General features: G+C 72.5%; 197 protein-coding genes, 4 tRNA genes and 8 pseudogenes (2 of these 209 cut by a window edge). 109 read left to right on the top strand and 100 right to left on the bottom strand.

The window, feature by feature from the left end:
* The 5 genes from EDD32_RS02985 to EDD32_RS02965 form a co-directional block, all read left to right on the top strand.
* Positions 1 to 119 carry the final stretch of a TrkH family potassium uptake protein gene (locus tag EDD32_RS02985; protein ID WP_246005949.1) on the top strand. 1345 nt of this gene lie to the left of the window's left edge, so the window shows 119 of its 1464 coding nt (coding positions 1346-1464); its start codon lies beyond the left edge, outside the window; its stop codon occupies positions 117 to 119.
* On the top strand, positions 112 to 804 hold the full coding sequence (locus EDD32_RS02980; RefSeq protein ID WP_123914473.1) for a potassium channel family protein: 693 nt from the start codon (positions 112 to 114) through the stop codon (positions 802 to 804). Before EDD32_RS02985 ends, EDD32_RS02980 begins: the two co-directional genes overlap by 8 nt.
* Before the next feature lie 95 nt (positions 805 to 899).
* On the top strand, positions 900 to 1427 hold the full coding sequence (locus EDD32_RS02975; RefSeq protein WP_123914471.1) for a flavodoxin family protein: 528 nt from the start codon (positions 900 to 902) through the stop codon (positions 1425 to 1427).
* Positions 1428 to 1646: 219 nt separating this feature from the next.
* Entirely contained in the window at positions 1647 to 2741 is a 1095-nt protein-coding gene (locus EDD32_RS02970) for a Gfo/Idh/MocA family protein (protein ID WP_123914469.1), read from the top strand.
* Between the two features lie 79 nt (positions 2742 to 2820).
* Positions 2821 to 2896, top strand: a tRNA-Arg gene (locus EDD32_RS02965).
* Between the two features lie 121 nt (positions 2897 to 3017).
* On the opposite strand, the gene EDD32_RS19345 is transcribed toward EDD32_RS02965, so the two are convergent.
* Positions 3018 to 3770, bottom strand: coding sequence for an MFS transporter (locus tag EDD32_RS19345; protein WP_246005948.1), 753 nt, complete (start codon positions 3768 to 3770; stop codon positions 3018 to 3020).
* A gap of 453 nt (positions 3771 to 4223) precedes the next feature.
* On the opposite strand from EDD32_RS19345, the gene EDD32_RS02955 reads away from it, so the two are divergent.
* From EDD32_RS02955 to EDD32_RS02945, 3 genes are all read left to right on the top strand, one after another.
* Positions 4224 to 5033 (top strand): UbiA family prenyltransferase, encoded by an 810-nt coding sequence (locus EDD32_RS02955; protein WP_123914467.1) that lies wholly within the window; start codon positions 4224 to 4226, stop codon positions 5031 to 5033.
* Between the two features lie 243 nt (positions 5034 to 5276).
* Entirely contained in the window at positions 5277 to 5591 is a 315-nt protein-coding gene (locus EDD32_RS02950; RefSeq protein ID WP_123914465.1) for a hypothetical protein, read from the top strand.
* A gap of 25 nt (positions 5592 to 5616) precedes the next feature.
* Positions 5617 to 6318, top strand: coding sequence for a YqjF family protein (locus EDD32_RS02945; RefSeq protein WP_123914463.1), 702 nt, complete (start codon positions 5617 to 5619; stop codon positions 6316 to 6318).
* A 100-nt stretch (positions 6319 to 6418) separates the two neighbouring features.
* On the opposite strand, the gene EDD32_RS02940 is transcribed toward EDD32_RS02945, so the two are convergent.
* Both EDD32_RS02940 and EDD32_RS02935 read right to left on the bottom strand, forming a co-directional pair.
* Positions 6419 to 6616, bottom strand: a complete 198-nt coding sequence (locus EDD32_RS02940) for a hypothetical protein (RefSeq protein ID WP_123914461.1) — start codon at positions 6614 to 6616, stop codon at positions 6419 to 6421.
* A 121-nt stretch (positions 6617 to 6737) separates the two neighbouring features.
* Complete coding sequence (locus EDD32_RS02935; protein ID WP_170175180.1) at positions 6738 to 7733, bottom strand: LysR family transcriptional regulator; 996 nt, start codon at positions 7731 to 7733, stop codon at positions 6738 to 6740.
* Positions 7734 to 7989: 256 nt separating this feature from the next.
* Between EDD32_RS02935 and EDD32_RS02930 the strand changes: the two genes are divergently transcribed.
* Positions 7990 to 9021, top strand: coding sequence for an LGFP repeat-containing protein (locus EDD32_RS02930; protein ID WP_170175179.1), 1032 nt, complete (start codon positions 7990 to 7992; stop codon positions 9019 to 9021).
* Between the two features lie 24 nt (positions 9022 to 9045).
* On the opposite strand, the gene EDD32_RS02925 is transcribed toward EDD32_RS02930, so the two are convergent.
* The 7 genes from EDD32_RS02925 to EDD32_RS02895 all read right to left on the bottom strand — a co-directional run bounded on the left by EDD32_RS02925 (position 9046) and on the right by EDD32_RS02895 (position 22495).
* Positions 9046 to 10749: a hypothetical protein gene (locus EDD32_RS02925; RefSeq protein WP_123914455.1), complete on the bottom strand. Its 1704-nt coding sequence runs from the start codon at positions 10747 to 10749 to the stop codon at positions 9046 to 9048.
* A gap of 27 nt (positions 10750 to 10776) precedes the next feature.
* Entirely contained in the window at positions 10777 to 11679 is a 903-nt protein-coding gene (locus EDD32_RS02920) for an ABC transporter ATP-binding protein (protein ID WP_123914453.1), read from the bottom strand.
* A gap of 228 nt (positions 11680 to 11907) precedes the next feature.
* Positions 11908 to 12306, bottom strand: coding sequence for a VOC family protein (locus EDD32_RS02915; protein WP_123914451.1), 399 nt, complete (start codon positions 12304 to 12306; stop codon positions 11908 to 11910).
* A 147-nt stretch (positions 12307 to 12453) separates the two neighbouring features.
* A complete protein-coding gene (locus EDD32_RS02910; protein WP_123914449.1) occupies positions 12454 to 15309 on the bottom strand; it encodes a sulfide/dihydroorotate dehydrogenase-like FAD/NAD-binding protein in 2856 nt (951 codons plus the stop codon).
* Positions 15306 to 20492: a 2-oxoacid:acceptor oxidoreductase family protein gene (locus EDD32_RS02905; RefSeq protein ID WP_123914447.1), complete on the bottom strand. Its 5187-nt coding sequence runs from the start codon at positions 20490 to 20492 to the stop codon at positions 15306 to 15308. Before EDD32_RS02905 ends, EDD32_RS02910 begins: the two co-directional genes overlap by 4 nt.
* Positions 20493 to 20717: 225 nt before the next feature.
* The gene (locus EDD32_RS02900; RefSeq protein WP_123914445.1) at positions 20718 to 21536 is read right to left on the bottom strand and encodes an ABC transporter permease; all 819 of its coding nucleotides are present in this window, start codon (positions 21534 to 21536) and stop codon (positions 20718 to 20720) included.
* Positions 21533 to 22495: an ATP-binding cassette domain-containing protein gene (locus EDD32_RS02895; protein ID WP_170175178.1), complete on the bottom strand. Its 963-nt coding sequence runs from the start codon at positions 22493 to 22495 to the stop codon at positions 21533 to 21535. The genes EDD32_RS02900 and EDD32_RS02895 overlap by 4 nt, the downstream gene beginning before the upstream one ends.
* A 130-nt stretch (positions 22496 to 22625) precedes the next feature.
* Here EDD32_RS02895 and EDD32_RS02890 point away from each other — a divergent pair, with 130 nt between their 5' ends.
* On the top strand, positions 22626 to 23006 hold the full coding sequence (locus EDD32_RS02890; protein WP_123914443.1) for a MerR family transcriptional regulator: 381 nt from the start codon (positions 22626 to 22628) through the stop codon (positions 23004 to 23006).
* A gap of 81 nt (positions 23007 to 23087) precedes the next feature.
* Here EDD32_RS02890 and EDD32_RS02885 read toward each other — a convergent pair whose 3' ends face one another.
* The 4 genes from EDD32_RS02885 to EDD32_RS18690 all read right to left on the bottom strand — a co-directional run bounded on the left by EDD32_RS02885 (position 23088) and on the right by EDD32_RS18690 (position 28706).
* Positions 23088 to 24611, bottom strand: coding sequence for a SulP family inorganic anion transporter (locus EDD32_RS02885; RefSeq protein WP_123920106.1), 1524 nt, complete (start codon positions 24609 to 24611; stop codon positions 23088 to 23090).
* Between the two features lie 347 nt (positions 24612 to 24958).
* The gene (locus EDD32_RS02880; protein ID WP_123920104.1) at positions 24959 to 26578 is read right to left on the bottom strand and encodes a ribonuclease J; all 1620 of its coding nucleotides are present in this window, start codon (positions 26576 to 26578) and stop codon (positions 24959 to 24961) included.
* Positions 26579 to 26843: 265 nt separating this feature from the next.
* The gene (locus tag EDD32_RS02875) at positions 26844 to 28433 is read right to left on the bottom strand and encodes a peptide chain release factor 3 (protein ID WP_123914441.1); all 1590 of its coding nucleotides are present in this window, start codon (positions 28431 to 28433) and stop codon (positions 26844 to 26846) included.
* Positions 28434 to 28538: 105 nt separating this feature from the next.
* Positions 28539 to 28706, bottom strand: coding sequence for a hypothetical protein (locus EDD32_RS18690; protein ID WP_170175176.1), 168 nt, complete (start codon positions 28704 to 28706; stop codon positions 28539 to 28541).
* A gap of 241 nt (positions 28707 to 28947) precedes the next feature.
* Here EDD32_RS18690 and EDD32_RS02870 point away from each other — a divergent pair, with 241 nt between their 5' ends.
* A complete protein-coding gene (locus EDD32_RS02870; RefSeq protein WP_123914439.1) occupies positions 28948 to 30093 on the top strand; it encodes a N(5)-(carboxyethyl)ornithine synthase in 1146 nt (381 codons plus the stop codon).
* A gap of 223 nt (positions 30094 to 30316) precedes the next feature.
* Positions 30317 to 33018, top strand: a pseudogene (locus tag EDD32_RS20085) (cation-translocating P-type ATPase); the annotation flags it as partial.
* 42 nt (positions 33019 to 33060) lie between these two features.
* Here EDD32_RS20085 and EDD32_RS20080 read toward each other — a convergent pair.
* The 3 genes from EDD32_RS20080 to EDD32_RS02850 form a co-directional block, all read right to left on the bottom strand.
* Positions 33061 to 34050: a hypothetical protein gene (locus EDD32_RS20080; RefSeq protein WP_123914437.1), complete on the bottom strand. Its 990-nt coding sequence runs from the start codon at positions 34048 to 34050 to the stop codon at positions 33061 to 33063.
* A complete protein-coding gene (locus EDD32_RS02855; RefSeq protein ID WP_123914435.1) occupies positions 34047 to 34991 on the bottom strand; it encodes an ABC transporter ATP-binding protein in 945 nt (314 codons plus the stop codon). The genes EDD32_RS20080 and EDD32_RS02855 overlap by 4 nt, the downstream gene beginning before the upstream one ends.
* Positions 34992 to 35099: 108 nt before the next feature.
* Entirely contained in the window at positions 35100 to 36011 is a 912-nt protein-coding gene (locus tag EDD32_RS02850; RefSeq protein WP_246005947.1) for a GNAT family N-acetyltransferase, read from the bottom strand.
* A gap of 156 nt (positions 36012 to 36167) precedes the next feature.
* On the opposite strand from EDD32_RS02850, the gene EDD32_RS02845 reads away from it, so the two are divergent.
* The 4 genes from EDD32_RS02845 to EDD32_RS02830 all read left to right on the top strand — a co-directional run bounded on the left by EDD32_RS02845 (position 36168) and on the right by EDD32_RS02830 (position 43549).
* Positions 36168 to 37364: a dipeptidase gene (locus EDD32_RS02845; protein WP_246005946.1), complete on the top strand. Its 1197-nt coding sequence runs from the start codon at positions 36168 to 36170 to the stop codon at positions 37362 to 37364.
* A 51-nt stretch (positions 37365 to 37415) separates the two neighbouring features.
* On the top strand, positions 37416 to 38246 hold the full coding sequence (locus EDD32_RS02840; RefSeq protein ID WP_170175175.1) for a CHAD domain-containing protein: 831 nt from the start codon (positions 37416 to 37418) through the stop codon (positions 38244 to 38246).
* Positions 38247 to 38522: 276 nt separating this feature from the next.
* Positions 38523 to 43337, top strand: coding sequence for a hypothetical protein (locus tag EDD32_RS02835; protein WP_211338705.1), 4815 nt, complete (start codon positions 38523 to 38525; stop codon positions 43335 to 43337).
* Complete coding sequence (locus EDD32_RS02830) at positions 43334 to 43549, top strand: hypothetical protein (RefSeq protein WP_123914427.1); 216 nt, start codon at positions 43334 to 43336, stop codon at positions 43547 to 43549. The genes EDD32_RS02835 and EDD32_RS02830 overlap by 4 nt, the downstream gene beginning before the upstream one ends.
* Before the next feature lie 100 nt (positions 43550 to 43649).
* Here the strand turns inward: EDD32_RS02830 and mscL are convergent, their stop codons facing one another.
* Complete coding sequence (mscL, locus tag EDD32_RS02825) at positions 43650 to 44060, bottom strand: large conductance mechanosensitive channel protein MscL (RefSeq protein WP_123914425.1); 411 nt, start codon at positions 44058 to 44060, stop codon at positions 43650 to 43652.
* 533 nt (positions 44061 to 44593) lie between these two features.
* Here mscL and EDD32_RS19720 point away from each other — a divergent pair.
* On the top strand, positions 44594 to 46147 hold the full coding sequence (locus tag EDD32_RS19720; protein ID WP_123914423.1) for a DUF222 domain-containing protein: 1554 nt from the start codon (positions 44594 to 44596) through the stop codon (positions 46145 to 46147).
* Positions 46148 to 46359: 212 nt separating this feature from the next.
* A complete protein-coding gene (locus EDD32_RS02815) occupies positions 46360 to 46731 on the top strand; it encodes an MscL family protein (RefSeq protein WP_123914421.1) in 372 nt (123 codons plus the stop codon).
* Positions 46732 to 46837: 106 nt separating this feature from the next.
* Here the strand turns inward: EDD32_RS02815 and EDD32_RS02810 are convergent, their stop codons facing one another.
* Positions 46838 to 47497 carry an SAF domain-containing protein gene (locus tag EDD32_RS02810; RefSeq protein ID WP_123914419.1) on the bottom strand — a complete coding sequence of 220 codons (660 nt, stop codon included), beginning with the start codon at positions 47495 to 47497 and terminating at the stop codon, positions 46838 to 46840.
* A gap of 212 nt (positions 47498 to 47709) precedes the next feature.
* Positions 47710 to 48015, bottom strand: coding sequence for an FmdB family zinc ribbon protein (locus EDD32_RS02805; protein ID WP_123914417.1), 306 nt, complete (start codon positions 48013 to 48015; stop codon positions 47710 to 47712).
* Positions 48016 to 48149: 134 nt separating this feature from the next.
* On the opposite strand from EDD32_RS02805, the gene EDD32_RS02800 reads away from it, so the two are divergent.
* Positions 48150 to 50765: a penicillin acylase family protein gene (locus tag EDD32_RS02800; protein WP_123920100.1), complete on the top strand. Its 2616-nt coding sequence runs from the start codon at positions 48150 to 48152 to the stop codon at positions 50763 to 50765.
* A 50-nt stretch (positions 50766 to 50815) separates the two neighbouring features.
* On the opposite strand, the gene EDD32_RS02795 is transcribed toward EDD32_RS02800, so the two are convergent.
* Positions 50816 to 51502, bottom strand: a complete 687-nt coding sequence (locus EDD32_RS02795) for a 5-formyltetrahydrofolate cyclo-ligase (RefSeq protein ID WP_123914415.1) — start codon at positions 51500 to 51502, stop codon at positions 50816 to 50818.
* Between the two features lie 116 nt (positions 51503 to 51618).
* On the opposite strand from EDD32_RS02795, the gene EDD32_RS02790 reads away from it, so the two are divergent.
* The 8 genes from EDD32_RS02790 (at position 51619) to EDD32_RS02755 (ending at position 59899) form a co-directional block, all read left to right on the top strand.
* A complete protein-coding gene (locus EDD32_RS02790; RefSeq protein WP_123914413.1) occupies positions 51619 to 52620 on the top strand; it encodes a UTP--glucose-1-phosphate uridylyltransferase in 1002 nt (333 codons plus the stop codon).
* Complete coding sequence (gene glp, locus EDD32_RS02785) at positions 52617 to 53831, top strand: molybdotransferase-like divisome protein Glp (protein WP_123914411.1); 1215 nt, start codon at positions 52617 to 52619, stop codon at positions 53829 to 53831. The genes EDD32_RS02790 and glp overlap by 4 nt, the downstream gene beginning before the upstream one ends.
* Before the next feature lies 1 nt (position 53832).
* On the top strand, positions 53833 to 54444 hold the full coding sequence (locus EDD32_RS02780; protein ID WP_246005945.1) for a GNAT family N-acetyltransferase: 612 nt from the start codon (positions 53833 to 53835) through the stop codon (positions 54442 to 54444).
* A 143-nt stretch (positions 54445 to 54587) separates the two neighbouring features.
* On the top strand, positions 54588 to 55772 hold the full coding sequence (locus EDD32_RS02775) for a hypothetical protein (protein WP_123914409.1): 1185 nt from the start codon (positions 54588 to 54590) through the stop codon (positions 55770 to 55772).
* A gap of 70 nt (positions 55773 to 55842) precedes the next feature.
* Positions 55843 to 55915 (top strand) — tRNA-Ala (locus tag EDD32_RS02770).
* Positions 55916 to 56187: 272 nt separating this feature from the next.
* Positions 56188 to 57252: an extracellular solute-binding protein gene (locus tag EDD32_RS02765; RefSeq protein ID WP_123914407.1), complete on the top strand. Its 1065-nt coding sequence runs from the start codon at positions 56188 to 56190 to the stop codon at positions 57250 to 57252.
* 2 nt (positions 57253 to 57254) lie between these two features.
* Positions 57255 to 58856 (top strand): ABC transporter permease, encoded by a 1602-nt coding sequence (locus tag EDD32_RS02760; RefSeq protein ID WP_123914405.1) that lies wholly within the window; start codon positions 57255 to 57257, stop codon positions 58854 to 58856.
* Positions 58853 to 59899 (top strand): ABC transporter ATP-binding protein, encoded by a 1047-nt coding sequence (locus tag EDD32_RS02755; protein WP_123914403.1) that lies wholly within the window; start codon positions 58853 to 58855, stop codon positions 59897 to 59899. Before EDD32_RS02760 ends, EDD32_RS02755 begins: the two co-directional genes overlap by 4 nt.
* Before the next feature lie 206 nt (positions 59900 to 60105).
* Here the strand turns inward: EDD32_RS02755 and EDD32_RS02750 are convergent, their stop codons facing one another.
* Positions 60106 to 61335 (bottom strand): alkaline phosphatase PhoX, encoded by a 1230-nt coding sequence (locus EDD32_RS02750; protein ID WP_123914401.1) that lies wholly within the window; start codon positions 61333 to 61335, stop codon positions 60106 to 60108.
* A 130-nt stretch (positions 61336 to 61465) separates the two neighbouring features.
* Positions 61466 to 62755, bottom strand: a complete 1290-nt coding sequence (locus EDD32_RS02745; RefSeq protein ID WP_123914399.1) for an MFS transporter — start codon at positions 62753 to 62755, stop codon at positions 61466 to 61468.
* Between the two features lie 277 nt (positions 62756 to 63032).
* Between EDD32_RS02745 and EDD32_RS02740 the strand changes: the two genes are divergently transcribed.
* Complete coding sequence (locus EDD32_RS02740) at positions 63033 to 64526, top strand: NAD-dependent succinate-semialdehyde dehydrogenase (RefSeq protein WP_123914397.1); 1494 nt, start codon at positions 63033 to 63035, stop codon at positions 64524 to 64526.
* 158 nt (positions 64527 to 64684) lie between these two features.
* Here EDD32_RS02740 and EDD32_RS02735 read toward each other — a convergent pair whose 3' ends face one another.
* Positions 64685 to 65293 carry a hypothetical protein gene (locus tag EDD32_RS02735; RefSeq protein WP_123914395.1) on the bottom strand — a complete coding sequence of 203 codons (609 nt, stop codon included), beginning with the start codon at positions 65291 to 65293 and terminating at the stop codon, positions 64685 to 64687.
* Positions 65294 to 65517: 224 nt separating this feature from the next.
* Between EDD32_RS02735 and EDD32_RS02730 the strand changes: the two genes are divergently transcribed.
* Positions 65518 to 67527, top strand: a complete 2010-nt coding sequence (locus EDD32_RS02730) for a heavy metal translocating P-type ATPase (protein WP_123914393.1) — start codon at positions 65518 to 65520, stop codon at positions 67525 to 67527.
* Here EDD32_RS02730 and EDD32_RS02725 read toward each other — a convergent pair.
* The gene (locus EDD32_RS02725) at positions 67514 to 68743 is read right to left on the bottom strand and encodes an Nramp family divalent metal transporter (RefSeq protein ID WP_123914391.1); all 1230 of its coding nucleotides are present in this window, start codon (positions 68741 to 68743) and stop codon (positions 67514 to 67516) included. The two genes, EDD32_RS02730 and EDD32_RS02725, sit on opposite strands and share 14 nt — an antisense overlap.
* A 232-nt stretch (positions 68744 to 68975) precedes the next feature.
* On the opposite strand from EDD32_RS02725, the gene EDD32_RS02720 reads away from it, so the two are divergent.
* Complete coding sequence (locus EDD32_RS02720; RefSeq protein ID WP_246005944.1) at positions 68976 to 69653, top strand: metal-dependent transcriptional regulator; 678 nt, start codon at positions 68976 to 68978, stop codon at positions 69651 to 69653.
* A 76-nt stretch (positions 69654 to 69729) separates the two neighbouring features.
* Here EDD32_RS02720 and EDD32_RS02715 read toward each other — a convergent pair whose 3' ends face one another.
* Positions 69730 to 70554 carry an SDR family NAD(P)-dependent oxidoreductase gene (locus tag EDD32_RS02715; RefSeq protein ID WP_123914389.1) on the bottom strand — a complete coding sequence of 275 codons (825 nt, stop codon included), beginning with the start codon at positions 70552 to 70554 and terminating at the stop codon, positions 69730 to 69732.
* Positions 70555 to 70601: 47 nt separating this feature from the next.
* The gene (locus EDD32_RS02710) at positions 70602 to 72521 is read right to left on the bottom strand and encodes a dolichyl-phosphate-mannose--protein mannosyltransferase (RefSeq protein ID WP_123914387.1); all 1920 of its coding nucleotides are present in this window, start codon (positions 72519 to 72521) and stop codon (positions 70602 to 70604) included.
* 254 nt (positions 72522 to 72775) lie between these two features.
* Between EDD32_RS02710 and rsmI the strand changes: the two genes are divergently transcribed.
* A complete protein-coding gene (gene rsmI / locus EDD32_RS02705; protein WP_123920096.1) occupies positions 72776 to 73612 on the top strand; it encodes a 16S rRNA (cytidine(1402)-2'-O)-methyltransferase in 837 nt (278 codons plus the stop codon).
* Between the two features lie 24 nt (positions 73613 to 73636).
* Here the strand turns inward: rsmI and EDD32_RS02700 are convergent, their stop codons facing one another.
* Positions 73637 to 74251 carry an isochorismatase family protein gene (locus tag EDD32_RS02700; RefSeq protein ID WP_246005943.1) on the bottom strand — a complete coding sequence of 205 codons (615 nt, stop codon included), beginning with the start codon at positions 74249 to 74251 and terminating at the stop codon, positions 73637 to 73639.
* A gap of 78 nt (positions 74252 to 74329) precedes the next feature.
* Between EDD32_RS02700 and EDD32_RS02695 the strand changes: the two genes are divergently transcribed.
* The 8 genes from EDD32_RS02695 (at position 74330) to EDD32_RS02660 (ending at position 84553) form a co-directional block, all read left to right on the top strand.
* Entirely contained in the window at positions 74330 to 75256 is a 927-nt protein-coding gene (locus EDD32_RS02695; RefSeq protein WP_123914383.1) for an SDR family oxidoreductase, read from the top strand.
* Between the two features lie 179 nt (positions 75257 to 75435).
* Positions 75436 to 77235, top strand: coding sequence for a methionine--tRNA ligase (gene metG, locus EDD32_RS02690; protein ID WP_123914381.1), 1800 nt, complete (start codon positions 75436 to 75438; stop codon positions 77233 to 77235).
* The gene (locus EDD32_RS02685) at positions 77235 to 78170 is read left to right on the top strand and encodes a TatD family hydrolase (protein WP_123914379.1); all 936 of its coding nucleotides are present in this window, start codon (positions 77235 to 77237) and stop codon (positions 78168 to 78170) included. Before metG ends, EDD32_RS02685 begins: the two co-directional genes overlap by 1 nt.
* A 263-nt stretch (positions 78171 to 78433) precedes the next feature.
* A complete protein-coding gene (locus tag EDD32_RS02680) occupies positions 78434 to 79600 on the top strand; it encodes a resuscitation-promoting factor (protein ID WP_123914377.1) in 1167 nt (388 codons plus the stop codon).
* A 244-nt stretch (positions 79601 to 79844) separates the two neighbouring features.
* Positions 79845 to 81074 carry a resuscitation-promoting factor gene (locus tag EDD32_RS02675; RefSeq protein ID WP_123914375.1) on the top strand — a complete coding sequence of 410 codons (1230 nt, stop codon included), beginning with the start codon at positions 79845 to 79847 and terminating at the stop codon, positions 81072 to 81074.
* A gap of 129 nt (positions 81075 to 81203) precedes the next feature.
* Positions 81204 to 82112, top strand: coding sequence for a 16S rRNA (adenine(1518)-N(6)/adenine(1519)-N(6))-dimethyltransferase RsmA (gene rsmA, locus EDD32_RS02670; protein WP_123914373.1), 909 nt, complete (start codon positions 81204 to 81206; stop codon positions 82110 to 82112).
* The gene (locus EDD32_RS02665; RefSeq protein ID WP_123914371.1) at positions 82109 to 83044 is read left to right on the top strand and encodes a 4-(cytidine 5'-diphospho)-2-C-methyl-D-erythritol kinase; all 936 of its coding nucleotides are present in this window, start codon (positions 82109 to 82111) and stop codon (positions 83042 to 83044) included. The genes rsmA and EDD32_RS02665 overlap by 4 nt, the downstream gene beginning before the upstream one ends.
* Positions 83045 to 83338: 294 nt before the next feature.
* Positions 83339 to 84553 (top strand): IS110 family RNA-guided transposase, encoded by a 1215-nt coding sequence (locus tag EDD32_RS02660; RefSeq protein ID WP_123914369.1) that lies wholly within the window; start codon positions 83339 to 83341, stop codon positions 84551 to 84553.
* Between the two features lie 152 nt (positions 84554 to 84705).
* Here EDD32_RS02660 and EDD32_RS02655 read toward each other — a convergent pair whose 3' ends face one another.
* Positions 84706 to 86082: an IS1380 family transposase gene (locus EDD32_RS02655; protein ID WP_425459471.1), complete on the bottom strand. Its 1377-nt coding sequence runs from the start codon at positions 86080 to 86082 to the stop codon at positions 84706 to 84708.
* Between the two features lie 347 nt (positions 86083 to 86429).
* Between EDD32_RS02655 and EDD32_RS02650 the strand changes: the two genes are divergently transcribed.
* On the top strand, positions 86430 to 87677 hold the full coding sequence (locus EDD32_RS02650; RefSeq protein ID WP_123914367.1) for an IS256 family transposase: 1248 nt from the start codon (positions 86430 to 86432) through the stop codon (positions 87675 to 87677).
* A gap of 15 nt (positions 87678 to 87692) precedes the next feature.
* On the opposite strand, the gene arfA is transcribed toward EDD32_RS02650, so the two are convergent.
* Positions 87693 to 89240 carry an arabinosylfuranosidase ArfA gene (arfA, locus tag EDD32_RS02645; protein WP_123914365.1) on the bottom strand — a complete coding sequence of 516 codons (1548 nt, stop codon included), beginning with the start codon at positions 89238 to 89240 and terminating at the stop codon, positions 87693 to 87695.
* A gap of 303 nt (positions 89241 to 89543) precedes the next feature.
* Here arfA and EDD32_RS02640 point away from each other — a divergent pair, with 303 nt between their 5' ends.
* On the top strand, positions 89544 to 89981 hold the full coding sequence (locus EDD32_RS02640) for an SRPBCC family protein (RefSeq protein WP_123914363.1): 438 nt from the start codon (positions 89544 to 89546) through the stop codon (positions 89979 to 89981).
* Positions 89982 to 90154: 173 nt separating this feature from the next.
* A complete protein-coding gene (locus EDD32_RS02635) occupies positions 90155 to 92047 on the top strand; it encodes an ABC-F family ATP-binding cassette domain-containing protein (RefSeq protein ID WP_123914361.1) in 1893 nt (630 codons plus the stop codon).
* 56 nt (positions 92048 to 92103) lie between these two features.
* Here the strand turns inward: EDD32_RS02635 and EDD32_RS02630 are convergent, their stop codons facing one another.
* Positions 92104 to 92766, bottom strand: a complete 663-nt coding sequence (locus EDD32_RS02630) for a MarR family winged helix-turn-helix transcriptional regulator (RefSeq protein ID WP_123914359.1) — start codon at positions 92764 to 92766, stop codon at positions 92104 to 92106.
* Between the two features lie 124 nt (positions 92767 to 92890).
* Between EDD32_RS02630 and EDD32_RS02625 the strand changes: the two genes are divergently transcribed.
* Entirely contained in the window at positions 92891 to 93238 is a 348-nt protein-coding gene (locus EDD32_RS02625) for a hypothetical protein (protein ID WP_123914357.1), read from the top strand.
* A 166-nt stretch (positions 93239 to 93404) separates the two neighbouring features.
* Here EDD32_RS02625 and EDD32_RS02620 read toward each other — a convergent pair.
* Positions 93405 to 94001 (bottom strand): annotated as a pseudogene (locus tag EDD32_RS02620) (TetR/AcrR family transcriptional regulator); the annotation flags it as partial.
* 135 nt (positions 94002 to 94136) lie between these two features.
* On the opposite strand from EDD32_RS02620, the gene EDD32_RS02615 reads away from it, so the two are divergent.
* The 4 genes from EDD32_RS02615 (at position 94137) to EDD32_RS02600 (ending at position 98146) form a co-directional block, all read left to right on the top strand.
* Positions 94137 to 94208: transfer RNA gene (locus EDD32_RS02615), tRNA-Gln, on the top strand.
* Between the two features lie 78 nt (positions 94209 to 94286).
* The gene (gene glmU, locus EDD32_RS02610; RefSeq protein WP_123914355.1) at positions 94287 to 95936 is read left to right on the top strand and encodes a bifunctional UDP-N-acetylglucosamine diphosphorylase/glucosamine-1-phosphate N-acetyltransferase GlmU; all 1650 of its coding nucleotides are present in this window, start codon (positions 94287 to 94289) and stop codon (positions 95934 to 95936) included.
* On the top strand, positions 95933 to 96913 hold the full coding sequence (locus EDD32_RS02605; protein ID WP_123914353.1) for a ribose-phosphate diphosphokinase: 981 nt from the start codon (positions 95933 to 95935) through the stop codon (positions 96911 to 96913). Before glmU ends, EDD32_RS02605 begins: the two co-directional genes overlap by 4 nt.
* A gap of 333 nt (positions 96914 to 97246) precedes the next feature.
* A complete protein-coding gene (locus EDD32_RS02600; RefSeq protein ID WP_123914351.1) occupies positions 97247 to 98146 on the top strand; it encodes a type IV toxin-antitoxin system AbiEi family antitoxin domain-containing protein in 900 nt (299 codons plus the stop codon).
* A gap of 128 nt (positions 98147 to 98274) precedes the next feature.
* Here the strand turns inward: EDD32_RS02600 and EDD32_RS02595 are convergent, their stop codons facing one another.
* Entirely contained in the window at positions 98275 to 98976 is a 702-nt protein-coding gene (locus EDD32_RS02595; RefSeq protein ID WP_123914349.1) for a dienelactone hydrolase family protein, read from the bottom strand.
* A 298-nt stretch (positions 98977 to 99274) separates the two neighbouring features.
* Between EDD32_RS02595 and EDD32_RS02590 the strand changes: the two genes are divergently transcribed.
* Entirely contained in the window at positions 99275 to 99901 is a 627-nt protein-coding gene (locus EDD32_RS02590; protein ID WP_246005942.1) for a 50S ribosomal protein L25/general stress protein Ctc, read from the top strand.
* Positions 99902 to 100070: 169 nt separating this feature from the next.
* Positions 100071 to 100667, top strand: coding sequence for an aminoacyl-tRNA hydrolase (pth, locus tag EDD32_RS02585; protein ID WP_123914345.1), 597 nt, complete (start codon positions 100071 to 100073; stop codon positions 100665 to 100667).
* A 53-nt stretch (positions 100668 to 100720) separates the two neighbouring features.
* On the opposite strand, the gene EDD32_RS02580 is transcribed toward pth, so the two are convergent.
* On the bottom strand, positions 100721 to 101773 hold the full coding sequence (locus EDD32_RS02580) for a glycosyltransferase (protein WP_170175174.1): 1053 nt from the start codon (positions 101771 to 101773) through the stop codon (positions 100721 to 100723).
* 350 nt (positions 101774 to 102123) lie between these two features.
* Between EDD32_RS02580 and EDD32_RS02575 the strand changes: the two genes are divergently transcribed.
* From EDD32_RS02575 to EDD32_RS02540, 8 genes are all read left to right on the top strand, one after another.
* On the top strand, positions 102124 to 107592 hold the full coding sequence (locus EDD32_RS02575) for a DUF4082 domain-containing protein (RefSeq protein WP_123914341.1): 5469 nt from the start codon (positions 102124 to 102126) through the stop codon (positions 107590 to 107592).
* 21 nt (positions 107593 to 107613) lie between these two features.
* Positions 107614 to 108681 carry a Gfo/Idh/MocA family protein gene (locus tag EDD32_RS02570; protein WP_123914339.1) on the top strand — a complete coding sequence of 356 codons (1068 nt, stop codon included), beginning with the start codon at positions 107614 to 107616 and terminating at the stop codon, positions 108679 to 108681.
* The gene (locus EDD32_RS02565) at positions 108678 to 109673 is read left to right on the top strand and encodes an NAD-dependent epimerase/dehydratase family protein (RefSeq protein ID WP_123914337.1); all 996 of its coding nucleotides are present in this window, start codon (positions 108678 to 108680) and stop codon (positions 109671 to 109673) included. Before EDD32_RS02570 ends, EDD32_RS02565 begins: the two co-directional genes overlap by 4 nt.
* Positions 109670 to 110812: a DegT/DnrJ/EryC1/StrS family aminotransferase gene (locus tag EDD32_RS02560; RefSeq protein ID WP_123914335.1), complete on the top strand. Its 1143-nt coding sequence runs from the start codon at positions 109670 to 109672 to the stop codon at positions 110810 to 110812. Before EDD32_RS02565 ends, EDD32_RS02560 begins: the two co-directional genes overlap by 4 nt.
* Positions 110809 to 111510 (top strand): acetyltransferase, encoded by a 702-nt coding sequence (locus EDD32_RS02555; RefSeq protein ID WP_123914333.1) that lies wholly within the window; start codon positions 110809 to 110811, stop codon positions 111508 to 111510. The genes EDD32_RS02560 and EDD32_RS02555 overlap by 4 nt, the downstream gene beginning before the upstream one ends.
* Entirely contained in the window at positions 111507 to 112643 is a 1137-nt protein-coding gene (locus tag EDD32_RS02550) for a DegT/DnrJ/EryC1/StrS family aminotransferase (RefSeq protein ID WP_123914331.1), read from the top strand. The genes EDD32_RS02555 and EDD32_RS02550 overlap by 4 nt, the downstream gene beginning before the upstream one ends.
* A 174-nt stretch (positions 112644 to 112817) precedes the next feature.
* Positions 112818 to 114206: an oligosaccharide flippase family protein gene (locus tag EDD32_RS02545; protein ID WP_246005941.1), complete on the top strand. Its 1389-nt coding sequence runs from the start codon at positions 112818 to 112820 to the stop codon at positions 114204 to 114206.
* On the top strand, positions 114203 to 115957 hold the full coding sequence (locus tag EDD32_RS02540) for a glycosyltransferase family protein (protein WP_123914327.1): 1755 nt from the start codon (positions 114203 to 114205) through the stop codon (positions 115955 to 115957). Before EDD32_RS02545 ends, EDD32_RS02540 begins: the two co-directional genes overlap by 4 nt.
* 1010 nt (positions 115958 to 116967) lie before the next feature.
* Here EDD32_RS02540 and EDD32_RS02535 read toward each other — a convergent pair.
* From EDD32_RS02535 to EDD32_RS02515, 5 genes are all read right to left on the bottom strand, one after another.
* Positions 116968 to 117678, bottom strand: a complete 711-nt coding sequence (locus EDD32_RS02535; RefSeq protein WP_170175173.1) for a Wzz/FepE/Etk N-terminal domain-containing protein — start codon at positions 117676 to 117678, stop codon at positions 116968 to 116970.
* 88 nt (positions 117679 to 117766) lie between these two features.
* A complete protein-coding gene (locus tag EDD32_RS02530; RefSeq protein ID WP_211338704.1) occupies positions 117767 to 118585 on the bottom strand; it encodes a glycosyltransferase family 2 protein in 819 nt (272 codons plus the stop codon).
* A 110-nt stretch (positions 118586 to 118695) separates the two neighbouring features.
* A complete protein-coding gene (locus EDD32_RS02525) occupies positions 118696 to 119595 on the bottom strand; it encodes a glycosyltransferase family 2 protein (RefSeq protein ID WP_170175172.1) in 900 nt (299 codons plus the stop codon).
* Between the two features lie 65 nt (positions 119596 to 119660).
* Positions 119661 to 120329 carry a polysaccharide deacetylase family protein gene (locus tag EDD32_RS02520; RefSeq protein WP_211338703.1) on the bottom strand — a complete coding sequence of 223 codons (669 nt, stop codon included), beginning with the start codon at positions 120327 to 120329 and terminating at the stop codon, positions 119661 to 119663.
* A gap of 42 nt (positions 120330 to 120371) precedes the next feature.
* Positions 120372 to 121721, bottom strand: coding sequence for an O-antigen ligase family protein (locus tag EDD32_RS02515; protein ID WP_246006235.1), 1350 nt, complete (start codon positions 121719 to 121721; stop codon positions 120372 to 120374).
* 204 nt (positions 121722 to 121925) lie between these two features.
* On the opposite strand from EDD32_RS02515, the gene EDD32_RS02510 reads away from it, so the two are divergent.
* Complete coding sequence (locus EDD32_RS02510; protein WP_123914317.1) at positions 121926 to 122603, top strand: hypothetical protein; 678 nt, start codon at positions 121926 to 121928, stop codon at positions 122601 to 122603.
* 22 nt (positions 122604 to 122625) lie between these two features.
* Here EDD32_RS02510 and EDD32_RS02505 read toward each other — a convergent pair whose 3' ends face one another.
* From EDD32_RS02505 to EDD32_RS02485, 5 genes are all read right to left on the bottom strand, one after another.
* Positions 122626 to 123591 carry a hypothetical protein gene (locus tag EDD32_RS02505; RefSeq protein WP_123914315.1) on the bottom strand — a complete coding sequence of 322 codons (966 nt, stop codon included), beginning with the start codon at positions 123589 to 123591 and terminating at the stop codon, positions 122626 to 122628.
* A 135-nt stretch (positions 123592 to 123726) separates the two neighbouring features.
* Positions 123727 to 125370: a DUF4082 domain-containing protein gene (locus EDD32_RS02500; protein ID WP_123914313.1), complete on the bottom strand. Its 1644-nt coding sequence runs from the start codon at positions 125368 to 125370 to the stop codon at positions 123727 to 123729.
* A 278-nt stretch (positions 125371 to 125648) separates the two neighbouring features.
* Positions 125649 to 126665, bottom strand: coding sequence for a hypothetical protein (locus tag EDD32_RS02495; RefSeq protein WP_123914311.1), 1017 nt, complete (start codon positions 126663 to 126665; stop codon positions 125649 to 125651).
* Positions 126662 to 127888, bottom strand: a complete 1227-nt coding sequence (locus EDD32_RS02490) for an MFS transporter (RefSeq protein WP_246005940.1) — start codon at positions 127886 to 127888, stop codon at positions 126662 to 126664. The genes EDD32_RS02495 and EDD32_RS02490 overlap by 4 nt, the downstream gene beginning before the upstream one ends.
* Positions 127889 to 127984: 96 nt before the next feature.
* The gene (locus tag EDD32_RS02485) at positions 127985 to 128797 is read right to left on the bottom strand and encodes a hypothetical protein (RefSeq protein ID WP_123914307.1); all 813 of its coding nucleotides are present in this window, start codon (positions 128795 to 128797) and stop codon (positions 127985 to 127987) included.
* A gap of 165 nt (positions 128798 to 128962) precedes the next feature.
* On the opposite strand from EDD32_RS02485, the gene EDD32_RS02480 reads away from it, so the two are divergent.
* The 11 genes from EDD32_RS02480 to EDD32_RS02430 all read left to right on the top strand — a co-directional run bounded on the left by EDD32_RS02480 (position 128963) and on the right by EDD32_RS02430 (position 143364).
* Positions 128963 to 130930 (top strand): ABC transporter ATP-binding protein, encoded by a 1968-nt coding sequence (locus EDD32_RS02480; RefSeq protein ID WP_425459495.1) that lies wholly within the window; start codon positions 128963 to 128965, stop codon positions 130928 to 130930.
* Between the two features lie 523 nt (positions 130931 to 131453).
* A complete protein-coding gene (locus EDD32_RS02475; protein ID WP_123914305.1) occupies positions 131454 to 132026 on the top strand; it encodes a DUF2231 domain-containing protein in 573 nt (190 codons plus the stop codon).
* Positions 132027 to 132158: 132 nt separating this feature from the next.
* Positions 132159 to 135788, top strand: a complete 3630-nt coding sequence (gene mfd, locus EDD32_RS02470) for a transcription-repair coupling factor (protein ID WP_123914303.1) — start codon at positions 132159 to 132161, stop codon at positions 135786 to 135788.
* A gap of 92 nt (positions 135789 to 135880) precedes the next feature.
* Entirely contained in the window at positions 135881 to 136744 is an 864-nt protein-coding gene (locus EDD32_RS02465; RefSeq protein WP_170175171.1) for a hypothetical protein, read from the top strand.
* Between the two features lie 28 nt (positions 136745 to 136772).
* Complete coding sequence (locus EDD32_RS02460) at positions 136773 to 138383, top strand: acyl-CoA ligase (AMP-forming), exosortase A system-associated (RefSeq protein ID WP_123914301.1); 1611 nt, start codon at positions 136773 to 136775, stop codon at positions 138381 to 138383.
* Positions 138380 to 139636 carry a pyridoxal-dependent decarboxylase, exosortase A system-associated gene (locus EDD32_RS02455; protein WP_123914299.1) on the top strand — a complete coding sequence of 419 codons (1257 nt, stop codon included), beginning with the start codon at positions 138380 to 138382 and terminating at the stop codon, positions 139634 to 139636. The genes EDD32_RS02460 and EDD32_RS02455 overlap by 4 nt, the downstream gene beginning before the upstream one ends.
* A gap of 19 nt (positions 139637 to 139655) precedes the next feature.
* Positions 139656 to 139910: an acyl carrier protein gene (locus tag EDD32_RS02450; protein ID WP_123914297.1), complete on the top strand. Its 255-nt coding sequence runs from the start codon at positions 139656 to 139658 to the stop codon at positions 139908 to 139910.
* A 101-nt stretch (positions 139911 to 140011) separates the two neighbouring features.
* Complete coding sequence (locus EDD32_RS02445; RefSeq protein WP_123914295.1) at positions 140012 to 140548, top strand: hypothetical protein; 537 nt, start codon at positions 140012 to 140014, stop codon at positions 140546 to 140548.
* A 116-nt stretch (positions 140549 to 140664) separates the two neighbouring features.
* Entirely contained in the window at positions 140665 to 141951 is a 1287-nt protein-coding gene (eno, locus tag EDD32_RS02440; protein ID WP_123914293.1) for a phosphopyruvate hydratase, read from the top strand.
* 122 nt (positions 141952 to 142073) lie between these two features.
* On the top strand, positions 142074 to 142721 hold the full coding sequence (locus EDD32_RS02435) for an FtsB family cell division protein (protein WP_170175170.1): 648 nt from the start codon (positions 142074 to 142076) through the stop codon (positions 142719 to 142721).
* A gap of 151 nt (positions 142722 to 142872) precedes the next feature.
* The gene (locus EDD32_RS02430) at positions 142873 to 143364 is read left to right on the top strand and encodes a DUF501 domain-containing protein (protein ID WP_123914289.1); all 492 of its coding nucleotides are present in this window, start codon (positions 142873 to 142875) and stop codon (positions 143362 to 143364) included.
* A 48-nt stretch (positions 143365 to 143412) separates the two neighbouring features.
* On the opposite strand, the gene EDD32_RS02425 is transcribed toward EDD32_RS02430, so the two are convergent.
* Positions 143413 to 143889, bottom strand: coding sequence for an aminoacyl-tRNA deacylase (locus EDD32_RS02425; protein ID WP_123914287.1), 477 nt, complete (start codon positions 143887 to 143889; stop codon positions 143413 to 143415).
* A gap of 68 nt (positions 143890 to 143957) precedes the next feature.
* Here EDD32_RS02425 and EDD32_RS02420 point away from each other — a divergent pair, with 68 nt between their 5' ends.
* Positions 143958 to 144956, top strand: coding sequence for a Ppx/GppA phosphatase family protein (locus tag EDD32_RS02420; protein WP_123914285.1), 999 nt, complete (start codon positions 143958 to 143960; stop codon positions 144954 to 144956).
* A gap of 59 nt (positions 144957 to 145015) precedes the next feature.
* Here the strand turns inward: EDD32_RS02420 and nhaA are convergent, their stop codons facing one another.
* Complete coding sequence (gene nhaA, locus EDD32_RS02415) at positions 145016 to 146278, bottom strand: Na+/H+ antiporter NhaA (protein WP_123914283.1); 1263 nt, start codon at positions 146276 to 146278, stop codon at positions 145016 to 145018.
* A 234-nt stretch (positions 146279 to 146512) separates the two neighbouring features.
* Between nhaA and EDD32_RS02410 the strand changes: the two genes are divergently transcribed.
* Together EDD32_RS02410 and EDD32_RS02405 are read left to right on the top strand one after the other, a co-directional pair.
* Positions 146513 to 146589: transfer RNA gene (locus EDD32_RS02410), tRNA-Leu, on the top strand.
* Between the two features lie 122 nt (positions 146590 to 146711).
* Positions 146712 to 148208, top strand: a complete 1497-nt coding sequence (locus EDD32_RS02405) for an NAD(P)/FAD-dependent oxidoreductase (protein WP_123914281.1) — start codon at positions 146712 to 146714, stop codon at positions 148206 to 148208.
* A gap of 53 nt (positions 148209 to 148261) precedes the next feature.
* On the opposite strand, the gene EDD32_RS02400 is transcribed toward EDD32_RS02405, so the two are convergent.
* Genes EDD32_RS02400 through EDD32_RS02385 form a run of 4 tightly spaced genes read right to left on the bottom strand, consistent with a single transcriptional unit; the run spans position 148262 to position 152173 of the window.
* Positions 148262 to 148993 carry a response regulator gene (locus EDD32_RS02400; RefSeq protein WP_447924722.1) on the bottom strand — a complete coding sequence of 244 codons (732 nt, stop codon included), beginning with the start codon at positions 148991 to 148993 and terminating at the stop codon, positions 148262 to 148264.
* A complete protein-coding gene (locus tag EDD32_RS02395) occupies positions 148990 to 150378 on the bottom strand; it encodes a sensor histidine kinase (RefSeq protein WP_123914279.1) in 1389 nt (462 codons plus the stop codon). Before EDD32_RS02395 ends, EDD32_RS02400 begins: the two co-directional genes overlap by 4 nt.
* A gap of 2 nt (positions 150379 to 150380) precedes the next feature.
* Complete coding sequence (locus EDD32_RS02390) at positions 150381 to 151238, bottom strand: ABC transporter permease subunit (protein WP_123914277.1); 858 nt, start codon at positions 151236 to 151238, stop codon at positions 150381 to 150383.
* The gene (locus tag EDD32_RS02385; protein WP_123914275.1) at positions 151235 to 152173 is read right to left on the bottom strand and encodes an ABC transporter ATP-binding protein; all 939 of its coding nucleotides are present in this window, start codon (positions 152171 to 152173) and stop codon (positions 151235 to 151237) included. The genes EDD32_RS02390 and EDD32_RS02385 overlap by 4 nt, the downstream gene beginning before the upstream one ends.
* A gap of 315 nt (positions 152174 to 152488) precedes the next feature.
* On the opposite strand from EDD32_RS02385, the gene EDD32_RS02380 reads away from it, so the two are divergent.
* Together EDD32_RS02380 and EDD32_RS02375 are read left to right on the top strand one after the other, a co-directional pair.
* Positions 152489 to 153460, top strand: a complete 972-nt coding sequence (locus EDD32_RS02380; RefSeq protein WP_123914273.1) for a Bax inhibitor-1/YccA family protein — start codon at positions 152489 to 152491, stop codon at positions 153458 to 153460.
* Between the two features lie 79 nt (positions 153461 to 153539).
* A complete protein-coding gene (locus EDD32_RS02375; RefSeq protein WP_246005938.1) occupies positions 153540 to 154592 on the top strand; it encodes a GNAT family N-acetyltransferase in 1053 nt (350 codons plus the stop codon).
* 133 nt (positions 154593 to 154725) lie between these two features.
* Here the strand turns inward: EDD32_RS02375 and EDD32_RS02370 are convergent, their stop codons facing one another.
* A complete protein-coding gene (locus tag EDD32_RS02370) occupies positions 154726 to 155130 on the bottom strand; it encodes an FKBP-type peptidyl-prolyl cis-trans isomerase (protein ID WP_123914271.1) in 405 nt (134 codons plus the stop codon).
* A 155-nt stretch (positions 155131 to 155285) separates the two neighbouring features.
* Positions 155286 to 156017 carry a peptide-methionine (S)-S-oxide reductase MsrA gene (msrA, locus tag EDD32_RS02365; protein ID WP_123914269.1) on the bottom strand — a complete coding sequence of 244 codons (732 nt, stop codon included), beginning with the start codon at positions 156015 to 156017 and terminating at the stop codon, positions 155286 to 155288.
* Positions 156018 to 156171: 154 nt separating this feature from the next.
* On the opposite strand from msrA, the gene EDD32_RS02360 reads away from it, so the two are divergent.
* Both EDD32_RS02360 and ilvA read left to right on the top strand, forming a co-directional pair.
* On the top strand, positions 156172 to 157653 hold the full coding sequence (locus tag EDD32_RS02360; protein ID WP_123914267.1) for an AI-2E family transporter: 1482 nt from the start codon (positions 156172 to 156174) through the stop codon (positions 157651 to 157653).
* Positions 157650 to 158852 carry a threonine ammonia-lyase gene (gene ilvA / locus EDD32_RS02355; RefSeq protein WP_123914265.1) on the top strand — a complete coding sequence of 401 codons (1203 nt, stop codon included), beginning with the start codon at positions 157650 to 157652 and terminating at the stop codon, positions 158850 to 158852. The genes EDD32_RS02360 and ilvA overlap by 4 nt, the downstream gene beginning before the upstream one ends.
* A gap of 77 nt (positions 158853 to 158929) precedes the next feature.
* Here the strand turns inward: ilvA and greA are convergent, their stop codons facing one another.
* Both greA and EDD32_RS02345 read right to left on the bottom strand, forming a co-directional pair.
* Positions 158930 to 159415, bottom strand: a complete 486-nt coding sequence (gene greA / locus EDD32_RS02350; RefSeq protein ID WP_123914263.1) for a transcription elongation factor GreA — start codon at positions 159413 to 159415, stop codon at positions 158930 to 158932.
* 145 nt (positions 159416 to 159560) lie between these two features.
* Positions 159561 to 160013 (bottom strand): DUF4307 domain-containing protein, encoded by a 453-nt coding sequence (locus EDD32_RS02345; protein ID WP_170175169.1) that lies wholly within the window; start codon positions 160011 to 160013, stop codon positions 159561 to 159563.
* A 124-nt stretch (positions 160014 to 160137) separates the two neighbouring features.
* Between EDD32_RS02345 and mca the strand changes: the two genes are divergently transcribed.
* Both mca and EDD32_RS02335 read left to right on the top strand, forming a co-directional pair.
* On the top strand, positions 160138 to 161049 hold the full coding sequence (mca, locus tag EDD32_RS02340; protein WP_123914259.1) for a mycothiol conjugate amidase Mca: 912 nt from the start codon (positions 160138 to 160140) through the stop codon (positions 161047 to 161049).
* On the top strand, positions 161046 to 161369 hold the full coding sequence (locus EDD32_RS02335) for a hypothetical protein (protein WP_123914257.1): 324 nt from the start codon (positions 161046 to 161048) through the stop codon (positions 161367 to 161369). The genes mca and EDD32_RS02335 overlap by 4 nt, the downstream gene beginning before the upstream one ends.
* A 40-nt stretch (positions 161370 to 161409) precedes the next feature.
* Here the strand turns inward: EDD32_RS02335 and EDD32_RS02330 are convergent, their stop codons facing one another.
* Both EDD32_RS02330 and trhA read right to left on the bottom strand, forming a co-directional pair.
* Positions 161410 to 162411, bottom strand: a complete 1002-nt coding sequence (locus tag EDD32_RS02330) for a PPK2 family polyphosphate kinase (RefSeq protein ID WP_123914255.1) — start codon at positions 162409 to 162411, stop codon at positions 161410 to 161412.
* 110 nt (positions 162412 to 162521) lie between these two features.
* On the bottom strand, positions 162522 to 163193 hold the full coding sequence (gene trhA, locus EDD32_RS02325; protein ID WP_123914253.1) for a PAQR family membrane homeostasis protein TrhA: 672 nt from the start codon (positions 163191 to 163193) through the stop codon (positions 162522 to 162524).
* A 166-nt stretch (positions 163194 to 163359) separates the two neighbouring features.
* Here trhA and EDD32_RS02320 point away from each other — a divergent pair, with 166 nt between their 5' ends.
* Positions 163360 to 164121 carry an isoprenyl transferase gene (locus tag EDD32_RS02320; RefSeq protein ID WP_123914251.1) on the top strand — a complete coding sequence of 254 codons (762 nt, stop codon included), beginning with the start codon at positions 163360 to 163362 and terminating at the stop codon, positions 164119 to 164121.
* Positions 164122 to 164578: 457 nt separating this feature from the next.
* On the top strand, positions 164579 to 165883 hold the full coding sequence (gene phoH2, locus EDD32_RS02315) for an RNA 5'-3' helicase PhoH2 (RefSeq protein ID WP_246006234.1): 1305 nt from the start codon (positions 164579 to 164581) through the stop codon (positions 165881 to 165883).
* A gap of 88 nt (positions 165884 to 165971) precedes the next feature.
* Here the strand turns inward: phoH2 and EDD32_RS02310 are convergent, their stop codons facing one another.
* Complete coding sequence (locus tag EDD32_RS02310) at positions 165972 to 166625, bottom strand: carbonic anhydrase (RefSeq protein WP_170175141.1); 654 nt, start codon at positions 166623 to 166625, stop codon at positions 165972 to 165974.
* 130 nt (positions 166626 to 166755) lie between these two features.
* On the opposite strand from EDD32_RS02310, the gene EDD32_RS02305 reads away from it, so the two are divergent.
* Genes EDD32_RS02305 through EDD32_RS02290 form a run of 4 tightly spaced genes read left to right on the top strand, consistent with a single transcriptional unit; the run spans position 166756 to position 171190 of the window.
* Positions 166756 to 168021 (top strand): extracellular solute-binding protein, encoded by a 1266-nt coding sequence (locus tag EDD32_RS02305; protein ID WP_246005937.1) that lies wholly within the window; start codon positions 166756 to 166758, stop codon positions 168019 to 168021.
* 11 nt (positions 168022 to 168032) lie between these two features.
* The gene (locus EDD32_RS02300) at positions 168033 to 169010 is read left to right on the top strand and encodes a carbohydrate ABC transporter permease (protein ID WP_123920080.1); all 978 of its coding nucleotides are present in this window, start codon (positions 168033 to 168035) and stop codon (positions 169008 to 169010) included.
* Position 169011: 1 nt separating this feature from the next.
* Positions 169012 to 169860, top strand: coding sequence for a carbohydrate ABC transporter permease (locus EDD32_RS02295; protein ID WP_123914245.1), 849 nt, complete (start codon positions 169012 to 169014; stop codon positions 169858 to 169860).
* Positions 169861 to 169897: 37 nt separating this feature from the next.
* Positions 169898 to 171190, top strand: a complete 1293-nt coding sequence (locus tag EDD32_RS02290; protein WP_123914243.1) for an ABC transporter ATP-binding protein — start codon at positions 169898 to 169900, stop codon at positions 171188 to 171190.
* Positions 171191 to 171300: 110 nt separating this feature from the next.
* On the opposite strand, the gene EDD32_RS02285 is transcribed toward EDD32_RS02290, so the two are convergent.
* The 3 genes from EDD32_RS02285 to xseA are packed head-to-tail and all read right to left on the bottom strand — an operon-like array spanning position 171301 to position 174125.
* Positions 171301 to 172437: a carbohydrate kinase family protein gene (locus EDD32_RS02285; RefSeq protein ID WP_211338702.1), complete on the bottom strand. Its 1137-nt coding sequence runs from the start codon at positions 172435 to 172437 to the stop codon at positions 171301 to 171303.
* Positions 172434 to 172775, bottom strand: a complete 342-nt coding sequence (locus tag EDD32_RS02280) for an exodeoxyribonuclease VII small subunit (RefSeq protein WP_123920076.1) — start codon at positions 172773 to 172775, stop codon at positions 172434 to 172436. The genes EDD32_RS02285 and EDD32_RS02280 overlap by 4 nt, the downstream gene beginning before the upstream one ends.
* Positions 172776 to 172829: 54 nt before the next feature.
* A complete protein-coding gene (gene xseA / locus EDD32_RS02275) occupies positions 172830 to 174125 on the bottom strand; it encodes an exodeoxyribonuclease VII large subunit (protein WP_123914241.1) in 1296 nt (431 codons plus the stop codon).
* 291 nt (positions 174126 to 174416) lie between these two features.
* On the opposite strand from xseA, the gene EDD32_RS02270 reads away from it, so the two are divergent.
* Positions 174417 to 175448, top strand: a complete 1032-nt coding sequence (locus tag EDD32_RS02270; protein ID WP_246006233.1) for a 4-hydroxy-3-methylbut-2-enyl diphosphate reductase — start codon at positions 174417 to 174419, stop codon at positions 175446 to 175448.
* Between the two features lie 79 nt (positions 175449 to 175527).
* Here EDD32_RS02270 and EDD32_RS02265 read toward each other — a convergent pair whose 3' ends face one another.
* The 6 genes from EDD32_RS02265 to EDD32_RS02240 form a co-directional block, all read right to left on the bottom strand.
* Entirely contained in the window at positions 175528 to 176730 is a 1203-nt protein-coding gene (locus tag EDD32_RS02265; protein ID WP_123914237.1) for a DNA recombination protein RmuC, read from the bottom strand.
* Between the two features lie 40 nt (positions 176731 to 176770).
* Positions 176771 to 177214 carry a hypothetical protein gene (locus tag EDD32_RS02260; protein WP_123914235.1) on the bottom strand — a complete coding sequence of 148 codons (444 nt, stop codon included), beginning with the start codon at positions 177212 to 177214 and terminating at the stop codon, positions 176771 to 176773.
* 135 nt (positions 177215 to 177349) lie between these two features.
* Positions 177350 to 178234 (bottom strand): IS3 family transposase, encoded by an 885-nt coding sequence (locus tag EDD32_RS02255; protein ID WP_211338698.1) that lies wholly within the window; start codon positions 178232 to 178234, stop codon positions 177350 to 177352.
* Positions 178231 to 178521 (bottom strand): transposase, encoded by a 291-nt coding sequence (locus tag EDD32_RS19025; RefSeq protein ID WP_123914217.1) that lies wholly within the window; start codon positions 178519 to 178521, stop codon positions 178231 to 178233. Before EDD32_RS19025 ends, EDD32_RS02255 begins: the two co-directional genes overlap by 4 nt.
* A gap of 16 nt (positions 178522 to 178537) precedes the next feature.
* Positions 178538 to 178831, bottom strand: a complete 294-nt coding sequence (locus tag EDD32_RS02250; RefSeq protein ID WP_123914233.1) for a hypothetical protein — start codon at positions 178829 to 178831, stop codon at positions 178538 to 178540.
* A gap of 602 nt (positions 178832 to 179433) precedes the next feature.
* A complete protein-coding gene (locus EDD32_RS02240) occupies positions 179434 to 179859 on the bottom strand; it encodes a DUF6788 family protein (RefSeq protein ID WP_123913933.1) in 426 nt (141 codons plus the stop codon).
* 187 nt (positions 179860 to 180046) lie between these two features.
* On the opposite strand from EDD32_RS02240, the gene ychF reads away from it, so the two are divergent.
* From ychF to EDD32_RS02225, 5 genes are all read left to right on the top strand, one after another.
* On the top strand, positions 180047 to 181132 hold the full coding sequence (gene ychF / locus EDD32_RS02235; protein WP_123914229.1) for a redox-regulated ATPase YchF: 1086 nt from the start codon (positions 180047 to 180049) through the stop codon (positions 181130 to 181132).
* A 220-nt stretch (positions 181133 to 181352) separates the two neighbouring features.
* Complete coding sequence (locus EDD32_RS19975) at positions 181353 to 182078, top strand: GIY-YIG nuclease family protein (RefSeq protein WP_425459469.1); 726 nt, start codon at positions 181353 to 181355, stop codon at positions 182076 to 182078.
* Between the two features lie 524 nt (positions 182079 to 182602).
* Positions 182603 to 183016, top strand: coding sequence for an IS110 family transposase (locus EDD32_RS19325; RefSeq protein WP_246005936.1), 414 nt, complete (start codon positions 182603 to 182605; stop codon positions 183014 to 183016).
* Positions 182968 to 183498, top strand: coding sequence for an IS110 family transposase (locus EDD32_RS19320; RefSeq protein WP_246005935.1), 531 nt, complete (start codon positions 182968 to 182970; stop codon positions 183496 to 183498). Before EDD32_RS19325 ends, EDD32_RS19320 begins: the two co-directional genes overlap by 49 nt.
* Before the next feature lie 214 nt (positions 183499 to 183712).
* Positions 183713 to 184255 carry a hypothetical protein gene (locus tag EDD32_RS02225; protein WP_123914227.1) on the top strand — a complete coding sequence of 181 codons (543 nt, stop codon included), beginning with the start codon at positions 183713 to 183715 and terminating at the stop codon, positions 184253 to 184255.
* 263 nt (positions 184256 to 184518) lie between these two features.
* Here EDD32_RS02225 and EDD32_RS02220 read toward each other — a convergent pair whose 3' ends face one another.
* The 5 genes and pseudogenes from EDD32_RS02220 to EDD32_RS02200 all read right to left on the bottom strand — a co-directional run bounded on the left by EDD32_RS02220 (position 184519) and on the right by EDD32_RS02200 (position 191964).
* Positions 184519 to 188019, bottom strand: coding sequence for a DUF4020 domain-containing protein (locus EDD32_RS02220; protein ID WP_211338701.1), 3501 nt, complete (start codon positions 188017 to 188019; stop codon positions 184519 to 184521).
* A gap of 833 nt (positions 188020 to 188852) precedes the next feature.
* A complete protein-coding gene (locus EDD32_RS02215; RefSeq protein ID WP_123914223.1) occupies positions 188853 to 189419 on the bottom strand; it encodes a hypothetical protein in 567 nt (188 codons plus the stop codon).
* A gap of 203 nt (positions 189420 to 189622) precedes the next feature.
* A pseudogene (locus tag EDD32_RS02210) lies at positions 189623 to 189901 on the bottom strand (ATP-binding protein); the annotation flags it as partial.
* Positions 189902 to 190033: 132 nt separating this feature from the next.
* Positions 190034 to 191023 (bottom strand): tyrosine-type recombinase/integrase, encoded by a 990-nt coding sequence (locus EDD32_RS02205; protein WP_123914221.1) that lies wholly within the window; start codon positions 191021 to 191023, stop codon positions 190034 to 190036.
* The gene (locus EDD32_RS02200; protein ID WP_123914219.1) at positions 191020 to 191964 is read right to left on the bottom strand and encodes a tyrosine-type recombinase/integrase; all 945 of its coding nucleotides are present in this window, start codon (positions 191962 to 191964) and stop codon (positions 191020 to 191022) included. The genes EDD32_RS02205 and EDD32_RS02200 overlap by 4 nt, the downstream gene beginning before the upstream one ends.
* Before the next feature lie 194 nt (positions 191965 to 192158).
* On the opposite strand from EDD32_RS02200, the gene EDD32_RS02190 reads away from it, so the two are divergent.
* The 4 genes from EDD32_RS02190 to EDD32_RS19970 all read left to right on the top strand — a co-directional run bounded on the left by EDD32_RS02190 (position 192159) and on the right by EDD32_RS19970 (position 194795).
* Positions 192159 to 192449: a transposase gene (locus EDD32_RS02190; RefSeq protein WP_123914217.1), complete on the top strand. Its 291-nt coding sequence runs from the start codon at positions 192159 to 192161 to the stop codon at positions 192447 to 192449.
* Positions 192446 to 193147: an IS3 family transposase gene (locus EDD32_RS02185; RefSeq protein WP_170175167.1), complete on the top strand. Its 702-nt coding sequence runs from the start codon at positions 192446 to 192448 to the stop codon at positions 193145 to 193147. Before EDD32_RS02190 ends, EDD32_RS02185 begins: the two co-directional genes overlap by 4 nt.
* 91 nt (positions 193148 to 193238) lie before the next feature.
* Complete coding sequence (locus EDD32_RS02180) at positions 193239 to 194570, top strand: ISL3 family transposase (RefSeq protein ID WP_425459468.1); 1332 nt, start codon at positions 193239 to 193241, stop codon at positions 194568 to 194570.
* A gap of 6 nt (positions 194571 to 194576) precedes the next feature.
* Positions 194577 to 194795: an integrase core domain-containing protein gene (locus tag EDD32_RS19970; RefSeq protein ID WP_123920074.1), complete on the top strand. Its 219-nt coding sequence runs from the start codon at positions 194577 to 194579 to the stop codon at positions 194793 to 194795.
* Here the strand turns inward: EDD32_RS19970 and EDD32_RS02170 are convergent.
* The 13 genes and pseudogenes from EDD32_RS02170 to EDD32_RS02115 all read right to left on the bottom strand — a co-directional run bounded on the left by EDD32_RS02170 (position 194776) and on the right by EDD32_RS02115 (position 204945).
* Entirely contained in the window at positions 194776 to 195798 is a 1023-nt protein-coding gene (locus EDD32_RS02170) for a tyrosine-type recombinase/integrase (RefSeq protein WP_246005934.1), read from the bottom strand. The two genes, EDD32_RS19970 and EDD32_RS02170, sit on opposite strands and share 20 nt — an antisense overlap.
* A 271-nt stretch (positions 195799 to 196069) precedes the next feature.
* A pseudogene (locus EDD32_RS02165) lies at positions 196070 to 196591 on the bottom strand (ATP-binding protein); the annotation flags it as partial.
* Positions 196591 to 197178: pseudogene (locus EDD32_RS02160) on the bottom strand (Mu transposase domain-containing protein); the annotation flags it as partial. The pseudogenes EDD32_RS02165 and EDD32_RS02160, both read right to left, overlap by 1 nt.
* Before the next feature lie 8 nt (positions 197179 to 197186).
* Positions 197187 to 197519: a DNA-binding protein gene (locus EDD32_RS02155; protein ID WP_123914209.1), complete on the bottom strand. Its 333-nt coding sequence runs from the start codon at positions 197517 to 197519 to the stop codon at positions 197187 to 197189.
* On the bottom strand, positions 197519 to 199432 hold the full coding sequence (locus EDD32_RS02150) for a tyrosine-type recombinase/integrase (protein WP_123914207.1): 1914 nt from the start codon (positions 199430 to 199432) through the stop codon (positions 197519 to 197521). The genes EDD32_RS02155 and EDD32_RS02150 overlap by 1 nt, the downstream gene beginning before the upstream one ends.
* Positions 199398 to 200477: a tyrosine-type recombinase/integrase gene (locus EDD32_RS02145; RefSeq protein WP_123914205.1), complete on the bottom strand. Its 1080-nt coding sequence runs from the start codon at positions 200475 to 200477 to the stop codon at positions 199398 to 199400. Before EDD32_RS02145 ends, EDD32_RS02150 begins: the two co-directional genes overlap by 35 nt.
* A gap of 80 nt (positions 200478 to 200557) precedes the next feature.
* Positions 200558 to 201232, bottom strand: coding sequence for a helix-turn-helix domain-containing protein (locus tag EDD32_RS02140; RefSeq protein WP_246005933.1), 675 nt, complete (start codon positions 201230 to 201232; stop codon positions 200558 to 200560).
* A 124-nt stretch (positions 201233 to 201356) separates the two neighbouring features.
* Positions 201357 to 201443 (bottom strand): annotated as a pseudogene (locus EDD32_RS19965) (helix-turn-helix domain-containing protein); the annotation flags it as partial.
* A 115-nt stretch (positions 201444 to 201558) separates the two neighbouring features.
* On the bottom strand, positions 201559 to 201846 hold the full coding sequence (locus EDD32_RS19960) for an HNH endonuclease (RefSeq protein WP_425459493.1): 288 nt from the start codon (positions 201844 to 201846) through the stop codon (positions 201559 to 201561).
* A gap of 79 nt (positions 201847 to 201925) precedes the next feature.
* A complete protein-coding gene (locus EDD32_RS02125; RefSeq protein WP_211338698.1) occupies positions 201926 to 202810 on the bottom strand; it encodes an IS3 family transposase in 885 nt (294 codons plus the stop codon).
* Positions 202807 to 203097, bottom strand: coding sequence for a transposase (locus EDD32_RS19020; protein ID WP_123914217.1), 291 nt, complete (start codon positions 203095 to 203097; stop codon positions 202807 to 202809). Before EDD32_RS19020 ends, EDD32_RS02125 begins: the two co-directional genes overlap by 4 nt.
* A gap of 408 nt (positions 203098 to 203505) precedes the next feature.
* Positions 203506 to 204051: a hypothetical protein gene (locus EDD32_RS02120; RefSeq protein WP_123914201.1), complete on the bottom strand. Its 546-nt coding sequence runs from the start codon at positions 204049 to 204051 to the stop codon at positions 203506 to 203508.
* Between the two features lie 213 nt (positions 204052 to 204264).
* On the bottom strand, positions 204265 to 204945 hold the full coding sequence (locus tag EDD32_RS02115) for a DUF4839 domain-containing protein (protein ID WP_170175165.1): 681 nt from the start codon (positions 204943 to 204945) through the stop codon (positions 204265 to 204267).
* A gap of 671 nt (positions 204946 to 205616) precedes the next feature.
* On the opposite strand from EDD32_RS02115, the gene EDD32_RS02110 reads away from it, so the two are divergent.
* Entirely contained in the window at positions 205617 to 206201 is a 585-nt protein-coding gene (locus tag EDD32_RS02110) for a DUF4145 domain-containing protein (protein WP_211338697.1), read from the top strand.
* Between the two features lie 169 nt (positions 206202 to 206370).
* On the opposite strand, the pseudogene EDD32_RS02105 reads toward EDD32_RS02110, so the two are convergent.
* The 5 genes and pseudogenes from EDD32_RS02105 to EDD32_RS02085 form a co-directional block, all read right to left on the bottom strand.
* A pseudogene (locus tag EDD32_RS02105) lies at positions 206371 to 207303 on the bottom strand (IS1380 family transposase); the annotation flags it as partial.
* A 63-nt stretch (positions 207304 to 207366) separates the two neighbouring features.
* Positions 207367 to 208791 (bottom strand): site-specific integrase, encoded by a 1425-nt coding sequence (locus tag EDD32_RS02100; protein ID WP_123914197.1) that lies wholly within the window; start codon positions 208789 to 208791, stop codon positions 207367 to 207369.
* A gap of 35 nt (positions 208792 to 208826) precedes the next feature.
* On the bottom strand, positions 208827 to 209132 hold the full coding sequence (locus tag EDD32_RS02095) for a helix-turn-helix domain-containing protein (protein WP_123914195.1): 306 nt from the start codon (positions 209130 to 209132) through the stop codon (positions 208827 to 208829).
* Positions 209122 to 210222 (bottom strand): tyrosine-type recombinase/integrase, encoded by a 1101-nt coding sequence (locus EDD32_RS02090; RefSeq protein ID WP_123914193.1) that lies wholly within the window; start codon positions 210220 to 210222, stop codon positions 209122 to 209124. Before EDD32_RS02090 ends, EDD32_RS02095 begins: the two co-directional genes overlap by 11 nt.
* A 139-nt stretch (positions 210223 to 210361) precedes the next feature.
* A pseudogene (locus tag EDD32_RS02085) lies at positions 210362 to 210808 on the bottom strand (transposase); the annotation flags it as partial.
* Positions 210809 to 210949: 141 nt separating this feature from the next.
* Between EDD32_RS02085 and EDD32_RS02080 the strand changes: the two are divergent.
* The 4 genes from EDD32_RS02080 to EDD32_RS02065 are packed head-to-tail and all read left to right on the top strand — an operon-like array spanning position 210950 to position 215805.
* The gene (locus EDD32_RS02080) at positions 210950 to 212122 is read left to right on the top strand and encodes an N-6 DNA methylase (protein WP_170175164.1); all 1173 of its coding nucleotides are present in this window, start codon (positions 210950 to 210952) and stop codon (positions 212120 to 212122) included.
* A complete protein-coding gene (locus EDD32_RS02075) occupies positions 212109 to 214157 on the top strand; it encodes a sensor histidine kinase (RefSeq protein WP_123914189.1) in 2049 nt (682 codons plus the stop codon). The genes EDD32_RS02080 and EDD32_RS02075 overlap by 14 nt, the downstream gene beginning before the upstream one ends.
* On the top strand, positions 214154 to 214807 hold the full coding sequence (locus tag EDD32_RS02070) for a hypothetical protein (RefSeq protein ID WP_123914187.1): 654 nt from the start codon (positions 214154 to 214156) through the stop codon (positions 214805 to 214807). Before EDD32_RS02075 ends, EDD32_RS02070 begins: the two co-directional genes overlap by 4 nt.
* A complete protein-coding gene (locus EDD32_RS02065; RefSeq protein ID WP_170175163.1) occupies positions 214804 to 215805 on the top strand; it encodes a ComEC/Rec2 family competence protein in 1002 nt (333 codons plus the stop codon). Before EDD32_RS02070 ends, EDD32_RS02065 begins: the two co-directional genes overlap by 4 nt.
* 137 nt (positions 215806 to 215942) lie before the next feature.
* Here the strand turns inward: EDD32_RS02065 and EDD32_RS02060 are convergent, their stop codons facing one another.
* Entirely contained in the window at positions 215943 to 216617 is a 675-nt protein-coding gene (locus tag EDD32_RS02060) for a dihydrofolate reductase family protein (protein WP_123914183.1), read from the bottom strand.
* A gap of 26 nt (positions 216618 to 216643) precedes the next feature.
* Positions 216644 to 217210, bottom strand: coding sequence for a dihydrofolate reductase family protein (locus tag EDD32_RS02055; protein ID WP_123914181.1), 567 nt, complete (start codon positions 217208 to 217210; stop codon positions 216644 to 216646).
* A gap of 184 nt (positions 217211 to 217394) precedes the next feature.
* Between EDD32_RS02055 and EDD32_RS02050 the strand changes: the two genes are divergently transcribed.
* Together EDD32_RS02050 and EDD32_RS02045 are read left to right on the top strand one after the other, a co-directional pair.
* The gene (locus EDD32_RS02050; RefSeq protein ID WP_123914179.1) at positions 217395 to 217727 is read left to right on the top strand and encodes a DUF3024 domain-containing protein; all 333 of its coding nucleotides are present in this window, start codon (positions 217395 to 217397) and stop codon (positions 217725 to 217727) included.
* Positions 217728 to 217756: 29 nt separating this feature from the next.
* Positions 217757 to 218362 (top strand): ArsR family transcriptional regulator, encoded by a 606-nt coding sequence (locus tag EDD32_RS02045; protein WP_246005932.1) that lies wholly within the window; start codon positions 217757 to 217759, stop codon positions 218360 to 218362.
* 187 nt (positions 218363 to 218549) lie between these two features.
* Here the strand turns inward: EDD32_RS02045 and EDD32_RS19315 are convergent, their stop codons facing one another.
* The 3 genes from EDD32_RS19315 to EDD32_RS02030 all read right to left on the bottom strand — a co-directional run bounded on the left by EDD32_RS19315 (position 218550) and on the right by EDD32_RS02030 (position 220179).
* A complete protein-coding gene (locus EDD32_RS19315; RefSeq protein WP_246005931.1) occupies positions 218550 to 218756 on the bottom strand; it encodes a type II toxin-antitoxin system PemK/MazF family toxin in 207 nt (68 codons plus the stop codon).
* A 119-nt stretch (positions 218757 to 218875) separates the two neighbouring features.
* A complete protein-coding gene (locus EDD32_RS02035) occupies positions 218876 to 219106 on the bottom strand; it encodes a ribbon-helix-helix domain-containing protein (protein ID WP_123914177.1) in 231 nt (76 codons plus the stop codon).
* Positions 219107 to 219504: 398 nt separating this feature from the next.
* Positions 219505 to 220179, bottom strand: coding sequence for a TetR/AcrR family transcriptional regulator (locus EDD32_RS02030; protein ID WP_123914175.1), 675 nt, complete (start codon positions 220177 to 220179; stop codon positions 219505 to 219507).
* 223 nt (positions 220180 to 220402) lie between these two features.
* On the opposite strand from EDD32_RS02030, the gene EDD32_RS02025 reads away from it, so the two are divergent.
* The 3 genes from EDD32_RS02025 (at position 220403) to EDD32_RS19015 (ending at position 222707) form a co-directional block, all read left to right on the top strand.
* On the top strand, positions 220403 to 221371 hold the full coding sequence (locus tag EDD32_RS02025) for an NAD(P)-dependent alcohol dehydrogenase (protein ID WP_123914173.1): 969 nt from the start codon (positions 220403 to 220405) through the stop codon (positions 221369 to 221371).
* A gap of 96 nt (positions 221372 to 221467) precedes the next feature.
* On the top strand, positions 221468 to 221968 hold the full coding sequence (locus EDD32_RS02020) for a DUF6326 family protein (RefSeq protein WP_123914171.1): 501 nt from the start codon (positions 221468 to 221470) through the stop codon (positions 221966 to 221968).
* Between the two features lie 472 nt (positions 221969 to 222440).
* Entirely contained in the window at positions 222441 to 222707 is a 267-nt protein-coding gene (locus EDD32_RS19015; protein WP_211338696.1) for a GNAT family N-acetyltransferase, read from the top strand.
* A gap of 94 nt (positions 222708 to 222801) precedes the next feature.
* On the opposite strand, the gene EDD32_RS02010 is transcribed toward EDD32_RS19015, so the two are convergent.
* A complete protein-coding gene (locus EDD32_RS02010) occupies positions 222802 to 223032 on the bottom strand; it encodes a DUF4260 family protein (protein WP_211338695.1) in 231 nt (76 codons plus the stop codon).
* A gap of 204 nt (positions 223033 to 223236) precedes the next feature.
* Here EDD32_RS02010 and EDD32_RS02005 point away from each other — a divergent pair, with 204 nt between their 5' ends.
* Complete coding sequence (locus tag EDD32_RS02005; protein WP_123914169.1) at positions 223237 to 224181, top strand: alpha/beta fold hydrolase; 945 nt, start codon at positions 223237 to 223239, stop codon at positions 224179 to 224181.
* 49 nt (positions 224182 to 224230) lie between these two features.
* On the opposite strand, the gene EDD32_RS02000 is transcribed toward EDD32_RS02005, so the two are convergent.
* The 3 genes from EDD32_RS02000 to EDD32_RS01990 all read right to left on the bottom strand — a co-directional run bounded on the left by EDD32_RS02000 (position 224231) and on the right by EDD32_RS01990 (position 226572).
* A complete protein-coding gene (locus EDD32_RS02000) occupies positions 224231 to 224797 on the bottom strand; it encodes a dihydrofolate reductase family protein (RefSeq protein ID WP_123914167.1) in 567 nt (188 codons plus the stop codon).
* A gap of 90 nt (positions 224798 to 224887) precedes the next feature.
* Positions 224888 to 226102, bottom strand: coding sequence for an NAD(P)/FAD-dependent oxidoreductase (locus tag EDD32_RS01995; RefSeq protein WP_211338694.1), 1215 nt, complete (start codon positions 226100 to 226102; stop codon positions 224888 to 224890).
* The gene (locus tag EDD32_RS01990; RefSeq protein WP_246005929.1) at positions 226102 to 226572 is read right to left on the bottom strand and encodes a hypothetical protein; all 471 of its coding nucleotides are present in this window, start codon (positions 226570 to 226572) and stop codon (positions 226102 to 226104) included. The genes EDD32_RS01995 and EDD32_RS01990 overlap by 1 nt, the downstream gene beginning before the upstream one ends.
* A gap of 89 nt (positions 226573 to 226661) precedes the next feature.
* Here EDD32_RS01990 and EDD32_RS01985 point away from each other — a divergent pair, with 89 nt between their 5' ends.
* Positions 226662 to 227366, top strand: a complete 705-nt coding sequence (locus EDD32_RS01985) for a helix-turn-helix transcriptional regulator (RefSeq protein WP_123914163.1) — start codon at positions 226662 to 226664, stop codon at positions 227364 to 227366.
* Between the two features lie 121 nt (positions 227367 to 227487).
* Here the strand turns inward: EDD32_RS01985 and yidD are convergent, their stop codons facing one another.
* The gene (gene yidD, locus EDD32_RS01980; protein ID WP_123914161.1) at positions 227488 to 227790 is read right to left on the bottom strand and encodes a membrane protein insertion efficiency factor YidD; all 303 of its coding nucleotides are present in this window, start codon (positions 227788 to 227790) and stop codon (positions 227488 to 227490) included.
* A 57-nt stretch (positions 227791 to 227847) separates the two neighbouring features.
* Here yidD and EDD32_RS01975 point away from each other — a divergent pair, with 57 nt between their 5' ends.
* Positions 227848 to 228378: a DinB family protein gene (locus EDD32_RS01975; protein WP_123914159.1), complete on the top strand. Its 531-nt coding sequence runs from the start codon at positions 227848 to 227850 to the stop codon at positions 228376 to 228378.
* Positions 228375 to 229184: a carbon-nitrogen hydrolase family protein gene (locus tag EDD32_RS01970; RefSeq protein WP_123914157.1), complete on the top strand. Its 810-nt coding sequence runs from the start codon at positions 228375 to 228377 to the stop codon at positions 229182 to 229184. Before EDD32_RS01975 ends, EDD32_RS01970 begins: the two co-directional genes overlap by 4 nt.
* A 157-nt stretch (positions 229185 to 229341) precedes the next feature.
* Here the strand turns inward: EDD32_RS01970 and EDD32_RS01965 are convergent, their stop codons facing one another.
* On the bottom strand, positions 229342 to 229620 hold the full coding sequence (locus tag EDD32_RS01965; RefSeq protein WP_123914155.1) for a Fe-S cluster assembly protein HesB: 279 nt from the start codon (positions 229618 to 229620) through the stop codon (positions 229342 to 229344).
* A 341-nt stretch (positions 229621 to 229961) separates the two neighbouring features.
* On the opposite strand from EDD32_RS01965, the gene EDD32_RS01960 reads away from it, so the two are divergent.
* Positions 229962 to 230686, top strand: the 5' portion of a protein-coding gene (locus tag EDD32_RS01960; RefSeq protein ID WP_123920064.1) for a peptide ABC transporter substrate-binding protein. It continues 913 nt past the right edge of the window; the window shows 725 of its 1638 coding nt (coding positions 1-725); it begins with the start codon at positions 229962 to 229964; its stop codon lies beyond the right edge, outside the window.

Raw genomic sequence — 230686 nt, 5'->3', positions numbered from 1 at the left:
TGCTGGCGGCGATCATGTTCATCGGCCGGCTCGGCCCCATCACCCTCGGGACCGCGCTCGCCACGCGCAGCCGCAAGCTCCTGTACGAACTGCCCAAGGAGAGACCCGTCATTGGCTAACGCCTTCCGCGCCCGGCGCGCACGCACCCTCTCCGAGGGCGACTCGGTCGTCGTCATCGGGCTCGGCCGCTTCGGCCGGGCCCTGGCCGTCGAGCTCGCCCAGTCCGGCGTCGAGGTCATGGGCGTCGACACCGACGAGGAGATCGTCCAGGAGCTCAACGGCGTCCTCACCCAGGTGGTGCGCGCCGACGCGTCCAGGGAGGAGGTGCTCCACCAGCTCGGGGTCGCCGAGTTCACCCACGCCGTGGTGGCGATCGGGTCGAACATCGAGGCATCCATCCTCACCTCGTCCTGGCTGCTGAGGTTCGAGATCCCCGCGATCTGGGCCAAGGCGATCAGTGAGCCGCACGGCCAGATCCTCAAGCAGCTCGGCGTCCACCACGTCGTCTACCCCGAGGCCGACATGGGCCGGCGGGTCGCCCACCTGCTGCGCGGCTCGATCGCCGACTACCAGGAGATCGGCGGCGGCTTCGCCATGGTCACCGCCGCCCCGACGCCGTCGATGGTGGGCCGCTCGCTCGAGGAGATCGGGTTCCGCAAGAAGTACAACCTCAACGTCGTCGCGGTGCGCCGGCCCGAGGGGGAGTGGGAGCACGCGACGGGGGAGACCGTGCCGCGCTGGGACGACCAGATCATCGTCATGGGTCCGAAGGAGATCGCGGAGAGCTTCATCGACATGGCGTGAGCGGGGACCTCTGTCCCATTCGTCCGAAACGAGCGCGTGCCACTGTGGAGACGTGGCCCGGCGTGGCGCCGGGTCCAGCCGGGAAGGGGCGGGCCGTGGGTGCTCTCGTCGTCTACGAGTCGATGTTCGGCAACACCGAGGCGGTGGCCGAGGCGGTCGCCGACGGGCTGCGCGCGGTGATGGACGTCGAGGTCCTCGAGGTCTCCCGGGCGCCCCTGCTCGAGCTGCTCGACGACGTCGACCTCCTCGTGGTCGGCGCACCCACCCACGCGTTCGGGCTCAGCCGCCCGGAGACCCGCAGGGACGCCGCGGAGCGGGTCGGGCACGCGGTCATCTCCGACACGACCGGGATGCGCGAGTGGCTCGCGGAGGCCTACTCCGCGCCGCGGGACCTGCCGGTCGCCTGCTTCGACACCCACGTGCGGGTCCCGAACCTGCCGGGGCGGGCGGGCCACGCCGCGGAGAAGCGGCTGCGCCGTCTCGGCGCGAACGTCGTCGGCAGCCCGACGTCGTTCTACGTCCACGGCTACGAGGGTCCGCTCTACGCCGGTGAGGCCGAGCGGGCGCGGGCGTGGGGCGAGGAGCTGGGCTCCCTCGTCGCGGGCGGGACGCCCGTGCGCTGAGTGTGCGGCATCCGAGGCCAACCCCTGTGGGTCTCGGGTGCCGCGGTTCGTGGCGGTGCCCCGGCGTCCCCCGAGCACCGTCAGGCCGGCCGTGGTGTCCGGCGTGGATGACGGCGGGTGCGTCGGCGTGGGGTCCGACCCCATCACCGGTCTGCCGGAGAATGGGAGCGACCGCGGTCGCGTGGTGGCGGCCGGACGACGGACCCCGAGGACGACCTGATGACCGACCAGCTCCCCGCCCACCTCGAGCTCACGCCGTCGCCCGGTGCCGTGGTGGGTCCCGGTGAGTTCGTCATCGCGGCGACGCACCTCAACCACGGCCACATCTACGGCATGACGGAGAGGCTCCTCGACGCCGGCGCCACGCTGAGGTGGGTCTACGACCCGGACCCGGCGAAGGTCGAGGCCTTCCGCGAGCGGTTCCCCGACGTGCGCGTCGCCCGGTCGGAGGCCGAAGTCCTCGACGACGACGAGGTGCGCCTGGTCGCGGGTGCGGCGATCACCTCCGAGCGGTGCGACATCGGCGTGCGGGTCATGGAGGCCGGCAAGGACTACTTCACCGACAAGGCCCCCCTCACCACGCTGGACCAGCTCGCCGTCGCCCGGGAGGCGGTCGCGCGGACGGGCCGGAAGTACGCGGTCTACTACTCGGAGCGGATCAACGTCGAGGCCGCGGTGCTCACCGGCCAGCTCATCGAGCAGGGTGCGATCGGCCGCGTCCTGCAGTTCGTCGGGCTCGGCCCGCACCGTCTGGGCGACCCGACCGCGCGTCCGGACTGGTTCTTCGTCAAGGAGCAGTACGGCGGCATCCTCTGCGACATCGGCAGCCACAACTTCGAGCAGATGCTCCACTACACCGGCGCGACCGACGCCGAGGTGGTCAGCTCCTCGATCGCCAACTACCACCACCCGGAGCACCCCGAGCTCGACGACTTCGGTGACGCGCACGCCGTCATGGACAACGGTGCGAGCGGCTACTGCCGGGTGGACTGGTTCACCCCGGACGGCCTGAGCACGTGGGGCGACGGGCGCACGTTCATCCTCGGGACGGACGGCTACATCGAGATGCGCAAGTACGTCGACGTGGCCGCCGAGGCCAAGCCGGGGCACGTCTTCCTCGTCGACGGCCGGGGTGAGCACCACATCCGGGCGGAGGGGACGGTCGGCCACCCGTACTTCGGCCGGCTCATCACCGACTGCCTCGAGCGGACCGAGACCGCCATGGCGCAGGAGCACGCGTTCAAGGCAGCCGAGCTCAGCGTGCGGGCGCAGAACCAGGCGCGGGTGCTGCAGAGCCAGGCGGGGCAGGCCTGAGCCCGTCCGGGTGCAGGCGTGAGCCCGCGCCCGGTTCGGGCGGGAGGGGCAGGGGCCGGTAACCTGTTCCCCGGTCCCCGCCCTCGTAGCTCAGGGGATAGAGCACCGCTCTCCTAAAGCGGGTGTCGGCAGTTCGAATCTGCCCGAGGGCACCAGTTCCGGGCGAGGTCGGACGGCTTCGTGCCGCGACGCCCCGCGCAGGACCAGCGCCACCCCGCTCAGCAGCGACAACCGCGGCAGTGAGGACGAGCAGCGTCTCCAGCCCCAGGGCAGGGATCACCGCGCCGGCGAGGGCCGGCGCCGCGATCGAGCGACGGCTCCCACGACGAGGCACCCCGTGAACGCCGCGCTCGCGCGGTCGGGCACCAGCTCGGCGGTCCAGACCGCGAGCACCGCCGACCCGGTCATGTACCCCGCACCGAAGACGCACGCCGAGGCTGCCGTCGCCACCGGGGAGTCCCCGGCCGGCCTCAGCAGCGCCGACGCCGCAGCCACCGTCACGAGACACAGCGCCGCGACCCGGAGGCTGCCCGGGCGCTGCACCAGGGCACCGGTCGTCACCGCCAGCACGCCGGTGACGCCGATGGTCGCGTAGAGCGCCGCGACCGCCGCCGCCGGGAGGTCGCCGTCGTCGAGGACCTCCGCGGCGTAGGTGAAGCAGATCACGACGACCGCGAAGTAGACGACGGAGTAGGCGGCGGGGAGTCGGAGGGCTCTCGCCAGCGAGGAGACGCCGTGCCGTCCCTCCGGGTGGGGGCCGGGCCTGGTTCGGGGGACCAGGCGGAGGTTCAGCGCGGCGGCGACCACGGCAGCCAGGGCGACACCGACCCAGACCAGGCGCCACGACCCCGCTGCGGCGAGGAGGGCGAGGCCACCCAGTGCGACCAGTCCGCTGCTGGTGCCGGTCGTGATGATCGCCAACGTTCGCGGCCGCTGCTGGCCAGGCACCAGACGCGTCACGATGTCGGAGTAGGGCGCCCAGACCCAACCACCCGCGCTACCGGCGAGGACGGCACCGACGGCGAGCACCTCCGGACTGCGCGAACGTCACGATCACCGCGCCCAGGGCGCCGCAGGCCCCGCCGACGGTCGTCGGAGCGCGCGTACCACGACGGGCGGCGAGCGGTCCCGCGATGAGCACTCGGTGTGCGGTGTGCGGTGTGCGGCGTGCGCCTGCCCCGAGCCGAACCGTCCGGTTCGTCTGCGAGGTCGTGAGGCGTGCCCATGGTGCCGTGCTGCCGCTGCGCCGGCATCCGAGAGAAGGTGGCGCGCGGCGAACGGGCGGTGCTGCTGCGGACCCCGCCTGCCGCGAGATGCGCTCGTCCGGAGGTGGTGCGACGGTGACCCGAGAACCGCTCCATCGCTCGATGCCAGGAGGGTGAGCGTGTCCCAGCAGGACGTCGTCCCGGGGGGCCACCGGGTCGAGCGCGCCTCCGTCGACGCCTCCCTCCTCGAAGACCTCGAGCATCGTCCGGTCGCACGGTGACGGGAGCCCGGTCGGTCACGGCGGTCGTCCGCGCGAGCCACCCGCTGCCGACAGCCGCTGTCACCAGCCTCACGGTCCTGCTCGGCGTCTCCTCGGGGCTCGGTGCCCGCACCGTGCTGCTCGGGGTGGCCGTGCTCGCCGGGCAGCTGTCCGTGGGCTGGTCCAACGACCTCGTGGACGCCGCTCGGGACACCGCGGCCGGTCGTGCCGACAAACCGGTCGCGACGGGCGAGGTCAGCGCCGCCACGGTCCGGGCGGCGACCGTCGTCGCCCTCGTGGTCTGTGTCCTGGCGTCGTTCGCCCTCGGTGCCGTCCCCGGCCTGACGCACCTGCTGGGCGTGGCCGCCGGGTGGGCGTACAACCTGGTCCTCAAGCGGACCGTGTGGTCCTGGCTGCCCTACGTCGTGGCGTTCGGGGCCCTGCCCGTCGTGGTGCGCACCTCGCTCGACCCGCCCCAGACCGCGCCGTGGTGGCTGGTTCTCGCCGCGGCGATGCTGGGTCTGGGAGCCCACCTGCTCAACGTCCTTCCCGACCTCGAGGACGATGCCGCGACCGGGGTCCACGGGCTCCCGCACCGGCTCGGCGGGCGCCGCAGCAGCCTGCTGGCCCTCGTGCTCCTCGGCGGCGCGTCGGTCCTCGTCGTCGTCGGGCCCACCGGGCCGGTTCCGGTGTGGGCCTGGGCGGCACTCGTCGGGGTCGCGGCGCTGGTCGTCGTCGGCGTCCGTTCCGAGGGCAGGACACCGTTCCGGGTGGCGATGGCGGTCGCCCTGGTCGACGTCGTCGTCCTGATCGTCAGAGCGGCCTGACCGCCTCAGCGCCACCGACGTGCCCGCCCCGGCGTGGTGGCACCCGGCACCGGTGCACGGCACGAGGTCCTCGACGCCGGCCACGACAGCCCTTCAGGTTGCCGACGGTCGCACGGCGGCGGACCATGCGTGACGAGCGAGCCACTCCTGACCCCGGTGCGTCGAGCAGTGCGCCACCCGCGGCCACCGGCGACCCGCTGACCGACACGACCTGACCGGCGGGGCACAGGGAGGAGGCAGCAGATGAAGACGAAGGGGTCGAGCGGCAGGAAGAGGTCGGCCGCGTCGGTCGTCGCCACGGGGCAGTGGACCGGCCCGGACCGCATGCGCGCCCCGGCAGGGGAGGTTCACGCCTGGGTGCCGGGCCAGAACCAGACGCTGTGCGGTCGGGCGCTGAGCCGCGAGCGGTTCTGGTTCTCGCACGTCGGCTGGGCCGACGTCCAGCCGGCGACCGGCCGGCACGCCGACGAGGTGACGCAGGTGTGCCCGAGGTGCGCGGCCGGCATGGGCGCCCGGCGTGGTGAGCGCAGGTGGCGCCGGGTCGACCCGCGCCCCTGAGCCGCGACCGGAGGAGGACGAAGCCATGGCGGGCAGGTGTCCGGACGCCGCCGTGCGGGTGCCGCTGAACCTCCAGCAGTGGCACCTCGTGACCTTCCTCCACTGGCGCGTGGAGGCGGCGCTGCTCCAGCCGATGCTCCCGCCGCGCCTGGTGGTGGACGAGGTCGACGGCTCCGCGTGGATCGGTGTCACGCCCTTCGTCATGCGGCAGGTGCGCGTTCCGGGGTGGCCCGTGCCCGTCGTCCCCGACTTCGTCGAGGTCAACGTCCGCACCTACGTCACCGGCCCCGACGGCCACGACGGGATCTGGTTCTTCTCGCTGGACTGCGGCCGGCTGCCGGTGGTCGCGGCGCTGCGCACGATCGGCCTGCCGTACGTCCGTGCGCGCACCACGGTGCGCACGCACGACCGGCACGTGGAGTACGCCTCGCGCCGGCAGCGCGAGGGTGGCGAGCTGGTCGTGCGGACCCACCCCGGCGCACCGCTGCCTGAGCCGGACGCCCTCGTCAACGGGCTGACGGGACGGTGGAACGCCTACACCGAGCGGTGGGGGAGGCTCTGGCGGGTGCCCGTCGAGCACGAGCCGTGGCCCTTGTGCGAGGCGCGCGCGCAGCTGGACGTCGGCCGGCTCCTGGCTGCGAACGGCCTGCCGACGCCGGACGGCAACCCGCTGGTCCACCACGCGCCGGCAGTCCACGTGCGGGTCGGTGCACCCCGCCCGGCGTGACGGCGTCTTCGGAGGTCCGGGACCACGACCGCCACCCAGCCGGTACGCGCGCCGACGCGTCGGACGGAGCCGAGGGGGTGTCGGAGCGCCGTCGGTCGCCTCACATCTGGTGGTCCGACCAGCCGGCGTAGCCCTGGTGCATGCCCGGGTTCATCTCGCCCGAGAAGCGGTCGTTGTGCATGACGACGTGCTCGGCGAAGTCCCGACCTGTGCCCGTCTCCGCCGCGCCGGCAGGAAGGGCGGTGATCGTGAGTCCGACGACGGCGGCGGCGACGAGTGCTGTGCGGGTGAGCTTCACGGTGAGTCCGTTCTGGGAGGTGGGGGGAGCAGCCGGTGAGAGCCCGGCTGAACCATCGAAGCACCCCGGTGCCCGGCCAGACAGGCCCGACATCGAATCTTCGTCGAATCCAAACCGGCTCTCACCCGCGGGTTCCGCGCGGTGCGGCGTCGTCAGTCGTGTGGTCCGTCCTGCGCACCGGTGTGCGGTCCCGCCTCGGCCGGTCCGCGATCTCCGGCGGCGAGGCCATGCCGCCGCGGAGCGAGCGCAGAGCCTCCAGGACGGAGTGGACCGCGGCGCGCCGGTCGCTCATCCGGGTCGCGGCATGCAGGACGAGCGGTGGCAGACCGGCCAGCGGCAGCAGGCGCACCCCGGGCGGGACGCCGGCCGCCTGGATGGGGAGCAGGACCATGACCCCCACGTCGCGGAGCACGTGCTCGAGCACCGCCCGGCTGTCGCGGGCCACGATGCCGACGAGCCGGGCCTGGGCGGCCGGGCGCACGTCGGCGAGCCAGAACGGTTCCATGAAGTCCGCCGGGAGCCCGGGGTCGTAGAGGAGCGGAAGGTCCACGACGTCGTCCACCGCCAGCGAGGAGGCCTCGGCCAGGGCGCTGCGCCGCCCCACGGCAACGATCCGCGACACGGCGGCGATCGGTGTGGAGCGGATGGCGGCGTGCCGGACGGCCCCCGCGGTGAGCTGGACGTCCACGCGGCCGTCCAGCAGCCAGGTGGTCATGAGCGGGAACGGCGTCCGGCGGCGGAGCATCGTCACGTCGGGGTTCTCGAGCCGGACCAGCTTCTGGACGTCGGCGAGCTGCTCGTCGAGCGTGTCGTCGTCGCCGTCGTGGGGGATGCCGACGACGAGCGTGGTGCCGCGGCCACGGCTCGCCCGCCGCACCCGCACCTCGTGGGCCAGCAGCGGTCCCAGCTCGGCCGCGAGCCGGGCACCGCCGGCGGTCAGGGCCACCACGCCGCCGGGCCCTCGCAGCAGCAGCTGGACCCCGAGCTGGCGCTCCAGCCGCTGGATGCGCTTGGTCAGCGTCGGTGACGTGAGGTGGAGCCGGGCCGCCGCGCGTCCGTAGTGCCGCTCCTGCGCGAGCACCGCGAAACTCTCGGCGCAGTCGAGGTCGAGGTGCACATCGTCCACCTTCCCGGCGCCGGAGCGCTCGCAGATGCCGATCGTAGGGCCGCGGAGGGGTGTGGCAGAAGGGTCCGTGCCGCAGACCCTCGCTCGTGGAGCAGGCTGCGGACCCGCGCTGCCGCAGCCCGCCGACCCCCGCCGCGTCAAGAGGTGGTTCCAGGGAGGAACCACCTCTTCCGTCCCTCACCCGGTCGGCCGGACGATCCACCTGACGCACGGCGACCTTGCCGACGTCCGAGCACCGGAGGCCACCATGCCCGCAAAGGTTCGTCTCGACGAGACGGTCGACACGAGGACGATCTCCAGGCGTGCGGAGCAGGTGATCGACGTCGTCCGTCAGGGTTTCAACCTGCACACGCTCCAGTGGGCGCCGTTCAACGAGAAGCACGCGGCGCTGGGCGGCGCACCGGGTGCGCCGCTGGCGCCGGCCGCCCTGCCCGAGCCGGTCGGCACCGGGCTCCGGGTGCGCTACCAGCACGGCACGATGTACCAGCGCCGCGACGGCGGCATCTGCTACGTCTACGGGGCGATCGGGCAGCGCTACGACGAGCTCGGCGGCGCGACCAGCTGGCTCGGGCTGCCGCTGACCGACGAGGCCGACCTCCCCGAGGGCGGGCGGGTCACCGTCTTCGAGCGCGGGGCCGTGTACTGGTGGCCCGACGTCGGGGCCATCGACCTCAACGACGTCGTCCTCCACTACTCCGGCCTCATCTGCTTCGGCGAGACCGACTCCGACGGCGACGAGACACCGTTCGAGGACGAGCCGTACGTCATCCTGGGGCTCGCCGCGCCGACCGGCACCGTGGACGTGCGGTCGCAGGTCTACACCGACGTCGACCACGGCGACACCCGGCCCGACTCGCTCGAGCTCTACCGCGGCAGGCCGAGCGGGGTGGTCATCGGTGTCCAGCTCATGGAGCACGACTTCGGTGACCCGGACAAGTTCAAGGGGCGAGTCGTCCAGTTCGTGAAGGTGGCCTCGGAAGGCATCGAGAAGGGGCTGGAGTACATCCCGCTCGTCGGCCCGGTCCTCTCGTACGGCGCGGAGGCGATCCTGCCGTACCTCGAGGAGCCCATCGCGGACTTCCTCAACACGGCGCTGGACACCGACGACGACGACCTCGGCCGGGACGTCGTCACGCTGTCCGTCAAGCAGATGGTCGTGCTGGCCGCGCGGACGACGAACACCCACCACTACGGGGTCGAGTTCAAGGTCGAGACCAGGCTGCTCGGCTCCGGCCAGGGCGCGTCGTACAAGGTCTGCTTCTCGCTCGGCGGGGTGTAGGCGGCCGGGCCGTCCGCGGCCCCGTCACGCCCCGGCGAGGTCGCGCCGCCCGAACGCCCACACGCCCGCGGTCGCCAGCGCGATGCCGACCGCGATCATGACGAGGGCCGGTGCCGTGGCGAAGGGCTCCACCGGGACGGCCGCGAGGTGGTGGAACGGCGAGAGCCCGACGACCGCCTCCGGCCAGTCGAGCAGGGGGCCCACGAGCTCGAGGACGTAGGCCACCGGGGGCGCCGACGCCGCGACCACGACGGTCAGCCGCGGTGCCACGCCGAGGACGAGGACGCCGGTCCCGGCGAGGACCGCCACGGCGGGCAGCGGGCCGAACATCGCGAGGACGGCGTCGCTGGCGGCGACGTCGGCGCCGGCGACCGCGGCACCGGCCCAGGTCGCGGCGGCGGCGGCACCGGCGAGGAGAAGAGCCGCTGCGGCGGCACCGAGCACGTGCCCGGCCAGCCACCGGCGCCGCAGGAGCGGCCGGGCCAGGAGCAGCTCGGCCCGGCCCGAGGCCTCCTCGGTGCGCGCGGCGCCGAGACGGAACGCGACCTGGACGGAGATCGCCAGCGCGATGAGGGTCCCCGTCATGCCGAAGAACCCCCGCACGAGGTCGGAGGTGTCCATCCCGATGGCGACGAGGATGTCCTGGAAGCCGGCGTCCTCGGCGAGGAACTCCTCGATCGTGGGCACCATGGCCCCCACGACGCCGGCGCTCAGCGCGGTCCCGGCGGCCCAGCCCGCCAGGGTGCCCAGGCCCGAGCGCCAGGCGAAGCCGGCCGGACCCCGCAGGCCCCACCGGCGGGACCGCGGGACGCCGCGCCGCGACAGCGCGCCGGCGCCGAGGTCGCGCCGGGCCCGGACGGCGAGTGCGCCGCCGACCAGCGCCGTCGTCACCGCGAGCGGCACCAGCAGGACGCCCCACCGGTTCTCCCCGAACGGGCGGAGCTGGTCGGTCCACCCGAGCGGCGTCAGCCAGGCGAGCCAGGAGCGGGACTCGGCGCTGTTGGCGACGACGCGCAGGAGCACCGCGACGACGACCACGGACGCCGCGGCCCCCGACGCGCCGGCCCGGGAGACGAGGAGCTGGGCGGTCACCGTCGCGACGGCGACCGTCGTCGCCGCCAGTGCCGCGACGGCAGCGCCGTACGCCAGCGCGCCCTCTCCCTGCGCGCCGCCCGCGGCGAGCGCTGCGCCCACCGCGGCACCGACGCCGACGCACGCGGCGAGCAGCACGCCCACCTGGGCCAGCAGCGCCCGGCCGGCGGGCACGGCTCCGGCGAGGACCAGCTCGGAGCGGCCGGCGGCCTCGTCGCCGCGCAGGACGCGCGTCGTCGTCGTGACCGCCCATGCGCACACCACGAGGGAGAGGATCAGGCCGGAGTCCCACACGGCGAAGCCGCCGAGGGTGTCCACCGCGGTGGCCGGGCCGGCCAGGATCCGGATGGTGGGGTCCTGACCCCAGGCCACCAGGGCGGCGCGGGAGGCGGCGTCGGGGTACCCGACCGTGAAGGAGACCGCCTCGACCGCCATGTACAGGGCGACCCCGAGCATCATGGCGACCGTGCCGCGCCGGAGGAGCCGAGCGGTCAGCCGGGCGACGGCGCGGGCCGGCCGGGTTCGTGAGGCGGCGTGGGGGGAGCCGCTGCGCGGGACGGCGACGTGCCGGGGGCTGCGATGGTGCCCGACGGCGACGTGCCGGTGGCCGCCGCCGGCTGGTGCCGTCGTCGCCATCTCCACCTCCTCGTCGCCGACCTCCGCTCAGTAGTAGGTCAGGAAGATCTCCTCCAGCGACGGCTCCTCCGTGCGCAGGCGGACCACCGGCACACCGGCGAGCCGTTGGAGGAGCGGGCCCGGGGAGCCGGTGACGGTGACCCGGACCGCGCCCGGGTTGCCCGCCACCGTCTCGACGGCGCTCACCCCCGGCACGTCGTCGAGCGTGGGCAGGAGCCCGTCGACGACGATCTCGACCTTCGTCGCGCCGATCCGGCGCAGGTCGTTCAGGGTCGCCACCTCGACGAGGCGCCCGGCCCGGAGGATCCCGACGCGGTCACAGAGGTCCTGGACCTCGTCGAGGATGTGCGAGGAGAGGAAGAGGGTCTGCCCGCGGGCCGCGGCCTCGCGGGCGAGGAGCTGGAACTCGGCCTCCATGAGCGGGTCGAGGCCGGCGGTCGGCTCGTCCAGGAGGAGCACCTCGGGCCGGGTCATCATCGCCGCGACGAGGGCGACCTTCTGCCGGTTGCCCTTGGACAGCGAGCGCACGCGTGGCGACGGGTCGAGCTGGAGTCGCTCGAGGAGCTCGTCCCGGAACGCGGCGTCCACGCCGCCGGCGACGTTCCCCAGCAGCTCGAGGGTCTCGGTGCCGGTGAGCTGGGGCCACAGGGCCACGTCACCCGGGACGTACCCGACGAGCCGGTGGGCGCGCGCGACGTCGTCGACGGGGACCCCGAGGATCGTCGCCGTACCCCGCGTGGGCCGGACCAGGCCGAGCAGCAGCCGGATGGTCGTCGACTTCCCGGCGCCGTTGGGGCCGAGGAAGCCGAAGATCTCACCGGCCCGGACCTCCAGGTCGAGGGAGTCCAGCGCAACCACCGCGCCGTAGTGCTTGGTGAGGTCGTGCGTGGCGACGGCCGCACCGCGGTCGCGCCCCCCGCTGCGGTCCATGACGCCCCCCTCGTGGCGCGCTGTCCGCCGGTGCGCCGGGCCGCGGGGTGGCGGCCCCTGGGCCCGGCGCACCGGCGTGGGTCCTACCGTCGCACCGGCGCAGGGGCGCCGCCAGGGGCGATGGTCCCCGCAGGGGCGACCGTTCCCCCAGGAGCGCCACCAGGGGCGACGGTCCCGCGCGGACCTGGTGCACGACGGCGGCCGCCGGCTCCGCTCGCGTCGACTGCCTCAGCGAGCCTCGGGGTCGGGCTGGTGGATGCCGAAGGTGTTGCCCTCGGTGTCGAGGTAGTAGCCCTGCCACGCCATGCCCGTCAGCGCCATCTTGGGCAGCGCCACCTGGCCGCCGGCGTCGAGGATCCGCCGTTCCGTGGCGTCGTAGTCCTCGACCGCCATGGTGCACACGTACGCGTTCGTCCCCTGACCCTGACCCGGCGTGGCGACCGGCCGGGGGAGCAGGCCACCGTTGATCCCGGGCTCCTCCTCCGGCCCGGTGGTGATGCCCCAGTAGGGAGAGCCGCCGGTGAACTGCCCGTAGTCCTCGAACGTCCACCCGAAGACGGCGGAGTAGAACGTCTTGGCGCGCTCCAGGTCGTCGGCCTGGATCTCGAAGTGCACAAGTCTCGACATCGATGAACCTCCTCAGGTCGAGGCCAGTGTGGCACCGGCCACCGACATGGTCACGGGGTCTGCCGTGGGCCGGCGGGCGGCGCGGCCGGCCGAGCGGCGCCGGCCCGTACCGCGGCCGGCGCCGGGCCCTGCCCGTGCCGCGGAACCTCAGGCGCGCCCGTGCGCCACCATGCTGGCCCGCTCCTGGTCCTTGAACAGCCGGAACCGGGGGAGGAACTTGTCCCAGTCGATGGTGTGCGAGTCGATCTCGGGACCGTCGATGCAGGCGTGCTTGCGCACCAGCGTGCCGCCCTCCACCACCGGGACCATGCACGCCCCGCACATGCCCGTGGCGTCGACCATGATCGAGTTCAGGCTCGCCACGCACGGCACGGCGTACGGCGCGGTGAGGTCGCTGACCGCCCGCATCATCAGCGGCGGGCCGATGGTGACGACCTCGGCCACCGGGCGGCCCTCGCCGCGGCGGTTCGCCTCGAGCAGCTCCTCCAGCGGACCGGTGACGAAGCCGGGGACGCCGAAGCTGCCGTCGTTGGTGGTGCACACGACGTCGAGCCGGTCGCCCCACCGCGCCTGCAGGCGGCCCACCCGCTCGTCCTCGCCGGTCCAGAACATCAGCTCCCGGCTGCGGAAGCCCGAGATCAGCGTGACGTGGTTCCCCGCGGCCAGGTGCTCGCGCATGATCGGGTAGACCGGCGGCAGGCCCAGCCCGCCCGCGGTCATGACCACCGTGGAGTCCTCGTCGTGGAGGTGGATCTCGCTCGGCCGCCCCAGCGGCCCGGCGACGCCGGCGAAGGCCTCGCCGACCGACATCTCGTTGATCTCCAGGCTGGAGGTCCCCATGCCCTGGACGACGAGGACGATCGTGCCGGCGTCGGCGTCCCAGTCGGCGAGGGTGAGCGGGATGAGCTCGCCGTCGGGCCGGGGGAGGACCCGGACGAACTGCCCGGCCCGCGCGGCCCGGGCGACGACGGGAGCGCGGACCGTGAACTCGCAGATCCCCCCGCCGAGGTCGGTCTTCGCGACGATGACCGGCGCGGCGGCGGCCTCCTCGGTGTACCGCCGGGCGCGGCCGACCCGGTCGGCGACGTCCTGCTCGCTGAGGTCGACCTCGCCGAGGATCTCCCGGGCGGCAGCCTGACCGTCGCCGGCGGCACGGATCGCGGTGGAGCCGCCGCGGGCGGCGTCGCCGCCGGTGTAGACGCCCGGCAGGGTCGTCGCCTGCGAGCCGTCGTGGTCGAGGTCGATGGTGCCCCAGCGGGTGGTGTGCAGGCGCGGCTCGGAGTCCTTGATGATCGGGTTGGCGGCGTTGCCGAGCGCCATGATGACGAGGTCGGCGTCGATGGTCTCGGTGCGGCCGGTGGCGACCGGGCGCCGTCGTCCGGACTCGTCGGGCTCGCCGAGCTCCATGACGTCCAGGGTCGCGGCGCGGACGAAGCCGGTGGCGTCGTCGCCGAGGAACTCCGACGGCGAGCGCAGGGCGAGCAGGGTGATGCCCTCCTCGAGCGCGTGCTCGAGCTCCTCGACGCGGGCGGGCATCTCGGCGCGGGTGCGGCGGTAGACGATCGTGACGTGCCCACCGAGCCGGCGGGCGGTGCGGGCGGCGTCCATGGCGGTGTTGCCGCCGCCGACGACGACGACCTGCTTGCCCGCGGTCTCCGGCAGGGGGGTCTCGTGGTCGGGGCGCAGCGCCTGCATGAGGTTGACGCGGGTGAGGAACTCGTTGGCGCTCATGACGTCGAGGAGGTGCTCGCCGGGGACGTTCATGAAGCGGGGGAGCCCTGCGCCGGTGCCGACGAAGACGCGCCAGAACCCGGCGTCCCGCAGGTCCTGCAGGGACGCGGTCTTGCCGACGACGAAGTTGGTGACGAACCGCCCGCCGAGCAGGGTGATCTTCTCGACGACGTCGTCGATGAGCGTGTTGGGGAGCCGGAACTCGGGGATGCCGTAGCGCAGCACCCCGCCGAGGGCGTGGAAGGCCTCGAAGACCGTGACCGGGAAGCCCTCGGCCGCGAGGAGGTAGGCGTTGATGAGGCCCGAGGGGCCCGAGCCGACGATGGCGACCGGTGGGCGGGCCGCGCGCTCCCACGGGTCGGGGACACCGGCGAGGCGGCGGGCGGTGGCCCCGGGGTCGCGCAGCTTCTCCCGCTCGGGGAGGAACCACTCGACCTGGCCGATCGCGATGGGGGTCTTGTGCAGGCACACCCCCTGGCACTGCAGCTCCTGGGGGCAGACCCGCCCGGTGACGTCGGGCAGCGGGTTGCACGACTCGAGCAGCTCCAGGGCCTCGCGGAACCGCCCGGTGCCGACGAGCTCGAGCATCTGCGGGATGTGGATCTTGACCGGGCAGCCGCCCACCGGCTCGCGGTGGTTGGCCAGGAACACGCCCAGCTCGCACGGCTTCTCGGTGCACTGCTTGTCCCGCAGCGCCTCGAGCCAGACGAACAGGTCCACCTCGCGCGCGGTGTAGCCGAGGCTCATGTAGCCCAGGTACCCCTGGTTGACGAGGCCGAAGTCCTGCGCGCGGGACTCGGCGTCGCGCACGTAGGGCGGGATGCTGGCGGTGGCGGGCCACCCGTCGGACAGGCCGGCGAACATCGGGTAGCGGTCGGCCAGGTGGTGGTCGATCCCGCGGATGAACTTGCGCTTGAGGCCCAGCGGCAGGCCCCACAGGAACCGCATGAGGACCGTGGCGGAGTCGTCCTCGCGGAGAAGGGTCTGCCACAGGGTGTGCACGAACGTGGGCTCGAGCTCGGGCTGGCGGAACGCGTGGGCGACGGCGGCCGTGCCGTCGGCGACGAACAGGTCCCGGAAGGCGCGCGGCTGGGCGAGGAGGCGGCGGCGCAGGAGCTCGACCTGGCCGTTGAAGGTCGCGACCCCGGCGGAGGCCTCCAGGGCCTCGACCTCGGCGCGGCCGGCGTCGAGTGCGCTGCGTGCCGCGAGGTAGCGGCTCAGCTCGGCGGCGTCCGGCGCCGGGCCGGGACGAGGGGGCGTGACGGTGCTCATCGGATGATCTCCCCGTCGCAGGTGGCCTTGACGCGGTCGATGCGCCGCTGCAGCTCGGGGGTGATCTCGACGCCCTCGAGGGAGCCCGGGATCATCCGGGCCACGGTGCGGACCTCACCGTCGATGATCGCCGTCGTCTTCTCGAAGAACTGGGGCAGCTCCTGGTAGCAGGTGCCGCAGTCGTTGCACAGGGCCTGGTCGGCGGGGTCGAGGAAGAAGGGCAGGTCCATCGTGGCGACGGCGCCCGGCGCCGCGGCGGCCGCGCCGGGACCAGCCGCGGCGGGACCAGCCGCGCCGGCACGGGCCGCGCCGGCACGGGCCGCGCCGGCACGGGCCGCGCCGGCACCGGCCGCGCCGGCACCGGCCGCGCCCGCGCCCGTCATGGCGAGGCCGCCGGCGCCGAGACCGCCGCCCAGGCCGAACGCCCCGGCCGCACCTGGCGCCGCCGTGGCGAGCTCGGTCATCGCGCGGGCGATGTCGTCCAGGGAGGTCTCGCGCGCGGTGACCGCCTCGTCGTAGGCCGCCTGGAGCGCCGCGAGGTCGCCGCGGTGCAGGGCGGTGAGCTGGGCCTCGTGCCGTCCGGCGAGGTACTGCAGGGTCTGCCAGTAGCGGCGCCGGTCCTCGACGAGCGCGACGACCGAGGAGGAGCAGGCCACCTTGATGAGGCGACGGTCGTCGTCGGTGGCGTGGACGAACGGGACCTTGCCCGCGCGCCGGTCGGGAGGCAGCTCGACGTACTCGTCGACCGGGACGGCGTCGGCCTCGCGGGCCGGGTCGAGCCGGCGGAAGTGCTTCGTGAAGCGGGCCTCGCCGAGGGCGAACTCGGCCGGCGTCAACGGCGTCGTCATGAGCTGCGGGCGGCCCTCGTCGTCGACGTACTGCAGGGTCGACGTCGTCCAGGTGCTGTCGACGTCGGGGTTGCCGTCCAGGGAGAACCAGTCGTGCAGGGTGGAGCCGCGGCGCGGGTCGTGGACGAACACCGGCGCCATCCGGCTCTCCACCGCCAGGCGCGAGCGGGCGTTCGAGGCGTCCTCGGGGATGCCGTTCTCCGTGCCGCACGGGGTGTAGACGTCCATGACCGCCGGGCCGTCGCCGTAGGTGAGCAGCTCCATCGAGGCCTTGAGGAAGTGCCCGTACAGGGCGGTCGAGGTGGCGCACGCGTAGACGTTCGGGTGGAAGGAGGCCAGCAGGGCCAGCTCCTTGCGGCCCTCGTGCTTGCCGTCGTGGGCGCTGCCGAAGCGGGCGAGGTCGGAGTCCTGGCCGGTGTAGCTGGCGGTGGAGGCCTGTCCGCCGGTGTTGGAGTAGGCGCCGGAGTTGAGCACCATCATCTTCACCGGGGTGTCCGAGGCCAGCACGCGAGACATCGCGCCGAAGCCGATGTCGTAGCTCGCGCCGTCACCGCCGATCGTCAGCACGGTGGGCAGGAGCGCGAGCTCGTCGGGGGTGAACCCGGACCAGCTGAGCACCCGCAGCTCGGCGTCGTGGCGGGCCGGGTCGTAGGCGTCGGCGAGCTCCAGGCGGGCGGTGCGCAGGGCCCGCACGGCCGGGACGGCCTGGGCGCTGATGCCCTCGAAGATCCCCTTGGCGAGGGGCTGGGCGTCCTGGAAGAGGCTGTTGACCCACGGGTCGAGGTACTGGTTGAACGGCATCGTCGAGGAGTAGACGCTCGAGCAGCCGGTCGAGTTGGCCACGACCGTCGAGGCCGGGCCGTTGCCGGTCGGGCCGCCCTCGTAGAGGAACAGGCGGCCCTCGAGCGTGTCGACCGCCTCGGTGATGCGCGCGCGCCGCGCCGCGAGGGCGGCCGCGCCGTCGCCGGCCGCGCCCGCGGTGCCCGCGCCGCCCAAGGAGGCGAGCTTGGTCCGGAGATCGGTCACCAGGGCGTCGAGCTCGCGCCGGTGGGCCCGGCGGCGCTCCTCGCCCAGCGCGTGGCTCATGGAGGTGACGAGCCGGATCGCGGTGACCTCGCCGCAGCCGCGGCAGGCGCCGTGCCCGCCGGTGGTGGCGTAGAAGTTCTCGTGGTCGAGCATGAGGCGCTTGAGGTCGCCGTCCGGCGTCGTCGAGCCCTCGACGAATCGGCGCGGGGTGTTGGGCAGCGTCGTCATGATCTCGAAGCGGTCCTCGAGCGTGGCGAGGACGTCGGCGTCCTGGACGGCCTCGGTCAGCGCGCCGGGTCCGCAGACCTGCACGCACTGCAGGCAGCCGGTGCACTTCCACGGGTCGATGGTGGCGGTGAACAGGCCGCCGGTGCCGGGGACGTCCTTCTCCATGGCGTCGAAGAAGGGCCGCGGCCGCGCCACCGGGTACAGCGCGAGACGGCTGACGAGGGCGCCGACGGTGCGGGCGAAGCTCGGCTGGTCGACGTCGAGGCCGGCCGCCTGCTCGGCGACGACCTCGTGGAAGGGGCGGTAGGTGCGGTCCTGCCGGTAGGCCTCGCGCACCCGCGCGGCCAGGCCCGGCACCTGCGCGCGCAGGGTCGCGCGCTGCGCCTCGGTGACCTCCAGCGGCGCGATGCCGGCGAGGAGCAGGTCGTGGATCTCGTGCACGGTGTTGGGGATGGCGACGTCGGGGCACACCAGGGCGCACTCGAGGCAGCCCGTGCAGGACGTCGGGTCGAAGACCGGCACGCTGCGCCGGAAGACGCCCTTGTCCTTCGCCGCACCGGTCCCGGACGGCATGAACAGCCCGGCGCCGGGCAGCACCGGGGACTCCCCGATGGTGCCCTCCCGGAAGGGGCGGGCGGCGAGGTCCTCGTAGTACGCCGGGTCGAACAGGGCGCTGGGCCGAGGCGTCGTCGTCGCCGGGCACATCGCGGCGGACAGCGCCACGGTGCGCACCGTGCGCGGGGCGGCCTCGGCGTCGATGGCGACGAACGCGGGAGCGTCGTAGTCGATCGGGGTCGTGGCGGCCATGCCCTCGCGGATGACGGCCATGTTGCCCTCGACGACGGCCTCGCCCTTGCCGCCGAACTTCTTGGCGATCTGGGCGCGGACCTTCTCGGCGATGACCTCGGGCGCGGCGCCGCCGGTGACGCGGTCGACGTGGCCGGCGACCGCGCCGATGAACGCGATGCCCATCATGCGGGTCTCGAGCTCCGGCGTCGGCGCGTGCTTCTTGGCCACGCGGAAGGCGTCGACGACGAGGAAGCGGATCTCGCGCTCGCGGATCGTGCGGCGGGCGTGCCGGGGCAGCTCGCGCCAGACCTCCGCGGGGGCGAGGTCGCTCTGGAGGATGAACGTGCCGCCGCGCGCCAGGCCCTTGAGCGGGTTGGTGTGGACGAAGGCCTTGTGGTCGGGGGAGATGACGATCTCGACGTCCTCGAGCTCGGCGTTGGAGATGAGGACCGGCTCGGGGCTGAGGGTGATGTAGTAGTTCGTCGGGGCGCCGGACTTCTCCGAGCCGTACTTCGGCGCGGACTTGGAGTGCATGCCCAGCACGCCGGCGAGGATGTCGGTGAGCAGCTTGCCGGTGGCGATGGTGCCGTAGCCGCCGACCGAGTGGAAGCGGATGCGCAGCGCCGACGGCGGCAGCAGGACCGGGTTGGGCCCGGTGCGCAGTGCCATGAGCTCGGTGTCGGGGTAGGCCGCCCGCAGACGGTCCTGGACCTCGGCCATGTGCGGGGCGGGGTTCTCGGCGAAGAACTGCGAGCCGAGGTAGACCAGCGGCGCGCCGTCGCCGTCGGCCATGTTCTGGAAGGCGGCGACGAGGTGGCGGGGCTGGACGTCGTGCCCGCCGAGGCCGAAGATCGCCGTCGTCAGGCGCGGCATGCGTTCCAGCGCCGGGAGGTGGGGGTAGCGCAGGGCGGGCGTCACGCCGTCGGCGCTGGCGCCCTCGTTACCGGCCGCGGCGTCGGCGTTCGCGCGGGCCTTGAACAGCGCCGACGTGACGAGGTCGGTCAGGGCGGTGGTGTCCGAGCGCTCGAGGACGGTCACGGCCGTCCTGCCGCGCAGCGCCTCGACGAGCTCGGCCTCGGGGAAGGGCTGGAGGAGCTTGACGGAGACGACGCCGACCTTGAGCCCCTGGGCCCGCAGGTGCGGCAGGACGGCGCGGACGTCGTCGGTGATGGAGCCGAGGCCGACCATGACGTAGTCGGCGTCGTCGCAGTCGTAGGTGTGCAGCGGGGAGTAGCGACGGCCGGTGAGGTCGCCGTACTCGGCCATGGCGCGGCGCGCGAGCGCGGGGACGTCGGCGGCGAAGTGGGTGCGGTGGTCGACGGCGCCGGCCTGGAAGTCCGGCTGGTTCTGCACCGGCCCGGTCACGCCGGGGTTGTGGACGTCGACCAGCGCGGGGACGAGCTGGCGGGTGCCCCGCGCGTACGCGCCGGTCCACTGGCGCCGCCACTGGCCGTGGAGCTCCTCGGGCAGCCAGGGCAGCGTGCCGTCGAGGAGGTCGCCGTCGTCGTCGGCCTCGACGGCGTCCGCGGCGGCGTCGAGGTAGGCGCGCAGGGCGCGGTCGTCGTCCTCGCGGATCTCGGCGGCGTGCCGCTCGAGGTACTGGCCGAGCTGGAAGACGCGGCCCTTGGCGCCGAAGAGCAGCTCCTGCGCCACGGTCGGGCACGGGATGCGCCCGGCGGGGTCGCCGAGGTAGTTCCGCAGCAGCTCCGGCTCGGGCAGGAGGACCTCGCTGAGCATGTGGCTCGTGGTGAAGCCGTCCATGGCGTTGGTGACCGGGATGAGCGAGAGCGCGGAGGTGCGGTAGGCGATGGCGGCGAGGTCGGCGGCCTCCTGCGGGGAGGAGCCGAAGAGGATCGTGTAGCCGGAGGGGAGGAGGGCGTAGACGTCGTCGTGGCCGGCCATGACGTTGAGGGAGTGCTTGGAGACGACGCGCGCGGCGACCTGGAGCACGAAGCCGCCGATCTTCTTGCCGACGGTGACGTAGTGCGACTCCATCGCGTAGAGGATCCCCTGGCTGGAGGAGGCGTTGGAGATGTACTGGCCGCCGGTCAGCGCCGCGCCGAGCGCACCGCTCTGGGCGGAGTGCTCGCCCTCGGGCTCGAAGAAGAACGGGTGCCGTCCCCACACGTTGAGGCCGCCCTCGGCGCGGGCCGCCTCGTAGAGCTCGGAGATCTCCGTCGACGGGGTGATCGGGTAGCCGATGACCCCGCCGCAGACGTGCCGCATGACATGGGCGACAGCGCCGTTGCCGTTGATGACGGCGGGCGTGCCGGGGTACGGCTGAGCACTCATGGTTCCTCGTCCTCCGGGAGAGGGGCGCGCTGGTGGTGCGCCCGGGCGGCCGCGTGCACCGGGGCGGCGTCGTCGGCGACGTCGTGCCCCGGCGGGAGGGATGTCCGAACGGTCATCGCAACCTCACGTCCAGCGGCGGCAATGCCAGCGTAGGTCGCCCCTCATGCGCGACCTGTGCCCTTCGTCCCATATGAGGCGCAGGCCTGTGGCGGACGCGCGAGGACCTCAGGTGATGTCGCGGCGCAGGCTCGTGAGGCGGCCGAGGACGGCGAAGAGCACGGCGTAGCCGAGCAGCACGAGCAGGCCGGCCCACGACGGCAGCAGGCCCGCCGCCATGCCGGAGTCGGCGTAGAACGAGCTGCCGGTGATGGCCTCGCCGGCGGCGCCGGGCAGGTACTTCGAGATGCCCTCCGCCCACGCGAACTGCCCGAGCACGAGGCGCAGCACGGGCTCGACGAACTGGGTGAACGCCAGCAGCACGACGATGACGACGACCTGGTTGGTCAGCCACGTGCCGAAGCCGACCCCGACGACCGTCCACACCGCCAGGGCGAGGACGGACAGGCCGGCGCTGCGCAGCACGGCGGGGTCGGAGAGATAGGTCGGCTCACCGAGCAGGGCGAGGGTCGCCGCGCCCGCACCGACCGTGGCACCGGTGCCCACCAGGCCGAAGAGCAGGCCGACGACGACGGAGGAGAGCATCTTCGCGCCGAGCAGGACCGTGCGCCGCGGCTCGGCGAGGAGGGACGGGGTGATCGTCTGGTGGCGGAACTCGCCGGTCATCGACAGGGCGCCGACGACGACGGGGAAGACGTAGCCCAGTGAGGTCGCCAGCGTGTAGATGGTGCCCGCGACCTGCTCGGGCGTCATGGGCGCGCCGGGCCCGGCGCCGGGAGGACCGCCGATGGACTCGGGGTCCTGGGCGAGGGCGAACGCCATCACCCCGGCGAGGAAGGCCATGTAGGCGGCCATGGACGCGAGCAGCACCCACCACAGGCGCGTGGTGACGAGCTTGCGGTACTCGGTGACCAGGGCGGCCCTCATCGCACGTCCCCCTCGGTGCGTCCGGGCTCGTCGCGCTCGCCGACGAGCCGGAGGAAGACGTCCTCGAGGCCGACGTCGCGCGGGCTCAGCTCGTGCAGCTCCAGCCCCGCGGTGAACGCGCGGGCGCCGATCTCGGCGGCGTCGACCCGGTGCAGGACCACGGCGCCGGGGCGGCGCGGGTCGCGCTCGGCGCGGTCGGTCCAGCCGGCCCGCTCGACGAGGGCGGCGAGGCCGGCGGCGTCGGGGGAGACCACCCGCACGCTCGGCTCCGCGAGCCGGGCCAGCTCGGGCAGGGAGGACTGGTGCGCGAGGCGGCCCCGGCTGATGATGACGACGTCGTCGACCGTCTGCTCCACCTCGGACAGGACGTGGCTGGAGACGAGCACCGTGCGGCCCTGCGCGGCGAGGTGGCGCAGGAAGGCGCGCAACCACGCGATGCCCTCGGGGTCGAGGCCGTTGGCCGGTTCGTCCAGGAGGAGGACGCGCGGGTCGCCGAGCAGCGTCGTCGCCAGGGCGAGGCGCTGGCGCATGCCGAGGGAGAAACCGCCCACGCGGCGGCGGGCCGCCGGGCCGAGCCCGACGAGGTCGAGGAGCTCGCGGCACCGGGCGTCGCCGACGCCCGCCTGCGGCGCGTAGACCCGCAGGTGGCCCAGGGCGGTGCGGCCGGGGTGGAAGCTCGCGGCCTCGAGCGCCGCCCCGACGGTGCGCATGGGCCGGCCGAGCTCACCGTAGGTGCGCCCGCCGATGGTGGCGCGCCCCGCCGTCGGACGCACGAGGCCGAGGAGGACCCGCAGGGTGGTCGTCTTGCCCGCCCCGTTCGGGCCGAGGAACCCGGTGACCCGGCCGGGTGCGACCGTGAAGCTGAGGTCGTCGACGGCACGCACCGGCCCGAAGGTCTTGGTGAGGTGCTCGACGGTGATGACGCCGTCGGCGGTGGGGGGCGGGGCCGTGCTCGTCACGTTGCCTCGATCGGTCGGTGGTGGGCGACCCCGACGCTACCGGCCGCGGCGCCGCCGGTCCGCGGTTCCGGCGGCGCGGCGGCAGACGGATAGAGTCGTCGCCACACCCGGGCGGCGAGAGGGACTCACGATGGCGGGACACCTCCAGATCGGCGAGGTCGCCGAGCGCACGGGTCTGTCGCTGCGCACGATCCGCTACTACGGCGAGGTCGATCTGGTCAGCCCCTCCAGCCGCTCCGAGGGCGGGTTCCGGCTCTACACCGAGCACGACGTCGAGCGCCTGCAGGTGGTCAAGCGCATGAAGCCGCTGGACTTCACCCTCGAGGAGATGCGGGAGGTCCTCTCCGTGCTCGACCGCCTCGAGGCGGCGGGGCCCGCGGACCGGGCCGACCTCCTCGCCGACCTCACCCGCGTCCGGGCCGAGGCCGAGGCCAGGCGGACCCGTCTGCGGGCCAAGCTCGACGCCGCCGAGGCGTTCCTCGCCGACCTGGACCGCACACTGGGCGCCTGACGCCCGCCTGACGCCCGCCTGACGCCCGCCTGACGCCCGCCTGACGCCCGCTGGGCGGCCGGCGTCCGGTGGTCGGTGCCGTCAGTGGCCGGCGGCGAGGTGGCCGGCCAGGCGCTCGTGACGCTCGGCGCTGGCCTCGTTCAGGCCGACGATCGTCGCGGTCTTGCCGCGGGCCGCGTACTTCGTGGTGATGGCGTCGAGGGCCGCGACGGTGGAGGCGTCCCAGATGTGCGAGCGCGACATGTCGATGACGACGTTCCTGGGGTCGCCCGCGTAGTCGAACTGGTAGACGAGGTCGTTGGACGAGGCCCACAGGAGCTCGCCGACCACGGCGTAGACGCGGGTGTCGTCGTCGGGGTGCGCGACGTCGACGACCTCGGTGAGGTGGGCGACCCGCCGGACGAACATGAGTGCGGCGACGACGACGCCGGTGAGGACGCCGTAGGCGAGGTTGTGGGTGAGCACGGTGACGGCGACCGTGGAGACCATGACGGTGGTCTCCGACTTCGGCATGCGGCGCAGGGTGGCCGGCCGGACGGAGTGCCAGTCGAAGGTGGCGACGGAGACCATGACCATCACCGCGACGAGCGCGGCCATGGGGATCGTGCCCACGGCGTCGCCCAGCCCGACGACGAGCACGAGGAGGAAGAGGCCGGCGAGGAAGGTCGAGATGCGGGTGCGGGCGCCGGATGCCTTGACGTTGATCATGGTCTGCCCGACCATCGCGCAGCCGCCCATGCCGCCGAAGAAGCCGGTGATGACGTTCGCCACGCCCTGGCCCCAGGACTCGCGGGTCTTGTCCGAGTGGGTGTCGGTGACGTCGTCGACGAGCTTGGCCGTCATGAGGGACTCCATGAGCCCGACGAGCGCCATGGCGACGGCGTAGGGGGCGATGATCTGCAGGGTCTCCAGCGTCAGCGGGACGTCGGGGACGAGCAGCGCGGGCAGGGAGTCGGGCAGGTCGCCCTGGTCGGCGACGTCGGGCACGTTCAGGGCGAAGGCCACCGTGGCAGTCGTCAGCACGACGATCGCCACGAGGGGGGCCGGGACCACCTTGGTGATCCGGGGCAGGTAGACCATGACGGCGATGCCGACGCCGACCATGGGGTAGACGATCCACGGCACGTCGGTGAGGTAGGGCAGCTGGGCCGTGAAGATGAGGATGGCGAGGGCGTTGACGAAGCCGACCATGACGCTGCGGGGGATGAAGCGCATGAGCCTGGCCACGCCCAGGACGCCGAACGCGACCTGGACGACGCCGGCGAGGATCACGGTGGCGAGGAAGTAGTCGATGCCGTGCTCGCGCACGACCGGGGCGATGACGAGCGCGACGGCGCCGGTCGCGGCGGAGATCATGGCCGGGCGCCCGCCGAGGAACGCGATGGAGACGGCCATCGTGAACGAGGCGAACAGGCCCATGCGCGGGTCGACCCCGGCGATGATCGAGAAGGAGATCGCCTCGGGGACGAGGGCGAGGGCGACGACGAGGCCGGCGAGGACCTCGGTGCGCAGCCGGCGCGGGTCGCGCAGGGCGGCCCGGACGGAGGTGACGTCGTCGGTGCGGTCCCGCTTGCGTTCCTCGGGGGTCGTGCGGCTGGTCCGCAGGGCAGCGAAGGGTGAGGTCACGAGGACTCCCGGGGTGATGGACGCGGTCCGCGCCCGCGTGGTCAGGTCGGGCGGCGCGTCATCACACCTGGGTGGCGCAGCGGTGCCGGGTCGGACCAGGACCGAGGGGACGTCGCCGGCGGGGGCTGCTGGCCCGAACCCTAACGTGACGAGAGGTAAGAGTCACCGGCGGTCCCGCCAGGTGGTCGTGACCTCGCTCGCACCGCGGTGTCAGGGGCGCCGACCCGCCGCCCGCTGCCCGCTGCCCGCCGGGCGCCGGCGAACCGGGCGCCCGCGAACCGGGCACCCGGCGCCGGTCACCAGGGGGACGGGCGGCCGGCGGACGGTCAGGCGTCGACGACCACCGCGATGACGACCGGCTCGCGGCGCAGGGCCCGGCCGAGATGACGGGCGACCGCACCGGCGATGACCGACTCGAGCTTGCCGATGTCGTCGGTCCCCGGCGCCGTCCGGGCGAGGGCCGTGGTGATCTCGGCGGTGGCCCCCTTGAGGAGCCGGCCGTCGCTGACGAAGCCGCGGGTGAGGTACTCGGGCGGCTCGGCCAGTGCGTTGGTCTCGGGGTCGAGGATCGCCAGGACGGTCACGACGCCGCCGTCCTTGAGCTGGCGGCGCTCGGCCAGGACGCCCTCGGTCGCGCGGCCGATCGTCTCGCCGTCGACGTAGACCAGCTCCGCCGGCACGTGCCCGGCGAGCCGGGCGCGGCCGTCGACGAGGTCGATGACGTCGCCGTCGCGGGCCACGACGGTGCCCTCCGCCGGGACGCCGGTGCGGATGGCGAGGTCGGCGTTGGCGCGCAGGTGCTTGGCCTCGCCGTGCACCGGCATGACGTTGCGGGGCCGGACGATGTTGTAGCAGTACACGAGCTCGCCGGCGCTGGCGTGACCGGAGACGTGGACCTTGGCGTTGCCCTTGTGCACCACCCGGACCCCGCGGTCGGTGAGCTTGTTGATGACGCCGTAGATGGCGTTCTCGTTGCCGGGGATGAGCGAGGAGGCCAGCAGCACGGTGTCGCCGTCGCCGACCTCGATCTGGTGCTCGCCGTTGGCCATCCGGGACAGGGCGGCCAGGGGCTCGCCCTGGGAGCCGGTGCACACGAGCGTGACCTTCTCGTCGGGCATCTGCTCGAGCTTCTTCGCATCGACGACCAGGCCGCGGGGGATCGTGAGGTAGCCGAGGTCGCGGGCGATCCCCATGTTCCGCACCATCGACCGGCCCACGAAGGCGACCTTGCGCCCGTGGGCGTGGGCGGCGTCGAGGACCTGCTGGATGCGGTGCACGTGGCTGGCGAAGCTGGAGACGATCACGCGGCGCGGCGCGGTCGCGAACACCTGGTCGATGGCGGGGGTGAGGTCCCGCTCGGAGACGGTGAAGCCGGGGACCTCGGCGTTGGTGGAGTCCGTGAGGAACAGGTCCACACCCTCCTCGCCCAGCCGGGCGAAGGCGCGCAGGTCGGTGATCCGGCCGTCGAGGGGGAACTGGTCCATCTTGAAGTCACCGGTGTGCAGGACCATGCCGGCCGAGGTGCGGATCGCGACGGCGAGGCCGTCGGGGATGGAGTGGTTGACGGCCACGAACTCCAGGTCGAACGGGCCGGCGGTGCGCCGGTCACCGGCCTCGACGTGCACCGTGGACGGGGTGATCCGGTGCTCCTTGAGCTTCGCCGTGATGAACGCCAGCGTCAGCTCCGAGCCGATCAGCGGGATGTCCGCGCGCTCCTTGAGCAGGTACGGGACGCCGCCGATGTGGTCCTCGTGCCCGTGGGTCAGCACGATCGCGACGATGTCGTCGAGGCGGTCCCGGATGGGGGTGAAGTCGGGGAGGATGACGTCGACCCCGGGCTGGTGGTCCTCGGGGAAGAGAACCCCGCAGTCGACGACGAGCAGCTTGTCGGCGTGCTCGAAGACGGTCATGTTCCGGCCGATCTCGCCCAGGCCGCCCAGCGGCATGACGCGGAGCCCGCCGGGGGCGAGCGGGGCGGGGGCCCCGGGGGCGGGGACGCTCCTCGGGGCGTTCCGGGGGGCGCGAGCGGTCCTCTGGGTGCTCTTCGGGGCGCTCCTCGGGGCGCGCGCGCTCCGGGCGGGGGCGTTCTGGGTGGTGCTGTTCTTGGCGGGGGCGTTCTTCTGGGCAGCGGGGCTCATCGTCAGTCTTTCGTCGGGTGCGGCCCGTGCGGGCCGGGGGCGGGTGGGACCTCGTCGGAGGTCCGGTCGGTCGTCACGCGGCCACGAGCGGGGTGAGGACGACCTCGGGATTGTTGCGCCGGAAGGTCTGCAGCCGCCAGCGGTCGGCGAAGAGCGCGAGGAGCTGGCCGTCGGTGCGTTCGAGGACCTCGGCGCCGAGCTGGGCGTCGATCGCGGGCACCCACGCGCGCTCGGTGCGCAGGGCGGTGGAGTAGCCGAGCTGCTCGAGCCGGATCGGTGCGTTGAACTCGGTGGCCATCCGGTGCTGGGCCACCTCGAACTGCATGGGCCCGACGGCGGCAAAGACCGGTGCCTGCTCGCCGCGCAGGTCCGAGCGCAGGATCTGGACCACGCCCTCGGCGTCGAGCTGGGCGATGCCACGGCGGAACTGCTTGTACCGGCTGGGGTCCACCGCCCGGGCCACGGCGAAGTGCTCCGGGGCGAAGGTCGGCAGGGGCGGGAACTCGACGCGGCGGCCGTCGTGGAGGGTGTCGCCGACCCGCAGGTCGGTGGCGTTGACCAGGCCGACGACGTCGCCGGGGTAGGCCAGGTCCACCACCGTGCGCTCGCGGCCGAACGCCTGCTGGGCGTACTTGGTGGCGAACGGACGGCCGGTGCGGGCGATCGTCACGACGCTGCCGCGCTCGAAGACGCCCGAGCACACCCGCACGAACGCCAGCCGGTCGCGGTGGGCGGTGTCCATCCCGGCCTGCATCTTGAAGACGAACGCGCTGAACGGCTCCGTGATCTCGCGCGGGTCGCCGTCGACGTCGGGCCGGGCGTCCGGGGCCGGCGCGAGGTCGACGAGGACCTCGAGGAGGGCGTGGACGCCGAAGTTGCGCACCGCGGAGGCGAAGAGCAGCGGGGTGGAGATCCCTGCGAGGAAGGTCGCGTCGTCGTGGTCGGCCCCGGAGACGTGCAGGAGGTCGGACTCCTCGGCGGCGACGTCCCAGGCGTCGCCCTCGCGGGCGGCGGCCGTGGCGGGGTCGAGACGCTCCTCGGGGGCGATGTGCGCGCCGCCGGCGGTGGCGGTGAAGCGCACGTACTCCCCGGTGCGGCGGTCCAGGACCCCGCGGAAGTCCCCGGCGATGCCCACCGGCCAGGTGAGCGGTGTGGGGGTCAGGCCCGTGCGCTCGGCGATCTCGTCCATGAGGGCGAGGGCGTCACGGCCGGGCCGGTCCCACTTGTTGATGACGGTGATGATGGGGATGCCCCGGTGCTTGCAGACGGCGAAGAGCTTCATCGTCTGGGGCTCGAGGCCCTTCGCGGCGTCGACGAGCATGACGGCGGCGTCGACGGCGGCCAGCACCCGGTAGGTGTCCTCGGAGAAGTCGGCGTGGCCGGGGGTGTCGAGGAGGTTGAGGACGGTGTCGCGGTAGTCCAGCTGGAGCGAGGCGGAGGTGATGGAGATGCCGCGGGCCTGCTCCATGTCCATCCAGTCCGAGACGGTGCGGCGCCGACCGGCCTTGCCGTTGACGTGCCCGGCCTCGGCGATGGCGTGGGTGTGCAGCGCCAGGGCCTCGGTCAGGGTCGACTTGCCGGCGTCGGGGTGGCTGATGACGGCGAACGTGCGCCGGCGGGCCGCCTCGGTGGCGACGTCGACGCGCTCGGCCGTCTGGCTCACTCGTCCTCCTGGGTGGTCGGCTGCCCGCGATGGGCCGTCAGGAGATTCTAACGTTCCGGCAGGGTGCGGCCGATCGGCCGACGACGCGGCCGGGCGCCGCCGCGCTCAGGGCTGGACGAACTCGCACGACTCGACGTGGCCGCGCGGCAGCGTGCACACGGTGCCCGTGGGCAGGTGCACCCGGGCGCAGGCGCCCTCACCGGCCCGGTCGGCGTCGATCGACGAGTTGTGGGTGTCGATGCGTTCGGGAGATGTCGGGCGTTCTCGGGTCATGGTTGCAGCGCCGTCCTGGGAGCGCCACAAGGTGCCATCGCCGGACAACCCGCCGTGGCGGCGGACGGGATGTTCTGCCGACGCTACACCCGACAGGTGTCGATCTGCCTTCCCGCTCGACCGCGTCCCACCCGTGGGCGAACGGCTCCGCCCGGAGGTCCCCCGGCGTACGCTGCCGGGAAGGCCGAACGGGGGAGGCACCGCAGCCGCCGGGACGGACGTCCGGCCACGAGGAGGTCCGATGGCGCTGCTCAGCCTCGGCGTCATGGGGTCGTCGCGCAAGGAGAACGAGCGCCGGCTCGCCATCCACCCCACGCACCTGGCGCGCATCCCCGACGACCTGCGGGGCCACGTCTTCCTCGAGCGCGGGTACGGCGAGCGCTTCGGCGTCCCCGACGCCGCCCTGGAGCGCGTGGTCGGGGGCTTCCGCACCCGGGCCGAGCTCGTCGAGGAGTGCGACGTCGTCCTCCAGCCCAAGCCCCTCATCGAGGAGATCGCGGGGCTGCGCAGGGGCCAGGTGCTGTGGGGCTGGCCGCACTGCGTCCAGGACCACGAGCTCACGCAGGTGGCGATCGACCGCTCCCTCACGCTCATCGCGTTCGAGGCGATGAACCACTGGAACGCGGACGGCTCGTTCAACCTCCACGTGTTCCACAAGAACAACGAGCTCGCGGGCTACAGCTCGGTCCTCCACGCCATGCAGCTCGCCGGGACCAGCGGTGACTACGGCCGGCGCCTGAGCGCCGTCGTCATCGGCTTCGGGGCGACCGCCCGCGGCGCCGTCACCGCGCTGACGGCGTTCGGGGTGCACGACGTCGACGTCCTCACCCACCGCCAGATCGCCGCCGTCGCCGCCCCCATCCACTCCGCCCGCATCATCCACTTCGACAGCGACGAACCGCCGCACACCGGCGAGGTCGCCACCGACGACGGGCCGGTCCCGCTGGCCGAGTTCCTCGCGGGGCACGACGTCATCGTCAACTGCGTCCTCCAGGACACCGACGCCCCGCAGATGTTCCTCACCGACGAGGACCTGCCGTCGCTGCGCCCCGGAACGGTCGTCGTCGACGTCTCCTGCGACGCGGGCATGGGGTTCGGCTGGGCGCGCCCGACGACGTTCGAGGACCCCACCTTCACCGTGGGTGAGAACGTCCTGTACTACGCGGTCGACCACAGCCCGTCCTACCTGTGGAACTCCGCCACGTGGGAGAACTCCGTCGCGCTGCTGCCCTTCCTCCGCCCCGTCATGGAGGGACCCGACGCCTGGGAGCGGAACCGGACGATCGCGCGCGCCGTCGAGATCCGCGACGGCATCGTGCAGAACCGGGCGATCCTGTCGTTCCAGGGCCGCGCGGTGGAGCACCCGCACTGGCCGCTGGCCACCTGAGCGGGAGCGTGCGGCCGCCGGCCACCTGAGAGGGCGTGCGCGCCCGGTCGCCGGCTCCCGCGAGGTGGCCCTCGGCGCGTCCGACCCGGTCAGGCGGGGACCAACGGACCTGACCCGGCGGGCCCACGACGGCGCATGCTGGTCCCGGCGGCGGCGCACGCCGGCCGACCGCGGACGTCGGCGCCCGCACCGGACCGTGCACCGCCCGTGAGGCGGAGGGGCCATGGCCGGTCTGACGCAGGCGGAGGCGGCGGCCCGGCCCGCCCGGGACGGTCCGAACCTCCTGCCCGCCGCGCGCCGTCCCTCGGCGGCCCGGCGGCTCGCCGGCGAGCTCACCCACTTCTTCGCCCTCATGCTCTGGGCGGCCGCGGGGCTGGCGCTGCTCGGCCGCCTGCCCGAGCTCGCCGCCGCCATCGCCGCCGTCGTCGTCCTCAACGCGGTGTTCGCCCTCGCCCAGCAGGCCCGGGCCGACCGCGCAGCCGACCGGCTGAGCGCCATGCTCCCCACCCAGGTCACCGTCCGGCGGGACGGGCGGCGCCGCATCGTCGACGCCGCGGAGGTCGTCGTCGGGGACGTCCTGCTCCTCGAGAGCGGGGACCGGGTGCCCGCCGATGCCGTCGTCGAGCGCGGGAACCGCCTCCTCGTCGAGACCGCCATGCTCACCGGTGAGAGCGGTGCCGCTGCCGTGGCGGACGGGGAGGTCATCTTCGCCGGGACGTTCGTGGTCGAGGGGGAGGCGCGGGCGTGCGTGCGGGCCACCGGTGCGGGCACCCGCCTCGCCGGCATCGCCCGGCTGACGACGTCGGCCTCGCCCGACACCCCGCTCACCCGCGAGCTCCGGGCCCTCGTGCGGGTGGTCGCCGGGATCGCGGTGGGCGTGGGCGCGGCATTCCTGGGGATCTCCCTGCTCGTGGGCAACCCGGTGCAGGACGGGTTCGTCTTCGCCGTCGGCGTCACCGTCGCCCTCGTGCCCGAGGCGCTGCTCCCGACCGTGACGCTCTCCCTGGCGTGGGGCGCCGAGCAGATGGCGAAGCGGCAGATCCTCGTGCGCAACCTCGAGGCCGTCGAGACGCTCGGCTCGACCACCTTCGTGTGCACCGACAAGACCGGCACGCTCACCGCAACGAGATGACGGTGGTGGAGGCGTGGACGCCGGCGGGCGGTGTGGTCGTCGACGGCACCGGGTACGGGCCGACGGCCAAACTGTCCTGGGTCCGGGCCGGCCGGCCGGGCGACCGGAGCCAGGACGACGGGGCCGCCGCCGCGCACCGCGCCGCCGATACCCCGGTGGACGACGCCGTGCGTGCCTGCACGGCGCTGGCCCTCGCCGCGGTGCGCTGCTCCACCGGGTACGCGCACGAGGTGCGCGGCGTGTGGGAGGCGCACGGCGACCCGATGGAGGCCGCCCTCGACGCGTTCGCGCACCGCCTCGGTCTGGACACCGAGGCCGACCGGCGGGCGCACACGGTGGACCGGCGCTTCCCGTTCGACCCCCGGGTCCGCCGGATGTCGGTGGTGGTGGCCGGCGGCGCCGTCGTCAAGGGCGCTCCGGACGGCGTGCTGCCGCTGTGCGCACCGGCCGGCCCGACGACGCCGGAGGCCGCGACCACGGCGGAAGCCGCGACGACGGCGGGAGCCGGGACACTTGACGCCGCCCACGCCCAGGTCGACGCGCTCACGGCGCGCGGGCTGCGCGTGCTCGCCGTCGCCGGCGCCCCGGTCGCCGGTGACCTGCCGACCACGCCCGAGGAGGCGGGGTCCGGGCTGCGCCTGCTGGGCCTGCTGGCCCTGGAGGACCCGCCGCGCGACGACGTCGCCGCCTCCCTCGCCGCGTGCCGGCGCGCCGGCGTCGCCGTCGCGATGGTCACGGGGGACCACCCGGCCACCGCTGCGGCGATCGCCGCCGAGGTCGGGCTGAGCCGCCCCGGGGCGCCGCTGCTCACCGGCGCGGACCTGCCCGCGGAGGAGCGGGTCCTGGCGGCGCTGCTCGACCACGACGGCGTCGTCGTCGCCCGCGTGACGCCGGAGGACAAGCTCCGCATCGCCCGGGCGCTGCGCTCGCGCGGCCACGTCGTGGCGATGACCGGCGACGGCGTCAACGACGCCCCGGCCCTGCACGAGGCGGACATCGGGGTGGCGATGGGCCGCTCCGGCACCGACGTCGCCCGCGAGGCCGCCGACCTCGTCCTCCTCGACGACGCGTTCGCCTCCATCGTCGCGGGCATCGAGCAGGGCCGGGCGACGTTCGTCAACGTCCGTCGCTTCCTCACCTACCACCTCACCGACAACGTCGCCGAGCTCACCCCGTTCCTCGTGTGGGCGCTCTCCGGCGGCCGGTTCCCGCTCGCGCTGGGCGTCCTGCAGATCATCGCCCTCGACCTGGGCACCGACACCCTCTCGGCGACGGCGCTGGGTGCCGAGCCGCCGGCCCGGCACCTCCTCGACGGCCCGCCGGTGCGCGGGCGTCTGCTGAGCCGGACCGTCCTGCGGCGGGCCTTCGGACTGCTCGGCCCCCTCGTCGCGGCACTGACGATGCTCGCGTTCATCGTCTCCCTCGTCGCCGCCGGGTGGCGGCCCGGCGGGACGCTCCCCACGGGCCAGGACCTCGCGGCCGCCTCCGGGGCGGCGTTCATGACGGTGGTGCTCGCCCAGACCGCCAACGCCTTCGCCTGCCGCAGCTCCACCCGGTGGCCGGGCGCCCTCGGCTGGACGACCAACCGGCTCCTCCTGCCCGCCGCGACGGCGGAGCTCGCCTTCTCCGTCGTCGTCCTCCTCGTCACGCCGGTCGCGCTGCTGCTCGGGCACGCGGCCCCGCCGGCGGCCGGCTGGGCCGTCGCGCTCGCCGCCGGACCGGTCCTCCTCGCCGTCGACGCGGCGGACAAGCGCCTGCGTGCGGGGACGTCGGGTGCGCGGACCCGGCGTGCGCGTGCGGCGACCCAGGGCGCCCGGACCCGGCGGGCCCGTGTCTCAGACGGCGTCGCGGCGCCGGATGGCCAGCGCCCCGGCGGCGACGGCGAGCGCGGCCAGGACGAGGAGGTAGGCCACGCTGTGGCTCAGGGGCAGCGCCCGGTCGGTCACGTCGCAGAGCGTCCCCCTGGCGTCGGTGGTGCAGGTCTGGAGGAAGTACACCGTTCCGCCGGCGACCCAGCCCTCGACGTTCTTCATGAGCAGCCAGGGCTGCAGGCGGGGGATGAGGTTGGCGAGGACGAGCTCGACGACGACGACGTACCCCACGACCGCCCCGAGGACGCCGGCGGTGTGGCGCGCGAGGACGCCGAGGGCGGCACCCGCCATGGCGACGACCGCCGTCAGGGCCAGGACCCGCAGCGCCGTCGCGCCCGCGTCCCCCCAGTCGCGTGACGTCATGGTCCCCGCGAGAGCGAACCCCCTGGCGACGAGCCACGCGCCCCCGACCAGCGCCCCCACCAGCACCACGGTCGCGGGCAGCACCCCGAGGGTCGCCGCGAGGAGCTTGCTGGCGTAGACCCGCAGCCGGCGGGGCTCGAACGTCAGCCACGTGCTCAGCGAGCCGGTGCTCACCTCGGCCGCGGTGAAGGTCGCACCGACGACCAGCGCGAGGAGGACGAGGAGGTAGGCGTGCCCGGCGAGCACCCCGGGCAGGGTGTCCTCGAGCGGCGGGGCGGTGACGAGGAACCACTCCTCCTGCGGCTCCATCTGGTCGCAGCCGAAGTCGACGTCCCCACCGGAGAGCTCGCGCTCGCGCTCCTCAGCGGCCAGGCACTGCGCGACGTTCTCGTCGCCGTTCTCCGCCCAGTCCGCCTGCGCCCTCTCGAACTCGGCCACGGCCCGGGCCCGCGCGTCGCCGGACATCGGCCGGGAGGACTGCCACACCCCCGCCAGGACGAGCGCCGTCGCCACCAGGGCGCCGGCCATGGCCAGGACCACCAGGCGCCGGGAGAACAGCCGGCGGAGCTCGACGACGAGCAGGCGCGTCACCGCTGCTCACCGCCGGTCGGCTGCGCGTCCCCGCCGGGCGCGGTGAGGTCGAGGAAGACCGACTCCAGGTCGGCCCGCAGCGGGGTGAGCTCGTGGACGAAGATGCCCGCCCGGGCCAGGACCTCGGTGATGCGGGCGGGGTCATCGGCGCCGGTGACGTGCAGGGCCGGCCCCTCCGGCCGCACCTGGAGCCCGGCCGCCGTGAGGACGGCCGCGGCCGCGCCGGGGTCGGGCACCCCCACACGCACCGCCCGGACCCCGCGGTCGCCGATGACGTCGGCCACGCGTCCCTCGGCGAGCAGACGCCCCCGTCCGATGATCGAGACCGTGTCGGCGACCTGCTCGACCTCGGCGAGGATGTGGCTCGAGACCAGCACGGTGCGCCCCTCGTCCCCGAGCCGGCGCATCGTGCGGCGGATGTCCCGGATGCCGGCGGGGTCGAGCCCGTTGGTCGGCTCGTCGAAGATGAGCAGGTCCGGTGACTTGAGCAGGGTCGCGGCGATCGCGAGCCGCTGCTTCATGCCGAGGGAGTAGCCCTTGTACCGGTCGCGGTCGCGCCCGGCGAGGCCGGTTTCCTCGAGGACCTCACCGACCCGGGCGCGCGGGGCGCCGACCGCCCCGGCGAGCAGCTCGAGGTTCCGCCGGCCGGTGAATGTGGGGAAGAACCGCGGGGACTCCACGATCGCGCCGACCCGGCCCACGACGTCGGGCAGGTGCTCGGGCACCTCCTGCCCGAACAGGCGCATCGTGCCGGACTCAGCCCGGACGAGCCCGAGGAGCATGCGGATCGTGGTGGTCTTCCCCGAGCCGTTCGGCCCGAGGAACCCGTGGACGCCACCGACCGGGACCCGTAGGTCCAGGCCCTCGACCCCCACCCGGGTCCCGCCCCGGCCGCGGTACGTCCGGCGCAGGGCGGTGGTCTCGATGGCGAGCTGGCTCATCGGGCTCCCGGGGTCCGTCGGTGGCCGCGACGTCCCGACCTGGCCGGATGCTAGCGAAGGGTCGGGGTGCGGCGGGCACGGACGCGCGCGAGAGGCGGTCGCTCCGGCTCAGACCTCCGTCGCGCGGTTGACCCAGGTCTGGGTCGCCTCCATGCCGACCCGCTCGTAGAGCCCCAGCGCACCCGTGCGCGAGTCGGTGCTCAGGCCCGACCGGGTGGCCCCGTGCTCCCGGGCGCGGGCGAAGGAGTCGGCGAGCAGCGCCGTCGCCAGGCCACGGCCGCGCTGGTCGCGGCGCACCGCCAACCGGTCCACGTAGCCCTCGCCGTGCGCGACGACGACGAAGGACGCCCCGACGACGTCACCCGACGGGTCGGTGACCACGCGCAGGTTCCACGGCTCGAACCCGGGCCGGAGCATCACCTGCGCGGCGAAGTCCTCGAAGGTCTGCCGCTCGCGCACCGACCACTCGAGGAAGGCGTCCTCGACGACCGTCCACACCGCCCGGTGGTCGGCGGCGGCCGCCTCCCGCAGCGCGTAGCCGGCCGGGAGCGGCTGCGGCCGGATCTCGCGGCCCTCGGGCAGGCTGAGCACCCAGCTGGTCCAGCGCACGCGCCAGCCGAGCGCGTCGAGCAGACGGTCGCCGGGCGAGCCGACCGGCACGGGCATCCCCACGGCCGAGGTACCGCGGGCCCGGGCGGTCCGGCGCACCCAGTCCGCCAGCGCCGTGCCGATGCCCTGGCCGTGGTGGCTCGGGTGGACCGAGGCGTCCGCGCGGTCGGCGCCGGAGTGCTCGGCGTAGGCAACGAGGCGCCCGCCGTCGAGGACGCCGACGGCGGACGCGGCGAGGTCGAAGCCTGGCCGCTGCCAGTCCGCGACGATGTCGGCCTCCTCGATGGAGACCTCGCCGGTGTCGGCGAGCTCCTCGGCGGCGATGATCGCCGTGAGGGCGGCTGCGTCACCGGGGACGAGCGGGCGCTGGGTGAGCCCGGCGGGCAGGCCCTCGAGGGCGGGGACGTCCATGACGTCAGTGAACCGGTGCCCGACGGCGGGCGCCATCGATTTCCGCGACCGGACCGCACGCTCCCGGTTCCCGAGCGCCGTCGTCGCCCGGCGACGATGATGGGCACCACGCCCCGGCGGACCCGCGGGCCCCCGGCCGCCGTCAGGAGGAGCGCCGTGCACGAGCTTGTCGAGCAGGTCCTGGCCGAGACGCCGCTCGTCGACGGCCACAACGACTGGCCCTACGCCCTGCGGGGACGGGCCGGCTCCTCCGTCGAGGACCTCGACCGGCCCAGGACGGGTTTCCACACCGACATCCCGCGGCTGCGGGCCGGGCGGGTCGGCGCGCAGTTCTGGTCGGTGTTCGTCCCGTCCACCCTGCCCGAGCCGGAGGCGGTGGTGGGCACGCTGGAGCAGATCGACCTCGTGCACCGGCTCGTCGCCCGCTACCCGGGCACGTTCGCCCTGGCCTGCACCGAGCCGGACGTCCTCGCCGCCTTCAGCTCCGGCCGGGTCGCCGCCCTCCTCGGCGCCGAGGGCGGCCACGCCATCGCCGGCTCGGTGGGCGTGCTGCGTGCGCTGGCGCGGCTGGGGGTGCGCTACCTCACCCTCACGCACAACGACTCCACGTCCTGGGCGGACTCGGCCACCGGCGCCGAGGTCGCCGGCGGTCTGGCCGACACCGGTCGCGCGGTGGTCGCGGAGATGAACCGCATCGGGATGCTCGTGGACCTCTCGCACACTGCGGAGACCACCCAGCACGACGCGCTCGACGTCGCGGCCGCGCCGGTGATCTTCTCCCACTCCTCGGCCAGGGCCGAGGGCGACCACCCGCGCAACGTCTCCGACGCCGTCCTGTCCCGGCTGGCCGGCAACGGCGGGGTCGTCCAGCTGACCTTCGTCCCGTCCTTCCTCTCCGCGGCGGCGGCCCGCTGGTGGCGCGAGGCCCAGGAGGCCCTCGGCGAGCACGCCTTCCCGTGGCCGCGCGCTCCCCGGCCGGGGGAGGACCCCGCCGTGGCCGCGGCCGAGAACGACAGCGCGCTGCACACGGCGGTGCCCGAGGAGGAGCTCGCCCGGTGGGAGGCCGACCACCCCCGGCCCCGGGTCGGGATCGAGGACGTCGTGCGGCACGTCGAGCACGCCCGCGAGGTCGCCGGGGTCGACCACATCGGCCTCGGCGGCGACTACGACGGCGTCGACCGGCTCCCCGACGGGTTGGAGGACGTCTCGGGCTACCCGCGGCTCCTCGACGCCCTGGCCGCGCGCGGCTGGTCCCGGGCGGAGCTCGCCGCGCTCGCCGGCGGCAACGTCCTGCGGGTGCTGCGCGACGCCGACGACGCCGCGGCGGAGACGCTCTGGCCGCGGGTGCGCTGAGGGGGCGTCGTGGGCGGGGGGAAGGTCGGTGCACGGCGGGGCCGGAGGGCCGTGGCGCAGTATCTGCGCGCGCAGGTCGACACCCTGACCGACCTCGTCGACGCCGTCCGGGCCGACGAGCCCGACGCGGTGCACCGCATGCGGGTGGCGACGCGGCGGCTGCGCAGCGCGCTGGCGACCTTCGGGCCGCTTCTCGAGCCGGTGGACCAGCTCCGTGACGACGCCAGGTGGCTGGGCCGGCGGCTCGGGGCGGTCCGTGACGCGGAGGTGATGGCCGCCCGCCTGGCCGACCACGCGTCCGGTCTCGGCGACGACGACGCCGTCGCCGCACTCGCGGGCATGCTCGAGGAGCGGCACCGCACCGCCCACGCCGAGCTCGTCGAGGCGCTGGACTCCCCGCGCGCCGGCGACCTCACCCGCGCGCTGGACCGGTTCCGTGCGGGGCCGCCGATCGTCCCCGGCGCCTCCGGCAAGGACCTGCGGCGCCGGGTCCGCAAGGATCACCGCCGGGTGGTGCGCCGGCTCGAGGCGGCGCTCGCGGAGGACGACCCCGCCGTCCGCGACCCGCTGCTGCACGAGGCCCGGAAGGCCGCGAAGCGGCTGAGGTACGCCGCGGAGGCGGTCACGCCCGCCGTCGGCAAGCCGGCGGTCCGCCTCGCCGCGGCCGCGGAGGAGCTCCAGGAGGTGCTCGGCGAGCACCAGGACGCCGTCACCGCTCGCGGGCTGCTCGAGGGGCTGCGGCCCGCGGCGACCGAGCCCGAGACGTGGCTGCACGCCCGGCTCGCGCTGGTCGAGCGCGACCTCGCCGACCGGGCGGAGGCTCGGGTGCCACGCGCACGGCTGCGGCTCGGACGCGCCAGGGTGCGGGCCTGGCTGGGCTGAGTCCGTTGACCGGGTCCGCCGGGTGAGCGAGGATGGCTGTGGATGGGGCGCGATGCCGAACCCCCCCTGCGCGTCGCGCTCCGTTCAGGGCGCGCCGGCCCGGGGACGTGGACCAGGAACACCGACATGGCGGTCCCGCCGCCCCCGTCGATGGTGCTACCGCAGCCTGGCCTCGGTGCCGGTGGAGAGTTCCGCACCCGGGTGCCGCCGGCGGGCGTCGGGCTTTCGTCGGCGCGGCACCACGCGCCGTGCCCCGGCCCTGCCTACGGTGGTGGAATGACCCCTCCTGCGCTCTTCTCCCGAGGCGGGCAGGCCCGGCGCCACGCCGCGCGGGCCGCCCAGGACCGCACCGACGGACGCCGCGGCGGCGGCGTCGCGACCGCCTCGCCCGACGAGGCCGCCGTCGTCCCCGACGGGCCGGCGCCGGGCTCGGCGTTCAGCCGCGAGGGCCGGGCGCCGCGGCGCTCGGTCGCACGTCCGTTCCGCCCCGTGCGGCCGCGGGACGTCGACCCCGAGCGGGCCGCGCTCGTCGCGAGGGCCGCCGCGACCTGGCGGGAGAGCCTCGTCCGTCTCGGTGGGGCGTCGACCCTGGCCGACATCACCCTCCTCGGTGACGCCGTCATCGACCTCACGGCCGCCCACCCGTCGGGCATCGCCCAGCTGTACGCCGGGCGCACCACCCGGCTCAACAACCTCGTGCGCGAGGGCGGCGCTCAGCTCGCCGCCCGCCGTGCCGCCCGGACCGTGCGAGCCCGGGCCGACGAGCTCGCCCAGCGGTACGGCGTCGCTCCCACCTACCTCGCGATCGGCGTGGCCAGCTGGACGGTCCTGCCGGACCCGGTCGCACCGGACCTGACGGACACCGGCTCGCTGGTGCTGGAGGTCTCCGCGGACCCGGGCACGGCCCACGCCGACCACGAGGCCACCGCTCGCTCCTCGGCCGGCACCCCGGACGAGGCAGCGCCAGGCGACGTCACCACGGACGGTGTCGTGCTGGCGGACGACGCGACGGAGACGGACGGTGCGCGCACCACGGACGGTGGTGCCACCGTGGACGCAGCGGCCACCACCAGCGCGGTCCCGGGCACCGCGGGCGCGGCCGCGCCGGACGACGCCGTCGCGGCGACCGACGAGGCTGCCACGGCTACCGGGGCGGACCAGCCGCAGCGCGGCGCCCCGGCCGAGGCGCCGGTGACCCCGCCGACGCGCACCGCCGAGGACACGGCCGAGGACGCCGCCCGGACCCGGGTCCGCACGGTCCACGCGCCGGTGCTCCTGCGGGCCGTGCGCCTCGAGGCGCACCCCGGGGAGTCGGACTTCGACATCGACCTCGAGTCCGCCATCGAGGTCAACCCCGTGCTCGTGCGAGCCCTGCGCGCGGCGGGCGTCGACGCCGACGTCACCGCCGTCGGCAGGTCCGCCTACACCGACCAGGGCTTCACGCCCCGCCTGGCGCTGGCCCGCCTCGGCGAGCTCGGCCGGGAGAACCTGCCCGGCTTCGAGCTCTCCGAGCGGATCGTCGTCGGCCCCTTCGTCCACCCCGGCCAGGCCCTCGTCGACGACCTCGACGCGATGGCCCCGCACCTGCCCGCAGCCACGGTGGTCGCCGCCCTCGCGGGGGACGCCGACGCCCGCGCCGAGCTCACGGTCGAGCTGCCCCGCCGCATCCCCGTGGACCGCGACCCCGCCACCGAGCGCGGGGCGGGCGACCTCGACGTCGACCAGGCTCACGCCGTCGACGCCGTCGCCTCCGGGGCGCACGTGTTCCTCGACGCCCCGCCCGGCGCCGACGTCCCCGGCACCGTCGCCGCGATCCTCGCCGACGCCGCCGCGTCGGGCCGGACCGCCATGTACGTGCCCGGCTCGCGGCGCACCGGCCGCGCCCTGCTCCAGCGGATCTCCGAGCTCGGCCTCGGCGAGCTGGTGCTCGACCTGTCCACCGACAGCCGCTGGCGCACCTCGGCGGCCGCCTCGCTCCGCGCGGGACTCGACGCCCACGAGGTCGACGTCGACGACGACGCCAACGCCGCCCTGCGCGCCGAGCTGGTGGACGTGCGCAACCGCCTCGGCAGGTACGTGGCGGGCCTGCACGCCCGCCACGAGGACTGGGACGCGTCGGGTTACGACGCCCTCCAGGCCCTCGCCGAGCTCACCGCCGCCCGGCCGGGCCCGCGCACCCGGGTGCGCCTGGACGCCCGCACGCTGCGCTCCCTCGTCGACGGCGGCCTGGCCGCCGCGCACGAGGAGCTCGCCCGGGCGTCGGCGCTGGGGGCGTTCACGCTGCGTCCCTCGGACACCCCCTGGTACGGCGCGCGTCTGTCCGACGCGCCCGCCGCCTCCGCCGCGCTCGAGCGCACCCAGCGGCTCGGCGAGCTCACCCTCCCGGCGGTGACCGCCCACGTCGACCGGGTCGTGCGCGAGACCGGCATCGAGCGCGCCACCACCCTGACCCAGTGGGAGGAGCAGCTGGGGATGCTCGACGGCGTCGCCGAGGCCCTGGACGTCTTCCTCCCGCAGATCTTCGAGCGCTCCGCGGCGGACATGGTCGTCGCGACGGCGACCCGCCGCTGGCGCAAGGACCGCGGGCTGTCGATGAAGTGGTCGGTGCGCCGGCGCCTGCGCAAGCAGGCCAAGGACCTCCTGCGTCCGGGCCGTCCGGTCGCCGACCTCAACGCCGAGCTGGTGCGCGTGCAGGAGCAGCGCGAGATCTGGCGGCGCTACGACCCGGCCGGCGGCTGGCCCCGCCTCCCCGACGGCCTGGCCGAGATCAAGACGACCGCCGCCCAGGCCCACGCCGACCTCGCCGCCCTGCAGGACGTCGTCGGGTCCGGCGCAGGGCGGGAGGACCTGTTCACCCTCGAGCTCCCCGCGCTGACGGCCCGGATGCGCGAGCTCGGGCTCGACGCCCCCGCCCTGCGTCTGCTGCCCGAGCGCACCGCCCTGCTCGGGTCGCTGCGCTCGCGCGGGCTCGGCGCGCTCGTCGACGACCTCACCGAGCGGCGCGTGCCGACCGCCCTCGTGGGGCCCGAGCTGGACCTGGCCTGGTGGAGCTCGGTCCTCGAGCAGATCCTGCGCACCGACCCCGCGCTCGCCGGGCACGACGGCCCCGCGCTGACGGCCCTGGCGGAGCGGTTCCGCAGCCTGGACGAGGCCCAGGTCGCCTCCCTCGCCGGCCCGGTGCGCCGCGCCGTCGCCGCCAACGTGCGCGCGACGGTCCGTGAGCACCGCGACGAGGCCGCCCGGCTCTACCACGCGCTCGGCGCGGGCCGCGGCGCCAACCTGCGGGAGACCCTCGCCGCCCACCCGCGCCTGACCGGCGTCGTGCGACCGGTGTGGCTCGTCGCCCCCATGCTCGTCGCCCAGCTCGCGCCGGAGGAGCCGAGCGTGGACCTCCTCGTCCTCGACGGCGTGCAGAACCTGCCGGTCGAGCAGGCCGTGGCCCTGCTGGCCCGGGCCCGCCAGGTCGTCCTCGTGGGTGACTCGCGGCGCGGCGGCGACGGTCTCGTCGGTGCGCTCGCCCCGCTCCTGCCTGCCGTGACCCTGCCCACCGGCCGGGCCGAGCGGGACGAGGGGATCGCCGCGTTCCTCTCCGCCCACGGCTACGGCGACGTCATCCGTTCCGTGCCCGCGCCGCCGTCCGCCTCGCGGATGCTCCTGGACCTCGTCGAGGGCTTCGGTATGCCGTCGCCCGGCTCCGACGCGGTGGAGTCGGTGCAGAGCGAGGTCGACCGGGTCGTCGACCTCGTCGTCGAGCACGCCCTCACCACCCCGGAGCAGTCCCTCGCCGTGGTGGCCCTCAACGCCCGCCACGCCGACCGGGTGCGCGAGGCGGTGCGCGCCGCCGTCACCGACAGCCACGCCGTCGCCGGCTTCTTCGCCGCAGACCGGCCCGAGCCGTTCACGGTCCTCGAGGTCGACGGCGCCGCAGGGCTGCGCCGCGACGTCGTCGTGCTCTCGGTCGGGTTCGGCAAGACCCCGCACGGGCGGGTGCTGCACCGCTTCGGCCCGGTGTCCGGCCCGGACGGCCTCGCGTGCCTCGTCGACGCCCTCGACGCCGTGCGCCACCAGCTCGTCATCGTCAGCTGCATCGGCCCGGGGGAGATCGACCGCAGCAGGGTCAGTCAGGCCGGGCCGAAGCTGCTCGCCGACCTCCTCGACCAGGCCGCCACCGGGGCGCTGCCGGGCGAGACGCCCGCCGCCGCACCGGGGGAGAAGCCCGACCAGCTCCTCGTCGACCTCGCCGAGCGGCTGTGGCGCCTCGGCCTGACCGTCGTGCCGCGCTACGGGCTGCCGGGCGGGGTGCGCATCCCGCTCGCGATCGGGCACCCCGATCTTCCCGGCGAGCTCGTCGTCGCCGTCCTGACCGACGACGACGAGTACGTGGCCGAGGAGAGCCTGCGCCGGCGCGACCGGCACTGGGTCGAGCGGCTCACGGCCCGGGGCTGGCGGGTCCGGACGGCGTTCTCGACGGCGGTGTTCATGGACCCGCAGGCGGAGGCCGAGGCGATCCTCGCCGAGGTGCTCGCCGTCGTCGAGGAGCGCCGCGTCGCGGCGGAGGCCGCCCTGGCTGCCGCTACCCCTGCCCGCTCAGCGCTGCCCCACACGTACGCGGCAGCGGGCGCGCACGGGACCGGCGAGGGCAGCCCCGGGGCTGCGGACGCCGGAGCGGGACCGGGCGATGCGCCGGCGCCCGGCGACGGCGCGGCGCGGCCTGACGGTCCGGTGCCGAGCGACGACGGCGCTGCCGGCGGCCGTGAGACGGCACCCCGAGCCGGTGCCCGGGCGACCGATGGCAGCGGCTCCCCCACCGATGGCACGGGGATCGGACCTCTTCCCGGCACCGACGAGGACGCAGCAGCCCGGCGCGGCCCCGTTCGTGAGCGCGGGGCCCGCCCGCCGGTCGTGGCCGGACTGCCGCTCGCCGCGTACAGCGACGACCAGCTCGACGACCTCCTCGCCTGGGTCGTCTCCGACGGCGCCGAGCGCGACGACGCCGAGCTCGTCGAGGAGCTGCGCGGAGCGCTGGCCCTCACGCGGCGCGGCGCCCAGGTCGACGCCGTGCTCGGGCACGTGGTGCGGCGGCGGCCGTGAGCGAGGCTCCTCGGCGCCGCCGGCACCGGCGGGTCATCGCGCTCTCGGAGGTCGACCGACGCCGCCTCGCGTCGGGCGAGGTGGCCGGGGAGGCCGAGGCACTGCACACCGGGGACCCGGGCGCCGTCGCCGGTCCGGCCGCGCCCGGCGCCGCGGGCGGGAACGACGCCAGGCTGATCGAGGACGTGCCGCCGCACTGGGGGCGGCAGTAGCAGACCCGGGTGCAGGTGGTGAGCTGGCGGCGCGGGTTGCCGGTGTGGCGGGGATGGAACGCGCTGGGCCGGTCCGGGTGACGGTCGAAGCAACCCGGTGTCAGCGGCGCTCGGCGTCGGTCGGGGCGCTCGCCTGGGCGGCCAGCAGGTCCCGGATCTCCGTGAGCACCCGCACGTCGTCCGCCGGGGCGGCCGGCTCGGCGTCCTCGTCCCGGCGCCTCGCGGCCAGTCTGTTCACGGGGGTGACCACGAGGAAGTAGATCGCGCCGGCGACGAGCAGGAAGTTCACGAGCGCGGTGACGACGGCGCCGGGCTGGACGGTCGCGTCGCCGAGGGTGAAGGCGAGGACGTCGTCGAAGTTCGGCTGTCCCACGATCCCCGCCACCAGCGGGTTGAGCACCTTCTCGACGATGGCGGTGACCACACCGCCGAAGGCTGCGCCGATGACGACGCCCACGGCGAGGTCCACGGCGTTCCCACGCGCGACGAACTCCTTGAATCCCTGCAACATCGAGCGTCCTCCGCGGTTCGGTCAGGGCGCGCGGGGAACGCGCCCGCGCTGGCCCGGCGATGATACGGCGCCTCTTCCGACGTCACCGACTCGAGCGCCCCGGCTTCGGAGAGACGGGCGGTTGTGAGCGGGGCCAGCCACCCGGGGCGACGTCGGCGCGCATCCTGGCGCTGCTCGCTCCGGAATCCAACTCCGCCGGTGCATCCCGCCACGATCCGCTCACCAGTTCAGACCGCCACGGTCCGCGCACCGGAGTTCAGACCGCCACGGTCCGCGCACCGGAGTTCAGGCCGCCACGGTCCGCGTACCGGAGTTCAGGCCGCCACGGTCCGCGTACCGGAGCACAGCTTGCCTCGTGCGTCGGTCAGCTCCTCACCTCGGCACTCTGGGTTCGTCTTTTTTCACTGTTCCTCCACAGGTGTGGTTCGTGCGTGGGTGTCCACAAATTTGGCGGAATGACGCCGTTCTCCTGGACCTGGCGAACGTCCGTTCGATACGGTGGGGGTGGACACGGACGAGGGAGGTGAACGGTGATGGCGGTCACCGCGCAGCTGCCCGCCCCCGACCCGGCCGCCCTGCTCACCGGCGTCCAGGACGCCCTCACGGCGGTCCTGGCAACCGACCTGCTCGACCACCCCGCCCAGGTCGCCCTGGACGTGCTGGACCAGGCCGAGACCCTGCGCCGCCAGCTCGAGGCCCTGACCGCCCGGGCCCTGACCGCGGTCGAGGCCGACGGCCGGTGGGCCCTGGACGGTGCCCGGTCCATGGCCGCCTGGTACCGGAACCGCTCCGGCCGCCACCACAGCGCCGCGGCCCGCAAGGTCCGCCAGGCCCGCGCCCTGCGCGACCACCTCCCCGCCACCGCGACCGCCCTGGCCACCGGCACGATCAGCGTCGACCACGCCGCCGCCCTGGTCCGCCACACCACCGACACCCCGGCCCGCCAGGCCCTGCTCCGCCACCACGACCTCGGCGAGGACTTCCTCCTGGGCCACGCCACCACCATGGACGCCCACGGCTTCACCCTGGCCCTGCGCCACTGGGCCCTGCGCGCCGACCCCGACGCCGCCGACCGCGCCTACCGCGCCGACGCCGACCGCGAGGAGTTCTACCTCGCCGAGACCACCGACGGCTACGTCCCCGGCGGCTGGCTCTCCAAGACCACCGGCACCGCGCTCCTGACCGCCCTCGACGCCCGGGTCGGCACCCCCGCCGCGACCGATACCCGCACCCCCAACCAACGCCGCGCCGGCGCCCTGGGATCCCTGGCCCACCTCACCCTCGACGCCGGCATCCTCAAACCCTTCGCCCGGACCCGCCCCCACCTGTGCGTCACCGTCCCCTTCACCACCCTGGCCCTGCTCGCCCGGACCACCCGCACCCCCCACCACCCCACCTGCCCCGCCACCAACCCCCGCCCCACCGGCCCCGGCGCCGCGTTCGGCCCCACCGGCCCCGGCGCCGCGTTCGGCCCCACCGGCCCCGGCGCCGCATTCGGCCCCACCGGCCCCGGCGCCGCATTCGACCTCACCGGCCCCGCCGCTGTCGCGACAGACGCGGTCACCACCGACGCCGCGGGCCCGGTCACCACCGACGCCGCGGCCGCCGGGTGCACCTGCGGCCACCCCGAGGCCGTCATCAGCGCCGACTACGACCTCGCCGCGATGGCCGCCGCGGACCCCGCGACCCTGGCCGACGGCACCCCCCTGCCGCCCGCCCTCCTGGCCCGCCTGGCCTGCTCCTCCGGGATCCACCGCGTCGTGTTCGGCCCCGACTCACAACCCCTGGACGTCGGCCGCGAGGAACGCCTCTACACCGCCGCCCAGACCCGCGCCATCATCGCCCGCGACCGCCACTGCCAGTACCCCGACTGCTCAGCACCACCAGGCGAGGGCGAGATCCACCACTCCCTGTGGTGGTACGCCCAGCACGGCCCCACCGACCTCCGCACAGGCATCCTGCTGTGCTGGCACCACCACGACCACGTCCACAACCGCCACATCACCATCGAACGACACACCGACCGATGGACCTTCCACCGCCGCGACGGCACCCTCCTCGGCACCACCACCTTCCGCACCAACTAGCCCGCACAACCCACGCCCCAGGGGCCACGCGCCAGGGGCCGTGGGGTGCGCCGTGCCCTGTGTGCCGTGCCGTGCCGTGCCGTGCGAGGCCCACCGCGGACGCCATGGTCGGGCCGACAACTTCGCGTCCCGACCAGGACCGACGTCAGCGCTAGCGTGAGCGACGCGCCGGCTTTCGGCCGGACACTCCCGTCAAGGAAGGGCAGGATCCCGTGAAGGGCTTCAAGGACTTCATCATGCGCGGCAACCTCGTCGAGCTCGCCGTCGCCTTCATCATGGCTACGGCGTTCGCGGCGGTGGTCACCGCCTTCACCGCCATCGTCCTGGAGGCGCTGGCCAAGGCCGGCGGCGCCCCGAACTTCGACGAGTGGGCACCTGGAGGCTTCGCGACCGTGGGGCCGTTCCTCACCGCCCTCGTCGCGTTCGTCATCCTGGCGTTCGTCGTCTACTTCTTCATCGTCAAGCCCTACGAGGCGGCGAAGACGCGGTTCACGAAGCCCGCGGTGGAGGACGAGGCCGTCGCCGAGGAGATCGCCCTGCTCCGCGAGATCCGCGACGCGCTCCGCGAGCGTCCCCAGGTCTGATCGGGGGCGCTCAGCGGGGATCGAGCAAGTTTGAGGCTCGGCCCAACCCGGCCGGGGATGTCGCCTCGCGGCTCGGCGGACGTGCAGGAGACCGGCGCGGCAGTAGTCACCTGATCACCGCCCGCAGAGGCGCCCAAGCGCCCGCGCCGACCAGTGCGGTGGCGTCGGCCTCACGGGCCGCGACGAAGATCACCGTCACGCCGGAGGCGCCCGGGTCGAGCAGGTTCCCGCCTGCCTCGGGCCGGTGGACGGCCAGGACGACGACGTCGCGGGCCACGACGCGGGCGGCCCCAGCCGTACCTGAGAGATCGGAGTCCGCGGCGACGAGCGTGACCCGGCGTCCTGGTTCGGCCAGGGCGGCCGAGCCCGCGTCAGCCAGCGGGACAGGCACCACGACCGTGCCCGCCGGTGCGGCGCCGGCCAGCCCAGGTCCGACGAGCATGCTCTCCACGAGCGCGGTGCCAGCAGGCAGGCCGACGGCGAGGGTGCGGCCGACCGCGTCGGCGGGAGCAGTGAGGGCGGTGGGGGCGGCGGACGCCGGCAGGGTACGACGCGTGACGTCGGCGTCGGTGAGAACGGTTCCGGCCGGGACGGCGCGGGCGAGGCTCAGGACCGGCACCCCGGCCGGCGGTGGCGGAGCGAGCGTCGAGACGATGACGCTCACCGCCAGACCGAGGCAGAGGGCAGCCAGCAGGTGGCGTCCGCGCCAGAGTGTCCGACGTAGCACCGCGGCCGCCGAGCGGGAGGGGACGGTCTCTCTGCGCACCCGAGCGACGCTAGGCGCGCGGGTCTGGACCGCCGAGTCGCACCTGGGCCTCTGTGGGCCCGCCCGCGGGCGGCGTACCTGTGGAGGACGCCGGGACGGTCGCGCGGACGGCGTGTGAGAAGCAGATCCGCCGCACGAGCAGACCAGCCCCAGGGGGAGGCCAGCGTCAGGAGCAGGCCAGCGTCAGGAGCAGGCCAGCGCGTCGGTCGGCCTCAGCTCGCGGACTTCGCCGCGGTAGACTTCGCAGCGGTCGACGTCGGAGTCGTGGAGGCCGGCTTCGCGGTCTCCTTCGGTGCTGCGGTCTTGGCCGGCTCGCTCGCCGGTGCCGTCGAGGTGCTCGTGGAGCGCGAGTCGTTGCGGTAGAAGCCTGACCCCTTGAAGACCACGCCCACCGACGAGAACAGCTTGCGCAGCGCTCCGCCGCACTCCGGGCACACCGTGAGAGCGTCGTCGGCGAACGACTGCTTGGCCTCGAACTCGTGGCCGCACACGGTGCAGCGGTAGGCATAGGTAGGCACGGGAATCTCCAGGGGACTCGGGGCGGCTGCTGGCACTCCACCTCACCGAGTGCCAATCCTACCGCGTCGTCACGGCTCGGGCCCGCGGGGTCGCGGGCAGCACCGGTGTCGTCCCTTAGGCTCTCGACGTGCGGATGTCTGTGGTGCGCAAGGTGGCGATCGTCGTCGCCGCGCTGGTCGTCGTCGTCCTCGTCGTGGGCGCGGGCCTGGCGACCGTCCTCGTGCGCCGCCCGCTGCCGGACCACGCCGGTGCCGCCACCCTGGACGCCCTCGGCGCCGAGGTGGAGATCATCCGTGACGAGCGCGGCGTCGCCCACCTGTACGGGTCCTCGGACACCGACGTCATGCGCGCGCAGGGCTACGTCCACGCCCAGGACCGGTTCTTCGAGATGGACTACCGCCGGCACGTCACCGCCGGGCGGCTGTCGGAGCTCGTCGGCGAGAACGACGCCGCGCTGGACGCGGACTCGGCGATCCGCACGATGGGCTGGCGCAACGTCGCCGAGCAGGAGTGGGACATGCTCGGCGAGGAGTCCCGGGCGCTCTACGAGGCCTACGCGGAGGGCGTCAACGCCTATCTCGACCGGCGTGAGGCCTCCGAGCTGGGGCTGGAGTACACGATCCTGGGGATGAGCACCGAGCTGCGCCCGGTCGAGCCGTGGACCCCGGTGGACTCCATCGCCTGGCTCAAGGCCATGGCGTGGGACCTCAGCGGCAACCTCGACGACGAGATCGGACGGGCGGCGGCACTGCGGCCGCTGGCCGGGAACGTCGCGCGGGTCGAGGAGCTCTACCCCGAGTACGCCTACGAGGAGGCCACACCGATCGTCGCCCCCCAGGGCGAGAGCGTCGAGGCCGCCGCCCACCGCCCCGAGGCACCGGGTGACGCGTCGGACGCCGCCGTCTCCGCCGCGTCGGCGGCGCTGGGCCAGGCGGCGGCCGCGCTGCGGGCGGTGCCGGGCATGCTGGGGCAGGGCAGCGGCATCGGGTCGAACTCCTTCGTCGTCTCGGGTGAGCACACGACCACCGGCGCGCCGCTGCTCGCCAACGACCCGCACATGGCGCTGCCCTCGCCGAGCCTGTGGACCCAGGTGGGTCTGCACTGCACCGAGCCGTCGCCCACGTGCACCTTCGACGTCACCGGGGTGAGCTTCTCGGGCCTGCCCGGCGTCGTCATCGGCCGCAACCCCGCGCTCGCGTGGGGGCTGACCACGCTCCCGGCCGACGTCACCGACCTCACCCTCGAGCGCCTCTACGACGACGGCACGTACCTGCGCGACGGCGAACGGGTCGCGTTGGAGACCCGGCGCGAGACGATCGAGGTCAACGGCGGTGCCTCGCGCGTCATCACCGTCTCGGCGACGGCGCACGGTCCGATCGTCTCCGAGGTCCTGCCCGACGCCGACGCGGCGGGCTCGGTGCCCGTCCCCGAGGGTGCGCCGCCCGCCGGCTTCTCCGGCTACGCCGTCGCCCTGCAGTGGACGGCGCTGACGCCGGGCCGCACGCCGGAGGCGATCTTCGCGCTCAACCGCGCCACCACGGCCGAGGAGGTCGCTGCCGCCGCGGCGCTGCTCGAGGTGCCCTCGCAGAACATCGTCTTCGCGACCGCCGACGGCGACATCGGCTACCAGGCGCCGGGGCGCATCCCCGTGCGCGCCGCCGTGCCGGACTCACCTGTGCCGTCCGACGGCTCCTGGCCACGGCCGGGCTGGGACTCGCGGTTCGACTGGCAGGGGTTCGTCCCCGCCGAGCAGATGCCCGCGGTCCTCAACCCCGGCGAGGGCTTCGTCGTCGCCGCCAACCAGGCCGTCATGCCCGCCGGTGAGGGGCCCTTCCTCACCTCCGACTGGTCCGCCGGATACCGCTCCGAGCGCATCCGCACGATCCTCGAGGGACGCATCGCCGCCGGCGAGCAGCTCGACGTCGCGGCGATGAACGAGATCATGCTCGACGACGCCAGTCCTTTCGGTTCCGCCGTCGTACCGGCGCTGCTCCAGGTGGACATCGACGACCCCTTCGTCTCGGAGGCCGTCGACGAGCTCCGGACGTGGTCGGCGGCTGGCTTCCCGACGAGCGCGGACTCCTCCGGCGCCGCGTACTTCAACGCCGTGTGGGCCAACCTCCTCGACCTCACCTTCTCCGACGACCTGCCCGCGTCGCAGGCGCCCGACGGCGGTGGACGGTGGCTCCGCGTGATCACCAACCTCCTCGAGGACCCGTCGAACCCCTGGTGGGACGACCGCACGACGGTCAACCTCGTCGAGGGCCGGGACGAGATCCTCCGCCAGGCGATGTTCACGGCCCGCCAGCAGCTCACGAACTCGCTGGGCAAGGACGCCGAGGACTGGGAGTGGGGCAACCTGCACCGTTTCGCCCCGCAGCACCCGGTGCTCGGTGGGGAGAGCGTGCCCGCCGCGGTGCGCCGGCTGGTCAACCCGGCGCCGATCGGGGTGGCCGGGGGCGGCGCGGTCGTCAACGCCACGCACTACGACGCCTCCGCCCGCGACCACCTGGGCCGGGTCGATTACACCGTCACCGCCGGCCCCGCCGTGCGTCTGGTCGCCGACCTGGACGAGCCCGACGCCTCCACCTGGGTGATCTCGACCGGCACCTCCGGCCACCCCGGTGCCGACGCCTACACCGACCAGCTCCGCGCCTGGGCGCAGGGCGAGACCTACCCCTGGCCGTCCTCGAGGGAGGCGGTCGAGGAGGCCGCGAGCGCGACGCTCACTCTGCGTCCGCCGGAGTAGCGCTCAGACGAAGGAAGCCGGGCGCAGCGCTCAGGCGAGGGAAGCCGGTCTCAGCGCTCGGCGAGGTGGTCGAGCGCTGAGGCGCCGTTCGCGAGCGCCTCCGCCCGGAAGGCCGACCCCTCCAGGAGGAACCACTCGTCCGGGGTGATGACCGCACCGACGGGCACGTCGTGCTCCACCCGGGGCAGCGTGACGTCGCCGACGAGCTCCTCGGCGTGGATGACGGCGAAGACAGGTGTGCCCGGGCGGGCGTGGACGAGCACCCGGTCGTACCACCCGCCGCCCTGGCCCAGGCGGGTGCCGTGCGCGTCGATCGCGAGCGCGGGGATGAGGACGACGTCGGCGTCCGCGACGGCCTCGGCAGGCAGCACGGGGCCCGACGGCTCGGGCGGGCGGCCGGGCGCACGCACGGCGAGGTCCTGCGCCGAGGTGTAGTGGCCCCACGTCCGGTTCAGCCCCGGGCCGAGCACGGGCAGCAGCACGGTGCACCCCTGCTCGTGCAGGGCCGCCAGGGAGGCCAGGGTGCTCGGCTCGGTCCCCTGCGAGACCCAGGCCGCGACGGTGCGGGCCGCGCCGACCGCCTCGAGCACCTGGGCCACGAGCGACCGCCCCACCTCGGCCCGCTCCTGCGGGGTGCGCAGGGCGCGGTGCTCACGGATGATCTGGCGGAGCATCTGCTTCGCGTCCTCCGCCTCGTAACCGTCCGTCCGGGGCAGGGGGATGTGCGGGCGCTCCATGTGCCCAGTCTCTCAGCCGGAGGGGACACGCGGCCACCGAGGCGCGCGGCGGGGGTCCGCCGCGTGCCGCCGCCGTCGGACGGGTGCACCGGCGCGGCGCCCGATATCGTCGGACCATGTCTGCGAGCGAAGCGTCAGTGCGCAAGGCCCTCATCCCCGTCGCCGGCCGCGGGACCCGGTTCCTGCCCGCCACCAAGGCGATGCCCAAGGAGATGCTGCCGGTGGTGGACAAGCCGGCGGTGGAGTACGTCGTCGAGGAGGTCTCCGACGCCGGGATCACCGACGTCCTGCTCGTCACGGGCCGGGGCAAGGGCGCCATCGAGGACCACTTCGACCACACCCGCGAGCTCGAGACCGCCCTGGAGCACAAGGGGGACACCGAACGGCTCGACCTCGTGCGCCGCTCCACGAACCTGGCGCACATCCACTTCGTCCGCCAGGGCATCCCCAAGGGCCTGGGCCACGCCGTCCTCCAGGGCAAGGACCACATCGGTGACGAGCCGTTCGCCGTCCTGCTCGGTGACGACCTCATCGACGCCCGTGACCCGCTCCTCACCGACATGATCGCCGTGCGGGAGGCCCTCGGCGGCTCGGTCATCGCCCTGCTCGAGGTCGACCCCGACCAGATCAACCTCTACGGCGCTGCCGCCGTCGAGCCGGTGGACCACGCCCCGGTGGGCACGCTGGCCGACGGCGACGTCGTGCGCGTCACTGAGCTCGTCGAGAAGCCCCCGGTGGACGAGGCGCCGTCCAACCTCGCCCTCATCGGCCGGTACGTCCTCGACCCGTCGGTCTTCAGGGTCCTGGAGGAGACGGCGCCCGGCCGAGGCGGGGAGATCCAGCTCACCGACGCGCTGCAGGTCCTCGCGCGCACCGACCCCGCCGAGGGCGGCGGCGTCCACGGCGTCGTCTTCCGCGGCCGGCGCTACGACACCGGCGACAAGCTCGACTACCTCAAGGCCGTCGTGCGCCTGGCCGTCGACCGCGAGGACCTCGGGCCGGACTTCGGCGGCTGGCTCGAGCAGTTCGTCGCGGGGCGCCACGTCGAGCTGGGGTCCGACCCTGCCGGGTCCGGCCGGGCCGCCGAGTCGTCGCAGGGCAGCCCGAGCGCCCGGTGAGATCGGTTCAGGAGCACCTCGCGGCCTGCCTGGCCGCGGTGGGGCCGCTCCCGCCGCTCGACGTCGTGCTGCCCGACTCCGTCGGCTGCATCCTGGCCGAGGACGTCCTGGCCGAGGGTGACCTGCCGGTCACGGACCTCGCCGGGATCGACGGGTACGCCGTCCGCTCGGCCGACCTCGACGGCGCCCGGCCGACGGCGCCGGTCACCCTGCGTGTGACCGACGAGGTCCGCGCCGGCGCGGCGGACCGCCTCCACCTGGTGCCGGGCACGGCCGTGCGCATCGCCTCCGGGGCGCCGCTGCCGGTCGGTGCCGACGCGGTCGTGCCGCTGGAGCAGACGGACCTCGGCCCGGCGCGGGTCGAGGTGCGGACCGCGTCCGCGGCGGGCGAGAACGTCCGGCGTCAGGCGGAGGACCTGCGCGCCGGCGAGATCGTCCTGCCCGCGGGGGAGCGGGTCGGGGCCCGCCAGGTCGCGCTGCTCGCGGCCGCGGGGCGCGGCCGGGTCAGCGTCCACCCCCGCCCGCGCGTCGTCATCGTCTCGGTCGGCGACGAGCTCGTCGAGCCCGGACGGCCGGCGGAGCCGGGCCAGGTCTACGACGCCAACGGGCACGCGCTGGCCACCGCCGTCCAGGACGCCGGCGGCGCGACCTACCGCGTCGCCGCCGTCCCCGACGAGCACCGCGAGCTGCGCGAGACGCTCGAGGACCAGCTCGTGCGGGCGGACCTCGTCATCACGACCGGTGGTCTCAGCCACGGCGCGAACGACACCGTCAAGGAGGTCCTCGGCCCGCTCGGCACCGTGCGCTTCGACAACGTCGCCATGTGGCCCGGGCGCCAGCTCGGCGTCGGACACATCGGTGACGGCACACCGATCTTCGCCCTGCCCGGCGACCCGGTCTCGGTGCAGGTGGCGTTCGAGACCTTCGTGCGACCCGCGCTGCGCGCGATGGCCGGGTACGCCGAGCTGTACCGGCCTTCGGTCCAGGCGGCCGTCACCGGCGGGTGGTACTCGCCGTCCGGACGGCGCGAGTTCGTCCGCGTCCAGGTCACCGGTGGTCCGGCGGAGGGCTACCGCGCCCAGCCCGTCGGGGCCCCTGCCGCGCTCCTGCTCTCGGCGCTCGCCCGGTCCAACGCGCTCGCCGTCGTCCCGGAGGACGTCACGGTCGTGCGTCCCGGCGACCGGCTGCACTGCCTGCTCCTGGACGGCTGAGGTGGACCGAACCCTGCCCCCGGCCTGGCCCGTGACCCTCGTGGAGGGACCGGTCGCCCTGCGCCCGCTGCGCCGGCGCGACCGCGGCACCTGGGAGGAGCTGCGCCGGCGCAACGCCGCCTGGCTCGAGCGGTGGGAGGCCACGTCACCCACCGGCGGCCCCCCGGTGTCGTACCGCACCTACGTGCGGGCGCTGGACCGGCAGGCGCGCGCCGGGGTGTCGCTGCCGTTCGTCATCGACCTCGACGGCGAGATGGTGGGCCAGCTCAACGTCTCCTCGATCACGCGCGGGTCGTTCTGCTCGGCGACGATCGGGTACTGGGTGTCCGAGCACGTCGCCGGCCGCGGCGTCATGCCGCTCGCCGTCGCCATGGCCACCGACCACGCCTGGTACGAGGGCGGGCTGCACCGCATCGAGATCAACATCCGGCCCGAGAACGTGCCCTCGCTGCGGGTGGTGGAGAAGCTCGGGTTCCGCGACGAGGGTGTGCGGCGCCGGTTCCTCCACATCCAGGGCGACTGGCGCGACCACCGCAGCTTCGCCCTCACGGTGGAGGAGGTGCCCGGCGGCCTCGTGCGCCGGTGGCTGGAGGCGGGCGGGGCGGTGCGCTGACGGGCGCGGGCGGGCGGGGCGGTGCGCTGACGGGCACGGGCGCTGACGGGCGCGGGCGGTGTCGGTGCCACCAGCGAAGACGCGCGGCAGACACGCCGAGGCCGCTGAGGCTCCGTACGACCCGGCGCACCTAGCGTTGAGCCGTGGAGCTCCAGGGATTCGTGGTCATCGGACTGACCCTGATCCTTCTGGGCTTCCTGCTCCCGCACCTGGTGCGCAGCAGGCAGCTCGCGCTCGACTGCCGCGTGGAGGACCGGTTCTCCGGCGATCTGCGGATCCTGGCCACCGGCGCGAGCCGGCCGGTCACCGTCAACCGGCCAGGTGAGGCCGGACAGCACTTCCGGCCGGCCGCCCGGCCCTTCCTGCACGACCCGACCCGCCGACCGGAGGCCCCCATGAACAGGCCAGGAGCCCGTTCCGAGCGCACCGACGACGCGCGCGCCCTCGCGTCGGCCCGAGCGGCCCGGGCGGCCCGCGTCGCCCGCCGTGCGGCCGCCGCGCGGCGACGTCTGGCGCTCACGTTCGTCCTGCTCGTCGCGACGGCGGCCGGCTGGGCAGGGTTCGCCCTCGCGAGCACCAGCTGGGTGCTCGGCGCCGTGCCCGCGGCGCTGCTCGCCACGGTGCTCGTCCTCGGGCGCCGCACCGCCGTCAAGGCCGCCGCTCACGACAAGCGCGACCGCGCCGAGATGGCCCGCCTCGAGGCCCGGCTGCGGGCGCTGCCGCGCCGGTCGGGCCAGCCCGCGGTCCGCTCGGGGCACGCCGGTGCACGCAGCGGTGTGCGCCACGACGTCCAGGACGGGTCGCGCACTGCTGCGCGGACGGCCGACGCGGCAACCGTCACCCGCGCCGGGTCGGCGCCCCGCCGGGCCGAGGACGTCGTCGACGTCGTCGAGGCTGGTGCGGGGACCGACGGCACCGGTGTCCCGGCCGACGCGGCAACCGTCGCGAACGTCGCAACCGTCGTCGACGGGGCTACCTCGGTCAGTGTCGACCAGGCGGAGCACACGGCGGACGGTCCCGCGGCCGGCCCCGACGTCGCGGTCGAGGCCGACACGGAAGCGGGTCCCGACGTCGACGAGCGCCTCGATGGGCAGGAGCGCGCCGGCGACGGGTTCGGCGAGTCCTGGACTCCCGTGCCGCTGCCGGCCCCGAGCTACACGCTCAAGCCCTCGGCGCCGCGGCGTGACGTGGCGCCCTACGCCGCGCCGGAGCAGCCCGCGCAGACTCCGGCTGCCTCGGCGCAGCCGGCTGCACCCGTCGTGGCAGCGAGCCCGGCGGCGCTCGACCTCGACGCCGTCCTCGCGCGCCGCCGGGCCGCCGGCGAGTGACGAGGCCGATTTCGCGGGACCGGGGCGTCTTGCTAGAGTTGTCCCTGCTCGCGAGAGCACGCAACAGCATGGGGCTATGGCGCAGTTGGTAGCGCGTCTCGTTCGCAATGAGAAGGTCGGGGGTTCGAATCCCCCTAGCTCCACCGACGTGCCGCAGGGCACCCGACGGGCCGGACCCACGAGGGTTCGGCCTTTGTCGTACCTGGGCCCGACCGTAGGGGGGGCTCGGTGGGGCGATCGTGAGGGACCGGGAGCGGTCGTGATGCGGGCGGAGCTGGGACGGTCGTGACGTCGGGGCCGCCGAGAGGACCGTCGCGCCGCCCTCGGAATTTGCTAAGGGGAGGCTTACCTAATTACGCTCCCTCCGACGACGCGGACGCCCCAGGGCCGTCCGCCCCCACGACCGGGAGAACCCATGTCCCTCACGAACCGCCGCGCCGCCGCGGTCGCCGCCGGCCTCGCCACCGCGCTGAGCCTGGCCGCGTGCAGCACCGAGGAGCCCGCCGAGCAGGCCGGTGACGCCACTGACGCCGCCACTGCCGCGGTCGACGACACCACCCTCACCATCTACTCCGGCCGCAACGAGAACCTCGTCGGCCCGATCCTCGAGGACCTCGAGGCCGCCGTCGGCACCGAGGTGGAGGTTCGTTACGCCGGCTCGAGCGAGCTTGCCGCCCAGCTGCTGGAGGAGGGCGACGGCACCCAGGCCGACCTGTTCTTCTCCCAGGACGCCGGCGCGCTCGGCGCCCTGGCGGGCGCCGACATGCTCACCGCGCTGCCCGACGACGTCCTGAACCTGGTGGACGAGGGCTACCGGGACGCCGAGGGCCGCTGGGTCGCCACCTCCGCCCGGGCGCGGGTGCTGGCCTACGACCCGGAGCAGGCACCCGAGGTCGCGGAGATGACCGGCATCGACGAGATCCTCGACGAGGCCTACCGCGGCAAGATCGGCTTCGCGCCCACGAACGCCTCCTTCCACAGCTTCGTCACCGCCCTGCGGGTCGACCGTGGTGAGGACGGTGCCCGCCAGTGGCTCGAGGACTTCGCCGCCCTCGAGCCCCAGGCCTACGAGAACAACAACGCCGTCCTCGACGCCGTCAACGGCGGTCAGGTCTCCGTGGGTCTGATCAACCACTACTACTGGTACGAGCGCATCGCCGAGGAGGGGGCCGACGCCGTCGAGGCCGAGATCCGCTTCCTCGACAGCGACGACCCGGGTGCACTCGTCAACGTCGCGGGCGTCGGCGTGCTGAACGGCTCCGACGCCGAGGACGCGGCCATCGCGGCCGTGGAGTACCTCCTGTCCGAGGAGGCGCAGCAGTACTTCGCCGACGAGACCGCCGAGTACCCGGTGGTCGAGGGCGTCACCTCCACCGAGCACGACCTCGCCCCGCTCGGGGAAGGCCTGAACATCGACCTCAACGAGCTGGACTCCCTCGAGGAGACCCTGGCGCTGCTGGACGAGGTCGGGCTGACCTGAGCATGACCGCAGCGCCGGTACGACGCACGAGGACCACCGCCGGCCGTCGCGCGCCGGCGGTGCTCCTCGTCCCTGCCGCCGTGGCCGCCGCGGTCGCGCTGCTCCCCATCGGCTACCTGCTCCTGCGGACGGCGGAGGCGGGCGGACCCGCCATCTGGGACACCCTGTGGCGGGACCGGACGCTCTGGCTGGTGCTGCGCAGCCTCGGCCTGGCCGCGGCGGTGACGGCGGCCGCCGTCACCGTCGGCGTCGCCCTCGCCTGGCTGACCACCCGCACCGACCTGCCCGGCCGCGGCGCGTGGAGCGTGGTCGCGGCCCTGCCGCTGGCGGTGCCGAGCTTCGTGGCCGCCTACGCCTGGGTCTCGGTGGTCCCGGAGGTCTCGGGCTTCCTGGGCACCTGGCTGGTGCTGACCATGAGCACCTACCCGTACGTCTTCCTGCCCGTCGCGGCGGCCCTGCGGCGGGTGGACCCGGCGCTGGAGGAGGTCTCCCGCTCCCTCGGACGCGGCCCGTGGCAGACCCATCTCACCGTCACCGCGCGGCAGGTGCGCCCCGCCGTCGCGGCCGGGGCCCTGCTGGTCGCGCTGTACGCGCTCAGCGACTTCGGCACCCCGTCCCTCCTGCGCTACGACGTCTTCACCCGGGTCATCCACACCTCCTACCAGGCATCCTTCGACCGGACCCCGGCGGCCGTGCTCTCCCTCGTCCTCGTGGCGGTGACCGTGGCGATCACCGTCGCGGAGTCACGCAGCCGGGGCCGGGCCGAGCACGCCCGGGTGGGCGGCGGCAGCGCCCGTGCCCTGCGCACGGTCCGGCTCGGGCGGGGCAAGCCCCTCGCCCTGCTCGTCACCGGCGGGGTCGCGGCCGTCGCGCTGGGCTACCCCGCGGCGGTGCTCGGCTACTGGGTCAGCCGCGGCAGCTCCGCCGGCGTGGAGTGGGAGCGGCTCCTCCCCGCGGGCGTGTCCACGCTGTGGGTGGCGCTGCTCGGCGCCCTGGCCGCGACGGCGCTCGCCGTGCCGGTGGGCATCATCGCCGCCCGGTTCCCCCGCGGCGGCGGCCGGTTCATCGAGCACGCCACCTACGCCGGCCACGCCCTGCCGGGGATCGTCGTCGCCCTCGCGCTCGTCTTCTTCGGCGCCCGCTACGCCCAGCCGATCTACCAGCGCACCCCGCTCCTCGTGCTGGCCTACACGGTGCTGTTCATGCCGGCGGCGATCGGGTCGGTGCGCGCCGCCGTCGCCCAGAGCCCGCGCAGCATGGGGGAGATCGCCCGGTCGCTCGGCCGCAGCCCGCTGGGGGTCCTGCGCGACGTCACCCTGCCGCTCGCCGGCCCCGGCATCGCGGCCGGGTTCGCCCTGGTGATGCTCACGGTGATGAAGGAGCTGCCGGCCACGCTGCTCCTGCGGCCCACGGGCATGGACACCCTCGCCACCCGGCTGTGGACCGAGACGGGCGTCGGCGCGTACGCGGCCGCCGCGCCCTACGCGGTCGCGCTGGTGCTGCTCGCGGCGGTGCCCACCTTTGTTCTCTCGCGTGTACAGGCTTCACTGGTGTCGGACGACGCCGCCACGCGGGTGGTGGAGGAGACGGGAGGGGAGACGTGAAGCGACTCCAGATCACGGGGCTGCGCAAGTCCTTCGGGAGCACCGAGGTCCTGCGCGGGATCGACCTCGACGTCCCCTCCGGGGCGCTCGCCGCGGTCCTGGGGCCCTCGGGGTGCGGCAAGACGACCCTCCTGCGCATCATCGCGGGATTCGAGGACGCCGACGCCGGTCAGGTCCGGATCGGCAACAGGGTCGTCGCCACCGGACGTCAGGGCCTGCCGCCCGAGCGCCGGCGGGTCGCCGTCGTCCCCCAGGAGGGTGCGCTCTTCCCGCACCTCACGGTCGCGGCGAACGTCGCGTTCGGCATGCCGCGCCGTCAGGGCGCACGCCGGCGGGAGCGGGTGCGCGAGCTGCTCGCGCTGGTGGGGCTGGCGGACCTCGGCTCCCGCATGCCCGCCGAGCTCTCCGGCGGGCAGCAGCAACGGGTGGCGCTCGCCCGGGCGCTGGCGCCGGACCCCGACGTCGTCCTGCTCGACGAGCCGTTCTCGGCGCTCGACGCCGGACTGCGCGCGTCCGTGCGCGAGGACGTGCGCGACGCGCTGCACAGCTCCGGTGCCACCGGCGTCCTGGTCACCCACGACCAGGAGGAGGCGCTGAGCATCGCCGACGTCGTCGCCGTCGTCCGGGCGGGCCAGGTGGTCCAGGCCGCGGCGCCCGAGCAGCTCTACCGCGCCCCGGCCGACCTCGACGTCGCCACGTTCGTCGGTGAGGCCGTGATCCTGCCGGCCGACGTCGCCGGCGGGGTCGCGACGACCGCGCTCGGGCGGCTGCCGCTGCTGCGCGGCGACCAGGTCAGCGACGGCCACGGGCTGGTGGCGGTGCGGCCCGAGCAGGTGCACATCGTGCGCTCGGGTCGCGGGGGAGTGACCGCCAAGGTGCTCGGGACGACCTTCTACGGTCACGACGCGTCGGTGCGGCTGAGCGTGTGCGGCGCCGACGGCGCGGACGTCCCGGTGCTGTGCCGCACGCAGGGGCCGCTGCCGTCCGAGGAGGAGGTCGGCCTCGTCGTGGCGGGCCCGGTGTCGTTCTTCGCGGGGTCCTGAGGCGCGGCGGTCCCTCGGTGGGGGTGGTCGCCGGCCTGTCGGGGGCTGTGCAGCCGGCCGGCTGTGCTTGTCGGGTGCCTGTGCTTGTCGGGTGCCTGTGCTTGTCGGGCGCGTGTGCTGTCAGCCGGCTGTGACGCGGGTGGGGTGGTGGAGCCGAGGCTCCACCACCCGGCAGTGCGGTCGTGCACCCGGCAGTGCGGTCGTGCTCAGCGGGCCGTGATCGCCCACGTGCCGTCGGCCAGGGCCTTGGCGGGGTGCTGGATGTTGGAGAAGAGTGTCCTGGGGTCCTTGCCGAAGTAGATGCCGGAGATCTCGGCGCCGGGGTCCTTGAGCGAGGCGAACAGCTCGACCGAGTCGGCGGCGCCGTCCTGATCGGCGTCCTTGCCCGCGACCCAGATGTCCGACGGGACGTTGTCCTCGACCACCCAGAGGCGGCCGTCGGGGCCCTTGGCGAGGTTGTCCGGACCGTTGAAGCCGGTCACGGCCGCGGAGCGGTTCTCCACGGGGACGTTGTCCCCGGCGTGGACGAAGGAGGTCAGGACCTCCTCGTTGAGGTCGATCGCGACGACCCGGTCCTCGGACGTGTTCGCGACGTAGAGGGTCTGGCCGATGAGCTCGACGTCCTCGGGGCGCCCGAACTCCGTGGCGCTGACCGCGTCCGCCGCGGCGTCGGTGTCGACGACGACCTGCTCCATGTCGAGCGCGACCCACTCGAAGGCGCCCACCTTCTCCTCGTAGGTGTCCTGGCCCCACACCTGGTCGGCGTCGTCGAGACCGGTGAGCTTGAGGGCGTAGAGCCGGCCGTCGGCGAGGTCGCCGCGCACGGTGGGCTCGAACTTGTAGATGGAGCCGCCGTTGAGCTCGTCGATGACGAACACGGCGTCGTTGCTCGCGCCGATGCCCTCGTGGCGGAGGATGCCGACCTCGGGACGCTCGACCCACTCCATCTCACCGAAGGGGTCCTTCGCGTCGAAGGTGCCCTCGAAGAGGCGGCCGCCCGCGGTCTCCTCGGCGAAGAGCACCGTGCCCCACGGGGTCCACTCGATCCCGTCGAGGCGGCGGAAGCCGGCGTCCTGCGCGACGACGCGGACCTCCCCGGTGGTGAGGTCGACGACCGACACCGCGCCGTTCGAGCCGACCTCGTGGGTGCGGATGAGGTAGCGGCCGGCCTGCGGGCCGGTCTCGTTCACGGTGTTCATGTCGGTCAGGTCGTCGGTGCCGCCGTCGTAGATGTCCAGGACGGTCTCGTCGGCGACGAGCTCCTGGGTGAAGCCCTCGGGCGCGACCAGCGGCACGTCCCAGTCGGTGCTCTGCTGGTCGTACGCGGAGCCGTCGACCGGCTCGAAGGCCATCGGCCCGTCGGCGGCACCGGCCTGGGCGGCGACGGTGACGAGGAGCCCGGCGGTGAAGGCGCCGGTGAGGATCTGCTTGCGCATCACATCTCCATGTGGTCGTGGTGGGTGTGCCCCGAACGTAGGGAGGCCAGGTGGCCGGGAGGCGAACACGTACCGGCAGGGGTGTGGACGTTGCCGGAACGGTTGTCGCGACACCGGACGGCGGAGCGCGTCAGTCGCTGAGCAGCACCTGGTGCCGGCCCACGAGCACGCCGAGCGCGAGCTGGGCGAGGGCGACCCCGGCGAGGCACACCAGGAGCAGGGGCCCGGGACCGGTGGCGTCGCGCAGGAGCCCGGCCAGGACGAGGGCCGAGCCGGCGAGCGCGTAGCCGAGCGACTGCGACATCGCGGACAGCTGGCTCGCGGTGCGGTGGTCGTAGGAGCGCAGGCCCACCAGCGACAAGGTGACGACGAGCGCCGCCCCGCTGCTCAGGCCCATGAGGACCACCCACAGCACGATGCCGCCGGGCCACAGCGTCACGCCGAGCGTGGCGACCACCATGAGGGCGGCGACGGCGACGGCGGCGAAGCGCTGGTCCTCGCCGACGCGCATGAGTGACGGGGCGAGCAGGTTCGCCACGATGGCTGCCGCCAGGTAGCCGAACAGGTGCCACCCCGCCTCGGCGGCGCCGATCCCCAGGTCCTGCTCGATGCTCGGCAACCACGTGATGAGGACGTAGAACGGCGTCGACTGCAGGCCCATGTAGGCCGCGACCTGCCAGGCGAGCGGTGCCCGCCACACGGAACGGTGCCGCTGGACGTCCGATCCGATGCCAGCAGCGCCGGGTGCTGCGCGCCGTGCGGCACCGTCCGCCGGCCCGTCCGCCGGCTCGCCTGCCGAGCCGGCGGGCGCACGGCCGTCCTCCCGGGCGGCGTCGGTCCGCGCGTCGGACGTGCCCCGACGCAGCCGCGGGAGCCAGAGCGCCACCGCGGCGGTGATCGCCACGACCCAGATGCCCAACGACAGCCGCCACGTGCCCAGACCGGCGAGCGGGACCGCCAGCCCGGAGGCGAGGGCGGCGAAGACCGTCTGGGTGGCCACGTAGGTCCCGGTCGTGCGCGGCACCTGGAGCGGGAAGTCCCGTTTCACCGCGACGGGGAGGGCGACGTTGCCCACGGCGACCGTGGCCCCGATGACCGCCGTGCCCACCCACAGGTTCGCGGCCGGACCGGGCAGGGAGCGCAGCACGGTGCCCAGGCCGAGCACGAGCAGCGCCGCGAGGACGGTGCGCTCCAGGCCGAAGCGCCGGAGGAGCGGGTGCACCAGCGGGGAGACGACGGCGAAGGCGAGGACCGGCACGGCACCGAGCGTCCCGAGCGCGGCAGCGCCGAGGCCGACGTCCTCGCCGACCTGCGGGAGCACCGGTCCGACGGCGGTGATGACCGGTCGCATGTTGACGGCGACGAGCACGATGCCGGCGAGCAGGATCGCCGGGCCGAGCGGACGGTTCGTGCGCGACATCGCCTCTCCTGGGTCGGGCCGCGCCGGTGGCGCCGGCGGGACAGGTCGGGCGTTCCGGACGGCCGCCGCCGTCACGGTAGCGCGGGAACGGCGCCGATCTGTCGCGGCGGCGCCGCCGGCGCCCTTCGCCCGCACCGGCGGCCCTCCCCCTGGCGGCCCCACGCCGGCGGCACCTCGCCCCGGCTCTTCGCCACGGCTGTCCCCGCCATGCCCCTTCCTCGTCCTGCTCGCACCGACGCCCGCGGCTAGCCTCGAGGAGGACGGAGAGGAGCTCACGATGACGACGACGACCGCCCAGGACATCACCCGGCGCAAGGAGACGCTGCTCGCGTCCCTCCACACCGGGCTGTACATCGACGGCACCTGGCGGGACGCGAGCGGCGGACGGCGTTTCGAGGTCGAGGACCCGGCGACGGGCGACGTGCTCACCACGGTCGCCGACGCCACCGCCGACGACGCGATGGCGGCGCTGGACGCCGCCCACCGCGCCCAGGCAGCCTGGGGCCGCACCGCCCCGCGTGAGCGCTCGGAGATCCTGCGGCGGGCGTTCGAGGCGGTCACCGCCCGCGCCGACGACCTCGCGCTCCTCATGACCCTCGAGATGGGCAAGCCCCTCGCCGAGGCCAGGGGTGAGGCGACGTACGGGGCGGAGTTCCTCCGCTGGTTCGCCGAGGAGGCGGTCCGCACCCCGGGCCGGTACTCGATCGCCCCCGACGGTCGCTCCAGGGTCCTGGTGACCAAGCGGCCCGTGGGCCCGTCGGTCCTCATCACGCCCTGGAACTTCCCGCTGGCGATGGGCACCCGCAAGATCGGCCCTGCGCTCGCGGCCGGCTGCACGGTGGTGCTCAAGCCGGCGCGGCTCACCCCGCTGACGTCCCTCCTGCTCGCCGACATCCTCGCGGAGGCGGGTGTGCCGGCCGGCGTCGTCAACGTCATCCCGACCTCGCAGGCTGGGGAGACCACCGGGCCGCTGCTGAAGGACCCCCGCACCCGGAAGCTGTCCTTCACCGGATCCACGGAGGTCGGGCGAGGCCTGCTCGCCGCCGCGGCCGACCAGGTGCTGCGCACCTCGATGGAGCTCGGCGGCAACGCCCCGTTCCTCGTGCTCGCGGACGCCGACGTCGACGCCGCGGTCGCCGGGGCGATGGCGGCGAAGTTCCGCAACGGCGGCGAGGCCTGCACCGCCGCCAACCGGTTCCTCGTGCACAGCGCCCTCGCCGAGGAGTTCACCGAGAAGCTCGTGGCGAAGGTGCGCGAGATCCTCGTCGGCCCCGGCGTGCAGGACGGCGTGACCCTCGGTGCCCTGGTCGAGGAGAAGCAGCGCAGCAAGGTCGCCGAGCTCGTCGACGACGCCGTCGCCCACGGTGCCCGCGTGCTGCTCGGCGGCACGGTGCCCGACGGGCCCGGCTGGTTCTACCCGCCGACGGTCCTCACCGGTGCCGGGCCGCGGGCGCGGCTGCACCGCGAGGAGATCTTCGGGCCGGTCGTCTCCATCAGCACGTTCACCACGGAGGAGGAGGCGGTGACCATGGCCAACGACACCGAGCTCGGGCTGATCTCCTTCGTCTTCACGCGCAGCCTGGACGCCGGGCTGCGGATGGCGGAGGTCCTCGAGACCGGGATGCTCGGCCTCAACTCCGGCGTCATCTCCAACCCCGCGGCGCCGTTCGGCGGCGTCAAGCAGTCCGGTCTGGGGCGGGAGGGCTCCCACGAGGGCATCGAGGAGTACCTCGAGACGGTCTACGTCGGGATCGCCCACCCCCACGTCTGAGGATCGCGCCACGACCGCGCCGTGCCACCTGTGCACGGGGCGGATGAGAACTTCCTCATGAAGCGTTCCTTCCTCTCTCACGTGCGTGCTCCAGAGTCTTGCCCATCACCAATGACCGCACCGGGCCGGCGCAGGGGGCCGGCCCGGTGCGGTCGTCATCAGGAGATGGCCATGGACACGAGAAGGCTCTGGATCGCCGGCGGCACGCTCGGTGCCCTCGGGGTGGTCGGTGGGCTCGGCGTCGCCACCGCGAACCCCGCCACGGACGACTCCGACGCCATCGCACCCGTGGCGCTCGCGGCGCCGGTGACCAAGCAGGAGCTCGTGCTCCCCGGCAAGGCGCCCGTCACCGGACCCGTCGACTCCGTCGCGGCGATGGACGACCGCGCCACCGACCCCGCCTCCCTCACCGCAGGCTCGGCGACCACGTCCGGCTCGGCGACCACGTCCGGCTCGGCGGTCACGTCCGGCTCGGCGGGCACCTCCCCCTCGGCAGCGACCGCCGGCTCCGCAACGACGGCTGACGTCGCGTCGGCCACGTCGGCCGCCGTCACCACCGCGCCGCACTCGGCCCCGAGCGGGCCGTCGCCCGCCTCCGCCCCGAGCACGGTCTCTGCGCCGTCCGCGCGGTCCGCAGCCTCGATGCAGTCCGCGGCCTCGGCGAAGTCCGCGGCCTCGGCGAGGTCCGCGGCCTCGGCGAAGTCGGCCGCCTCGGCGAGGTCCGCAGCCTCGGCCTCGTCCGCTGACGACAGCGACGACTGAGGCACCTCAGCACCCCCACAGGGCGGGCCGTGAGTGCGAGCTCACGGCCCGCCTTCCTGCTGTGCGCGGGCCGCTGCTGTGCGCGGGCCGCTGCCGTGCGCGGGCCGCTGCTGTGCCGAGGGCACCTGCTGCCCGTCCTGAGAGCAGCCCTCCGGAGCCGCGAGAGCACCGGGCCAAGGGCAGCCTCTCCTTGCTGGACCGCCGTTCCGCCTCGCCGGACACTGAGGGCATGGGCCCGCTCGTGCGGTTCTTCCGGAGCTACCCGCTCGTCGCTGCGACGATCGCTGTCGGTGTCGTCGGCGCGGTGCTCGAGCTGGGCGGCCAGCCACTTCTCGCCCGCTGGGTCCTCACCGTCTTCGCGGTCGCCGTCGCCCTGCGGCAGGCCCGCGCGATGGTGGCCGACCTGCGCGCCGGCACGTACGGCGTCGACGTCCTGGCGGTCACCGCGATCGGCGCGACCGTCGCGGTGGGGGAGCACTGGGCGGCCCTGGTCGTGTGCCTCATGCTCGCGGGCGGCGAGGCGCTGGAGGACTACGCCGCGGGCCGCGCGCAGCGGGAGCTGTCCGCCCTCCTCGAGCGGGCCCCCGTCATCGCCCACCTCGTCGTCGACGGCTCCGTGGCCGACGTGCCCGTCGCGCGGGTCCACGCCGGCGACGAGCTGCTCGTCAAGCCCGGCGAGATCGTCCCTGTCGACGGCGTGCTCACCTCCGCCGGCGCGTACCTCGACGAGTCGTCCCTCACGGGCGAGTCGCTGCCCGTGGAGCACGGCCGCGGCGACTCGCTCCTGTCCGGCTCGGTCAACGGGCGCGAGGTGGTGCGCATGCGCGCCACGGCCGCGGCGGCCGACTCCCAGTACCAGCGCATCATCGAGCTGGTCCGCCAGGCGCAGGGCTCGAAGGCGCCGTTCGTGCGCCTCGCCGACCGGGTGGCCGTCCCCTTCACCCTCGTGAGCCTGGGCGTCGCGGCGACGGCGTGGGCGGTGTCCGGGGACCCGGTGCGTTTCGCCGAGGTGCTCGTCGTCGCCACCCCCTGCCCGCTCATCATCGCCGCGCCCGTGGCGTTCATGGCGGGCATGTCCCGGGCGGCGCTGGGCGGGATCATCGTCAAGAACGGCGGCACCCTCGAGCAGCTCTCCCGGGTACGCACGGCCGCATTCGACAAGACCGGCACCCTCACCTACGGCAGGCCCGAGGTGGCCGCCGTGCTCCCCGGGCCCGGGCTGGAGCCGGACGAGCTCCTCGGGCTCGCCGCCGCCGTCGAGCAGTACTCGACCCATCCCCTCGCGGCCGCCGTCGTGCACGCGGCCCGGGAGCAGGGGCTGCCCCTGCGCCACGCGACCGAGGTCGAGGAGACGACCGCCCACGGGGTCCGGGCCACGGTGGCGGGCCGGCGCGTCGTCGTCGGCAAGGAGGGCTTCGTCGCCGCTGAGGTCGTCGATCCTCCGACGGCAGCCGCAGCGCCCGAGAACGGGTCCGGCCCCGGTCCCGCGCCCCGCCCCGGGTCCGCGGCCCGTCCGGGTCCCGCGGCCCGTCCCGGGTCCGCGCCGGAGAGCGCCCTGGCGCCCGGCCACACGGCGGTCCACGTCGGCGTCGACGGGCGTCACGCGGGAACGATCTGGCTCGCCGACCGGGTGCGAGCCGAGACCCCGGCGACCCTCGCCGCCCTGCACCGCGCCGGCGTCGGGACGACCGTCATGCTCACCGGTGACGCCGAGGCCACCGCCCGGGGTATCGGTGCGGCGATCGGGATCGACGACGTCCGTGCCGGGCTCCTCCCCGAGCACAAGGTCGAGGCGGTCCGCGGGCTGCGCGACCGGCCGGTGATGATGGTCGGTGACGGCGTCAACGACGCCCCGGTGCTCGCCGTCGCCGACGTCGGTGTGGCCATGGGGGCACGGGGCTCGACGGCGGCGAGCGAGTCCGCCGACGTCGTCATCATGCTCGACGACCTCGCCCGCACCGTCCGCGCGGTCCAGATCGGGCGGCGCACGATGCGGGTGGCGTGGCAGGCCATCGGCCTGGGGGTGGCGCTCTCGGTCGGGCTCATGGTGGTCGCCGCGGTCGGGCTGCTCCCGGCGATCGTCGGGGCGTGGACCCAGGAGGCGGTCGACCTCGCCTGCATCCTGTGGGCGCTGCTCGCGTCGCGTCCGGGCGCCGCCGAGCGGGCCGAGGAGGCCTTCCTGGCCGCCGGGGACCACGCGGCACCCGGCGTGCGGGAACCGGCGCTCACGACCCCCTGACGGTGAGCACGACCAGGGTGACGTTGAGCGCGGAGATGAGCAGGACGACGACCGTCATCGCCCAGCGCATGAGCGCGGTGTTCGCGGCGGCCCCCATGAGGGACCGGTCCGAGGTCAGCCCCAGGAGCGGCACGAGCGCGAAGGGGATGCCGAAGCTGAGGACGACCTGGCTGATGACCAGCGCCCACGTCGGGTCGACGTCGAGGCCGAGGAGGACCAGCGCGGGGATCATGGTGATCGCCCGGCGCAGGGCGATGGGGATCCGGCGCCGCAGCAGCCCGGCCATGATGGTCGACCCGGCGTAGCTGCCCACCGACGTCGAGGCGAGCCCTGAGGCCAGCAGCCCGATGGCGAAGACCAGGCCGATCCCCGGCCCGAGCGCGGCGACGATCGCGCCGTGCGCGCCCTCGATGGTGTCCGTGCCGGGCACGCCCCGCAGGCTGGTCGCGGCCAGGAGGAGCATGGCGAGGTTGACGGCGCCGGCCAGGACGAGAGCGGCGAGGACGTCCACCCGGGTGGCGCGCAGGAGGTGAACGGTCTCCGTGGGCGGGCCCTCGACGAGGTGGCGCTCCCGCACGAGGTCGGAGTGCACGTAGATGGCGTGGGGCATGACCGTGGCCCCGAGCATGCTGGCGGCGAGGAGGACGGAGTCGGTGCCGGCGAAGCGGGGGACCAGGCCGCCGGCGACGTCGGCGGCCGACGGCGGCTCGGCGACCAGGCCGGAGAGGAAGCCCGCGGTGATGACGAGGAGGAAGGCGATGATGACGAACTCGTAACGGCGCTGGCCGAAGTAGGTCTGGACGGCGAGGAGCAGCATGGAGACCGCGCCGACGATCACCCCGCCGACGAGCAGCGGCGTCCCGAACAGCAGGTACAGGGCGATGGCACCGCCGATGATCTCCGCGAGGTCGGTGGCGGCCGCGACGAGCTCGGCCTGCCCCCAGAAGGCCAGCCGGGCCGGACGGCGCAGCCGCTCCCCGAGCAGCTCGGGCATGGTCCGGCCCGTGACGAGACCCAGCTTCGCCGACTGGTACTGCACGAGGACGGCCATGGCGTTCGCGACGACGATGACCCACACGAGGAGGAAGCCGTAGCGGGCACCGGCGGTGATGTTGGCCGCGACGTTCCCGGGGTCGACGTACGCCACGGCCGCGACGAACGCGGGCCCGAGCAGTGGCAGCGTCCGGCGGGGACGGGCTCGAACGTCGGACACCATGTTCGTGTCACCCTCTCAGTGAAGTTCGGTGGACCGAAACATTAGTGAACCACGACGCGGCGCGGTCCGGCCCGCGGACCGCGGGCGCCCCGGAGAGCCAGGGGCGGCCCGCCGACTGGGACGTTCTTGCTGTCGAGCCGGCCGCGGGAGGCGCAACAACGCCACACTCGGCGCGCTGCGGCGGGGCCGCGGCCCGCGGACCGGGGGTGTCCGGCTCGCGTAGCGTGGCGTCGTGCCCGAGCTGACGCCTGCCACCGAGGACTACCTCAAGGTCATCTGGTCCGCCCAGGAGTGGTCCGACGACCCGGTGACCACGACCATGCTCGCCCGCAAGCTCGGCAACTCGCCCTCCACGGTCTCGGAGGCGGTCAAGAAGCTCACGGTGCAGGGCCTACTCACCCATGCCCGGTACGGCTCGATCGAGCTCACCGCCGCCGGCCGGACCGCCGCCCTGGGGATGGTGCGCCGGCACCGAATCCTCGAGACGTTCCTCGTCGCCGAGCTCGGCTACGCCTGGGACGAGGTGCACGACGAGGCCGAGGTGCTCGAGCACGCCGTCTCCGACCGCCTCGTCGACGCCCTCGACGCCCGGCTCGGTCATCCCGAGCGCGACCCGCACGGCGATCCCATCCCGGCGGCGGACGGCACCGTGCCCGCACCGCCCGCCGCCCCGCTCGACCGTGCGCCCGACGGCTCGCTGGTGCGGGTGGCTCGGATCTCCGACGACGACCCCCAGGTGCTGCGCTACTTCGCCGATCTGGGGGTCGCCCTCGACACCGAGCTCGAGGTGCTCGAGCGCCGCGAGTTCGCCGGCACGATCAGCATCCGGGTGGACGGCGGCGAACCCGCCGAGATCGGCCTGCCCGCGGCCGGCGCCGTCTGGGTGACCCGCGTGCGTGGAACTGGCTGACCCGGGCGGGCGGGCCCGGGTGCCCCTGGCCGCGGGGCGGCGCGGGAGGCTGACCCGGCGGCGTCCCGCGGCGAGGTCAGTGACGGCCGGCGAACCCGTCCATCGACCGGTGCACCCCGAAGGTCCGTGCCAGCCGGTCCCAGGCCCGCGTCGGCAGTGCGCCCCGGGCGGCCCGCGCGACGAGGACCATCGCGGGGGTGACCACGTGCGCCCGGCCCGCGAGCATCCCCCGCCACGCGCGGTCCACCGCCCGTTCGGGCGTCAGGACCGGGGTGAGCGCGACAGGCCGGGTGCCGGAGAACATCCCGGTGGCCACGTACGACGGGCTGAAGGTCGTGACGCTGACGTGGTGGTGGCCGGCCTGCTCGAGCTCGAGCCTCAGCGTGTCGGACCAGCTCAGCATCGCCGCCTTGGACGCCGCGTAGACCGACATCCGCGGGTTGGGCACGATGCCCGCGGCCGAGGCCACGTTGAGGATGCACTTGGCCCGGCCGGGCTCGGCCAGCATCGCGGGCAGCAGCCGGGAGACGAGGTGCATGGGGGCCAGGGTGTTGACCCGCAGGGTGTGGCTCACCGCGCCCGGCTCGAGCTCCCAGTAGTAACGGTTGCCGGTGATGACCCCGGCGTTGTTGACGAGGACGTCGAGGCCGCCGAGGTCCGCGAGCACCGCCTCGGCCGCGGCGTCGAGGCCGTCCAGGTCCTCCAGGTCGACGACGTCGGTGCGCACGCGCAGACCGGGCCGGGCGATGCTCGCCGCCACCTCGGCGAGGGCGTCGGCGTCCCGGCCCCACAGGGCGAGCGCGGCGGCGCCCTCGGCCGCGGCACGCTCGGCGAAGAGGCGGCCCATGCCGCGGCTCGCGCCGGTGATGAGGATGCGCGCTCCGCGCACGGTCGAGGTCACACGGTCCTCCAGGGAGCTGGCTGGGGTGGGCGTCCCATTGTGGGCCCTCACACCCAGCGGGGCAGCCACATGCGCAGGAGCCAGGCGTCGTAGGCGATGGTCCGGCCGGTCCAGACCGGCCAGAAGAAGACGAACAGCGCCACCGTGAGGCCGACGACGAGAGCGAGCACCACCCAGGCCAGCGGGGTGGGCGAGCCGGTGCCGTCGACGCCTCCGTCGCCGTCGTCGTCGGGGCCGACGGGCGCCGCGCCGGGCGGGCGGACGATCCCCATGACCCAGCCGAGCGCCATGACCAGGCCGAGGACCACGTAGGGGACGAAGGCGACGGAGTAGAAGGTGAAGATCGTGCGGTGGGAGTAGAACAGCCACGGCACGTACATCGCGCCGTACCCAGCCAGGACCGCCCAGGCCCGCCAGTCCCGCCGGGCCGCGAGGTAGACGACGACGAGGAGCGCCGCGGCACCGGCCCACCACACCGCCGGGTTGCCCAGGGCGACGATCGCCTCGACGCACCGCTCGGCCCCGCAGGCCTCCGGCGGCGGGGCCGGGTCGGGCCAGTACATCGAGGTGGGCCGCAGCTGGAGCAGCCAGCCCGCCGGGTGGGCCTCGTACGTGTGCTCGGAGTCGAGGTTGTTGTGGAACTGCCACATCACCAGGTGGTACTCCCACCAGGAGTTGACGGCGTCGGGCAGCCACCCGCGCGGGACGACGTCACCGGCGGCGCGCAGGTCGGCCGCCCACTGCCGGCGATAGGCGTCGGGCTGGACGAACCACGAGAACCAGCCGGCGACGTAGGTCAGGGCCGCCGTCGGCACGAGCGCGACGAACGCGGGCAGGCCGCCCCGGAAGACCCCGGACCCCAGCCACAGCCGCGTGCCCACCGCGCGACGGGCGGCGACGTCCCAGGCGAAGGCCAGGACGCCGAGGACCGCGACGGCGTAGATCCCCGACCACTTCACCCCGCTGGCGAGGCCGAGGGCGGCGCCGGCGCCCACGAGCCACCAGCGCGGACCCACGCGTGGTCCCCACGCGCTCAGGGTGCGGCCCGACGCGGTCTCGGCGGCCACGCGCCGGGCGAGGGCGGCGCGGCTGGACTCCCGGTCGCGCAGGACGAACCACAGCCCGACGAGCACCCAGAAGCTGAGGAAGATGTCGAGCAGGGCGGTGCGGGAGAGCGTGAGGTGGATGCCGTCGAGGGCGAGCAGCAGGCCTGCGGTCGTGCCCAGCAGCGGCGAGCGGAACATCCGCGTCGCGACACGGGCGAGGAGCAGCACCGAGAGCGCGCCGACGACGGCGCCCGAGAACCGCCAGCCCGTCCCGTTGTCGGCGCCGAACAGCTGGATCCCGAGCGCGATCATCCACTTGCCGACCGCCGGGTGGACGACGTAGTCGGCCTCGGTGGACAGCGCCGAGTAGTCGCCGGCGAGGAAGCGGGCGTTGGCGTCCTCGGCGGGCCAGTCGCCCTCGTAGCCGAGCGTGAGGAGGGAGAAGGCCTCCTTGACGTAGTAGGTCTCGTCGAAGATGAGGCGCCCGGGGTGGGTCAGCCCCACCAGACGCACCACGGCGGCGAGCGTGGCGACGGCGAGCGGGCCCACCCATCCCCACAGCAGCGTCGCGGGGTCGGTCCGCGCGGCGAGGGGGCGCAGTCCCAGGCGCACCCGCAGCTCGTCCTCGGTCGGCGGTGTCACGGGCTCGTCGGTGCCGCGTCCCGAGCCGGCCTCGGGCGCCTCGTCGTCCGCCGCGGAACCTCTCTCGAGGGGCGGGCCGGTCTCGGGGCCAGGGCCGCTCAGCCGCGCCGCCGGGCGCCCCGGCGCATCCCCGGTCCCGTCCGGTGACGTGGCGAGCGCGTGGTTGCCGGGTGGGCCGGGCGGGGTCATCCCTGCGAGCCGGTCCCGGAGCTGGACCCGGCGGACCTCGGGCCCGCCGGGTTCGCCCGGCGGCTCGCGGTCGGTCCCGGGCTCGGTCACGCGGTGAGTCTAGGTCGGTGCGCGCGGCGCCGGGGGCCGCCGGTCCACGTGCCGTGGGGAAGACTGGGCCGGTGAGCACCGAGGAGAAGCCGGACGCCGGCGAGCACGCAGCCGGCGAGCACCCCGGCCTCGAGCACGACAGGGACGGGACGGACGACGGCGCGGTCGACCACCACGGAGCACTCGGCGACGACGTGCCCGACGTGCCCGACGCCGACGTGCCCGACGCCGACGCCGACGCCGGCGCGCGCCCCATGACGCCCGGCGTCATCCTCCTCGCCGCCACCCCCATCGGCGACGCAGGCGACGCCCCGCCACGGCTGCGGCGGGCGCTGGCGGAGGCCGACGTCGTCGCTGCCGAGGACACCCGCCGTCTCCGGGCCCTCGCGGCACGGATCGGGGTCCGCGTGACCGGGCGCGTGCTGAGCTTCCACGAGCACAACGAGGGCGAGCGTGCGGGCGACCTCGTGGCGGCGGCCCGCGACGGCGGGCGCGTCCTCGTCGTCTCCGACGCGGGCATGCCCTCCGTCTCCGACCCGGGGTACCGCCTCGTCCGCACGGCCACCGACGCGGGGGTGCCCGTCAGCGTGCTCCCCGGCCCGTCGGCCGTCCTCACGGCCCTGGCGATCTCGGGCCTCGCGACCGACCGCTTCTGCTTCGAGGGGTTCGTCCCGCGCAAGGGCGGCGACCGGGCGCGGGTACTGACGGCGCTCGCGTCCGAGCCGCGCACCATGGTCTTCTTCGAGTCCCCGCACCGGCTCGCCGCCACCCTGACGGACATGGCCGCCGCCTTCGGGCCCGACCGGCCCGCCGCCGTGTGCCGGGAGCTGACCAAGACCTACGAGGAGGTCCGGCGCGGCGGGCTCGCCGCGCTCGCGGACTGGGCGGCCGAGCGGGTCCGCGGGGAGATCACCCTCGTCGTCGCGGGGGCGACCCCCGTCGCGGCCAGCGTCGAGGACCACGTCGACCGCGTCGTCGCCCTCGCCGACGCCGGAGCCAGGCTCAAGGACGCCGCGGCCACCGTGGCCGCCGAGACCGGCCTGGGGCGCCGCGAGCTCTACCAGGCCGCGCTCGAACGCCGCGCCACCTGAGGGGTGACGGCGTTCCGGGCCGGGTCAGGTGCCGGACTCGGCGAGCTCCACACCCGCCTCGGCCATCACCTCGCGTGCCTGGGCGCCGAGCTCGGGCGTGACCGGCACGGTGAGGTCGGTAAACACCCGCGCATCCAGCCCCCGACGCCGGGCGTCCAGCGCCGTCTCCTTGACGCAGTGGGACTCCACGAGGCCGACGACGTCGACGCCGGTGACGCCGCGCCCGCGCAGGATGTCCTCCAGCGACCGGCCCTCGTCGTCGACCCCCTCGAAGCCCGAGTAGGCGGCGGCGTACATCCCCTTGCGCACCGAGGCGTCGAACGACAGGCCGTCCAGGGCGGGGTGCAGCTCGGCCTCTGCGGAGCCGGCCACGCCGTGCGGCGGCCAGGTGTCGACGAAGTCGGGCTCGTCCGAGAAGTGCGCGCCGGGGTCGATGTGCCAGTCCTGCGTGGTGACGACGGCGACGTAGTCGTCGCCGTGGCCGCGGACGAAGCGGGCCACCCGCTCGGCGACGGCGTTCGCTCCCTCGCTGGGCAGTGCGCCACCCTCGCAGAAGGTCGGCTGCACGTCGACGAGGATCAGCGCGCGGGCGGGCGCCTTCGTGGCCTGGGGCTCGGGCACGTTCGTGGCCTGGGGCACGGCAAACCTCCGGGAGTCGGCTGCTCCCATTGTGCCGCTCCGGATGAGGAAGTCGGCAGGTGCGGTTACGTTCGGGACATGGACGAGAGAACCTCGAAGCGGGCCCCCACGACGTCCGTCGTCGCCGAGCGGGCGGCCGCCCTGACGAACGACCAGGGCGGCTTCCCCGCCCAGGAGCAGCAGCCGCCGGGCCTGACCGGGAGGATGAACCCCCGGCCGGACCACGGCGAGGAGACCTACGTCGGTCACGACCGGCTGGCCGGGCTGCGCGCCCTCATCACCGGCGGCGACTCCGGCATCGGGCGGGCCGTCGCGATCGCCTTCGCCCGCGAGGGTGCCGATGTCGCCATCTCCTACCTGCCCGAGGAGCAGGAGGACGCCGAGGAGACCGCCGAGTGGGTGCGCCGGGCAGGGCGCCGCGCCGTCCTCCTGCCCGGGGACCTGCGCGAGGAGCAGACGTGCGCCGACGTCGCGGAGCGGGCCGTGGCCGAGCTCGGCGGTCTCGACGTGCTCGTCAACAACGCCGGCTTCCAGATGGCCCGCACGACCGGGCTCGAGGAGCTCCGCACCGAGGACATGGACCGGGTCTTCAAGACCAACCTCTACGCCATGTTCTGGCTGACCAGGGCCGTCCTGCCGCACCTGGGCCGGGGCGCCAGCATCATCAACGTGTCCTCCATCCAGGCCTACCAGCCCTCCCAGACGCTGCTGGACTACGCGTCCACGAAGGCGGCGATCAACAACTTCACGGTCAACCTCGCCGCCGAGGTGGGCGAGCGCGGGATCCGGGTCAACGCCGTGGCGCCCGGTCCGATCTGGACGCCGCTGCAGCCCGCGACGCAGGAGGGCGAGCACCTGGAGTCCTTCGGCGGGGACACCCCACTGGGCCGTGCCGGGCAGCCGGCCGAGCTGGCTCCGGCGTTCGTGTTCCTCGCCTCGCCCTCGGAGGCGAGCTACGTCTCGGCGACCGTCCTGGGCGTCACCGGCGGCAAGCCGGTCTTCTGACGCCGGACCGGCGAGCAGGGCGGCCCCGCCGGGGCCCGCTCCGCGCCGGGCCCCGCCGGACCCGTGCCGGGCCGGCCCGTCGGCCCCGTGCCGGGCTCCGCCGCACCCGTGCCGGGACGGCCCGTCGGCGCGAGCGGCCCCGTCGGGTGGGCCGCCCCGCCGCAACTAGGCTGGTCGCCATGACGCGCATCCTCTCCGCCGTGGCCTGGCCGTACGCCAACGGGCCTCGCCACATCGGCCACGTCGCCGGGTTCGGCGTGCCCTCGGACGTCTTCTCCCGCTACATGCGCATGGCCGGCCACGACGTCCTCATGGTCTCCGGCACCGACGAGCACGGCACGCCGATCCTCGTCGCCGCGGACGCCGCCGGGGTCAGCGCCAAGGAGCTCGCCGACCGCAACAACCGCCTCATCGTCGAGGACCTCGTGGCACTGGGCCTGAGCTACGACCTGTTCACCCGCACGACGACGCGCAACCACTACGCCGTCGTGCAGGAGATGTTCCGGACCGTGCGCGACAACGGCTACATGGTCGAGAGGACCACCCAGGCCGCGATCAGCCCCTCGACCGGGCGCACGCTGCCCGACCGCTACATCGAGGGCACGTGCCCCATCTGCGCCTACCCCGAGGCGCGCGGCGACCAGTGCGACAACTGCGGCAACCAGCTCGACCCCACCGACCTCATCGACCCGCGCAGCAAGATCAACGGCGAGACGCCCGAGTTCGTCGAGACCAACCACTGGTTCCTCGACCTGCCGGCGCTGGCCGGCGCGCTGGGGACATGGCTGCAGGACCGTGCCGCCTCGGGCACCTGGCGCCCCAACGTCATCAAGTTCTCCCAGCACATCCTCGACGAGATCCGCCCCCGCGCGATGACCCGCGACATCGACTGGGGCATCCCCGTCCCGGGCTGGGAGGACCAGCCCACCAAGCGGCTGTACGTGTGGTTCGACGCCGTCATCGGCTACCTCTCCGCCTCGATCGAGTGGGCCCGCCGCCAGGGCGACCCCGACCTGTGGCGGCGGTGGTGGAACGACCCCGAGGCGCTGTCCTACTACTTCATGGGCAAGGACAACATCGTCTTCCACTCCCAGATCTGGCCCGCCGAGCTCCTCGCGCAGAACGGGGAGGGTGACCGCGGCGGTGCGCCGGGCACCTACGGCACCCTGAACCTGCCCACCGAGGTCGTCTCCAGCGAGTTCCTCACCATGGAGGGGAAGCAGTTCTCCTCCTCCCGCGGCGTCGTCATCTACGTCCGCGACGTCCTCGCGCGCTACCAGCCCGACGCGCTGCGCTACTTCATCTCCGCGGCCGGCCCGGAGAACCAGGACAGCGACTTCACCTGGGCCGAGTTCGTCCGGCGCACCAACGGCGAGCTCGTCGCCGGCTGGGGCAACCTCGTCAACCGCACCGCGGCGATGATCGCGAAGAGCTTCGGCGAGATCCCCGCGCCCGGGGAGCTCGAGCCGATCGACACCGAGCTGCTCGAGACGGTCCGGGCGGGCTTCGCGACGGTCGGTGAGTCCATCGGCTCCCACCGCCAGCGCGCCGCGCTGGCCGAGGCGATGCGGCTGGTGGGGGAGGCGAACACCTACGTCACCCGCACCGAGCCCTTCAAGCTCAAGGCCCCCGAGCAGCGTCAGCGCCTCGCCACCGTGCTGCACACCCTCGCCCAGTCCGTCTCCGACCTCAACGTCATGCTCTCGCCCTTCCTGCCGCACGCGGCCAACGCCGTCGACCGGGTCCTCGGCGGGCCGGGGGACGTCGCGCCCATGCCGCGGATCGAGGAGGTCGAGGACCTCGACGGCGGCGACCCGTACCCCGTCATCACCGGCAGCTACGGCCGCGACGTCGTCCCGGTGTGGGGCCCGCGTCCGGTGACGCCCGGGACGCCGGTGGCCAAGCCCGTACCGGTCTTCACCAAGCTGGACGACTCCGTCGTCGACGACGAGCTCGCGCGCCTGCGCGGCCAGGGCTGATGGGGCGCGGGTCCCGCGGCTGGCCGGAGCCGCCCGAGCCGCTGCCCGGCCCGGTGGTGGACAACCACGCCCACCTGCCCGTCCTCGACGACGACGGCACGCCCGTCGACGACGACGACGTCGCCCTCCCGCCCGGTGAGGCGCCGCTGACCACCGCCGAGCAGCTCGCGCGGGCGGCCACGGCCGGCGTGGTGCGCGTGCTCACCGTGGGGTGCGACGTCCCCTCGCTCGCCGGGTCCGTCCGTCTTGCCCACGACCACCCGCAGATCGCGGCCGCGCTGGCCATCCACCCCAACGAGGCGCCGCTGCACGCCGGGGTGCGAGAGGTCGCCCCGGACGGTCTGGACCCGGCGGTGCGCGAGCACCACGTGCTGTCCTTCGCCGAGGCGTTCGCCCGCGTGGCGGAGCTGGCGCGGGACCAGCGCGTCGTGGCGGTCGGGGAGTCCGGGCTGGACCACTTCCGCACGGGGGAGGAGGGGCGGGCCCACCAGCTCCGGGCCTTCCGCGACCACATCGCCCTGGCCAAGGAGCTCGGCAAGCCGTTGCAGATCCACGACCGTGACGCGCACGCCGACGTCGTGGCCACCCTGCTCGCCGACGGTGCGCCCGAGCGCACCGTCTTCCACTGCTTCTCCGGCGACGCCGAGCTCGCGGGCGTGCTCGCCGAGCACGGCTGGTACGCCTCCTTCGCCGGCCCGGTCACGCACAAGGCCAACGACTCGCTGCGCGCGGCGCTCCGGGCGCTGCCTGCCTCGCTCGTGCTCGTCGAGACGGACGCGCCCTACCTCACGCCCACGCCGTACCGGGGGCGGCCCAACGCCCCGTACGTCATGCCGATCACCGTGCGGGCGATCGCGGACCAGCTCCGGCTCCCGCTCGACGAGAGCTGCCGCGTGCTCACCGCCAACACCGACGCCGTGTACGGCACCTGGTAGAGCAGCGGCGTACGGGGCGTCCGCCGTGTCCGTCGCGGAACCGTCCGCTCCGAGCCGAGCGGAGGGAGCCCGCGTCGTCGCAGGTCAGCGCTGTGGCGGCGTGCGTGGGGCTGGCTGTCCGGGCAGTCCACGGACCTTGGTCCGGTCCGCGTGTGGAGAACGTCACATCGACAGCTGTCCACCCGACGGCTTCCCTCCAGATAACGAATCGGTTACGGTCGACCCCGGAACCGGCTTTCCCCTCCAGGACAGGACCCCTCACCTTGGCTCGTCACACTGCCGAGCGCTCCGGCGCCCGCACGCCCGCCTCCGTCCCGAGCGACCCCACCCCCGGGTCGCGTCGCGCCCTGCGCACCACCCGGGACCACCCCACCGAGGCACTGCCCCTCGGGCAGGTGCACCGAGCGCCCGCCGCGGCTGCCGCCCCGACCCGCGCCTCCGGCGCCACGCTCAAGGCCGTGCGCGCGGGTATGCTGGGCGTCGTCGTCGTCAGTACGGGAGCCTTCACCCTCACCCAGGTCGCGGCCGAGCCCGCCGACCCCGGCGACGTCGCGGTCGCCGAGAGCGGCACGCTGGCGCTGCGGGCCGGCGACGTCGCCTCCCGCTCCGAGATCGCAGGCCGTCTGGCGCTCGAGGCCGACGGTGCCCGGACCTTCACCGTGGCGGTCGACGGCGAGGAGCGCGAGATCACGACGACGGCAGCCACGCTGGCCGAAGCGCTCGACGAGGCGGGCATCGTCCTCGGCGCCGACGACCGCGTCTCCGCCCCGATCTCCGGCGCCGTGCCGGCCGGGGAGACCGTCGAGGTCACCCGGGTCACCAGCGAGACGGTCACCGAGGAGACGGTCGAGCCTTTCGCCACCGTGGAGAAGGACGACCCGACGCTGCCCGAGGGTGAGCGTGAGGTCGAGACCGAGGGGGTCGAGGGCGTCTCGACGTCGACCTTCGAGATCCTCCGCGCCGGCGACGAGGAGCTCTCGCGCACGCTTCTCGCCTCCGTCATCGCGTCGGTCAAGGTCGACGAGGTCGTGCGCGTGGGCACCAAGGCGCCCGAGCCCGAGCCGACCCCGGCGCCCGCCGCGGCGGCGAGCTCCGCTCCTGCCCCTGCCCCTGCCGCGGCGACCTACTCCGGCGACCCGCGCGCGCTCGGCCGCGAGCTCGCCGCCGCCCGGGGCTGGGGCGCCGACCAGTTCAGCTGCCTCGACGCACTGTGGACCAAGGAGTCCAACTGGAACCCCCTGGCGAAGAACCCGAGCTCCGGCGCCTACGGCATCCCGCAGTCGTTGCCCGCGTCGAAGATGGCCACTGTCGGTGCGGACTACCTCACGAACCCGGCCACTCAGATCACGTGGGGCCTGAACTACATCGGCGACCGGTACGGCACCCCGTGCGCGGCCTGGTCCCAGTCGCAGGCGGTCAACTGGTACTGAGTGCGGGCGCGAGCGCCGCGTCCGCTCGTGTGGTGCAACGCACGTAGACCGAAAGATAACGAATCGGTTACGGTTGCCTCCGGCCCGCCAGCTCGGGCCGCACCGTGGGCCTCCTCCGGCCCGCCCGACAGCCGGATCAGACCGACACGTCGAGCCGCCCCGCCCCGGGGCCGGCCGGCCGCGCCGAGGTGCGAGCCGAGCACCGACGTCGCTCTGTGACCGGGCACCGCGTCGAAGGAACCCCGTGAGCTCCAAGAGCACCCTCAACCCGCAGCACACCACCCCCGCCTCGAGCGTCGAGGCTCCCCGCAGGCGTCGCCTCGGCTGGCTGGCGCTGGGCATCGTCCCGGTCCTCGTCGCCGGCTCCGCCGTCGCGGCCCAGGCCCACAAGAGCATCGACCTCGAGATCAACGGCCAGACCCACACCCTCTCCACGTTCGCCGGCTCGGTCCAGGGTCTGCTGGACGAGCAGGGCATCGAGGTCCGCAGCCAGGACCTCCTCGCGCCCGCCGCCGACACCGCCCTGCGCGACGGTGCCGACATCGTCTTCCGCACGGCCCGCCAGGTCACGGTCGACGTCGACGGCAAGCCTGAGGAGGTGTGGACGACGGCGCAGACCCAGGGTGAGCTCGTCCGGAGCATGTTCGAGTCCGGTCGCGACGTCACCGTCGCGGCGTCCCGCTCGCTGGCCCGCGACGCGCTCGACCTCCCGCTCGTCATCGACGGGGAGGTCGACGTCGTCGCCGACGGCGCCACCGAGAGCGTCACCCTCGAGGGCGAGGCGTACCTCGCGGACGCCCTCGAGGCCGCGGAGGTCGAGGTCTCGCGCATCGACCGCGTCGTCGTCGGCTCCGCCGAGGACGGCACGCCCGAGGTCGTCGTCACCCGCGTCGTGCGGGGCGAGCGGACCGAGGAGCAGCCGGTCGACTTCGCCGTCGTCGAGCGCGCCGATGACGCGATCTACGAGGGCCGGACGAAGGTGGTCCAGGAGGGCCAGGCCGGCATCCGGACCCTCACCTTCTCCACGGTGACCGTCGACGGCAAGGAGGTGCACTCGGCGCAGACCGGCGACGAGGTCACCACCGCGCCGGTGGACAAGGTCGTCGCCGTGGGCACCAAGGAGCGTCCCGCGCCCGCGCCCGCGCCGGCCCCCGCCCCGGCTCCCGCGCCCACCACCTCCTCCGCGCCCGCCCCGGCCGCGGCCCCCGCGCCGTCCGCCCCGGCGGCGCCGACCAGCGGCGTGTGGGCCTCGCTCGCCCAGTGCGAGTCCGGCGGCAACCCCGCCGCGGTGAGCGCGAACGGGCTCTACTACGGGCTCTACCAGTTCTCCCTGAGCACCTGGGCCTCCGTGGGCGGCTCCGGCCTTCCCTCCCAGGCCTCGCCGGCGGAGCAGACCATGCGTGCCCAGACCCTCCAGGCCCGCGCGGGCTGGGGTCAGTGGCCGGCCTGCGCCGCCAAGCTCGGCCTCCTCTGACCGGAGCCGCTCCGAACGCGGAAGACCACACGAACCGGCGGCGCCCCTGACGGGGCGCCGCCGTCGTGGCGGGCGCGCAGGTCACGGCCGGGCCCGCGGCGCCGCCCCGTCCCCCAGTAGGCTCGCCACGTGCCCGACACACCTCCCGGCCTGCTCGGCCCGGCCGACGTCCGCCGGCTCTCCACCGTCCTCGGCGTGCGGCCCACCAAGACCCTCGGGCAGAACTTCGTCCACGACGCCGGCACCGTCCGGCGGATCGTCCGGGCGGCCGGGGTCGCCCCCGGTGACGTCGTCCTGGAGGTCGGGCCGGGCCTGGGCTCGCTGACCCTGGCGCTGCTCGAGGCGGGCGCGCACGTCGTCGCCGTCGAGATCGACCCCCCGCTGGCCCGGGCCTTGGCGGCCACGGTCGCGGAGCGGATGCCCGACGCCGTCGGACGCCTGGACGTTCTCACCGCCGACGCGATGACCGTGCGCGGCCCCGCCGACCTGCCTGGCCCGGTGGCGCCGAACCGCCTCGTGGCGAACCTGCCCTACAACGTCGCCGTCCCGGTGCTGCTCACGCTGCTTCGCAACCTGCCCAGCGTCACCGACGTCCTCGTGATGGTCCAGGCCGAGGTCGCCGACCGGCTCGCCGCCCCGCCCGGCTCGCGCACCTACGGCGTCCCGTCCGCCAAGGCCGCGTGGTACGCCTCGGCCGAGCGCGCCGGCACGATCTCCCGGACGGTCTTCTGGCCGGTCCCCAACGTCGACTCCGCGCTCGTGCGGCTCCGCCGGCGCCCCGCACCGGCGACGACGGCGACCCGCGAGGAGGTCTTCGCCGTCGTCGACGCCGCCTTCGCCCAGCGTCGCAAGACCCTCCGAGCCGCCCTCGCCGGGTGGGCCGGGTCGCCCGCGGCTGCCGAGGAGGCGCTGCGTGCCGCCGGGGTCGAGCCGTCCGAGCGAGGGGAGAAGCTCGCCATCGCCGACTTCGCCCGGATCGCCGAGCACCGGCCCTCCCCGCGCGGGCCCGGGGGACCCTCTGGCACGCTGGCCACGTGACGGCCACCCCCATCGCGGTCCAGGTCCGCGCGCCGGGCAAGATCAACCTCGCCCTGCGCGTCGGCGCCCCGCGCCCGGACGGCTACCACCCGATCGCCACCGTCTTCCAGGCCGTCTCCCTCTACGAGGACGTCGTCGCCACCCGCGCGGACGGCATCAGCCTGGAGATCCACGGCCGCGGTGAGGACCTGCCGGTCGACGCCACCAACCTCGCCGTCCGGGCCGCCGTCCTCCTGTGTGAGACCTCGGGCACGCGCGCCGGGGCCCACCTGAGCCTGACGAAGCAGGTGCCGGTCGCCGGCGGCATGGCCGGCGGCTCGGCCGACGCCGCCGCGACCCTCCTCGCCTGCGACCAGCTGTGGGGGACGGGCCTCTCGCGTGACGAGCTCGCCGAGCTCGCGTCCGAGCTCGGCGCGGACGTCCCGTTCGCCCTGACCGGCATGTCCGCGATGGGGACCGGTCGCGGCGACCTCATCACCCCGGTCATGAGCCGTGGCACCTACCACTGGGTCCTCGCCGTGCAGGACGAGGGCCTGTCGACCCCCGAGGTCTTCCGCGAGTACGACCAGCTGCAGCACCTCGACCTCGACGACGGCCCCGCCCCCCGCCTCGACGACGCCGTCCTCGCCGCACTGCTCTCCGGGGACCCCATCCAGCTCTCCCGCCAGCTGGGCAACGACCTGCAGGAGGCGGCGCTGGAGCTGCGGCCCGAGCTCGGGGACGTCCTGGCCGCAGCCGACCGCGCGGGTGCGCTCGCCGCGCTGGTGTCCGGCTCGGGGCCGACGGTCGCGGCCCTGGCCCTGGACCACGCCCACGCCGTCAGCGTCGCCGGGGTCATGCGCGCCGCGGAGGTGGCCAAGGAGATCCTCCTCGTCACCGGACCGGTGCCCGGCGCGCGGGTGCTCGAGCACGTGCACAGCCGCCGCCCGTAGGGCGGACGTGGACGGGCTCGCGGCCGGTCGCGGACGGGCTCGCGCCCCGGTGGCGGCTCAGGCGCCGGCCGCGGCGGCTCAGCCCTGATCCGTAAGTTCTTGGGTGGCCCGGGAGGGCTGGGTGTGGCTGAGCCTTGATCGCCCGTTGATGGCTCCGATGGATTGGCCGCCCGGTTCCTCCTGGGGCGCCTTGACTGCTGATTGAGATGCGCGTCCTGGTCGCTGTTTACGGATCTGTCGGCGGGGTGTTCCTTCGGGCCATGGCAATCGCTCGTGTGCTCGAAGGAGGAGTTGATGAAGCAACGGATCGCGCCCGGGTGGGCTGGTGTCGACGTCGGTAAGGGTCATCACTGGATCTGCCTGATCGACGAGGCCGGCACCACAGTCTGGTCGACGAAGGTGGTCAACGACGAGGCCGCCATCCTCGACGCGATCGCCGGCGTCCTTGGCCACGCCGACGAGGTCGTCTGGGGAGTAGACGTCACCGGGACCATGTCGGGACTGCTGCTGGCACTGCTGGCAGCCCACGGTCAGCGGGTGAGATACGTCCCCGGCCGCACGGTGAACCAGATGGCCAGCGCCTACCGCGGTGAGGCCAAGACCGACGCCCGCGATGCCTACGTCATCGCCGAGACCCTGCGACACCGCGGCGATCTACAGGACGTCGAGGTCGCCACCGCGCTGGTGACCGAGCTGCGGCTACTGGTGACCCACCGCACCGACCTGGTCGGTGACCGGGTCCGCGTGGTCAACCGGCTCCGCGACGTGCTCAGCGGCTACTTCCCTGCGCTGGAGCGGTCCTTCGACTACGCCCATAGCCGGGGTGCGTTGGTCCTGCTGACGGGCTACCAGACGCCGCAGGCGATCCGCCGGACGGGTGAGTCGCGGTTGCGGGCATGGCTGGTCAAGCGGAAGGTGCGCAGCGCCGACCAGATCGCTGCAGCTGCGCTCGGTGCGGCCAAGGCCCAGCAGACCGTCGTGCCCGGGCAGGATGTGGCGGCCAGCATCGTGGCCGACCTCGCCGCTCAGCTCCTGGCGCTCGGCGCGCGGATCTCCGACCTCGACGCCCGGATCACCACCACCTTCCGCGCGCACCCCCAGGCCGAGATCATCGAGTCCCTGCCCGGCATGGGACCGATCCTCGGTGCCGAGCTGGTAGCCGCCGCAGGGGACCTTGCCGCCTATGCGAACGCCGGACGGCTCGCCTCGGCCGCCGGGCTTGTCCCGGTCCCGCGGGACTCTGGCCGGCGCACCGGGAACCTGCACCGGCCGATGCGCTACTCGCGCAAGCTGCGCAGAGTGTTCTACCTCTCCGCCTCAGCCGCCATGATGCGCGAGGGCCCCAACCGCGACTACTACCTCAAGAAGCGCGGACAAGGCCACGGGCACGTCCAAGCGCTCATCGCCTTGGCGCGCCGACGCGTCGACGTCCTATGGGCCCTGCTCCGCGACAACCGACCCTTCGAACTCGCCCCACCCTCGCGAGAACCGATGGCCCAAACGGCTTGACAAAGTCATTGAGAATCCACCGATTCTGCCGGGTGGTCGTTGTTCGGGCGGCGTGCTGGGGATGGCGGGTTTGTGGGCGTGGTGGGGCCGCCGGTCTGTGCCGGCTCTTCCACTCTTGGGTTCCTTGGGTCGTGCCCGTGGGGGCTGGGTGGTCAGGTCGTGGTGGCTGGTGGTGGCCCGGTCGCGGCGGTGTGGAGGGTGGTCCAGTGCTCGGCCCAGGCCCAGCGGGCGGGCAGGTGCAGGATCAGCCGGCGGCCGGTGGTGGCGATCCGGGCGGGGACGTTGATGATCTTCCGGCGCAGGGTGGCCCACCGGGCGGTGGCCATGTCGGCGGCGACGGCGGCGGCGCGGGCGATGTTGAACGCGATCGTCGCCATCGCCACCCAGGCCGCGTTCGCCGCGTACTTCCCGGACGGCAGGTGCGCCAGGGGCCCGTCCTTGAGCTCGGCGATGACCTGCTCGACGATCGCGTGCCCCCGGTGACGCTGGTCGGCCTCGATGGTGTCCAGGTCGGAGTTGGTGATGAACGCGTGGTGGCGGTAGGCCGCGAACAGCTCGCCCTGCTCGCTGCCGTCACCGGCCAGGGGCTGGAGCCGTCGGACGCGGCGCACGATCAGTCGGCAGGTCACCTGCTCGGCCTTGCGGCGGGAGGTGAACGCGACGAAGGGGACCTCGGCGACCTCGGCGTCGGAGACCCACCGCTGCTCGGCCTCGTCCCAGACCGCGTGCGGGTACCTGATCGGGGTCCAGGCGTCCTCGCCGATGCCCGCGATGGCCGCCTTGGCCTGGGGGTTCATCCGCACGGTCACCGAGAACCACACCCCGTGGCGCAGGGCGGTGGCGACGAAGGCGTGGCCGTAGTACGCCGAGTCCGCCCGGCACAGCACCGGTCCGCTCACGCCCGCGGCGCGGGCGGTCCCCAGGGCCTGGGCGAGGAGCTGGCCGGCGCCGGTGTGCGAGGCGACGTTGCCGCGCCGTAGCCGGGCCCGGACGATCACCGGCGCCGCCACCTCCGTGGAGAGAGTGGCGAGCTGGACGTTCAGGCCCCGGACCCCGGAGTAGCCGTACGCCGCGGCCTGCTTGGCGTAGCCGTGGACCTCCCGGATCGTGTCGTCGACATCGACGAACGCGATGCCCTGCGCCCTCGCGCCGCTGTTCACCAGGGCGGGAACCTGTCGAGCGAGCCCTGCCAGCAGCGCACCGCTGACCTTGTCGAGCTGCTGGACGTGACCGTGGGTGAACGATCGCAGGAACGTGCCCAACGTCGAGGGTGCCCGGACCCCGTCGAAGACCCGGCCCATCCCGCCATGGCGCAACAGGTCCAGGTCATCGATGGAGTCCGCACCGGCGAGCATCCCGCCGACCACACTCGCCGTCTTCACCCCCGCGTTGGGTGAGGGCACCGTCAACCCCTCGACCAGGCCGTACAAACCCGCGGACTCCGCCAGCCGCAGGGCCGGGACCAGACCCGCCGCCGACACCAGATTGGACTCATCGAAGACCGGTCGAATCGTGTGAGAGGGTTTCACTTACGAGATGCCCTTCCGGGTGGTCGGATCTAGACGTCGTAATCCAGATCCTCCCTGCCCAGAAGGGCATTCTCGTTCTACGCCACGCTCACCACACCGGTGGATCAGGGCTCAGGCGCCGGCCGGCGCCAGCCGCATGACGCTCCACGACACCGGCGGGAGCTCGATGCGGACGGCTCCGCCCTCGGCCGTGGCGGTCTCGTTCGGCGTCGGCGCCAGGGAGGTGAGTTGCGTCCAGCAGAGTGGTGTACCGGTAGCTCGGTGAGCGTGTCGTCGTAGACGAGTGCGGTCACCGCGTGATCCTTCGAGTGAACCTTCCACAGCACTCTCGAAAAGGACCGACTGCGATGACCGCTCCTTCCAGTATCGACCCTGCCCGGATTCTCCAGGACCACCTTGCCCAGGCGTCCCCGGACCTGCTGCGCCAGCTGCTCACCACGTTCATCAACGCCCTGCTCTCCGCCGACGCCGACGCCGTGTGTGGTGCAGCGTGGGGGCAGGTCTCGGACGAGCGCACCAACCGGCGCAACGGCTACCGCCACCGCGACTTCGACACCCGCGCCGGGACCATCGACGTCGCGATCCCGAAGCTGCGCACCGGGTCCTACTTCCCCGACTGGCTCCTCGAGCGGCGCCGCCGCGCCGAGGCGGCCCTGACCACCGTGGTGGCGACCTGCTACCTCCTGGGCGTCTCCACCCGGCGGATGGACAAGCTCGTCCAGACCCTGGGGATCACCGGGCTGAGCAGGTCGCAGGTCTCACAGATGGCCAAGGATCTCGACGCCCAGGTCGAGGACTTCCGCACCCGGCCGCTGGACGCCGGCCCGTACACGTTCCTCGCCGCGGACGCGCTCACGATGCGGGTCCGCGAGGGTGGCCGGGTGGTCAAGGTCGCCGTCCTGGTCGCCACCGGCGTCAACGCCGACGGCCACCGCGAGGTCCTCGGTGTCCAGGTCGCCACGGCCGAGTCCGGGGCCGGCTGGCTCGCCTTCTTCCGTGACCTCGTTGCCCGGGGCCTGACCGGGGTCAAGCTCGTGACCTCCGACGCCCACGCCGGCCTGGTCGAGGCCATCGGGGCGACCCTGCCCGGGGCGGCGTGGCAGCGGTGTCGCACGCACTACGCGGCGAACCTCATGGCCAAGTGCCCCAAGGCGTCCTGGCCGGCCGTGAAGGCCATGCTGCACTCGGTCTACGACCAGGTCGACGCCCCCGCCGTCCAGGCCCAGTTCGACAAGCTCCTCGACGCCGTCCAGACCCAGCTGCCCGACGTCCACGCCCACCTCGACGACGCCCGCGGCGACATCCTGGCCTTCACCGGCTTCCCCAAGGCCCTGTGGCGCCAGATCTGGTCCAACAACCCCAACGAGCGCCTCAACCGCGAGATCCGCCGCCGCACCGACGTCGTCGGGATCTTCCCCGACCGGACCAGCATCATCCGCCTCGTCGGGGCCGTGCTCGCCGAGCAGCACGACGAATGGGCCGAAGGCCGCCGCTACTTCGGCCTCGACGCCCTCGCCAAAGCCCGTCTGACCCTCATCACCACCACCGAGACCGGACAGGAGGAGAACACCCCCACAGGCGCCATCAGCGCCTAACACCCCACGAAGGAATCACGCCGAACCCGTACACCACTCCAGAGGACTTGACCGGGAGGTGTCGTCGTCGGCGCTCGCCCTGGCGTAGGGGTCGTCGCTGGACAGGGTCAGCGCCTCGGTCACGCCGAGAGCGCCGAAGGCCCGCACGTCCACCTCGACGGTGACCGGTTCGGTGGTGTGCCGGTTCACCGCGAACACGACGACCTCGCCCGAGTCGGCGTCGTGCGTGGCGACGGCGTCGACGAGCGGGGTCTCGCCGAACCTGGCGGTCTCGTGCGTGGGGGAGTCGAGCTTGACCCGCAGGACCTGCCCGGCCGCGTGCCGCGACGTCAGCGCGAAGGGGTGGAACGTCGTCTGCCGCCACACCCGCCCGCCCGGCTCGGTCATGATCGGGGCGATGACGTTGACGAGCTGGGCCAGGCTGGCCGAGTGCACCCGGTCGGTGTGCCGGAGCAGGGCGATGAGCAGCCCGCCCACGACGACGGCGTCGGCCACGGAGTAGTGGTCCTCGAGCAGGGGCGGGGCGACGGGCCAGTCGTCCTTCGGGGCCTGGGACGGGGACGCGTTGAGGTACCAGACGTTCCACTCGTCGAAGGAGATGTGGATGCGCTTGTCGAGCTTGCGGGCGGCGCGGACGGCGTCGGCGGTGGCCACGACGTCGTCGATGAACCGGTCCATGTTCACGGCCGAGGCGAGGAAGCTCGCGAGGTCGCCGTCCTCCTCCCAGTAGTACGCGTGGGCCGAGATGAGGTCGACGACCTCGTACGCCTCCGTCAGGACGATGCGCTCCCACTCGCCGAACGTCGGCATCGAGGTGCTGGAGCTGCCGCACGCGACGAGCTCCAGACCCGGGTCGACCATCCGCATCGCGCGGGCCGTCTCGGTGGCGAGGCGGCCGTACTCCTCGGCGGTCTTGTGCCCGATCTGCCAGGGGCCGTCCATCTCGTTGCCGAGGCACCACATCCGCACGCCGTGGGGGTCCTCGGTGCCGTTGGCCCGGCGCAGGTCCGACCACGCGGTGCCCGATGCGATGTTGCAGTACTCGAGGAGGTCCAGGGCCTCCTGGACGCCGCGGGTGCCCAGGTTGACCGCCATCATCGGTTCGACGCCGGCCTTCTTCGCCCAGCGCATGAACTCGTCCACGCCCACGGTGTTCGGCTCGGTGGAGTGCCACGCCAGGTCCAGCCGGGCCGGGCGCCGGTCGACCGGACCGATACCGTCCTCCCACCGGTACCCCGAGACGAAGTTGCCGCCCGGGTAGCGCACCGTGGAGACGCCGAGCTCGCGCGTGAGGTCGATGACGTCGCCGCGGAAGCCGTCCTCGTCGGCGGTGGGGTGACCGGGGTCGTGGATGCCGGTGTAGACGCAGCGACCCAGGTGCTCGACGAACGCGCCGAAGGTCCGCCGGCGGACGGGACCGACGCTGAAGGCCGGGTCGAGGACGAGGGTGGCGCCGGCACGCTCCGCGGCTCCGGCTCCGGCTGTGGCTGCGGCGGTGGCGCGGGCCGCATCGTCGGCGGGAACGGCTTCGGTGCCGGTGGTCGCGGCGGTCGAGCTGGCCAAGGGGACTCCTTCGTCTGCGGCTGTCGGCTGGGCGGGTGTCCGCCGCTCGGGATGAAACGGTCCGCGCCCGAGTTTGTCCGGTCAAGCCACCGTTTGGCGAGCGCTTTCCGCACCCTACCGCGACTCGGCGGACGGACGCCCGGGGCGCCGAGCGGGGCTCGCTCGTCGCAGTCCCGGCGACGCTCGGCCCGGGCGGCTCGGGTGCCCCGGGTGTGCGAGCTGCCCCCCGGTGTGCGGTGCCCCGGGTGCGCGCGGTGCACGGGGTATGCGAGGCGCCCCCGGCCCGGGCGCATACTCGGTGGCATGGACGTCGACGTCGAGGTGGAGGCCGTCATCCCGTACCCACCCGAGGTGGTCGCGGCTTACGCCGGCGACCCGGGGAACGCACCGACCTGGTACGCCAACATCGTCTCGGTCGACCGACGGACGCCGCCACCGCTCGCGCTGGGGTCGCGGATGGACTTCGTGGCCACCTTCCTCGGGCGCCGGCTGAGCTACACCTACGAGGTGGTCGGGCTCGAGCCGGGGCGACGGTTGGTCATGCGCACCGCCGACGGCCCGTTCCCGATGGAGACCACCTACACCTGGGAACCGGTGCCCGGCGGCACCCGGATGAGGCTGCGCAACCGGGGTACCCCGAGCGGCTTCGCCAAGGTCGCCGCCCCCGTCATGGCGACGGCGATGAGGCGCGCGATGACCAAGGACCTCGTGCGTCTGACCGAGCGTCTCCGGCACCGCTGAGCCCCGGCCCCGAGCCCGGCCCCGAGCCCGACCCCGCGCCCGGGGCGCGCGCTTGCTCGCGCCCGGGTCGGGCGGGCAGCTCAGGCCTCGGCTCCCGCGCCGGGCCGCGCCGTCGTCCCCGCCCGTGCGGTCCTGGGACACTGGTGCCCATGACGACGAGGGAGATCCGCTAGATGGCGCACCTGCTCGGGATCGAGGGCGTGGGCGTCGTCGTGGGCTCGCGCCCGCTGCTCGGCGAGATCACGCTGGGCCTGGACGACGGGATGCTCGTGGGGGTGCTCGGGCGCAACGGCGCCGGGAAGTCCACCCTGCTGCGGGTCCTGGCGGGGGTGACCACCCCGGACACGGGGCGGGTCACCCGCGCGGGCGGCACCCGGGTGGTGGTCCTGGACCAGGCCGACGACCTGGCGCCCGGCACCCGCGTGCGCGACGTCGTCCACCCCGGCGTCGACGAGCACGTCTGGGCCTCCCAGGCGTCGGTCCGCGACATCCACGAGGGCCTTCTCGCCGACGTCGGGCTCGACGCCGACGTCGGGACCCTCTCCGGCGGGCAGCGGCGACGCGTGGCCCTGGCCCGGGTCCTCACCACCCCCGCCGAGGTCCTCATCCTCGACGAGCCCACCAACCACCTCGACGTCGAGGGCGTGGACTGGCTCGCCCGGCACGTGCAGGAGCGGTACTCGCGCGGCACCGGCGCCCTCGTCGTCGTCACCCACGACCGCTGGTTCCTCGACGCCGTCTGCACCCGGGTCTGGGAGGTCGTGCCCGGCCACGACGGCGTGGGGGGTCGCTCGCCCGTCGCGGGCCGGGTCGAGACCTACGACGGCGGCTACGCCGCGTACATGCTGGCGCGTGCCGAACGGGCCCGCACCGCCGCCGTCATGGAGGACAAGCGCGTCAACCTCGTGCGCAAGGAGCTCGCCTGGCTGCGCCGCGGTGCGCCGGCGCGGACCTCGAAGCCGAAGTTCCGCCTCGACGCCGCCGCCGCGCTCATCGCCGACGAGCCACCCCCGCGCGACCCCCTCGAGCTGACCCGGCTCGCCACCGCCCGGCTCGGCAAGGACGTGCTCGACCTCGAGGACGTCACCGTCACCTACCCGCTGCGGCCCGGCGAGGGGGTCGGCGCCGGCGCGGGCGTGGGCGACGGCACCCGCGTCGTGCTCGACCACGTCACCTGGCGCCTCGCGCCCGGGGAGCGGGTGGGCATCGTCGGGGTCAACGGCGCCGGCAAGTCCACCCTGCTGCGCCTGCTCGCCGGGACGCAGCACCCTACGGCGGGTCGGGTGCGGCGCGGCAAGACGGTGCAGGTCTCCCAGCTGTCGCAGGAGACCCGCGAGCTCGACGACGTTGCGCACCTGCGGGTCATCGAGGCGGTCGAGGAGGTCCGCGGGCGGGTCGAGGTCGGCGGGAAGGAGCTGACCGCCGGCCAGCTCGTCGAGCGCCTGGGCTTCACCCGTGAACGGGCCTGGACGCGCGTCGCGGACCTCTCGGGCGGGGAGCGGCGGCGCCTGCAGCTGCTGCGTCTGCTCGTCGCCGAGCCCAACGTTCTCCTCCTCGACGAGCCCACGAACGACCTCGACACCGACACCCTCGCCGCCGTCGAGGACCTCCTCGACGGGTGGCCGGGCACCCTCGTCGTCGTCAGCCACGACCGCTACCTCCTCGAGCGGGTCACCGACCACCAGGTCGCGCTGCTCGGCGACGGCTCGGTCCGCGACCTGCCCGGCGGCATCGACCAGTACCTGCAGCTGCGCCACAGGCTCGAGCGGCACTCGGCTGCGGCGCCGGGCCCGGTCGCCGACGACCGCACAGCCGGGATCGACACCGGCCCCGGCGGCCTCACGCCCGCCGAGCAGCGGGCCGCCCGCAAGGAGATGGCCCGGCTCGAGCGCCAGCTCGCGAAGGTGTCCGCGCGCATCGACGACCTGCACCACCGGCTCGCTGCCGCCTCGGCCGCGGGCGACGTCGACGGGCTCACCACCCTCTCCGCCGAGACGCGGGCGGCCGAGGCCGAGCACGAGGGCCTCGAGGAGGAGTGGCTGCTCGCCGCCGAGGCGGCGGGGTAGCACCCGCCGTGACGAGCCGGCCGGCAGGGCGGGGACCGGCGGTGGCGACGTGCCGGTCAGGCGGACGGATCGCCGGGCCGCGCCGGCGGGACGGGGCCGCGGTCGAAGGGCAGCAGGACCGCGCGGAGCAGGTCGCGCAGGCGGTCGTGGTCCTCGGTGGAGAGCCCGGCGAGGAGCTCCCGCTCGGACGCCAGGAGCGCGGACATCGCGGCGTCGACCCGTGCGCGGCCCTCGGCGGTGAGGCGGACCTTGACCACGCGACGGTCCTGGGTGTCCGCGGCCCGCACGACGAGGCCGTGGTCGACCATCCGGTCGATCCGGTTCGTCATGGTCCCGGACGAGACGAGCGTCTCGGCGATGAGGCGGCCGGGGGTGAGCTCGTAGGGCTCGCCGGCGCGGCGCAGCGCCGAGAGCACGTCGAACTCCCACGCCTCGATGCCGTGGCGGGCGAAGGCCGCCCGCCGGGCGAGGTCGAGGTGCCGGGCGAGCCGGGTGACGCGGGAGAAGATGTGCAGCGGCAGCGGCTGGAGGTCGGGGCGCTCGCGCTGCCAGGCGGCCACGATCCGGTCGACCTCGTCCGCTGCGGCGGGCCGGACCTCGCCCGGGACGGTGGGCGCGTCGGCCGCCCCGGGACCGGCGCCGGTGGGCGCGGTTGCCTCGGCGGCCGCGGGACGGGCGCCCTCAGGGACGGCGATCCCGTTCGGCTGCGCTGCGCTCATCCTCGAAGATTACTTGACGTCGAGAGACCTCGCGGGGTGCGCCCCGGCGAGAGGGCGGGGTTCTTGCCGAAATCTTGAGCCGAACGTCCCCCACGGCGACGGCTGTCGCGGACATGATGTGCCCATGCCGGACCTCGTCGTGTACGCGGTGGCCGTGGCGCTGACGGCCCTGAGTGTCTTCCTCGGTGACCGCTCGCTGTTCCGCCGCCTGCGCTGGTTCGAGGCAGCCGCCGTCGGGTTCGCCGTCGTGACGCTCGGCGTCGTGACGACCATGCTGGGCGGCTCGGCAACGGCGGTGGTCGCCGTCCCGCTGGTGGCGGCCGCCCTGCTGATGCTGGTCCTCCTGCAGTCGACCCTGCCCAAGCTGGTGCTGACGTACCTGGCGGTGGGCGCGTACTACGTGGCCCTGCACGTGGTGGCGAGCCGGTTCTTCGACTATGACACGCTCGTTCCGGGGTGGCCGCTCGGCTGAGCGGCTACGCCGGCGCGGACGGCATCGACGGTCCGGATGTCGACGGGCCGGGTGTCGACGGGTTCGGCGTCGACGGACCGGGTGTCGACGGACCGGATGTCGACGGGCCGGGCGTCGGCTCGGCGGGCGTCGGCGCGCGCGAGGGCCGCTGTGCCCGCGGGCCGGACTCCGGCGAACGCAGGTGCGGGTCGCGCTGCAGGCCCGAGAGCCCGTTCCAGGCGAGGTTGACGATGTGGGCCGCGACGTCCCGCTTGGCCGGATGCCGGGCCTCGAGCCACCACTGCCCGGTGAGCGCGATGAGACCGACGAGCATCTGCGCGTACATGGGGGCGGCCTCCGGGTCGAGTCCGCGGCCGCGGAACTGGGCGCCGAGGAGGTGCTCGACCTGGCTCGCGACGTCGCCGATGAGCGAGGAGAACGTCCCGGTCGCCTGCGCGACCGGGGAGTCGCGCACGAGGATGCGGAAGCCGTCGGTGTTGTCCTCGATGTAGTCCAGCAGGGCCAGGGCCGCCCGCTCGACGACGTCCTTGGGGTGGCCGCCGGAGCTGAGCTGCTCGGTGAGCATGCCCAGCAGGCGCTGCACCTCGCGGTCGACGACGACGGCGTAGATGCCCTCCTTGCCGCCGAAGTGCTCGTACACCACCGGCTTGGAGACGTCCGCCCGTGCGGCGATCTCCTCCACCGAGGTGCCCTCGAAGCCCTTCTCGGCGAAGAGCGCGCGCCCGACCGTCACCAGCTGCTCGCGCCGCTGGCTCCCGGTCATGCGCACCCGTGGGGCGCGGCGCGGCTCGGACATCCCCCCATCATGCCGTGCGCAGCAAGGGGCAGGGGCGAACCAGACCCCCGGCGGCGGGGACGGTGCCCGGTGCTGGCACACTTGTCGGGCGCGCACGCGCGGTCCGCCCTGGTGTAACGGCAGCACGCAGGCCTTTGGTGCCTTGCGGTCCGGGTTCGAATCCTGGGGGCGGAGCCGGTCGTCCGGACGCCGCTAGAGTGATCCGTGCACGACGCCCGGGGCGATCACGGGCGGAGATCCGAGGGAGCCGGCGTGAGCCCGACCCAACCTGCTGCCGTCATCGTCCTCGCCGCAGGTGAGGGCACCCGCATGAAGTCGCGCACCCCCAAGGTGCTGCACCGGATCGGGGGCCGCAGCCTCCTGGGGCACGCCCTCACGGCCGCGCGTGGTCTGGCGCCGGCGCGTCTGGCCGTGGTCGTGCGGCACGGCCGCGACGCCGTCGCCGCCCACGCCCGTGAGGTCGACCCCGGCGTCATGATCGTCGACCAGGACGCCGTGCCGGGTACCGGACGGGCCGTCCAGGTGGCGCTCGGGGCGCTCGACGCCGTCACGCTCGGCGCCGCGGTCGCGGGGCACGAGGGCCCGGGCGTCCCCGACCACTCCGCGGAGCCGCCGGTGCTGTCGGGCGCCGTCGTCGTCATGGCGGGGGACACGCCCCTGCTCGACGCGGACACCCTCGGTGAGCTCCTGCGCGCCCACACCGAGGACGTCAACGCCGTCACGGTGCTCACGACGACGGTCGAGGACCCGTACGGCTACGGGCGGATCCTGCGCGAGGCGGGCACGGGCGCCGTCGTCGGCGTGGTCGAGGAGCGCGACGCCACGGACGCCCAGCGGGAGATCCGCGAGATCAACACCTCCACCTACGTCTTCGACGCCGCCGTGCTGCGCGAGGCGCTCGGCGGCGTCGGCCGCGCCAACGACCAGGGCGAGGTCTACCTCACCGACGTCGTGGCGCTCGCCCACGGCAAGGGGCTGCGGGTCCAGGCCATCTCGGTGGAGGACTCCTGGCTGGTCGAGGGCGTCAACGACCGCGCCCAGCTCGCGGCGCTCGGCGTCGAGCTCAACAGGCGCACGGTGGAGGAGTGGATGCGGGCGGGCGTGACGGTGGTGGACCCCGCGACGACCTGGGTCGACGTCGACGTCGAGCTCGCCCGTGACGTGACCCTCCTGCCCGGTACCCAGCTGCACGGGTCGACGAGCGTGGGCGAGGGCTCGACGCTCGGGCCCGAGACGACGCTCACCGACGTCACCGTCGGCGCCGGGGCGACCGTCTGCCGCACGCACGGCTCGTCGGCGGTCCTCGAGGACGGCGTCGACGTCGGGCCGTTCGCCTACCTGCGGCCGGGGACCCACCTGGCCAGCGGGGGCAAGATCGGCACCTTCGTCGAGGTGAAGAACGCCCGGATCGGCGCCGGCGCCAAGGTGCCGCACCTGACCTACGTCGGTGACGCCGACATCGGCGAGGGCACGAACATCGGCGCGTCCTCCGTGTTCGTCAACTACGACGGCGTGGAGAAGCACCGCACCCGGATCGGCGCGCACGCCCGCACCGGCTCGGACAACATGTTCGTCGCGCCCGTGACCGTCGGCGACGGCGCCTACACGGGCGCGGGCACGACGGTGCGCGAGGACGTGCCGCCGGGCGCGCTCTCCGTCACGGGCGCCTCCCAGCGCATCATCGAGGGCTGGGTCTTCCGGCGTCGGCCGGGCACGGCCGCAGCGCGCGCCGCGGCCCGGGCGCTCGGGATGTCCGAGGCCGACGCGGACGCCGGTGTGGCCCCGGGCGGGCTCTCCCCCCAGGCCCGGGCCGAGCGCGCGCGCCGCGCCCAGGGCAGCTCCACGACCCCGCGGGACCACACGGTCCCGGGTACCTCGGCAGAAGGAGACAGCGTCCGATGACGGGCATCATCACCCAGGGTGAGAAGCGGCTGGTCCTGGTGAGCGGCCGCGCCCACCCTCAGCTCGCGGCGGACGTCGCGCAGGAGCTGGGCATCGACCTGCTGCCGACCTCGGCGTACGACTTCGCCAACGGCGAGATCTACGTGCGCTTCAACGAGTCGGTGCGTGGCTCGGACGTGTTCGTCCTGCAGTCGCACACCTCGCCGATCAACCAGTGGCTCATGGAGCAGCTGCTCATGGTCGACGCCCTCAAGCGCGGCTCGGCCAAGCGGATCACGGTGGTGGCGCCCTTCTACCCCTACGCGCGGCAGGACAAGAAGCACCGCGGGCGTGAGCCGATCTCCGCGCGTCTCGTGGCCGACCTGTTCAAGACCGCGGGGGCGGACCGGCTGCTGAGCATCGACATGCACGCCGCGCAGTCCCAGGGGTTCTTCGACGGTCCGGTGGACCACCTGTGGGCCATGCCGATCCTCACCGACTACGTCCGGACCCGGATCGACACCGCCAACGCGGCGATGGTCTCCCCGGACGCCGGCCGTATCCGCGTGGCCGAGCAGTGGGCGGCACGCCTGGGCGGGGTGCCGCTGGCGTTCGTGCACAAGACCCGCGACATCAGCCGGCCGAACCAGTCGGTGGCCAACCGGGTGGTCGGCGACGTCAAGGGCCGCACCGCCGTGCTCGTGGACGACATGATCGACACCGGTGGCACGATCGCCGAGGCGGTCAAGGTGGTCCTCGCGGCGGGCGCCTCCGACGTCATCGTCGCCGCGACGCACGGGGTGCTCTCCGACCCCGCGGCGCAGCGGCTCTCCGAGTCCGGCGCGCGCGAGGTGGTCGTCACCGACACCCTCCCGATCAGCGCGGACAAGCACTTCCCCCAGCTGACGGTGCTACCGATCGCCCCGCTGCTCGCCCGCGCGATCCGCGAGGTGTTCGACGACGGGTCCGTCACCTCGCTGTTCGAGGGCAACGCCTGAGCCGATCGGGGTCCTCGCGAGCGTGCGGTCCTCTGGTGGCGTGGGCGGGGGGTCGTGCGCGCGAGCGATCCCTCTGGTGGCGTGGGCGGGAGGTCGTGCGCGCGAGCGATCCCTCTGGTGGCGTGGGCGGGAGGTCGTGCGCGCGAGCGATCCCTCTGGTGCCGAGTGAGAGTGGTGTGCGGGGATCACTCGGTCACCAAGGGATCGTTCGGTCACCAAGGGATCACTGGCGCACCGCGCGTGAGCGCTGCGGGCAATCCCCAAGGTCGCGCGCGGTGTGGTTGTCCACAGTGGAGGCATGAGCCGCGGGTCCGTGCTGCGAGCCTCCTCCGCATGGCGACGACGCACGTACCTCGCGGGCTGGTCCGTCTCGGTCGGGCGGATCCCGCCACGGCGGTCTCGCGCGACAGGGCGTCCAGACGGCCGGACCTGCTTCGGGTGCGGCGTGGGACGTACGTCGAGCGTGAGCGGTGGCGGGCGGCAACGGTGTCCGAGCGGCACCGGTACCTCGTTCTGGGCACGCTGGACGTGCTGCGCGGCCCGGCCGTGTTGTCGCACGAGTCGGCCGCTGTGCTCCACGGGCTACCGATCGTCGGGCCGGCTCCGCAGCAGGTGCACGTGACCTCCGATGCCGCCCGGGGAGGGCGGTCGTCCGCCGGGATCCGGCGGCACCGCGTGCAGACGATCCCCTCCGTGACCTCGGTCGGCGGCGTGCTCGTCACATCCGTCGCCCGGACCGTCGTCGACCTCGCACGTGGTCGCCCCCTGGCCTCCGCGCTGCCTGCTGCGGACCATGCGCTCCGCACGGGCGCAGCGACGCGTGAGGACCTGATGGTCGAGCTCGACCAGGTCAACGGTGCCAGGGGTGCGCGGCGTGCACGGGCGGTGGTGCTGGCCGCCGACGGCCGGTCGGAGTCGGTGGGGGAGTCCGTCAGCCGTGCTCGCATGATGGAGCTCGGGCTTCCTCTGCCCGAGCTCCAGCGCGAGTTCAGGGACGCGGACGGCTTCGTGGCCCGGACCGACTTCTGGTGGGAGAGCCTGCGCCTTGCCGGCGAGTTCGACGGCCGCACGAAGTACGGAGCCGGCGGGACCGAGGTCCTGTGGCGGGAGAAGCAGCGGGAGGACCGGCTCCGGCTGGTCGTCGGTGGCGTCGTCCGGTGGACGTGGACCGACGCCTGGGACGTCGACCGCTTCCGTGCCGTCATGGCCCGCGTCGGCGTGGTGGCCCGCTGAGACCGCCGCCGTCGGCCGCCGGCACGCGGTGGCCAGAGGTGGACGGCCCTCGTGCGGTGGGCCCTGGCCGCCTCGGTGGGTACCCCCCCCGGGGGGGCTGCACGCGGTGGCCGATGAGGTGGTGGCCCTTACACGGGCATGCGGCGGGCGAGGAAGTCGGTCGTCTGGGCCCACGCCTCGGCGCTCGCGCGGGCGTGGTGGAACATCGGGTGCGGGTTGTCGAAGGCGTGACCGGCGCCCTCGTGCAGCCGGAGCTCGACCCCGGGACCCGCGACGGCCTCGCGGATCCGTTCGACGGTCGCCATCGGGATGTAGGCGTCCTCCGTGCCGAAGTGGTGCAGGCTCGGCGCGCGCACGGCCGGTGCGAGGTCGAGCAGCTGCGGCAGGGCGGAGCCGTAGTAGGCGACGAGGACGTCCGGGTCCGCGCGGGCGGCGACCTCGAACGCCAGGCCCCCGCCGAAGCAGAACCCCAGGACGCCGGCGCCGCCGGTGACCTCGGCCCGGCCGCGCAGCGCCCCGAGCGCAGCGACGGCGTCGGCGACGGCACGCGGCCGGTCGAGCCGGGCGACGAGACCCATCGCGCGCTCGAGGAAGTCCTCACCCGACTCGTCGAACCCGGCGTCGTCGAGCCGCCAGTAGATCTCCGGCGCGATCACGACGTACCCCAGCGCGGCAAGGTCGGCCGAGCGCGACCGGACGTAGCGGCTCACGCCGAAGATCTCCTGCAGCACCACGAGTCCGGGACCGGTGCCCGACGGCGGGAGCCAGAGGTGAACAGGCATGTCGCCGTCGTCTGTGGGGATCGTCACGCTCGTCGGCTGGTCGGTCATCAAGGCTCCTTCACGCGGGACGGCGCCCGCCCACTGCCACAGTCTGGCGGCGATCTCGCCGAGGCGCTCCCGGTCGACCCCACAACGCCCGGTTACCGCCACCCCGCGGGGAGCGGCTAAGATGTGCAGGTTGCCTCGGCGAGGGACGCCGGACGGGCCAGCAGGCTCCGGGCACCGCACCTGCGGAGCCCCCGGTTCCGTGATCGACGCGGTGGTGCCTCGTTGCGCCGTCCGTACGACGTCCCACGCTGAGGCCCACCGCCCATCGAGAAACCCGAACGCCCCCGAGGAGACCCCCGTGGCTGACCAGATCAAGCTCTCTGCGACCATCCGTTCCGAGTTCGGCAAGGGCGCCGCCCGGCGCGCCCGCCGCAGCGGCCTCATCCCCGCCGTCCTCTACGGGCACGGCACCGACCCCCAGCACCTCGCCCTGCCCTCCCACGAGACCTTCCTCGCGGTCAAGGGTCACGCCAACGCGCTCATCAACCTCGACATCGAGGGTGGCGAGCAGCTCGCGCTCGCTAAGGACATCCAGCGCGACCCGGTCCGCCGCACCATCGAGCACATCGACTTCGTGGTCGTCCGCAAGGGCGAGCGCGTCACCGTCGAGATCCCGGTCCACGTCGAGGGCGAGTCGGCCCCCGGGACCATCCACCAGGTCGAGCAGCAGACGCTGACCGTCACGGTCCCGGCGACGTCCATCCCCGAGCAGATCGTCATCTCGGTCGAGGGCCTCGAGGACGGCGCGCAGGTCCGCATCGCCGACATCCCGCGCCCCGAGGGCGCCACGATCGACGCCGACCCCGAGACGATCGTCGTCCTCATCTCCACCCCGCGCGCCGAGGAGGAGGAGACCGAGGCCGCCGAGGGCGAGACCGCTGCTGCCCCGGCCGCCTCTGCCGGTGAGGGGTCCGAGGAGGCCTGAGGCTTCCCCGCACCGCACCGCACGGCACCGCGCCCAGGCCCCCCGGCCTGGGCGCGCGTCGTTCCCCCGCGAGGGCGTCCCCGGCGGATGCTGCACGCGGGCGCGTCCCACGAGAGGATGGGGCGGCGGCACCCCCACGAGGGTGACGGCGCCGGAGGAGAGGGAGAGCATGAGTCCGTGGCTCGTCGTCGGCCTGGGGAACCCGGGGCCGCAGTACGCAGGTAACCGCCACAACGTGGGGCAGATGGTCCTCGACGTGCTCGCGAGCCGGATCGGCGGCACGTTCACCACGCACAAGGCCAGGGCGCAGGTCCTCGACGGCCGCCTGGGAACTCTGCCGGGCGGCGCTCCCGGACCCCGCGTGGTCCTGGCCAAGCCGGCGTCGTACATGAACGTCTCGGGGGCCTCGGTCGCCGCGCTCGCCCGCTTCTACGACGTCGGCCCTGAGCAGCTGCTCGTGGTCCACGACGAGCTCGACCTGCCGGCGGAGACGCTGCGGCTCAAGCGCGACGGCGGCGAGGGCGGCCACAACGGCCTCCGGTCGATCTCCTCGGCGCTGGGCGCGAAGGACTACGTGCGGCTGCGTGTGGGCATCGGACGTCCGCCGGGCCGCATGGAGGCGGCCGACTTCGTGCTGCGCGACTTCGCCGTCGCCGAGCGGCCCGGTCTCGGTGTCACCCTGGAGGAGGCCGCGGACGTGATCGAGAACGTCGTCGTCCTAGGTCTGGAGAAGGCGCAGCAACAGCTGCACACAGCCGCGCGTTGAGCGGCTCCGGGCCGGTCACGAGGCCCGGTGCAAAGGGGGTGACGCGGAGGCGGTCACGAGGCCCGGCGCAAGGGGCGACGCGGCGTGTGGTCCGCCACGTGGGCGCCGTGATGCCCGGTGGTCCGGGCGTCGCGCAACGTGTCGGCCAGGGCGAACGGCCCCGGGGTGTCCAGCCGCTCGACGGTACGGCTCATGGCGGTGACCAGGTCGGCTGCAGTCAGCTCCTCCGGACGCCGCCACACCGCAAGCCCGCGCCGGTCCAGCTCGGCCGCGATCATGCGCTGATGGGCGTCGACGTGCTCGCCCAGCTCCGGCTGCCGGGCGACTATCACCGGGCAGCGCCCGGCGTCCAGAGCCGCCAGGCACGAGCCGATGCCCGCGTGGGCCACCACCAGGTCGGCCTCGGCGATCGCCCGGTGCAGCTCGGCGGAGGGCACCTCCGTGCGTGGGTCGACGGGAAGGCCGGAGACGTCGGTGCAGCCCACCTGCCACAACACCTGAGCGTCTCCGGCCAGTACGTGGGGCACGACCCTGACCAGGTGCTCGACCGCCCGCCGGAAGCCGTACCCCCGCATCGTGCCGAGGGTGATCACCACGCGCTTGGCCTGCGTCGACGTCACCGCCCGCTGCGCCGGACGGAAGTCGTCGAAGAGCGAGCCCCGGTACTGCCACGAGCGGCCCGCCCACGAGGGGTACTGCGCGTACAGGCGTGTGCCTGGCACGTGCGAGACCAGGCGGCCGGTCATGCTGGGACCCTCGGCCCGGGCGGCGCTCTCGACGTAGTGGGCCGCGACCCCGAAGGACCGGGCCACCGGCACGAACGCGAGCGCGATCCCCGAGCCGGTGCTGATCATGCGTGCGAACCTGCCGCCCGAGAGCAGCTTCACCGCCGTGGGGACGGCGCGGGCCACCTGTGCGTACCCGCGCGGCGGGATGTAGGGCACCGTGTGCACGACCTCTCCGGCCAGCAACGACTCAGCCTGAGGATCGTCGAAGGTCGCCCACTCCACCTCACCGAGCACGGGGCGGAACCTGCTGCGGAGCCGGTGGAGCTGTTCGAGATGCCCACCGGTCGAGGCCACCAGCAGCGTGCGTCCCGTCGTCATGGTGAAGAACGATCTTCGCCGGCCGGTAGGCCAACAAGCCCCTATGGCTGGGGGTTGAGCCATGTCGGCCCCGCACGCCTCTCACCCTCGTCCAGCCGAGAGGGTGAGGCTCAGATCGGGAAGAAGTAGGCCTTCCGTCCCTGGCGGGGGAGGTCGGCGTCACCCTGCACCGGTCACGACATCACCCGGGGCGCCCGTGGACGATTCACCCGCGCGAACGGTGAATTCATCCTCTCTCTCATCCCTACTCACCACGTCCCCCCACGAGACTTCAACGACGAGGCCCGTGTGGGTCAGACGGCGTCGTCTGCGATGCGCGGAGACGGAGCGACCGAGAGGAGGCGGGGGCGATGAGAGCACCGGCAGCCGTCCTCCGGACAGCACGGCGACGGGTGGCGGGTGCCCTCCTGGGGGCGGCGATGCTGTCCCCGGTCGTGATCGCGGTGGCCGCCACGCCCGCCTCGGCGGACCCGTGCGGACCCGCCGGGAACGAGATCACCTGCGAGAACTCCAAGCCCGGGACCGACCCCGCGGAGTGGGACATCCGGAACGCGGGCGACGAAGGTATCCAGGGCTTCGCCACGGACATCAGCGTCAACAAGGGCCAGCGGGTCGACTTCAAGATCGACACCGACGCCCAGGCGTACACGGTGACGATCTACCGCACCGGCTGGTACGGCGGGCTCGGCGCCCGAGAGATCGCGACCGTGGCCCCGGCCGCGTCCCTGCCTCAGAGCCAGCCGGAGTGCGTCTCGGATCTCACCACCGAGCTGTACGACTGTGGGAACTGGGCCGTCTCCGCCTCCTGGGACGTCCCGACCAGCGCGGTCTCGGGGGTCTACATCGCGCGCCTGCACCGGGCGGACACCAACGAGTCGAGCCACATCACGTTCGTCGTCCGCGACGACACCGGCGCCTCCGACGTGCTGTTCCAGACGTCGGACACGACATGGCACGCGTACAACTCCTACGGCGGCTCGAGCTTCTACGAGGGTGCCGTCAACGGACGGGCGTACAAGCTGAGCTACAACAGGCCCTTCAACACCCGCGCACACGCCTCGGGACGGGACTTCTACTTCGCCTCCGAGTACGCCATGGTGCGGTTCCTCGAGCGCAACGGCTACGACGTCAGCTACAGCACCGACGTCGACACCGACCGCCGGGGGGAGCTGCTCAAGACGCACGATGCGTTCCTCTCGGTCGGCCACGACGAGTACTGGTCCGGACGTCAGCGCGCCAACATCGAGGCCGCCCGCGACGCCGGAGTCAGCCTCGGATTCTTCACCGGCAACGAGGGCTACTGGCGCATCCGGTGGGAGGACTCAGTCGCGGGCGAGCCGACCGCCTACCGCACGATGGTGTCGTACAAGGAGACCTGGGCCGACACGAAGATCGACCCTTCGCCCGAGTGGACCGGCACGTGGCGGGACCCGCGGTTCGCTTCGACGCAGAACGGGGGCGGGCTCCCCGAGAACGGCGTCACCGGAACCGCCTACATGGTGAACTACTCGGACCTGCCCGTCAGAGTCTCGGCCGAGGAGGGCAAGTACCGGCTGTGGCGCAACACCTCCCTGTCCTCCCTTCCGGCGGGTGGCACGGCCGAGCTGGCGCCCCACACCGTTGGGTACGAGTCGAACGAGGACCTCGACAACGGCTTCCGGCCCGAGGGGCTCATCCGGCTCTCGACGACGACGGGCGAGGTACCGCAGTACCTGCAGGACTTCGGTCGCGTTGTCGCCGAGGGCACCACCACGCATCACACCACGTTGTACCGCGCGCCCAGCGGAGCCCTCGTCTTCTCCACCGGCAGCATCCAGTGGTCCTGGGGACTGGACCAGGAGCATGACGGTGACGGCGCCGCCCCCGACCCGCGCATGCAGCAGGCGACGGTGAACCTGTTTGCGGACATGGGTGTCCAGCCGGCCACGCTTCAGAGTGGTCTCGTCGCCGCCACGAAGACCACCGACACGACTGGTCCGTCGGTCTCGGTCACGACGCCGACGGCCGGGCAGTCCATCGCCAACGGCACCTCTGTGACCGCCACCGGAACCGCCGCCGACACCGGCGGCGGGCGCGTCGCGGGAGTCGAGGTGTCCACCGACGGAGGCACCAGCTGGCACCCGGCGACCGGAACGGAGCAATGGACCTACACCTACGTGCAGCACGGCCTCGCATCCACCCCGCTGCTGGTCCGCGCCGTGGACGACAGCGCCAACATCGGCGATGCGGCACGGGTCGACGTCAGCGTCTCCTGCCCGTGCAGCGTGTTCGGCGCCGAGGTGCCGGCGCAGCCTGAGGTCAACGACGGTGCCGGCCTCGAGCTCGGCCTGACGTTCAGCCCGACGGTCGACGGCTTCGCGACGGGCGTGCGCTTCTACAAGGGCACGGGCAACACCGGCACGCACACGGGGTCGGTCTGGACTAGCACGGGTCAGCGGCTGGGGTCGGTGCAGTTCACCGATGAGAGCGCATCCGGCTGGCAGACGGCACTGTTCACCACACCGGTCGCGCTCTCGGCCGGCACGACCTACGTCGTGTCCTACACGGCACCCAACGGCCGGTACGCCGCGAAGTCCGACGCGTTCTGGAGCTTCGGCGTCGATGCCCGCCCGCTCACCGTTCCCGGTGGGTTCGGCTCGTCGAGCTCGGGTGTCTACGCGGCACCGGGTCAGTTCCCGAGCTCCAGCTACAACTCGAGCCACTACTACGTCGACGTGGTCTTCAACACCGTCGACGACACCCCGCTCGCCATCGGCTCCCAGTCACCCCTGCCCGGCTCGAGCAGCGTGCCCTGGGGCACAGCTGTGTCCGCGGTGATGTCGAAGCCGGTGGACACCACGAGCGTCGCCATGACGCTGCACGCCGCCGACGGGACCCCTGTCACCGGCACCACCACCTACGACTCCACCACCCGCACCGCCGCGTTCACCCCGGACCAGCCCCTCGCTACGACCACCGACTACACCGCCGAGGTGAGCGCGACGGACCCGCGGGGTGTGGGTATCGAGGGCGCGACCTCGTGGACCTTCACCACCGCGGCGCCGAACGCGACCGAGGGCCAGTGCCCCTGCTCGCTGTTCGGCGACGTCAGCACGCCCGAGGTCCTGGAGGCGGCCGACACCGACGCCGTCACCCTCGGCGTCACTTTCACCAGCTCGCAGTCCGGCAAGGTCACCGCGGTCCGGTTCTACAAGGGCCCCGGGAACATCGGAACCCACGTCGGCACCCTGTGGACCGAGACCGGCACGATCCTGGCGCAGGGAACCTTCACCGCGGAGACGACCCAGGGCTGGCAGACCCTGACGTTCGACGCGCCGGTCGCCATCGAGAAAGACGTGCGGTACGTGGCCTCGTACCGCACCACCGTGGGCCGGTACTCCTACACACCAGCCGCCTACACCGACTGGGTTCAGCGCGGACCGCTGCGGGTCTCGCCGAACGGCGGCGCGTACACCTACGCCGACGGGTTCCCGGGCGCCGGGTCCTCGACCACGTACCTCGTCGATGTCGTCCTCGAGCCCGACCCGCAGCCCTTGACAGTGGTGAGCCAGCAGCCCAGGCCGGGCGCTATCGGTGTGGACACCGCCACGACCGTGACCGCCACGTTCTCCGGCGCCGTCCCAACCGGTAGCACGCTCACGCTGACGGGCCCGGACGGTGCGGTGACCGGAGAGGTGACCGTCGCGGCTGACGGCAAGACCCTCGTCCTGGCCCCGGACGCTCCCCTCGCCCTGGCAGCGCCGTACACCGCCGAGGCCACCGCCACCGGCGAGCAGCCGGAGTCGTGGTCCTTCGAGACGGCCGATGAGACCGGTTGCCCGTGCACGCTCTTCTCGGGGGACGTGCCCGCCACGGCGTCGGTGGCGGACACCGGATCACTGGAGCTGGGGGTCACCTTCACGCCGTCCACCGCCGGCTTCGTCACGGGCATCCGGTTCTACAAGGGTCCGCAGAACTCCGGCACCCACACCGGCACACTCTGGAGCGACACGGGTCAGCAGCTCGCCACCGTGCAGTTCAGCGCAGGGACGACCGGCGGCTGGCAGACCGCCCACTTCTCCGAGCCCGTCGAGGTCGCACCGGGCACCACGTACATGGCCTCGTACTTCGCCCCCGGCGGCGGCTACTCGGCCACGACGGGTTTCTTCTCCGGCGGTCCCTACACCGTCGGGCCGCTCACGGCCGGACCGGAGAACGGGTGGTACCGGTACGGTGGCGGCTTCCCGACGTCCACGTACGGCGGCGCGAACTACTTCGTCGACGTCGTGTTCACGCCCGGGGAGCCCGCCCCGCTCACGGTCACGGCCAAGGATCCGGCTGATGGCGCCGAAGCGGTCGCGCTGGACAAGGTGATCACAGCGACGCTCTCCAAGGCGCCGCCGACCACGCCCGAGCTCACGGTGACGGGGCCCGCCGGCCCGGTACTCGGGCAGAGCTCCTACGACGCGACCGCTCGTCAGGTCTCGTTCACACCCTCGGGTCAGCTGCCAGCCACGGCCGCCCTGACCGCCGCCGTGACGGTCGGTGGCACGACCGTCACGGACGGGACCTGGTCCTTCCAGACCGCCGCGGTGGAGTGCCCGTGCACACTCTTCGGCAACCTCTTGCCGGAGACGAGCTCGGTCCCCGAGCCGGACCTGATCGAGCTCGGAACCACGTTCAGTTCGTCCGAGTCCGGCGTCGTCACCGGCATACGGTTCTACAAGGGGCCGTTGAACACGGGTACCCACACGGGCTCCCTGTGGACGGTCGGCGGTACCCGTCTCGCGACCGTGGACTTCACGGGAGAGACCGACTCCGGTTGGCAGTCGGCCACGTTCGCGGAGCCGGTTGAGATTGCCGCCGACACCGACTACGTCGTCTCCTACCTGGCGCCGGAGGGCGGGTTCGCGCGGACCACGGGCTACTTCGCAGCCGACCACGTCGCCGGTCCGCTGACCGCACCGTCGACGTCGAACGGCCGGTTCCGCTACGGCGGCGGCTTCCCGACCGAGATCAGCTCTTCCGGCGCCAACTACCTCGTCGACGTCGTCTTCTCGCCTGCTGCGATCTCCGCGCCGACCGTGGTCTCGACCGACCCTCCGGGCGGTGCCGACAGCGTCTCCATCGACAGCACCATCACGGCGACCCTGTCCAAGGCCCCATACGCCGAACCGACCCTTGCCGTCTCCGGCCCCGAGGGGCCGATCGCCGGAGCATCCACCTACGACGCGCTCACGCGGACGGTGACGTTCGCTCCCGCGTCGCCGCTGCCGTCCAGCGCCACTGTCTCCGTCGTCGCCTCGATGGGTGGTACGGCTCTGAGCGGCGGGTCCTGGAGCTTCGCGACCTCCGCCTTCTCCGCGGCCGACTGTCCGTGCTCCCTGTGGCCCGACACGGCCGTGCCGTCGAACGAGTCATGGAACGACCGCTCGGCTGTCCAGGTCGGCGTCCGGTTCACGACCGGGGTCGACGGTTACGTCACCGGCGTGCGGTTCTACAAGGGTCTCGCGAACACCGGGACGAAGACGGTCATGCTCTGGTCCCCGGACGGCACACTTCTGGCGAGCGCCGCCTCCGCGGACGAGAGCGCGTCCGGCTGGCAGCGGGTGAGCTTCGCGGAGCCTGTCCCCGTCACCGCAGGACAGGTCTACGCGGTCTCCTACCACACCACCTCGGGCCGGTACTCGGTGACCCGCGGAGGGCTCTCCAGCCCGTACACCAGAGGACCGCTGACCGCACAGGCCAAGGGTGGCGTCTACCTGTACGCCACCGGGTACCCCACCAACACCTCGACCACGAACTACTGGGTCGACCCGGTGTTCATCATCCAACCCTGAGTGCCGGAGCGAGGAGAGACCATGACTCAGGACGAACCGCTGCGCGCCGCCGTCGTCGGAGCAGGCTACTGGGGGCCGAACCTGGCCCGTAACTTCCGGAACAGCCCCGACTGGGACCTCGTCGCGGTCTGCGACCTCGACGCCGACCGTGCCCGGCGGGTCGTCGGCGCCCGCAGCACCGTGGAGGTCATGACGTCCACCGCCGAGCTGCTCGCCCGCGACGACGTCGACGCGGTCGCCATCGCGACCCCCGCCCGCACCCACGCCTCGCTCGCCCTGGCTGCGCTCGACGCAGGCAAGCACGTCCTCGTGGAGAAGCCCATCGCCGACGGGTCGGCGAGGGGCCGCGAGATGGTGGCACGCGCGCACGAGGTCGGCCGCGTGCTCATGGTGGACCACACCTTCTGTTACACCCCGGTCGTCCTGAAGATGCAGGAGCTCATCGCGACCGGGGCCCTCGGGGACGTCCTGTTCGTCGACTCGGTCCGCATCAACCTCGGACTCGTCCAGCCGGACGTGGACGTGTTCTGGGACCTCGCGCCGCACGACCTGTCGATTCTGGACTTCATCCTGCCCGGCGGGCTGGTACCGCGCGGTGTCGCCGCTCAGGGGGCGGATCCCATCGGGGCGGGACAGCCGTGCGTCGGGTACCTCACCCTGCCACTGGCCGGCGGAGCGATCGCCCACGTGCACGTCAACTGGCTCAGTCCCACCAAGATCCGGCAGATGGTCGTCGGGGGAAGCAGACGAACGATGGTCTGGGACGACCTCAACCCCAACCAGCGCCTGACCGTCTACGACCGCGGCGTCGTGCTCGACGAGCTCACGAACGGCGGGAAGAAGGCAGCCGTGAACGTCTCGTACCGGCTCGGCGACGCGTGGGCGCCGGCTCTGCCGGAGCGGGAGGCACTCGGCCAGATGGTCGCCGAGCTCGCCGCGAGCATCCGGCAGCGGCGCAGCCCACGGACGGACGGCGCCGCGGGCCTGAGGGTGCTCGGCGTGCTCGAGGCCAGCCGACGAAGCCTGGACCACGGCGGCGGACTGGTCGAGGTGGAGCCGGCCCACCCGCTCTTGGAGGTGCGGGCATGACTGCGCTGCACGGAGCGGCCGCCCTCGTCACCGGCGGCGCCGGGACCATCGGCTCCACACTCGTCGACCATCTCCTGGACGCGGGCGTCGCCCATGTCGACGTGGTGGACAACCTCGTCCGCGGACGGCGGGAGAACCTCGCCGATGCGTTGGCGAGCGGCCGCGTCCAGCTTGTCGACGGCGACATCCGCGACCGCGACCTCGTGCACGACCTCACCCGGGGCAAGGACCTCGTGTTCCACCAGGCCGCGATCCGGATCACGCAGTGCGCGGAGGACCCCAGGCTCGCACTGGAGGTACTCGTCGACGGCACCTACAACGTGGTCGAGGCCGCAGCCGACCACCGCGTGTCGAAGATCGTCGCCGCCTCGAGCGCCTCGGTGTACGGGCTGGCCGAGGAGTTCCCCACGCCCGAGCGCCACCACCACCACCATAACAACACGATCTACGGCGCGGCGAAGTCCTTCGGCGAGGGCCTGCTGCGCAGCTTCCGCGCCATGCGCGGCCTCGACCACGTCAGCCTGCGGTACTTCAACGTCTACGGGCCCAGGATGGACGTGCACGGGTTGTACACCGAGGTGCTCGTGCGGTGGATGGAGCGCATCGCGGACGGGCTGCCACCGGTCATCTTCGGTGACGGCAGCCAGACGATGGACATCATCTGCGTGCCCGACATCGCCCGCGCCAACGTCCTCGCCGCGGGGAGCCAGGTCGTAGAAGGTGCCTACAACATCGCGAGTGGTCGGGAAACCTCTCTCCTGGACCTCGCCCGCGCCCTGCTGCGCGCGATGGACAGCGACCTCGACGTCGAGATCGGCCCCGAGCGGGCCGTGAACGGCGTCACCCGGCGCCTCGCCGACACCTCTCGCGCCAGGAGGGAGCTCGGCTTCGAGGCGGAGATCGGACTGGAGGCGGGCCTGCGGATGCTGGTGGAGTGGTGGCGGCCGCAGCGTGAGGCGATCGCTGCGGGACGAGCGGCGGTCCGGCGATGACTCGGATCAACGTGATGCGGCCCTGGTTGGGGCAGGAGGAGGCCGCAGCTCTCGCCGAGGTCGTCGCGTCGGGCTGGGTGGCGCAGGGCCCCCGGGTCGCCCGGTTCGAGGAGGCCTTCGCCGAGGCGCAGCAGGCACGGCACGCTGTCGCCACCTCCTCGTGCACCACCGCTCTCCACCTCGCCCTCGTCGTCGCCGGCATCGGTCCCGGCGACGAGGTCGTCGTCCCCTCGTTCTCGTTCATCGCGACGGCGAACGTCGTCGTGCACGCCGGTGCGCGACCGGTCTTCGCCGACGTCGACCCGGTGACGGGCAACGTGACGGCGGGGACGGTCGAGCCGGTGCTCAGCGAGCGCACGCGCGCCGTGGTCGTCGTCGACCAGGGCGGCGTGCCGGTCGACCTCGACGACGTGCGCGCTCTGTGCGACCCGCTCGGGATCGTCGTGGTCGAGGACGCCGCCTGTGCCGTGGGGTCGGCCTACCGTGGGCGGCCGGTCGGTGCCGGCGCCGACATCTCCGCATGGTCCTTCCACCCCCGCAAGGTCCTCACCACCGGTGAGGGCGGAATGATCACGACGGCACGCGAGGACTGGGCGGCGCGGGCCCGGACCTTGCGCGAGCACGCGATGACCATCTCGGCCTCGGCCCGGCACGCCAGCGTGCTCGCACCAGCCGAGGAGTACGCCGAGGTCGGCTGGAACTACCGGATGACGGACCTGCAGGCTGCCGTCGGTCTCGTTCAGCTCGGCCGGCTGCCCGAGATCGTGCGGCGACGGCGCGAGCTCGCCCGTCGTTACACCGACGCCCTCGCCGGCACGCCTGGGCTGCGTCCGGTGGCCGACCCGCCGTGGGGGGAGACGAACTTCCAGTCGTACTGGCTCGAGGTCGCGCCCGAGCGGGGGATCGACCGCGAGGAGGTCCTCGCCAGGCTTGCGCGGGCCGACATCTCCGCCCGGCGGGGCATCATGGCGGCCCATCGCCAGCCGGCCTACGCGGGGTACCCGCACGCACCGCTGCCGGTGACGGAGCGACTGACCGACTCCACCCTGATCCTGCCGCTCTTCCACGAGATGACCGACGACGAGCAGTCGCGCGTCCTCGACGTCCTCACGTCCGTCCCCGCGGGGGTGCGACCGTGAGGAGCCGGCCCGATCTGCTGCTGGTGGCTGCGAGTGGCCTGGCCCGGGAGGTCATCGCCCTGGTGCGCTCCAGTGGGAGCCACGAGCTCGTCGGCGTCCTCGACGACGACCCCGCGACGCACGGGACCGAGCTCGACGGCGTCCCGGTGCTCGGCGGGCCGGCGGAGGTGGACCGGCACCCCGGCGCCATGCTCGTGCTGTGCGCCGGTCGCGGCGTCGTGCGGCGATCGCTTGCGGACCGGCTGGCGTCCGCGGGGGTGCAGGACTCCCGGTACGCGGTCGTCAAGCACCCGAGCGTCGACGTCCCCCCGGGCTGCACCATCGGGGCAGGATCGGTCGTGCTGGCGCAGGTGGCGATCACGGCAGACGTGCGCGTCGGCAGGCACGTCGTCCTGATGCCCAACGCCTCGCTCACCCACGACGACGTGCTCGACGACTTCGCCACGGTCTGTGCCGGGGCGAGTCTCGGGGGGTCCGTCACGGTGCGCGAGGGGGCGTACGTCGGCATGAACGTGTGCCTGCGCGAGCACGTCGAGATCGGTCCCGGGGCCACGATCGGGATGGGCGCCGTCGTCCTGGGCGACGTGCCGGCCGGGCAGGTCTGGGCGGGCGTCCCGGCCGGCCCCCTGACGTCGGGCGCCCCGGGCCCGGACCCGTCCGGGGCCGGCCGGACCGTCCGTGAGGGAGCCCGACGATGAGAGTGCCCCTGGTCGACATCGCCGCGCAGCACAGGGAGGTCGCCGAGGAGGTGGACGCCGGGCTGCGCGAGGTCCTCGCGACGGCCGCCTTCATCGGAGGGCCTGCCGTCGCGAAGTTCGAGGCGGAGTACGCCGCCTTCGTGAACGCGGCCCACTGCGTCGGCGTGGCCAACGGCACCGACGCCCTGGAGCTGGCGCTGCGGGCGGTGGGGGTCACCACGGGGGGCGAGGTCGTCCTCCCGGCCAACACCTTTATCGCCACCGCCGAGGCGGTCTCGCGCATCGGGGCCAGGCCCGTCCTGGTGGACGTCGACGAGGACCACCTGCTCATCGACCCCGCCGCCGTCGAGCGGGCCCTGACCACCCGGACCCAGGCGGTGGTGCCCGTGCACCTCTTCGGTCAGGTGGCCCCCATGGAGGCGGTGACGGCGCTCGCGGCGCAAGCGGGTCTGCCGGTGGTCGAGGACGCCGCCCAGGCCCAGGGCGCCCGGCAGCTCGGCCGCGCCGCGGGCCACATCGGTGCCGCCGCGGCGACGAGCTTCTACCCGGGCAAGAACCTCGGTGCCGCCGGCGACGCGGGTGCGGTGACCACCGACGACCCCACGATCGCCGACCGGGTCCGGGTGCTCGCCGCACACGGCTCCCGCACGAAGTACGACCACGAGGTGGTGGGGTTCAACTCGCGCCTGGACACGGTCCAGGCGGTGGTGCTGCGGGCAAAGCTCACGCGGCTCGAGAGGTGGAACGGCCGTCGCCGAGCCGCCGCGCAGCGGTACACCAGCCTCCTCGCGGGGACGGCGGGGGTACGCACGCCCGCCTCTGCGCCAGGGAACGAAGACGTCTGGCACCTGTACGTGGTGCGCGTGGCCGACCGGGACAGGATCCTCGGCGAGCTCCAGGGTGCCGGCGTCGGCGCCGGCATCCACTACCCCACTCCGCTGCACCTCACCCGCGCCTACTCGCACCTCGGGCTCGGTCCGGGCTCCTTCCCCGTGGCCGAGCGGGCAGCGGGCGCGATCCTCTCGCTGCCCCTCTACCCGCACCTCACGGACGAGCAGCAGGACCTCGTGGTGGCGGCACTGCAGAGCGCCGTGCCCGGCCCACGGCCGGCCATGGCCCGGGCCCGCGGATAGGACGCAGGGATGAGCCGGCGTCGTCACCGGGCCGCGCACCGGGATCGTCCACGGGAGACCGCGGGCGGTGAGCGGGCGGACCGCGCCTCAGGACGAGCCCGTGCCGGAGCGACCGGGACGCCGGAGGATGTAGGTCGGGCGCCCAGGGCGCTGGCCTGGAGCTTCGCGAACACGGTGGCGTCTCGGATCGGGACCCTGGCCATCGGCATCGTGCTGGCACGCCTTCTCGGCCCGGAGGAGTTCGGCACCTTCGCCGTCGCGCTGGTCGCCCTCACGGCGGCCCTGAGCCTCAACGAGCTCGGCGTGAGCCTGGCGATCGTGCGGTGGGCCGGTGACCCGCGCCTGATCGCCCCGACGGTCTCGACCATCTCGGTGGTGAGCAGTCTGGCCGTGTTCGGGATCGCCTTCGCCGCGGCACCTGCGTTCGCCCGTGAGATGGGCGACCCGGGCGCCACCCCGGTGGTGCGACTCCTGGCGGTCGCCGTCGTGGTCAGCGGCGTGGTCGCGACCCCCGCGATGGTGATGCAGCGACAGTTCCTCCAGCGCCGGAAGATGCTCATCGACCAGGTGGGCGTGTGGCTCGGTGCGCTGGTCTCGCTGACGCTGGCGCTGACCGGCACGGGGGCGATGAGCCTCGCTGTCGGCCGCCTGGCGGGTGCGCTCGCCTCCGCGGTGCTCTTCCTCGTGCTCTCGCCCTTCCCGTTCCGACTGGGCCTCGACCGGACCCACGTCCGACCGCTCCTCCAGTTCGGCCTGCCGCTCGCCGGTGCCAGCGTCATCGTCTTCGCGCTGGGCAACGCCGACCAGCTCGTGGTCGGCGGCATGCTGGGATCGACGGCGCTGGGCTTCTACGTCCTCGCCGCGAACCTGTCCAGTTGGCCCGTGAACGTGTTCTCGCAGCCGCTGCGGTCGGTCGCTCCGGCCGTCTTCGCCCGTCTCAAGCACGATCCTGACGAGATGCGCCGGACGTTCACGGCGATCCTCGGTGTGGTGGCAGCCGTGGCATTCCCGGTGTGTCTGCTCCTGGCCGGCGCAGCGTCGGCCGTGGTGCCCTTCGTCTACGGGGACGTATGGGCGCCGGCTGCCGCCGCGCTCGTGTGGCTCGCCTTCTTCGCCGCGTTCCGGATCGTCTTCGAGCTCGCCTACGACTACCTCGTGATCGCCGGCGCCTCCGGCGTCCTCCTGAGGATCCAGGTCCTGTCATTGCTGGTGGTCCTGCCGGCGCAGCTCCTCGGCGCGGTGGCGGACGGTATCCGCGGTGTCGCGCTGGCGCAGGCCGCCACCGCGGCGCTCGTTCTCCTGCCGCTGTACCTCTTCCACCTGCAGCGGGCGGGCATCACCTCCGTTGCTGCACTCAGGCGCCTGGCGCTGCCCGCAGCGGTGTCGGCGCTCGGTGGTGCCGGAGCCTGGGCGGCGACGACGACGATGGCGCCGGCCGCGGCGTCCCTCACGGCCGCCGGCGGGGCGGCGGTCGTCATGGCCGTGCTGCTGTGGCTGGACCGGGGCGCGCTCCTCCGGCTGCGCTCCGTCGCGTCCCCCGACCAGGAGGAGGTGACCGTGTGACCGGATCGCGCGACGGCCTCGACCGGGACCACGTCGCCTTCGCCCACCTCCTCGTATCGGCGCGCACGCTGCTCGACCAGGGGCGGCTCGCGGCCGCGGCGGCGTCGTGCCAGGTCGCCGCGCACCACGCGTGGCTCAACCCGTCCGGCATCTTCGCCAGCGCCGAGCTCGAGCAGCTGCTCATCGACGTCGGCCGTCGGCTGCCCCGGACGCGCGTGGAGGTGGCACGGACGTCCGACCCGGGCACCGTGCTCCACGTCGCCACCCAGGCCTACCAGAGCGGGGGTTCGACCCAGTACATCGCGAGCTGGGCGGACCAGGACAGGGGCAGACGGCACGTCCTCCTCCTCACCCGCCAGCTGACCACCCCCCTGCCCGAGAAGCTGGACGCCCGCAGGCGGGACGGGGTCCTGAGGATCGTCCGGGCCGACACGATGCCCGGCGGCATCCTCGGCCGCGCCCTCGCGCTCAGGCGCGCAGCCGCACGTGCCGACGTCGTCCTCGTCCACGCCCATCCGGGTGACGTCGTCCCGGTCCTCGCGCTGGCGGATCAGGGCACGTCCGTGGCACCTGTGGTCCTCGTCGACCAGGCGGACCACGTCTTCTGGGTCGGCGTCTCGATCGCCCAGACCCTGCTGAGCATGCGCCGCAGCGGAGCCGCCCTGGCGGTCCGGCGCAGGGGCGTCGAGCCGTCGCGGATCGTCATGGGCATGCGTCCCCTGGAGACACCCGCCCGCACCATGAGCCGGGAGGCCGCGAAACGGCAGCTGGGCATCGACCCGACGGACGTGCTGGTCCTGACCGCAGCCGACGCGTCGAAGTACGAGCCCGTCGGCGGACCGAGTCTGGTCGAGATGGTCCTGCCCGTCTTCCTGCGGAACCGACACGCCCGCCTGCTCGCCGCGGGGCCGGCACCGGAAGGGGAGTGGGCGCGCGCGGCGCGGCTGACCCACGGCCGGGTGCGCGCCCTGGGCCCGCTGCCGCACGTGGGGCTCCTCCACCAGGCGGCGGACGTGTATCTCGACTCCTTCCCCTTCGCCTCCCTCACGTCCCTGCTGGAGTCCGGAACCCTCGGCAACCCGGTCGTCACCTACCGGGGGCACCCCGAGGGGTGCGACGTCCTGGGAGCCGACACCGAAGGCGTCGACGAGGCGATGTCGCGTCCCACGACTCCCGACGGACTGCGCCAGGAGCTGTCGCTGCTCGTCGACGAGGCACCAGCCCGCCACCAGGCGGGCGACGCGATCCGGGCGTCGATCCTCGACCGACACGGGGCGGACGTCTGGCAGACCGAGGCGAGACGGGTCTACGCCCACGCCGCGCGCTCGTCACCCGAGATCACGCTCCGGGTCCCCCCACGCCGTACCGGCACGCTGGAGGAGCTGGTTCGTCAGGTGGTCACGCGCTCGCCGCACAGCCAGGGCGTCCCCGGGTCCCTGCGCTCCGCACTCGGCCTGCTGCCCGCCGGTGAACGGCTCTCCGCCGTCCACGCGCTGCGGCGCCACGGCGTGGCCCTCACCGCGGCCGACATGCTGGCGGACCGCCAGCGGGTGGCCGCGGCCGCGGCCAGTGGGCGGCTACGACCGCACGGCGCGCCCGGCCGCCAGCAGGGGACGTCCCCCGCCACGTCTCCACCCGGCCAGCTCGACCTCGGCCAGCGCGCCGGTGGCGAGCCACAGGCCGGCGTCCTCCTGGAACCCCAGCCGGAGCGGGAGGCCTTCCAGGGCCGGGATGAGGACAGTCAGGTCTGAGGGCCGGACGTTCGTGACCAGCGCGGAGCCCTCTGCGGTGACGTCGTTGTCGATGAGCTCCTCGAGCGTCGCCGTGCGCACCGAGAGCGGACGCCCGCGTCGGGTGAGGTCCAGAGGCGGGGACCCGGGCGTGAACCGGTCGTCGGGCAGCTCGAGATTGACCACCGGCAGCGGTCGGCCGAAGCACTCGAGGACGTCGTCGATCTCGTGGCGGATGTCGCTCAGGACGACGGGCACGTCCCGTGCCGCCCGGTGTGCCGGGCGCACCGCGAGGGACTCGCGCACCCACCGGTAGCGCCAGCGTTGCGCCTCGATCGGACGGGGGAGCGGTCGCCGGGGCGCCGGCGAGGCCACCGTCCCGCAGGTGGTGCGCACCGGTAGGACGTCGGGGTACATCGCGGCGACGGCGGCGTGCGCGGCATCAAGCCGGTCCAGGTTGACCGAGAGGCTGTTGTGCGTGACGGGGAGGTGGATCGCCCCGACGCGGCGGCCGAGCCCGCGTACCCGGAGCCCGTACTCCACCGCGTAGGCGTGCCAGGCGAGGTCGGGGGACTCGGCGAGCGGTTCCCGGATGAGCTGCTCGCGGGAGGCCATGAAGAGGACCTCGTCGAGGCTGTCGACCTCGCGTGGCGTCCGGGCTGTCCGGCCCGAGAGCACCACCCGGTCCCTGATCCGGCCGACCAGGTGCCCGTCCCTCGTCATCCCCACCGCTCCGAGGAGCCCGAACTCGCCACACCCGAGGATCGCCGCGGCCTCCTCGAGGGCCGGGAGGGAGTGCAGGTAGACGTCCTGGTGGACGAGTGCGACGTGGGCGTTGCGAGCCAGAGACACGCCGTGGTTGAGGGCCGCTCCCGCCGAAGCGAACCTGCCGGTCGTGTTGTCCACCGCCACGAGGTCGGTCCCCGGGGCGAGTGCGAGCCCGTCCGAGACGGAGCGGTCGAGACAGTCACGACGCACGTCGGCGTCGTTGAAGACGCAGACGACCGAGACGGGGGACCGCCGGTTCGCCATCATCGGCCTCCGCGTACCGGCGACGAGGACTGGTCCTTCAGGGTCGGATCCGGCGCGGTCGGTGGTTGTGGCGAGGGGCCAGCCCGGTTCCCGGTCGGCGAGACGCGCGGACGGCCCCGGGCCAACAGGATGCCGTCGACCAGCCCGACGAGCAGCACCACGGCACCGGTCCCCACGGCCACGACAGCCAGCAGGGCCCGGACCTGGTCGCCGCGGTCCGGGGTCGCGACCTCGTCGACTGTCAGGGTCATCGTGGTGACCTGGTCGCGGGCGGGGATCTGCAGCTCCTCCTGAAGGTCCACCAGCGTCGGGGGTGCCACGTCGAGGACGGTCTCGAGGACGCCGAGCGCCTCGTCGGCGTCACCGCCCATCGCCTCGACGAGAAGGATCGGGCTGTTGGTGCTCGTGTCCGCCTCGACGACGTAGTCACCGTCCGTCGTCTCAGAGAGCAGCTCCTCCCGGGTCGTGCCCGCGTCGAGGATGCGGGTGAGGACGTCGAGCGGCTGGATGAGCCCACCGAGCGCAAGGAAGGGGTTGTCCCCGGTCTCGAGGCTGGACTGAGGGGGGAGCAGGAGGAGGTTCGCCCGTGCCTGGTAGGTCGGCTGGACCACCGTGAGGACGAAGGCGCCGAGTCCACCGACGGCGACGAGGCCGACGGCGACGAGGTACCAGCGGCGGATCAGGCTGCGCGCAAGCTCGCGTAGATACACCGGTCGGTCACCTCCTCGCGGGCGCCTGTGCCCAGGGTAGTACGGGCCCACGAACTGCGGTCGTGAGGCCGGTCGGCGACGGCTCGCATCACCGACGCGAGCTCTCGTCGCGGCGCCACGTCGTGAAGTCACCGTGCCGGACAGCACGGCGTGCTCCCACGTGTGCTGCCAGCGTCACTGCGGCGAAGACCGGCAGCTTGAGCGCCAGCCCGGGCCGGCGGATCACGACGCCCGCCACGCTCCGGACCGAGGTGCGTGCCGAGTCGCTACGCCTGCCGGCGGCGTCGCTCTGCGCGTTGCCCGTGGCAACGCGGACACGGCGGCGGAGGAGGTCCGGGACGGACCGCGGGGGATGGACCACGACCGTCGCCTCGGGGACGACGACACGTTCGTGCGGTGCGAAGGCCTCGCTCATCACCAGGTCGTCCGACATGAGCATCGGCAGCCGGTGGATCCGCTCGGCGCCCGCCTGCGAGACGACCACCACACCACGGCCGAAGAGCCCCGTGCGGACCTGGGGCAACGACTCCCAGACGTCGTAGTACCACCGCACCGCCGTGGTCACCCCGTCGCGAGGGACGACCCGGCGCGGCCCGGCCGCGAGGTACCGGCCGGTCGCGACCGCCGCGACGAGGCGGAGGACGTCGCCCGCGGTGATCTCCACGTCGGCGTCGAGGTACACCCGCGGGTAGGTGCGGGCCACGGCGTCGCCCCGCTCGAGCGCGGCCCGCTTGGACGCCTGCGGGATCTCCTCCACCGTGACGTCGTAGCCCCGGGCAACGGCCGCCGTCGCGTCCGTGCAGCCGTTGCACACCACCACCACGTCGAGCAACTCGTCGCCCGCTCCGGGCGCCAGCTGGTCGAGCAGCCGTGCGATCGACCGCTCCTCGTCATGGGCCGGAACCACGACCGATGCGAGGGGGCCCGGTCCGGCCGGTGTGGCGGGCGTCACCCGGTCATCGTCGCAGACCGGACGCCCCGCTCGGGCAGCTTCGGCGCCGGCGTGCCCGGGCAGGATCAGCGCGGCAGGAGCCCCGGCCCGCACGCGAGCTCCGGGGGGCGCAGCGCCGGGCGCAGCAGTGCCCGGGCTCCCGCCAGGGCCGACGGGCGTCCGACGACGGCGCGACGCACCTCCCGCGCGAGCACGAGGGCGAAGTAGAGCCACGCCTTCAGGTCCCCGTTGCGCCGCCGGTAGAGCCGGACGCGGTTGACCACCTGCATGGCGTGCGTGGCGTCGCTCTCCCCCGAGCCGCCGCCCACGTGCATCGCCCGGGCGGAGGGCTCGAACACCGTGTACCAGCCAAGGTCCCGCGCCGTGAGGCAGAAGTCGGTCTCCTCCGAGTACAGGAAGTACGACTCGTCGAACCCTCCGACCGCCTCGTAGCAGGCCCGGTCGAGGAGGAGGATCGCGCCCATCGCCCAGTCGACGACGTGCGGTCTCGTGTACTCCCGGACGTCGTCGACGCGCTCGGAGAACCGCGCCAGGCGGGTGAAGCTCAGACCGGTCGCGCGGGCAAGCGTGGGCTCCCGGCGCAGCGACGGGGAGAGTCTCCCGTCGGCCTCGAGCACGAGCGGCGCGACGATCCCGGTGCCGGGGGCCTCCAGCGCGCCCACCATCGCGGGCACCGCCCCCGGCTCGAGCACGACGTCGGGGTTGAGCACGAGGATCGGCCCTGTGCCGCCCTGGTGCCGGACGCCGGTGTTCACCCCGGCCGCGAAACCGTCGTTGGTGGACCGGACCACGGTGCAGTCGTCGCGCCCGAGCAGCAGGGCGACCGTGCCGTCCTGCGAGCCGTTGTCGACCACGACGGTCGTGTAGGCGCGGTCGCCGAAGGCGTCGGGCAGGCTGTCGAGCAGCGCGCCGACGTGGTCCTCGCTGTTGTACGTCACCACCACGACGGTGATGGAACAGGTCACGGACCGGATGCTAACGGGGTCCGGGCGCCGACGTACAACACTTCACGGGGCCGGCAAGGACCTGGTCAGCGCAGGCTCTTGGCGACGATCCGGGCAGCGGCACGGACCGCGCGTGCGGCGCCGGAGGAGCGTTCGAGGACCGCGCGCACGTCCTCGACGTCGTCGGTGGCGCGGACGCTGAACCGTGGCTGGAGCCACGCACGCTCGAGGGCTCCGGCGCGGTCACTGGTGTACACCGCCTCGTAGCCGCGCCGGCGCAGCGCGAGGAGCACGGTGCGGTCGTAGGCGCCGAGCGGGCAGGCAGCGGCGGTCACCGGTCTTCCCGCGGCTGCCGCGATCTCGCTCCTCGCCCGGTCGAGCTCGTCGCTCATGGCGGCGGCGTCCATCCCCCGCCACGAGCGGTGGTGCATGCCGTGGGAGCCGACCGTCATGCCGGCGGTGACCAGGGCGCGCACGTCCGTGCGGGTGAGGTTGCCGGGACGGTCCAGCCGGGCGGCGACCGGGAAGAAGGTGGCGTTCAGGCCGCGGTCGACCAGCTCGGGCAGCGCGACCGCGAGGTCGGAGGCGTTGCCGTCGTCGAAGCTGAGGCGCACGTCGGACCTCGCGGCCACGACGTCGAGGACCCTGCTGAAGGTCTCCTGGTCGACCCAGTACGAGGACTCGCCGGGCTCGCGCTCGCGGTTCGGACTGCCGATGCCGTGGAAGCACAGGTTCGTGACCCAGCGACCTGCCATGGCGCTCCCCCGTCGGATGAGGATGTTCTTGTGTCCGGCAGCCTACGGTCCAGGCACGGTCGTCGGCGGTGCTTCGGACGACGTCGCTCGGCTCGGCCGCCGGAGAGCGGGCCGTTCGACCCGGGCGAGGGCGCCGGACATGCCGAGGAGCAGGAAGAGCGTGCCGGCCGTCATCGGGAAGGCGAAGCCGTCGAAGAAGGCCAGGCCCGCCGTCCCGGCGGCGAGGGAGGCCACGAGGGTCTGGGCGAGGTCACGGGTGTCGGCGTCGCGGCTGCTGCGGCGCAACCTGGTGAGCACGACCACCGCGGCGGTCAGTGTCGCCAGGAAGGTCGCGAGGCCGAGAACCCCCACCGTGACGAGCAGGAGCAGCAGCTGGTTGTCCAGGATCCAGTACTTGGGGAGGAACGTGCCCAGGCCTCGGCCGATGAGCGGCGAGTCCGCGACGAAGTCCAGGACCAGCCCGTAGCTGTCGGTGCGCGAGCGGGCGCTCGGGTCGTTCTCGATCTGCGTGAACATCGACGTGAACGAGCCGAGGACACCAGGGACGGTCACGAAGACGACACCGAGGAGCGCGGCCCCACTCACGAGGGCCAGGCGGCGGCGCGCGGCAGGCCAGGTCGGCATCAGGACGAGGAGGCACACGACGGTGCCCACGACGGCCGAGCGCGAGAGGGAGAGCGGGATGATCAGCGCCATCGCCGCGAGAGGCAGCCAGCGTGCGACGAGCGAAGTGTGTCTGGCGTGGAAGGCGGAATGGAGTGCGAGCGGCAGGAACATCGTCAGCACGACGCCGTACTCGATCGGGTGGGTGGCCGTTCCCGACGGGCGCGTGAACCCCGACCGCTCGAAGTCGAAGGCCTGCTGGTTTGCGCTCAGGCCCGGGATGTCGATCACGTCGACCAGCGTCTGCCGGGTGGCGAACTGGACCAGCCCGAGCAGCGCGAGCAGCCCACCTCCCATCGCGAGGCGCCCGACCAGCAGGTCGAGGCGCTCCCTCGAGGGGATGCCGTCGTGCGCCACGAGGAACGTCCCCGCCCAGGACGCCGCGGCGATGAGGGCCACGTCCGCCGTCGAGACCTCGTCGGCCTCGATCGGCCTGAGCATCGCGCCGATGTAGCTGAGCGCGACACTCGCCAGGAACGCAGCGAGTGCCGTCCGCACGGGGCCGTGCCAGGTGTCGGCGACGTTCCAGCGACTGACCTGGTACCACGCCCACCACAGCAGACCGACGAGGGCGAACAGCTGTGAGGGGGCGCCCGCACTGGCGAGCGGCTGGAGCACGAGCCGGGAGGGGATGGCGAGAAGCAGGACGAGGTAGACCGTGAGCCAGGTGACGGAGTCGGGGAGCAACCCGGTGACGAGCCCGCCGACCCGATGCTTGCGCGCGAGCATCACGGCAGCCGGTCCTGGACGCCGGCGGCCCGTGCGGGCGCACGCCGGCTCGAGGTCTCAGGCGCCTGTGTCGTGTCCATCATGCACCGCCAGCACGGGAGTAGCTCGGCTCGCTCGATGCTACTGCGGACCTCCGTCCGGGAGGCGCTGACCCGCGAGCTCTCGCATGCAACACTGTCAGGCGAGGTAGGGCTAGGAGGAGCCATGGTCATCGCGGACCTGTGGCGATCCGTCCGGCGTGGGTGGTACGTGGTCGTCGCCGGCGTCGTCTGCACGACGCTGGCGGGGTTCTACGTGCTGGAGCACGACGGGGTCTACTACTCACGGGTCGACGTGATCCTCATGGCGCCGTCGAGCGCCCTCTACCCGAACTCGCTCGCGACCACCTCGGGAGACCTGATCCAGACCGCCGGCATCGTCGAGACCGTCCTCAACGGGACCGATCAGCCACGCAAGCTCGCGGAGACCTCCGCCACGCTCGTCGGACGGGGAGAGCTTCGGGGCTCGCTGGTGGTGCTCCCTGACACCGGCGGGCAGTGGGCGCCCAACTTCAACCGGCAGGTTCTTGACGTCCAGGTCGTCGGACCGACCGAGGAGTCGGTGCGGGCGGAGCAGGCGCGGGTCCTCGGCCGGATCGACGAGATCCTCGAGGAGATCCAGGACGAGACGGGCGTGGCTGCCGTCAACCGCATCACCACCGAGGTTGCCGTCGACCCTCCCACGGTGCACCACTTGACCGGGGAGCCTCGGCGGGCCCTGGTGATGACGGCGTTGCTCGGCGGCGGACTCACTCTCGGAGCCGTGCTGCTGGTCGGCCCCCGCCCCCGGGCGAGCAGGCGCGGACGGCAGGAGCGGGCGGGCGTGTCGGTCGGCGCCGGGTGAGGCACTCGGCCGTCCCGGCCGGTCAGCCGCCCCCGTCGGTATCGCAGGGGAGCGGCCTGAGTCGGCGGACCGTGCCGTCGGGGGCCGCCTCGACGACAGCTGCGTCCCACTCCGTCAGTGCCGAGCACCTGACGTCGATCGGGCCGAAGGTCCAGGAGCCGTCCACCACCGCGAGATCGCTCACGGTGCCCGCCGTGCCGAGCCGGAACGGGTAGCCACCCCCGCTCACCAGCAGGCCGTCGACGTCGACGGTGGTGTTCCCCTGGTCCGCGGGGTAGAAGAAGGCCGCAGTGCCGCCGCAGTCGGCGGTCTGGACGAGCTCGAGCGTGGTGTTGCGGATCACCAGCGCTGGTCCGTCGTAGCCCTGGACCGCGTCGCCGTGCCAGTCGGTGCAATCGTCGGGGTAGCGCACGGAGGCGAACGAGTCCACCACGGTCACCGGCCCGCACCCGCTTCCCGCGCCGCCGACGCGAAACCCCTCCGGGACGCCGTCGAGGAGCACCCGCAGTGCTGTGTAGCCGCCGTACGCGATGGCCGGCAGCTGGTCCTCCGTGGTAGGACCGGAGGACCGGATCGTCGTGTCCTCGACGACCAGACCGTCGCTGCAGACCGGACCGGGGAAGTTGTTGATCCCCCCACCGAGGATCTCCACTCGCCTGACGGTCACGTCCGTCGCGTCCACCAGCAGACTGCCGTCCAGGATGCGGACGTCCTCGACGACGGCGCCCGGGGTGTCCACCTCCAGATCGCCTCGGACGACCCGCACCGGCTCCCACCCCTCCGGCACCCCGGTCGTCTCTCGTGTCGGGAATGGCGCATCCCCGCGCCCGGGCGGTTGCGGCGCGCCGTCGTCGGGGCGGTCGGGACGCAGGAGCAGGAACGTCCCGGCGAGCACGGCGCCGCCCGCGAGCGACACGGCGAGCAGCACCACGGGGCGTGTCGTGGACCGGCGCGGGGCGCCGGCGGGGCCGACAGGCTCGTGCTCCATCCGCCCATGGTGACGTACCCGCTGCCACTCGTGGCTGTTACGAGCCAACGACGCAGGAGCGAGGCCGCGGGCCGGGTCTGCCGTCGTGCGGCACGACCCGGCCCGCGGCCGGTGACGGGGCTCAGCGAGGCGGCGTCAGTTGCCGGACTCCGTGTTGCAGGCCTGGTCACGGACGGTCACGGGCTGGCCGTCGGCGTCCAGGGTGACGATCTCCGCGTCCCAGCTCGACAGCACCGAGCACTTGACATCGATCGGGCCGAAGTTCCACGAACCGTCGACGATCTTGAGCCCGTCGACCGTGCCGGGCATCCCCAACCGGAAGGGGTAACCGCCCCCCTTGACCAGGAGGTTGTCGATGTCGACGGAGGTGTTGCCCTGGCTGTGCGGGTAGAAGAACGGCGCGGTGCCGCCGCAGGAGCTGCTCTGGATCATCTCCAGCGTCGTGTTGCGCATGGTGAGTGCCGGGCCGTCGTAGCCCTGGAGCGCATCGCCGTGCCAGTCCACGCACTGGTCCGGGTACCGGACGGAGGCGAACGAGTTCTCGATCGTCACGGGGCCGCAGTCGCCCTTGCCGCCGACCCGGAAGCCCTCAGGGAGGCCGTCGATCTCGACGTTCCGCGCGGTGTAGCCACCGGTGCCGAGTGCCGGCCAGTCACCGCTCGTGCTCTGGCTGGTCGAGCGGGTGATCGTCGTGTCCTCGACCACCAGGCCGTCGTAGCAGACGGGTCCGACGAAGTTGTTGATGCTGCCGCCGAGGATCTCGACACGGCGCACGGTCACGTTCGGCGCGTTGACGACGAGGGTGCCGTCGTTGATGCGGAGGTCCTCGACGACGGCACCTGCAGTACTCACGGTGTAGTTGCCGGTGACGGTCCGGGAGGGGGTCCAGCCGGCGGGGACGCCGGTGCTCGTGCGCGTGGGGAACTGACCGGGGGTCGTCGTGGGCTCGGGCTCGGGCTCGGGCTCCGGCTCGGGCTCCGGCGAGGGCTCGGGGGTGGGCTCGGGGGTGGGCTCGGGCGAGGGCTCGGGGGTGGGCTCGGGCGAGGGCTCGGGGGTGGGCTCGGGGGTGGGCTCGGGCGAGGGCTCCGGCGTGGGCTCGGGCGAGGGCTCGGGCGTGGGTTCCGGCGTCGGCTCGGGGGTGGGCTCGGGCGTCGGTCCGGTGGCGGCGCCGGGCACGAACATCACGTCGACCCAGTAGTTGGAGGAACGGAAGGTGCTCGTCGGGAAGCCGGAGCTGGAGCCGTACCGGTAGACGCCGGCGTCGGCGGGGGCCCGGAGGTTCTCTGTGCTCACCGCGTCGGAGAAGTAGTCGTTCGTGGCGGCGTAGCGTCCGTTCGGCGCGAAGACCGAGACGGTGTAGGTCCGCCCGGGGGTCAGCTCGACGGGCTCGGAGAAGGTGACCGTGCGCCATCCCGCGTTGCGGACGGGCTTGAAGCTCGCGATGGCCAGCGCCTCGCCGGACTCGCTCCACAGGGTGCCCGTCCGGGGTGTCGCGTATCGCGAGCTCGAGGCCTGGTAGACGCGCACTCCCGTCGCCGCTCCCTCCGTCTTCGCGGTGAATCGCATCCCGAGCTCGACCGACCGGCGATCGGAGTCCACCGCGGCTTCGTCCGGGGTCCCGCTGGTGAGAAGACCGACGGGATCGGTCGCGGCGTCGGCCCGGAGGGGCTGAAAGGCCGTCAGCAGCAGCGCGACGACCGCGACGACCACGCCGACGGCGGCCCACAGCGAGCGTCTGGTGCGCAGCGGAAGAGCGCGCGCGGGTGAGGAGAGGGACATGAGGGAACCTTTGCTGGAGAGACCGCGCCACCGGGCGGGGCGAAGAGATAACGAGTCGGTAACGCTCGGCCATGTTTCGCTATCACACCCCACAGGGCAAGCACGCCGCACATCGGTCGAACAGGGACGAAATGGGCTCGGCCTGTCCCCACCACCTGGGGTGACGTCTCCGGGGGCAGACGTTGGTCCCGCAATGGGTATGACATATCTCACACGAGAGCGATCCGGTGGCGGTTACGGCCCCCAGACCGTGAACGCGCAGGTCGGCGGCGTGCGTGCTACTCGCGGACCACCGCGGGGGACCAGGCGTCGGGAATGAGCACGTCGGGCTGCGACCCCGGTTCGGTCCTGATCGACCACACGTCCGCGGCCCCAGCCTCGCCGGGGCGTGGCAGGCCGTAGAGCAGCGTGGCGTCGTCGAGCCACGCGACCTGGTCGTCCACCGACCGGTTCTCACCGAGGACCGACTCGTCGCCGCTGGCGAGATCCAGGACCGCGATCGCCCAGTGCCGGTCGCCCACGTCCTTCTTGTAGGCGATCCGTGACCCGTCGGGGGAGAGGGACGGGCACTCGACGTCCTCCCGCACTGCCGTGAGCGTGCGGGCGCGCAGGTCGCCCTCGACGAGCCACGTCCGGCCGAGCGCGGCCGACGCGGCGGTGGCGTAGAAGCGGTCGCCACCGGCGAACGTCACGCCCCAGATGTTGCGGTCGACCGGCGCGATCTCGCGCCCGTCGACCAGGAGGGTGAACTCCTCGAGGTTGCCGAGGCTCTCCCCGTCCGTGCGGGTGACCTCGGTCTGGGTGGAGAAGCCCGTGGCCGCGTAGGAGTGCCCCGAGACGAACGCGGTGGTGGCCACGAGGTCGCCGGCGGCCGAGAGGCGGGTGCGGCTGGGGATGCCGGCGAGGGGCCAGGTGCGGCTCTCCTCCCAGGAGCCGTCGAGCAGGACCGCCTCGAAGGTCGTGACGACCCCTCGCCGTGTGCGCAGGCACGAGACCGCGTCCGCGACGGCGTCGACGCGGTCGCAGGCCACACCGGTGGACGCCCGGGGCCCAGCAGGATCGTCCAAGGACACAGCGGCGACGAGGCCGTAGTCGGGACCCGGTGCGGTGCTGCGGAAGACGATGTGCGCGCCCGCGGGCGGCGGGGTCGCCGGGCCGGTGGCAGCCGCGGCCGGGACGGGGGAGACACCGCCGTCCCTGGACGCGAGGTACGCCGTGCGCACGAACAGGACGACGGCGATCACGACGGAGATCGTGACGACCCCTGCCACGACCGCCCTAACCCGTGCGCTCACTTCTCGCCCTCCCCCGTGCGCTCGCTCGCCTCAGTCTCCCCCGGGGCGGGCGACCCCGGCTCCACCGCCGGCCCGGGAGCCGGTGGGTCCAGCCGGGACACCGCGCGCAGGCACAGTGGCAGCGCCACGGCCAGCGCGACCGTGACGGCGAGCATGGCGCCGCCGCGGCCGAGGGTGTACCAGAGCACACCGAAGAGCGCGGACGCGAGCATCCGGGACAGGGCGACGACGGCCTGGGCCGCACCGATGGCGCTGGCTCGCAGCGACGGGTCCACCAACCGGCCCGCGACTGCCGCGAGGACGCCGTCGGTGGCGGCGTAGTAGGCGCCCAGGGCGGCCAGGCTGGCCAGCGTGAGGGCGGTGCCGGCAGCGGGGGCCGCGGCGAGCGCGTACGCCACCAGGAGACCGACGTGGCCGAGGACGAGGACCCGGGCGCGACCGAACCGGTCGGCGAGACGCCCGAAGGGTACGGCGAGGGCGATGTAGGCGATGTTCGTGCCCACGGAGAGCAGGGGGAACCACCGGGTGGCGAAGCCGTCGCGGGCCTGGAGCGAGAGGTAGACGAAGCCGTCGCCGATCGTGAGCAGTCCGAGTACGGAGACGACGACGACGAGACGCCGGAGGCGCGGGTCGGCGAGCCGGCGCCAGTCGATCGGCTCCGGGCGCGTGCCGGGTGCGGCGAGCTCGCGCCGGGGACGGCGGTCGGGCACGAAGAGTCCCAGGGTCAGGACCCCGAGTACCGCGAAGCCGAAGGACATGACGAACACGGAGGAGTAGCCCTCGGGCACCAGGGTGAGGATCACGAACGCGAGGAGCGGACCGAGCGCCGCGCCCACGGTGTCCAGGGTGCGGTGCACGCCGAAGGAGCGCGCGAGTGTCTCCGGCGCCGAGGACGCCGCGATGAGGGAGTCCCGCGGTGCGGTGCGGATGCCCTTGCCGAACCGGTCGACCACCACGACGGCCGTGACCGCGCCGAAGCCCTGGGCGAGGAGGAGCCCGCCCCGGCTGAGCGCGGAGAGCAGGTAGCCGGCGAACGCCACCCACTTGGGCCGGTCGCCGCGGTCGGACGCCCACCCGCCCAGCACCCGCACAAGTGCACCGGCCCCCTGAAAGATCCCGTCGATCACCCCGTACGCGACGAACGAGAGCCCGAGCGCCGTCGTGAGGTACAGCGGCAGGACGGCCGCGACCGACTCGGAGGAGACGTCGGTGAGCAGGCTCACGACGCCGAGCGTGACGACTGTGGACGACGTCCGGCCGGTTCGCCGAGCGGGCTCCTCCCGGCCCGGCCGGTCGCGCAGGCTGATGTACACGGCCCGCTACCCGGTGACCAGGACGCCGGCGACGGTGAAGACGGTGCCCGAACCGTTCGGCCGCACGCTCAGGAGCAGGGCGTGACGGTCGCGGGTGAATGCGTGTGCCTCGGTCCCGGGGACGGCCGGCCGCGGGCTCTGGGCGAAGCCCTGGGCACCGAACGCCGCCCAGTACTCGTCGACCACCTCCTGCGCCGGCGCCTCCGTGGTCGCCACGAGCGTGACCTGGATCCGGTCGTCCTCCGCCGCCACGGACGAGCTCCGCACGGTCGCGTCCACGAGGACCGGCACGATGGACTCGGGGAACCCTGCCACGAGCGACCCCTCGGCGGCCGCACTCGCGGGAGGCACGGACGGTAGCTCGAGCCTCGGGAGCGCGGGTGCTGGTTGCGGCTGCGACTCCTCGTCGTCGCCGACGGGCGGCCCGTCGAGTCCCGCACTCCCGGGTGCGGTCCCCTCGGCGGGCTGGTCGGGGCCAGGCCGGTCCGCGTCAGCAGGCTCGTCCGTGCCGGGCGGCTCCGTGCCGGGCGGCTCCGTGCCGGGCGGGTCCGTGCCGGCCGGTGGGCCGGCCGTTGGGGCGCCGCGCGAGCTGGGTCCGGCCGCCGTGCCGGCGTCGGCGGCGGGGTCCTCGGCCGCCGCCGTGCCGTCGCCTGCCGCGGTGGCGCCGACCACCTGCACCTCGCCCGTGTCCCCCGCTCCACGGCCGACGACCGCGACGACGATGGCGATGACCACGACCAGGAGGACGACGACCGCGGCCGTGAGCCGGCGACCCGGGCCGCGACCGGGCGCCGCCGGTGCTTCGCCGTGCGCATCCATAGGTCCTCCCGCCCGTCCGGCAGGCCGGCCGGGTGCGTCTGCGCCGGCACCCGGATGAGAGTCCAGTGTGCAAGGTGGTGCCGTCCGATGTGGTCGAATTGGGAACCACGACGACGGGCGTCACGCACACCGGGGAAGAGACACCAGCGTATGAGCATGGGCGGCATGGGCCACGGCGGGATGGGCGGTCCCGGCGGTTTCGGCCGCACCCTGCGCCAGGACGACTCCGTCAAGGACCACCGCCTCCGGCGCGGCACCACCGGGCGCGTGCTCGCCTACGCCGCGCCCCACCGCCGGTACATCGCCGTCTTCCTCGCCCTCGTGGTGGTCGGCTCGCTCATGGTGGTCGCCACACCGCTGCTCCTCCAGCGCATCATCGACGACGGCGTCGCGAACGAGGACCGGCGCCTCGTCGTCATCCTCGCCGGGCTCGTCGCCGCGGTGGCCGTGGCCGAGGCGGTCCTCAACCTCCTCCAGCGCTGGTTCTCCTCGCGTATCGGCGAGGGCCTGATCTACGACCTGCGCACCGACGTCTTCGGGCACGTCCAGCGCCAGTCGGTCGCCTTCTTCACCCGGACACAGACGGGCTCGCTCGTCACCCGCCTCAACTCCGACGTCATCGGCGCGCAGCAGGCCTTCACCTCCACCCTCTCGGGCGTGGTCTCGAACGTCCTCTCCGTCACCGTGGTTCTGATCACGATGCTGGCGCTGTCCTGGCAGATCACCGTGGTGGCGCTGCTCGTCGTCCCCGCACTCCTGCTGCCCGCCCGGCGGGTCGGGCGCCGGCTGGCCGGCCTGCGCCGGCGCGGCATGGAGCTCAACGCCGAGCTGGGCAACCGGATGACCGAGCGCTTCAACGTGGCCGGCGCCCTGCTCGTCAAGCTCTTCGGCGACCCCCAGCGCGAGGACGCGGAGTTCGCCGAGAGGGCCGCCCGGGTCCGCGAGATCGGGGTCCGCACGGCGATGAGCTCGCGGGTCTTCTTCGCCGCGCTCGGTGCCATGGCCTCCCTCGCCACCGCCCTGGTCTACGGCGTCGGCGGCGTCCTGGCCATCGACCAGGTGGTCACCATCGGGACCCTGGTCGCCTTCGCCGGGCTCCTGGGCCGCCTGTACGGCCCGGTCACCGCGCTGAGCAACGTCCAGGTCGACGTCATGAGCGCCCTCGTCAGCTTCGAGCGTGTCTTCGAGGTGCTCGACCTGCAGCCGATGATCACCGACGCCGAGGACGCCGTCGACCTGCCCGAGGGCCCCCTCGACGTCGAGCTCGACGACATCCGGTTCGCCTACCCCCGGGCGGACCAGGTCTCCATCGTCTCGCTCGAGGGCGAGCCGACCCGGACCGCCGAGGCCCTCGCTGACGGCGGGGAGAACGCGGCGGCCGTGGCGGTGGAGGCTGCGGACGCTTCCGAGGACGACACCGACGAGGCTCCCCCCGACGCGGGGGAGGAGGTTCTCAAGGGCATCACCCTGCGGGTCGAGCCGGGCACGATGCTCGCGCTCGTGGGCCCCTCGGGCGCCGGCAAGACGACGCTGTCCACGATGGTGGCGCGCCTGTACGACCCCACCTCGGGGGCGGTGCGCATCGCCGGGCTGGACCTGCGCCGTGTCCGGCAGGCCTCGCTGCACCGCGCTGTCGGTGTCGTCACCCAGGACGCTCACCTCTTCCACGACACCGTCCGGGCCAACCTCCGCTACGCGCGGCCGGACGCGACCGAGGCGGAGCTGTTCGACGCACTGCGCGCCGCGCACGTCGAGCCGCTCATCCAGCGCCTGCCCGAGGGCCTGGACACGGTGGTCGGCGAGCGCGGGCATCGTCTCTCGGGCGGGGAGAAGCAGCGCGTGGCGATCGCGCGCCTCCTGCTGCGCTCACCCCGGATCGTCGTGCTGGACGAGGCGACGGCGCACCTGGACTCCGAGTCCGAGGCAGCCGTGCAGCAGGCGCTGGACAGCGCCATGGCCGGGCGCACGTCGATCGTCATCGCCCACCGGCTCTCCACGGTGCGCAAGGCCGACTCCATCGCGGTGGTGGACCGCGGCCGGATCGTGGAGCAGGGCACGCACGCCGAGCTGCTCGCCGCCGGCGGTCTGTACGCCGAGCTGTACGAGACGCAGTTCTCGCACCAGCACGCCTGAGGTTCACTGGCGTGCGGCCCGGGCCTGGCGTGCGTGTGGCGGCCGGCCCGGGTCTGCCGTGAGGGTGGCGGCCGGCCGGGGGTCGGGCGTGCGTTCGGCGGCCGGCCGGGGGTCGGGCGTGCGTTCGGCGGCCGGCCGGCGGGGGTGCGGGGCGTGTGGCGGCGTAGCCGACCCCTGGAAGCAGGAGACTTCGTCAGGACATTCCTGACGGATTCTTCCGCTTCCGGGTGCTTCTCGGGCTGGCGCTCGGACGCTCGGACTCTCGGGTGCTGCGGGTGCGTCGGGTGCTGCGGGTGCTGCGGGCGCGTCGGGTGCTTCCGGGTGCTTCCGGGTGCTTCTGGGGCTCGGGCCCGGGTGCTCGGGGCCCGGGCGTTCGCCACCTCGGTGACCGGCCGACGTCGGTCGGGCGGTCACCGCGTGAGTGACCGGCAATCCCGCGCGCGCTGTCGGCCGTACCCCACACAGGCCACGGCGCCCGCCCCGGCGCGGCCGTGGAAGGGACGCACCGACGAAGGAGCTCCAGATGTTCGACACCATCCAGGGCCTGCCCCTGCACCCCCTCGTCGTGCACGCGGTCGTGGTCCTGCTGCCCCTCGCGGTCGCCGGCACGCTCGCCGTCGCCCTCGTGCCCCGGTGGCGCCGGACGTTCGGACCCCTCGTCGCACTCGTCACGACCGCCGGCACCGCGCTGGTGCCCGTCGCGACGCAGAGCGGCGAGTCGCTCGTGGCCCGGGTCGGCGCGCCGGCGGGCGACCACCAGGTGCTCGGCGGGCAGCTGCTCTGGTTCGTCCTGCCGATGGCGCTCCTGCTGTGGGCGCTCGTCGTGATGGACCGGCGCGCGGTCCCGGCGGACGCTCCACGAGCGGCCGGCACGGGCCGGCGCGCGGCCGACGACGGGCGCCCCGCCCCCCGGCGCGGCGTGGGGGCGATGGCGGCGACGACGTCGCGCGAGACCCGCACCGCCGGCGGGGCCGTGACGGTGGTGGCCGCGCTGGCGGTGGTCGCGGCGTTCGCCGCCGGCTTCCAGGTCTACCGGGTGGGGGAGAGCGGCGCCCGGTCGGTGTGGGGCGGCGTGGGCACGAGCCAGGCCGGCTGACGGCGGCCCCCGCGCGCCCACCGAGGGCCGAAACGTAGACTGGTCCGCGGCCCCCGCAGCCCTCACGGATGCGGGGCCTGCGTGCTGCCCGGGCCGGGGAGCACGCACCGGTCGCCCACCTGCGAAGGACCCATGAAGCTCACCGGACTGCTCCCGCTGCTGCGCACCGACCCCGCCGTCGCCTCCGCCGTCGAGCTCGCCCGCGAGCCGGTCCTCGCTCCGATGGTGTCCGTCGACGTCCCGCTCGGCGTGCGCGCACCGCTCGTGGCCCAGCTCGCCGGTGCGGACGGCACGCCCGACGGCGCGGCGCACCGGTCCGGGGCGGACGGCGGCCGCCCGGTCGTGGTCGTCACCGCCACCGGCCGGGAGGCCGACGAGGCGGCGAGCGCGCTGCGCAACTTCCTCCCCGACGACGACGTCGCGGTCTTCCCCGCGTGGGAGACCCTGCCGCACGAGCGGCTCTCCCCCCGCAGCGACACGGTCGCCCGCCGCCTCGCGGTGCTGCGCCGCCTGACCCACCCCGACCCCGACGGCGGCCAGGCCGGCCCGATCCGGGTGCTCGTCATGCCGGTGCGCGCCCTGCTCCAGCCGGTCGTGGAGGGGCTGGGCGACCTCGAGCCCGTCTCGCTGCGCATCGGCCAGCAGGCCGACCTGGAGGAGATCGCCGCACGCCTCGCCGCGGCCGCCTACACCCGGGTCGACATGGTCGAGCGGCGCGGGGAGTTCGCCGTCCGCGGCGGCATCCTCGACGTCTTCCCGCCGACCGAGGACCACCCCCTGCGGATCGAGTTCTGGGGCGACGACGTCGAGGAGATCCGCTGGTTCGCCGTCGCCGACCAGCGCTCGCTCGAGATCGCCGAGCAGGGCCTGTGGGCGCCGCCGTGCCGCGAGCTGCTGCTCACCGAGCCCGTCCGCGCCCGGGCCAAGGCCCTCATGGCGGACCTGCCCGGCGCCGTCGACATGCTCGAGAAGCTCTCCGAGGGCATCGCGGTCGAGGGCATGGAGTCCCTCGCGCCGGTCCTCACCGAGCGGATGCAGCCGGTCCTCGACCTCGTCCCCGACGGCACGCTCCTCCTGCTGTCCGACCCCGAGCGGGTGCGCCGCCGCGCCCACGACCTCGCCGCCACCACCGAGGAGTTCCTCGCCGCCGCCTGGACCTCCGCCGCGCAGGGCGGCAAGGTCCCGCTGGACCTGCGGGCCGCCTCCTTCGCCGACCTCGCCGAGGCCCGCGCCCTGGCGCTGACCCGGGGGCTCGGTTGGTGGTCGCTCACGGCCCTGCCCACCGACGCCGAGCTCCTCGAGGACGACGGAAGCTCCGCGCTCGTCGTCGGCGCCCGCGAGGTCGAGCGCTACCAGGGCGACGTCGAGCGGGCGCTGAAGGACCTCGGTGACCTCGTCCGCGAGGGCTGGCGCCTGGTCCTGACCACGGAGGGCCCCGGCCCCGCCCGGCGGATGAGCGAGCAGCTCGCCGCCGCGGACGTCCCGGCCCGGCTGGTCGCCGAGGTCGCGGAGGAGCCGCCGGCCGCCGTCGTGCTGGTGACGACGGCGAGCAGCGGCCGCGGGTTCGTCGCGCCCGCGCTGAGGCTGGCGATGCTCACCGAGTCCGACATCACCGGGCGCGCCGGCACCTCCACCCGCGACATGCGCAAGATGCCCTCGCGGCGGCGCAACGTCGTCGACCCCCTCGCCCTGCGCACCGGCGACCACGTCGTGCACGAGCAGCACGGCGTAGGGCGGTTCGTCGAGCTCGTCCAGCGCACCGTGGGCACCGGCGCGGACGCCACGACCCGCGAGTACATGGTCATCGAGTACGCCTCGTCCAAGCGCGGCCAGCCCGGCGACCGGCTCTTCGTCCCCACCGACTCCCTCGACCAGGTCACGAAGTACACCGGCGGCGAGTCGCCCACGCTGAGCCGGATGGGCGGCGGCGACTGGGCGAAGACGAAGGCCAGCGCGAAGAAGGCCGTCAAGAAGATCGCGAGCGAGCTCATCCGGCTCTACGCCGCGCGCATGTCCACCCAGGGCCACGCCTTCGCCCCCGACACCCCGTGGCAGCGCGAGCTCGAGGACGCCTTCCCCTACGCCGAGACCGCCGACCAGCTCGTCACCATCGACGAGGTCAAGGCGGACATGGAGAAGCCCACCCCGATGGACCGCCTCATCAGCGGCGACGTGGGCTACGGCAAGACCGAGATCGCCGTCCGGGCAGCGTTCAAGGCCGTCCAGGACGGCAAGCAGGTCGCGGTCCTCGTGCCCACCACCCTGCTCGTCCAGCAGCACCTGGACACCTTCACCGAGCGCTACGCCGGGTTCCCCGTCACGGTCCGGGCGCTCTCGCGCTTCCAGAGCGACGCCGAGGCCGAGGCCGTGCGCGAGGGAGCCCGCACCGGCGCGGTCGACGTCGTCATCGGCACCCACCGCCTCATCACCGGCGAGGTGCGCTTCAAGGACCTCGGCCTGGTGATCGTCGACGAGGAGCAGCGCTTCGGCGTCGAGCACAAGGAGACGCTCAAGCAGATGCGCACCGACGTCGACGTCCTCGCGATGTCGGCCACGCCGATCCCGCGCACCCTGGAGATGGCCATCACCGGGATCCGGGAGATGTCGACCCTGGCGACGCCGCCCGAGGAGCGCCACCCCATCCTCACCTTCGTCGGGCCCTACGAGGAGAAGCAGATCGCCGCGGCGCTCCGGCGCGAGCTGCTGCGGGAGGGGCAGGTCTTCTACGTCCACAACCGGGTCCAGTCCATCAACAAGGTGGCCGCGCACCTCTCCGAGCTCGTGCCCGAGGCGAGGGTCGCCGTCGCGCACGGCAAGATGAACGAGCACCAGCTCGAGAAGGTCATCCAAGACTTCTGGAACAAGGAGTACGACGTCCTGGTGACGACGACGATCGTCGAGACCGGCCTGGACATCTCCAACGCCAACACCCTCGTCGTCGAGCGCGCCGACCAGCTCGGACTGTCCCAGCTGCACCAGCTTCGCGGGCGCGTGGGCCGCGGGCGCGAGCGCGCCTACGCCTACTTCCTCTACCCGCCGGAGAAGCCCCTGACCGAGACGGCGCACGACCGGCTCGCCACGATCGCCGCGCACACCGACCTCGGCGCCGGCATCCAGGTGGCGATGAAGGACCTCGAGATCCGCGGCGCGGGCAACCTCCTCGGCGGGGAGCAGTCCGGGCACATCGCCGGGGTGGGCTTCGACCTGTACGTGCGGATGGTCTCCGATGCCGTCGCGGAGTACCGGGGGGAGAAGGAGACCGAGAAGGCGGACGTCAAGATCGAGCTGCCCATCGACGCCCACGTCCCGCACGACTACATCGCCCACGAGCGGCTGCGGCTGGAGGCCTACGCGAAGATCGCCGCGGCCGGGGGCGAGGCGTCGATCCAGGCGATCCGTGAGGAGCTCACCGACCGCTACGGCCCGGTGCCCGAGCCGGTGCTGCGGCTCTTCGCCGTCGCGGCGCTGCGGGAGAAGGCGCGCGGGGTCGGCCTCACCGACATCACCGGCCAGGGGCGCTACGTCCGCTTCGCCCCGGTGGACCTTCCCGAGTCGGCGCAGCTGCGCCTCAAGCGGCTCTACCCCGGGACCGTGCTCAAGCCCGCCGTGCGCACGATCCTCGTGCCCTACCCCATGACCGCGAAGATCGCGGGCAAGCCGCTCAAGGACCTCGCGCTCATGGCGTGGGTGGACGAGCTCGTCGACGCCGTGCTGGCCGGGTCGGTCGCGGCCGCCGCCGGGGTGGGTGCGACGGCGGGCTGAGCCGGCTCGTGGCCGGCGCCGGACCGGCGTCGGGGGCTGCGGATGTCGCGATTCCGTCCCGCCCACGCGGAGCGCGCCGTACGTTAGGCCGCATGCCGGGAGGACCAGCCGTCGAGCTGGGCCGCATCACCCCCGCCGACCTGGAGGAGGTGGGGGAGTTCCTGCACGCCCACCTCAACGAGCGGCTCTCCGCCCGGCAGTGGTCGGCCGCCCTGGTCCCCCCCTGGCCCGCACCGGAGCCGGACCACGGGTTCCTCCTCAGGGCGGCGGGCGAGGTCGTCGGCGCCTACCTCGCCTTCTACTCCGTCCGGCAGATCGGCGGCGCGACCGAGCGGTTCTGCAACCTCGCCGCGTGGTGCGTGGGGGAGGAGTACCGGTCCCACGGGCTCCGCCTCCTGCGGGCGGCGCTGGGCCGCAAGGGTTACCACTTCACCGACCTCTCGCCCAGCGGCAACGTCGTCCCGCTCAACCTGCGGCTGGGGTTCACGGCGTTGGACACGAGCGCGTCCCTCGTCCTCAACCTGCCATGGCCGCCGAGGGCGGGGACCCGGGTGGTCTCCGAGCCCCGGGAGATCGACGGCCTGCTCACCGGCCAGGAGCTGCAGGTGTACCGGGACCATGCCCGGGCGGCGGCCGCCCGCCACCTCGTCGTCGTCCAGGGGGAGCGGACCTGCTACGTCATCTACCGGCGCGACCGCCGCAAGCGCCTGCCGCTGTTCGCCTCGATCCTGCACGTCAGCGACCGTGAGCTGTTCGCCGCCGCCGTGGGACCGGTCCGGCGGCACCTGCTCGGCCGGGGCCTGCCCCTCACCCTCGCCGAGGACCGGGTCACCGGTCCGCTGCCGGGACCCGCCGTCCGGCTGACCAGGACGAGGTCGAAGATGTACCGCAGCCGTACCCTGCGCCCCGAGCAGGTCGACTACCTCTACAGCGAGCTCACGTGCGTGCCGTGGTGAGCGACCCGGGCCCGAGGGAGGGGCGGCGATGAGGACCCAGGTCCACCACCTGCTGGAGCAGCGCGCCCTGAGCCACGGCACGACACCGGCGCTGACCGACAAGAGCGCCACCCGCAGCTACGCCGAGCTCTGGGACCTGGTCCGGGTCGCCGCCGGCGGGCTGCGGGACCTCGGGCTGGGACGCGAGGACCGGGTGGCCGTCTTCCTCGACAAGCGCATCGAGACCGTGGCCTCCGTGTTCGCCACGTCCGCGGCCGGCGGTGCGTTCGTCCCCGTGAACCCGCTGCTGCGGCCGCAGCAGGTCGCGTACATCCTCACCGACTGCGATGTCCGCGTCCTGGTGACCTCCCCCGAGCGGCTCGAGCTGCTCGCCGGGGAGCTCGCCTCCTGCCCGGCCCTGGAGCACGTCGTCCTGGTGGGAGGGACCCCGGCCAGCCCGTCCGCCCCGGCGGCCCCGGACGAGCGCGACGACGCGCCGGCCGGCCCGGGGTACCGGGTCCACACCTGGCTGGAGCTCACCGCGGCGGTCAGGCCGCAGGCCCCGCCGACCGCCGGGATAGACCAGGACATCGGCGCCATCCTCTACACCTCGGGCAGCACGGGGAAGCCCAAGGGGGTGGTGCTCAGCCACCGCAACCTCATCGTGGGCGCGGAGAGCGTGAGCGGCTACCTCGCCAACACCGCCGACGACGTCATCCTCTCTGTCCTGCCCCTCAGCTTCGACGCGGGGTTCAGCCAGCTCACCACCGCGTTCAGCGTGGGCGCCCACGTGGTCCTCATGAACTACCTTCTCGCCCGGGACGTCCCGCGGCTGTGCGCCCGCCACGGCGTGACCGGGCTGACCTGCGTGCCGCCGCTGTGGATCCAGATCGCCGACCTCGACTGGCCCGAGGAGGCCGTGCGCCCCCTGCGGTACTTCGCCAACACCGGTGGCCGGATGCCCAAGGTCACCCTGGACCGGCTGCGCGCCACCTTCCCCGCCGCCCGCCCGTACCTCATGTACGGCCTCACCGAGGCGTTCCGCTCCACCTACCTCGACCCCGAGGAGGTCGACCGGCGCCCCGGGTCCATCGGCAAGGCGATCCCCGACGCCGAGATCCTCGTGGTCCGCCCCGACGGGTCCCGCTGCGACCCCGGCGAGGAGGGCGAGCTCGTGCACCGGGGCGCGCTGGTCGCCCTGGGGTACTGGAACGACCCGGTGCGCACCGCCGAGCGGTTCCGCCCGGCGCCCGGGCGGGACGCGGCGTGGCGGTCGCCGGAGATCGCGGTGTGGTCGGGAGACACCGTCGTGGCCGACGCGGAGGGGTTCCTCTACTTCGTGGGCCGCAAGGACGAGATGATCAAGACCTCCGGGTACCGGGTCAGCCCGGCCGAGGTCGAGGAGGTCGCCCACACCACCGGTCTGGTCCGCGACGCCGTCGCCCTGGGCGTCGCCGACGACCTGCTCGGGCAACGGGTGGTCCTCGTCGCCAGCCCCGCCGCCAGGGACGGGTTCACGGCGGAGGCCCTCCTGCAGGCGATGCGCCGCAGCCTCCCGCTGTACATGGTCCCCTCGGAGGTGGTCGTGCGCCCGGAGCTCCCACGCTCGCCCAACGGCAAGCTCGATCGGGCCCTGCTGCGCGAGGAGCTGGCCCGATGAGCGGGACCGGCCCGGTGAGCGGGAACCGCGGCGGCCGGTCGACCGTCGACGCCTTCGGGGCCCTCGACGGCCGCCTCACGATCGGTGGCGTCCCCGTCGACCGGCTCACCGAGCGGGTCGGCGCCACGCCCTACTTCGCGTACGACCGGTCCCTCATCACCGCCCGGGTGGACCTCCTGCGCCGCACCCTGCCCGACCGGGTCGAGCTCAGCTACGCCGTCAAGGCCAACCCGATGCCCGCCGTCGTCCAGCACCTCGCCGCGCTCGTGGACTCCCTCGACGTCGCCTCCGCGCTGGAGATGCGCACGGCGCTGGACACCCCCGTGCCCGCCGACCGGGTGAGCTTCGCGGGACCGGGCAAGACCGAGGCGGAGATCACCCAGGCTGTCGCCGCGGGGGTGACCATCGAGATGGAATCCCAGACTGAGGCCGCCCGCGTCGTCCGTGCGGGCGACCGGCTCGCGCTTCGCCCCCGGGTGGCCGTGCGCGTCAACCCCGACTTCCAGGTCAAGGGGTCGGGGATGCGCATGGGAGGGGGGCCGCAGCAGTTCGGCGTCGACGCCGAGCAGGTCCCCGCGCTGCTGGCCGACCTCGCCGCCGCGGACGTCGACGTGATCGGCTACCACGTCTTCGCCGGCTCCCAGAACCTCAACGCCGGGATCATCACCGAGGCGCAGCGCCGGACCGTCGACCTGGTCCTGGCTCTCGCGGAGCGGGCGCCGTGGCCGGTGCGCTACCTCAACCTTGGCGGGGGCTTCGGCATCCCCTACTTCGAGAAGGACGTCGCGCTGGACCTCCCCGCCGTGGGGGCAGGGCTCGCCCAGCTCGTGGAGTCGCGGATCTCCACGCAGCTCCCGCAGGCGCGGGTCGTCGTCGAGCTGGGCCGCTACCTCGTCGGGGAGGCGGGCGTCTACGTCACCCGGGTGGTGGACCGGAAGGTCTCCCGCGGGCGGACGTACCTCGTGGTCGACGGCGGGCTGCACCACCAGCTCGCCGCCTCGGGCAACTTCGGCCAGGTGATCCGCCGCAACTACCCCCTCGCCGTCGCCACCCGGGTGGACGGGGCGGCGGAGGAGACCGTCACCGTCGTCGGGTGCCTGTGCACCCCGCTGGACCTTCTCGGCGACTCCGTCGCCCTGCCCCACGCGGACATCGGCGACCTTCTCGTGATCTTCCAGGCCGGCGCGTACGGCCTGACCGCCAGCCCCACCGCCTTCCTCGGCCACCCCGAACCGGCCGAGGTCCTCGTCTGACAGCTACTCGGAGGCACCCATGGACGTCAGCAGCACCACCCTGGACGGCGTCATCGCCGTCGTCGTCGAGACCCTCGGCATCGAGGGCCGCGAGCTGGACGCCTCGACGCCCCTCTTCGGGGCCATGCCGGAGCTGGACTCCCTGGCCGTGCTGTCCCTCGCCACGGCTCTGGAGGACCGCTTCGGGTTCGAGATCGACGACGAGGGCTTCACCGGTGACGTCTTCGAGACGGTGGGCAGCCTGGCGGAGTTCGTCGAGCAGCAACGGTCCTGAGCGGGCGGGCCGGAGCGGGCCCCGTTCCCCCTACGATGGTCGGTGAGCTCAGCCACGACCCGGCGGCGCACGTACGCCGGGAGACTTCCGGAGGTTCATCGGTGACAACCCAGCGGCGCGCCCGTCACACCCTCGTCCTGGCCACGGCCGGTCTGCTCCTGGCGGGCTGCGCGGCCCAGCCGGGCACCGCCGGCAGCATCGACGGCGAGCGGATCACCCAGAACGAGCTCGAGGACGCCACGAGCGAGTACGTGGCCCTGACCGGCCAGGAGACGGAGCCGGTCGTCGTCCTCAACACCCTCCTGGCCGCGGAGGTCCTGCCGCCGATCGCGGCCGAGTACGGCTACGCGATGTCCGACGGCGAGATCGAGGCCCTGTACGCCGAGCAGGCCGCCTCGCTGGGTGCGGAGGTGCCCGCCGACGGCTACTCCGACGCCTTCATCGACCTGGGCCGGTACCTCTTCGTCTACTCCGAGGTCGCGGCCTCGCCGGACGCGCAGGCCGTCTTCGACGAGTTCACCGCCGCCATGGGTGACGCCGACATCGTGGTCAACCCCCGCTACGGAGAGGTGAACGCCGAGGGCGTCATCGAGCCGACCTCGCACGACTGGCTCGCCGGGACGACCGAGCAGCAGTAGGTGTCCAGGCTCACAGCCGGTGGCCGGCCCGGGCGGGAGCATGGTCCCTCGCTGTCGGGTTTGCCCCGTACTACGGTGGGCACGTTCAGCACGTCCACCGACTGAAGGAGTCCCCTGTGGCCAGCATCGAGGCCGTCGGCGCCCGCGAGATCCTTGACTCGCGCGGCAACCCCACCGTGGAGGTCGAGGTCGCGCTCGAGGACGGGACCGTCGCCCGCGCAGCCGTCCCCTCCGGCGCCTCCACCGGCGCGTTCGAGGCCGTGGAACGTCGAGACGGTGACAAGGGTCGTTACCTCGGCAAGGGCGTCCAGAACGCCGTCGACGCCGTCATCGACACCATCGCCCCCGAGGTCCTCGGGATCGACGCCACCGAGCAGCGCATCATCGACCAGACTCTCATCGACCTCGACGGCACCGCCAACAAGGGCAAGCTGGGCGCGAACGCGATCCTCGGCGTCTCCCTGGCCGTGGCCAAGGCTGCCGCGGAGTCCGCGGGCCTGCCGCTGTTCCGCTACGTCGGCGGCCCCAACGCCTACCTGCTGCCCGTGCCGATGATGAACATCCTCAACGGCGGCTCCCACGCCGACTCCAACGTCGACATCCAGGAATTCATGGTCGCCCCGGTCGGCGCGCCGACGTTCAAGGAGGCCCTGCGCTGGGGCGCCGAGACCTACCACTCCCTCAAGTCCGTCCTGAAGTCCCGTGGCCTGGCCACGGGCCTGGGCGACGAGGGCGGGTTCGCCCCGAACCTCGACTCCAACCGCGCCGCGCTGGACCTCATCCTCGAGGCCATCGAGAAGGCGGGCTACACCCCGGGCGAGGACATCGCGCTCGCGCTCGACGTCGCCGCCACCGAGTTCTTCTCCGACGGCGCCTACCAGTTCGAGGGCAAGGCCACCTCGCCGGCCGACATGGTCGCCTACTACGAGCGGCTCGTGGCCGACTACCCGCTGGTCTCCATCGAGGACCCGCTGAGCGAGGACGAGTGGGACAGCTGGGCGCAGCTGGTCGCGGGCGTCGGCGACCGTGTCCAGGTGGTCGGCGACGACCTCTTCGTCACCAACCCCGAGCGCCTCGCCCGTGGCATCGAGATGCGCGCCGCGAACTCCCTCCTGGTCAAGCTCAACCAGATCGGTTCGCTCACGGAGACGCTCGACGCCGTGACCCTGGCGCAGCGCAACGGTTTCACCGCGATGGTCTCCCACCGCTCCGGCGAGACCGAGGACACCACGATCGCCGACCTGTCGGTGGCCGTGAACGCCGGCCAGATCAAGACCGGTGCACCCGCGCGCGGCGAGCGCATCAACAAGTACAACCAGCTCCTGCGCATCGAGGAGGAGCTCGACGACGCGGCGGTCTACGCCGGCCGCAGCGCGTTCCCGCGCGCCGCGCGCCGCGCCTGACCCGCACCGCCGACCGCTGACGGGCGAGCGCCCGTCCACGGTGAACCGCCCCGGACGCCGGGGGCCGCGACTCACGTCGACGGCTCCCGGCGTTCGCTCGTGCCATGGGAGAACATGAGGTCATGAGCAGCCGTCGTCCCACCGCGCCGCGCGCGGGCACCCCGGGACAGACACGTGGTCGGGGGCGGACGACGGTCCGGACCGCGGCCGCGAGGGCGGAGGCGGCACCCGGTGCGGCGCGGGACGAGCCGGCTCACCCCCGCGGGCCCCGGGCCGGTCGCGCCCTGGCCTGGGGCCGTCCGGGACGGCGGGGGGAGCCCCGCCCGACCGTCAGCCTGCGCGCCCTCATCCTCTCCCTCGTCGCGCTCGTCGCCTTCGCCGTGCTCGCCCCGACGCTGCGCTACGCCGTGGCCCAGCAGGAGGAGCTGCGGGCCCTCAACGCCCGGGTCGCCGACGCGCAGGTGCGCAACGACGAGCTCGAGACCCAGCTCGAGCGCTGGCAGGACCCGGCCTACGTGCAGGCGCAGGCGCGGGACCGGCTGGGCTACGTCATGCCCGGGGAGACGCCGTACGTCGTCGTCGACCCGGAGACGGTCACGGGCGGGGAGGACCCGGCCGAGGCGGAGGCCGCCGAACGGGCCGCCGCGGTCGCGTCGGCGACCCCGTGGTACCTGCGCATGTGGGACTCGGTCCAGGTGGCGGGGTACGCGGGTCCGGGCGAGGAGGACCCCTCGGGGCTGACCGTTCCCGCCGACCCCGCGACCCCCTGATCGCCTGACCCGGACGACCCTGCGGTGGCGCACCGCCGTGACGACGACCACGCCGGACCGCCGGACGCTGTGCGGCCGGCGGTCGGGCGATCCCGGATATCGTGCCTCGAGCAGACCGCGCCCGCCGGGGGCGCGGGCGGAGAGGGGCTCAGTGGACACCACCGTCACCGACCGGGACCTCGAGGTCCTCGCCGAGCAGCTCGGCCGGGTCCCGCGCGGCGTCGTCGCCGTGGCCGCCCGGTGCGTGTGCGGCCGGCCGACCGTCGTGCGCACGGCGCCCCGGCTGGACGACGGCACCCCGTTCCCGACGACGTACTACCTCACCTCCCCGGGCGCGGTGAAGGCCGCGAGCACCCTCGAGGCCGAGGGGGCGATGGTGGGCATGAACGAGGCCCTGGCCCAGGACGCCGACCTGCGCGCGGCGTACCTCGCCGCCCACGAGGACTACCTCGCCCGGCGGTCCGAGCTCGGTGACGTGCCCGAGATCGCCGGGGTCTCCGCCGGGGGGATGCCGACGCGCGTCAAGTGCCTGCACGCGCTGCTCGGCCACACCCTCGCCGTCGGCCCGGGCGTCAACCCGATGGGGGACCGGACGCTGGAGCTCCTCTCCGGGGTCTGGAGCCCCGACCGCTGCACCTGCTGACCGCAGCGTGCTCGGCCGGATCGTTCACGGCGCAGCCCGGCCTCGCGGCTACTCCGGCTCGGTGACGTCGGCGACCTGTGCGTCGAGCGCGGCGACGAGCTCGGCGGCCGACACGGTCGCCGCGACGCCGTGCGCGCCCGCGCCGATGGAGACCGTCCCGCTGATCGACGCGTCGGCGACGACCGGCCAGGCGGTGAGCGAGCCGAACGGGGTGATGGTGCCCCGCTCGTAGCCGGTGGCGTCCCGCGCGACCGTGGCGTCGGGCATCGACAGCCGGCTCACGCCCAGCAGGGCCCGGAGCTTGGGCCAGGAGATCGTCCGGCCGCCCGGCACGAGGACGAGGACGTGGTCGCCCTCCCCGCGGCGGACCACGAGGGTCTTGATGACGGCCGACGGCGCGACCCCGCGCGCGGCGGCCGCCTCCGCCAGGCTCGAGACCCGGCCGTGCCTGGTGATGGTGAAGCCGATGCCGGCGGCCTGCAGCGCCGCCAGGGCGCGCGCCTCGCCGTCGTCGCGTGGGTCCATGCCCGCCAGCGTAGGCGCGTGAGGTCCCTCCGGAGGCGGTGTCGGTCCCACGTGGCAGGGTTGTCCCCGTGACTCGAGTGGCTGCCATCGACTGCGGGACGAACTCCATCCGGCTCCTCATCGCCGACACCGACGGCGCCGGGACGGGCGCCACGGCGTGCACCGGCACGGGCGGGGAGCCCGTCCTGCGCCTGCGTGACGTCGAGCGCCGGATGGAGGTGGTGCGCCTGGGGCAGGGCGTGGACCGCACCGGCCGCCTGGACCCGGTCGCGCTCGAGCGCACGCTCACGGCCGCCCGTGCCTACGCCGACCTGTGCGAGGCGCACGGCGTCGAACGGATCCGGTTCGTGGCGACCTCGGCCACGCGGGACGCGGAGAACGTCCAGGACTTCGTCGACGGCGTGCGCTCGGCGCTCGGGGTGGAGCCGGAGGTCGTCAGCGGCGCCGAGGAGGCGGAGCTGAGCTTCCGGGGAGCGGCGAGCGTCCTGGACACCGACGTCCACGGCGGCCCGCACCTCGTGGTCGACATCGGTGGCGGCTCCACCGAGCTGGTCCTGGGCCAGCGCACCCCGGTGGCGTCGTCCTCGATGGACATGGGCTGCGTCCGGCTCACCGAGCGGCACCTCCTCGGTGACCCGCCCACCGCCGAGGAGGAGGCGGCGGCGCGCGCGGACGTGCGTCGGCTTCTGGACGAGGCGGCCGCCGCGGTGCCGCTCGGGAGGGCCCGGACCCTGGTCGGGCTGGCGGGCTCGGTCACCACCGTCACGGCGCACGCGCTCGACCTCCCGGTCTACGACCCGACCGCGATCGACGGCGCCGTCCTGGGTGTGCCGGAGGTCCTCGCCTCCTGCCGGGCGCTGCTCCGCTCGACCCGCGCCGAGCGGGCCGCGATGGGCTTCATGCACCCGGGCCGGGTCGACGTGATCGGCGCTGGTGCGCTCGTGTGGTCCGAGGTCGTCGAGCGGGTGCGCCGCGAGGTGGCCGCCGCCGGCGGCGAGCTGTCCACGGTCGTCACGAGCGAGCACGACATCCTCGACGGCATCGCCCTGTCGCTCGCGGAGGCCTGACCTCGCCCCCGTGCGCCGAGGCCGACCCCGTCAGGGCCCGGCCGGCTCGGTGAGCCCTCTCAGTCCTCGTGGTGGGTGTGCGCGGCCCGGCCGCGGATCCGCGCCGACGCGCGCACCCGCAGCGCGACCGCACCGAGGACCGCCGCGACCAGCGAGCCCAGGATGACGGCGATGCGCGCGTGGGCGGACTGCGGGTCCGCCTCGTCGAAGGACAGCGACGCGATGAGGAGCGAGACGGTGAACCCGATGCCGGCGACGAGCGAGACGGGCATGATGTCGGCCAGGTCCACCCCGTTGCCCAGCCTCAGTCGGGTGAACGTGACCAGCAGGGCCACCCCGCCCCAGATGCCCACCAGCTTTCCGAGCGGCAGGCCGAGGTAGACGCCGACCGCGACCGGGTCGGTGAGCATCTCGCCGATGCCGCCGGTGTCGACGACGTTGACGCCCGAGGCGAAGAAGGCGAACACCGGCAGGACCAGCCCGGCGGACCATGGCTGGATGAGGCTGACGAAGCGGTGCGTGAGCGCCTCGTGCTCACCGCGCGCGGTCAGCGCGGGCACGGTCATCCCGAGCAGCACGCCGGCGATCGTGGCGTGCACGCCGGATGCGTGCATGAGTCCCCAGGCGCCGAGTGCGACCGGCACGAGCAGCCACCAGTGGGTGAGCCGGCGCCGGACGAGCAGGCCGAAGAGGACGATGAGGGCCAGCGACCCGGCCAGGGCGAGGGCGTCGATCCGCTCGGTGTAGAAGATCGCGATCACCGTGATGCCGAGGAGGTCGTCGACCACGGCCAGGGTCAGCAGGAAGGTCCGGACCGCGGGCGGGAAGCCGCGACCGAAGATCCCCAGCACGGCGACGGCGAACGCGATGTCGGTGGCGACCGGGATCGCCCAGCCGTTGTAGACGCCGGAGCCCGAGACCACCTGGACGACGGTGTTGACCAGGGCCGGACCGGCCATGCCGAAGACCGCGGCGAGGATCGGCACGAGCGCCCGTCGCACGTCCCGGAGGGACCCGGTGACGAACTCGGTCTTCAGCTCCAGGCCGACGACGAAGAAGAAGAGGGCGAGCAGGCCGTCGGAGGCCCACGAGTGCAGCGCCAGGTCCAGGCGCAGCGCCTCCGGGCCCACGACGTAGGACGACAGCGCCTCGTAGGAGCCGCGCCAGGGGGAGTTCGCCCACACCAGCGCGACGGCCGCGCCGAGGATGAGGACCAGACCGGCGAAGCGTTCGTCCTGGAGCCGGTGCCGGTACCGGCCGAGCGGGCCGACACGTGCGCCGTGGTGGTGCGTCCCGCGGACGGTCCTCGGCTGTGCGCTCACGGTGCTCCCTACGACGACGGAGAGGGGGTCCGCCGTCGTGCCGGCGCCGGACGCTCGCGGCCCAGAATAGTTGCGCCGCGGCGACGGCCCGCACCGTTGCCGGAGGTTGCCGCCGGTGGGATCCCGTGCCGGCGTCCCGTGTCCCGCCGGGGGCGCGCTCGCGCGCACGGTGGTGCGGCAGGCGCCCACGCTCGTGCGGCAGGATGGGGCGCCGGGGCCCGTGGGTCCCCCTGCGCCCCCATAGCCCAACTGGCAGAGGCAGCCGGCTTAAACCCGGCGCAGTACGGGTTCGAATCCCGTTGGGGGCACCACGGTCCGGGACGTCGGTCCCGGAGGCGCCGCGCACCGTCTGGTAGGCCCCGTGTCCGGTATCACGGGGGCGAATAGTCCCCCTCGCGTGGAGTGTCCGGTCCGGCGCTCCTACCATGAACGCATGGCCACCCTCGCGCGTTCCCTCGCCGTCACCGCCGCCGCCGTCGCGGGTGCCGGCGCCGTCGCCGCCCGGACCGCCGGCCGGCGCGCCGAGGACCTGCGCCCGGTCCAGGGCCGGACCCCGCGCATCCTCATCGCCGGTGGGGGGTACATCGGCCTCTACACCGCCTTCACCCTGCGCAAGAAGCTCGGCCGCGCGGACGCCGAGATCGCCGTCGTCGACCCGCGTCCCTACATGACCTACCAGCCCTTCCTCCCCGAGGCGGCGGCGGGCTCCATCGAGCCGCGCCACGTCGTGACGTCGCTGCGGCGCGAGCTGAGCGGCACCACCGTCCTGACGGGGAACATCACCTCGATCCGCCACGCGGAACGCAAGGCCGTCATCGCACCCGTCAACGGGGACGAGCCGTACGAGGTCACCTACGACCACCTCGTCGTCGGGCTCGGCTCGGTCGCGCGGACGCTGCCGATCCCCGGGCTCGCGGAGAACGCCATCGGCTTCAAGCACATCGAGGAGGCCACGGCGCTGCGCAACCAGGTCCTCAACACCATGGCCCTGGCCGACTCCACGTGGGACCCCGAGAAGCGGCGCCGGATGCTCACGTTCGTCTTCGTCGGTGGCGGCTTCGCCGGCATCGAGGCCATCGGCGAGGTCGAGGACATGGCCCGCGCGGCCACGAAGGAGTACTCCTCCCTCGAGCCGGAGGACCTGCGCTTCGTCATCGTCGAGGGGGCGGGGCGGATCCTGCCCGAGCTCGGCGAGGAGCTCGGCGGCTACGCCCTCGAGCAGCTGCGCGACCGCGGCGTCGAGATCCACCTCAACACCTTCCTGCAGTCGTGCGTCGACGGGAAGGTCGAGCTCTCCACGGGCGAGTCGTTCGAGGCGGACACCATCGTGTGGACCGCCGGGGTCAAGGCGAACCCGGTCCTGGCCCGCACCGACCTCCCCCTGGACGAGCGCGGCCGGGTCCGCACCCTCGCCACCCTCCAGGTCGCCGACGCCGAGGGCAACGTCGTGCCCGACGCGTGGGCGGCCGGTGACTGCGCCGCCGTCCCGGACCTGACCCAGGACCCCGGGGTCACGACCGCCCCCACCGCCCAGCACGCCGTCCGCCAGGGCAAGCAGCTCGGCAAGAACCTCGCCCTCGCCCTGCGCGGCGAGGCGCCCGCGGAGTACCGCCACGAGAACATCGGCACCGTGGCCTCGCTCGGGCTGTACAAGGGGGTCGCCCAGCTCAAGGGCTACAAGTTCCGCGGGCCGCTCGCGTGGTTCATGCACCGCAGCTACCACGTGCTGGCGATGCCCTCGTTCGAGCGCAAGGTCCGCATCCTGGCCGACTGGACCGAGGCGCTGTTCTTCCGTCGTGAGCTCGTCTCCCTCGGCGCGATGCACGACCCGCGCGCGGCGTTCGAGGCCGCGGCAGCGACCGACGGCCGCCCCGCGGAGGACCGGGCGGCCGCCCTGCCCGGCGGGAAGCAGCCCTCGGGCACGCAGTAGCCGTCAGGGCCCCGCGCCACCGGCCGCGCGGGCCGGACCCGGCGGAGCACGGCTCAGCCGGGCCGGACGAGCCCGGTCTCGTAGGCGAGCACCACCGCCTGCACCCGGTCGCGCAGGTCCAGCTTGGACAGCAGGTTGCCCACGTGGGTCTTCACCGTCGTCTCCGAGACGAAGAGCCGCCCCGCGATCTCGGCGTTGGACAGCCCCTCCGCGACCAGGGTGAGGACCTCGAGCTCGCGGGCGGTGAGCCCGCCCAGCCGGGGATCCTGGCCCGGTGGGCCCTCGGGCGCGCCGGCCGGCAGGTGGGAGCCGAACATCTCCAGCATGCGCCGCGTGACGCGCGGGGACACGACGGCGTCGCCGGCGGCGAGGGTCCGGATCGCCTGGACGAGGTCGGCGGGCCGGGTGTCCTTGAGGAGGAACCCGCTGGCACCCGCCCGCAGTCCCGCGAAGGCGTACTCGTCGAGGTCGAACGTGGTGAGGATGAGGATGCGGCTCTCGGGCCGGCGGGCCGCGATCTGCTCGGTCGCGGCGATGCCGTCCATCCCGGGCATGCGCACGTCCATGAGGATGACGTCCGGGTGCAGGGCCTCGGCCATGGAGACCGCGGCGGCGCCGTCGGCGGCCTCGCCCACGACCGAGATCCCGTCCTCGGCCTCGAGCACCATCCGGAAGCCCATGCGCAGGAGCGACTGGTCGTCGGCCAGGAGCACGCGGACCGGTCGGTCCGCCCGTCCCGGCGCGGCGGGGTTCTGCTCGCCCACCCGTCGGCCCTGGTCCGTCACCCGTCCTCCTCGTCCCACCGCAGCGTCGCCCGCACCCGCCACCCGTGAGGCGTCGGGCCGGCGTCCACGGTCCCGCCGTAGACGGCGGCGCGCTCCCGGATGCCGATGAGGCCGTGACCGCTGCCGGCCGCGGGGGTCCCCGCACCGCCGGCGTCATTGTCCACCTCGACGACCACCGCCCCGGCCGAACGCACGAGGGAGACGTCGATCCGCGGCGAGAGGCGGGCGTAGCGCAGCACGTTGGTCAGGGCCTCCTGCACGATCCGGTAGACGGCGAGCTGGAGCCCGGGCTCGTCGGGCAGCGCGGGCCCCTGCTCCACCAGGCGCACCGGCAGGCCGGCGCTGCGGAACCGGTCGACGAGCCCCGCGACGTCGTGCTGCCCCGGCTGGGGGGCCAGGGGTGGCTCGCCGACGGCGGTGCCGGCCGGTCCGGTGATCCCCGCGCCGTCGGACGATGCGGGCAGGTCGGCCCGCAGGACCCCCACGATGCGGCGCGTGTCGGTCAGCGCCGTGCGGCCCGTCTCGGCGAGCTCGGCCAGCGCGCGACGCGCCTGGTCGGGGCTGCGGTCCAGGCTCGCCGCGGCACCCTCGGCGAGGGTGACCATGACGGTGAGGGAGTGCGCGACGACGTCGTGCATCTCGCGGGCGATGCGGGTGCGTTCGGCGGAGACCGCCAGCTGCTCGCGCTGGTCCCGCTCGAGCGCGAGCTGGCGCGCGCGGTCGGTCATCTCCAGCATGCGTCGCCGGCGGGCCCGGACCTGCAGACCCACCACCGTGGCGACGACGAGCAGCGCGGAGGACGCGACGATCTCGGTGACCCACGCCCAGGAGTCGGCGAAGGTCAGGACGCTCGCCGTCACCGCGACGATCGCGCCCGACATGCTCACCCAGGCGGTCCGCGCGGTGCGGTAGACCGCGACGGCGTAGAGCAGCAGGGCCATCGTGCCGGCGTCGTACGCGGTGACGTTGAGACCGAGCCGGAGGGTGCCGTCCCCGAAGCCCGGCTCGAGGCCGTTGCGCTCGAGGCCGGCCACGAGGTACCGGTGGAGCGGGACGGCGACGGCGACCACCGCCACCCCCAGGACGGCCGCGTACCGGCGCAGGAGGACGAGGACGGTGAAGACCGCGGTGAGGACCAGCTCGCCGCGCGGTCGGGGGGCGTCGAGGATCTCCGCCTGGACGAGCCAGTCGCCCACGCCCAGGGCGAGGTAGGCGGCGGCCAGCAGGCCGTCCACCCACCAGGGGTGGGCGCGCATCAGCCGCGAGACCGGCCCCGGGCGCAGCCACGCCTCGGCCGTGCCGTCGGACGTGGTGGCCGGCGCGTCCGTCCCTGCGGGCGCACCCGGGCGGTGCGCCGACGGCGCACGGCCCGGGTGGACGGTCATGCTCAGGCGTCCCGGCGGCGCAGCGCCACGGCGCCCGCGGTGAGCGCCACCACGCTGTAGGCCGCCACGACGGCGGCGCCCTGCCCGGCGGTGAGGCCGCCGGCCATCGAGTACTCCGGGTTCACCGCGAGGAACGCGGTGGCGGCCGGGAGGGGCAGGTACGTCATGACGTCCTGCACCCAGTCGAGGTTGATGAGCTGCAGCGCGATCGGCAGGAGGAGCAGGAGCCCGAGCACGCCGGTGATGGTGCCGGCGGAGTGCCGCAGCACCGTGCCGAGCCCCAGGGCGAGAAGAGCCACCATGACCAGGAAGTACACCATGCCGCCGAAGACCTGCCACGTCTGCGCGTCGGCCAGGTCCGGGACGAGGTCGTGGCGGGCGAGGACCGGCGCCGTGACGAGGTGGGCGAGGGCCAGCGAGACCGCCGAGACGACGACCGTGACCCCGGCCAGCGCGATCGCCTTGGCGGCGAGGACCGGCAGCCGGGTGGGCACCGCGGCCAGGGTCGAGCGGATCATGCCGGTCGCGTACTCGCCGGTGACGAGCAGGGCGCCGAGGACACCGATCGTCACCATGGAGAACTGGTACCCGGCGCTGACGATCTCGGCGCCGTGCATGCTGAACTCCTCCAGGCCCGCCATCTCGGGCCGGTCCATGAGGAGCTGCACGGACGTCGCCTGGAGCAGCGCGACGAGGACCATGACGGCGACGGTGGCGCCGAGGGTCCACCACGTCGAGCGCAGCGAGAACATCTTGATCCACTCCGCCCGCAGGACCCCCGTGAAGCGGAGGTCGGCGCCGACGGCGGAGCGGTGGGTGCGGCCCTGGGCCGCGGGGACGTCGGTGGTGACGGTGCTCATCGGTTCTCGCCCTCCTGGGCGGTGGGGTGGAAGGAGTCGGACCGGTACTCCACGGCGTCCTGCGTCAAGGTCATGTAGGCCTCCTCGAGGCTGGTGCGGCGCGGGCTCAGCTCGTGCAGGGCGATGCCCGCGGCGGCGGCCGCGTCGCCGATCTGCTCGGCGGAGAGGCCGTGGACCTGCAGGACCCCGGCCTCGTCGGAGCTGACCCGGCCGCCGGCGCCGGTGACGAGGTCCGCCAGCTCGCCGGCGCGGGGGGAGCGGACCAGCACGGTGGTGTCCTGGACCGAGTCGACGACCTCCTGCACCGGGCCGGCGGTGATGATGCGACCGCGGCCGATGACGAGGAGGTGGTCCGCCGTCTGGGCCATCTCGCTCATGAGGTGGGAGGAGATGAAGACGGTGCGGCCCTCGCTCGCCAGGTAGCGCACCAGGTTGCGCACCCACATGACGCCCTCGGGGTCCAGACCGTTGACGGGCTCGTCGAGGATGAGGGTCTGCGGGTCGCCGAGCATCGCCGACGCGATGCCCAGCCGCTGGCCCATGCCGAGGGAGAAGCCGCCCACCCGCTTGCCGGCGACGGCGGACAGCCCGGTCATCTCGATGACCTCGTCCACCCGGCTGCCCGCGATGCCGTGGGTGGCGGCCATGGTGCGCAGGTGCGAGCGGGCGGTGCGCCCCGGGTGCACGGCCTTGGCGTCGAGGAGGATGCCGACCTCGCGCAGGGGGGAGCGGTGCTCGGCGTAGGGCCGCCCGTTGACGGTGACGGTGCCCGCCGTCGGCCGGTCGAGGCCGACGATCATCCGCATCGTCGTGGACTTCCCGGCGCCGTTGGGCCCGAGGAACCCGGTGACGGTGCCCGGGGGGATCGTGAAGCTGATGCCGTCGACGGCGGTGGTGCTGCCGTAGCGCTTGGTGAGGCCGCGTGCCTCGATCATGGTGAACCTCTCGATGGTGCCTGCGTGCGGCTGGGGACGTCCTCGACGCTACGGGCCGACCGGTGCGGGGGGATCGGCGCCCAGACCGAGCCGCGAGGCGTCCAGGCTCCACCGTCCGGCCGAGGGCCTCATCCCCGAGGATGAGATCCGAGGGACGGACGGCCCGGGTGGAACACGCGCCGGGTCCGCCGCGTTGGACATGGCAGCGACCCTTCCCGGGACCGCCCGACCGGGCACCCCTAGGATGGGCGACAGGCCAGCGACATCGGCCCGGCACCACACGATGGACCGGACGCCGCGACCAGGAGGCACCACGTGACCAACCCCGTGTTCCAGAACAGCCCGTACTTCGGGGAGAACCGCAAGGGCGGACGCACCCCGGCGGGCTACCCGACCTACCCCGGCTACGCGCCGGGGTCGGGCACCACCTACGCCCAGCCGCAGCAGGGCTACGCCCAGCCCCAGCAGGGCTACGCTCAGCCCCAGCAGGGCTACGGCCAGCCCCAGCAGGGCTACGGCCAGCCCCAGCAGGGCTACGGCCGGCCCGGCGGCGTCGAGGACCTCGAGCGCGCCTACGGCGGTCCCGCGGCCGCGCCCGCGGACACCGGGCGGATGACCTACGACGACGTCATCGTCAAGACCGGCCTCGTGCTGGGGGTCATCGTCGTGGCCGCCGCGTTCAACTGGGTCGTCATGGGGGCCAACCCCCTGCTGACCTTCGGCGGCGCGATCGTCGGCCTCGTGCTCGGCCTCGTCAACGCCTTCAAGAAGGAGCCGTCCAAGGCCCTGATCCTGGCCTACGCCGCGGCCGAGGGTCTCTTCCTCGGCGGCATCTCCGCCGTCTTCGGCGCGATGTACGAGGGGATCGTCCTCCAGGCGGTGCTGGGCACCACCGCGACGTTCGTCGCCGCCCTGTTCCTGTACAAGTCCGGCACGGTGCGCGTCACGCCCAAGCTGACCCGCTTCGTCCTCATCGCCCTCGTGGGCTACGCGCTGTTCTCCCTCGTCAACGTCGTCCTCATGGTCACCGGCGCCTCCGACGACGCGTGGGGTCTGCGCACCGGCGTGGAGATCATGGGCATCCCGCTGGGCGTCTTCCTCGGCATCTTCGCCGTGGGTCTCGCCGCGCTGAGCCTCATCATGGACTTCGACGCCATCAAGCGGGGCGTCGACGCCGGCGTCCCGGCCCGGTTCGCCTGGTCCGCCGCCTTCGGGCTCGCGGTGACCCTGGTGTGGCTCTACATCGAGTTCCTCCGGCTCCTGGCCATCCTGCGCGGCAGCGACTGACGCCCGCAGCCCTGACCCGACGGCGGCCGTCCTCCCCCCAGGGACGGCCGCCGTCGTCGTTCCCTGGGAGACTGGACGGGTGAGCACCTCCGCGGACCTGCCCGACGTCACCGGCGCGACCCTGGCGGCGCAGCTGCCTCCCGGGTGGACGGCGCGTCCCCCGCTCCCCGCCGACGTCGCGGCCGTCGCGGACCTGCTCCGGGCGCACCAGCTCGCCGCCCGGGGAGCCGCGTCGGTGGACACCCGGACGCTGACGGCCGAGCTCGTGGGGGAGGGGTCCTGGACCCGGACCCACCTGCTGGTCCTCGACCCTGCCGGCGCCCTCCGCGCCCGCGCCAGCGTCCACGACCGCGCCGCGGGTCGCGCCGTGGTCGCGGTGACGGTCCACCCCGACGTGGAGGGGGCCGGCCCGCTCGCCGCCGCGCTCCTCACCTGGGCCGAGGGGGCCGCCGTCGTCGCCGCGTCCCACCGCGGCCTGGCCGAGACCCAGCTCGACGCGGGGGCGTACGCCGACGACGAGCACCAGCGCCGGTGGCTCGCCGGCGCCGGGTACCGGCACGCGCGCACCTGGCTCCAGATGAGCAGGCCGGTCACCGCGGCCGACGCCGAGGGCCTGCCCGGCGCGGTCCGCCCGGGTGTCCGGGTGCGGGCGGTGGGCAAGCACGAGGACGGCATGCCGGTCGCCGACGACCTGCGCACCGTCCACCGCATCCTCGAGGAGTCCTTCGAGGACCACTTCAACTCCTACCGCGAGTCGTTCCCGGAGTTCGTCCAGCGGCTCCGCCAGGACCCGGGGCACCGGTGGGACCACTGGTGGATCGCGAGCGTCGAGATCGACGGCGAGGAGGTGCCCGCCGGCGCGCTCGTCGGGTCCGTCACCGGTCCCGACGACGCCCCGGGCAGCTACGTGGACTACATCGGCGTGCACCGCCGGGCCCGCGGGCGGGGCGTGGCCAAGGCGCTGCTCAGCACGGTCGTGGCCGACGCCGCGAGCCGGGGGCGCAGCAGGGTGGGCCTCGAGGTCGACGCCGACTCGCCCACCGGGGCCGACGGTCTCTACGCCTCGCTCGGCTGGGTGACGGCGTACCGCACGGAGTCGTGGCACCGCGACGTCCCGGTGCCGCCCGCCTGAAGCCAGCGCCGCCCGCCTGAAGCGGGCACGGAGACCGCGTCTGAGGGTCACGGCGGAGACGCCGAAGGAGGGCCATAGCGGAGACGCCGACGGCGCCCGGTCGGGTGACCGGGCGCCGTCGTGTGGTGCGGGGCTACTCGACGCCGAGGATGTCGACGACGAAGACGAGGGTGTCGCCGCCCTTGATGCCGGCCTGGGGCACGCCGGCCGGGCCGTAGCCGTCCTCCGGCGGGATCGAGAGCAGCAGGCGTGAGCCGATCTGGCGGCCCACCAGCCCGTCGTCCCAGCCACCGATGACGACGCCCATCCCGATCGGGAAGGAGATGGAGCTGCCGCGGTCGTAGGAGTTGTCGAAGACGTGGCCGCCCCAGGTCTGGCCGAGGTAGTTCACGACGATGGTCTGGCCCGCCTCCACGGCGGCGCCGTCGCCCTGCTCGAGCACCTTGACCTGAAGACCCTCCGGGGCCCCGGTCGGGGGGAAGGTCAGCTCGGGCTTCTCGCCGAAGCCGCCGGTGGCGGTGGGGAGCTCGTTGCTCATGGCGTCCTCTCTGGTCCGGTCGGTCACCCGGGGAGCCGGGGCCGCGGTCCACAGTACGGCGGCGCGGCGGGCCCCCGCGCGACGGGGCTGGTCATCTGCCGGGCGCGGGAGAACCTGGCTGCCCCTCGCCGTCGTCCTTCGTGGGTCCGTCCCGCTCAGGCGTCGACGGGCGGTGCGACGTCGACCTGGGCCGGCACCTGGTCCTGACGGACCAGGCCGACCGGGCACGTCATGCCGTTGGGCCCGTGGTTGCAGTACCCGCCCGGGTTCTTGTGGAGGTACTGCTGGTGGTAGTCCTCGGCGTAGTAGAACGGTCCGGCGCCGGGCACGACCGCGCCGTCCGCCGTCGTGTCCGCGAACGGCCGCAGCTCGGTGGCGATGGCGCCGTGCCCGTGCGCGGTGAGGACGTCCTGGAACGCGTCGCGGGTGGCACGGGCGGCAGCCTCCTGACCGGGCGTGGTCCAGTAGATCCCGGAGCGGTACTGCGTGCCGACGTCGTTGCCCTGGCGGTTCGCGGTGGTCGGGTCGTGGTTCTCCCAGAACGCCTTGAGCAGGAGCTCGGGGTCCGTGAGCGTCGGGTCGTAGACGACCTGCACCGCCTCGGTGTGCCCGGTCCGGGACGTGCAGACCTCCTCGTAGGTGGGGTGCGGGGTGTACCCGCCGAGATAACCGGCGGCGGTGGAGACCACGCCCTCCTGGCGCCAGAAGATCCGCTCGGCCCCCCAGAAGCACCCCATGGCCACGTAGAGGACCTCGGCGCCCTCGGGCCACGGGCCCTGCAGCGGCGTGCCGAGCACCTCGTGGGTGGTGGGCACCCGGAACGGGTACCCCGTGCGGCCCGGCAGCGCCTCGTGCGGGGTCACCATCTCGGTCTTGCGTCCGAACATCGGTCCTCCTGTGTTGGTCTCGCACGGTGCAACGCCGTGCGCCCCCCGCCGTGTTCCGTCCGGTTCGTCCCGGCGCGGCGGGAGGGCCCGTCCGGACGCGGCGCGCCCGGCCCGTACGCTAGCGGCACGATCGGCCGCAGCGAGCGAGGAGACCATGCCGGACCTGAGCACCTGGCGCACGCGCCTGAGCCCCTCGCGGCCGGACCGGCCGGTCGGTCGCCGGCCGGGCGGTGTCACGACCGGTCGCGCCGCAGCGGCGTCCTCGGCGGCGTCCGACCCCTCCGGCGTGGTGCCGTTCGGTCTGCGGGCATCGGCCGCGTGGGCGTGGCGGTTCATCGTCGTCGCCGCAGCGCTGGCGATCCTCGGCTACCTCGTCATCACCTTCCAGACCATCGTCGTGGCGTTCCTCCTCGCCATCATCATCGCGGTGCTCCTCGACCCCCTGGCGGCCTGGTTGCGGCGGGTGCTGCGGTTCCCGCGTGCGCTCGCCTCCCTCACCGCGATCGTCGCCACGCTCGCCACCCTCGTCGCCCTGCTCGTCCTCGCCGGCCGGTCCATCGTCGACGGGTTCGGCGCCCTGACCGAGCAGGCCGTGGCGGGCTTCGACCAGCTGCTGGCGTGGCTGTCCGACGGCCCGCTGGGCATCGACGAGGCCCAGATCGACCAGGTCCTCGAGCAGGTCACCGGTCAGGTGCGGGACAACTCCGACGTCCTCATCAACGGGGTGGTCAACGCCACCGGCTCGCTCACGTCGGTCCTCACCGGCGCGGTCATCGCCATCTTCTGCCTGTTCTTCTTCCTCAAGGAGGGCCGGCGCATCTGGCAGTGGTTCGTCCGGCTCGCGCCGCGGCCGGCGCGGGAGCGGATCAACGAGTCCGGGATCCGCGCCTGGATCACGGTGGGCGGTTACGCCCGCACCCAGATCCTCGTGGCCTTCGTCGATGCCGTCGGCATCGCCGCCGGCGCGCTCATCCTGGGCGTCCCGCTCGCCCTGCCCATCGGGGTGCTGGTCTTCCTCGGTGCGTTCATCCCCATCGTCGGTGCGTTCCTCACCGGGGCGGTCGCCGTCCTCGTCGCCCTCGTCGACCAGGGGCCGGTGACGGGCCTGATCATGTTCGCCATCGTGCTGCTCGTCCAGCAGATCGAGGGCAACCTCCTCCAGCCCTGGCTGCAGGGCAACGCCCTCTCGCTGCACCCCATCGCCATCCTCCTGGCGGTCACCGCCGGCACCGGTGTGGCCGGGATCCTCGGCGCCCTCCTCGCGGTGCCGGTCGCCGCCGTGCTCAACACCGTCCTGCTCTACCTCAACGGGCACGACAAGTACCCCGAGATCGCCGACGACCTCAACCGGCCCGGCGGCCCGCCGGGGGCGGTCACCGAGGCGATCGAGGCCTCCTACCCCGAGGTCGAGCTGCAGGTCGCCGAGGACGGCTCGATCGTCGACGAGGAGGGCCGGCCGGCGACGGTCAGCCCCGCCACCGCGACTGTTGCCGGCGGCGGGCACCCGGGCGCCCACGACCGGACAGCCCACGACCGGGCGGCCCAGGGCCACCGCGGCGGCGACGACGGCCGGGACGATCACGGCCGTGACGGACGGGACCGGCCCGACGCCGGCCGGGACGGGCCGGGACGATGAGCGCCTTCGACCTGGAGACCTTCAGCGAGGCGGCGCGGACCGTCGCCGCCGTCGCCCGGGTGACCCCGGTCGAGGAGTCGACCACCCTGGCCCGCCTCGTCGGGACGCCGGTCTGGCTCAAGGCCGAGAACCTCCAGCGCACCGGCTCGTTCAAGGTCCGCGGCGCCTACGTGCGCATGTCCCGGCTGACCACCGAGGAGAAGGCCCGCGGGGTCGTGGCGGCCTCCGCGGGCAACCACGCCCAGGGGGTGGCCCTGGCCGCGCGGGAGCTGGGGATCTCCGCGCGGATCTTCATGCCGGTCGACGCCGCCCTGCCCAAGGTCGCCGCGACCCGTCAGTACGGCGCCGAGGTGGTGCTCACCGGCGCCGACCTCACCGAGTGCCTCGCCGCCGCGACCGCGGACGACTCCGGCCGGGTGCTCATCCACCCCTACGACCACCCCGACATCGTCGCCGGTCAGGGCACGATCGGCCTGGAGGTCCTCGAGCAGGTGCCCGGGGTGCGCACGATCCTCGTCCCGACCGGGGGAGGGGGGCTGCTCGCGGGTGTCGCGGCCGCCGTCCACGCCGTCGACCCGACCGTGGCGGTGGTCGGCGTGCAGGCGGCGGCGGCCGCGGCCTACCCCGCGTCGCTGGCGCAGGGGCACCCGGTGCTGCGCCGGGAGCTGCACACGATGGCCGACGGCATCGCGGTCGGGATGCCCGGCGAGGTGCCGTTCCGGCTCATCGCCGAGCACGTCGCCTCGGTCCGGACGGTCTCCGAGGAGGAGCTCTCCCGCGCCGTCCTGCACGTGGTGGAGCGTGCCAAGCTGGTGGTGGAGCCCTCGGGGGCGGCGGGCGTGGCCGCCCTGCTGGCCGAGCCCGACGCCTTCGCCGGGCCGGTCGTCGTCGTCCTCTCCGGGGGCAACGTCGACCCGCTGGTGCTCCTGCGGATCATCCGGCACGGCATGTCCGCCGCCGGGCGGTACCTGCAGATGCGCGTGCTGCTCAAGGACACCCCCGGCAACCTCGCGCGGCTGCTCCAGCGCCTGGCCGAGAGCGGCGGGAACGTGGTGAACATCGAGCACGCGCGCACCGCGGCCGGCCTCGCCGTCGACGAGGTGGAGATCACCGTCGAGCTGGAGACCAAGGGGCCCGAGCACTGCGAGTCGGTGCTCGAGGAGCTCCGCGGCCACGGCTACACGATCCTGCGCCACTGACCGTCGCGGCTCCGGGCCGGCGCGACGACGGACGGGCCGTCTCCCCGTGAGGAGACGGCCCGTCCGGGCGGTGCCTGTCAGCCCTGGAAGGGCTTGACCGAGGTGACCTCGACGGTGATGGTCGAGCCGTTCGGTGCGTCGTAGGAGGCGGTGTCGCCCTCCTTCTTCCCCACCAGCGCGCTGCCGAGCGGGGAGGACTCGGAGTAGACCTCGATGTCCAGGTCCGGCGCCCCCTCGCGCGAGCCCAGGAGGAAGGTGCGCTCCTTGCCGGCCACCTTGGCGGTGACGACCATGCCCGACTCGATGATGCCGTCGTCCGGCGGGGCCTCGCCCACGTGCGCGTTGCGCAGGAGCTCGGTGAGCTGGTTGATGCGGGCCTCCTGCTTGGCCTGCTCCTCGCGGGCGGCGTGGTACCCGCCGTTCTCCTTGAGGTCGCCCTCCTGACGGGCCGCGTCGATCTTCTCGGCGATCTCGGCCCGGCCGGCGCCCGTGAGGTGCTCGAGCTCCGCCTTGAGCCGGTTGTACGCCTCCTGGGTGAGCCAGGTGGTGCTCGTCTGCGTCACGGCTCCTCCTCCACATAAGTTCGTGCCCCGGTCCGCGCACCCGCGCGGCCGAGGCAAAGGGAATCTCCGCCCCGTGCGTCTGCACTCGCGTGCCGCGTCCGGGGCGGCGTGTAAAGGAACGAGTATATCAAGGGCAACGGGGGAGTCAGCCCGCGTCCACGACCCGGCAGCTCTCGACGCTGCCGGTGGTGGCGAGCTCGGTGGTGGTCACGACCGCCTCGTGCGACGTCCGTTGGCCGGTGACCGGACCGACCGTGACCTGGCGGAACCCCACCTGGGTGAAGGACTCGTTGAGGGCGACGAGCGTGCACGAGGCGGTGGTGCCCGGCGCGGTGAGGAGGGAGAACCGGACGGTGGTGCGGGAGGCGTCGTCGACCGTGAAGCCGAGGTTCTCCACCTGGACCGACGGCTCGCGCAGGGACGCGGCCTGAAGCGCGACCGCGGCGGCCAGCAGCAGGGCCACGGCCACGACGGCGGCCACGAGGCGGCGACGGCGCGTCGCCGACGACGGGCCCCGGCCGTACCGCGCGGCCACGACGTCCTCGTCCACGGGCCCGCGGACCGGTGGGCCGGCGTCGTGCTGGGGGCTGGCGGACATGGTGGCCTTCCTTCGGTGCGGCTGCCGGGCCCTGCGTCGCCAAACCCGGCGGTGATGCGAGACCATTGTCCCGCAGACCAGGCCGCCGTCCGGCCACCGCCCACCCCAGCAGAGGAACCTCGCCGTGCCCGACCAGTCCCTCCGGCTCATGGCCGTCCACGCCCATCCCGACGACGAGTCGAGCAAGGGCGCGGCCACCATGGCGAAGTACACCTCCGAGGGGCACCGCGTCCGCGTCGTGACCTGCACCGGGGGCGAGCGCGGGGACATCCTCAACCCGCGCCTCGAGGGCGACGCCGAGATCCTGCGCGACCTGCCCGGCTACCGCCGGCGCGAGATGGCCGAGGCGGCCAGGGCCCTGGGCATCGAGCACGTCTGGCTCGGGTTCGTCGACTCGGGCCTGCCCGAGGGCGACCCGCTGCCGCCGCTGCCCGAGGGCTGCTTCGCCCTGGAGCCGCTGGAGGTCCCGGTCGGCGCGCTCGTGCGGCAGATCCGCGAGTTCCAGCCGCACGTCATGACCTGCTACGACGAGAACGGCGGCTACCCCCACCCGGACCACATCATGGCCCACAAGGTGGCGGTGGCCGCCTACGAGGCGGCGGCCGACCCCGACGCCTACCCCGAGGCGGGTCCGGCCTGGGCGGTGCAGAAGCTGTACTACGACATCTCGTTCTCGCTCGCGCGGATCGAGGCGGTGCACACCGCGATGCAGGAGCGCGGGCTCAGCTCGCCCTTCGAGGAGTGGTTCGAGCGGCGCCGCGACCGGCCCCGGCGGCCGGCGACGGCGCGGGTCCGCTGCGCCGAGCACTTCCCCGCCCGGGACGCCGCGCTGCGTGCGCACGCCACCCAGATCGACCCCGACGGGTTCTTCTTCCAGGTGCCCCGCGACATCGAGGCCGAGACCTGGCCGTACGAGGAGTTCGAGCTCGCCCGGTCCCGGGTCGGCACGCCCGAGGGACTCGAGGACGACCTCTTCGCAGGCGTCCGGCCCGGCGGCGCCGAGGTCCCCGCAGGACGTGGGAAGGTGGGGTCGTGATCCTCCTGCCCGCCGCGCCCACCCCCACACCGGTGGAGATGGAGGCGTGGGTCGTCAGCCCCGGCCTCGAGGGCTTCTTCTGGGGGTTCTTCCTCCTGGCCGTCGCGGCGATCCCGCTGTTCTGGTCGATGACCCGGCACATGCGCCGCGTCGACCGCAACGCGCGGCTCCGGGACGAGGCCGAGGCGGCCGCCGCCGCGGACGACGCAGTGCGCGGCCCCGCCGACGACCGCCGGGTGACGGTCGTCGAGGACGGCCCGGCCACGGTCGTCGAGCATCGTGCCACGACCGCCGAGGACGACGCGGCGGCGGGTCGCTAGACCGGCCGTCGGGCTCCGACCGTGAGGCGACGAGCCGACGTCAGTCGTCCCCGTCGTCGCCGGGGAGGTCGTCCAGCGAGCCCGCCTCGGCGAGCGCCTCGCGGTAGGACTCCTCGCCGTCGACGTGCTTGGCGCGAGCCTGCTCGCCGGCCTGCTCCGCGGCGGCCAGGACCTGTGGCTGCATGGTGGCGGCCAGCCGGGCCCGCTCGGTCTCGACGTCGAAGTCGGCCTGGGGCCACGTGAGGTCGAGGTCGATGAGCGCCTGGGTGAGCAGCTCTGTGACCACCAGGCGGGAGTACCACTTCTTGTCGGCGGGCACGACGTACCAGGGCGCGACGTCGGTACTCGTCCGGGCGAGGACGTCGGCGTAGGCGGCCTGGTAGTCGTACCAGCGCTGCCGGGTGTCGACGTCGGATGGGTTGTACTTCCAGTGCTTGTCCGGCCGGTCGAGCCGCTCCATGAGGCGCATCCCCTGCTCCTCCGCCGAGACCATGAGGGCGACCTTGACGATCGTCGTGCCGGACTCGACCACCTCCTCCTCGAAGCGGTTGATCTCCTCGAACCGGGGCTCCCAGACCTCGCGCTCGACGAGGCCCTGCACCCGCACGACGAGGACGTCCTCGTAGTGGGACCGGTCGAAGACGCCGATCTGGCCCGGGCGCGGGAGCGCGTTGCGGATGCGCCACAGGTAGTGGTGCTCGCGCTCCTCCTCGGTCGGGACGCCGAAGGAGCGTAGGGCTACGCCCTGCGGGTCGACCATGCCCAGGACGTGCCGGACGATGCCGCCCTTGCCGGCGGTGTCCAGGCCCTGGATCACGAGCAGCACCGACCGGTCCCCGCCGGTGCGGCCGTGGGCGAAGAGCCGCTCCTGCAGCTCCGACAGCAGCTCGCCGCGCCGGAGCATGAGCTCCTTGGCGTCGTCCTTGTCGCCCGACCACCCGGGGGTCCCGGCGCGGTCGACCGAGGCGAGGTTGAACTCCGGGCCCGGGCGCAGCAGCCGCCGCGGGTCGGCGGTCCACAGGTTCTCGGCGTCGTCGGCCATGACGGTTCCTCCTCGGTCCGGGTGGCACCGAGCGTAGGGCCGTTGCCGCAGGTCCGCGCGCCGGCGAGGCCCCCCGGGGCGGGCGGGCAGCCGGTGCGGCGGCCGGTCGGTCAGGCCTGCGCCACCGCCAGGGCGACAGCGACGACGTGGCAGCCCCAGCCCACGACCGTGCCGACGTGGAAGATCTCGTGGAAGCCGAACCACCGGGGTGAGGGGTTGGGCCGTTTGAGGGCGTAGACGATCGCACCGACGGTGTACGCCAGCCCGCCGGCGGCGACGAACGCGACGACGGCCGGGCCACCACCGGCCCAGAAGGCAGGCATGAACCACACCGCCACCCATCCGAGCGCCATGTAGATCGGCACGTAGACCCACCGCGGGGCCGAGAGCCAGACGACCCGGGCGAGGATGCCCAGGACGGCCCCGCCCCACACCACCGTGAGCAGCATCGTGGCGGTGGACCGCTCCAGCAGCAGGACGGCGAGCGGGGTGTAGGTGCCCGCGATGAGCAGGAAGATGTTCGAGTGGTCCGTCCGGCGCAGCGTGGCCGCGGCACGAGGCGACCACGTGCCGCGGTGGTAGACCGCCGACGTGCCGAACAGCACGACGCCGGCGAGGGCGAAGACGGCGACCGCGACCCGGCCGGCCCCCGCAGGGGTCAGGAGGACCAGGACGACACCCGTGACCAGCGCGAGGGGAGCGGTCACGGCGTGCAGCCAGCCGCGCAGCCTCGGCTTGATCGCGTCGGCGACGCCGGCCGTGCGGTCCGGGACTGGGGACATGGGACGCCTCCGGGGCGAAGTCGGACGAGACAACCTACGGTAGCGTAGGTTTGGCCCTCGCGGTTCGACGGGGCACGTGACGGCGGTAACCTCCGAGCAGCCACCGGGGGACCTCCCCGCGGCAGGGCGGCGAAGCCGCAGGGGCGAGGAGAGTGACTGTCGGTCGATGCGCACGCCGGATCTGCTGTACACCCTGTACGAACGGCGCCTCGTCGCCGACCTCGACCGGCAGCGCATCCCCCGGCACGTCGCCGTCATCCTCGACGGCAACCGGCGCTGGGCCAAGGCGCTGGGCAGCCCGGTGGTCCACGGGCACCGGCGTGGGGCGGACAAGATCTCCGAGCTCCTCCACTGGTCGGAGCAGACCGGTGTCGAGGTCGTGACCCTGTGGATGCTCTCCACCGACAACCTCGAGCGGGACCCGGCCGAGGTCGCGGACCTGCTCGAGATCATCACCGGCACGGTCGAGAAGCTCGCGCGGACGGGCCGCTGGTGCCTGCGGGTGGTCGGCTCCCTCGACCTCCTCCCGCCGGCGTTCGCGGCCAGGCTCAGCGCCGCCCAGGCCAGCACCGACGGCCTGGACGGCATGGCGGTCAACGTCGCGATCGGCTACGGCGGCCGCCACGAGATCACCGATGCGGTGCGGTCGCTGCTGCTCGAGCGCGCCGCCGCCGGGCAGAGCATCGAGGAGATCGCCGCGGAGATCGGCGTCGACGACATCACCGAGCACCTGTACACCAAGGGGCAGCCCGACCCCGACCTCGTCATCCGCACCTCCGGCGAGCAGCGCCTCGGCGGCTTCCTGCTGTGGCAGTCCGTGCACAGCGAGTACTACTTCTGCGAGGTCTACTGGCCCGACTTCCGTCGGGTGGACTTCCTGCGGGCGCTGCGCGACTACGCCCAGCGGGAGCGGCGCCTCGGCCGCTGAGGTCTGCCGCCTCGGTGGCTGAGGACCGCCGCCTCGGGGCTCGGCCGCGGCCGAACGTCGTGTGTCGGGCGTGTGAACACCACCGCGCGCTGCGGTGTGTCGCGGTGGACAGGGCCCGCGCCGGTCGTAGTTTCGCTCTGAAGGACGGCGCACCGGCCGTCCTCCGGGAGGTCAGCCCATGCAGCAGCCAGCTGCGGACGGGAGGGGCCGCCGGTCCCTCACGGGCCGGCCCACCGCCCCCACCACCGCCGGGTCGGGCGCGCTCCGCGCCCATCACCCGAGCAGCTGACGCGGCGCCACGGCGCCGGAGGGAGCCCTCGTGAGCCTCAACCGCACTTCCAGCGCCCCGCAGCAGGTCACCGCCCGGACCCGCCCCGCCGCCACCGCGGCCGCCCCGGCCGAGTCCGGTCCCGACGTCGCGGCCGAGCTCGGCGTCGCCGAGCCGACCGGCACCGCGCTGCGCACCTACGTGCTGGACACCTCCGTGCTGCTCTCCGACCCGCGGGCCATCCTGCGCTTCGCCGAGCACGACGTCGTCGTGCCAGTGGTGGTCATCACCGAGCTCGAGGGCAAGCGTCACCACGCCGAGCTGGGCTACTTCGCCCGCTCGGCGCTGCGCCTGCTCGACGACCTGCGCATCAAGCACGGCCGGCTCGACCACCCCGTCGCGGTCGGCGACGACGGCGGGACGGTGCGGGTCGAGCTCAACCACACCAACGACCAGGTCCTGCCCTCCGGGCTGCGGCTGGGGGACAACGACACCCGCATCCTCTCCGTGGCCGCCAACCTCGCCGCGGAGGGCAACGACGTCACCGTCGTCTCCAAGGACCTGCCGATGCGGGTCAAGGCCTCAGCCGTCGGCCTCAACGCCGAGGAGTACCGCGCCCAGCAGGTGGTGGACTCCGGCTACACGGGGATGGCGACGGCGGAGCTGACCGAGTCCGAGATGGCGGACCTGTGGGGGGCCGAGTCCCTCGTCGTCGACGACCTCGCCACCCCGGACGGGCTCGCCGACGCCCCGGTCCACACGGGCGTGGTCCTGCACTCCCCACGCGGCTCGGCGCTGGCGACCACCGCCGCGGGCGGGCGGCTGCACCTCGTGCGGGGCGACCGGGAGGTCTTCGGCGTGCGGGGCCGGTCGGCCGAGCAGCGGATCGCGATCGACCACCTCCTCAACCCGGACGTCGGCATCGTCTCCCTCGGCGGGCGGGCCGGGACGGGCAAGTCCGCCCTCGCGCTGTGTGCCGGCCTGGAGGCGGTCATGGAGCGTCGGGAGCACCGCAAGGTCCTCGTCTTCCGGCCGCTGTACGCCGTCGGCGGGCAGGAGCTGGGGTACCTGCCCGGGGACCAGCACGAGAAGATGAACCCCTGGGCCGAGGCGGTCTACGACACCCTCGGCGCGCTCGTCGCCCAGGAGGTCCTCGACGAGGTCATCGCCCGCGGGATGCTCGAGGTGCTGCCGCTCACCCACATCCGGGGCCGGTCCCTCCACGACGCCTTCGTCATCGTCGACGAGGCCCAGTCGCTCGAGCGCAACGTCCTGCTCACCGTGCTCTCGCGCATCGGCCAGAACTCCAAGGTGGTCCTCACCCACGACGTCGCCCAGCGCGACAACCTGCGGGTGGGGCGCCACGACGGCATCGCCGCGGTGGTCGAGGCGCTCAAGGGCAAGGAGCTCTTCGCGCACGTCACGCTCACCCGGTCCGAGCGCTCGGCGGTCTCGGCGCTGGTCACCGAGCTGCTGGAGGGCGTCGAGATCTGAGCGGCGGCCGCGGGCCGGGTCCCGGCGCGCCGCCGGGACCCGGCCCGCGGACTTCCTGGCAGGGACCGCCGACAGGGGCGCCGGGCCGTCAGCCGAGCGCGCCCACCGACTCGACGAGCACGGTCGTGCCCTCGGTGAGGGCGTAGTCGGCCCCGACCACGGCGCAGCGGCCCTCGGCCACCTCGGCGGCGACGAGCGCGGACCGCCCGTGCAGGCGCCGGACCGTGGCGCGCACGTGCCGGCGGCGCAGCTCCTCCTGCCCGGGCAGCTCGCCGGCGCCGGCCCCGGCGGCGACGGGCGAGCCGGGTTCGGTGACGAGCGAGGGCACGAGGCGGTCGACGACCTCGCCGACGAAGCCCGGTGCCGACGCACCGCTCACCAGGGCATCCGTGGCGGCGCGCACCGCGCCGCAGCCCTCGTGCCCCAGGACCACGACGAGGGGGGCGCCGAGGACCGCCACGCCGTACTCCACCGAGCCGATGACGGCCGGGTCCAGCACGTGCCCGGCGGTCCGGACGACGAAGAGGTCGCCGAGGCCCTGGTCGAAGACGAGCTCGGCCGGCACCCGGGAGTCCGAGCAGCCCAGGACCACCGCGAAGGGATGCTGGCCACCGGCCAGCTCGGCGCGACGGGCCGCGCCCCGCGAGGGGTGCTCCATGGCGTCGGCGGCGAAGCGGGCGTTGCCGGCGCGCAGCCGCGCCCACGCCTGGGCGGGGGAGAGGGTGGTGTCGTCGGTGTTCACCCGGCCATCCTGGCAGGCGTGCGCGGGGATCCGGCAAGGTGGCCTCCGTGATCTCGCGGCACGGTCTCCTCCGGTGGCAGGGTGTGCGTGTCTCGTGTTGGCTGGGTCACAGCTGATCGAGGGGGTCCACGTGCGACGACGCATACTCGCCACCGTCACGGCTCTGGCCGTCGGTGCTGCCCTGGCCGCCTGCTCGGGCGAGAGCGGCACTCCGACGCTGACCTGGTACATCAACCCCGACGCCGGGGGGCAGGCGGCGATCGCCCAGTCGTGCACCGAGGCCGCCGACGGCGCGTACGTCATCGAGACGTCACTGCTCCCGCGCGACGCCGCCTCCCAGCGCGAACAGCTGGCCCGGCGCCTCGCGGCGCAGGACGGCTCGATCGACATCATGAGCCTGGACCCGCCCTTCATCCCCGAGCTCGCCGAGCCGGGGTTCCTCGCACCCGTCCCGGCCGAGCTCGAGGCCCTGGGGACCGAGGGGGTCGTCCAGGGCGCGGTCGACTCCGCGATGTGGGACGGCGAGCTCGTGACGATCCCCTTCTGGGCCAACACCCAGCTCCTCTGGTACCGCGAGTCGGTGGCCGAGGCGGCCGGGCTGGACATGACCGAGCCGGTCACCTGGGACGAGATCATCGAGGCGGCCCGGAGCCAGGACAAGCTGCTCGGTGTCCAGGGCACCAAGGGCGAGTCCCTCACCGTGTGGATCAACGCACTGGTCGCCTCCGCGGGCGGCGAGATCATCGCCAACCCCGAGGCACCGGCGGACGAGGTCGAGCTGGGGCTGGACACCGACGCCGGCCGGGCCGCGGCGGACATCATCGGCCGCATCGGCGACGAGGGGCTCGGCGGGCCCGGGCTGCCCACCGCCGACGAGAACGCCTCGATGAACCTCTTCGCCTCCGACGACGGCTCCTTCATGGTCAACTGGCCCTTCGTGTGGGCGGCGCTGGGCGAGGCGAGCCCCGACGTCGTCGAGGACATGGGCTGGGCGATCTACCCCCAGGTCGAGGAGGGGGCCGACGCCGCGCCCCCGGTCGGTGGGATCAACCTCGGGGTCGGTGCGTTCAGCGACGACGTCGACCTGGCGTACCAGGCGGTGGAGTGCATCGTCGCCCCGGAGAACCAGGCGGAGTACTTCGTCACCAACGGCAACCCGCCCTCCTCGGTCGAGGCGTACGAGGACCCGCGCGTGGCCGAGGACTTCCCCATGTGGGAGACGATCAGGGACTCCCTCGACCTGGCGGTCCCGCGGCCCCAGACCCCCCGGTACAACGAGGTCACCCTGGGCCTCCAGGAGACGTGGCACCCGCCGTCGGCGGTCAGCCCGGACTCCAGCCCGGAGGAGGCCACGTCCCTCATCACCGCCGTGCTGCGAGGGGAGAGGCTGCTGTGAGCACCGAGGCCATGCCACCGGTCGGGGTGGACCGGACCCGGGAGCGAAGCGCCACGGGTCGGAAGCCGACCACCGGGCGGGTGCGCCGCTCGGACCGGGCGCGCGACGAGGTGCGCCTGGGCTGGATGCTCGCCGGCCCCGCGTTCGTCGTCATGCTCGCCGTGACCCTCTACCCGATCCTCCAGGCCGTCTTCGACTCGCTCTTCAACTTCCGCCTCACCGACCCCGACGCCCGGGAGTTCGTCGGTGCCGGCAACTACGCCGTGGTGCTGACCGACGCGGTCTTCTGGGACAGCCTGTGGGTGACCCTGCTCATCACGGTCGTCACCGTCGCGATCGAGCTGGTGCTCGGCTTCGCCCTGGCGATGGTCATGCACCGCGCGATCACGACCCTGCGCGGGTGGCTGCGCACCGCGATCCTCGTGCCGTACGGCATCATCACGGTGGTCTCGGCCTTCGCCTGGTTCTACGCCTTCGACATCAACTCCGGCGGATTCGTCAACAACTGGTTCGACTGGGTGCCCGGCGTCGACGAGAACCTCAACTGGTTCGCCGCCCAGGGGACGTCGCTCTTCGTCATCATCGCCTCCGAGGTGTGGAAGACCACGCCCTTCATCTCCCTGCTGCTCCTCTCGGGCCTGGCCCAGGTGCCGGGGGACCTCGAGGAGGCGGCGAAGGTCGACGGTGCGACCTCCTGGCAGGTGCTCAAGCGGGTGATCCTGCCGAACATGAAGGCCGCGATCATGGTCGCCGTGCTGTTCCGGGCCCTGGACGCGTTCCGGATCTTCGACAACGTCTTCATCATGACCAACGGCGCCAACGGCACCGAGGTCCTGTCGTTGCTGGCCTACCGCACGTCGATCGGGCGCCTGGAGATCGGGCTCGGCTCGGCGATCTCCGTGCTGCTGTTCCTGTGCGTGATCCTCATCAGCTTCGTCGCGGTCAAGGGCTTCAAGGTCGACCTGGCCAGCGCCCGGGGAGGGGAGTGACATGGGTGCCCTGACGACGAGGCAGAAGGTCGGCTGGGCCGCCATCGCGGTGGCGGTGCTGGTGTGGTCCCTCTTCCCGGTCCTGTCCATCATCATGACGTCGTTCAAGACCCAGGAGGGACTCTTCTCCGGGACGTTCCTGCCCCAGGAGTGGACGGGGGAGAACTACGCCGCCATCCTCGCCCCCGGCGGCAGCGCGCAGGACCTGTTCCTGCCCGCCCTGCGCAACTCGATCGGCATCTCGCTCATCTCGACCTTCATCGCCGTCGTCCTGGCGACCTTCGCCGCCTACGCCATCGCGCGGCTGGACTTCCCGGGCAAGCGGCTCATCCTCACGACGGCGCTCGCGGTGTCGATCTTCCCCGTCATCTCCATCGTCACACCGCTGTTCAACCTCTGGCGCAACATCGGGCTGTACGACACCTGGCTGGGCCTGATCATCCCCTACCTCTCCCTGACGCTGCCGATCTCCATCTGGACCCTCACGGCGTTCTTCAAGCAGATCCCGTGGGAGCTGGAGCAGGCCGCGCAGGTCGACGGCGCGACCACGTGGCAGGCGTTCCGCAAGGCCGTGGTGCCGCTCGCCGCCCCCGGCGTCTTCACGACGGCGATCATCGCCTTCTTCATCGCGTGGAACGACTTCGTCTACGGCATCTCGCTCACCTCGACGTCGGCGGCCCGGCCGGTGCCGGCCGCGCTCGCGTTCTTCACCGGGGCCTCGCAGTTCGAGGAGCCCACAGGGGCGATCTCCGCGGCCGCCGTCGTCGTCACCGTGCCCGTCGTCATCATCGTCCTGCTCTTCCAGCGCCGCATCGTCTCCGGTCTGACCCAGGGCGCCGTCAAGGGCTGAGGCCCCGCGGACCCGCACCCACGAAGGAGAGGCCCCGATGGCTTCGATCACCCTCGACAACGTCGTGAAGACCTACCCCGACGGGTTCACCGCCGTGAAGGGGATCGACCTCGACATCGCCGACGGCGAGTTCGTCATCCTCGTCGGGCCCTCCGGCTGCGGGAAGTCCACCCTGCTGCGGATGATCGTGGGACTGGAGGACATCACCGACGGCGAGCTGAGGATCGACGACGTCGTCGTCAACGACAAGGCGCCGCGCGACCGCGACCTGGCGATGGTCTTCCAGAACTACGCCCTCTACCCGCACCTGACCGTCTACGAGAACATCGCCTTCCCGCTGCGCCTGACCAAGGGAAAGTTCACCGAGGACGAGATCGACCAGCGGGTGCGCCGGGCCTCCACCCTGCTCGAGCTCGACGAGCACCTCGAGCGCAAGCCAGCCAACCTCTCCGGCGGCCAGCGCCAGCGGGTCGCCATGGGCCGCGCCATCGTGCGTGAGGCCAAGGCGTTCCTCTTCGACGAGCCGCTGTCCAACCTCGACGCCAAGCTCCGCGGGCAGATGCGCACCGAGATCGCCCGCCTCCAGCGCACCCTCGCCACGACCACGGTCTACGTCACCCACGACCAGACCGAGGCGATGACGCTCGGCGACCGGGTCGCGGTGCTGCGGCGCGGCGAGCTGCAGCAGGTGGCCAGCCCGCGGGGCCTGTACGACCAGCCGGTCAACCTCTTCGTGGCCGGGTTCATCGGGTCCCCGCCGATGAACTTCGTCCCTGGCATGGCCCGCGGGGACGTTCTCCACCTGCCCTTCGTCGACGTGCCCATGGACGACCGGCTGCGGTCCGCGGTGGGCGAGAGGGAGATCGTGATCGTCGGGATCCGGCCCGACTCCTTCGAGGACGCCGAGACGATGACCGGCGACCAGCGCAGCAAGGGCCTCCTCTTCGAGGCCGATGTCGACGTCACCGAGTGGTTGGGCGAGGTCCTCTACGCCTACATCCCGTTCGAGACCCACGAGGCGGTGCGGGGCAAGCTCGAGGAGCTGGACCGTGACCTCGACGGCGAGGGCATGCGCACCCAGCTCGTCGTGGCGCTGGAGTCCCTCTCGACCGTTCGCGACGGCGACACCGCCGAGCTGTGGTTCGACCCCGGCGCGATGCACGTGTTCGACCCCGAGTCGGGGGCCAACCTCACCCGGGACGAGGCGCGCGCCGACGAGCTCGAGGAGCAGGCCCGCGAGATGCGTCGCCGCGCCCTGGAACGGGCCCAGAAGCGCCACGGCAAGAACGAGGCGTTGGCCGGCGCCGGGGACGCCCCGGCCGCCGGCTGACGGCAGGCGCCGGCAGCACCCCCGGTCGCCGGGCGGCCAGACTCACCGGGCGGCCCGACTCACCGGGCGGCCCGACTCACCGGGCGGCCCGACTCACCGGGCGGCCAGACTCACCGGGCGGTGAGCTCCGCCCTGGTGGGCGGGTTCGCCCCGGCCCGCGAGACGGTGATCGCGGCGATCGTCGCCGCCGCGCGCAGCACCCGGGTGACGGTGTCCGCGTCGATGGCGCGCAGCGCCTCGCGGCGGTGCGCACCGAGCAGGCCAGCCGCCCACAGCCCGTCAAGGATGCCGGCCATGTAGGAGTCGCCGGCGCCGACGGTGTCGACGACGTCGACGCGCTCGGCGGGAACGGTGACCTCGCCCGAGGCGGCCACGGCCCAGGCGCCCTCCCCGCCGCGGGTGACGACGACGAGCGCCGGACCGGTGGTCAGCCAACGGCGGGCGACGTCCTCGGGTGCCTCGTCCGGGGCGAGCCAGGCAAGGTCCTCGTCGGAGACCTTGACGACGTCGGCCCCGGCGACGAGGCGCTCGACCGTCTGCCGGGCGGTGGCCGCGTCGCCCATGAGGTCGGGGCGGGCGTTGGGGTCGTAGGAGATCGTCGCCGTGCCGCGCAGGGCGTCGAGCGTGGCGGCCACGGTGCGGGCGCCCGGCTCGAGGACCGCGGCGATGGAGCCGGTGTGGGCGAGCACGGGCCGGCCGAGCTCCGCAGGGGCCTCGGGCGACCAGTCGAGGTCGAACTCGTAGCTGGCCGAGCCGGACCCGTCGAGCCGGGCCCGGGCCGTGGAGGTGCGCGCCGCGCGGCTCGATCCGGCGGAGAGCCGGACGTTCTCCAGCTCCAGGTGCGCGCGCAGCGTCGCGCCTCGGTCGTCGGCGGCGAACCAGGTGACCAGCTCGACGTCACGACCCAGTCGGGCCAGACCGACCGCGACGTTGGCGGGTGACCCGCCGGGGTGCTCGACCGGCTCCTCGCCAGGGCGCTCGACGATGTCGACGAGGGCCTCGCCGATCACGAGGGCACCGCCGCCGTCGTGGTCGCCGGGGAGGCCGTGCTGATCGGCGCCGTAGGCCTCGGTCGTGGGGGGCTTCGGACGGGCGTCGAGCTCGGGGTCGTGCGCGGGGCGGAAGGGGTCGTGCTCGGCGGGAGCGCGGGAGGAGCGCTGCACGGGCTCCTCCGGGCCGGGTACGGGACCGTCCGGCGGCGGGGTGGGGCCGACCGGGGCGGGACCGTCGGGCGCGGGGGTGGTCATCGCTCGTCCTCCTCGGGTACGCCGGCAGCGGCGTCGTCCAGGGCGGCCTCACGGTCCGCCGGGGTCTCGGTGCCGGCGGCCGTCTCCTCCGGCGCCACGGCCGAGTGGGCCGAGTCCAGGCGTCGACGGGCGCCGTCGAGCCACTCCTGACAGTGCGCGGCGAGGGCCTCCCCGCGCTCCCACAGGGCGAGGGACTCCTCGAGGGAGGCCGAGCCGGTCTCGAGGCGGCGCACCACCTCGACCAGCTCCTCCTTCGCCTGCTCGTAGCTGAGTGCGGACACCTCGGAACGGTCGTCGCTGGGGCTCACGCGGCACAGTCTGCCGCAGCCCGGGGACATCCGCAGCGTCGCCCCCCGGCCGTGGACGTGCACCCGCTGGTTCGCCTCCGGCGGTCACCCCGAGGACGGGCCGCCCCGCGTACCGGCGGGTCCGCCCGGGTGGGAGCCGACGACGTCCACGTCGAGCCGGCCGCCGGCCAGGAGGGCCTCGAGCCGGTCCCCGACCGCCACCTCGTCGGCGGAGCGCACGACCCGCTCCGGCGTGCGGAGCACCGCGTACCCCCGGGCGAGCGTCGCGGCGGGGGAGAGGGCCACCAGCCGGCCGTGGAGGGCGTCGAGCTCGGCGCCGGCCCGCTCGGTGCGCCAGGTGAACGCGCGGCGGGCACCGGCGGTGAGGCGAGCGACCTCCTCGGCGCGGCGGGTCACGAGGGTCGTCGGCTCGGCGAGGACCGGACGCGAGCGCACCGCGTCCAGGCCGCGCTGCTCGGCCGCGACCCGCCCGGCGACCGCCGCCCGGATGCGCTGACGCGACTGCAGGACGCCGCGTCGCTGCTCGGCGACGTCGGGGACGATCCGTTTGGCCGCGTCGGTCGGGGTCGAGGCACGGTGGTCGGCGACGAGGTCCACGAGAGGCGTGTCGGTCTCGTGCCCGATCGCCGAGACGACCGGCGTGCGGCACGCGGCGACCGCCCGGACCAGCGCCTCGTTGGAGAACGGCAGGAGGTCCTCCACGGAGCCGCCGCCCCGGGCGAGGACGATGACCTCCACTGCTGGGTCGGCGTCGAGCTCGGCCAGGGCCGCGCACACCTCGGTCACGGCACGGGCGCCCTGGACGGCGACCTCCCGGATCTCGAAACGCAGCGCCGGCCACCTCGCGTGGGCGTTGACGACCACGTCGTGCTCGGCCTTGGACTCACGGCCGCACACCAGACCCACGCGGCCGGGGAGGAAGGGCAGGGGGCGCTTGCGCCCGGCGTCGAAGAGGCCCTCGGCCGCCAGGACGCGCTTGAGCTGCTCGATGCGGGCGAGGAGCTCACCGACGCCCACGGGACGGATGTCGTCCGCCTGCAGCTGCAGCGTGCCGCGCTTCGGCCAGAAGGTCGGCCGGGCGTGGACGACGACGTGGGAGCCCTCCTCCAGGGGCGCCGGCAGCGCGCCGACCACCCGGGCGTCCACCGCGACGGGCAGCGACATGTCCGCCGCGGGGTCGCGAAGCGTGATGAACGCGAGCGACGCGCCCGGGCGGCGGTTGAGCTGGACGACCTGCCCCTCGACCCACAGCGGGGACATCCGTGAGACGTACTCGGTGATCTTCGACGACAGCAGCCGAACCGGCCAGGGGTTCTCCGGGGTCGTCTCCAGCGCCCGGGCGGCGAGGCGGCGTGGGGCGGGCGGGCTCTGGCTGCTCACGGTCCCACCCTCTCACCCGGCGCCCACGGGGCACGGTGCCGCCGCGGCACCTCTACCGGCAGCCCTCGATGGTGCACCCACGGGGCAGTCCTCGGTGTGCACCCCTGGGGCGGCCCTCGGTGCGGTCGTTGCACGGTCCCGGTCGTCCGCGACGCAGGTCACGGCCGCGGGAGCGGGCGCAGGATGCCCCGCCCGGCGGGCCCCACGTACCCTGGGTGGGTGACTTCTGCGCAGACGACCCCCGCCCCGGCGACCTCCTCGCTCGCCGGCGCCTCGGCGTTCCCCGCCCCGGTGTCGTCCGAGCCGTCGCCGGAGGGCAAGCGGATCCTCCTGGCCGCGCCCCGCGGGTACTGCGCCGGCGTGGACCGGGCGGTCGACGCCGTCGAGAAGGCCCTGGAGCTCTACGGTGCGCCGGTGTACGTGCGCAAGGAGATCGTGCACAACAAGTTCGTCGTCGAGACCCTCACCGAGCGGGGGGCGATCTTCGTCGCGGAGACCGACGAGGTGCCCGAGGGTGCCCGCGTCGTCTTCTCCGCGCACGGCGTCTCCCCGGCCGTCCACGCCCAGGCCGCCGCACGGCACCTGGCCACGATCGACGCCACCTGCCCCCTGGTGACGAAGGTGCACAAGGAGGCGGTGCGCTTCGCGTCGTCCGACTACGACATCCTCCTCATCGGCCACGACGGGCACGAGGAGGTCGAGGGCACCCAGGGCGAGGCGCCCGAGCACATCCAGGTCGTCAACGGTCCCCACGAGGTGGGCCAGGTCCAGGTCCGGGACCCCGAGAAGGTCATCTGGCTCTCCCAGACCACGCTCAGCGTCGACGAGACCATGGAGACGGTCGCGCTCCTGCGCGAGAGATTCCCCCACCTGCAGGACCCGCCCAGCGACGACATCTGCTACGCCACCCAGAACCGGCAGGTGGCCGTCAAGCGCCTGGCACCGAACGCCGACGTCGTCATCGTCGTGGGGTCGGCGAACTCCTCGAACTCGGTGCGTCTGGTCGAGGTCGCGCTCGAGGCCGGCGCCGGCGCCGCCTACCGGGTGGACAAGGCCGACGAGATCGACCCGGCCTGGCTCACCGGCGCGACCACCGTCGGGCTGACCTCGGGGGCCTCCGTGCCGGAGATCCTCGTGCGCACGGTCGTCGACCGGCTCAAGGAGCTCGGGTTCACCGGGGTCGAGGAGGTGCGCACCGCCACGGAGGACATCATGTTCTCCCTGCCCAAGAACCTTCGCGCGGACCTCAAGAGCGCCGGCGAGCAGCCGGACCGTCCTCACCGCGCGCGTCGTGAGCGGGCCGTGGCCGGCGCGGAGGGCTGAGCCCACCGCGCCGATGCTCTCGCACGGGGGCGGGCACGGAGCTCCGCCCCCGCCGCACCCCACCACGGCGGCGGGTGGGCTAGGCGCTGCGCTCCGTGACGAGCTCCGGCGCGGTGAACTCGCGCACCTGACCGTCGTCGGACGAGACGGGCGCCACGGCGAGGGAGTCCCCGGCGAGGGACTCGAAGTCGCGGGCCGTGACGAGGAGGCGCTGCTCCACCGAGGCGACGACCTTGTTGTAGTGCTGGACGCTCGCCCGCAGCGAGCGGCCCAGCGCGCTGACGTGCCCGGCCACGACACCGAGACGCTCGTAGAGGGTCCGGCCGAGCTCGAGGAGCTCCTTGGCCTCGTCGGCCACCTGCTCCGCGGACCAGATCGACGCCGTCGTGCGCAGCAGGGCGAGGAGGGACGAGGGCGAGCACGGCGCCACCCCGAGCCGCAGGGCGTGCTCGAGCAGCGTGGGATCTGCCTCCAGGGCGCCGGCCAGCAGGCCCTCCGAGGGCACGAACAGCACGACCAGCTCGGGCGAGCCCGGGAGCTGCTCGTGGTAGCGCCGCTTCGCGAGGGCCTCGACGTGCGCCCGCAGCGCCTTCGCGTGCGCGGCGAGGAGGCGTTCGCGGCGTTCGGCGTCGGCGCCCGTGGCCCGTGGTCCGATCGCGCTCGCCTCGAGGTAGGCGTCCATGGGGACCTTCGCGTCGATCGCCACGTAGCGCTCCCCGGGCAGGTGGACGACGACGTCGGGCCGCCCGGCCCCGCGGGCCGCCCCGCTCGGCGCGAGAGCCCGCTGCTCCACGAAGTCGACGTGGCGCATCATCCCTGAGGCCTCCAGCACCCGGCGGAGCTCGACCTCACCCCACTGTCCTCGTGCCGATGTCGACCGCAGCGCCGACTCCAGCTGCGCCGTCGTGCGCTGGAGCTCGGCGTCGGCCCGGCGCGCGTGGTGGAGCTGCTCGGTGAGCACGGTGAACTGCTCGGTGCGCTCACGTTCGAGCAGCGCCACGTGCTCCCCGACCTGGTGCAGCGCCGACTGGACCGGCGCCAGCGCGCGCAGGACGTCCTGGTCCTGGCGGGCCCGTTCCTGCAGCCCCTCGACCTCCTCGGCGAGCCGGTCCGCCCGGGCCCGCGCGGTCGCTGCCTCCACACGCAGGTCGGCCAGCTCACCGGCGCGCTCCTCGCGTGCCTCGCCCACCCGGGCGGCCGCCCGGACCGCTGCCACGGCGAAGCCCGCCACCAGGCCGGCCGCGAGGGCGACCAGCGCCACGATCCACGTCGTCGTCTCCATGCATGCCACCCTCCCAGCCCCCACCGACATCGGGTGTGCGTCAGGTTTGTGGTGTCGGGCTCGTGGTCGTGGGCCAGAGGAGGTCGTCGCGTCTGGATTGGTGGAGGGTGCGGAGGGCGAGGACGGGGTCGAGGCCGTGGATGGTCCAGTGCATGCCGGCTCGTTTTGCGCGTTGTTTGACGATGGTGTTGCAGGCGGCCTCGACGGGTCCGGAGCCGATGTAGTAGCCGTTGGCGCGGAAATCGGCGTACTGCATGCGGTGGTGATTGGTGGTGAAGTAGGCGACCTCGGTGGCGGCGGGGCGGGCCAGGTCGGGGGCGTGGTCGGATAGGTCGAGGCGGTCGACGGCGGCGGCGATCGCGGCGGTGTGGCCCAGGTCGAGCTGGTCGACGAGGTCGGCCTCGAACGCGCCGGGGTCGTCCAGGACGAGGGTGAGGAGCTTGGTCAGGTCGGCGAGGTGCTCGCGGGCGTGGAAGTAGTCCACGATCTGGGTCGCGTGGGTGAAGTGGGTATCGGCGATGTTCCAGATCCATTTGGCGCCGTCGCCCAGGACGATGGGTTGGCGGATGTGGTCGAAGCCGCGCCGGTGGAGTGTTCCCGAAAAAGTGGACTCGGGGAATTACGCCGCGAGTTCGTTGATGTGTCGTAATCCTAGTTCATACTCTGCTGGTGTCAAATACCCGAGGGTGGAGTGGCGTCGGGCGCGGTTGTAGTACTCCTCGATCCAGGTGAACGTGGCCTTCTTCAGGTCAGTGATGGCCGGCCAGGGGCGGGTGTGGATAAGTTCCTTCTTGTAGGTCGCGAAGAATGATTCCGCGACGGCATTGTCATAGCAGATACCGGTCCGGCCCAGCGAGCGGCGGACATGGTGACGCCGGCAGAATTTGTCGAAATCCTTGGACGTGTATTGCGTGCCGCGGTCGCTGTGAAAGATCACCCCCTTGGGTGGGCGGCGGTGAGCGATGGCCATCTCCAGGGCATCGGTGACCAGCTCGGTGCGCATGTGGTCCGCGAGGGCCCAGCCGATGACCATGCGCGAGTGCAAGTCGATGACGGTGGCCAGGTAGGCCCACCCGTCCCAGGTGCGCACGTAGGTGATGTCCCCGCACCAGCGGGTGTTCGGCTCGGCGGCGGTGAAATCCCGGCCGATCAGGTCCGGGGCGCCCACGGGGTTCTCGCCGGGCACCGTGGTGCGCTTCCAGGCCTTGGGATGGCGGCCCTTCAGGCCCGCGGCGCGCATCAGCCGCCAGACCCGCTTGTGGGAGACCTTGTGGCCGGCGGCCGCCAGGTGGGCGCGCAGGCGCCGCACCCCCGGCCGGCCGTTGAGGTGGTCGTAGTGGTGCTTGATCAACTCGATCAGCTCGGCGTCGGCGACCTCACGGGCTGAGGGGGCCTTGCCGCGCCACTTGTAGTACCCCGAGGTCGACACCCCGAGCTGGTCGCACATGAACGACACCGGGAACGCATTCGAGTCAGCCCAGTCCGCGATCGCAGCAAACTTCACCGCTGGTCTTTCGCGAACCAGGTCGCCACTTTTTTTGCGAACTCCGCCTCCATGCGCAGCCGCTTGTTCTCCTCGCGCAGGCGCTCGAGCTCGGCCCGCTCGTCCTCGTTCAACGGACGCTCGGGCTCTTTCCCCTCGTCCCGGGCCTTCTTCACCCATTTCCCCAATGTCATCTCATGGACGCCGATGCTCCGCGCCACCTCGGCGATCGCTCGGCCATCATTCAGGACCAAACTAACAGCGTTGGCCTTGTACTCCGGGGTAAAGCTGCGACGGGTTGATCCCACGGTCGACTCCCTTCGTTCAGGGAACTCGCGTTACGGACCCCACTGTCCACTTAACCGGGAACGGTCCACGGTGGTACTCGGCCTTGGCGTGGGTGGCGAAGGTGGCGGCGGGTTCGAAGGTGGAGATGTAGGTCGCGGAGTCGGGGTCCTGCACGGGCTCGCCGGTGGCCGGGTCGCGGCCGGACTGGGTGAAGAAGCAGCCGATCTTGACCTCCCGCGTCCCGGCTCTGCCGCCATCCTTGCCGGGCCGGCCGGTGGTCTCGCTGGGCAGCATGGGGGCGCCGGTGCCGTCCAGCACGATGTAGCACACGTCCGGGCCCTCACCCGGTGCGGGCGCGGGCGTGGCGGTGGCTCTGGCCGCGGTGGTGTGCTCGGCGCCGATCAGGACCCGGGCCCGTCGTCCCTGGGCCCGGGTGGTCCGGGCCAGGGTCGAGGTCGAGGCCAGGTCCAGGCCCCGTCACGGTGGCGATGAACTGTCTGGACTTCTCGTACGGCATCTCGGCCCCGGCCAGCGCGCAAGCCCGGGACAGGCCCGGTGACAGGCTCGTGCCGGCCACGTCCAGGACGAGGTCCAGGGGGGCGAACCCCTCCCGGCAGGTGGCGCAGTGGTAGTAGCCACGGCTGAGCTGCAGGGCGCCGAGCAGGGTCCGGACCGTCCGGGCGCGCCGCGGGTGACCAACCGCGCGCCGTGCCCCTGGCCCGGGCACGGCGCCTGGGTCGGGGTGTCCTGGCCGGCCCAGTCGATGACCCCGGCGAGCGCGGCCAGCCCGATCCGTGCCCCGGCCTGCTGGGCGGCGCGCTCGATCGCCTCCAGCACGCCCTGCTCCCCGCCGTGCAGCAGGCCGGCCGCGCCATGGACCAGCCGGCGGGCCTCGGCCGCGGCGAGCTCGCCGACCCGCTCGGCCAGGACGCTCAGCTCTTCGGGGTCGCAGAGCCCCCTTTTTTCCCGTCCGTCCCGGAAGGGGCGACGCGGCGCGAGCGAGGCCCCGGGGGCCCGACCCGGGCCCGGCACAACGCCTCGTTGATCTCCACGTAGTCCTCCACCAGCGCCGCGAACTCGGCGTAGTGGTCCAGCTCGGCGCGGACCTGGTCGATCTGGTCGACCGGGACGTACTGCCCGCGCGAACCCTCGCCCTTGACCGTACGGGTCCACAACCCGCGCGGCCCGTGGCCCTGCTCGCCCGGGCGGGCGCACCGGCACGTCGCCCGCCCGCACCTGCGGTAACCGACCTGCAACGACCCGCGCCGGAACGCCGGCACCGCGGCGATCCGGTCCAGAACCAACGAGCGCAGCTCGGCGAGCTCCCGCTCGCTCTTCCTCGAGTAGTCCTTGCCCATCACTACCCCCTGATGCTGATTATGTGACCCACAATCAGCATATGGAGCCACCAGCACAAACACCCTCAACGACACGGCCACGACTCACACCCCCGACATCGCCGACAACGAGATGGTGTGGCGCCCGGGTTGGACGGGGCGGCAGCGGGGCACGACGCCGTCGGCGCGCAACGTAGACTCGGCCCACGTGGCACTCACCATCGGAATCGCCGGCCTGCCCAACGTCGGCAAGTCGACCCTGTTCAACGCCCTGACCCGGGCGACCGTGCTCGCGGCCAACTACCCGTTCGCGACGATCGAGCCGAACGTCGGCGTGGTCCCGCTGCCGGACCCGCGACTGGACGAGCTCGCCGAGATCTTCAAGTCCGAGCGGACGGTGCCCGCCACGGTCTCGTTCGTCGACATCGCCGGCATCGTCAAGGGTGCGTCCGAGGGGGAGGGGCTGGGCAACCAGTTCCTCGCCAACATTCGCGAGGCCGACGCGATCTGCCAGGTCACTAGGGCGTTCCAGGACTCCGACGTCGTCCACGTCGAGGGCCGGGTCGACCCCAAGGACGACATCGAGACCATCTCCACCGAGCTGATCCTCGCGGACATGCAGACGCTGGAGAAGGCGATTCCCCGGCTCGAGAAGGAGGTTCGGGGAAAGAAGACCGACGCCCAGGTCCTCGAGACGGCCAAGGGGGCCGTGGCGCTGCTGGAGCAGGGCACGCTGCTGTCCGCGGGGGCCGGCGCGGCGGGGCTGGACCCGGAGATCCTTGCGACGTTCCAGCTCATGACGTCCAAGCCGTTCATCTACGTCTTCAACACCGACGACGCCGGCCTGGCCGACGAGGCCATGCAGGCCGAGCTGCGCGAGCTCGTGGCGCCGGCCGACGCGATCTTCCTCGACGCCAAGTTCGAGTCCGAGCTCGTCGAGCTCGAGCCGGACGAGGCTGCCGAGATGCTCGCCGAGACCGGTCAGAGCGAGCCGGGGCTGGACCAGCTCGCGCGCGTCGGCTTCCACACCCTCGGGCTACAGACGTACCTCACGGCAGGCCCCAAGGAGTCCCGCGCGTGGACCATCCACAAGGGCTGGACCGCACCGCAGGCCGCTGGGGTCATCCACACCGACTTCGAGCGCGGCTTCATCAAGGCCGAGATCGTCTCCTACGACGACCTGGTCAAGTACCGGTCGATGGCCGAGGCGAAGGCGCACGGGCGCGTGCGCATCGAGGGCAAGGACTACGTCATGACCGACGGCGACGTGGTGGATTTCCGCTTCAACGTGTGAATCGGAGCATTTGCGCAGGTCAGAGCGCTGCTGGATGCTCCCAGTCCGCACACAGTCCGCAAGAGTATTCGCCTTGTGGCTCGAGGGGGGAGCTCTGGAGGCAAGATTTGTGGAGCCGGCGCCTTCGGCTGGTACGTCTGGGAGCGGACGCTGGCGGGCCGCGTGACGCATCCCTTCGACGTGCTGACCGCGGCCGCAGCCGCTGAGTCGCGTCGATGCCATGCGCAGCGGAAGACGTCCCACAGGTGCGAACACGCACCAGTCGCGGCAAGTCCGGATGCTCGTCGCGTTCAGGTGGTGCGGGCCTGCCGGGGGGGGGCGGAGGGGATCCCGCTCTTGGAGGTGCCCGCGGGGTAAGACTGAGAGCATGACGCATGACGACGAACTGTTCGCAGTGCTCCGGGCGTTAGCTGGCACTCGGCACCGATATGCGGACGCGGTCCGACTCGTGCCGGCGGCGCCTGGCATCTATGCGTTTTACGGCGATGACGAGGCGTGGGACCAACTTGGGGTAAGTCGCGCCTTCGCCGAGCAGCCTCTCTATGTCGGCAAGGCAGAAAGCAGTCTGATAGGTCGCGACGTGAGCACTCACTTTGCCGCTGGGAGGACCGGCTCATCTACGGTCAGACGTAGTCTCGCTGCTCTGCTTGTTGACGAGCTCGCCCTTGTGGCGATCCCGCGCAACATCACCAAGCCCGATGGTAGCTCCCACTTCGGCCTGGATGGTCCGAGCGAGGATCGGCTGAGCAGTTGGATGGCGCAGCAACTCTCTTTGGCCACCTGGAGCAAGTCCGAGGGCGCGCACCTACGTGAGATTGAACGTGGGGTCATCTCGCGACTCCGACCTCCACTGAACCTCACTCACGTCGGCGAGCCGAGAGACCGACTTCGGGACGCTCGGCAACGCATGGCAGATTCCGCGAGAGCTTGGACGGGGAGTCGTTAGGACTTTCGATCGGCGGCTACTTGTTCCATTGACCTAGGACTGGTGCCTGGCGAGGCTCGGTCCAGGCCCCCGGGCTGACGCTCTCACGGCGGCTGCCCACGATTCGTCGTGTGGTTCTCACATGGCCTGCGCTGCCCGGGTGCCGCCAGGGCAGGGAGAGGCTCAAGAGGGGTTTGCTCGGCTCGAAGTAGCGGTGCCCTTCCTCGCTCGACACACCCACATCGGTTTGAGCAGCGGAGGACGGTCATGGTGGTGCGGTCAGAGCGCGTGGTCATCGGGATGGACCCGCATAAGAGGTCGGTGACGATCGAGGTGATGGCCGGGGACGAAGCCGTGCTGGGCGGGGGCCGGTTCGCCACCGACACCGCCGGGTACCAGGCGCTGCTGGAGTACGTGTCGCAGTGGCCGCACCACGTCTGGGCGATCGAGGGGTGCAACGGCATTGGCCGCCACGTCGCTCTGCGGCTGCTGGCCGACGGTCAAGAGGTCTCGACGTCCCACCGAAGTTGTCGGCGCGGGCGCGGGTGTTCGCGACCGGGCAGGGCCGCAAGACCGACGCCACCGACGCCCATTCCGTTGCGCTGGTCGGCACCCGGATGGCCGGCCTGCGCCCGGTGGTCGGCGACGAGCAGCTCGCGGTGCTGCGGACCTTGGTCGACCGGCGCCGCTCCCTCGGTGAGGAGCACACCCGCATGGTCGCCCGGCTGCACCACCTGCTCCTCGAACTCCTCCCGGGCGGTGCGAAGCGGTTCCTGTCCGCGGCCCAGGCCAAGGTGATCCTCGCCAAGGTGCGTCCGCGTGACGCCGCGGGGAAGGTCCGCCGGCGGGTCGCCGCCGAGCTCGTCGCCGACCTGAGCGGATCAACCGGCGCAAGAAGGCCGCGGACAAGGTGCTCATCGAGCTCGCGCGGGCCACCGGCACCAGCCTGCTGGACCTGACCGGCATCGGCCCCTCTGGTGCGGCGCGGATGCTGGTCGAGGTCGGGCACATCACCCGGTTCCCCGACCGGGCCCATTTCGCGTCCTGGACCGGGACCGCGCCGATCGACGCGTCCTCCGGCGACCACGTGCGTCACCGGCTCTCTCGCGGCGGGAACCGTCAGATCAACCGGGTCCTGCACATCATGGCCACCGTCCAGCTGCGCAATCCCGGCATCGGTCGGGACTACTACGACCGCAAGAAGGCCGACGGGAAGACGTCGACGGAGGCGATGCGCTGCCTGAAACGACGCTTGTCCGACATCGTGTACCGGACGATGCTGGACGACCTCGCGGCGTTGAGGGCGGGCCCGGGAGGACACCGGGGAACGTCACTTCAATCCAGCGCGGCCGGCTCACATCCCCACACCGGCACTTCGGATCAGTCACGTCCCGGACCCGTCACAACCGAGCCTACGACCGCCCTCCCCGCCGTGTCTTGACACAGAGGGAAGCCATGAGCGGACGTGGCGGAGCGCCCGGGCGGGACATGAGCGTGTGCGCGTGTCTCCGCGTGTTCACGCGCAGTCAGATGCGTGGGCACCCAACGAGGGAAACGCCATCAGTGGGTAGAAGGTTAGTTCTCGACCTGAGATACCACCGCCCGCTAGTGTCGCAGTCTCTCGCTGGTGGATGGATGGAAGGTTGGTGCCGCCGATGACGACCCTCAACGAGATTCGCCGCTTCATCATTGATTCTGACGATCGCCAGACGCAGCCCGATGTGTGGCACAGTCTCGGTGCTGGCCCGTACTTCACAGACGCTCCCGACATCGATGAAGACACCTTTCGTCAGCACTCCGATCTGCTCGTTTACACGCCTGACGTGGACCTCACCATTCAGTGGGGAATGGACGATCGCAGTCACACGGGCCGGGTAAAGCAACTCGAGGACATCTGGGACTCGGCTACCTTCCCCGACATGAGTATCGGTATCGTCCTTGTTGACATTTTCTGGCGAGGTGCTCTGGTCGACCGCGAACGTGTGGTTGGCGTCGACGGCTTCCGCGCGTGGCTACCGCTTGGCACACGCACGATGGTGAACGCCGAGGACTGGCGAGCCGACCGGCAGAACGTCGCGCCGATGTGGGAGTACAGCGCCACGCAATGGCAAACGAGTCTCGCGCGTCTCATCGACTCCGGCAGCAACGATGATTTCGACCGATACTTCCGTGAGGCTGGATTGATCGTCCGGGGATAGCGCGCCCTCACATGTGGCGTCGTCGCGCGTTATGGACGCTCGATCTGAGGATTGATCTCCGGAAGTGCTTCCTCTAAGACTCGTGCAGGCGCGTTCCGTACGCGGGGGCCGTCGCCATCGTTCCCAACCCGGCAGGACCGGGAGCCGGCGCGCCGACGGCCGCGCCGCGCGCACGATCCGCGCGGCAATGAGCGGACGGTCCGCGTTTGTCAGCAGCGCATGGCATCCGCACCAATGCGGAGGTCCCCGGACATTGCAGTCTGCTACCAGTCGGGGGCGGCCGAGCAGCCGAGGCGCAATGCCTGTTCGATCACGGGCGAGACCACCTCTCTAGAGCCACCGTCGTGCAAGGCGGGAACTATGTCGGCCAGATGGTGGCAGATCATCCACGGTTCGTCAGCTGGCGTCCCTTGAAGCAGATGGGCCAGGTACCGAGCCCACAGCGACGCGTCTGGACGGAGGTCCAAATGTGTCAGTGCGCCAAGAATGCGGTCGTCGCGTTCAAGACCGGCTGGCGCCTGCTCGACCAAGCCGATGGTTTCGGCGCGTACCGAGGGCAAACCGAGGACCCACCCTGCGATGGCCGAGGCTTCGTCGTGGGTGAAGGGTCGCGGGATGGATTCGACGCGGCCGCGCCAGTAGCGCTCGATCCACCGCTCCCACTGGGCATGGGCCTCGCTGGCCTCGATGCCCCGCAATTGGCGCCCCACGGACCGCGTCCAGGCGAGCCGAACCATTCGCGACGCCTTGGTGGTCAGCTGGGGTAACCATGGGGTGGGCGGATCGTCGGACCGTACAGCGATAGCGGCCATCTGCCGTCCCAGAATCTCCATGGCGCGCTCGTCGTTGACATCCGATTCGTGCTCGAGGGTGGTGAGGAAGGAGTCGAGGAGGCCAGCGCGCAAGAGGGAGTCGTCGTACTGACCGTGCATCAGGAACGTTCGCCACATGGCCGCGACTTGCTTCTTGTCGTCAGAGGCCCACGACAGGAGCGGGAGGAGTCGGGCGCGCGCCCATTCGGGGGCTGCGCCGTGGTAGAAGCGGAGACTGGCGATAAGGACGCAGCGTGCCAGGAGGCCATTGCGTCCGGGCTGGTCGATCATGCGGTCGAGTTCGGTCTCGATGAGGGGCATCAAGCCGGCCCACCTGTCACCTTGGCGGCTCCACTCCGCGGCCGTAACTTTGGTCCAGAACTGGGCGAGGTCGCCCGCTGGATGATTGATGGCCTCGAGGTACGTGTCGCTGTCGCTAACCACGTTCCCGGTCACCTCGTCTTGGGGCCACAGCCTACGAGCAAGGTCGCGGGCGCTTGCGAGGTCGTGCCATCGGGTCGGGTGGTCGGCCTGGCCACCGTTGGCCAGGAGGGTTGCCGCTTGGCTTCTGATCGATCCGAGGTCCCACGTGCCGATAAGAGAGATCACCTGGTCGGGTAGGCCTTGGTCGGCGTCCGCGAGCTGTGCGGCGCTCCAGCCACGGATCAGGGCGCCACGGAGCTCGTCATCATCGATTAGGAGGTGCCCGGCGACGCGGATACCGTCAAGCGGGTGTCGCGCCACACAACCTCGCATTGCCGCGAGGGCGCCGGTCCACGTGGGGCCGGTCAGTCGTAACTCGTCGGCCGTGGCGAACTCGCGGAGTCGTGCCAGGGCGGCGGCGGGGTCGTCCGTGATGGAGCTATGGAGTTCGTCGGGGGAGAACGGTTCGGCGTCTTCGACGAACCCGGAAGTCATATACATGTTGAGGTCGGGGTGCTCGCGGGTTTGGTAGTCGGAATGGGCCCTCTGGACGGCATTGAACGCCGCGGTGATGCGTGGGTCGGTCGGCAAGGTCTGGTGCAACCAGGCAAGAAGGTTGTAGCGGCGGTACGGGGAGTCGGTGGCCCCCGCCTCGGGTGAGGGCCCTAGGTCGGCGGTTGTGAGCAACTGTTCGCGGGTGCCTGGCTCGGTGGATGGCAGGGCGTCCTGGAGCAGCAGGTACACCTCGTGCTGGAGGTCGAGGTCGTACACCAAGTCTTGGTCGAGTACCCATCTGACCTTGGCGTCGGCCGTGGCGTCGGTCCGAAGTCGCCAGCCGTGCACAGCAAGTCGTCGGAGCACCGCCTCAGGGCCGGACGTGAGGAGGTCGATCTGCCGGGCGGCGTGCTGAGGCTCGGCGTGCAAGAGGTGCTCGAGGCTGTCGCGGACCGCGTCGATCAGCATGTCGTGTGGGTCGCGGAACTCGTCTTGAGGGTGCGGTTCGATGGCGGAGCGTCCGAACCCGATGGGATCAAATCCCGGCTGCAGAAGATTCGCGAGCCGGTACGTCGCTCGGATCTGGCGAACCCCGAGGTCAAGCAGGTCCGATGCGTGGTCGGTCAGCATCGGGGTGAACACGTTCTTCCATGCCTCGGTGAGCCAGTACTCCTCACCCGTGAGGGTGACCTCAAACCGAGGGGCGCCGTCGGTCGAGTCGAGGTCGAGACCGGCTCGGGGGATCGGGTTGGTGCGGTGTGCCAGCAGCGTGAACGCTAGGGCTGGGCGCGCCCGCCATCTGTCCTCGGCCAGCATCATGTCGAGGAGGTGGTGTCGACCTTCAGGTGCACGGTGGAGAGCAATGACAAGCCAGGGCACTTGCCAGTCCTCGATCGGTTCCTTCTGGGCGAAGAGCCGGTGCACCAGCGCTTCCCAGGTCTGGACCGTCCATGGACGGTCGCGCACCAGTCGCAGGGCGGCCGGCGAGTGCTCTGCGACGCACGCGAAGTTGTCGATGAACCACCGGGTCAGGGTCCGGGACAGGGCCTCAGCGACGGAGTCACCGGTCGGGGGTGGGGTGAAGAGCAGGGTGAACTCGGGACGGGTTGCCGCCCACTGGAGCCAGGCGGCGGTCGTGGCGCTTTCAGTGAAGAAGCGTACGTGGTCTGGGTGGGCGAGGGCTCGTTCGAGGTAAGAGATCTCCTCGGGAATGCTGGGTGGCTCCTGCTCGACCAGTGCGGCAATGCGACGACGGTGATCGAGTCGGCCCCAGGCTGTGAGTTCTGCCCAACGCTCGAGGGCGTCGGCGAGTGCGACGTGTGACTTCTCGACCACGGGGTAACTAATCGCCGTGAGTCCCAGCCGGGCCCAGGCGCCGCTGCCAGCGTCGTCGGTCAGAACGTAGCGGCGTCCTTCTCGTCCAAGAGAGCGGGCCAGGTACTGCATAACGACGTCACCGTGGCTGTAACCGATGAACAGGACGGTGTAAACGGAAAACATGCGCTCCAGGAAGCGTGCGGCCCACGCCTCGCGTAGGTAGGCGTGGCCGAAGTCAGCGTCGGTGACCACCAGGTGACGAGGATGCTGTCCAAGTGAGCCGTGCAGGTGGATGACGCCGGTGAAGTCATCTCCTATCGGCAGGGCAGGGGCACGGAAAACCTCCACGTCCGAGTGGTCGATTCTGCCGGCGATCTCGAGATGCTGGTCATAGTTGGTGGTCACGACGCGCAGCGGCGGGTGGACGGCGGCCAGCGACATGATGGCGTGGTGAAGTCGGTTGGGCGCGCTTCCCGGTGGGTCGATGGCCTTGGCGACGAGCGCGTGGACGTTGACCCCCATGTCGGCGAGGTCGCCAAGGAACACGTCCGGCCGTTTCAGCTGCAGCTCGGTTGGAACCGAGCTCACCTGTGTGCCGATGTCGGTGACCAGCTGCTTGAAGTCGGGCAGGGAGGAGGGCGCGTCGCGGGATGCGCCGGCGCCTACGAAGATCACCAGTCGTCCGTCGCGGGCGGCCCCGACGAGCTCGTCGGGCACCTCGACTTGTCGGATCCACATGTGCAGGACCGTACTGCGGCTACCTGACAATCGTCGGGGAGCGACGACTCGAAGACTGTGCTTGGGCCCTAGCGAACTCGGGCGATGCAGTCCCAGCGGCGTGAAGGGGCACGCCATGCCGTACTGGCAGCGGCAGATGCGGATGCCGCAGCGCCGCTATCTGCGGCAGCTAATCGGCACGACCGCGGCGGGCTGCGGAGCCGCGCCGCTCGCTGCTAGCCTTGCCCCGTCCCTCCGGCTCTGTGGACCTTAGAATGCGGGTGAGCCGGGTGCATGAAGCACACCGCCGTTGTGTCGTTCGTCGATGAGCGAGGCGCCACTCCAACCGGTCATCTTCGTTGGAGGCGCCATGTGCACCAAGGTCCCTTACGCAAACCGCTGGCTCGCGCGACGAGCCCTGCTCTACCTTCGATTGTCAGGTCGTGCAGTCAGGTCCATCCATCCGTGCTTTTCTGACCACCCCGGCGCATGGCACGTTACCAGCAAGAAGACCCACGATTGGTAAGCCCGCTCTGCCTTGCCGGCGCGCCGCCTCCATCTCGGATTAGGACCTCTCCGCGGGATAGGCGCGCACCATACGCGGCATGGGTGGACGATCCCCCATACCCTCTCCCTCGTCCTCGCCCAAGGTCCGATGGCTCCGGATGACCGGACCCAGCAGCACGGAGAGGGTGGCAGTCCGTTCGAGCCGGGCCGAGTCCGGGGGACGCGCCGGTTCGCCGGCGCGTCCCTAAGCCGCGCCGATCGGCACGACCGCGCGGACGGCGGCATGTCGGGACGTGCTCGCCGTATAGCAGTGGAGCACTACGCCTCTATTGGCTAGACCACGGCCACCGACGAGTCCGGCGGTGGCTTGGGGTATCCGCCGTTCGGGTGATGACTCCGAAAGGCAAAGAATTGCGCACGGATGTAAAGGTTTCGATGAATCGACGCAGTTCAGCGTCGTACTCCTCGGGATCGAACACGAAGGGCCCGCCGGTGATGGCGGTGTTGTCGTGTTCCTCGTACTGGAGGCCGTCGTCCCATCGGAAGTCTCGCCACACAACCGTCGTGGCGGTCCGCTCGATCACCGCCGAAATGGCGCCGCATCCAATATCACCGCACTGGGCGCACACATAAATGGCGGCACGTCCGTCAGGCAACTCAGACGGGCGATCGCCCAGGAGTACGAGCGCATCGGGCGTCATGCCGACAGGCCAACTGTGAACGAGGACAGAAACGTTCTCGCCGACTGGTCCGAGCCCTGCTGTGTCGAGGGATGCCTCGTCGACCGTAAGCTTCAAGAGGGAACGAAGCAGGTGTCCGTCGACTGACGGCTCCCAGTAGTACGCCGCGCCGTTGAGTGCGCTCCCCGGGACCAGCGCGAAGCGGTTCAGCATGTTGCACATCGTCCCACGGGGGCGAAGCGAGAGGGGCGGTGCGCGTGGTGCGACGCGCTCGGACGGCGGCAGATCCGTACACCCAGCCATGCCATGCGATCGGGCCGGAGCTACGTGGCGAAGCGCTTGCGGACCTCCTGTCGGCAACGCTCGAATGTGAGGCCGATCCGACGGTCGAAATCGAGGCCACCGGTTCGTGCTGGTTAGTTTGCCGTGTCTTGGGTTCTGATGCTGGGCAGGGTGTCGATGCCGCGGTTGCGTAGTCGGTAGCTGGCGCCCTTGAGGGTCAGGACGTCGGCGTGGTGTACGACGCGGTCGATCATCGCGGCGGCGACGGCTTGGTCGCCGAAGACACCGCCCCAGCCGCTGAAGGGCAGGTTCGATGTCAGGATCAGCGAGGCGTGCTCGTAGCGGCTGGAGACGAGCTGGAAGAACAGGTTCGCGGCGTCTTGCTCGAAGGGTAGGTAGCCGACCTCGTCAACCTATGCGGACATCGGCATAAGTCGACCTATGCCGATACGGCGATTATGTCGAGGGCCCTGATCGTTCGGTGCGGGCGGCGGTGAGGTCGCGCGGGGTTCGCGCGCCTGCCGACGCTGGCCGCCTCGGCATAGTTACAGGCTCTCGAGGAAGGCGAGGACCTTGTCTGTGGGGCGGTAGCGTCCTGGCTTCGCGGAGGCGGGTGTGGTGAGGGCGAGTGCTTTCTCCTTGATCGTGATGTCGGCGTGGATGTAGGCGTCAGTAGAGCGGACGCCGGCGTGGCCGAGCCAGAGAGCGATCACCGAGGTGTCGACGCCGGCTTGTAGGAGCGACATCGCGCAGCTGTGGCGGAGGACGTGGGGGTGGACTCGCTTGCCCAGCAGCGTGGGGCAGTCCCGGGCTGCGGTGGCGGCGTGGGTGCTGACCCGAAGCGCGACGGCGTCGCGGCTGAGGCGCCGCCCGGTGCGGGTAGGGAATAGTGGGTCGTGGGGAAGTCCGGCTCGCTCGGCCATCCAGGCTCGAAGCAGTGCCGTGACTGGGGCGGTGAGCGGGACTGCGCGTTGCTTGCGGCCTTTGCCTTCGCAGCGGATGTTCGCGCCGGTGCCGAGGGTGACGTCGCGGCAGTTCAACCCGGTGAGCTCGGATACCCGAAGGCCAGTCTGGACGGCCAGCATCAGCAGGGCCCGGTCTCGTCGTCCTTCCCACCGGGACTGGTCCGGGGCTGCGACGAGGGCGTCGACCTCGAGCGGGGTCAGGAAGGTGATGACCCGTTTGTCGAACCGTTTCGGTGGGATGGCCAGGACGCGCTGGATGAGGAGAGCGTGCTCGGGGTGGCGCAGGGCGGCGTAGGAGAACAGTGACCGGATCGCGGTCAGCCGGACGTTGCGGGTGCGGATGCTGTTGCGACGCTCGTTTTCCAGGTGATTGAGGAACGCGGAGATCGTCGCGGCGTCCAGGTCGTCCCAGTCGAGCTGGGCGGGCATCTTGCCGGTCTTGGTGTGTACGAATCCGAGCAGCAGCCGCAGGGTGTCTCGGTACGCCGCGATGGTGCGGGGGCTGGCCTGTCGCTGCTGGGTGAGGCGGTCGGAGAAGAACGCCTGCAGGGTTGGCGCGATCAGGGTCATGGCTGGGCTCCTGGTCGAGCCGCCGACCAGGCGGTGTGCTGACGACCGGCGGCCAGGGCGAGCAGTTCGGGCGCGGCGGAGAGATACCAGTAGGTGGAGGACGGCTCGCGATGCCCGAGGTAGGTCGACAGCGAGGGAATCTTCGCCTGCACGTCCTCACCAGCTTGGTACCAGCCGAGCAGGGTGCGGACCGCGAAGGTGTGGCGCAGGTCGTGAAGCCTCGGTGCGGCGGGGGCGGCGGCTCCGACGCCGGCGGTGTCGACCAACTGCCGGAAGGTCTGCGACACGACGGCGTAGCACAGCCGGTGACGAGTCAGAGACACGAAGAAGCTGCCGTCCTCCGGGCGGGGTTGGACGTCGTCACGCAACGCGGCGTACTCGGCCAGGGACCGCATGCTGGTCTCGTGCAGGGGAACGAGGCGGGTCTTGCCGAACTTGGACTCGCGGATCAACAACACGCCGTGAGTCCAGTCGACATCACTGCGGTCGAGCTTGATCGCCTCGCCTATCCGCAGGCCACTTGCTACGAGCAGCCCGATGAGGGTGTCGTAGGTCGCGGCCCGTAGCGGCGAGGCGATCGAGGATCGGGCCCGGACCATCACCGCATCGATGTCGGCCGCCGAGTAGATGAACGGTTGCCGCCACCGCTGCCGATACGGCACCAACCCGAGCGGCGGAATCTCGGTGTCGGCGTGAATGCCGGCCAGGTAGCGGGCGAAGCCGCGGACGGCCGTCATCCGCCGTGGCGCAACGGTGCTCTGAGAGTCGGTGCTGGCCTCGTGGATCCAGGCCAGTGCCGCGCCGATGGTCACCGTCGGTGATCCGTGGGCGTCGAGGTAGGCCACGAAGCTGGGCAGCAGCCACCCCGCCTCGGCCAGCTCGTGGCCCAGTGAACGCCGCAGCCGCAGGTACTCGGCCAGGTCCTGCTCCAGGGCACTCATCGCGCCGCTCCCGGCCAGGGCTGGGCAACGTGGCGCAGCGTGTCCAGGTCGACTTTGGCGTAGAGGGCAGTGGTGGCCAGGTCCTGATGGCGCAGGACCTGGCTGATCGCGACCAGACCGGCGCCGTGGACCGTTCCCGGTTAAGTGGACAGTGGGGTCCGTAACGCGAGTTCCCTGAACGAAGGGAGTCGACCGTGGGATCAACCCGTCGCAGCTTTACCCCGGAGTACAAGGCCAACGCTGTTAGTTTGGTCCTGAATGATGGCCGAGCGATCGCCGAGGTGGCGCGGAGCATCGGCGTCCATGAGATGACATTGGGGAAATGGGTGAAGAAGGCCCGGGACGAGGGGAAAGAGCCCGAGCGTCCGTTGAACGAGGACGAGCGGGCCGAGCTCGAGCGCCTGCGCGAGGAGAACAAGCGGCTGCGCATGGAGGCGGAGTTCGCAAAAAAAGTGGCGACCTGGTTCGCGAAAGACCAGCGGTGAAGTTTGCTGCGATCGCGGACTGGGCTGACTCGAATGCGTTCCCGGTGTCGTTCATGTGCGACCAGCTCGGGGTGTCGACCTCGGGGTACTACAAGTGGCGCGGCAAGGCCCCCTCGGCCCGTGAGGTCGCCGACGCCGAGCTGATCGAGTTGATCAAGCACCACTACGACCACCTCAACGGCCGGCCGGGGGTGCGGCGCCTGCGCGCCCACCTGGCGGCCGCCGGCCACAAGGTCTCCCACAAGCGGGTCTGGCGGCTGATGCGCGCCGCGGGCCTGAAGGGCCGCCATCCCAAGGCCTGGAAGCGCACCACGGTGCCCGGCGAGAACCCCGTGGGCGCCCCGGACCTGATCGGCCGGGATTTCACCGCCGCCGAGCCGAACACCCGCTGGTGCGGGGACATCACCTACGTGCGCACCTGGGACGGGTGGGCCTACCTGGCCACCGTCATCGACTTGCACTCGCGCATGGTCATCGGCTGGGCCCTCGCGGACCACATGCGCACCGAGCTGGTCACCGATGCCCTGGAGATGGCCATCGCTCACCGCCGCCCACCCAAGGGGGTGATCTTTCACAGCGACCGCGGCACGCAATACACGTCCAAGGATTTCGACAAATTCTGCCGGCGTCACCATGTCCGCCGCTCGCTGGGCCGGACCGGTATCTGGGCTCTTCGGAGAATCGGTGGGGTGGGGTGACACGCCGACTGGGACGAGTTCCATCTGAATAGGGGTCGAGGTCCTCACGATCAGGAGCGACCAAGCAACCTGTTCGAAGAGGACCTCGACGGTGGATCACCCTACGTCGTGCTGCCTTCGCGGCGGCACCTACTGCTCGCGTACTGACACCCTGTTCGGCATCGCGGGCGTGCATGTGACAGACGTCCGACGTACCGAGACCGGTCTGGTGCTGACAGTCGAGACACCGCCGCGGGTCGAGGGGTGCCGACGGTGCGGTGTGGTCGCGGTCGGGCACGGCCGGCGGGTCCGGGTCCTGCACGACGTCCCCTCCCACGCCGCGCCCGTGACGGTGGTGTGGCGGCGGCGGACCTGGGTGTGCCCGGACCCGGGCTGCCCGGCCGGCTCGTTCTCGGAGGACGTCGCCGACCTCGTCATCGGTGGGGCCAAGTTGACCGCCCGGGCGGTGCGGTGGGCGATCGGACAGCTGCGCCGCGAGCACGCCTCCATCGCCGGCCTGGCCCGCCAGCTCGGCGTCGACTGGCACACCCTGTGGGACACCGTCCGCCCCGAGCTCGACGCGATGGCGAAGGACGAGTCCCGCTTCGCCGGCGTCAACGCCTTGGGAGTGGACGAGCACGTGTGGCACCACACCCCGCACCGGATCAAGGACAAGGGCCCCAAAGAGATGACCGGGATGGTCGACCTGACCCGCGACGCCACGGGCCGCACCCGGGCGAAGCTGCTCGACCTGGTGCCAGGCCGGTCGGGGAAGGTCTACGAGAAGTGGCTCCAGGACCGCGGGCCTACCTTCACCGCCGGGGTCAAGGTCGCGACCCTGGACCCCTTCCGCGGGTACCAGAACGCCATCGACGCCGAGCTCGAGGACGCCGCCGCGGTGCTGGACGCCTTCCACGTCACCAAGCTCGGTGTCGACGTCGTGGACGAGGTCCGCCGCCGCGTCCAGCAGCACACCACCGGCCACCGCGGCCGCCGGGACGACCCGCTGTACAAGGTCCGCAACGTCCTGCGCGCCGGCGCGGACCGGCTCACCAGCCGGCAGTGGGACCGCCTCGAACGGGACCTACCCGCTGGCGACCCCGACGGTGAGGTCCTCCTGGCCTGGCAGTGCTACCAGCGCCTCCGCTCGGTCTACCACCTTCCCGACCTCGCGGAGGCGAGGAAGGTCGCCGAGCACATCGTCGCCACCTTCCACACCTGCCCGGTCCCCGAGGTCGCCCGCCTGGGCCGGACCCTGCGCCGGTGGAAGACCCAGTTCCTCGGCTACTTCACCACCAACCGCGCCAGCAACGGCGGCACCGAGGCCCTGAACGGGATCATCGAGCTCCACCGCCGCATCGCCCGCGGCTTCCGCAACAAGGACAACTACCGACTCAGGATGCTCCTCGTCGGAGGCGGCCTCACCCCACCGATTCTCCGATGAGCCGGTATCTGCTATGACAATGCCGTCGCGGAATCATTCTTCGCGACCTACAAGAAGGAACTTATCCACACCCGCCCCTGGCCGGCCATCACTGACCTGAAGAAGGCCACGTTCACCTGGATCGAGGAGTACTACAACCGCGCCCGACGCCACTCCACCCTCGGGTATTTGACACCAGCAGAGTATGAACTAGGATTACGACACATCAACGAACTCGCGGCGTAATTCCCCGAGTCCACTTTTTCGGGAACACTCCACCGTGACGAAGCAGATCGCCAGCCAGGGCGTGCCGGAGCCGGTGTGGTCCGACCACCGGCTGCCCGGCTCGTTTGCAGGCCCGCTCGACCACATCACCGACGAGGTCGGCGCGGATCGGTCCGCGGGGAGCACGACAGGTCAAGAAGACGTGACGGGCCCCGGCAGGGTTGCGGCCGGCCGAGAGGTAGTCGGCGAACGCTTCGCCGACGTCCGCCAGCAGCGGTAGCCGGTCCTGCCTGCGGCCCTTGCCACGGACCAGGAGCTCACCGGCTCGCCACTCCACGTCCCGCAGTTCCAGCCGGGCGACCTCGATGGACCGCAGCCCCAGCCGCGCGACCACGGTCATCATCGCGAAGTCGCGCAGGCCTACCGAGGTGTTGCGGTCACAGCTGTCGAGTAGCAGCTGGACGTCCGCGGCGCTGACCGTGGGCGGCAGCGTGGCCAACCGCCACCCACCCACCCCAGGCACGGCCGACCCAAGCCCTAGCGGCGTGATCTCCTGCAAGTACAAGAACCTCAAGACCGAGCGGAGCTCGGCGACCCGCCCCTTCGCCGCCCCGGACGAGACCCGAGCGCACTCACGCAGGAGGAACGCGTTAACGTCCTCGCCGGTCAGGGCCGAGGGTGCAAACACCCCATCTCCGGTTGCCTGCTCCTGCAGGAAGCGGCGTGCGGTGTTCTCATAACGCAGCACCGTTGTCGGGGCCAAGCCTCGTTCCTGAACCATCCAGGACCGGTAGCACCTCAGCAGTTCACCCAACGCCGTCGGTGACGGCTGCGCCGCCGGGGCGACCCCGACCTCGCGGAGATAGCCCAACAGTGGCGCCAACGCGCGCGTCCCGGGAACTCTGCGCCGGCCGGCCGCTCCCAGGGAAGCGCGAAACGCCTCCATCCGCTCCTCGTTGAGCTGACCGGCGACCTGACCCTCCCCGGAGAGCCACCGACCGACCCGACCGAGATCCTTGAGCATGTTCCGGATCGTCCCGGGCGTGTACCCCCGCTGCGCCAACCAAGACCGATAGCCCTCGACGTGTGGGCCGAGTTGCCCGGGCTTCCGCCGCGTTCCTGACATTGCACTCGCCTCCTTCACGGGAGCGCGGTGCTCCCACGAACGAGGCTGCTCTCAGCCCGGAACTATGCCGAGGCGAGCAAGGGCCGGCAGGGCGCAGGAACCGCCGTGTCATCACGGTCGCCGGTACCGCTCGGTCACGACCCTCGCCATAGTCGCGACATCGGCATAGGTCGACGATGATCAGGCCGTAGCGCCGCAGCCGGGTGAGCTCGTGGGGTAGCCGGCCCGCCCGGTGGGCGTCGGTGAGTCGGGTGATCCACTCGGTCGCGGTCGCGAACAGCACCCGGTGGCCGTGGTGGGCGGCCGCGATGCCCAGGCCGGTGGCCAGGTGGGTCTTGCCGGTGCCGGGCGGGCCGAGGAGGACGACGTTGCGTGCTTCGGTGAGGAACCCGCCCGACGCCAGAGCGGCGATCTGCTGACGGACGGTGGGTTGGGCGTCCCAGTCGAACTCCTCGAGCGTCTTTCGGGAACCGAACCCGGCGGCCCGGATCCGCAGCTGGGCGCCGGAGGCGTTGCGGGCGGCGACCTCGCGGTCGAGGACCGCGGCGAGGTACTCCTCGTGCGTCCAGCCGGCGTCACGGGCGTGGTCGGCGAGCCGGCCGGCTGCCTCGGTGATCCGGGGCGCCTTCAACGCTGCTGCCAGGTAGGTCAGCTGCTTCAGCGCCTCGGCCGCGTCCGTCTTGCCGGCCATCAGGCCACCTCCTCGCCGTCGGTGAGGCCATCGGGGAGGCCGGCGCCGGTCAGGCCGAAGGCGCGGTCGTAGTCGGCCAGATCCCGCACCAGCCCGTCGTCGGGATCAACTACGGGCCGGGGCCGCTGGAACTGCTCACGCAGCACCTTCGCTGCTGCCACGTGGGCGGGGTCGGTGATGGTCATCCCACGTGCCCAGACCCGGTCGTGGGCGGCGACCAGGCGCCCGGCGTGGCGGACCTCGACCCGGGTCAGGTCCGCGGTCACGTCGACGAATCGGCCGATCACCGCCGGGTCTACCGAGTAGTCCGTTGAGTCGACACGGACGTAGTAGTCCCGTCCCAGCCGGACCCGGTTGACCCACCCGAGCGCCGGCGCGACCGGTGGCAGCGGGAGCATCGCGGCCCGGTCCGCGTCGAACCGGTCGACCGGCCTGGCCTTGATGGTGCGCACGACCCTGGCGTTCGCGACCTGCAACCAGTCGGTGAACTGGCTGTTGAAGTCGGCCGGCGAGGCAAAGGTCCGCCCGGGCATGAACGAGGTCTCGAAGAACCCGTTGCGCCGCTCCACGATGCCCTTGGACTCCGGTTAACCGGCTAATCCCTGCTTCTCCGGGGTGTGGTGGAGGTAGCTGGTGAGGTCCGTCGAAGCTTGCGGAGCTCTTCTTCGTGGCGGCGGACCTTGGTGGCGAGTTCCTCGAGCGCGGTGCGTAGATGGTTCAGGTCGGTGCTGATGCCGGTAAGGCCGGGGGCATGCCTGCCGCGGGATCGGTGGTCCTCGATGATCGCGCGGAGATCGGGGCGGCGGTAGAGCGTGGCGCGGCCGATGCCGGTATGGGCTGCGACGGCGTCGAAGGTGACGCGGCGGCCGTCGGCGAGCAGGGCAGCGCAGGCGTCCTCGACGTCCTGGGGCCGGTGGTCGGTGGTCATCAAGCTCCGGTCCGTTCGATGTGGGCGTCGAGCCGGTCGATGAGGCGGCGGTGTCGTTCGATCTCGCTTTCCCAGCCGCGGGCCTCCGCATCGCTGGCCAGGGCTTGGACGTCGGCGCGTTGGGCGGTGAGCACGGGCAGGAAGGTGATGTCGGTGCGGAAGCTGGGGCAGTGCTCGCAGATGTTGGCGTAGGCGCAAGGGCCCTGGGCCGGAGCGCGGACGCAGAACCCGCCGCCCAGGCGTGCCTTGATACCCGGCCCTGTCCGCCAGTCCTGGTCCGCTACGGGCAGGCCGCTGCGGCTGCCGGGCGGTTCGCAGGGCAGGGCGCCCAGGTGGTCCTTGGCGGCGGTGAGGGCGCGTTCGTACTCGGCCTTGACGGTGGAGTCGAACAGGCGGCCGTAGCGCAGGCTCATTTCTGCCGAGACGTGCCCGAGCAGGGCCATGAGACTTTGCAGCGACACCCCGGCGTTGACCAGCGTGGTGGCGTAGGTGTGCCGGAGCTGGTGCGGGGTGGTGTGCGGCAGGCCGGCCTGGCTGCAGACCCGGGTCAGGACGTCACGGAGCTGGTAGGCGGAGACCCGCTGGCCGTGATGGGTCAGCAGGAAGTCGGTGGGCCGGCCGGTGCGCGGGTGCGGCAGCGGGCGTCCGGGCGAGCGGGTGGCGACGATGCGGTCGACCAGGGCGAGGGTCTCCTCGTCCAGGGGGACCATCCGTTCGGTGGCGAGCTTGCCGAGCGGGACCTTCAGCCAGGCGCCCTCGCCGGGGATCTCGTGGACGCAGTCCAGCTCGAGGTCGACGAGCTCACCGATGCGCAGGCCGGTGGCCCGCTGGAGCAGCAGGGCGTCGGCGGCCAACCTGTCCGGGCAGGCCTCCAGCGCGGCGGCGAGGCGCCGGTCGGTGTCTGGTGGCAGATAGCGCGGCAGGGAGCGGGGCAGCTTGGGCAGGTCGGAGCGGAAGACCAGCCGCTGGGCCGGGGCGTCGGGCCAGCCCCATTCGGCGATGTCGTTGAGCATGCAGTGGATCGCCAGCACCCGGCCGCGGCGCTCGGAGGCCGACAGCGGGCCGCCGCCGCGGGAGCTGCGCCCGGTGGCGGTCATGGTCAGGTAGGTCTCGATGTGTCGGCGCCGGTCCAGGTCGGCCAGGGTGGTCAGGCCTGGTTCCACCCGGGCCAGGTGGGCGGCGAAGTGGTTGAGCCGGCTCGCGGTGCCGGTCACCGTCGAGCGCGTGTGCGTGGCCAGCAGCCGGTCGAGGTAGGCCACGAAGACCGGCCGCAGGACCTCGGTGGCGTCGCGCATCCGCTCGGGGAAGCTTTGCCGCAGCAGCGTGGCGGCGTTGAGCGGCGGGGTGGCCAGGACGCCGAGATGGAAGAGGACCTGCCGGGTGGTGCGAACGGCCCGGACGTAGTGCCTGAGCCCGGTGTGCTCGGCGTCCTGGCGCTGCCGGCACGCGTCGAGCAGGTCGTCGAGGTCGTCCTCGGTGAGTTGATCGAGCGGCTGTCCGGTCTGGATGAGCAGGCGGCCGACGACCTGGGAGCCGACGGCGCTGCGGGTCCGTTCGGTGAACCCCAGCTCGGCCGCGGCGGCGAGGAAGCGTTCGAGGTCCGCGGCCATCGGCCCGTGCGGCGCCTCCCGCCAAAAGCTCGTGAGCTTGCGCCGCAGCAGGTAGTCATAGCCCGGCCGCAGGTGGCCGCCGAGCAGCAGGAACATCAGGAACGAGCCCGCCGCGGTGGGCAGGGCGAGGCGGGTGGTCAGCGGCTCGGCCGCCCAGTCCTGTGGGTCGGGCCAGCGGCGCAAGAAGGCGTGTGCCGCCCACTGCTGGTTGCGGCCGTGCAGGCCCGTGCGGGCGGCGTGCTCGGTGAAGGCCGCCAGCAGGTCGACGTCATGTGCGGGCGCGCAGGCGCGAACGGGCAGCATCGAACTCCTCACGCAGATACGAGGGGGCCAGGTGGATGTAGGCGGCGGAGGAATCGACGTGGTCGTGGCCCATGAGCGCCTGGATGACCGACAGATCCACACCGGCCTCGGCCAGCGCGGTGCCGAAGGAGTGCCGCAGCGCGTGGGGGTGTCCCGCCGGCACCCCGGCCCTGGCCCGGTGGTAGCGGAAGATGGTGCGCAGCCCCGCCACGCTCAGCCGCTGGCCGCGGTTGGGCCCCTTCGCGACGACGAACAGCGCGGGGGCGTCGGTCTCCGGACGCTCGACGAGCAGATAGATCTGGATGGCGCCGGCGACGTCGTGGTCGATCGGCACCCGCCGTTCCTTGTCGCCCTTGCCAATCACCCGCACCCACCGCCGCGCAATATCGACGTCCCTGACGTCCAGGCCCAGCACCTCGGCCGAACGCAACCCGGAGAGCAGCATCAACCCCGCGATCGCGCGGTCGCGCCAGGTGCGGAAGCTGGCCAGCAGCTCGGTGGACTCCCGGGCCGTCAACCCGCGGGGCAGCCGGCGCGGTTCCCGGACCCGCAGCGGTGAGCGGGAACGCGGCTTGGCCACGTGCGCGAGCAGCCCGGTCCGCGGCGCCCGGGACACCGACCGAGCGTGTCGTCCCGACGGCGCCGGGTTGCGCGCGCCCGGATCGCGCATCTGCCGGAAGGTGAACATCGCCGAGATCGCGGCGAGGCGACGGTTGATGGTCGTCGGCGCGTAGCCGATGTTGCGGCCATCCCGGATGGAGAAGACGTTACCGCCGGGCCGGCCGGGCAACACCGCCTCCCGGCACGCGGTCAGGAACCGCAACAGCACGTCGGTGTCGACCTCATCGAGCGCCACGCCCTCGCCATGAAGCCACCGCGCGAACGCGAGAAGATCGAAGGCGTAGGCGCGCCGGGTCCGCGGCGAGTAGTTCCGGTCGGCCAGATACCCCAAGAACTCGTTGACCAGGCCGAATCCGCCCGCGGCGGGACCGGCCAGTTGCCACTCGCCGTCGGTGCACTGCACCACCAGAGCGTCGTTGCTCATGAGACGTAGGTATCCCAGCCGGATCACCGGCGGTCAAACACCCCGGGAGATCCGGCGTTTCTACCGAGCTCCTACCTCAATTAGCCGGTTAAGAGAGGGTCGTACGGCTTGAGCCGCACCAGCGTGGTGGCCAGGGCGCCGGTGAACGCGCCGACGCCCTCAGCGTGCCGTTTCCCGCGACCGATGCCGGACTCGTTGTCCCAGATCAGCCGCCGCGGCACACGGCCGAGCATCTGCAGCAGCTCCCACATCCCCAACAGCAGGTCCTGGGTGTGCCGGGTCGGGATCATCCGCCCGACCATGAACCGCGAATGCGTCGCGGTGATCACCATGACCGGCAGCAGCATGTCGCTGCCGTCCTCCAGCGGGATCTTCTTCGGCGGGAACCACAGGTCGCACTGCGCCGCGTCACCGGGCAGCCAGGTCAACCGGTCCGAGGGGTCGACCGGTACATGCTCGGGCCGCAGCCGACGCACGTGCTCACGGAACCAGCTGATCGATCCGGTCCAGCCAACCCGCTCGGCGATCACCGTGGCCGGCATGTCCGGCGTCGCCGCCAGGAGCTGGCGCACCAACGGCTCAAACGGCGCGAACGCCGTCACCACCGCCGCCCGCTCGTACTTCGGCGGCCGGTCCGAAGCCAGCGCCCGCGCCACCGTCGACCGTCCCACCCCAAGATCCTTCGCGACCTGACGCTGCGGAACACCGTCCGCGACCAGCCGCCGGATCAAAGCCCAATCCTCCACCGAGATCACCCACCCAATCTGTCGGGGTGGCCTCGTTTTCGACCGTCGCTATGGCCTCGTTTTTAACCGTCGCCGACACCTCCGCCGCCTGTTCGGGTGAGAGCCGCCAACGGGTGTACGGGACGCTCTGCCAACCCTGCTCACGGAGCCACTTTCGGATCGTCCGCTGGCTGACCCCCAGCTCACGCGCGAGGTCTGCCGGCGTCACGGTTGCATCCATAGCCTCCACCGTAGGCCGCGCTGCCCGAGGCATAAGCGCATGCTGCATGCGCGCCCCATGCGGCGGTGACTTCGGAGTCACTGCAGCGATTTCTATGCGCGCCAACCCCTTGCGATCACTGCCCTGCATCGGGTGCTGTGGCGCGGATGGCTCGCATCCATGCCTTCTCGTCCTCGCCGAGCAGAGGCCTGCCCGCGCCGATCCACGCAGGCTCGAACAGGTCCGCTAGGCCCTTCCAGTCTGGGTCTGCTGGCTCCCGCAGAGCCCAGCCGAGCTCGTCCAGGCGGAGGTCTCCCTTCCGACGGTTGCAGCCCCAGCACGCCGTCACGAGGTTCCCCTCGGCTAAGGGGTCGCCTCCGAGGGCGATCGGCTCGACGTGATCAAGCGTCGCCGATCTGGTGATGAACGCAGGATGAGTAGCGTCTGCCTTCCAATTCGGGTGATAGGGAATGGAGTGTTCCCGAAAAAGTGGACTCGGGGAATTACGCCGCGAGTTCGTTGATGTGTCGTAATCCTAGTTCATACTCTGCTGGTGTCAAATACCCGAGGGTGGAGTGGCGTCGGGCGCGGTTGTAGTACTCCTCGATCCAGGTGAACGTGGCCTTCTTCAGGTCAGTGATGGCCGGCCAGGGGCGGGTGTGGATAAGTTCCTTCTTGTAGGTCGCGAAGAATGATTCCGCGACGGCATTGTCATAGCAGATACCGGTCCGGCCCAGCGAGCGGCGGACATGGTGACGCCGGCAGAATTTGTCGAAATCCTTGGACGTGTATTGCGTGCCGCGGTCGCTGTGAAAGATCACCCCCTTGGGTGGGCGGCGGTGAGCGATGGCCATCTCCAGGGCATCGGTGACCAGCTCGGTGCGCATGTGGTCCGCGAGGGCCCAGCCGATGACCATGCGCGAGTGCAAGTCGATGACGGTGGCCAGGTAGGCCCACCCGTCCCAGGTGCGCACGTAGGTGATGTCCCCGCACCAGCGGGTGTTCGGCTCGGCGGCGGTGAAATCCCGGCCGATCAGGTCCGGGGCGCCCACGGGGTTCTCGCCGGGCACCGTGGTGCGCTTCCAGGCCTTGGGATGGCGGCCCTTCAGGCCCGCGGCGCGCATCAGCCGCCAGACCCGCTTGTGGGAGACCTTGTGGCCGGCGGCCGCCAGGTGGGCGCGCAGGCGCCGCACCCCCGGCCGGCCGTTGAGGTGGTCGTAGTGGTGCTTGATCAACTCGATCAGCTCGGCGTCGGCGACCTCACGGGCCGAGGGGGCCTTGCCGCGCCACTTGTAGTACCCCGAGGTCGACACCCCGAGCTGGTCGCACATGAACGACACCGGGAACGCATTCGAGTCAGCCCAGTCCGCGATCGCAGCAAACTTCACCGCTGGTCTTTCGCGAACCAGGTCGCCACTTTTTTTGCGAACTCCGCCTCCATGCGCAGCCGCTTGTTCTCCTCGCGCAGGCGCTCGAGCTCGGCCCGCTCGTCCTCGTTCAACGGACGCTCGGGCTCTTTCCCCTCGTCCCGGGCCTTCTTCACCCATTTCCCCAATGTCATCTCATGGACGCCGATGCTCCGCGCCACCTCGGCGATCGCTCGGCCATCATTCAGGACCAAACTAACAGCGTTGGCCTTGTACTCCGGGGTAAAGCTGCGACGGGTTGATCCCACGGTCGACTCCCTTCGTTCAGGGAACTCGCGTTACGGACCCCACTGTCCACTTAACCGGGAACGGTCCAGAAACACGTCCGAGAACAACCTGGCGACGAGCCGCATTACCGGTGTGAGGATGACTTTCTCACCGCAGTACCTGCACTGATACTTGTCTCGCGCGTAGATCCCCGCGATTACCAGTAGGCTGGGCCATCGCTCGGCGACTTTGGCTTGCGGTTGAAAGCGGATGTCCTCGAGGGTTGCCCGTGCGGCCGCCATGTCACTGCCCGCCACTCGCTCGAGCGCACGTTGAAGGACCGCGGGGTAGGGGTCGTCAGGCTTTCGAGTGATTCAGTCCTTTCATGCAGTTTCGGCATGAGTGGATGCTCACGCGACAAGAACTGGTCCAGCCGGTGGGCTCCTTCCTTAGTCCGCGCGCCCCCGCGACCGCCTCAGGCGGCGATTGAGAGCCCGGGAAGTGCTGGCGACGCCGGGAGGGCGCGGCCAAACGTTTGTCCAGCGACCTGCGTCGGGTGTGTCGAACTCGATAGTGATTTTTGAATCTTTCAAGTCATCGCGAAAGGCATCGTCGATAGCGAGTTTGCGGGTGCGAGGAGGGTGCGTGGTATGCGCTGGCACCACCGGGACATGTAAGCGCAGTGTTCTCGTAGGTTCCTCGAGTTCGTCGTTCCAGCGGCGCCGACGCACCGCACACGGAAATTCCACAGAGACTTCGACCTGGCTGATCGGAAGTCGGCCAGGATTCGTTATCGAGTATTCATAAATCCAGTTGCCAATACCACCGACGACCTCGTCCGGCGTTGGATTTAACACGACGTTCGTGCTAACCGCGACGCCGACGATTTCGGCTACTCGCGCGTCCAACGCGTCTTTCCTCAAGTTCCACAACTGCCAAGCCGCGACGAGGGCCGCCACGGCCGCCCCACCCGCGGTGACGATCTCCAGGATCATGGCTGCACTCGATCATGTGTCCGAGGCGTGGCGCTCGGTGACACGCCGCGAATCAGGCACCGCCAACCGTGTCCCTTCGCTCTGCGCCCTTCGCACCGCGCAGCTATCGCAACTCAGCGCCACGCCGTCTGCGGCATGTGCGGACGTAGGCGGGACGCGTGAAGGAGTTCGCACCGGGTCGATCCAAGAGCGAGCCTCGAGCTACCGGACCGACTAGCGGAATACCGTCTCAACCGGCTTCAGGAGGAACAGGCAGGAGCCGGACTCGTACTGGTCGACCTCGGCCGTGACTCGGAGGTTGGTGCCTACGCCAATCGTGGCCGGCGTCTCGCCGGTGTAATGCAGGTCGCTCGTGGTGTTCACGTCCCGGAACTGGAACGACGGACCGAGTGCTGAGGTCTCGCTGAAGTCGCCTGCGCCGATCAGGATGTCGTAACGCGTGCTTGCGCCGTCGTGGCTGTTCATCACGCCGATGTGTCCGTCGAAGGCGATCGTCTGACCGCGATACTTCTCCGCGAAGGCTGCGATCGAAACGTCGCAGTAGTCGCCGAGATTGAGGACCGCCGCAAGTTCCGCGTTGCCGTCAGGGGTGATTGCGACGTCGGCGGGTCGGGCCGATTCGGCGGGGCTCGGTTCCTCGGAGGGTGTCGAGCCAGGAGTGGGGGCGCTCTCGCTCGTGGAGTCTGCAGCCGTCTCAGGTGGCGCGGCGCTGCTCTGTTCGCGGATGATCCCGTTCACGACAATCGCGATGATCAGTGCCGCGAGAATCCCACTGCCGATGGCGATGAGAGGCCAGGGCGTCTTCGGCCTGGGCCGACGAATGGTGATCTCCGTGTGCAGCTTTCCCTGCAGCTGAGAGGTAGCCTCCCAACCTTCCTTCTCCCACTTCGACACGGTCCGAGACTCTGTGCCGCGGATAGCCCGCACGGTTTTTGTCTCGTACCTGATGCCGCCGTCGGCCATGTGCGGTGCCCCGTTCCCCATCCGGCTGGCGCCATGCCAGACTCGATGAGCCTAGCGACTTGGGCGGCCAGCCCCATGCCGTCCCCACGGTGAAATCAGCGGGTTATTACAGAGATCGCCGCTCACACCCTCGCTCCACGCCCGGCCATCGACGCCAGACTGTTCACCACCTTGGGCGGCGGTCACGCTCGGAAGTTCTCCGAGACTCCACTTGCCCCGTTCGTGGTCGCCGCGGGTGACACGAGAGCGCCGGTAAGGTCGGCCAACCGCTGAAGCTGGTGCCGCCGGCCTCGTGCCAAACGAGGCGCGGTTGCCCCGCACGAGCCAGTCGACCGTCGGCCGACGCCCGAGCTCGCCGTCTCAGCGGCAGAGCCAGACATTCACGGATGCCCCAGGACACCGACACTTCGGATCAGCCACTTCCCGGACCCGCGAGCTTCACGCTAGCCGCGACGCCGACAACCCGAACGGTTAGTACCGGATTGACAGCCAGCGCAACAATAGGGGGCCATGAGCGCGTGTCTTCGGTGCCGTAGTGGACGCGATCGTAGGGTGGACCCATGGCGAGCACTACGTGTGGCCGATGCGGGCGACTAACCCACATGACGGAGGCGACTGGGGAGTTCAAGCTAGACACGTATGATTTGAATATACTGGAGCGGGCGTTTACGTGTGACAACTGTGGCCGAATGAACATGCTTTCGAGCATTCAGCCGAAGGGGGTGTCCCACTCCGTTCACGCCTTCAGGGGCCGGGAGGAGTGGTATCCCCGCTCTGGGGAGCGTAGGGAGTTCATCGACGTGCCCGGACACATAGCCGATGCAGCGAGCGAGGCGACTTTATGCTTCTCGGTCGGTGCCTACCGCGCCGCGGGATCCCTAGCACGAGCCGTCGTTGAAGCCACGGCCAAGGACAAGGGTGCTGTCGGTCGCGATCTGTACCAGCGCATTGAAGCACTCGGTACGGCCGGCTACGTAAGAACTCACACAAAGGATCAGGCACACGAGGTTCGGCACTTCGGCAACGGCATGGCGCACGGTGACTTCACCGACCCCGTCACTTCGGAGGAAGCGGCGGAGGTTATAGAGCTAATGGCCGAGATTCTCGACGAGGTCTATCAGTCGCCGGCGCGCTTGGCGCGGGTCCGAGAGGCTCGTCAAAGCAAGCAGGCGTCGGAAGCCGATTAACCAAGTTCCTAACCTCGGTCTTTCATGCGGCCGGTGATGGGGACCGGCTCGCCGGGAATCGGTGGGTTCTGGCGTTCGCTGAGGTGTCAGGGCAGCGGTGAGGCCCGGCTGTCGCGCCGGGTGGGCGGGTTCCGTGGTCCTCGGGTCGTCGGGACAGGGTGTCGGCGGGTCAGCCGAACGCGGTGCGTAATCGGCCCCAGCCAGTGGCGATCGCGGCGGCCCAGCGCCAGGCCTTGTCTATGCGCAGCCGCATCTGGCGGCCGCCGCGGGTGACGCGGGCGGCGACATGCAGGACGCGGTAGCGGAACGCGGCGATCTCGCACTTGGCCAGGACCGGGTGGTCGGCGAAGGCGATGAGCTTGGTCCAGGCGATCAGGTCGGTGGCCATCAGGACGACCTCGAGCCAGGCGTTGTTCTCTGCCCAGCCCCGGCAGGGCAGGTTCCGCAACCCGGTGGCCTTGGCCTGGCGGATGCGGTCCTCGACGCGGGCGTGCTGACGGTGGCGCAGCTCCAGACCGGCGAGCTGGCCGGGGACCACCCCGGGTGGGGTGTCGGTCAAGAACGCGGTGATCCGCATGCCGTCGACATCGGTGAAGGTCAGCTGCGCGCCGGGATGCGGGCGCTCTTTGCGCAGGATCAACCGTGAGCCCTCGGGCCAGGCGGACAGGTCTACGTTGCCGGTGACCTCCGCGACCCAGGCGCCCTCTCGCAGTCCGTCGGTCTCGATCGCGGGGTACCAGGCCGCCTCGGGGATGGCGTCGACGATGTCCTTGATGCGGAAGTCGACGGGGAAGCCGAAGGAGAAGCCAACCCCGCGGTCTCGGCATGCGGCGGCGAAGGCGTGCGTTGCCCCGGCCGAGTCCGACCGGGCCAGCACCCGTACCGAGTCCGGGTCACCGGGACGTGGCCGGGCCTGCTCCGGCAGCGCCGCAAGCGCCAGGTCCAGCACGGTGATGTGGTCCGCGGCGGTGTTCGACCCGGCGTTGCCGGCCCGGTTCAGCCCTGCCAGTGCCTCCCCGCAGGAGATCTCGGGCCGGTCCAGGAACGCCAGCAGCGGGTGGAAGCCGAAGGTCCGCTTCCACGTCGCGGCCGCGTTCTCCTTCTCAAACTCGCACAGGTTCCGCGCAAGGTGTGCAAGGTGGCGCCTGCAGCGCCCGGGTTCGCCTCAGCGTCCGGGCGCGGTGGGCCGGAGTCGGTCGCGGTCGACGTTGTCGGCGAGGTATCGCACGAGCCCGGTGTCGTGCATGCCCAGCACGGTGGCGGTGAGCTTGGGGTCGAGGTCGGTGACGAGCTGGGTGAGGCGGGTCTGGCGGCAGAGGGCGGGGCTGGTGCCGGCTGGTGCGAGCAGCCGCGCGAGGTAGGTCTGGTGAACGGGTGTGGCTCTGCTTTGGGTGACCCGGCTGACGATGAGGTGAGGGTTCAGGGTTCCGGTCGCCTCCCGCTCGCGGCGGCATGCCTGGATCGCGGCCCAGGTCGCGGGGTCCATCGGTGCCGGGGCGGGGCGACCGTGGAGGGTCAGCGCCTGCCGTGCGTGATCGACCTCGGCAAGAGTGAGCGTGCGGATCTGGGCGTTGGTGGCGGCGTGCAGGAGGGCGAGAAGACCGACGAGTCGCTCCCGGGCCGGGGTGGTGTCCGTGGTCCAGCGGCGGAACAGGGCGCGCTGGGTCGCCAGATCCAGCACGATGCCGGTGAAGGCCGGTTGGGCGCCGAGGGCCAGTGCGCGGGCGGGGTTGGCCAGGACGAGCCGACGACCTTTGGCCCAGGCGAAGAAGCGCCGCAGGACGTAGGTCTGCTGGTGCCGGGCGGCGGGGCTGCGGGCGAGGAAGCGTTCGAGGTCGGCGGTGGTCACCTCGGCCCATCCGGTGACCGGGCGGTTCGCGCCGATGTCGGCGGCGAGATCGCGCAGGATGCGCAGTCGGGTCGCGAGGGTGATGTCGCTGAGGGTCCGTCTTCCGGTGCGGGTGCGGCGGTCCTGCTCGCTGACCTGGACGTCGTTGAACTGCGCCACGGCCTGGCCCAGCGGGGCGGGGACGGCGTCGAGGTACCGCTGGCGCGCGAGGGCGGCGCGCTCTCGGGTGTCTGACCGCGCGAGGATCAATCCCTGGCTGGTGAAGAACGCGGTCAGGACCCGTTCGGTCGTGGGACTGATCGGCGCGCCGGCCGCGCGGCGGAGCTGGTGTGGCGTCGTTGCCGGGTTGGCGGTCAAGGCCCGTCCGGTCTCGCGCAGGACCGCCATGGTCCCGCTGGGGTGGTGGCGGGCGGCGGCGAACTCGACGAGCAGGTTCCACCACGGCGGGGGTGATGGCAGCCGTTTGGCCAGGGATGCGGCGTATCGAAACGGGCGCCCCGGGTCGGCGAGCGAGCAGCGGTTGCACAGGCCGTGCCCGGCGTTGCGTCGTTGCTGGCCGCAGTGCCGGCAGGTGATGGTCTTGGGCGGCTTGCGCGGCGCCGCGGCGCGGCGGCAGCCCGCGCAGCGTCCGTCGTCCTGGAGGTGACGTGAGCGCCCGCACTGGACGCAGGCCCGCCGCAGTGCGGCGCGCTCGGCGCGGCGGTGGCAGACGTGGCAGCGGTCCCGATCCTTGAACTTCACCGGTGCCGGGCAGTCGCGACACGTGCGGTAGCGGCTCAAAGCGGCGGCATCGAGCGGCCGCGGGCGACCTTCGGCTCGTCCTTGGCCCGGGCCGGCTTCACCGCCTGCGTCACCGGGGTGGTGTCGACCTCGATCAGGTCGTTGGGGGTGCACTCCAGCGCGGTGCAGAGCGCGGCAAGGGTGTCGAGCTTGACCTGGCTGGGCTGCTTGGCGAACAGGGCCGATACCGACGCCGAGGACAGCTCGAGGCCCGCGCGTTCGGCCAGGAGCCGGCGCAGCTGTGCCGCGGTCCAGACTTCCCGCTGGGCCGCGGCCATCCGCAGCCGCCACCTAATCTCCATCTCGCACTCCTCCCAGCTCGGCCAGCGTTCCCGAGACCGCCCGTCGGTAGGCGTCTTCGATGAACGTGGCCGAGGGTGTCACGTACCGCATCGTCGTCCCCACGTGCCAGTGGCCGAGCATCTGCTGGATGGCGACGAGGTCGACCCCACGTTCGTAGTTGCGGGTCGCGCAGGCGTGGCGCAGCGTGTGTGGGCTGAACCCGACCAGGGGCGCCGCGCCTGGGCGGTCTTCGCCGCGGGCGGCCTGCTCGAGCACGAGCAGGTAGGCCAACCGGTTGCGGATGGTGCCCCGGCTGATCCGTCCGCCGCCCTCGTCACAGAACAGTGCCGGCCCCTCGCCCAGCCGAGGGGCGATCTCTTCCAAATACCACCTCAGGATGAGGTCGAGCCCGTCGAGCATGGGGACCCACCGGGGTCGGGGGCCGGAGGTCTTGGCTCCCTTGCCGAAGCGGACGTGAACCTTGCCGAACGGGCCGCGACCGAAGTGCACGTCTGCCCGATCGAGTGATGCGGTCTCCTCTGCCCGCAGCCCGGCGAGGTAGAGCGTGCGGAACAAGGCGTAGTCGCGTCCGGCGACCGCGTACTTACGCGCCCCGGCGATGCGCTGCTTGAGGAAGTCGAAGAACTCCTCCATCCGTTCATCATCGGGCGGGGCGATCGCCGACGGGGAGGAGGAGTCGACATGGCGTGCCGCGTTGAAGTCGTCGACCGGGTCGACCAGCCGGACACCGAAGACGGTTTCGATCTCGCCGGCCTTGCGGGCGGACAAGAACGCGTGGAATCCCTTGAACGCCTGGACATATCCCCGCCGCGTCGCAGCCGACAGGCCCTGCTCGACAAGCCCGGCAACGACCCGGTCGACATCCTCGGCGGTGACTTCCCACGCGGGTCGGTCGCACGCGGTGAGGAAGCGGTCGAGCACCCCAGCGTTGTTCTCCATCGTGGTCTGAGCGAACCCTCGCACCGCCTGGGAAGTCTTGAACGCCTCCACACACGAGTCCTGGAACGCCACCGGGTCCGCCGCCGGCGCGTCGATGACCGCCGCGGGGCCGGCGCCGCCCTGAACCAGACGCAACCCGTCGACGGCCACGCACACCTTCTTCCCGGCTTATATCTGAAGGCACTACCTTACCTATGTAAGTACCGCCTGAAGTACCGCGACACGACAAACGGGCCATGTCCCCAGGTCACAGGCGAGATCCCGCCTACGAACCTGTGCCCATGCCAGTTGAGTGCGCGATCGTGATCGTGGCGTCGAAGTCGATGGCCAGCTCCTGGGACAGGTCCGGGCCCGCGCCGGCGGCCCAGGCCTTCTCCCGCGCTGCCGCCCGAGCGGCCCGCACCGCCGGCAGGTGCTCGGCGTCGACCCGGTCCAGCGCCCGCCAGGCGGTTGGCATCGAGGCCACCGGCCCGAACACGTCCTGCCGGTCGCCCAGGACCTCGATCCCGGTGACGGCTTCGGCCCCGTCGGCGATCGCGACCGCCAAATCGGTCAGCACCCGCCCCGGGCCGTGGCGCCAGGGCCCGCGATAGGTGTCGGCCAGCGCCGCGTTCAGCGCGCCGACCAGCCCGCTGTCCTGGGCCAGCTCCCGCAGCATCCCGACCCCGGCGTGAGACACCACACCCTCGCCGTCCGCGCTGACCTTCAACCGCCGGATCGACCGGTTACGCTTCACCTCGGAAGTGCCTCTCTGAGCGACTACCTGGACTCTCGACAAGCCCAAGTTTTCCGCACCAGACAGGCACTTCCTCCTATCTACCGCCCCGTGTCGACCCACCCACGTGAAACGCCGAGGCTAGGGTCAGACTCAATTGCCGTGGAACTTCGCCGATCGATACCGCTAGCAACCCGCAAGAAACTGGGTCAATTCTTCACGTCGTCGGACTTGGTGCAGAAGGTATGGGCCTCGGTACTTCCCACGCTCGCCCCGACGTCGGTCGTTGCAGACCCAGCCTGCGGGGCTGGAAACCTCCTGATCCCGGCAGCTGACTACCTTCGAGAGCAATACGGTGCCTTTGTTGCTGCTAATCAGTTACGCGGGCATGACGTGAATGGCGCCTTCGCGCACGCGACACGAGACCGGCTGTCAGCGATCGTGGGCGCCGAACTGCCTCGAGACGCATTCAGCCAAAGCGACTTCCTGCTCTCGAGTTCGCTCGCGCTGCGGCACGCAAGCCACGTGATTATGAACCCCCCGTACGTAATGATGGATCGACCAGCAGGGGCGCTGTGGGCAAATCGTAGGGTGAACGCTGCTGCCGTGTTTGTGGTTAAGGCGTTGGCAGAGATGACATCTGGTTCGAGATTGATCGCGATTCTGCCTGATGTGCTTCGCTCGGGATCTTCCTACGCCGGGTGGCGGCGTGAAGTAGGCAACCTTTCGTCTCACATCGAGGTTGTAAGTCTCGGGGCATTCGATTCGCACACCGACGTGGACGTCTTTTCGCTTAACGCTGTCGCTGGCTCTAGGTCTACCACGACGCAGCGGCCTAAACCCGATCAGCCCTGGACCGCCGCCAGTGCTTTGCCCTTTGGCACGATCGGCGATGCCTTCAAGGTCCGGGTGGGATCTGTTGTTCCTCATCGCACGCCGCAGACGGCTACTCGAGCTCCATTCCTCGCTGCCCGCCAGGTACAACCGTGGGCGACGATCGACCGGGTGGATGGTGAGGCTGCTGTCGCCAGCCGCCTTGATCGTGGCCCCTTCGTCGTCGTCCGACGCACTTCCAGTCCGCGCGACGGGCAACGCATCCGGGCGAACCTGATCGCCGACATGCGGTCGATTGGCGTCGAGAACCACCTGATAGTACTTAGCCCGTGCGCGGGCGGGGTAGCTGCATGCCAAGATCTCCTGGCGAACCTGCGAGATCCTCGTACCGACCAGTTCATGAATGAGCGGATCCGGTGTCGACATCTCACAGTCGACGCGGTGAAAAGCATCCCTTGGTGGTCACCAAGATCAGAGGTGGGCAAATATGGCCCATATTAGGTTCTCCACAGAAATCCTTCGCCGCCTGGGCGAGGAGTTGAATCCCAACATCGATCAGGGCATCCTGGAACTTGTCAAGAACGCCTACGACGCGGACGCGCACACCTGCACGGTGGACCTCACGGATGCTGCCGTCGGGGGAAAGATCGTAATTGAAGACGACGGGGTCGGCATGTCGGAGGATGACATCCTAAACGGCTGGCTCGTTCTCGGCAGGTCGCGTAAGAAGCAAACGAGGCTTACCAAACTCCAAAGAGTCCCGGCAGGAAACAAGGGTTTGGGGCGCCTTGCCGCCCTACGAATGGGCGACATAGCTATCCTCGAGTCTCGGCGTCGAAACCGGCCAGAAGTAGTAGTTAGGCTCGACTGGCGGAAATTTGATGCAGCGGAGATGGTCGATAACGTGACGGTTCCTGTTACAAAGCGGCTTTCGTCGAACGAAACATTGCAGCGAGGCTCCCGGATTACGATCGAAGGCCTTCAGCGTCGCGTGGGCCGGAGCGAGGTCAAGAGGCTAACCAGGTCGATGATTCTGTTGGCCGACCCTTTCGGGGAATCCAAGGTCGGATTTCAACCTCGCCTAATCGCCCCTGGGTTCGATGACCTGGCAGAGTTGTTGGAGTCGCGCTACTTCGGCGAGGCGGAGTATCACTTGAGTGCCACGCTTCACAGAGGTCGGGCGTCCGCGACGGTCTCGGACTGGCGAGGGAACGTCATGTGGCGCGCCGACCACGCTGAAATACGCGGCCCAAAGCAGGCCGAGTCGCTGTTCGATACCGTAGACGCCACGTTCGACTTCTGGGCATTCATTTTTAATCCCACGACATTCACTGCTCGTTCAGCATCGCTCGCTCAGGTCCGTGAGTGGCTCCGTGCTTTCGGGGGCACGCATATCTACTGGAACGGTTTGAGAGTATCGCCGTACGGCGATCCGGAAGACGACTGGCTGGGACTCAACCTCAGTCGAGTCCGTAGTCCGGAGGAACGCCCATCGACGAACAACTCGATCGGTCGCATTGCTGTAACGGACCGGCATGGGCGCCTCGAGCAGACGACGGACCGGGGAGAATTTGTAAACAACGAAGCCTTCGCAAACTTGCGGGCTTTCGCAGTCGAGTGTCTCGAATGGATGGCGTCGAGGCGCCTTGACGCTGCCGAAAAGCGCCGGGCGGCCACAAGGAAGAACGAGGAGAAGGCGTCGTCCAAGACTAGAGATGCAGTCGAACGCGAGATTCAGAAAGCCCCCAACTCGGGCAACCTGTCCAGCGCCTTCGCTCGGTACGATAGAGTGAGGCAGCAAGAGGCTGATGCACTTCGTCGTGAAATTCAGCTCTATCGCACGCTTAGCACGGCGGGCATCACAGCAGCCACCTTCGCGCATGAGAGCCAGGGCAATCCGATGAAGGTGCTCATTCAAGCCACGGGCGCTTTGGAACGGCGCACGAAGACCTTGCCGGACTATGACAGCAAGTTTCGTCCGCCGATCGAAATGTTGCACCAATCGATCGACTCGCTAGGCGTTCTGTCGTCGACCACACTACGCCTTGTCGATGGTGATAAGCGGCGCGTCGGGCGTGTGGATCTCCACGAGACACTTCGGCAGGTGCTTCACAATTTCAAGCCGTTCCTGGATGGTCGCGAAGTTAGGTTGGAAGAGGATATTCCTCGCGAGGCCGCGTATCTTCAAGGGACCGAAGCCGCCATTGAGTCGATTCTTACGAACCTCATCAATAATAGCCTAGCTGCGTTTGAGAGCGTTCAGGTCTCGCAACGTAGGTTATCGGTGGTCGCAAGAAGTGAGGGCTTCTCGTGGGAACTACGAGTCGCGGATAACGGACCGGGAATTGCCGACATCAGGCTTCGTGACATATGGCTTCCCGGGATGAGTAGCAGACCAGGCGGTACGGGCTTGGGGCTTACCATTGTGCGGGATGCGACCACCGACCTCTCAGGCGAAGTAGAGGCGATCGCTGAGGGGGCGCTGGGTGGCGCCGAGATTGTCGTTCGATTGCCAATACTTGGGGGGCAGGCATGACTTTGGCGGAATTTGAGAAGGTCGTAATCGTCGACGACGATCCAAACGTCCGGAGAGCTTACGCTCTTACTGTCGAGGACGCGTCACTCCAGGCGGTTCAAGTCGATGGGCCCATCGATTCGCTTCAGGGATTCGTGGCTGGCCTTGAGATGAAGCGCGCAGGGGCGGTGTGCGATTTCGAGTTGGGCGCCAGGAACTTCGCACATTTCACTGGCGCTGAGCTTGTCTCGGAATGGTACAAGTCTGGTGTCCCAGCCGTTCTTTGCACGAGATTCGAAAAAGCGCAACTAGACAGGATTCGTCCGTATCGCGAGTGGATCCCGTGCCTACTTACGCCGTCAGAACTGAACCCGGATTCGTTGATGGAGTCTCTTAAGGTCGTCGCTCGCGAAATTGCGGGTCATTACCGACAGTCTCGGACGGCGTATCGAACTTTGATCCGCGTGGTGGAGATAGACCCTGGAGACGCCGGGGCGTTCCTGTTCGAGATGCCCGGTTGGTCCACTGATATTATCCTCCGATTTCGGCTCGCCGACCTGCCGCGGGACTTAAGGGGGCAGATCGCGCCGGGTTTCTGCACGCACGTACGTGCGAACTTGGGCGCGGAGAAGTTTGAGGACTTGTATTTCACTGACTGGGGCTGCGCGTGAGTCGTACGGGTGCCATCAACTCGTTCTTCGTGTTAGACGTCGGGCACGGGAGTTGTGCTGCCCTGGTACAGGGCGCTAGCGCGCTTCTTATTGACGTGGGGCCAGGAGCCTCAATACTTCAGTTCCTGAAAGACAACGGTATTGAGCGCATCGAATCGATCATCGTCTCACACGCCGACGCCGATCATCTTGGCGGATTGGTTGGGCTGCTAGCCGCCAAAGAGGTAGAGATCGAGAACGTCTACGTGAATCCAGACGGAGTCAAGGATTCGGACTTGTGGAAGGACGTCGCGTATGAACTTGATGACCTTCAGGAGGCAGGGGTCGTTGTCACGACGGTAGGTCTGGCAAGAGGAAATGCTGTCGAGTGCTCACTTGAAGGCTGGGCGATCGAAGTTCTAGCACCCCGGCAGCGGCTCCTGCAGCTTGGTGTCGGTAATAGGGACAAGCGGGATCGGTTGATCGCGACAAATGCTATCAGTGCGGTTGTCCGTGTTATGCATGACTCATTTCCGCTGGCTATTTGCCCAGGGGATATAGATTACGTGGGCTATTTGCACCTCGTCGACTATCCTGAAAGTCCTATTGCCGAGATGGAAGCGAAGGTTCTGATTCTGCCTCACCACGGCGGCTTCTCTGGCAGTCCTGCGCAGACTGAAGAGGTTATTTCCGGGTTGATGGATGCTGTAAAACCCGCGCGAGTCATTACCTCTCATGGCAGACGGAAGCACAAGAACCCGCTGGAGCTAGTAGTCGACACGGTCCGCGCTCGAGCGTCATCTGGCATTCATTTTGCATGTACTCAAATGTCGCAGAATTGCCTCGATGGACCGAAGGATCTCGGTCTGCCCCGAGTGTCTCCTCACGCGTCGGCTGGAGGAGAGGCAGGTATCAGCTGTGCTGGCACTCTTGAGATTTTGGTTAACGGAGATATGCCGACCTCTGGGGCGCATCGAACGATGATCGAGACGTACGCTCCTGAGCGATTGTGTCAATAATGATTGGTCATGGTGCCTCTTACAGCGGCCCGCCATCGAGTGTGGCAACAGCAGTCGCACGGTTGGTCGCAGCCCCGTACATGCACGTGTGTCTATAGGCGAGTCTGCGCGGCCCTGCTGCGCGCTGAACGATCGCGCTAAGGCCGGTGTTCTGGAGCGTTCTTACGTGTGAAGGTGAGGTGGGTGACGCCGGCGGGGGAGGAGACGGCTTCGACGTCGTAGGCGTCCTCGAGGGCCTCCAGGCCGTCCCAGAGCCGGACGCCGCGGCCGAGCACGATGGGCACCTGGACCAGGTGCATGTGATCGACGAGCCCCGCGGCGAGGAACTCGCGCACGACCGTGGGGCCGCCGCCGATCCGAACGTCCTGGCCATCGGCGGCTGAGCGGGCGGTCGCGAGCGCGTCGGCCGGGGATGCGTCCAGGAAGTGGAAGGTGGTGCCGCCCTCCATCTCCCGCGGGGGTCGCGGGTGATGGGTGAGCACGAAGGTCGGGGTGTGGAACGGCGGGTTCGGGCCCCACCAGCCTCGCCAGTCCGGGTTCTCCTGCCAGCCGGGTGGGCCGAACTTGTGCGCGCCCATGATCTCGGCTCCTATGCCGATGCTGTGGAGCTGCGCGAACGCGTCGTCGACGCCCGCCGATCCGCCCGCATCTGTGCCATCTGCGGCGCCTTGCCGCGACCAGAAGCGGGTGGCGAACATCCACTCGTGCAGGCGCTCGCCGGCGTGGCCGAAGGGGGCCTCGGCGGACTGGGGCTCTCCGGTCGCGAAGCCGTCGAGCGAGATGGACAGGTTATGGATCCGGGTGCGTGACATCGGCACTCTTCCTCGTTGTTGTGGCCTCAGACAGCGCTGCGTACCGCGTACCGCAGGGAGACCACGCCGTTGCGGAACCGGTGGTGGTCCAGCAGATCGAGATCGAGTCGGACGCCGCGGGGGAGCGCCGGCTTGCCGCCGCCCACCGTGACGGGGCACAGGAGCAGCACGCACTCGTCGACCAGCCCGTGGCGGAACGCTTCCGCCCCGACGGTCGCGCCGCCGATGCTCAGGTCCGCGTGGGAGGTCTCCTTGAGCCGGCGTACCGCCTGAGGGTCGAAGGCCCGCTCGATCCTCGTCCGCGCCGTGGAGACCTCTGCGAGCGTCGTGGAGTAGACGACCTTGTCGGCGTCGCGCCAGATGCGTGCGTACTCGCGGACGACGGCCGGTTCGTCGGTCAGCCAGTCGTCGTTCTCCCAGACGCGCATCGTCTCGTACATGCGGCGGCCGTAGAGCGAGGTGCCGATGTGCCGTTCGTGCTCGTTCCAGAACGCGTGCACCTCCTCGTCGGGCACGGACCAGTCGAAGGAGCCGGCCTCGTCCTCGAGGTAGCCGTCGAGCGAGGTGTTGGCGGCGTAGATCAGCTTGCCCATGAATGCCTCCGGTCGAACGAGGTCTTTAGAGTCCCGGGTCACGGCGACACGGGCAAGCACCGGCGGGGAAGTGCCGGCGACCCCGCGGGCCGGAAGCCACGGAGGCGTGCTACTCGATGCACGACCGCAAGGGGGTCCGCGCCGCCTGCTGGTGCGAGTCTCGCCGAGGAGGCAGGCTCACCCGATGGCTCTGCCCGAGACCGATCTACACCGCATCCGCCTCTGGGCGCGGGAGCGTGTGCCCGAGCACCTGTGGGATCAGGTCAAGGTTGAGGCTGACGTCGCGGACCGCCACGTTGACATCGTCGAGGTGCGCCCACCGTGCGACGGCGTCGGCGCGCACACGCGGTTCCCGATCGCCCGGCTGCGCTACACGAAGTCGACCGGCCTCTGGGCGATCTACTGGCGCGACCGCCACCTCAAGTTCCATGAGTACAAGCGCAAGGGCCCGACCAAGAACATCCAGGCGCTCCTGAGCCACAGCGACAGCAGTGGCGACCCGATCTTCTGGGGGTGACGCGGACGCCACCGTTGACTGTCGATATCGTGGAGGACAACCTCAGTCATATGAGAACTGAGGCGCCGCTTCTCGCTCCGATCTTCCGTTCGGACGGCCAGGCGCGTCTGCTATCGACACTGCTGCTCACCGGCGACGAGCTCAGCATCACCGATCTCGCCGGACAAGCAGGCCTGGCTTACCCGACCGCCCATCGCGAGGTCGCGCGGCTGTTGGAGGCTGGCATCCTAAGCGAGCGGCAGGTGGGCCGCACGAGGCTGCTGCGCGCCAACGACTCGAGCCCGCTGGTAAAGCCCTTGCGCGAGATCCTCATGGTCGCCACGGGTCCGGTGGTCGTCCTGGCCGAGGAGCTTGCCCGTATCGACCGGATCGGGTCGGCGTTCCTGTACGGGTCCTTCGCGGCCCGGATGCTCGGGGAGACGGGTCCGGCACCGCACGACATCGACGTCATGGTGCTCGGCGAGCCTGACGTCGACGCCGTCTACGAGGCGTGCACGCGGGCGGAGGCCGCGGTGCACCGACCCGTGAACCCGACCATCCTCACCGCCGAGGAGTTCGGCGAGCGCTCCGCCTTCCTGGACAACGTCCGCAGCGGCCCGGCGGTCGCGGTGATTGGGGAGCTGCCGTGGCGCTGACCCCGCTCAGCCGCGTCCAGCAGGCGACGGTCGTCGCCCTGGTGGAAGCGGGGCGCCTCGACGTCCTGCCTGCACCAGGACCGCTACGAGGCCAAGCCGTGCCGCGGCGACCGAGGAGGCCGAGTAGGTCGCCCGCACGCTCTTCGAGGCCGCCGTCGCTCGGGTCGCGCCGTGAGTGCAGCGGTCACTACAGCCGGAGGTGGAGGCGCGGTGCGTCGTCGAGGCTTGCCATGACGTCGGCCGGGGCTCGCCCAAGGAGGGCGCCGAGCCGCTCGACTGAGATCGGGCGGACCTGCTCGGCCTGGGCCTTGGAGTCGTGCCGCAGGCCGGTCGAGGCTGCGGGCAGGAATGTCTGGAACGGGAAGATCCGTTCGGTGTTGCTAGCGATCGGCACCATAGTGACCACTCCCCGTCGCAGGCGCGCCGCGATCGAGTTCGTCGGCCGCTGCTCGCAGTCACAGCCGGACGGCGCTTGGCCTCACTTGCACGGGCTGCAGATCGACGAGCCGGATCTCACGGCGCAGCATCAGCGATCCCGTCGGCAGCGCTCGCCGTCCACGCCGCCTGGTCGCCCGAGGCTCCCCACTCCCGCCATGCGGCTTCGTAGTCCTGCTCCAGGTCGCGCAGACGCAGCATTCGCACAGCATGGCGCAAAGCGGCCGATCTCGAGGGCAGGCCGAACTTGAGGGCGAACTCGTCGAGGATTGCCACATCCTCGTCCGGCAGGCTGACGCTGAGCTTCATACCGCAATGTTCCCGCGGCACCACCGGGGACGCCTCGGCCCCCGGCAGTTACCGCGGCGCCGACGGATCATCGACGAGCCCGGCCCGGGGCTGCCCGCCGTCGTGGAAGATAGGCTGTGAGCCGACCCCGGAGCTCGGCCACCATGATCAAGCTCGCCGCGCCCAGCGGTCCGCAAACAGTCCGCAAGAAGTTCGGCGGAGGCCGATGGCGACCAACCAGGCCCAACGGTCCGAAAGTAGCGTTTGCGCAGGTCAGACCGCGTTTGTCGGGGTCTACCGACGATGACCATAACCACCCGAAAACGGCCGATATCGTTCCGCTTCAACGTGTGAAGTGGCAGGCGTGGGGAGGTGAGAGCTCGGCCCGCGACGATGGTCGCGGCGGGCGTGGAGCGTCGCTATGCGGAGGCTCTCAGGGGCTCGAGGGCGGCTAGGACGAGGTCGAGGCCGAACATGAACTCCTCCGTCGGGTCGTAGCCCGCAGCAACGAGCGCCGCTGCGGACTCGTTGAGGTAGGGGAACTCGTCAGGAGGAAGCTGGGGCAGGAAGACGTCCTCGACCATGTCCGCGAGCTCACCGGCGGTGTCGAACGGCAGGCTGGCTTCCTGCAGGGCGTACCCGTAGACATAGCTGTCGAGCAACCAGTTGGCGTGCGTCGCCATCAGAACCGGGAAGCCGGCTCTCCGCAGGCAGGCGGTGACCGCCTCGCGGTGGCGGAGGTGAGCGGGCCCCGGCGACGTCCGCGAGTCCATCAGGCCGATCGCCCACGGGTGGCGTGCGAGAACCTGTCGGGCGGATGCCGACCGCCGTCGCATCGCCGACTGCCAGTCGGTCTCCTCGGGCGGGAGCTCGATCTCCTCGAACACGACGTCGATCATGGCGTCCAGCAGCTCTTCCTTGCTCGCCACGTAGTGGTAGAGCGACATCGCGCCCGCGCCGAGCGCGCCGGCCAGCCGGCGCATGCTCAGCCCGTCGACCCCCTCGAGGTCGGCGAGCCGGACAGCCTCGACCACCACACGCTGCTTGCTCAGCCCCGCGTCTGACGCGACCTGGCGTTGTTCCCTCGCGGACACAGGTCAGCTCCTCGCTCCCTCGAACGGCTTGACAACCGTACAGCGTACGAGCATCGTACAGCGTACGACGTACGACGTACGACGTACGACGTACGACGTACGACGTACGGTGTACGAGCCGCGAGGGTCGCAGCTCGGATGTGAGGAGGCCCCTGTGGGAACCGAACAGCGTTCGAATGCCGGAGCACGCCGGCGGGGGGCGAGTCCGGCCGGGGCGGCGACGATGCGAGCCGCCGTCCAGCACCGCTACGGCCCGCCCTCAGTGCTCGAGTCGTCCGAGGTCGGGCTACCGCTGCCCGGTCGAGGTGATGTGCTCGTCCAGGTGGGCGCGGCCTCAGTGCATCCCGGCGACTACTTCGTCATGACCGGTGAGCCGTACATGGTGCGCCTGGTGTTCGGGCTCCGCCGGCCGCGCGACGGCATCCCTGGCATGGACCTCGCCGGCGTGGTGGCCGCGGTCGGGACGGATGTCACCTCTTTCCGCCCCGACGAGGAGGTGTTCGGCTGGAGCACTGCGGGAACGCTCGCGGAGTACGCCTGCGTCCCGGCGGGCCATCTCGTGTCCGTGCCCGCCAACCTGTCGGTGGTGGAAGCGGCGACCGTGCCCACGTCGGCCATGACGGCGTTGCAGGCGTTGCGCGACATCGCGAACGTTCGACCGGGCCAGACGGTGCTGGTCACGGGCGCGTCGGGCGGCGTCGGCTCCTTCGCCGTCCAGATCGCCAAGGCCTTCGGCGCCGAGGTGACGGGTGTGTGCAGCACCCGCAACGTCGACCTGGTGCGGTCGCTCGGTGCCGACCACGTCGTCGACTACACGACGACCGACTTCACCCGCACCGAGAAGCGCTACGACGTCATCCTCGACAACGTCGAAGTCCAGCCCCTGGCGGATGTCCGCCGAGCGCTGACGCCCACCGGCACGCTCATCCCCAACAGCGGACGCGGTGGCCGCTGGTTCGGCCCCCTCGGTCGGATCCTCAAGGCGCGCGTCCTGTCCGGGTTCACCCGTCAGCAGCTGAGGCCCTTCACGTCGATCGGGAAGCGCCAGGACCTGCTCACCCTGGCCGATCTCCTCGCGACCGGGCGAGTCACGCCCGTCATCGACCGCACCTACCCCCTCGAGGAAGCAGCCGACGCCCTCCGCTACGTCGGGGCCGGCCACACCCGAGGCAAGGTCGTCGTCACCGTCTGACGACCGGACCGAGCAGAACGACCCAACCCGTACGGATGCACGCCCAGACCTGCCGCCACTCCGGCGGACGGACCGCTCCTCTCGAGAGAAGAACCGATGACCATCCGAACGAACACCCCGAACCTGCTCGACAACCCGCCGGTCCCCTTGCCGGCCAAGCTCGCGGCAGCCTGGACGAGCCTGATGTTCTTCGTCATCTACATCGACTACTTCCACCTCTACCAGCCCGGCGTCATCGACCAGATCCGGAGTGGCGGCATCTTCGAGTTCGACATCACCCCGACGTTGATGACCATCTTCGTCGTGGTCATCGGGATCCCGGCCCTGATGGTCATGCTCTCCATGGCGTTGCCCGCCCGGGTGAACCGCACCACGAACCTCGTCGTGGCATCGCTCTACATCCCCGTCATGGTGTTCAACGCGGCAGGGGCGTCCGCGGACTGGGCCTTCTACTACGGCCTTCACATCGGGATCGAGGTGCTGATCCTGGCCTTCATCCTGCGCTCCGCCTGGACCTGGCCCCGCCGCACCGCATCGCCGGCGGCCCTGGCAGCCAGCCTCGACGGCGAGCCACTCCGCACGCCGCAGCAGGCGTGACTGCCCGCCCTAGCCTCGTCGTGCTCGCCGCCTACGCTGTCGTGGCGGCTGCCGTGCCCCTGCACCGACGCGACGCGACGCCCGATGCTCGTCATCTCGAGATCCAAGGAGCTGAGCACGATGGTGGCGCAGATCTTCGCCGTCACCGAGCGTCTGGTGCTGCGCCGGATGACGGACGCGACGCCGCCGCCCTGGCGGCGTACCGCAGCGATCCGGTGCAGGCGCGCTACCAGTCCTGGGAAGCGCCCTACCCCGTGGACAGCGCCCGGGCGCTCATCACCGAGATGGGCGACGTGCGGTTCGCGCAGCCCGGCGCATGGCTTCAGGTCGCCGTCGAGACCGGTGGGCGGCTGGTCGGTGACGCCGCGGTCCGCGTCGACGGGGACGAGCCACGACAGGCCACCGTCGGCTTCACGCTCGCCGCTGACGCGCGCAAGGCCGCGGGTACGCCACGGAGGCACTGCACGCCGTCGTGTCGCTGTTGTTCACCGCGCACGGCGTGCACCGGATCTCCGCCGAGTGCGACGTGCGGAACGTCCGCTCGGCGGCGCTGCTCGAACGCGTCGGCATGCGCCGCGAGGCGCACCACCGCCAGTCGGTGTGGTGGAAGGGGGAGTGGACCGACGAGTACGTGTACGCCGTCCTCGCCGAGGAGTGGCGGCACGAGAACGACGGCGTTGACCGACGTCCGCCGGGTGAAGCCGGGCGCGGAGACCACGAGGAGGCCTTCCCCGGATGATGGTGGGTGCTGCTGAACGTCACCGTGAGCCCCAGCTCGCCGCGGCCGACACCCCCTCAGCGCCTCGGGCTGTCGTGAGGCGTGTGCTGCGGAGTCAGGTCGTCCGAGCGCTTTGCCGCCCCTTGCCGATCCCCCCGAGGTGGGTGTGTGTGAAGCGGTCCGTGAACTTGAGCCCGTAGCCGAGCAGGCGGTCGACGGCGATGTGGAACGCCCACGTCAAGGCGACGAACGCCCGCCACCGAGCGTCGCTGGCCCAGGTGACAGCGAGCAGCGCGGCGGGCCCGAGGTAGCTGTGTGCGACGTGCTCTCGACCCTCTGGAACCACACCGGTGAGGCCATCCGCACAGCATGCCACCCGCCCGCGCCGGCCTACCCGTTGCGTGAGGTGGTCAGGTCCCAGGTTGCCCTCATGTGGCGTTGGCGGGGGCCGCCGGCTCCTCCGACTGCTCGAACCTCGCGTCCTGCGTTCCGTGCGATCGCCAGGCTGTCCCCGCGGAGGGCGCGAGTGCCGGCGGAGTAGCGTTGCTCCATGGAGACCCCTGAAGGGGACATCGGTACGCCCGGGTCGTCGCCATTTCCGCCTCTCGACGGCGTGCGGCACCGGTTCGTGCAGCTGCCGGGACTGCAGGTGCACGTGGCAGAGGCCGGGACGGGGGAGCCGCTGGTCCTGCTGCACGGCTTTCCGCAGCACTGGTGGGGTTGGCACAAGATCCTCCCCGCTCTGGCCGAGCACTTCAGGGTCATCGTCCCCGACCTGCGGGGTGCAGGCTGGACGGACGCACCACCGCTCGGCTACACCGAGGAGCAGCTGGTCGCGGACACCGTCGAGCTCCTGGACGCGCTCGACCTCGATCGGGTGCACCTGGTCGGCTTCGACATCGGCGGCATCCTCGGTTTCCGACTGTGCCTGGCCCATCCCGAGCGGGTGCGACGGTTCGTCTTCCTGGCCGCCCCGCACCCCTACACGCCGAGGTCGCTGCGGGTGCTGGTGCGGGTGCTGCTCAAGGCCTGGCGTCTGTGGCCCCGCTTCGCCACCACACTTCCGCTCGTCGGACCGCGGCTCGTGGGCCGGGGCCGACAGTGGCTCCCGCGCCGCATGATGATGGACGGCGCAACGGTCCCCGACCTCTGGTCCCCGGAGGATTTCGAGCTCTACCTGAGCCGGCTGCGGGACCCCTCTCGCGCCCGCGCCGCGGTCGCGCTCTACCAGGCGCTCGCGGTCCGCGCCAACAACCGTGCTGCGGCCGGCGCCTATCGTGGAACCCGGCTGGTGACGCCGACGCTCGGGCTGTACGGCGCCGTGCTCGACGACAGCGACCGGGACACCGCCGGCCACCCCGCGCTGATTCGCGGGTACGAGCCGTACGCCGACGACTTCACCCTCATGCACGTCCCCGGTTCGGGCTACTACCTCGCCGAGGAGCAGCCGGAGGCTGTCATCCGACACGTGCTCGGCTTCCTCGCCGCTACCTGAGTCGCGGATCCTGAGCGGTGGTCTCGCTCCGCGACCGCCACCACGGGTCTCACGTGGCGTTGCGCACCGCGTGGCGCAGGTAGATCACGCCGTTGCGGAACCGGCCGTGGTCCAGCAGCTCGAGGTCGAGCCGGAGGCCCCGGGGCAGCGCGGGCTTGCCGCCGCCCACGGTCACGGGGCACAGGAGCAGCACGCACTCGTCCACCAGGCCGTGGCGGAAGGCCTCGGCCCCGATGGTCGCGCCGCCGATGCTCAGGTCCGCCTCGGAGGTGTCCTTGAGCCGCCGGACCGCCCCGGGGTCGAACGTCCGCTCGATCCTCGTGCGGGCCGTCGAGACCTCGTCGAGGGTGGAGGAGTAGACGACCTTGTCGGCGTCGCGCCAGATGCGCGCGTACTCGCGGACGACGGCCGGTTCGTCGGTCAGCCAGTCGTCGTCCTCCCAGACGCGCATGGTCTCGTACATGCGGCGGCCGTAGAGCGAGGTGCCGATGTGCCGCTCGTGCTCGTTCCAGAACGCGTGCACCTCCTCGTCGGGCACGGACCAGTCGAACGAGCCGGTCTCGTCCTCGAGGTAGCCGTCGAGCGAGATGTTGGCCGCGTAGATCAGCTTGCCCATGGTGCCTCCGGCTGGATGAGGTCTCCAGCGTGCACGGTGCCGGGGGCACCGGTCCAGCCTCGGTAGCCCCGGTCGTTTCCGGCGGAGATCTCAGGCGGCGAGGGTGCTCAGCTCGACCCGACGGTCGCGGAGGCCCGAGAGATCGACCTGGCCCACCGTCACGATGGTTCGGATCCATCTCATCGCGCCGCGTTCGTTGGCGTGCATCCCCGCCAGCACCCGGCCCTCCTTCACCCAGAAGGCGCTGAAGCGTCGGTCGCGCACGTCGCCGCGGAGCACGAGCTCGTCGTACCCGTCCGGGCCGACGCTGCCCACGTACTCGATGCCGACGTCGTACTGGTCGGTGAAGAAGTACGGCAGCCGGGCGTAGGGCTCGCTCGCGCCCAGCATGCTTCGGGCGGCCGCACGGCCCTGCCGGAGCGCGTTGTCCCAGTGCTCCACCCGCACGTGCCGCCCGAGGAGCGGGTGGTAGGCCTGGGCGACATCACCGGCGGCGTACACATCGCGGTGGGAGGTGCGGAGGTGCTCGTCCACCACGACACCGTCGTCGGTGCGGAGCCCCGCAGCCTCGGCCAGCCCGACGTCGGGGACGGCCCCGATCCCGACGACGAGGAGGTCGGCCCGCAACGTCGTGCCGTCGAGCAGGGTCACGACCGCCTCACCGCCGTCGTGACGGACGGAGGTCACCACGACGCCGGTGCGGAGGTCCACGCCGTGCTCGACGTGCAGCGCGCGGAAGAGCTCCGCCACCTCCGGGCCCAGCGGCCGGACAAGCGGGAGGGGACCTGCCTCCAGCACGGTGACCTGCGCGCCGGCGGCACGGGCGGCCGCGGCGACCTCGAGGCCGATCCACCCACCGCCCACGACGACGATCCGGCGTCCGGGCCGCAGCTCGGCCTTGATGCGGCGGCTGTCCTCGATGGTCCGCAGGGTCGTCGCGGGTGCGCCGCTGTCATCGACGAGTGGCAGCCGGCGAGGCCGCGCGCCGGTGGCGATCAGGAGGCGGTCGTACCTGAGCGTCCCGCGGTCGGTGACCACCGTGCGGCGGTCCAGGTCGATCGCCGTGGCCGTCACGCCCAGCCGCAGGTCGACGTGGTGCTCGGCGTACCACGGCGCAGGATGGACCGCCGCCTCGTCGAGCCGCACGGCGCCCAGGAGGTAGCCCTTGGACAGCGGTGGGCGCTGGTAGGGCAGATGAGGCTCCGTGCCGACGACGACGACGCGCCCGTCGAAACCGTCCTCGCGCAGTGCCCCGGCGGCCGACGCGGCGGTCAGGCCCGCCCCGATGATCGCGATCGTGTCCATCACCGCTCCTCGCGGACGGCGGACCGGTGTGGTGCGGCGGACGGGGCGGGGACCGCGGACCGGACGGGAGCTGCGAGGCGCGCGAGCGCGAGCGCACCGATCATGAGGCCGAGGTCGCGCAGGGCCACGTCGTAGTACTCGCCCAGGGTCACCAGGTTGACGATGATGCCGAGGAGCCAGGCGGCGACGACGTACCCGCCGAGCGCCGGCCGCACGGCGACGAGCAGACCGGCGACGACCTCGACCACCCCCACGGCCAGCATCGCCTGGTGGGCGGAACCGGGGACGAGCCCGTCGACCCACGGCGCCAGGTAGGCGTCCCAGTCGGCGAGCAGCCCGAGGAACTTGTCGAGGCCGAAGACGATGGGCGCGATCGTGAACACCGTCCGCAGGAGAAGGAACGCCTGCCGTGCCCCGTGCGGCGATGGTGGGGTGTGAGTGACGCTGGTGGTGGATCGTGTGGTGGTCATCGCAGCCTCCGGTTCTATAAGCGTATGATGTCGACGTTAGAACCCCTAGGGTGTTTCGTCAATGGTTCTGTCCCATAGAAGGAGCCCGGATGTCGGACGAGTTCGCGGAGCAGGTGGCGGGGATCGGGTCCCTGGCGGAGCCCGCTCGCCAGGCGCTCTACCTCTACGTCGCCTCCCGGCCGGACGCGGTGGGCCGCGACGAGGCCGCGGCCGCGGTGGACCTTCCGCGGCACACGGCGAAGTTCCACCTCGACCGGCTGGTGGAGGAGGGCCTGCTCGAGGTGGAGTTCCGTCGCCTGACCGGCCGGACCGGACCGGGGGCGGGCCGGCCTTCGAAGCTGTACCGGCGGTCGGGCCGGCACTTCGGGGTGTCGCTGCCCGAGCGTCGCTACGACCTCGCGGGTGACGTGCTGGCCGAGGCCATCGACCGCGCCGTCCGCGACGACGTCCCCGTCGCCGCGGCGGTGCGCGAGGCGGCGTCGGCACGAGGGCGGGGTCTTGCGGCGGCGGGCGAGCCTGCCACCGCCGGCGACCCTCTGGCCCGGACGAGCGAGGTGCTGGCGCGGTACGGCTACGAGCCCCGCGACACCGGCGGGGCCGTGTGCCTGGCCAACTGCCCGTTCGACCGGCTCGCGTCCGAACACACCGCGCTCGTCTGCGGGATGAACCTCGCCCTCATCGGCGGTGTCATCGAGGGGCTGGGCGCGACGTCGGTCGCTGCCGAGCTGGACCCGGCGCCCGGCCGCTGCTGCGTGCGACTGGCGGGCAGCGAGGCTCCGGCGGTGGCCGGCTGACGGACGTGGCCGCGACCGCCCGCACGGCGACCGGCGGTCCAGCGGAGAAGGACCACGGCCGTGAGCTCGCCTGAGGACATCGGCACCACCACTCCGCGCTGGTCGGCGCGAGGGTGACGGGTCAGAACCTGAACGGGATGGGGATCCCGCCGCAGCAGCACACGCCCTGCACGTTCGACTGCCGCAGCAGGCTCGCCGCCTGGTAGCAGGCCCACAGCTGCAGGGCGACCGGCAGCGTCCCGCGCACGAGGCCTCGTCGGGCGACGATCTCGCGGACGGCGCCCGAGCAGGTCGCGTCACCGTGAGCGACGCCGTACGCGCACGACCAGCCCTTCCGCGGGGAGATTCGTCGCTGGTACAGGTCGATCGCCCGGTCGACCGCACGGGCCGGAGCCACCGCGAGACCGTTCCATGTCGTGCTCATGCGGCCAACGTAGCCACCGGCGTGCGCGACGGCGCGGGGAGGCGGCATCCTCGGGGCATGGACATCGCCCCGGACGACGCCATCGCGCCCGACACCAAGGACTGGACCTGGGTCCTCGAGCGCCCGTGCCCCCAGTGCGGGCTCGACGCCCGCGCCGTCGAGCCGGAGGACCTCGGAGCCGGTCTCCGCGACCTCCTCCCACGGTGGCAGAGCGTCCTGGGCCGCCCGGACGCCGGCGAGCGTCCCGACGCCGCGACGTGGTCCCCGCTGGAGTACGGCTGCCACGTGCGCGACGTCTGCCGACTCATGCGCACCCGCCTCGACGCCGTGCTCCGTGACGACGACCCGGTCTTCGCCGACTGGGACCAGGACGCGGCCGCCGCGGGGTACGCCGGGGCCGGGCCCGCCGCGGTGTGGAGAGAGCTCGCCGACGCCGGCACGGACCTCGCGGCTGCGTTGGATGCCCTGCGGCCCGAGCAGCGCGACCGGCCCGGCCGTCGGTCGGACGGTGCGACCTTCACCGCGACGACCCTCGGGCGCTACGCCCTGCACGAGGTCGCCCACCACACCTGGGACGTGCGCGGATGAGGATCGCCGTCGCTCAGCTCGAGGCCACGCGCGACCCGCAGGACAACCTCGCCGCCGTCGCCTCCCTCGTAGCCGGTGCGGCGGGTGAGGGTGCCGGACTCGTCGTGCTGCCCGAGTACGTCATGTCCTACGACCCGCACCCGACCGCCGAGGCGCTGACCGCCGTCGCCGAGCCGCTCGACGGCCCCTTCGTCACCGGGCTGGCCCGGCTCGCCGAGCGCCACGGCACCGCCGTCGTGGCCGGTCTGGTCGAGACCGGCGACCCCGGCGAGCTCCCCGCCAACACCCTCGTGTGCCTCGGCCCGGACGGGCGCCTGCTCGGTGCGTACCGCAAGGCCCACCTGTACGACGCCTTCGGGGACCGCGAGTCCAAGCGACTCCGGCGGGTCGTGCCTGAGGCCGTGGTGGTGCCCCTCGGTGGGCTGCACCTGGGCCTCATGACCTGCTACGACCTGCGGTTCCCCGAGATGGCCCGGTTCCTGCTCGACGCCGGGGCGGACGTCCTCCTCGTGCCGGCCGCCTGGGTGGCCGGGCCGGGCAAGGCCGACCACTGGGACACCCTGCTGCGGGCCCGCGCCATCGAGAGCACCGCCTACGTCATCGCCGCCGGCCTCACCGGCCCGGCGTGCACCGGCCGTTCCATGGTGGTCGGACCGGCCGGCGAGATCCTCGCCCGGCTGGGTGCGGAGACCGGGTACGTCGTCGCCGACGTCGACCCGGGGGAGGTGGCGCGGGTGCGCGAGCGCAACCCGAGCCTGGCCAACCGGCGCTTCGACGTCCGGGTGCGCCCAGACGTGCATGAGTGACGTGGTCAGACATGCATAGGTACGGAGCGGCCGTCCGGGAGGGCTGATGTCCGGGCGGTGCGACACCCCACCGCGGGGCACCGCAGCGCCGGTGCGCGAACGAGGGCGGCCCGGTCCGCAGACCGGGCCGCCCTCGTGCGTCAGTCGTGCGCCGAGGTCACTCCTGGGGACGGAGCGCGAAGCCCACGCCCTGCTCGGTGGCGCCGGCGTCGAGGGCGTGGCCCGACAGGAGGGGAGCGGTGTCCTCCGCGACGAACACGCGGGCGCCGTCGTCCTCGATCACGGCGTCGGCCGGCTGGGGGGCGGGGACCAGCGTCAGCTCGAGCTGGTCGTCGTTCTCGGTCGTGGCGATGCGCATGCCGCCCTCGGCGGGCAGCCCGGCCTGGGCGGTGAGGTCACGGACGGCGGCCTGGGCGGTGTCGGTCAGGGTGAGCATGTCTCTCCCTCTGTGTTGAATGCACGGACCCATCCACCCTCGGGGAACGTCCGACGGGGTGCAACCCCGGGCCCCCCGTGCTCGGGGCCACGTCACCACCGGCCGTGACTGTAGTCCCGCGGCCGGGTCCTGTGAATACCTCGTGTCGGGATTCTCACAATGTGGTCACGATCGCGTAACGATCCAGACAGGGGGCTTTCGTCGCCCCCCGACCGACCTATCGTTTCCCGCATCCCGCGCAAGCGGACGGACCTTCCGCGCGGTCAAGGCGGAGCTGGTACCGACCCGAGGGCGGAGAACGTTCCGCTCATCTATCAGGAGGAACATTGAAGACCAGGCGTATGGCTGGCGTGGCTGCGTCGATCCTTGCTGGATCGCTCGTGCTCGCCGCGTGCAGCGGCACTGATTCCGGCAACGGCGGGGAGACCGAGGGCGGCGGCGAGGAGACCACGGCCGCCGAGGGCGGTGCAGCGAGCGGGGAGATCGTCAGCGTCAACGGCGTGGAGCCCCAGAACCCCCTCGTCCCGGGCAACACGAACGAGACCGGTGGCGGCAAGATCGTCGATCTGCTCTACGCGGGTCTGTTCTACTACGACGCTTCGGGCGCCGTGCAGAACGAGGTGGCCGAGTCCATCGAGACCGAGGACAGCCAGACCTACACGATCACGCTCAAGGACGGCTGGACCTTCACGGACGGCTCGCCGGTGACCGCGAACAGCTTCGTGGACGCCTGGAACTACACCGCCCTGCTCAGCAACGCGCAGAACAACAGCTACTTCTTCGAGGGCATCGAGGGCTTCTCGTACGACGAGGACTCCGAGCTCACGGGCCTCGAGGTCGTCGACGACCTCACCTTCACCGTGACCCTCAAGCAGCCCGAGGCCGACTTCCCGCTGCGCCTGGGCTACACGGCGTACTACCCGCTCCCTGAGGTCGCCTTCGAGGACATGGAGGCGTTCGGCGAGAACCCGATCGGCAACGGCCCGTACATGATGGACGGCGAGGGTGCGTGGGAGCACAACGTCGGCGTCGACGTCGTGCCGAACCCCGACTACCAGGGTGGCCG

Source organism: Georgenia muralis (genome assembly GCF_003814705.1).
Taxonomy (GTDB): Bacteria; Actinomycetota; Actinomycetes; order Actinomycetales; family Actinomycetaceae; genus Georgenia; species Georgenia muralis.
This window is presented reverse-complemented; position numbering and strand designations above follow the sequence as displayed.

Excerpts from the sequence above, each read along its gene's own strand:
- EDD32_RS02970 (WP_123914469.1), top strand. The coding sequence starts at position 1,647 with ATGACCGACCAGCTCCCCGCCCACCTCGAGCTCACGCCGTCGCCCGGT.
- EDD32_RS02950 (WP_123914465.1), top strand. The coding sequence starts at position 5,277 with ATGAAGACGAAGGGGTCGAGCGGCAGGAAGAGGTCGGCCGCGTCGGTC.
- EDD32_RS02945 (WP_123914463.1), top strand. The coding sequence starts at position 5,617 with ATGGCGGGCAGGTGTCCGGACGCCGCCGTGCGGGTGCCGCTGAACCTC.
- EDD32_RS02930 (WP_170175179.1), top strand. The coding sequence starts at position 7,990 with ATGCCCGCAAAGGTTCGTCTCGACGAGACGGTCGACACGAGGACGATC.
- EDD32_RS02925 (WP_123914455.1), bottom strand. The coding sequence starts at position 10,749 with ATGGCGACGACGGCACCAGCCGGCGGCGGCCACCGGCACGTCGCCGTC.
- EDD32_RS02920 (WP_123914453.1), bottom strand. The coding sequence starts at position 11,679 with ATGGACCGCAGCGGGGGGCGCGACCGCGGTGCGGCCGTCGCCACGCAC.
- EDD32_RS02915 (WP_123914451.1), bottom strand. The coding sequence starts at position 12,306 with ATGTCGAGACTTGTGCACTTCGAGATCCAGGCCGACGACCTGGAGCGC.
- EDD32_RS02910 (WP_123914449.1), bottom strand. The coding sequence starts at position 15,309 with ATGAGCACCGTCACGCCCCCTCGTCCCGGCCCGGCGCCGGACGCCGCC.
- EDD32_RS02905 (WP_123914447.1), bottom strand. The coding sequence starts at position 20,492 with ATGAGTGCTCAGCCGTACCCCGGCACGCCCGCCGTCATCAACGGCAAC.
- EDD32_RS02900 (WP_123914445.1), bottom strand. The coding sequence starts at position 21,536 with ATGAGGGCCGCCCTGGTCACCGAGTACCGCAAGCTCGTCACCACGCGC.
- EDD32_RS02890 (WP_123914443.1), top strand. The coding sequence starts at position 22,626 with ATGGCGGGACACCTCCAGATCGGCGAGGTCGCCGAGCGCACGGGTCTG.
- EDD32_RS02880 (WP_123920104.1), bottom strand. The coding sequence starts at position 26,578 with ATGCCGCTGGGCGGCCTGGGCGAGATCGGCCGGAACATGACCGTCTTC.
- EDD32_RS18690 (WP_170175176.1), bottom strand. The coding sequence starts at position 28,706 with ATGACCCGAGAACGCCCGACATCTCCCGAACGCATCGACACCCACAAC.
- EDD32_RS02870 (WP_123914439.1), top strand. The coding sequence starts at position 28,948 with ATGGCGCTGCTCAGCCTCGGCGTCATGGGGTCGTCGCGCAAGGAGAAC.
- EDD32_RS02855 (WP_123914435.1), bottom strand. The coding sequence starts at position 34,991 with ATGAGCCAGCTCGCCATCGAGACCACCGCCCTGCGCCGGACGTACCGC.
- EDD32_RS02850 (WP_246005947.1), bottom strand. The coding sequence starts at position 36,011 with ATGGACGTCCCCGCCCTCGAGGGCCTGCCCGCCGGGCTCACCCAGCGC.
- EDD32_RS02835 (WP_211338705.1), top strand. The coding sequence starts at position 38,523 with ATGACCCCTCCTGCGCTCTTCTCCCGAGGCGGGCAGGCCCGGCGCCAC.
- mscL (WP_123914425.1), bottom strand. The coding sequence starts at position 44,060 with ATGTTGCAGGGATTCAAGGAGTTCGTCGCGCGTGGGAACGCCGTGGAC.
- EDD32_RS19720 (WP_123914423.1), top strand. The coding sequence starts at position 44,594 with ATGGCGGTCACCGCGCAGCTGCCCGCCCCCGACCCGGCCGCCCTGCTC.
- EDD32_RS02800 (WP_123920100.1), top strand. The coding sequence starts at position 48,150 with ATGTCTGTGGTGCGCAAGGTGGCGATCGTCGTCGCCGCGCTGGTCGTC.
- EDD32_RS02795 (WP_123914415.1), bottom strand. The coding sequence starts at position 51,502 with ATGGAGCGCCCGCACATCCCCCTGCCCCGGACGGACGGTTACGAGGCG.
- EDD32_RS02790 (WP_123914413.1), top strand. The coding sequence starts at position 51,619 with ATGTCTGCGAGCGAAGCGTCAGTGCGCAAGGCCCTCATCCCCGTCGCC.
- EDD32_RS02765 (WP_123914407.1), top strand. The coding sequence starts at position 56,188 with ATGTCCCTCACGAACCGCCGCGCCGCCGCGGTCGCCGCCGGCCTCGCC.
- EDD32_RS02760 (WP_123914405.1), top strand. The coding sequence starts at position 57,255 with ATGACCGCAGCGCCGGTACGACGCACGAGGACCACCGCCGGCCGTCGC.
- EDD32_RS02750 (WP_123914401.1), bottom strand. The coding sequence starts at position 61,335 with ATGCGCAAGCAGATCCTCACCGGCGCCTTCACCGCCGGGCTCCTCGTC.
- EDD32_RS02745 (WP_123914399.1), bottom strand. The coding sequence starts at position 62,755 with ATGTCGCGCACGAACCGTCCGCTCGGCCCGGCGATCCTGCTCGCCGGC.
- EDD32_RS02740 (WP_123914397.1), top strand. The coding sequence starts at position 63,033 with ATGACGACGACGACCGCCCAGGACATCACCCGGCGCAAGGAGACGCTG.
- EDD32_RS02730 (WP_123914393.1), top strand. The coding sequence starts at position 65,518 with ATGGGCCCGCTCGTGCGGTTCTTCCGGAGCTACCCGCTCGTCGCTGCG.
- EDD32_RS02725 (WP_123914391.1), bottom strand. The coding sequence starts at position 68,743 with ATGGTGTCCGACGTTCGAGCCCGTCCCCGCCGGACGCTGCCACTGCTC.
- rsmI (WP_123920096.1), top strand. The coding sequence starts at position 72,776 with ATGACGCCCGGCGTCATCCTCCTCGCCGCCACCCCCATCGGCGACGCA.
- EDD32_RS02695 (WP_123914383.1), top strand. The coding sequence starts at position 74,330 with ATGGACGAGAGAACCTCGAAGCGGGCCCCCACGACGTCCGTCGTCGCC.
- metG (WP_123914381.1), top strand. The coding sequence starts at position 75,436 with ATGACGCGCATCCTCTCCGCCGTGGCCTGGCCGTACGCCAACGGGCCT.
- EDD32_RS02685 (WP_123914379.1), top strand. The coding sequence starts at position 77,235 with ATGGGGCGCGGGTCCCGCGGCTGGCCGGAGCCGCCCGAGCCGCTGCCC.
- EDD32_RS02660 (WP_123914369.1), top strand. The coding sequence starts at position 83,339 with ATGAAGCAACGGATCGCGCCCGGGTGGGCTGGTGTCGACGTCGGTAAG.
- EDD32_RS02650 (WP_123914367.1), top strand. The coding sequence starts at position 86,430 with ATGACCGCTCCTTCCAGTATCGACCCTGCCCGGATTCTCCAGGACCAC.
- EDD32_RS02640 (WP_123914363.1), top strand. The coding sequence starts at position 89,544 with ATGGACGTCGACGTCGAGGTGGAGGCCGTCATCCCGTACCCACCCGAG.
- EDD32_RS02635 (WP_123914361.1), top strand. The coding sequence starts at position 90,155 with ATGGCGCACCTGCTCGGGATCGAGGGCGTGGGCGTCGTCGTGGGCTCG.
- EDD32_RS02630 (WP_123914359.1), bottom strand. The coding sequence starts at position 92,766 with ATGAGCGCAGCGCAGCCGAACGGGATCGCCGTCCCTGAGGGCGCCCGT.
- EDD32_RS02625 (WP_123914357.1), top strand. The coding sequence starts at position 92,891 with ATGCCGGACCTCGTCGTGTACGCGGTGGCCGTGGCGCTGACGGCCCTG.
- EDD32_RS02605 (WP_123914353.1), top strand. The coding sequence starts at position 95,933 with ATGACGGGCATCATCACCCAGGGTGAGAAGCGGCTGGTCCTGGTGAGC.
- EDD32_RS02600 (WP_123914351.1), top strand. The coding sequence starts at position 97,247 with ATGGCGACGACGCACGTACCTCGCGGGCTGGTCCGTCTCGGTCGGGCG.
- EDD32_RS02595 (WP_123914349.1), bottom strand. The coding sequence starts at position 98,976 with ATGACCGACCAGCCGACGAGCGTGACGATCCCCACAGACGACGGCGAC.
- pth (WP_123914345.1), top strand. The coding sequence starts at position 100,071 with ATGAGTCCGTGGCTCGTCGTCGGCCTGGGGAACCCGGGGCCGCAGTAC.
- EDD32_RS02580 (WP_170175174.1), bottom strand. The coding sequence starts at position 101,773 with ATGACGACGGGACGCACGCTGCTGGTGGCCTCGACCGGTGGGCATCTC.
- EDD32_RS02575 (WP_123914341.1), top strand. The coding sequence starts at position 102,124 with ATGAGAGCACCGGCAGCCGTCCTCCGGACAGCACGGCGACGGGTGGCG.
- EDD32_RS02570 (WP_123914339.1), top strand. The coding sequence starts at position 107,614 with ATGACTCAGGACGAACCGCTGCGCGCCGCCGTCGTCGGAGCAGGCTAC.
- EDD32_RS02565 (WP_123914337.1), top strand. The coding sequence starts at position 108,678 with ATGACTGCGCTGCACGGAGCGGCCGCCCTCGTCACCGGCGGCGCCGGG.
- EDD32_RS02560 (WP_123914335.1), top strand. The coding sequence starts at position 109,670 with ATGACTCGGATCAACGTGATGCGGCCCTGGTTGGGGCAGGAGGAGGCC.
- EDD32_RS02550 (WP_123914331.1), top strand. The coding sequence starts at position 111,507 with ATGAGAGTGCCCCTGGTCGACATCGCCGCGCAGCACAGGGAGGTCGCC.
- EDD32_RS02520 (WP_211338703.1), bottom strand. The coding sequence starts at position 120,329 with ATGGCAGGTCGCTGGGTCACGAACCTGTGCTTCCACGGCATCGGCAGT.
- EDD32_RS02515 (WP_246006235.1), bottom strand. The coding sequence starts at position 121,721 with ATGCTCGCGCGCAAGCATCGGGTCGGCGGGCTCGTCACCGGGTTGCTC.
- EDD32_RS02510 (WP_123914317.1), top strand. The coding sequence starts at position 121,926 with ATGGTCATCGCGGACCTGTGGCGATCCGTCCGGCGTGGGTGGTACGTG.
- EDD32_RS02505 (WP_123914315.1), bottom strand. The coding sequence starts at position 123,591 with ATGGAGCACGAGCCTGTCGGCCCCGCCGGCGCCCCGCGCCGGTCCACG.
- EDD32_RS02500 (WP_123914313.1), bottom strand. The coding sequence starts at position 125,370 with ATGTCCCTCTCCTCACCCGCGCGCGCTCTTCCGCTGCGCACCAGACGC.
- EDD32_RS02485 (WP_123914307.1), bottom strand. The coding sequence starts at position 128,797 with ATGGATGCGCACGGCGAAGCACCGGCGGCGCCCGGTCGCGGCCCGGGT.
- EDD32_RS02480 (WP_425459495.1), top strand. The coding sequence starts at position 128,963 with ATGGGCCACGGCGGGATGGGCGGTCCCGGCGGTTTCGGCCGCACCCTG.
- EDD32_RS02475 (WP_123914305.1), top strand. The coding sequence starts at position 131,454 with ATGTTCGACACCATCCAGGGCCTGCCCCTGCACCCCCTCGTCGTGCAC.
- mfd (WP_123914303.1), top strand. The coding sequence starts at position 132,159 with ATGAAGCTCACCGGACTGCTCCCGCTGCTGCGCACCGACCCCGCCGTC.
- EDD32_RS02465 (WP_170175171.1), top strand. The coding sequence starts at position 135,881 with ATGCCGGGAGGACCAGCCGTCGAGCTGGGCCGCATCACCCCCGCCGAC.
- EDD32_RS02460 (WP_123914301.1), top strand. The coding sequence starts at position 136,773 with ATGAGGACCCAGGTCCACCACCTGCTGGAGCAGCGCGCCCTGAGCCAC.
- EDD32_RS02455 (WP_123914299.1), top strand. The coding sequence starts at position 138,380 with ATGAGCGGGACCGGCCCGGTGAGCGGGAACCGCGGCGGCCGGTCGACC.
- EDD32_RS02450 (WP_123914297.1), top strand. The coding sequence starts at position 139,656 with ATGGACGTCAGCAGCACCACCCTGGACGGCGTCATCGCCGTCGTCGTC.
- EDD32_RS02435 (WP_170175170.1), top strand. The coding sequence starts at position 142,074 with ATGAGCAGCCGTCGTCCCACCGCGCCGCGCGCGGGCACCCCGGGACAG.
- EDD32_RS02425 (WP_123914287.1), bottom strand. The coding sequence starts at position 143,889 with ATGGACCCACGCGACGACGGCGAGGCGCGCGCCCTGGCGGCGCTGCAG.
- EDD32_RS02405 (WP_123914281.1), top strand. The coding sequence starts at position 146,712 with ATGGCCACCCTCGCGCGTTCCCTCGCCGTCACCGCCGCCGCCGTCGCG.
- EDD32_RS02395 (WP_123914279.1), bottom strand. The coding sequence starts at position 150,378 with ATGACCGTCCACCCGGGCCGTGCGCCGTCGGCGCACCGCCCGGGTGCG.
- EDD32_RS02390 (WP_123914277.1), bottom strand. The coding sequence starts at position 151,238 with ATGAGCACCGTCACCACCGACGTCCCCGCGGCCCAGGGCCGCACCCAC.
- EDD32_RS02385 (WP_123914275.1), bottom strand. The coding sequence starts at position 152,173 with ATGATCGAGGCACGCGGCCTCACCAAGCGCTACGGCAGCACCACCGCC.
- EDD32_RS02370 (WP_123914271.1), bottom strand. The coding sequence starts at position 155,130 with ATGAGCAACGAGCTCCCCACCGCCACCGGCGGCTTCGGCGAGAAGCCC.
- msrA (WP_123914269.1), bottom strand. The coding sequence starts at position 156,017 with ATGTTCGGACGCAAGACCGAGATGGTGACCCCGCACGAGGCGCTGCCG.
- EDD32_RS02360 (WP_123914267.1), top strand. The coding sequence starts at position 156,172 with ATGCCGGACCTGAGCACCTGGCGCACGCGCCTGAGCCCCTCGCGGCCG.
- ilvA (WP_123914265.1), top strand. The coding sequence starts at position 157,650 with ATGAGCGCCTTCGACCTGGAGACCTTCAGCGAGGCGGCGCGGACCGTC.
- EDD32_RS02345 (WP_170175169.1), bottom strand. The coding sequence starts at position 160,013 with ATGTCCGCCAGCCCCCAGCACGACGCCGGCCCACCGGTCCGCGGGCCC.
- EDD32_RS02330 (WP_123914255.1), bottom strand. The coding sequence starts at position 162,411 with ATGGCCGACGACGCCGAGAACCTGTGGACCGCCGACCCGCGGCGGCTG.
- trhA (WP_123914253.1), bottom strand. The coding sequence starts at position 163,193 with ATGTCCCCAGTCCCGGACCGCACGGCCGGCGTCGCCGACGCGATCAAG.
- EDD32_RS02320 (WP_123914251.1), top strand. The coding sequence starts at position 163,360 with ATGCGCACGCCGGATCTGCTGTACACCCTGTACGAACGGCGCCTCGTC.
- EDD32_RS02300 (WP_123920080.1), top strand. The coding sequence starts at position 168,033 with ATGCCACCGGTCGGGGTGGACCGGACCCGGGAGCGAAGCGCCACGGGT.
- EDD32_RS02295 (WP_123914245.1), top strand. The coding sequence starts at position 169,012 with ATGGGTGCCCTGACGACGAGGCAGAAGGTCGGCTGGGCCGCCATCGCG.
- EDD32_RS02290 (WP_123914243.1), top strand. The coding sequence starts at position 169,898 with ATGGCTTCGATCACCCTCGACAACGTCGTGAAGACCTACCCCGACGGG.
- EDD32_RS02285 (WP_211338702.1), bottom strand. The coding sequence starts at position 172,437 with ATGACCACCCCCGCGCCCGACGGTCCCGCCCCGGTCGGCCCCACCCCG.
- EDD32_RS02280 (WP_123920076.1), bottom strand. The coding sequence starts at position 172,775 with ATGTCCCCGGGCTGCGGCAGACTGTGCCGCGTGAGCCCCAGCGACGAC.
- EDD32_RS02265 (WP_123914237.1), bottom strand. The coding sequence starts at position 176,730 with ATGGAGACGACGACGTGGATCGTGGCGCTGGTCGCCCTCGCGGCCGGC.
- EDD32_RS02240 (WP_123913933.1), bottom strand. The coding sequence starts at position 179,859 with ATGGGCAAGGACTACTCGAGGAAGAGCGAGCGGGAGCTCGCCGAGCTG.
- EDD32_RS19975 (WP_425459469.1), top strand. The coding sequence starts at position 181,353 with ATGCGCAGCGGAAGACGTCCCACAGGTGCGAACACGCACCAGTCGCGG.
- EDD32_RS02225 (WP_123914227.1), top strand. The coding sequence starts at position 183,713 with ATGACGACCCTCAACGAGATTCGCCGCTTCATCATTGATTCTGACGAT.
- EDD32_RS02215 (WP_123914223.1), bottom strand. The coding sequence starts at position 189,419 with ATGCTGAACCGCTTCGCGCTGGTCCCGGGGAGCGCACTCAACGGCGCG.
- EDD32_RS02205 (WP_123914221.1), bottom strand. The coding sequence starts at position 191,023 with ATGACCCTGATCGCGCCAACCCTGCAGGCGTTCTTCTCCGACCGCCTC.
- EDD32_RS02200 (WP_123914219.1), bottom strand. The coding sequence starts at position 191,964 with ATGAGTGCCCTGGAGCAGGACCTGGCCGAGTACCTGCGGCTGCGGCGT.
- EDD32_RS02170 (WP_246005934.1), bottom strand. The coding sequence starts at position 195,798 with ATGCTCAAGGATCTCGGTCGGGTCGGTCGGTGGCTCTCCGGGGAGGGT.
- EDD32_RS02155 (WP_123914209.1), bottom strand. The coding sequence starts at position 197,519 with ATGACCACCGACCACCGGCCCCAGGACGTCGAGGACGCCTGCGCTGCC.
- EDD32_RS02150 (WP_123914207.1), bottom strand. The coding sequence starts at position 199,432 with ATGCTGCCCGTTCGCGCCTGCGCGCCCGCACATGACGTCGACCTGCTG.
- EDD32_RS02145 (WP_123914205.1), bottom strand. The coding sequence starts at position 200,477 with ATGAGCAACGACGCTCTGGTGGTGCAGTGCACCGACGGCGAGTGGCAA.
- EDD32_RS02120 (WP_123914201.1), bottom strand. The coding sequence starts at position 204,051 with ATGATCCTGGAGATCGTCACCGCGGGTGGGGCGGCCGTGGCGGCCCTC.
- EDD32_RS02110 (WP_211338697.1), top strand. The coding sequence starts at position 205,617 with ATGACGGAGGCGACTGGGGAGTTCAAGCTAGACACGTATGATTTGAAT.
- EDD32_RS02095 (WP_123914195.1), bottom strand. The coding sequence starts at position 209,132 with ATGGAGATTAGGTGGCGGCTGCGGATGGCCGCGGCCCAGCGGGAAGTC.
- EDD32_RS02075 (WP_123914189.1), top strand. The coding sequence starts at position 212,109 with ATGGCCCATATTAGGTTCTCCACAGAAATCCTTCGCCGCCTGGGCGAG.
- EDD32_RS02070 (WP_123914187.1), top strand. The coding sequence starts at position 214,154 with ATGACTTTGGCGGAATTTGAGAAGGTCGTAATCGTCGACGACGATCCA.
- EDD32_RS02060 (WP_123914183.1), bottom strand. The coding sequence starts at position 216,617 with ATGTCACGCACCCGGATCCATAACCTGTCCATCTCGCTCGACGGCTTC.
- EDD32_RS02055 (WP_123914181.1), bottom strand. The coding sequence starts at position 217,210 with ATGGGCAAGCTGATCTACGCCGCCAACACCTCGCTCGACGGCTACCTC.
- EDD32_RS02050 (WP_123914179.1), top strand. The coding sequence starts at position 217,395 with ATGGCTCTGCCCGAGACCGATCTACACCGCATCCGCCTCTGGGCGCGG.
- EDD32_RS02035 (WP_123914177.1), bottom strand. The coding sequence starts at position 219,106 with ATGAAGCTCAGCGTCAGCCTGCCGGACGAGGATGTGGCAATCCTCGAC.
- EDD32_RS02025 (WP_123914173.1), top strand. The coding sequence starts at position 220,403 with ATGCGAGCCGCCGTCCAGCACCGCTACGGCCCGCCCTCAGTGCTCGAG.
- EDD32_RS02020 (WP_123914171.1), top strand. The coding sequence starts at position 221,468 with ATGACCATCCGAACGAACACCCCGAACCTGCTCGACAACCCGCCGGTC.
- EDD32_RS02005 (WP_123914169.1), top strand. The coding sequence starts at position 223,237 with ATGGAGACCCCTGAAGGGGACATCGGTACGCCCGGGTCGTCGCCATTT.
- EDD32_RS02000 (WP_123914167.1), bottom strand. The coding sequence starts at position 224,797 with ATGGGCAAGCTGATCTACGCGGCCAACATCTCGCTCGACGGCTACCTC.
- EDD32_RS01995 (WP_211338694.1), bottom strand. The coding sequence starts at position 226,102 with ATGGACACGATCGCGATCATCGGGGCGGGCCTGACCGCCGCGTCGGCC.
- EDD32_RS01990 (WP_246005929.1), bottom strand. The coding sequence starts at position 226,572 with ATGACCACCACACGATCCACCACCAGCGTCACTCACACCCCACCATCG.
- EDD32_RS01985 (WP_123914163.1), top strand. The coding sequence starts at position 226,662 with ATGTCGGACGAGTTCGCGGAGCAGGTGGCGGGGATCGGGTCCCTGGCG.
- yidD (WP_123914161.1), bottom strand. The coding sequence starts at position 227,790 with ATGAGCACGACATGGAACGGTCTCGCGGTGGCTCCGGCCCGTGCGGTC.
- EDD32_RS01975 (WP_123914159.1), top strand. The coding sequence starts at position 227,848 with ATGGACATCGCCCCGGACGACGCCATCGCGCCCGACACCAAGGACTGG.
- EDD32_RS01970 (WP_123914157.1), top strand. The coding sequence starts at position 228,375 with ATGAGGATCGCCGTCGCTCAGCTCGAGGCCACGCGCGACCCGCAGGAC.
- EDD32_RS01965 (WP_123914155.1), bottom strand. The coding sequence starts at position 229,620 with ATGCTCACCCTGACCGACACCGCCCAGGCCGCCGTCCGTGACCTCACC.